We start from the raw sequence: 230,686 nt of genomic DNA, 5'->3' as shown, positions 1-230,686 counted from the left end.
AATCGCCCGCATCCTTGGTATGAGCAAGAATACGGTGAAGTCCTATCTCAAAAAGATGGCCGACGGCGGTTTCAATACGGAAGAACTTCTTAAACAGGAGGATCCCCTGTTGGAAAAGTCGTTCCACGCAGGGAATCCTGCTTACAAGGCAGACAAGTTTGAGTACCTAAAAAGCCGTCTTGACTATTATGAAAAAGAACTTAAGCGTACCGGAGTTACCAAGCTGCTGCTCTGGCAGGAATATATAGAAAGTGATCCCACCGGTTATAGCTATCCACAGTTCAACTATCATTTAAGGCAACAGCTTGTCTCGCGCAAGGGCAGCATGGTGATTGAACATACCGCCGGCGATAAACTATATATTGACTTTTCCGGAAAAAAGCTCCATTATATTGACAGGTCCACCGGGGAGCTGGTCGCCTGTGAGGTATTTGTGGCCTGCCTGCCCTTTTCAGACTATGCGTTTGCAATCGCTGTACCATCTCAGCAGACCCCCGACTTTTTTTATGCACTGAGCAGCTGCCTGGAGTCTCTTGGCGGTGTGCCAAAGGCCATTGTTCCCGACAATCTCAAAGCAGCGGTCATCAGGGCCGATAAATATGAGCCGGTCCTGAACCAGGCCATGGAGGACTTTGCCAATCACTACGGCACAGCTGTGGTTCCGGCGCGTGCAGGCCGCCCAAAAGATAAATCATTGGTAGAAAATCAGGTGAAAATGATCTATACCCGTGTTTTTGCACCACTGAGAAACAGGCAGTTCTTTGATATCCATACGCTCAATGAAGCTATAAAGGTATGTATGTTAAAGCACAACCAGACCCGGATGCAGCAAAAACCATACTGTCGGGAAGAGCGGTTCTTAAGTTCCGAAAAATCAACATTGGGCGAACTTCCCAAAGAACGCTTCGAGCTGAAGAGCTACGCTGAACTCAAAGTTGGGGATAACGGACATATCTACCTGCAGCGCAATAAACACTATTACAGCGTACCCTTCGCTTATATCGGAGCAAAGGTAAAGATCATTTACACACGCAGTATGCTCTGGATCTATTGTCGGGGCAAACAGATTGCCTCGCACATACGCAGTTACAGGGAAAATGCGTACACCACTCTGGCGGCACATTTAAAGTCCGAACATCAGGCGTATAAGAACCGCTCGCATGAAACGTACCTGACAAGGGCAAAAGCACACTCTGCGGAGTTCGCCAAACTTCTGGAGGCTCTGTTTGAACGGGCACGTTATCCCGAACAGTTATTCCGTACCTGTGACGGACTGTTCAGGCTAAAACGGGATTTCCCGGCAGAAGAGTTTGACAAAGCATGCAGTTACGTACTAAAAAACAAGCTATATACCTACTACTGCTTTAGGAATGTACTTGAAAACGGAACAGCAAACAGTCAGCAGGAAACTTCCGTAAAAAGCTCCCTGCCGGAGCATGCCAATATCAGGGGGAGAGCATACTATGCAGGCAGCCAGCCGACACTGTTTGATCAGCCAAACGATGGACCGGCAATACAATGATCGGCAGGAATGAACAGAATAAAATAAACAATAATAAAATAAGATGAATATTGAAACACAGATGAGAGCGTTGCGCTTACATGGTATGGAGCGTAACTGGAAAGCATTGAATGAAACCCGCCGCAGTACAGAACTCTCCCTTTCCGAAGGACTGTCCCTATTGCTTCAGGCAGAATCAGATGAACGGGATGAAAAAAGGTTTGAGCGCCTCAAACAGAATGCCGGGTTCCGCTATCAGGCTTCCATAGAAGAAATAAACATGGTCGCTACCAGAGGTTTGGACAAGGGATTGATCACTACGCTGGCTACCGGCGAATACATCAAAAAAGGAGATCCGATACTCATCAGCGGTGCTACCGGCTGTGGGAAGAGCTTCCTCTCTTCGGCATTGGGCCATCATGCCTGTGCGCAGGGGTATAAAGTCCTGTACTTTAATCTGCAAAAACTACTTCTAAAAACTAAAATGGCCCGCCTGGAAGGTACACTGCACAAGCTGATGGACAGGATATCAAAAACAGACCTACTTATTGTCGATGACTTCGGCCTGGTAAATCTGGACCAGCAGCAAAGGCTGGATCTGATGGAAATAATCGAAGATAGACACGCTAAGGCCTCGACAATAATTGCCAGTCAGTTACCTGTGGCCAGTTGGTATGATGTAATCGGTGAAGATACAATTGCAGACGCAATACTCGATAGACTGATCCATGGATCTTACAGAATCGAACTTAAAGGCGAAAGTCTAAGAAAAAAGAAGTAATATTGGCAGGTCATCAGTTGGACTGAAGAAAGCCTTGATAGAGGGGTCAGTATGTCCAGCGGAGGGGTCAACTTCAACATTATATCCAACTTCTTTGGTTGTTACTCCATTCAACTGTCTGTCTTTAAAAGCTGGGCGAAATTTAACGGTATCCGTATTGTAAACAGAATCGTAAAAAAATTTGTGCGTACTCCGGATCGTATCAAAATACAATGTAAAATCGTAATTCCCCTTTTGCATCAATTTCTTAGGTGTCAATACGTTTGCCCAAATAAAATCGAAAACTAAATTTGCAATCTGCCCATCCACCCTTGGTCTTTTGAATAAAATGGAGGCTCTTGACAATCCTTCATCATCATCGATGCTCCAAAATCTGCTAATAGTTACTTCCATATTTTAGATATATTTATAATTGAGCTTTATATTTAAACTTACCATTCCTTTCTAAAACGTAAGTCTCGTCCTTGAAAATGGGTTTTTCTTCCATCCAGTTACTGCTTGTAACTGTTATTTTGTCTTTTTCTATTTTACTTGTTTTACCAAATGCTGATTCTGCTACTTCGTCATAAGCAATGTCCAGCTTGTCGATTATTTTGTTTTCCTTATTTACGGTAATCAAAGTGGTGAACAGTTCGTTTGCACCGCATTGATAGGAAACGACTATAGCGGCAAAGTTTTCAGAAAAAGGTATTTTATAGTGTAACCTGAAATTCATTGCATCTTTACACTTGGGATCAAACTTGATCCGTTTAAGGAATCCTTGTGTGTCAGGTTCACCGGAATTTTCAAAGTTGTCGAAATTGGTAGAGTCCATTATTGGAAAATGCCGAACGTTGAGCCCAATAAGCATATCGGCTACGGCATACTTCAACCTAACAACGGTGGTATCGTTTTCAATAAAATAGTACTTTATCCGTTCTCCGGCTTGACTTCTGACAGATGGTATAGTGTCCGGTTTAAATCCTTCTTTTATAAATATCAGGTTACCTAGCCATTCCGGGCTTCTGGGCAGCCTAAAATATCCGGTACTGTCGGTCGTTGCTGTCGAGCTGTTCTTCCTTTCTTCCTCAAATATGGTTACACCTTGAATCGGCTTGTCGTTTTCATCCAGCACTTTTCCCTGATAAAAATTATTGGCTGAATTGCAAGAAATATGTGTCAGTATCAGAATATAAAATATGGGGTTCCTTAAGATCATAATAATTGGTTATTCCTATGATGAATACATCAAAGTCTTTGCCAAAATTTTTGATTGAGAAGTGCAGCCCAGCATTTTAATCAAGGTTTTTTATTGCCGATCACATAAATCCTCTCTCGAACACTCTACAATGCCAAATGATACATATTAAGTTTTTAAGAGGCCCAATTCCAATAACTTTAAAGTTCCTATTTCATTATTTGAGATGTGTTTTCAGTTTCTTTACCCACTATTATTTAGAGGAAGCTTTATAAGAAATGGTGGAATCAAAAAAGTAATGCCAATAAGGGTCTGGGGAATGAAATTCCTCCAGACCTCTTGTTGAAATTTATTTCCTTACCAACGGTTTAACCGTGGAAAATGACGAGCACTTTTTCAATTATTACAAGGATAACAAGTGGAGAAATAATAAGAATAATATTGGCTTAAAACCTGCATTTAATGGATTGATTATTGCTCCAGTTGCTTTTGCGCATTCTTTAACGATTGCTGATCTTTAGCCATACAAATTATGGTACTAATTTCATTTTGAATTAAGATCACCGATTTTGAATCCTTTGCTATCCAAACTTTATCGGGATAGCTGAACGGATTAGATAGCTGGTTCCAAAATTTTTTTATAGGAACCATTATTCGGTAACCTTCAAATCGAATATTAAATTTATTTTTGGTCTGTTTTGATAACCAATCAGTATATTCAGAAATAAGCAATGTTGATAAATGAAATTCAAAAGAAACCCAATTACCTTTTTCATAGATATTTACAATAGGATCTTCATTAACCATCTCATTTTTATTAACCATAAATAGATCTGCGACCCTACTGTTTAAAATAAATATTATCTGATCCTTGTTTTCTTCAAAGCTAGAGAAGAATCTATTTTTTCGGTCAGTTATAAAATCAGAATATTGATTTACAGTTCCAAAAAAAGAATCATCATTATAAATTACCTCATAATCAAATAATGCATTGTAAATCGCATTAATTTTTGTTTCAAATTCAGAAATATTCATTTTTCAATGTTGATAATTATCTAGTTTCGCTCGACTGTTCCTAATACGGAAACCACCAATGCAAAAATGATGCTTTGCCGATTTTGAATATATTACAAACAGCTCAAAACTCATTAGAGGTTCTTTAATAATAGCTCCCTAAGTTCTATTATGAGGTACATAATACCGAAAATGTAAAATACTTGCTATTTATTTAACTTTAAATATTCTGGCCCTTCATTTCTGCACACCTTCAATTTGCACTTTTCTAAGTTTGCCGTTATTTTCAACACTGTAAGTTTCGATTCAATTATACACTCCTCGTTCATCCATTTGTTGTTTGTAACAGTTATTTTGCCTTTCTCTATTTTTACCTGTTTTACTGAACGCGGATTCTGCTACTTCATCATGAGCAATGTTTAGCTTGTCCCTGATAAAAATTATTGGCCGAATTGCAGGAAATAAGTGTCAGTATCAGAAAATAAGTATTATTCAGTGCAGCCTTAATTCTTCATTCACCAAATCCTGCTGTTCCAACTCCGCATAAACTTCTCATAACAGCTCTCATGCTGTCGGGCTCGTTTTTGTAGATTTCCATTGGCATAATTGCGCAATGATTATACCCAGGCTTCTTTTTAAAATTCCTTTCTCAAAAAAGAGAAAGTACTGTTGCTTCCACGTCCGGATGCACATCTATATTTAGCCAATTTAACCCGAACTATTCTGCATTTTTTTTCACCACATCGACCATATGGTCAAGATCAAACGGTTTTTCTATGTAATCATCGGCCTGACATTCTTTTGCTGTTTTAGCAATATCACAAGAAGTCGATGTCAGTACAGACGAAAGATCTTCGGTTTCAGGGTCAGCCTTGAGCTCTTTTATGACTTCCGATCCTTTTTTCCGGCCCTTAATATGATCGTCAACCACAACAACATCCGGATCGATTTCATCTATGCGGTCGACAGGTTCTGGTGTCAGCGAAGAAACCACTTCAAAACCTTCGTCTTCCAGCACTTCATCCATAATATTCAGGATATCCTCGTTGTCCTGAATCAACACCACCTTTTTCTTCATCTTACAGTATTTTTGACATAAATTTATAAAATTAAAACAATAGCAATCTGTTTTTAATAAAAAGATTTTGATATAACGTACGTTCTTACATTTCTAATCGCAAATGGCAGTTATTTTGGTAGTATTCCGACTTCTCTCGCTTTATTAATTACCGTTACAATATTATCTGTCTCGAACTTATGCAACAATGTCGCCCGATGGGTTTTCACTGTCAGCGGACTGATAAATAGCTCGGCGGCAATTTCTGCAGATTTCTTGCCCTCCGCCAATAAGTAAAGGATCTGCTTTTCTCTATTTGTCAATTCCGGAATTTCTTCAGGATTCTTAAGTTCTGCTAGGTCAAAGTTTGCTTTAAGCTCATTGCTGAGTGCTATCTTTCCATTTACCACATCTAGCATGCAATCTAATATATCCTGAGCATCAGCCGTCTTCAATAGATAACCACTGGCGCCGTTCTGAAGCATTCGTTTGACGATACTACGTTCACTTAGATTGCTGATTCCAATGACGATCAGGTTTGGATAAGTCTTTTTAAGTTCTTTACATATTTCTATACCGTTGCCGTCGGGCAGCGTTATATCTAACAAGACCAGATCGATCTCGTTGATGCCGATAAACTCCGATAGGGCTTTCGATGTACCAAACTGCCCGCGCAATTCCAGACAGTTATTTCCCTGGATTACATTTTTAAAACCTTCGATAACCAATGGATGATCGTCGACGATGATTACCTGAAGTTTTTTACGCGTGCCCCACATACAATTCTATATTAACGTGAGTACCATTAGCCGAGCTATCTATTTCCATTTTACCACTAAGCAGATCCACGCGATTACCGATATTTTTCAATCCCCGGCTGGAAGTGGATACCTCGTCAGATACAAAGCCTTTCCCGTTATCCTCGACTGTAATAAAAATATATTGATCCGACTGGGTACACTGCACCATGATCTTTGAAGCTTGAGCATGTTTAACAGCATTGTAAACCAGTTCCTGTATGATACGGTAGATCATGACTTTTACCTGGGCAGAGAAATCCTCTTTGAAATCAAACGCCCTAAAACTGATTTTGAGCCCTGACATTACTGCCCCATCACAAAGATCCTTTAGTGCGACCGCGAGGCCAGATTGTACCAGAGATTCAGGCATCAAGTCTCTCGAAATACGTCTTAATTCATTTACGGAATGTCCCAGTCGATCGATCGTTTGATTTAGATCTCCATGATCCAAAAGTTGTTTTTCGGACACGAGCTGTGATAGGTTGAGCTTGATACCGGCCAGCATTCCGCCAAGACCGTCGTGAAGATCCCGCGCCAGACGGCCGCGTTCTTTCTCCTCCCCCTCCAACAATGCCTTGCCAAGTTCGATGCGTTGTTGCTGTTTCAGACTCTCTATTTCCCTGGCTGTCCTCAGTTTTCGCTGCCGGAACCAAATATAAAGGACAAGCAGAATACAGGTAAATGCAAAAATTGTTATCCATATGAGAGTTCTCTGCTGATTCGTTTTTTCCCTGGCCATGAACAGCTCCTTCTCTTTTTGCACGTAATTATATTGAGCTTCCAGATGGGCAATTTTAGTTTTTGTCTGCTGTGCATACATTTTTTCGGAAATATCCCTGTGGCTTTGCAGCCAAGCATACGCCTGTTTAAAGTTTCCCATAGCGGCTTCAATCGCTGCCAGATCGCCGAAAAGTTGCTTTTTATCCGTCATCAGCTCGACATAACCCTCATGATACATATTCAGTAATACTTCTTTCGCTTGTTTCCACTTCCTCTGCTCGCGTAAAAGTTCAGCTTTTTGGTAAAGCAGCTGTCTGATATCGTACCGGCTTTTCAGTTTTTCGGCTATGGTCAGTCCTTTCTCCACGGTCTGTTCAGCTGCAGTCCATCGCCTAAGCCTGATCAGATACATACTTTCCATCGCGTGGAAGTTAGGCGCATACAGCGATTGCGGATCCTCCTGTAAGGCGATGGCCGCTGTTCTTATATTTTTTCCAGCGTCATGGAGCCTTCCCATCAACAGATATACCTTTGCCAGATGGCAATAGACGTCGACCTTCCTGAGGTCCCGCGGCGCAAGCCTTTCAAATATCGAGGCGGATCTTTTTAAATACAAAATTGCTTTGACATACTCCCCATAATTCATAAAGGGCAAGGCCACATTGGTATATCCATCAGCCACACGCAGACTGTCTCCTCCTTTTGCAGCCAGTGGAATCACCTTATTCAGAAAAAGAGCAATATATCGTCTGTTGTCTCCCCTCAATTGCGCCAATACCCCCTTATTTGCCCAGGCGCGACTCTGGAATATATAAGATTCTGACGTACCGATCGCCGTAAGATGGTGTATCGCGGTATCGAAAACAGCCTCTGCCTTGATAGCAGAAAAATCCATATACACTCGTCCCAGGTAAAAATATCCGACACCTTGCTGAAGAGCATCTCCAGAGGCATAATGCAGTCCCCGGCGGATGAGGCGAATCGACTGCAAAGTATCACCAATACCAACCCTGTCCCCCCACTTATATAGCAATTCCGCTCGCCGTTGATCGGAGCCGGCGCTCTCTAGCTGCCGCTCCATATCCTGCACATGCAAAGAAGATTGTGCAAATCCGCCCTCTACAGAGGTAATTGTTAAAATACATAAAAATAAGTTGTTCAATAACATATGCTTATGCAGTCGTCGTGTAATATTAAGAAAATATTCAATATTCTTCAGCGGGATCGTAAAAAATACTCCTTAGGGAGTATTGCTTTAAGGATAAATTGCCAATAATTTTGACTTGGCAGTTAGAGAGAACGACATATACAAAAACCAGCTAGGCAATCATGTACTTGTTATATTTAAATACCATGAAACCTATATTAATACTGATTATTATTGTCATACTGAGCAGTTCGGCAGTTGCGCAATATGATCTGGGTGCAACCATGATGATAGCACAGAATAATCTGATGTATAACAACACCATCCAGTCGTTTGTCAATCAAAATATTATCAATGACATTGCTTACAGCAAAACAGGTGACAAGAAGAAAGACAATAGAAAAACGAAACCACCCCACATTGACCAAACGTTTTTATTTAATCCATCCACCGCGATTTCGCAAAACGTACAGCAGGATATAATCAACCGGATCAAACTAAAAAATCAGCAGGTTGGAGCAAATGTGGAAAAAGGTTTAAAGTTCGATAAGCCATTTCCCCGCTACGTCACCTACCTAAAGCGTTTAGGCCTCGATGTTCAGCACAATTATGACGATGCTTTTACCGCTTATCTATTAGGTATGTGGCGCATTGCCAATTTGACCACGGACCCCAGCGCTTCGCAGATTCAGGCTGTACGACAGCAGGTAGCTTTATGCCTGGACATAACAAAATGGACCGACACAAAGAAACAGGAGGCCGCTGAGTATATGATTTATGACCTGATTTTTGCCAATGAGGCTTATGAAGGATCAAGGAACGCGAATGACAGAAAGCGCATGCAACAAGACGCAGACGCCGTGCATGCGCGATTTCTTCGGGAAAACAATCTCAATCTGCGCCATATGAGAATATCGGAAAACGGGCTGACAGTGGTTAGAAAATAGACTATACAAGAAACGGCTACCCGTAGGAATCGCATTCAAACAATCGGGTAATCTAGCGAAAGAAGTGGGAACCATAAACGATAAGAAAATGACAACTCTTAAGAAAACATCCGGAATATTTCTTCTACTTTATTTGTTTGTTGAAAACGTCTTTGGACAGATTGGCAATCCGGGTCTGATGTATCAAGGAGCCTTCAATAATGCGATGTTTCTCACAACAAAAAGCGCTATTGAAAGCAGTGTTAAAAATGCGCCGGACAAGGACATAAATGGCAAACTATCAAAATCAGCAGTTGCTGAGCTGACTTTCGTCGCCTCGTCCAAAGTACATGAGAAGGTATTGGATCTGATTGCCAACATAGCGGCAAAGGGCGATCACGATAGAGCGAGATCTGCAGTAAAAACCATCGGAAAGGCAAATTTTATGCTTCAGTTTGATAACTTGCTCCTGCCCTATGAACTCAATAGATTCAATGTACCTGACGTCTTTACAGCATTCATTATATTATCCTGGCAGGCAATCAGTGGAAAAGACGCCCGTGTTTACCGCGCGGGAGTCCAGCGTTTCAGAAAAGAGATCCACAACGCAATGCGCAATAATCACCTCGTAGTAAGATTCACAAATGATCAAAAACAGGAAATAGCCGAGATTCTCTCTTATATGGCAATATTTTTCACGGTTGCAAGCCGGGAACAATCAAAAAATGGAGACTCTGCAGCATTAAACTTAACCCGGCAGCACATTCGACAGGCAGTGATTAGCGTTTCGGGAATAGATTTAACCAAATGCAGATTTGACGATAACGGCCTAACAGAAAAGTGAGCTATCTAGATTTTTGAGCGAGCATTCAGATGTAAGAGCTTTATTTTCTAAATTTGCTTAACTGATACAAGTGGTTGCCAGATATGGTTACCTTCCAAATGACTGCTTGCTACAATTTGATGCTTTGATAAGATGGAAACACAACAGGTAAAACAGCCAGACAACACTGCAGTAAGAACCGCTCTTTGGCGAGCCCTACATACTGAGATCGATGCTGAGCCCCATATACTGAAAGATACCGTAGGGCTCACCCTGATTTCCCCTGTAGATAATTGGCGGGAACGCCCCGACATGAAATTTACCAAGCGGCTGCGCGCCTCTATCGTTGCACGCTCACGATTTATAGAGGATATCGCCAAAGAGCAGATTGAAGATGGCGTAAAACAGTATATTCTGCTCGGTGCCGGCTTAGATAGCTTCGCACAGAGAAACGAAGAACTGAGCGCAAAGGTGGATATATACGAGATTGATCAACCCGATACCCTAAACTGGAAGCAACAAAAATTAATCGAAAACGGTTACGGTATTTCGGACAAACTTCACTTCGTACCAGTTGATTTTGAAGTTTCCTCCTGGTGGGACGAACTGCTAAAGAAAGGTTTTGATAAGAGTCAAAAGACCTTTGTCTCCTGTACCGGCGTCACCCTTTATCTTACTAAAGATGCGATTACGCAGACTCTTCATAAAATAGCACAACTTGCGCCGGGTTCTAAAATCGCTATAGCATTTTATCTGCCACTGGAACTGTTGGACATAGAAGATCAGCCTATGCAAGAAATTGCCAACAAAGGGGCTGCGGCATCGGGCACCCCCTTCGTCAGTTCCTTCTCTCCGGACGAAGTTGTGATGCTCGCTGAAGAAGCGGGGCTTAAAGAAATCCAAACCGTTTCAACAGCGGATATGAGGGACAAATACTTCAAGAATCGAATCGACAACCTGCTGCCTGCCAGCGGTGAAGTGTTCCTCGTAGCAACAGTATAGAGCCCAACTCCTTCCTTGTCTAACAAACTTTCGGCACCGGCTGTCACATACGATGTCTTCTGTAGTATCAGACATGGCATATGAATCAGCTCTACTTATGGGCTACATTCCACCTTCAGTCCGATCCACTTCGATAGCCAAGCTGCAGAAGCGGATTGAATTGCCTGTAACATTTCGATCAAGAGCAGAACAATTCTTTTGGTAGCCTGTTTTAATCACCAATAGATCCGAAGTATCCGCACTTTTGGGGATACTACACATCGTTAAAGTACTATTGACAAACTATTGTCAATAGCCAATTCTATCTTTGAGTGTTAAAACTAAAATTATAACATCATGGCACTATTACACGCATACCTAAATTTCAACGGCAACTGCGCCGAAGCATTTGAATTTTATACAACTGTATTTAATTCCCCATTAATTGGTGTTCATCGCTTTGGCGACATGCCTGCGGACCCTGAGCACCCCATTGCTGATGCGGACAAAAACAAGATCATGCATACAGCATTAAAGATTAATGACTCCGTAATGTTGATGGGATCAGACTGTGTAGAAAGCTTCGGACAGAAAGCTACTTTTGGCACAGGTAGCTATTTAATGCTGGATGCACATTCAGCTCAAGAAGCCAAGGAGTTATATGACAAACTATCCGTTGATGCCCAGAATATTGAAATGCCCTTAGGTGAACAGTTTTTTGCTGAATTATTCGCCTCCTTTCAGGATAAATTTGGCATCGCCTGGATGATCCACTTCGAAGGCAACAAGAGAATGGGCTAGCCGCAACCAAGAACGGTCTGCCGAAGACAGCAGTACAATGACAATAGGGCTACGTTTTTGCAGCCCTATTGTTGTTATATCTATATTTTCCTACCATAATTTGTAAAGAATCGACACGATCAACTCGTTGATGCTGTCTCATGTAGGATTTGGCCGAAATACTCCTTGCAGCTCCTTCATCTATATCATTTCACTTAAAATAAATGTAGAAAAGTTACAAAACAATTTTACAAACTCATTTATCAATCGATTGACTTAATAAACACACGAGCTATTTAGTTTTTTTTTCACTTTCTTTTAACTGCCAGCGGTATATTCAATTTCAACAATATAATAAACCGTTATGAGAAAAATTTTAAATGTAATGATTGCAGTACTCGCACTGGGTACCGCCTCCTGTAGCAAGTCTCTGGCGCCCGCCGAGGAAGAACAGCCAACTCTCAAGACCAAGGCCTCTGTTACCAACCTCTCTAATGAATGGCGCGAAAACCCGTACAAATTAAATGTCGTTTATTTCGTACCCAATGATGTCGATTCAATTCCTAACTTTCGAGAACGGATTAGTCGTATTTTATTGGACGCCCAAGAAATGTTCGCTACCAATATGGAACGGGAAGGATTTGGACGCAAGTCTTTTGGTCTCGACCTGGTGAATGATACCTTGATCAATATCCACTATATTGCTGGAAAATTTGGTAAGGCTACATATCCTTACTCAGGCGGTAGTGGCGCTGTCAAAACCGAGGTTGATGCCTATTTTACACAGAATCCTCCAGCAAAGAAAAGTGAGCATAATCTCATTATTATCCCGACCTATAATACCGATCCAGCCAATCCGGGCGGTCCGCCATTTTACGGCACCGGAACAACGTGTTATGCATTGGATTACGTCAATCTAGATGCTAAAAATTTAGGGATAGGTGGTGATATCGGATGGAAGGCAACCGTGTGGATTGGCGGTATGATCCACGAACTCGGGCATGGACTCAATGCCAGCCACAACCGAATGAACAAAACATTGGCACCTAGCCTTGGCACGGCATTGATGGGATCGGGCAACTCCACTTATGGTATTTCCACGACCTCCTTAACCGCCACCACGGCAGCCACATTCAACAACAGCCAAGTGTTCAGCACAGTTATGAGAAGCGATTGGTATGGCGCCGCTACGGCCGAAATCACCTCGCTAACATCGAGCTTTAGCAACAATCGGATCATCGTTTCTGGCAAGTTCACTACTACCAAGCCTGTGCAGGACATCGTCGTATGGCACGATCGAGAACCTTTTGGAGGCAACAATGATTACGACGCCGTACAATGGGCCACGAAAATCATTGGGCAAGATAGCTTCAGATTCGAATGCCCACTTGCGGACTTTTACGACCTTACAGGCAATTATGAAATGCGTATCGGGTTTATGCATATCAATGGTAAGCGTTCGACATTGGGGTATTCCTACAATTTTGTCAATAGCATTCCCGATCTTTCGAAAGTCGTGACGCATAAGCTGCTCTCGACAGCAGGCTGGTTAATTCTGGGCAGCGACAGTAATGAACCGGGCGCTCCAGCAAGCAATGTGCTCGACATGAACAGAAGTACCATTTGGCATACCCCTTGGTCATCAGCCCAAACTCCGCAACCACATTTCTTCGCCGTCGACATGGGGGCCGTGCGTACCGTAAAAGGGTTGGCCTTTCGCAATCGCGACAATTTAAATGGCGCAATGAAAGATATTAAGATTTATTCAAGTACGAATGGCACGGTCTGGACGTTAGTGAAATCAACACAGCTCAGCAAAGTTTCAGGCTCCTGGATCAATGCCGACCTAGATACAGCAATTAATACCCGCTATATTAAAATTGAATCAATCAGTTCTTGGGGCGATTTCTTCTATTCGCACCTCGCAGATTTCGGAGTTTATACAAATTAACCTGACAAATACCTGAAGCTAGTGACATTGGATAGCTTCAGGTATCTTCCTTCCTTTATCCACTCTTCGGGTACATGGATGCCCTCCCCCGCAGGTTGGAGGATACACTCTGTTTATTTAGTACAAAAAAGTGTAAAACAAAACTCATCTCGACAATTACATACTAAATTCTCAAAAAAAAACAGCCAAACCATCAAAAATCAACTAATGAAGAATAAAAAATAGAATAAAACAGTAAATATACCCAAATAAAAATCATTTCTTAAAACTAAAATCCAAAAAAAAACACATACAAAACCATGAAAAACAACAATAAATACATTAAAAATTAACCAAGACACACTATTAAATTCAAAATTATAGTAAAAAAAAACACTACAATATTAAACATACAAAAGATTAAACAAAATAAAATATGATATATATCATATTTTTACACTATATTTATAGCATATCATTAAAAACAATTAAAAAAACAACAAAAACAAGATATAAAACCTATGTTTTACTGAGAAAATATAAAAAAATCAACAAAAAAAACCTCAATATCATGAAAGAACAACCTAAACCACTCGATCATCTCCGTATTTTTTCTTTCAAAGGCATCCAAATGCGAACGTTCCATATCACTTGGATCACATTTTTCTTTTGTTTTTTTGGCTGGTTTGGCGTCGCCCCATTGATGCCGCTCGTCCGGGAACAGCTAGGACTGAGCAAGAACGAGATTGGCAATATAATCATCGCCTCGGTTTCCGCAACCATCATCGCAAGACTTTTTGTAGGAAAGATGTGTGACAGATTTGGACCAAGGATCACCTATACCTTACTTTTGGTTACTGGCGCCTTGCCGGTAATGCTTATTGGCCTGAGCAACAGTTACGAGTCTTTTCTCTTATATAGATTTTTCATCGGAATTATCGGGGCATCATTTGTCGTAACACAATTCCATACGTCGATGATGTTTGCTCCTAATATAATTGGAACTGCCAATGCAGTCACCGGCGGATGGGGTAATCTCGGCGGCGGTGTTACCAACCTGATTATGCCATTAATCGCAGCGGCATTTGCTGGAATGGGCCTTGTCAGTCACCTAGACTCCTGGCGCCTGGCTATGCTTGTACCGGGTACTATTTTGCTTATCATGGCATTTATATATTACCGATACACGAAAGACACGCCACAAGGCGATTTCAAAGAGCTGCACAAAGAAAGGGAGACGGCGGCCCGGCCGAAAGGATCTCTTCTGACCGTTTTGAAAGATTATCGGGTATGGATCCTTACACTAGCATACGCAGCCTGCTTCGGAATCGAAATTACAGTTGATAACGTGGCTGCAACATTCTTCATCGACCGCTTTGGCACGGGGATCATCATGGCAGGGGCTCTCGCAAGTATTTTTGGCGGCATGAATATTTTTGCACGCGCTTTGGGAGGCATCGTCAGCGATAAAGTGGGCAACAACCATGGTATACGTGGTAAAGCAATATTACTTGGAACCTTGCTGCTATTGGAGGGCCTGGGGATTAGTCTTTTTGCGAATTCCGGAACCTTAGCCCTCGCCATCGTGACGATGCTGCTCTTCGCATTGTTTCTCAAAATGGCAAACGGCTGCACGTATGGAATTGTCCCATTTATCAACAAAGAAAATATCGGCACCGTAAGCGGAATCGTGGGTGCAGGAGGCAATATAGGTGCTATGCTTGTAGGTTTCCTGTTCAAATCCGAAACTTTAAGCTATGCAGATGCCTTCCAATATATAGGCATAGGTGTTATATTCATTGGTCTTACAGTGCTTCTTGTCCGCTTTGTACCGAGAGCGGCGCGGGCACCACAAATAGCCACTCTGGAAGTTCAAAACTAGATTTCTGTACATGAACAAGGAACAAAAAAACACTCTTCGGAGCACCTGTTGCTATTGTGGTGTTGGCTGCGGAGTAAAAATTGCGGTCGAAAAAGACCATTCGGTCACCGTTGTGGGTGATCCCGACCACCCCGTCAACCACGGAAAACTGTGCAGCAAAGGCATGAATCTGCAATACACGGTAAATGACCGCACTGATCGCCTCCTTTATCCGCAAATGCGCCACCACCGATCAAGCCCACTGCAGCCAGTATCCTGGGACGAGGCGCTCGAACGCGCTGCCGCCGTATTCAGCACCCTTATCGATAAATATGGCCCCGACTCCGTAGCATTCTATGCCTCCGGACAGTGCCTGACGGAAGAATATTACGTTCTTAACAAACTGGTAAAAGGCTTTATAGGAACCAACAATATCGATACAAATTCGCGCTTATGTATGAGTAGTGCCGTAGCTGCGTATAAAAAAGTGCTCGGTGAGGACAGTGTACCGATCTGTTATGACGACATTGAGCTTGCAGACTGCTTTTTGATTGAGGGAGCAAATCCTGCATGGTGTCACCCTATTTTATGGCGCCGCGTCGAAACCCACAAAGCCCAGCATCCGAATACAAAAATTATCATCGTCGACCCACGGATAACGGATTCCTGCGCCGTGTCCGACCTGCACCTTCAGATCAACCCCGGCACAGACATCGTTTTAAACTACGCGATCGGACGGTTGCTGATTGAACAGGGCTACATCGACAGCGACTTCATCCACGCCCATACAGAAGGCTATAACGAATATAGACAACGGGTCTTCCAACGCTCGTTAACCGAATCCGCTTCTATATGTGGTGTTCCCGCTACCGACATTCAGCTCGCAGCACAATTTATCGGAACGTCTAAACGTTTTCTGAGCATGTGGACGATGGGCCTCAACCAGAGTGCTGCAGGAGTAAATAAGAATCTAAGTTTAATCAACCTTAACTTGATCACCGGCCAAATCGGAAAACCCGGATGCGGCCCCTTCTCCCTGACAGGCCAGCCCAACGCCATGGGGGGAAGAGAAGTCGGCGGACTGGCCAACCTATTGCCTGCTCATCGCGATCTCGAGAATATCGAGCATCGGCATGAATTGCAAAACTTTTGGTCGGGCACCACAATCAGCAATAAACCAGGGTACACCGCGACCGAGATGTTTGAAGCCTTGGCTGATGGCCGCTTAAAAGCAATATGGATACTCTGTACCAACCCATTGACCAGCCTGCCCAATGTACGTCTAGCCGAAAAGGCGCTTGAAAGTGCCAAATTCGTGGTTGTACAGGAAATTTCAAACAAACCTCAGACCTTGTCATACGCGGATATTGTCCTGCCGGCAGCTGCATGGGCAGAAAAAGAAGGCACAATGACCAATTCCGAGCGTAGAATAAGCCACCTCCAGAAAGCAGTAGAACCTCCCGGCGATGCACTGCCCGATGCCGTCATTCTATCGAAATTTGCACAAAAGATGGGCTTCAAAGGCTTTTCATACAACACAATGGAGGATATCTACAAAGAACATACCCAGCTGACCGCCGGAACAAATATCCACATCAACGGACTGACCTATGAGCTTATCGATCAGCTCAACACGGTGCAATGGCCTTTCGACCGGAAACTGAAAACCGGAACACCGCGTTTGTTTCAAAACAAAGAATTTTATACTCCGCACCGACGTGCCGTATTGCATAGCCCACCGGATGATTGCCCCAGCGAAATGCCGGACAATAACTTTCCCCTGATACTCACTACCGGAAGAATCCGTGATCAATGGCATACCATGACGAAGACCGGAAAAGTCAGCAAGCTGAACCAGCATATTTCTGAGGCCTTCTTAGAGATTCACCCAGCCGACGCCCATACCCTGGAGCTAAAAGAAGGACAGCTGGTCAACGTAAGATCCCGGCGGGGCGATGTACGTGTCAAAGCCCGCATCAGCAATACCATCAAGCCCGGAGTGGTATTTATGCCCATGCACTGGGGCAAATTATTGGGTTCAGACCTCAATCGCGTCAACAATGTTACCAACGATCTCGTGGACCCTATTTCGAAAGAACCAGACTTCAAATTCTGCGCCGTCAGCGTCGAAAAGCACATCAAGGAAAAAGAGCGCATTGTCATAATAGGCGCCGGCGCTGCGGCTCATGGCTTCGTACGTGAGTATCGCCAACTGAATCAAACCGATGAGATCATCGTGTTTAGCAACGAAGATACCCCATTTTATAACCGCGTCATGCTTCCTCACTATATCAGCGGCGAATTTAAATGGCAACAGCTCGTCAAAATGGATGCAGAGGAAGAGCAGAAATACCACATCCGTCATATCCGTGGCGTACACGTTACATCCATAGATCGTATGCAGAAATATGTCCTGGATTCCAGGGGCACAAAGACACATTACGATATCTTGATCTTGGCTACCGGAAGCCGTCCGACGCTGCCCAAACACGTCCCAAAACTACCCGGTATTTTCACTATGAGACGCCGTACTGATGCGGATCAATTGAAGAAATACCTACCCAAACAGGGACAAGCCGTCATTGTAGGCGGCGGATTATTAGGTCTGGAGATGGCGGCGTCACTACGTGAAATAGGCATCAAAGTCACCATTGTACAACGTGTGTCCCGCTTCCTCAATAGGCAGCTGGACCCCATAGGAAGCCAGCTGTTACACGAGGAGATGATCGATCAAGGCTGCGACATATTCTATAACGATGAGGTACAGCTCTATTATGGCCGACATAAGCTGACCAAAATTGAATTAAAAAGTGGCCGGCAAATCAAATGCGATGCTCTGCTGTTTGCTATCGGAACCACACCAAATATCGAGCTTGCGAAAGACGCAGGTTTGCTTTGCCAACGTGGCGTGGTCGTAGATCACTATATGAAGACCAGCGACCCTTCGATTTATGCTATTGGCGAAATTGCCGAATTTGAAGGCGCCAGTTACGGTATCACAGCTGCTGCTGAAGAACAAGCCGCAGTGGTTGCTCACTACCATCAAGGTGACATTAGCCGTTATTACAAAGGCAGTTTATTGATGAATATCATCAAAATACAGGGGTTTGATTTATGTAGTATCGGCCTGTCAGAAGCGCCTAATGAAAGCTACGAAGAAATCATCTTTATTGATAAAGCGAAACGATATTATAAAAAATGTATCATCCATCAGGACAAATTGGTCGGGGCCATTTTAATTGGCGATAAAAATGAATTTCTAGAATTCAAAAATCTGATTGCGAATAAAATTGAACTCAGCGAAAAACGTCTCCAGCTCCTAAGAAGTGGTGAATCCAGAGAACCTGTCGTCGGCAGACTCGTCTGCTCCTGTAGTCAGGTAGGCGAAGGTAATCTGAAGAAAAGAATGGAAAGCGGTTGCACTGAAATCGCCCAGCTATGCGAAGCGACAGGAGCTGGCAGTGGCTGTGGTTCCTGCAGACCCGAAGTAAAACGCATTCTAGAACAGTATCAAACAGATTATTCAAAAGAAACGGAAACTTATGCCCAATAATATACACACAGGGGAAGCGCCTTCAGACGATCTTTTTGTTAAAGTCAATTTTCCTGGCGGCGCCATTTCCACAGGCGAGTTGGCAGGCCTGCTTGAGCCACTCGAACAGATCGGAATTCATGAACTCCGATTTGGCAGCCGCCAGCAGATTTATTTTTATGTCTCGCAAACACAGCTGGAAGATCTTGAATATGTACTGCTCAATCAGGAACTGACATACGAAATCAGCGGTGACAGCTGTCCGAATATCGTGAGTTCCTACGTGGCGGACGGCATCTTTAGTCAGTCCACCTGGATCCGTGAAGGGGTATATAAGGATATACTTGACAGCTTCGAATTTGTCCCTAAACTTAAAATCAATATCGTCGACTGCACACAGTCACTCGTGCCTTACTATACAGGTAATCTAAATTTTATCACAGCGGACATCAGCAGCTACTGGTACTTACATATACGCTTTCCCGGTTCAAATATTTTCCACAACTGGTCTTCATTAGTGAATACGGATGATATAGCCGAGCTCTCCCATTTTCTGGAACCCTTGCTGACCGACATCCGGGTCGACAATACAGCTGCAGGACAGCAGCTTGGACAACATCTGGAACAACTTGCCTTTGTCTCGAGAAAATTTCTGTTTCAACCGATCACAAATGCTTTCGTAGAACCAGCGTTTAAATTACCTTATTACGAGGGATTTAATCACTATCATGATCGTCTCTGGCTCGGAATGTATCGCCGCTCCGAAACATTCTCCATCGCACTATTAAAGGACATCTGTCATGTTTGCTTAAAACATAGGATCGGCCAGGTGTATAGCACACCATGGAAATCAATCATCATCAAAGATATACAGCACAACACCCGACCCGATTGGGATGCCGTATTAGACAAACATCGAGTCAATCTCCGTCATGCGCTCAACGAACTAAACTGGCAGACAGAGGATTACGATTCGCTCGGACTCGTCTTAAAGCAGGAGCTTGTCCATCAGATGAACTGGCTGGACACACGTACTTATAAACTTTGTTTCGGTGTAAAAATGCATTCCAAAAGTGGTATCTGGGGTTCCGTCATTCTCCGCTTTATGATGTCCCGGGGAAAGCGCTCCTGGTTTCAGGTACAGCATACACGTAATTTCAACCCCAATTCAAAAGACCTCATTACTTACCGAAAACGCGTGGACCGCGATAACCTTATTCATGTTATCTTGGCTTTATGCGAAGACTTTTATCAACTACAGGGACAGCTGACATCATTGCGGCCGACAGCCCTTCCGGAGCCGCCAGCTGAAGAGCAGAGCCTGCCAACAGAACTGCATCAATGTCCTTATTGTAAGACGATTTACGACCCTCAATGGGGCGACAGTACACAAAATATTCCGGCACAAACGGCGTTTGGCGATCTCCCACCCCATTATTGCTGTAGCGTATGTGACGCCAGCATAAGTGATTTCCAAGCTGTTTCGATTGTTAAATAAGATGCTAATTCACACGCAAATTCAGTAAAATTGCTTAAATTTCGTTTTGATGGAATAGTATCGCATTTTCGAGTGCATACCGACGACAGCGTGAAGAAAAAAAATGAAGTAAACATGGTATCAATATGGAAAAATCAGCTTCTTTAAATGGCCTTATACTCATCGGCGGAAAGAGCCGGCGTATGGGAACCCCAAAAGAGAAAATGGTCTGGCATGACAAGTTGCAGCGTGAGTACTTAGCAGATTTGCTGGCCCCTTATTGTGCTCAAGTCTGTTTTTCCTGTCGTCCCGAACAATGCGCCGAACTGGGGCAGCAACCTTTTCCTGCGCTACCTGATGCACATCTGGATATAGGACCTATGGGAGGTATTTTAAGTGCATTTGAATCCGATACCCATTCCGCTTGGCTGGTACTGGCCTGTGATCTACCCTTTGTAAATGAACAGGCATTGAAACAGCTCATCGCACATCGTGACAGCAGCAAAATGGTGACGGCATTCCGAAACCCGATAAATGGACTGCCTGAGCCGCTGATAGCTATCTGGGAACCGCAAAGCTATCGAACCTTACAGGAAGTTGCGACAGCAGGCAATTACGCCCTCCGACAAGCACTCGACAACATGCCCGTACAAATGCTTACACCAGCCGATCCGACAATACTGTTCAATGTCAATACACCGCAAGAAGCAAAACAGGTACCCCTGATCGCCGCTACCCGTCAGGGACGCTGATTCGCTGCCAGATATAACGTTTCATCCACCTTATGATAAATCTGCGGGTCGTGTCTTTTGATCTTAATTTTCACATATTTTGAAGCTGGCATATTGCTTTCCTTGACCACATTGTTGACCGACACGAGCACATTTGTTTCGGGAAAATAGGTGACTGCATTTTTCTCCGGAATCTGATAAGGCACAATCACAAATAATGGCGCTATACGTTCTATAGCATCATCATAATTAAATAGATCAACTTTATCGCCAGCCTTAAAACCAGCTTTGTCTATATCTCGTTGATTCATAAGCACCACACGCCGTTCGTTTTTAATACCTCTATAACGGTCATCCAATCCATAAATCGTCGTATTGAACTGATCGTGAGTCCTTGTCGTCGCCATCATATATTCATCTTCTTCAAGCTTGTTTACCGGCAACTCAGTCTGTGTAAACGGAGCCCGTCCGCCAAATTGTCCTGCAAACACCTGCTGATCACGGGCAGCATTGGGCAAATAAAAACCCTCCTTCTGGCGGACCCTGACGTTGTAGTTTTCGAACCCCGGTATGCACCGTTCAATGGCATCGCGCACCGCATCATAACTGTCGTGAAATCGCTTCCAATCCACAACACTGCGCGCGCCCAATGTCGCCATTGCCATACGGCATACAATCTGTGTCTCATTGAGCAAATTGTTGGAGACAGCATCAAGCACTCCCTTCGAAGATTGCACAACACCCATGGAATTTTCCGTACTAACGATCTGTACCTCACCATTCACAATATCCTTATCACTACGCCCATATGTGGGCAAAATCAGTGCTTCCTTGCCATGGATGAGATGCCCCCGATTCAACTTGGTCGACACACAGACTAATAAATTAAGTTTCCGAAGTGCATTGGCCGTATAGCTGGTATCCGGTGTTGCCGACAGAAAATTACCACCCATACAAAACAGCAATTTGACCTGCTCTGCATGCATGGCTTTAATTGCCCTAACCACATCATATCCATGCTCCCTCGGTGGATCAAATCCGAAGTATTGCTGCAAGCGGTCCAGCTGCTCCGCAGTAGGCTTCTCGTCGATCAACATGGTCCGGTTGCCCTGTACATTGCTGTGCCCTCTGACTGGACAGACACCTCCACCTTTAATGCCGATACTGCCTTTTAACAGCAAAATATTCAAAATCTCCCGGATCATATCTACACCATTGGGCTGCTGCGTCAATCCCATTCCCCAGCAGAAAATTATCTTCTTGTTAAAAGCCAGCAGCTCGGCCGCTTTCTGAATGGATTCGACAGCTACGCCACTGAGCTCGCTCAGCTGCGCAAGATCATACCGCCCGCTGCTAAATTGCATCAAAAACTCTTCATACCCAGTTGTCTTATGCTTTATAAAATCAGCATAAACAACAGCTCCTGGGTTTTCACTTTCGAGTTTTAACAATAACATCTCCAGCGCTTTTAACAAGGCCATATCTCCATTGATCCTGACAGGAAGATAAAGATCCGCAAGACTTACACCCCTACCAAAGATTCCATTAAGCTGCTGCGGGTTATGAAAGCCCATGAGACCGGCTTCGGGCAAGGGATTGATCGCAATGATCTTAGCGCCATGTTTTTTGGCTTTCTCCAGCGCACTCATCATCCGTGGCGCATTGGTACCCGGATTCTGACCGATAATAACGATGACCTCGCTTTCATAAAAGTCATCCAGCTTTACCGTTCCTTTGCCAATCCCAATCGTCGGCCGGAGTGCCGATCCCGACGTTTCATGGCACATATTGGAGCAGTCGGGCATATTGTTGGTCCCAAATTCCTTTGCAAAGAGCTGGTAGACAAAGGATGCTTCGTTACTCGTCCGGCCGGAGGTATAAAACGCAGCCTCGTTAGGCGATCCCAATGCATTGAGATGCGCAGCGATCTTATGAAAAGCTTCATCCCAGGAAATCGGCTGATAATGTGTTGCCCCTTCCGCCAGATACACTGGATCTGTAAGTCTGCCCATTTTGCCAATTTCGTAGTCTGTGAGCTTGGCTAAGTCATACACGGAATTATTTTTAAAGAAGTCGGGCGTCACACGTTTGGTCGTTGCCTCTTCCGCAAGCGCCTTGGCCCCATTTTCACAATATTCGCCCAGCGGCGAACGCTCGTCGTCCGGATCAGGCCAGGCGCAGCTCGGACAATCAAAGCCACCCGCCTGATTCATACTGAAAAGTGCTTTCGTGCCCCGGAATACTGTTTTTTCTTCAATCAGGTCCGAAAATGCAGCCACTACCGCCGGGATACCAGCAGCCCATTTTTCTACGGGGCCAAGTTTTAGGTTTAAGAGTTTAAATGGATTCTCCGCATTGGGCTGATGATCCAAATTCTGCATATCCCTCCGATTTTTATTGTTCTCTTCCATAACCATCAAATATTGAATGTAGGTACTAGTTCTAGCAGATCAGCATTGTAGGTTTGGATTCGGATAATTATCACTCTGATCTTCCACAGTATTATCCAGGCACGCAAAGTCCTTTTCCACGAGCAATTTCACCGACCCCGCTATACCTTCAAAACCCACTCTCTGGGTCGTTACCAATTCATGAACCATGCTTGCCGGAATACTGAGTACAATTCTGTTATCAACAAACGCGACATCAAGCTGCCCACCGATGGTCCTCTGAACAGCATATATAAATGGTCTGCCAACAAAAGCAGTCGTGCTTTCAACCATTCCGGTATTTCCCAGTTTAGCAATCTCAGATTGCGTAAGGCGAAGCCGGACGGAGTTGTCTTTGATTCTTATTTTCATTATGAAACTTATTTTTTTATATCATCTGTCCTTTATTACCATCCCGCTGTTAGGTAAACCACATCCTTCAGACTGTACACATCGTTTTAACTTGTATCATATAGCAGCACAAGCGCCGGACATGCTATTAGCTTCTGACGATAAGATTTACTCCGGGTCCTTTAATGTGAAATAGTCTCCCGCATGATAAATATTAAAACTATGACCACGCAAAAACCCAAGCAGCGTAATATTAAACTCAACCGCTGTTGATATGGCTAGGCTTGAAGGCGCACCAATCGCCACAACGAGTTTAGCCCCGGCCATTGCAGCCTTCTGAATCAGTTCGAAACTCGCCCTGCCGCTCAACAGAAGTATATGGCATTTCAATGGCAGCATCTCCCCCAATAAGGCATATCCAATAAGCTTGTCCAGTGCGTTGTGCCGGCCGACGTCCTCACGTAAGGCAACCAACCTACCCTGCAGATCAAAAATAGCTGCTGCATGAATACCGCCGGTTGCGGAAAAATTGTTTTGGCTGCTCCGAAGTCTTTCTGACAACAGGTACAAGGTGTCCAACGCTATCTCTATGGGCTCATTCGCTTGGCAACGAAAGATGCTGACCGTCTTGATCGCTTCAATGGATCCCTTTCCGCACACGCCGCAGCTCGACGTCGTGTAAAAATTGCGGTCTGCATTCTGTAGACGCGGGACGACCCCCGGATTTAGTTCGACAAGAATCCGATTGCTACTATTGCGATCACAGGTACCTACCACATGTTGTATTCGTCTGATATGGCTGGCCCTGTCAATAATTCCCTCGGTGAACAGAAAGCCGGCAGCCAGTTCGGTATCATGACCCGGTGTGCGCATGGTCACAGAAATATTCTTGATCGTATTGCTCCCCTCCTCAAATGCAGAGATGCTGATTTCCAGCGGCTCTTCCACTGACACATCATCATCATCTGAACAACTTGAACCGTCTCTAAACCTGACAAGTTTAACTTGTTGAATCGCCTTATTCGCCAATGCCCTGGTTTCCATAAAAGCTTTTGGTTTATTTAAAAGTAACGTTTTTAGGCCCGAAAAGCGCAAAAACTAACAAGAGCCAATTCATGATCAGCTCTTGTTTATTAGTCATCAGGCCTTCAGATCTATTGGCAATGTATGGATCCGCTTACCTGTAGCCGCATAGATTGCATTGCATAATGCGGGAGTAAAAGGCGGAACTGGCGGTTCGCCCACTCCCGTCGGTTTGGCATCACTTTCCATAATGTATACATGGATCTCCTTAGGCGACTCAGGCATCCGGACGATCTGATAACCGTCAAAATTACTTTGCTCGACCTGACCCTGCTTAACGGAAATGGTACTTTTAAGCGCCAGACTGGCAGAAAACTGCGCCCCACCTTCAAATTGTGACTTAATCCGGTCGACATTCACTGGCAAACCGCAATCGACAGCGTAATAAACATTCGGAATACTTATATTCTGATTAGCATCTACCTGCACCTCCACCACGCAAGCCACATACGTCAGGAAGCTTTTGTGGGCTGCGAAGCCAAGCGCGCTGCCCTTCGGCAACGACCTGCCCCAACCAGATTCTTTAGCCACCCGTTCGATCACCCTCTTCATACGCCCCGTATCCCAGGGATAATCCGCAATGTTCTCACCATAATTAGGGTATGTTGTTTTGACCAGTTCCTGATCAAAGGTAATATGACGGTCTTCTCCCAAAAGTTCCAGTGCATTAGCAATGGGATCCATCCCCCGTGCTTCCGCGACTTCGTCCATCATGGTCGCAATGGCAAAAACCTGAGGAATATTGCGAACAGACCGTAACCAGCCAATCCGCAAATGGGCCTTCGCGTCGTGTGTTTCGAGACTAATGGCAGGCACATCATACGGAAAATCGGAAGCACCCAACATCAATTCCCCATCGCTCGGCTGCACGACCTTCATGTCGTCCGTCGCCGAAATCGAAGGATTGGCAATATGGTGCGACCATCCGCTTAACTTGTTCTGACTGTCTATAGTGGCAACAATACGCTGTACGCTAAGCGCATGGTAATAATCATGCCGGATATCATCTTCCCTCGTCCACTGCACTTTCACCGGATACCCGGATTCTTTGGCAAGAATCGTTGCCTCCAGAATAAAATCGGGTTTGGATTTCCGGCCAAAGCCTCCACCCAGCAAGGTAACGTTCATTTTTACCTTCTCAACAGGAATACCGATCTCTTCAGCGACCGCGTCGCGTGCACCCTGTGGATTTTGGGTACAGGCCCAGATTTCACAGCTTCCATTTTTCACAACTGCGAGCGCACAAGGCGGTTCAATGGTGGCGTGCGCCAGATAGGGCGCGACGTATGTGTGATCGATAACCTTTTTTGCACCAGCCTTCGCCGCCTTAAAGTCGCCCCGTTGACGCCGGATGGTACCCTCTTTAGCCATCTCCTGTCTGAGCTCTTCAATCTGTCTGGCAGAGTCATAGTCCGCATTTGGCCCCAGATCCCATTCCACCTCGAGTAGATCCCGAGCTTTGATAGCCGCCCAGGTATTTTCAGCAATGACAGCAACTCCACTTAATGGCTTTTTTAAGGTAGCCGGCAGGCCTGCGCCTTTGATAACGACCACTTTTAGGACTCCGGGCACATTCCGCGCTTTGCTGTCATCGAAAGATTTAACTGTACCACCGACGACTGGACAGCGTTTGATGACAGCAATTTTCATTCCCTCAACCTCGGCATCTATGCCAAACACAGCCTTCCCGGTAACGATATTATGCAGGTCAATAATCGGTGTCTCTTTTCCGACCATCGTGAGCTGCTTTTTATCCTTGAGCCTCACTTCACTTACTTTCGGCAGGGGCAGCGACTGTGCGATTTCTACCAATTCTCCAAAACTTTTCTTTTTACCTGAAGGCGAATGGACGACCTGCCCTTTCTGGGTGTCACATTCCTCTACGCCTACCTGCCATTCCTTTGCCGCTGCGCGGATCAATAGGAGGCGCGCTATAGCACCGGCTTCACGCATAGGTTTATAAAACATCCGCACGGAAAACGAACCGTCCGTATTCTGGTTACCATATTTCTTCTCATCGCCTTCGGCCTGAAGAATTTCGACCTTGCTCCAGTCGGCGCCAAGTTCATCGGCCACAATCAATGGCAGCGACGTACGTATACCCTGCCCCATTTCCGAGCGATGTGCAATGATGGTGACCTTACCGTCCGAGCCAATACTCAGATACACATTCGGAGCCACGGTAGCGACTTTTTTCCCTTTATCATCGCAGCTAAAAAAACTGACACCCAGCAGCAGGCCTCCAGTCAGCAAGCCGCTAGCTTTTATAAAATCTCTTCTGGAGACACCAAAAATTTCAGACGCGACCGTTGCGGTCTTTTTTTTCTGAAAAGGAGCTAATATTTTCATGATTTGCATGCATTATAATGAAAGACTAACCGGTAGTCACCGGTGTGCCGGCCGCGTCCAAGATGGCCGCCTTGATTCTATTATAGGTACCACATCGACACAGGTTGCCCTTCATCGCTTCCTCGATCTCCTGTTCCGAAGGTTTGGCATTTTTTTTCAGCAATGCGGCCGCGTTCATAATTTGTCCAGTCTGGCAATATCCGCATTGGGGCACCACATATTTTTCCCACGCTTCCTGCAGCGGATGGTCTCCATCGGTGGACAATCCTTCTATAGTGGTGATCTTGCCCTCGCCCACCGCTGAAATCGGAAAAGAGCACGACCGTATTGCAGTATCATTGAGATGTACTGTACACGCGCCGCAGAGCGCCTTTCCGCAGCCGAATTTAGTTCCTTTGAGATTCATGATATCCCGTAGCACCCATAATAACGGCATGTCGTCAAGCACATCGACCTCGTGCTTCTTGCCATTTACCTGAATTGAGTATTTTGCCATAATTGTTAATTTTTTATTGCCTATTATCTGCAGTCTCTCATCTACAAACACTGGCTCAGTCTTTTCATCTGCAAAATCAGTACTTAAATTAAGTAAATAATTATATATTTCACTGTATTTTTTACCATTATTACAGATTTGATGTATTTTAACGCATAAATCACTAAATTTGGTAGAGACTATCTGCAGCAGCACCCTAAGAACATGAAAGAGATCAAAGACATTATTTTCGCCGCAGAGCAAGCATCAGCCCAACACATGGAGATGGCGCTGGCGACGGTTGTCAAAGTCGAAGGCTCTTCTTATCGGCGGGCCGGAGCAAGGATGCTGGTAACAGCAGATGGGCGCATGACCGGCGCCATCAGCGGAGGCTGCCTGGAAGGCGACGCTCTAAAAAAAGCACTGTTAGCCATACAGCAGCGCCAAAATCGTCTGGTGACCTATGATACCAGCAGCGATGAAGGTAATGCGATCGGCCTACAGCTGGGCTGCAATGGCATTGTCCATATCTTGTTTGAATACATTGATTTCACCAAATCCATGCATCCGATAACCTTATTGGAAAACGTCTTGCAACATCGCCGCGAAGCCATATTGGTGACTTGTTTTTCGGAAGACCGACGCCAACTTCAATTAGGTAGCATGCTGTTGACAGATGCTTGTGGCAGCGCACAGTCCGCGCCGTCAGATGACGCTGTCGATCCTAGGCTGTCGGAAGCCATCGCGCTTGCTAAATCAAAACGACAGTCTGTCCTAACGTCCTACAAACATCAGGAAATGGAATGTAAAGCGCTTGTCGAATACCTGGCCCCTACAGTCCACCTCGTTGTGGTGGGTGCCGGCAACGACGCACAGCCTCTCGTAGAGACTGCCGACATCCTGGGCTGGGAGATCACCGTGGTGGATGGACGTGCAACACATGCCAGCGAACAACGCTTTCCGGCGGCAAAGCAAATAATCGTGACTCCTGCGGACCATGTCATTCCGAAAATTCAAATAGATCCCTGGACCGTTTTTGTTCTTATGACGCACAACTATCAATACGATCTGCAGGTACTCAGCCAGCTCGTTGCCACCAATATCGCTTATATTGGCTCTTTGGGCCCCAAAATAAAATTGGCACGCATGTTCAAGGATCTTGAGCAGTTAGGCCTGGTGCTGACCGAAAGTGATAGGAGGCGGATTCATGGGCCTGTCGGACTCGATATTGGTGCCGAAAACGCGGCCGAAATAGCAATTGCGGTCCTGGCGGAAATCAAAGCTGTACTTAGCGGCAGGCCCGGCACTCCGTTAAAGTACTTGCCGACAAAAATTCATGCTGCTAGCCCTTTAATACTTTAACCCATGCTCACAGACAAATACGGACGATCCCATACTTACCTGCGTATATCGTTGACAGATAACTGCAACCTCCGTTGCTTTTATTGCATGCCTGAGGAAGATTATGCTTTTACACCTCATGCACAGCTCATGCAGGTGGACGAAATCGAGCAGCTGGCCAAGGTTTTTGTGGCTCACGGCGTACGCAAAATCCGTCTCACGGGCGGTGAACCTCTGGTACGGCGAGACGCCCCCGCAATCATTGCCATGCTATCCCAGCTTCCCGTTGAACTGCATATGACCACTAACGGCATCAGGATTGATGACATGCTCGGGGAAATCGTGAGCGCCGGATTTAAAAGCGTCAACATCAGTCTGGATACTTTGCGTCCAGAGCGCTTCATAAAGATCACAAGAAGGAATTATTTTGAAAGGGTACGCGCAAACATCGACCTCCTGCTAAAATACAACGTCATCACGAAAATTAACGTGGTTGTCATGAAAGGCATCAACGATGACGAAATCCTAGACTTTGTGGCACTTACCAAAAGCAAACCAGTGGAAATCCGCTTTATCGAATTCATGCCGTTTAGCGGTAATAAATGGAGCAGCAATCAGGTGCTTACCTATGACGATATCGTGAATACAGTGCAACAAGCGTACACGATACAGCCTGTAACGGCCAGACCGCATGACACAGCCAAAGCGTTTTCGATCCCTGGTCACCTCGGACGTATCGCAATCATCAGTACGATGACAGCCCCATTTTGTGCCGGTTGCAACCGGATACGGCTCACGGCTGATGGAAAATTAAAGAACTGCCTCTTCTCTGCTGGAGAGACAGACCTCCTCTCCACATTACGGACTGGCGGGGACGTCCTCCCTTTGATACAGCAAAATATTCTATCCAAAGCACAGGCTCTGGGTGGACAACTGGCGGAAAACTTTGAACAGATAGAAACCGATTTCTTACAAAATCGCAGTATGATCACTATTGGCGGATGAAAACAAAAACAGGCATAATCATTTTGGCAGCGGGCAGCTCGTCCCGTCTCGGAAGCCCCAAACAGTTGCTTGAATTTAAAGGAAGTAGCCTACTAAAACGCATCAGTATGGCCGCCCTCGACGTTCCGGATGCTGCCGTCTGTATCGTTGTCGGTGCTTTCCACGATCTTGTACGGACCGCCGTCGCCCATCTGCCCGTAAGCATAAGCATCAATCCCCACTGGCAAAGCGGCCTCTCGTCCTCTATCCGCACAGGTTTACAAAAGCTTTTGACCATACATCCCGGGATCGAGCAGTGCATCATCAGCCTCTGCGACCAGCCTTTCGTTGATCAGCATGTATTCCTAGCCTTGGATAACCTCGCCGACCAAAGCGGCAAAGGAATAGTTGTAACTGGATTCGACGGCACCTGGGGACCTCCGACATTATTCGGCAAAAAGTATTTTCGACAGCTGATCGCATTAGAAGGACATGAGGGCGCAAAGAAAATTGCCAGCCAATACCCTGAAGACCGAATTGTCTTCGATTTCGATGCGGCGAAATTCGACATCGACACTGCGCAGGATTACTTTGATCTGCCTCATCAGCTGATTTCTGTGGAGCAAGCTACAGCGATTATAAATCATTTTTTACCAACAGCACGCCAACAGCATGTCTCGATCCAGCAGGCCCTTGGCTACACACTGGCACAAAGCGTGGCCGCCACACAACAGATACCCGGCTTCCCTCAATCTTCCATGGACGGCTACGCCATCCGTTATGCGGACCGGTTTAAAACACTGCGGGTGACGGATAAAATCCCTGCAGGCAGCAGGACGATGAAAACACTTTTACCCGAACAGGCGATGCGTATCTATACCGGAGCACCAGTACCCGATGGCGCCGACACTGTCGTGATGCAGGAGAAAGTAGAGCGGCTACAAGACAACCATATTGTCATTAAAGACGACTCACTCCGCTTCGCAGACCATGTGCGGCCCCAGGGTTCCGAAGTTGAAGCGGGTACAACGGCCATGCTTCCAGGTACTTTTCTGAGCCCTGCCGCGATTGGCTATCTTGCCGGGATAGGCTGCGCTGAAGTTGATATTTTTGCTGCGCCAAAGGTCCATATCCTCCTTACAGGCGATGAACTTAAACCCTTGGGAAGCCCCTTAAATTATGGCGAAGTATACGAGTCCAACTCTTTTCAGCTGGACGCTGCCTTAAAGCAGCTTGGAATACAGCAGGTCCATATGCAACATGTCAAAGATGACAGGGAGGCCCTGGAGACAACACTCAACAATGCGCTCACGCATGCAGATATCGTTCTTTTGGTGGGTGGTGTCAGTGTCGGTGACTACGACTATGTTGTCGACACAGCCAAGACCTGTGGTGTCAGGCAACGCTTCCATCGTATACGGCAGAAACCGGGCAAGCCTTTATTTTTTGGCACCAAAGATACCAAGCTTGTGTTTGGGCTACCCGGCAACCCTTCATCGGCACTCACCTGCTTTTACCTGTATGTAGCTCCCGCCCTTGAACAGATTATGCAGCTTCCACACCGCAACCGTATCATAAAAACCTATGCCGCGCAAGCCTACGCCAAAAAACCGGGGCTCACGCATTTTTTGAAAGCAACTTATGATGGCCAGTCGGTAACGCCTCTGCATGCCCAAGAATCGTATCGGCTGCAGTCATACGCACAGGCCAATTGTCTATTGATTCTGGATGAAAGCTCAACAGGATGCCAAACTGGTGACGAAGTCCTTATATACCTTCTAACGTAGTAGTTATGCCCTTTGATTTTTTTTATGTTTTTCTGTTTATTCTTGCCTTTCTTTATGCCGCAGTCGGACATGGCGGTGCCAGCGGATATTTAGCCCTCATGGCGCTCTATGGAATTGCGCCACAGGAGATGAAGCCTACTGCACTTGTACTTAATCTTTTTGTTTCGCTGACTTCTTTTATACAGTATTATAGAGGCCATTATTTCAGGAGAAACCTGTTTTTGATAGTCGCTGCAGCGTCGGTACCCATGGCATTTATCGGTGGCATGATTACCTTGGAGGACCAGCTTTACAAACGCCTGCTGGGCGCCCTTCTGCTTTTTCCGGTCTTCCGATTTTTTTTCTTCGAAAGTCCCGCAGCGGACGAACTGAAACCACACAGCACTGCAGGCTCAATAATCATCGGAGCGATTGTAGGATTGCTTTCTGGCATGATCGGAATAGGTGGTGGCATTATCCTGTCGCCCTTACTCATTCTGTTAAAATGGACCGATCAAAAACAAACTGCCGCTATCAGTGCTGCATTTATTTTCGTAAATTCATTGTCAGGTCTGAGTGGTATGCTGACGCGGGGTATCGCATTCAACGCCCACATGTGGCTATACGTAGCCATTGCATTTTTAGGCGGCCTGCTGGGCGCCTATCTAGGATCGAAGAAATTAAAACAGGATGCACTAAAATATGTACTTGCAACTGTACTTCTGGTTGCAGCATATAAATTACTGTTTACCAAGGCTTAAAATAATAACAAAAGAGCAACACATACGATAACGCGCCCTTATTTATCAACGTAGTCCTATGTGGTCAAGATAAAGGTAAAGCGGCGCAAAATAAAATGAGTACACCCATGAAAGTGAAAGTAAAAACATTTGGTTCACTGACAGAGCTATTGGAAAAAGAATTTTATATAACAGCTGTGGATACGGCTGATTTAGTAGCTACGCTGACAGCGCAGCAGCCGGCACTAGCCAACCGCAGTCTGTTGATCGCTGTCAATAATACACTGGTCAAAGAAACGACAGCTTTGGCGGCCGATGACATTGTTGCATTGATGCCACCCTATTCAGGAGGATAACAAATGACGGACGATCGCTATTCAAGACATTACGCACTCACGGGTTTCGGTAAAGTGGCCCAGATGAAGCTCCAGCAAGCAGGGGTGCTAGTCGTCGGTGCCGGCGGGCTGGGTTGCCCTGCTCTACAATATCTCGTCGCATCGGGGATTGGCACAGTAGGCATTGTTGACCACGATTCGGTCGATATCAGTAACCTGCACCGGCAAGTGCTGTATGACAGCGACAACGTCGGACATCCAAAGGCGGAGGTCGCCGCAGCAAAACTGCGTCGGCAGAATCCCGATGTGACCATCCATGCCCATAGCCTCATGTTACATCCCGCGAATGCAGCGTCGCTGATTGAACCCTACGACATCGTGATCGACTGTACAGACAATTTCGCTGCACGCTACTTACTTTGCGACGCCTGCCGCTTGCTGGACAAACCACTTATTTTCGGCGCTATATACCAATATGAGGGGCAGCTCGCCGTATTCAACGTCGCTGATGATAATGGGTTGAAAGCTACCTATAGGCATCTCTTCCCTATCCCACCCGATCCCTTGGAAGCGCCCGACTGCAATACCGCCGGTGTACTCGGTGTATTACCTGGTCTTATCGGCACGCTGCAGGCAACAGAGGCCATTAAACTGATTACCGGCATTGGCACTGTATTAACCAATCAGCTCATGACGATAAATATTCTTGACAACAGCTCTTACACATTTACCATCCCTGACGATGTGCCATACGACAATAGCTATCCGACTACCTTGGATGCCCTGAGACAATTTAAATACGATCATTTCTGTGCAGCAGCTGACCAACAGGTCCAAAACCTCAGGGCAGAACAGCTTGTGACCCGCTGGCATGCGGAGGATGTCCTGCTTATTGACGTACGTGAAGCTGCGGAGGTCCCTAAACTACCTGTCGACCATATCCGTATACCACTTAGTGAGCTCCCACGGCAGCTTAGCAAATTAGCATGTCCCAAACTAGTCTTCATCTGTCAGACCGGCAAAAGGAGTTTGGCAGCGGCTCAGTTTGTTGCAGCACAAGATAACCATGACCATCAGATTTTTAATTTGGAGGGTGGCATCGACCACCTTAAACTTTATTTCCATGCATAAAACAAAAAGTGACATATTTATTCAGGGTCCCATTCCCGCAACGGTAATCGCCGATACAATTACCAAACACGGATCCAGAACCGATATTGGCGCCCATAGCCTGTTTCTGGGACAGATCAGGGCCGACGAGGTGGCGGGAAAAACAGTCCGCTCGATCGAATATACCAACAATAAAGAACTGGCACTGCAACAAATGGACAGCATCCGTTCACAGATCTTTGCAAAGTATGATCTCAGCTGCATGCATGTCTACCACAGCGAGGGTATCGTTCATGCCGGCGAAATCTGTTTCTTTGTATTCACTTCCTCGACGCGGCGCAAAGCAGCGATGAATGCGTCCCAGGAACTGGTCGAGCGCATCAAAAGCGAACTGCCTATTTGGGGGCGCGAAATATTTGAAGATGAATCACATCAATGGAAAATTAACAATTAAACATGGTTGACATTACATTTAAGAGCCCCACTTTACGAAAAGCCATAGCCCTGGCCACTGTTAAAGTCTCAGAGCAACGGACCATCAACATGATCGAACAACGCCAGGTACCCAAAGGCGACATTTTCGAATTTGCGCGTGCTGCCTCCTTGCTCGCCATTAAAAAGACAGGAGATATGATCCCCGACTGCCATCCGCTTCCTGTTGAATACGCTGCAGTACGGTATGCCATCGAAGGATTGCAAATTCATATTGAAGTCGAGGTCCACACGATTTATAAGACGGGAGTCGAAGTCGAGGCCATGCATGGTGCGTCCATCGCCGCCTTGGTCATCTATGATATGCTAAAACCCATTGACAAACAGGTTGAAATTGGCAGCATACGGCTTGTTGAGAAGCAGGGTGGCAAGAGCAACGATGTGATCCCGGGAATCGATAGTCTCCGTTCTGCCGTCGTTGTCTGTAGCGACTCTGTCGCTCAGGCGAACAAACAAGACGTATCCGGCCGGTTGCTGGTGCAGCTTCTTGAACAACAGGGTTTAACGGATATCAACTATTCGGTTGTGCCTGATGAAGCGGAAGCCATACGTAACTGCCTGGAAGGGCATCAGGCAGCAGGAATCGATCTTTTGCTATTTACTGGCGGTACTGGACTTTCAGATCGCGATATCACGCCGGATATCGTGTCCCCCTATATCAGCAGGCCCATCCCGGGCATCATGGAGACTGCCAGACAATATGGGCAACAACGGGTAAAAACTGCCATGCTGTCCAGAGGGATCTCGGGGTTTGCAGGCCGTATGCTTGTGCTCACCCTGCCGGGGTCCCCTAATGGCGTCCGGGAAAGCGTAGCAGCGCTGTTTCCTCAGCTGTTCCATGTCTTCCGGGTCCGTGAAAATATCCGGCACGATTAATCTGTCCTGCCAGACGCTGTTTACATCGTGTTCCGTCAGTCTGCACAAGCGGTTAAGGTTCGGTCGAACCGTTACGCCCGTAGTTTTGCAACACAACGACCAATGCGTTCGATAGCTTCTTCGATCTCCGAGATGGTATTGTACCTCCCCAAGCTAAAACGTAGTGAGGATAAGCCGTCTCGGTCCGATAAACCCATGGCTTTGAGGACATGGGAGGGCCTATGCGTGACCGCAGTGCAGGCTGAACCACTTGATGCGGCGATATTGCCCAGTGCCCTCAATAACTCTTCCGCCTGTATACCCTGAAAGCAGATATTCGTTGTATTAAACAACCTATTGCTCGCGGTAGCATTAGAGAACGTACCGGGGATATTCAGCAAGCCAGTTTCAAGTATATCCCGCAACGTCCCAATATGCAGCCGATCTTGCTCCTGCGACTCCAGAGCGAGGCTCAGCGCCTTGCTCATACCGACGATGCCGGGGACATTTAAAGTCCCGCTTCGATACCCCTGCTGCTGTCCGCCACCATGAATCAAGGGACTCAGCAGCTTGTTAGCTGAACCGTCGCAGCACAGCCCACCTACACCTTTGGGACCGTAAAACTTATGGCCCGAAAACACTAAAAGGTCCACCCCCAATTCTCGCACATCGACCTTCACTTTACCTACACCCTGCGTGGCATCACTGAGCAACAAAGCCCCTTTCTGATGCACAATCTCACTGATGTGACGAATGGGATGGATAAGACCTGTTTCATTATTTGCCAGCATGGTACAGACCAATAAGGTATTTTCGCTCACAGTCTCCGCCAGCTGTAGGAGATCAATATGGCCTTCGTGATCGACGGGCAACACCGTCACCTTATAACCGTCGAAGGCCATTGCCTGACAGGTTTCCAGTACAGCCCTATGTTCGGTAGCGACCACCACGATATGTCGGCGCGGTGAAGCCCTTAGTCCTTTGACTGCCATATTGATCGCTTCTGTAGCACCCGAAGTATATATGATATGCTGTGCTTTTGCGCCTAAAGCGATTGCCAGTTCTTCGGTATACTGTTCCACAACGTCCTGTATACTAAGGCTAAAAAGATGCGAACCGCTTGGATTTGCAAAATCCGCAGTAAAAAAAGGTAACATAGCTTCCAAAACCCGCTCATCTGTGGGCGTGGTTGAATTATAGTCCAAATAGACGAATGTAGAATGCATATATAAATGTACTCACTCCGCCGGAGAACACCTAATAAACATGAACTCTTTTGCTGGCACTCTCCCCTAATCCATTGATATCTACGCCTCTGCTAAACTAGCTGATTTTATCTCGAGAAATCGGTCTTCGTGGCTTGATTATTGCTTTGATTTGCGGTGGCAGTTTACGATTCATCCTGCTCCTAAATATCCTATATGCAAAGATCACATCCGGATGCCCCTCTTTACCTTGAAGCGTTAAAGGAAATTCCTTTGGCGACAGCTATTTATGATAATGTCAATCTCAATATCGGTTTTGCCAACTCCAAGATGCTGGACATCTGGCGCATCGGCGAGGAGATTCTGGACAATCCTTTTACAGAAGTGTTTCCCGGATTTACGCAGGATGGTTTTGCAACGATACTGACCAATGTTTGGGACACAGGCATCACCTATAGAGCTTCTGACGCACCAGTTTATATCTATAATGGAGACTTAAAATTTAAACGTTATTTCAATTTTGAGTACAAACCGCTAATAGATCAACGGGGCAGGACCTACTCTATTTTGCATACCGCAAGTGATGTTACCGACAAGATACAGTCGCTACAAGCTTCCGGCCAGCAAGAAGATGAAAGACATCCCGATAGCAACCTACAGATGATTACACACACCTTATCGCATGACGCCAAAAATCCGCTGGCCTTGGCCAAAATTGGAGTCAGTGTACTAAAAGAGCACTTGGAGATGTCGCCGGGCCGGAGACTTGAATTATATGAAGTCATCAATCAGTCACTGGAAAACATCAATGATATCATTGACAAGACCGTGGAGTTAAGCCTCGCCCCCAGCTATAAGCTCCAAAAGCAACTCGTGCGGCTCGATCATGCGCTCGCTGCATGGTGCCGGGAAGCAAAAATGCTTCATCATTCACCCCACACCCAAATCGTCTTCGGAGACCTTTTCCCTATATTCAGTGATCCGCATGCTATTTATCAGATTTTCACGAATCTGGTGAACAACGCCATCAAATATTCCAGCTGTAATAAAAAAGCTCAACTATATATCCGTAGCGAGCGGACAAACAACGGCACCGTCTATTTCATAAAAGACAATGGCATCGGGATACCTCAGCATGAACTCGAGAATATTCACCTAGAACGCCAACGCGGTTCCAATTCCGAAAAATATAAAGGCAAAGGCTTGGGACTCTTTATCGTCAAAGAACTCGTGAATAGAATTGGAGCACAGTTCACTATTTTCAGCAAAGAACAACAGGGCACAGAAGTCCGGCTCTTCTTCCCTAACTGACCTATTTATCTTCCAATAAATCTTATAAATGAACAAACAATTTCCGGTGAACGTATGATTTTTGTCTCCGATCCAAGCTAAGCAAAGATCGATCAGATTGGGATAAAATGACTATCAGCCAACAAACTCTTAATTAAGCTGTGATTTTTCAATCGTGAAGAATAGTTATCTTTGGTATAGATCATACCTGAAAGAGCGATGCAAATAACCGCACCTGACATACTGTCCGCCTATATCAGGCACTATCTTATACTGAACTGTGATTATAGCTGTGAGAGACGATTACGCCTCTTTTCAGATGCCAGCATGGGAATGGTATTTTGCCTTGATCAGAGCAGCATTTCGATGGACAGAACACCGCTTTTATCGCCATCCTTTGTATATGGACAGATCAGCCAGTTCAAAGACCTGTATTTAGCACATCGTACTTCCTTTATCGTTGTTGTGTTTCAGCCGGATGGCCTCTTTAAACTGCTAGGAATACCCGCCTACAGCCTTAAAGACCAGATAATCGATGCACAGGACCTCTTTGGGCAAGCAGGCCGAAAGCTTACCGTACAACTGATCAATATCAATAGTGTCAAAGAACAGCTAAATATCCTCAACAGTTTTTTCTATACACGGTCTAGCAACAGTCAAGCTTCTGATCAGCACATCATCAGTTCGGCAACAGAATTGATCAGCAAACATCAGCAACCTGTTACAGTCGAAAAATTGGTCAGACATACCGGTTACAGCGAGAGGCATATTGAGCGGGTCTTTCATGAGCACATTGGCCTCAGTCCCAAGAAATTCGCCGGTATCATTCAGCTACACCGCTTTCTAAAGCTGCTCAAAAACAGTGCAGACCGGCATAATATGACCGGACTCGCCTATGAAGCCGGCTATTTCGATCAGTCTCACCTCATCCGTTCATTTCGGAAAAACATTGGTCTGACGCCTTCTGAATATCTAAAAAGCAACAGACTAGCCATCAATTTTATGGAATTCGCCAGCCCCTCTGCCACGATGTCGGATTTGTACAATTTCCCCTGATTCAGGACTCTTAGCTTTGCCATATAGAATTAAAAAAAATATGGAAAAACTAAAAATTGCGACCGCCCAATTTGCGCACCGGAGTGCAGACAAAGCTTACAATTTAGCCGTTATTGAACGTTTAGCAGCGCAGGCCGCCGCTGAAGGTGCCGATGTCATTGCCTTCCATGAGTGCTCAGTGACGGGGTATACGTTCGCCAGACATCTGGATCGGCAAGACATGCTTTCCATCGCCGAAGTCGTTCCGAATGGCGAAAGCACACAGAAGCTTATAGAAATAGCCACCAAATATGACATTATTATCCTTGCGGGGCTATTTGAAAAAGACGAACACAACAACTTGTATAAACCGTATGTCTGTGTGGATAAAAACGGACTTATCGCCAAACACCGCAAACTACACCCCTTCATCAACCCACACCTAAAAGCAGGCGACAGTTATACCATCTTTGACATCAAAGGCTGGAAATGTGGCATATTGATCTGCTATGACAATAATGTCATCGAAAATGTCAGAGCCACAAAATTATTAGGAGCTGATATTATCTTCATGCCCCATGTAACGATGTGCACACCATCTACCAGACCGGGAGCGGGTTTTGTAAATCCTGATCTCTGGGAAAACCGCGAGTTTGATCCCACGTCATTACGCCTTGAATTTGAAAGCATGAAAGGTCGTAGCTGGCTGATGAAATGGCTCCCTGCCCGTGCTTTTGACAATGCAGTATATGTAGTTTTTTCAAACCCCATTGGCATGGACGACGATCAGCTCAAGAACGGCTGTTCAATGATTTTAGATCCTTTTGGTGATATTCTTGCCGAATGCAGGACCTTCGAAGACAGCTTTGTCACCGCGGTACTGTTCCCCGAAAAGGTAGAGCAAGCCGGAGGATATCGCTATATAAAGGCAAGACGCCCAGAACTCTATCGGCATATTATCGGCCAGTTCCACACGCCCGACCAGCAGGTGGCCTGGTTACATACAGGCGAAGACTAATCTCCAAAGAAAACCTCCAGCTCCGCTCCGGACTACTGCAACAGCAATAGTGGAGGTTTTCTTCGGCTCCTCAGCGGGCATCGGCCGTAGTAGCTTAGCGCACCTTGAGCTATAGTTGTTAAATAAATTACGAACAATATTTTCGCCAAACGCTACATTATACTCCCTATTTATAGTTAATTTAGCCATTTCATATTTATTAACAGCTCAGCCAATAGCCATATGCACTATTTGCGAACATATTGGAAAATGCTCACCCTTATCGGTACGCATTCGGGAATGTCTTATATCGAACTCAAAAGAGTACAAATGGTCAATCTGATCGCCATACTCTGCATATTGCCTACAATTTGCTTTTTTGTGCTGAATATCGTTGAACATCGCACACTCCTGGCTGCGATCAATATCTCCAATTCAATCTGTTCAATAGCGGTACTTGTTCTGCAATATGACCGAAAACACCATTTCGCCAAGGCGATGCTTTTGATCAGCAATTTTATCTTCTTTCTCCTCGGGGCACTTTTGTTTAAAAACGGCGGCGAGTATTTCCTGTTGTGTACAATGGTGGCCTCGATGCTGCTCTACGACGACCGGCGCATCCATATCGCTTTCCTTTTGGCTACGGCAAGCTCTATTGCCACAGTCTATCTTTTGCCAGACATTCTCCCGCTAAACCAGCAGGTATCCAAGCTACGCTTGATCTTCAATGTCAGCAATGCACTGGCATTTATAGTCATCGCTGTTAACTTCTTTCTGCAGATCATTTACAGCAACATGAAAAAAATAGAAGAACAGCGGCGCAAGCTGGAATCTATCAACCGGGACAAGGAAAAGATATTTTCGATAGTAGCTCATGATATCAAAACGCCGTTTGCGAGCCTGGAAGCCATGGTCCTGATGCTACGCGATCAAATACTCAACAATAAGACCTCGATAAAATATATTCAGCAGCTTCACCAGCAGGTCGTCCATCAGAGCCAGGCACTGGACGACTTCCTCCAGTGGGGTAGCAGCAGCATGAAGGGGATTACGGCAGCAGCAGTTCCGGTCCTGCTTTTGCCATTAGTGCAAGATATCGTACAGCTGTTCGCTGACCAGACACGGGCCAAGCAGTTGCACTTCAATATCGACATTATGCCCGGAACACGCGTGCTCGCAAATAGAGACCATACCATCATTATTCTTCGTAACCTGATCAGTAATGCAGTCAAATTCAGTTATGCGGCAGGCAAAATAAGCATTTATTGTACGAAGGATGAGGTTTATACCCATATCCACATTCAAGACGAAGGAGTTGGGATCGCTCCATCCAAATCAGCGCTCCTTTTTCATGTTGCGCAGCGGAAATCCGCAGGGACCAAAGATGAGCCTGGAACTGGCCTTGGACTGGTTCTCTGCAAAGATCTGATCGAACGCAATAATGGCGTAGTAGACATCAAAAGCTCGCCCAATGAAGGTTCGATCTTCACAGTGGGATTGCCAGCCTATCCGACACTCGAAGCTGGAGCGCGAATGGATAAACAGGCTTGTACTTAATATAAAGTCTGTTTACATCTGGCCTTTGGTACACATCAACTCTTGAGTACGATACCAAGTGCTGAATAGGCATACCATCTCGAAAACTTATGCAAATTTTTGAATTGCTGAGCTGCACAACAGCCGATGGACTTTAAGTAGCCGTGAGCGGAAGCTGAAGCAATGCCACCTTCAAATTTCGGTTTTGAATGGGCAGTTCAGCCTCACTCCCAGTTGTATGGTTGCCGATAAAGTCGAAACCAAAAGATTTATAATAGTTGATGATCCTGTCATTGTCGGCCCAGGTATCCATTCTTATAAACTTAAACCCGCTTTCCTGTGCATGCTCCCGGGCCCAGCGCAGCACTTTTTCAAAGTGCTTTTGCCCTTTGAATTTTGGATTGACAACAATCCGATGCAAATAAAGCGCATCTCCCTGCTCCCGTTCCTTCCAGATATGCGGGTCTGCATACTGTATAGAAAAAAGACACACTATGTCGCCATGCTGGACGATTTTATATTGCTTCTTACTGCGGATATCATTCCTGAGCCCATCCTCATCGATATAGTTCCATACCTTATATCCATTCTTGCCATCTAATTGCATGGCCAGGTCGAAAAGACCAATGATCTCCTCCCACTCGGTCTCGCTGGTATGCTGGACATTAAATTCCCTCGTATTCATATATTACAATATTACAAAAGGTTACTTGTTAAGCAGGTACTGTATGGTTTCCATGCACTGGACCAGCAGTACCTTATCATCAGCATTAAGATGAGCCGTCATATTCGCGATCTGGTTTTCGACTTTACGATGCGATTCATTTAATAGACGCTGTGCCCCCGCTGTCAAACACAGAAAATAGGTACGGGCATCATTTTCGGACTGTTCTTTCCGCAATAGATCCTTTTTAATCAAGCTTTTAATTGTCCGGCTCAGATATCCTTTATCAAGATGGAGTTTATCGCTTAAAAATTGTGCAGTGGCATTATCTCGCTCTCCAATCTCATACAAAAGCCTTACTTCTGTAAAAGAAAGATCGCTTTCAAAATAGTTTTGATTGATCAAACCAATGTGCGCGACATAAAATCTATTGAAACGCCGTACTTTCGCTGCATATGATTCCATACATTTTTATTCAAATGTAGCTATAATAGTTGCCAAAAGCAACTACTTTTTTCATAAACTGAATGACGCGGTGATCTTAAATTTTATTCAATAATATTTGAATCATTTTTAGTAAATTGTGGGTTGTATTATTTATGATCTGCCCTTATCTATGAAAAATCCAATCGGCATCAAAGATATTGCTGAAATGCTTGGGATCTCGGTTTCCACCGTCTCTCGCGCGTTCCGGGACACACATGATGTCAATCCCGCAACACGTCAGCGCGTGTTGTCACTAGCAAAAGAACTGAATTTCAAGCCCAATAAAAATGCGTCGGCATTGGCTTCCGGATCCACCAGAAACATAGGTATAGTCATTCCGTTTATTACCAATTATTATTTCTCAATGGTCATTTCCGGCATTCAGGAAGAAGCTTATGAACAGGATTACAATATTATTCTGTATGTTACCAATGACAGTATGGCACGCGAGAAGAGTTTGCTGGAGAATCTTTCTACCAGCAATCTGGACGGCCTATTGATATCCATATCTTCCGATTCTTCCAGCAACGAACATTTCGACAAGCTGATGGCCAGAGGATTACCCATCGTCTTTTTCGACCGTGTACCCAACGATATAGAAGCTTCTAAAGTCGTGCAGGATGACTTTGAAGGTGCATTTAGGGCCACAGAGTTCCTCATTGAGCGGGGAGCAACCCGTATTGCCCATATCGCAGGACCAAAAGATCTAAAATTCACACAGTTGAGGCTCAGCGGATATATGGAGGCCCTGACACAATATAAAATCGCCATTGACCAAAGCCTGATTGTGCATTCCGGTTTTTCGCAGGTGCAGGGCAGCGAGGATACGGCTAAGTTGCTGGCACTACCACAGCGGCCTGACGCCATATTTGCCGCCAACGACCGCAAAGCTGTTGGCGCGATACTCAGTATCAAAGAACATGGCTTACAAGTAGGCCGGGATATTGGAGTCATCGGTTTTACCAATGATCCCATCGCCACAGTCGTCGAGCCTACCCTGACAACGATGGAAGAACCAGCCTTTGAAATTGGAAAACGCGCCTGTGCCTTACTGATCCGGCATATCAAAAATAAAAATTTCGAGATTCAGGACCTGGTTGTTCCCAGCAGGCTGATCATCCGCAATTCGGTGGCCCACAAACGTGTTTAATCATCGTTGATAGCGTATTTCGCCCGACACAAACGCAGATTGTATCTGAATATTCTCGTCGAACAAAACTAAGTCAGCTGTTTTGCCGACAGCAATAGAGCCAATTTCATGGTCCCGGCCAAGCACCCTTGCGGGATTGACGGTCATCATCTGGACAGCTTCCACCAAACTCGCTCCGCCCTGATTTATCATGGTTCTGATCAAGCGGTCAGCGGTAGCCACACTACCCGCAAACGAAGAACGATCAGGCAACTTAGCCACGCCATCTTCAACAATCACTTCAATGCCGTTCTTCAGGCTTCCGAGGATACTATCGCCGGCCGGCATTCCTGCCGCCCGCATGGCATCCGTTATCAAAATTGTCTTCGATGTGCCTTTCACCTTATGAATCAGTTTTAGAAATGGCTCCGGCAGATGTACACCATCAGCAATAATTTCAACGTCAATGGCATCCAATAGCAGACAACTTTCTATAGTCCCCGCATAACGGTAAGCATTGCGCCGGGTCATTCCAGACATACCCGAATAGAGATGTGTTGCGAGGCGGTATCCACTATCGACAGCGGGTAGAATTTCCTCATAAATGGCATCGGTATGGGCCAGTGCCAGTAGTATTCCATACATGCGCACTTTCTGTCCAAATTCAAGTGCTCCAGGCAGTTCGGGAGCGGCGCTCCAGCGTGCAATCAATTGATGGTACTGTGCCAGGATAGGCTCATATTCTTGCGGGTCAGGAGCGCGGATATAACGCGGATCCTGTGCACCTCTTTGGTTCATGGCAAAATACGGTCCTTCAAGGTGAAGTCCCAAAAAACGTGCTCCCCTATCGTTGATGCGCATAGCCTCTTCATAAGTCGAAAACAGCGCAATTAAGTCAGACGTACTGCTTGTCAACGTTGTTGGCAACATGGCTGTAGTACCATACTGTATATGTGTCTCTGCAACCCGCAGGAAGGCCTCGACGGTGCTGTCCATAAAATCAGCGCCGCCGCCGCCGTGCACATGAATATCTATAAAGCCAGGCGCCAGATAGAGGCCCTCTGCATCCAGTTGCTCGCCGGACACCCGGCTCATAGAAGGACGATCCGAAATATTGACGATCCTGCCATCGGCAATCGATACCGCTCCCGGCTCAAGGATATGGTCAGGCATTATGATCTTTGCATTTGTAATTGTTAACATAGTTTAGTTGTTGTTACTTGTCCATTTCCGAAGCTTGCAACCTTTAAATGCATAAAATACCAAGTATAAAAAACAAGGGGTTAATATCCAATAGGCTGACTTGACATCTGCAGTATCTGCCCACCATCCGTATAGCAGCGGCAGCACCGCATTTCCGCACAATCCCATGATCAGTAATGCTGCACCTTGCTTAGCATAGCCACCGAGACCCTCCAGCGCCAACGGCCATATTCCTGCCCATATCAACGCATTGGGTAGGCCGATCAGTGCGAGAAACCAGATCGAGATGTCGAGGTTACGCCCCAAGAGTGTGATGTTGCCTGTGGTGGTACAGACCAATATAGCCAGCGCTAAACCAACGACTGTGCAGATCTTTAGCATCAGCCGCTGACTGCAGACCTTCGGAATCAGTACAATACCGCAGATATAACCTACAATCGTTGCCGTCAAGGTATAGGATGGCAAGGTTTTGGCGTCCAGCAGAGATAGCCCCATCGATCCAGCATAATTGATGATCGTGTCAATTGCGATGACCTGTGTACCGACATGTAAAAAGATTGCCACAGCACCAAGCACAAGATGCGGAAACTGAAACAATCCCTTTTTGGACTGCGCTTGCTGTAAATGCGATTCGTGAGGTTGCTCCAATTCTGGCAATATCGAAACCTTGATCAGTAGCCCAATCAGAAACAGCGTCGTCCCGACAATGGTATACGGCAGCACAACCCGCTGTATGAGTTCATCCAATGCATTGGCCCGCGTTACCGCATCCATTCCGGGCAATTGACTGAACAGTGTATTGTCCTCAGGTCTGAATACCACGTAAGAGAAGACCAATGGAGCCAATATTCCAGCTCCTTTGTTACATATCCCCATGATACTGATCCGTTGCGCCGCCCGTTCTTTCTCACCGATCATGGTGATATAGAGGTTAGCGACAGTTTGCAATACAGTAAGACCGGTACCCAAGGTAAACAGACCCAGCAAAAAGATACCATAGGTACGACCGTAGGCAGCAGGGACAAATAGAAACGCGCCAAGGGCCATGATCCAGAAGCCGGCCATAATACCATTTTTATAGCCCAGCTTCTTTAGCAGAAAGGACGACGGCATGGACATCACCAGATACGAGATATAAAAGGCAAAGGCGACCAGGTAAGACTCAAAATTACTCAGCTCGCAAGCGATTTTAAAGTAAGGGATCAATATTGCATTTACCCAGGAGACAAATCCAAAAATGAAGAACATCAGCCCAATAATACCAATGGATACGAGCGTAGTCTTTTTATCTAATACAGGTGATGTCATGAGCTATGGTTAAAGTAAAGAAGCTGATTCCTCATCAAGGTAACATGTGCAGTCCTCATGTTGTTGCAGTATACTTGCCGGATGGAGGTTGGATACCGGTTCGGCCAAACAATTGTGCACAGCCTCGGCCTTACGCCGGTCAGGCACCGCACAGATAATTTTTTGTGACCGCATAATCTGCCGGATCGACATACTTATGGCTTGAGCCGGGACCTCTTCAAGCGATGTGAACCAGCCCTCACCAAGCTGCTGCTGACGACATTGCGTATCAAGGTTAACAACAAGATAGGCATCACTGACATCAAAATCCGCCGGCGGATCGTTGAAAGCCAGATGCCCGTTTTCGCCAATGCCCACAAAAGCCACGTCAATGGGATGCGCCTTAATCTTTTTGTCCAGACGCGCACATTCTGCCTCTGGATCAGCTTCACCATCGATGAGTACCACTTCCTTTAGTGGGCCGACGAGATCCACAAAGCGTTCGGTCAGGTATTTTCTGAAACTCGCTTTGTGCGTCACCGGAATGCCGATGTACTCGTCAAGATGAAACATCCTGACCTTGCTCCAGTCCACATCTGTTGCTCCGACCAGAACTGCCAGCGTTTCAAACTGGCTCTGTCCAGTGGCTAGAATAATATTTGCTTCGCCGTTGTTGTCAATTGCTTTTTTGATAGCCTCTATGCCGGCATTTCCAGCGTACAGGCCTAACTCTTTACGTGTTTTTAATGTTTGTACCTTCACTTGCATTTTATTTAGTAGATTTTAATACTTGTGTTGTGCCCCCGGAACTCAGATTAATGTCGTGCACCGAATTCGTTTTCCAGTTGCCATTGGTAAAGTCGGGAATTTCGATTGGCTGCGAACCATTGGCAACAGACCATTCACTCAAAGGGCCGATCACACTCCAGCTCGCCGCATCATAGACGTCCATATCCATCGGAAGCCCATTTCGAAGACAGTCGATCAATCTCCAGTCCATCATAAAGTCCATACCGCCATGCCCACCGATCGCTTTGGCAAGCTCACCGATCTTGTTGACGATACCCGGAGCATATTTCCGCTCCAGCGCTGCCATCTCCTCTGCTCCGAGAAAATCGTTATGTCCAATGGCAATTTTTCCCGGTAATGGATACTTTTGCGCAAATGCTTTGGTACCACTGACCAAATGAATACGTGAATATGGGCGTGGTGAACTGACGTCATGCTGCAGCATCATCGTACTGCCACTGGATGTCATAATATTAGAAATGTTGATATTTCCGCGAAAAGGTTTGCCGACATAAGCTTCCAGCTGCCTGTTGATCTTTGCCATTTCCTTTGCTTTAGTATGAAGCATAAAATCTTTGGAAGACATGGAACTCATATAATCCATTTTATTGCCCCTGTTGATGCGCAGGATCTGGCAAATGGGCCCCAGCCCATGTGTGGGATAGAGGTTTCCGTTACGGGCCGCATTTTCCTTTAGCCGCCAGAAGTCATAGCGTTTATTTTCTTCGAACAGGCTGTCCATGATATCGTGGATATAGGCCCCTTCACAATGGACAATATCCCCAAAAAATCCCTGTCTGGCGAGATTGAGCGTCAACAGTTCAAAATAGTCGTAACAGCAATTTTCCAGCATCACACAATGCTTTTTCGTTTTTTCCGAGGTTCTGACCAGATTCCAGCAATCCTCCACGGTAGTCGCTGCGGGGATTTCGAGCGCCACATGCTTTCCGTGCTCCATGGCATAGATCGCCATCGGGGCATGCAACTTCCAATGCGTGGCAATGTAGATCAGATCAAATTGATCGGATTCACACATTTTCTTCCAGTCATCCGCTCCATCCGCATAAATTCTGGCTGAATGTCCCGGCGTCTTGATTCGACCTCTGGCTTCATTGGCTTTTTGTGGTCTCACATCGCATATGCCATTGATGCTTACACCAGCAATCTGGCTAATACGTTCTACAGCAGCCGATCCGCGGTTCCCAACCCCGATAAAGCCTACCCGCACCGTATCTATCCGAGGTGCGGCATAACCTGACATATTAAATATCGGCGCATATTTTTTGCTCGACTGTAAACGAATTTCCTCCAGTGCTGTTGTCGCTGTCTCTTGGGCGTGCAGCCTGTGTCCGCTGACTAGCCCAAGACTTGCCAAGCCTGATAATTTTAAAAATGATCTTCTGTTCGTTCCCATAGTTACTCGTTGATTTGTAATGTACCCCCCATGTGGAGTTTCCTCTTATAAGCATTTACTTTTTCTACTAATTCCTTGTTGTCCCTATCTGAACAAGCGTTGCCAGCCCAAGACAGGAGGTCATCGATATAAACATCGTCCGACGATAGTGCCAGCAATAGTGGTATATCGCCCCAGCGCAAGATTCCGGGAATGTGGACCGCCATGTTGTAATTGTCAAGGCCGCCAGAAGGTCCGGGGAGATAGCTGATCAACAGGTGTCGCAGCTGCAGTTTATTCTGTCTGGGCGCCAAGCTGCTGCTGACCAATGCGGCGACTGCAGTTTCGCGGTCAGCCTGCACGATCAGCTGATGTGCTGGATAATGCTGTTGCATATAATCACTAACCAGCCTAATTTCATCGGCCCACAACCCCATCATCGTCTGGCCTAACCACAGCAGCGAACGCGAGAGCGTGTGGAAACGGGGCAGCGCACCATCTATGCGGTCTCCGGTTGCCGAAGCTCTTTCGCCAAGACCATAAAGGTCTACAACAGCAACCCCGTCGCCTGTGCACAGCAGCCGGTCCATATCCGCGGCCGAGAGGGCCTCCTTCCCTTGTGATGGAAATACAACATAAATATTTTTCCCCTCACCTGAGGGCTTTTTGAGCAATACAGGAATCAGTTGCCCCTGTGCGGTCTCCAGCAGCAGACGCTGCCAGCCCTTGCTTGGTTCAAGCGATTTCACGGCTCTGAATGTATCCGGCTCCGTCGAAGAGAGCAACTGACGAAGCGCTGTTCTGCAAGAAGCCGCGTCCAGCCTCGCTTCCGAAAAAAGATGTTTTTCGGAAGCTCCGAATTCGCGTTGAATAAATTGTGGTATCGTAATGATCTTATTCCTTTCCACACCATGCTGCAGCACGGATAAACTACTGGTATCCAACAACTGTACTAAACTAATATCAACAGTAGATGACGTTCTATAATTAAAGCTTTTATTAAACCACTGTACCATAGTTTCATTCATCGCATCGGTATAACTATGCGGTTCGTCAAATAATGCGTAGTCCAACTTGTCCCCCAGGCCTTGTTCTTCATAGCTCAGTTTGGCTAGACGGTAGGATTTTAGCATCTGATGCACGTTGAAAGCCGCATTTCCATCTCTCAGCGCAGTGATTATTTTGACGGCTTTGGGCGCCATGGTCTGTAACAGCTGGCCTTCTTCAAAATGCAGCAGCCCCTTGGGATGCAGTTCGCAGACGCAGTTGCTGTTCATGATATAGGAACGGAAGGTGCCTACACTCACCACAGGGACTGCTGCTCTGACCCGCGGTTCGACGGCCGCAAGCCACATCGTCTGGTTACCCCCGCCACTGGCGCCAGTAGCCCCGATCTGATCCTTATCGACGTAGTCCAGCGAGCACAACAGATCGATGGCACGCTGATTTTCCAGCAGCTGCACGCCCATTAATGGGGTTCCCAGATCCAGGAGTAGCGAACCCAGATTAGCGCCATGATACTCGTGCTGATGCATGCGTCCGCGTTCACCCGACCCCATGGCATCCATGCTCAGGCAGACATAGCCATTACTGGCCAATATCTGTGCTGTACGCTGTACGATTTCACTCCGTCTTCCCGGCGGCCAGTGCCCATGACTATTCAGTATGGCTGGAAAAGGTCCTTTGCCTTTGGGGACGTAGAGATTTGCCGGGACATACACGCCCGGCAAGCTCTGAAAGATCAAGTTATGGATCGTATAAGTACCTCTGTCCAAGCTCTTGACAATCTGCATATCCAGGTATGTCTCACCGGCATGGGTCAGATTCAGGTTGGACCGGATCGCATCCATCACTGCAGCCGCATCCACGTCCCCGTGCAACGACAGCCGATTGAGAAGTTCGTCTGCACGGCTTTCAAGAGAAACTTTTACCGGATCTATTTCCTCCGGTATCTGCAGCACCTGCGGTAAGGCTGTCTGCGCTTTGATCTGCTGTCCCATAACGATCATCAATAGAAAAAAATATATCTTACAATTATTCATCGTCGTCCAACCATTAATCCACATCCCACCAGAGCCGGGTTGCTGCATTGTCGGGGCCGCCGAGCAATGCGCGTCCTTTGGTCAGTTCAGTAAGATTGTCCGTAACTTCTGTCAGCGGATACGGCAGCCTTTTAATAAATGTACCGTTGGGCAGATCCGGATTATCTGACTGTACGACAGTATACATTTTAGGATAGCCCGTACGACGATATTCAGCCCATGCTTCCATGCCGTCAGGATAGACCGCCAGCCATTTCTGTACACCTATCTGTTCGCGCTGCACATCGGTACTGTTCCCCCATTTGACCGAGATGCCCGACACTGCTGGCGAATCATGAAAATCACCCGGAGCCACAGGTTTTTTTTCTGACGAAAGATACCTCGACACGGCTGCTTGATCGCTTACTTTCCATTGCTCCATGCTCAAGGTGATACCCTGCTGGTAAAGATCCTGCGCGCCAGCCCCCATATTCCAACCGTTTAAGGCTCCTTCAGCACGCAGAAAAAAAGATTCTGCCGCACACATGACATGCAGACTTTGTGTAAAGTTACCCTCCAGCACCTCACCGTTGTACTTCACCCAATAGGTCCCCACATTCGAATTTGCCCGCGATTGGTTTCTGACATTCCCCAGATCTGTGGAAGTGGCCCCATTGCGCACACTGTTAAAGGCCTTTCCGTCCAGGCTAGGCTGGAAGTAAATGGACAGCCGAGGATCTTCATATCCCTTCAGGTAAGAAGCAATAGTCGAACTCATGGAAAATTCGTTCCACACCGCCACTTGTGCCAGGCCGTTGGTATCATTGCCCGACAGCGACTTGAGCACAGCAGCGTTCTGCTCATTGCTGATCATCACTCCCGATGCGACAGCGGCCTCAGCTTCGGCTTTCGCCTTGTCGGGGTCTATTTTGGATATGCGCAACGCGAGCCGCAGTCGTAACGAATTGGCAAAGCGAATCCAGTTTTCTACACTCCCGTTATACATCAGATCATATCCCTGAAATATTACTGTGCCTGCAGGAAGCGCCTTCAGCCGATCAACGGCGGCAGTGAGCCGCGAAAAAAAATCAGCGTAAATCTTATCCATAGGGTCATAAGGGATAACATCCAGCGCTTCTGCAGCACCAAAATACGGTATCGGCCCAAAATGGTCGGTCAGCCGGTGAAACGCATATACCCACATAATATTGGCGAGAGCCGCTTCACCCGAATCCGCTGCGGTGTTGTCCATAATACTTTTCAGCTGGGGCGCCGTATCGACATACACAACGGTCCAGAAGCGGCGTTGCCAGTCGGGCGTCAGCAGGTAGCGGTCGGTACTGAATGAGTTGGTGGTCAATGCAAAATACTGCGCATATAAGTCTGCTCCAAGGTTCTGTACCGTTTGGTAAAAGGAACGGTTCATCGCCGCAGAGGACTGCGCTTTTGCAAACATAAAAGGCAGTTCGCGCTGCGTAATTACTGTGATATTGTTTGGGTCAGTATTAATCTCCTCAAAGTTTTTCGTGCAGGATGTCAGACCTATTGCCAATAGTGCACTATATAATATGTTTCTTTTCATGGTTACAATAATTAAAAGGTTAACTTTACATTTACACCCAGTGTGCGCACCGAAGGTGGCAGACCGACTTCCACTCCCTGGTAATTGCCGGCTCCAAGTGCGGCTTCCGGATCTATAGGATTCTTTATCTTGCCGATACCCGGTATATCCAGCTTCGATTTACCGCGGAAGAAAAAAAACAGATTCCGCCCGGTCAGGGACAGCTGCGCATTCTTCAGCACCTTCGTGTTTTTCAAATCAAACTTGTAGGCGATTGAAAGTTCGCGCATGCGCACATTGGTCATGTCATAGGTAAAAAACTCACCCCATGCATCCCGTCCATTTTGTGATACTGTCGTCCAAAGCTGCTGTGCTGTGATAGCCTTCGTATTGGCGCCGCCGTCCGGGCCAATTGCATCCAGCACCAGCCCTCCTTCACGGTACAACGCCGTATAATCAGCCACCCCAAATGCCGCGAGGTAGGCCGAGGTTCCCGAGACAATTTCGCCGCCGATCCGTGCATCGATCAGCGTATTCAGCGTGAAATTCTTATAAGACAAGGAATTTGACCAGCCCAGTAATGCCTTTGGATTAAAGTTACCTAATTTTTGATTTGCCTCTACCACTGGCAGACCATTGGCGTTCACCACAAATTTGCCGCTCTGCGGGTCCCGCTTCCAGGCATAGCCGTAAAGATCACCATACTTCTCCCCCTCGTTTACAACTACAGTAGCATATCGGTTATTGTCGGTAATATTGGCCCGTTTTGTCTTTTCGTGGAGTTCGACAATCTTGTTGGTGTTGCTGGAAAAATTAAGTGTTGTTTCCCAAGTAAAATGTTGATGCTTTATCGGCGTACCCGTCAGCTGAACTTCGATTCCTTTGTTTTCTATATTGCCCGCATTGATGTACTGCCTGCTATAGCCGCTGGCCATCGGTAAGCCGAGAAAGAGCAGCTGATTTACGGTATTACTTTTGTACAATGTTAGGTCAAAGCCCAGTCTATTTTCAAAAAATTTCATATCCAGCCCAGCCTCCAGGGACTTTGTGAGCTCAGGTTTCAAGTCAGGAATAGCTTTAGTGGGTGAACGCGAGATAAACCCGTTACCCGCTCCCAGCCCAAAGGCGTAAAGCTGTCGCAGCAGATAAGGATCGGCATCGTTTCCCACTCGCGTGTAGGAGGTTCTGATCTTACCATAATTGACCCATGCAGGCATATGTAACCATTCGTTGAAGATGGCCGAAACGCCCACCGAAGGATAAAAGTAACTATGCGGGGCCTTTAAGGTCGATGTCCAGTCATTACGTGCGGTCATGTCTAAAAACACGTTATTGTAAAAAGCGACCTGTGCGCTCGCATAAACGGAGTTGAGCCGACGCTCATAACCTGCTATTGCCAGGAATTCAGGTGTAGTCGCCATTTTTAGACTAAACTCATTGGGGATGGACAAGCCATTGGCCATATTCTGAAAGCTGCTGTATTTTCTGCGCAGGGAGCTCGCCCCTATATTGTAGGTAACGGCGATATCCGATGTCAACGGATTTTTACCATTGAGCAACAAATCAAAATTGCTCTCCTGATAACGAGCGTTCGTTTCAAAGTACTTGCCTCCTTTGCGGACGTCGCCGATAGACACCGTACTGGCAAAAAAAGAGCCATCTGTATTGTCGATATACTTGTCGAAGCTATACCTACCCATGATGCTCAGCCAATCAGTCAGCTGATAAGTTGCCGATCCCAGTGCCGTGATTCGGTCACGGACTTCGTTGACCGATGTACGATTGGTACTCCAATATGGGTTGTCGTAGATAGCCGCCCCAGACCAGTATTTACGTAACGGCTCTCCTGTGATCGGATCGGTGGTTTCATAGTCTATCAGTTCAGCCTTGTCCATATCCCGCGGCATTATATAGGCCTCGACAGGAATCCCCATGTCACCTAGCCGCGGACGGTTGTCAATCTGTTGATTGACATAATTCAGTTTAACATCAGTCTTCAGTTTTGGAATAAATTCGGTATTGACGCGCAAGTTCAGGCTATTCCGTTTGAGTTCATTTCCCGGGATAATGCCCCCAATTTTGTTGTTGGCATAGGACACATAGCCCTGTACCTTCTCCGTTCCCCCATAGGTGCTTATGCTATTGTTGAATGTCGCTGAATTTTCAAAGAAATCCTTTACGTTGTTTTTGTAAGTCTGCGCCTTCGGCCCCCAGCTCTCCCCGATATTGGTGCCAGCCACTCCACCGTTGCCACGGCCGTAAGTATTCTGAAAACGGGTGAGAAGATTCACCTGGTCAAAAAAGGCGCTACCATTATAATTGATGGTGTACCGTCCCGATTTTCCCTGTTTAGTAGTGATTAGAATTGCACCGTTCGCAGCTCTGCTACCATAAAGCGCTGCTGCAGAGGGACCTTTCAGTATATTAATGGACTCTACATCATCGGGGTTAATATTGGCTGCACCGTCACTGGTGCCGTAGTTATACGTTGTACCGGTCGCCTGCTGTGCACTGGAATTGTCGTAGGGAACTCCATCGACAACAATAAGCGCATTATTGTTTCCCGAAATGGATTTGTTGCCACGAAGCACTACTCGAGCCGAAGCGCCTGGGCCGGAAGCGGCGGTGGTGACCACAGCGCCAGCAACTTTGCCTGTCAGACTGCTCATGATATTGCCGCTGTTGTCCCTTGCATCGTTGACAGCAGCGCCACTAAGCTGCTGCGTAGCGTATGTCAGCCCGCGGGTTTCCCGTTTTATTCCCAAGGCGGTGACGACCACTTCATCAATGGTCAAGTTCTCCTGCGTAAGGCTGACGGTCAGCTGCTGCTGTGCCGACACGAGTAGCTCAGCAGTTTTATACCCCACAAGAGAAAACCGGAGTTTGTCGCCTTCAGCAGCACTGATGCTAAAGTTGCCCTCCTGATCAGTGCGTCCGGCAAGCTGCGTACTGAGATTAAGCACCGTTACCTGTGCCAATGGGTTCTGGTCTGTAACACTAATCACTTTCCCAGTTCGTACTTTCGACTGTCCGCGCACCACCTCTCCCCAGACAATGAGACAACACGTGAGCAGCCCCAGGAAAAACAATCGTTTACTGTCGATGGAAGCTATCATAATTTATCGATTTAAATTGTTGGAATTTAGTTTATTTCCATTGCGTTATACCCAAAGAAAGACCATAGAGGGTATAAATCCAACAAATTTGCCGAATAAAATAGCGGTAGCGTTACCGGAAACCGGATGCTGACGAGTAGTTGTGCAAAGTGCTGCAGTGCATCATTCGAGCATCCATGACCACATGAATAAGAGCAAAAGCAGCAGTTATCAATTGGTCAGGCTGCGTCTCAGAGCCTCATTACCATTCAGATCACAGCGGTTTTAAAAATTTCGTTAATACAGTTAGAAAATCCTGCGGACAGCTAAAATGAATATTATGGTCAGCACAATCAAACAACTGATGTTCGATCAGCTCGGGATGCATATCCTTTAACTGTCGGTTACCTTTGCGGCCGTCGAAAGAATCGTCCTTGCCGACAGCATCCAGAATCAGCATTGGCACCTTTAGTGTGCGGTACGTTTTCATGGGATCTACGCGCAACATGGAAGCGGCATAGCGGCTCACTTCCGATGGCCGGTCCAGTAACTGGATATAATGAATACTGTCCTGCATATGCATATATTCGTTCAGACCATGATATAAATACCATTGACCAGCTCTGTGCTTCACGAATCCAAAGATCTGCCATTGCTCCGGCGAACCATCGATTTGATTAATATTGCTGAAGATGTCAAATTCCGTCGGGCAGGATCCGAAGAGCAATTTCTTCACTTCCAATGGTGGCTCCACTGACCCGAAAAATAGCTGTTTCGCCTCAGGGGTCATCTGGTCAAACAAAGATTTGAAAGCGACGGTCCCACCATCCTCGAGGACCAGCCCCGTCACCTTTTCAGGATGTCTGTCATAAAAGGCGGTTGCGATATATGCGCCTCTTGAAAATCCGCCGACTACTGCTGTTTTTATCTTTAGATTGTCCATGAGCGAAGCTAGATCATCCGCAAAATCCCAAAAATCCAGGTCTTCCTTTGGGATATCTGTCAAGCCATGACCATAATGATCTACGGACAACACACTATAGCCAGCCTTGACCAGCGCATCGGCAAAGGGATAAAAATCGTATGCTGACAAAAAACTGCCCGGTAGCCAGATAAACACTTTGTCTCTGTGGCTGCCCCACTTTAAATAGGAGATGCGATGATTCGCGGTCTGAATAGACCCACGATGTTCCTTTTCGAATGTCAAGAAGGTATGCTTGGCCGACTCATATTTTTTACGCAGTTGATGATCCAGATCTTGGGCGTAAACGGAAGAAATCAAAAAAATCATTGTAAAGTAGGAAGAAATAAGGCGGCGCATATGCTTAAGATAATGGTGGACATTTAGATCCCTAAAGTTAAACATTTTTAAATGAAATGAGCAGTCCTTGTCCAACTGTTGGGATGGAAAACTGTATCACATTGACCAAAACGATCTAAGAGGTAAATTTGTTCCCTCTTAAAAAGACCATCTATGAACAATAAACTCAAATTAGCAATAGCGATCGTTGCTGGAGCAGCGCTGATCCTACTTAAACGACGACATGAGAAGCATAGCCCTGAAATTACTGATGAAAATGCTGGCAGCCCACAAAAACGGAGTCAGCCAAATCGTCCGCCGGGCTATAGGCCTTTAAAAGATCTTTCGCTGGAGGAGCCCGATATTGTCGCTCTACAAAATACAAGTCCAGCAGCTGCTCCGGATAGACACCGCCCTTTAGCAGACGTAAACAAAGAAGTGGCCTATCATCCCAAAGGCAATCGGCACCACTAAATTACCGTTGCTGGCCAACCGATGCAGCAGCCTTTTTGTCAGTTCCTGCCTCCGCCGTTGTCTTGTCCGTCTGTGTATTGTCAAAAGAAGAGGATATGATCATGCCAGTGCGGTGTTGCCCGCATGGCCACACAGAAAGGTACAGTGTTTGTGCTCTGATAAGTAGCAAATATACTGTCAGGATTTCGGGCCGAATCATTTTCCGGAAACTGAAGCGCAGTGTGCAGATATCGAAAACGAAAACAACATGAAACAGGCATTCGTACTTCTTGCCGTGGCCATTGGTTTATTTTTGGTCAGCAAGATCGGCTTTTCACAAAAAGGGACGAGTTCAAAAACGACAAAACAACGTACTATGGATAATTCACACAACAAAGATCAGGTTATTTATTTTGCCGGAGGTTGCTTCTGGGGCACTGAGCACTTTTTTAAACAAGTCAGAGGTGTTACCGCCACCGAGGTGGGTTATGCCAACGGCAATCTGCAAGATCCTACCTACCAGCAGGTCTCAACAGGTAAAACTGGATTTGCTGAAACTGTCAAAGTGAGCTACGATCCAACAGTCATCGATTTGAAACTATTGGTGGATCTCTTTCTAAAGACCATCGACCCGACTTCCTTAAACAAGCAAGGTAATGATATCGGCACGCAGTACCGCACGGGCATTTTTTACACTAATGCGGATGATGTGCCTATAATAAAAGAGCGTTTAGCGGCATTAGCCAATCAGTATAGTGCCAAAATTGTGGTTGAAGTGGAGCCTTTGCAAAACTATTACGACGCCGAAGCCTATCACCAAAAATATCTGGATAAAAACCCTGGAGGCTATTGCCATATTGGGCCAGACCTGTTCGAATTAGCCCGCAAGGCCAATCCCGCACCCACCACCGAATATAAAAAAGCAGATCAGGAAACATTAAAAAAGAAGCTTACCCCGCTTCAATATAATGTCACTCAAAATAATGCGACTGAACGGGCTTTTGACAATGAATACAACGATGAGTTTAGGGACGGTATTTACGTAGACATTACGACTGGAGAGCCCCTGTTTGTATCTACCGATAAATTCGAATCCGGCTGTGGATGGCCCAGTTTTTCGAAGCCCATTAGTGATAGCCTAATCCAGGAACTTTCGGATAATTCCTATGGAATGCGCCGTACGGAGGTACGCAGCAAGACGGGTGATGCCCATCTCGGTCACGTCTTCAATGACGGTCCGGCAGATAAAGGGGGCCTACGCTACTGTATAAACAGTGCATCGCTCCGCTTTATTCCTAAAGAAAAAATGAAAGAAGAGGGATATGAAAAATATTTGTCGCTATTAGCTAAAAAGTAGGAAGATAGTTGCACAGCTGTTTATCTTCACGATTTAAAAGGCGGGAGAGTACCTCTCCCGCCTTTAATATTGAGTGCATACATCAATGTAGCGCTTGTCGTTCTATAAAAACTCCCATGCAACGCAGCCCATTGCACACGAGCATATGGCGTCTAACTGATTTTCATTCCGCCGTCCAGAACAAAATCACTCCCGGTGATAAAAGTGGCCGACTCCGAAGCCAGATACACCACCATCGCAGCAACATCTTCCGGTTTACCGATCTTTTTAAGTGGCACCGTCCCCGCAAGGCTTTCCCATATGCCATCCACCAGGGCAGGGTCATAGCTTTTGTTCAATACTTGTGTCCGGGTCGGCCCGGGGCTGACGGTGTTTACCCTGATCTTCCGTTCGGCCAACTCGAGGGCCGCTGTCTTAGCTATCGTATTCAACGCAGCTTTACTCGCTTGATAAATAGAACTTTGCGGCATATTCATTGAAGCCACATTGGAAGAAAGGAAGATCACCGACGCACCATCCTGAAGCAGTGGAATAAATCTGCTTAATGTAAAATATGCACCTTTCAAATTAATATCCATTACACTGTCGAAAGTTTCTTCCCTGGCATCAGCGATCATTGCAGCCTCACCGGTAATACCAGCATTGATAAACAGGATATCCAGTTTTCCATAACGTTCTTTTACTTCTGCCGCCAGCCTGTCGATATCGGACAATAATGACTGATCCGCAACCAGTGGAATAGCGCCAATGGTATCGGCAGCCTCAATGATAGCCTCTTTCCGTCGTCCGGTTATGATCGTCGTGGCACCCTGCGTTACAAATGCTTTCGCTGTTTCAAATCCGATCCCGCTATTACCCCCGGTAATCAGCGCAATTTTATTTTTTAAATTTTTCATACTTTTTCTTGCAAATATATGCTGGGTATGGTATATATTTGTTACCAGTATCACAGAGTATACCAAAAGCAATAGCATGAAAAGAGATCAGGCAGAAGAATTACGCGCACTTCAGGATACCCTATATTTTATCGGTGGAAAATGGCGCATTCCCGTCATCAACTCATTATGCAATGGCAGTAGAAGATTCCGCGAAATTGAACGAAGTATTCCGGGCATTACAACACGAATGCTATCCAAGGAACTCAAAGACATGGAACTCAACAAGCTACTCGTTAGAAAGGTGTACCCTGATATTCCAGTACTTATCGAATACGAGCCAACCGAATACTGCAGGACATTTGGTAAGATAATACAAGAAATGATCAACTGGGGTCGAGAGCACAGGAAAAAAGTGATCGAGGATCAATAACAGTAGGCTCCCCTAACAACGGATTTATATCGTTTCTTCTCTTCTTCAATCGTTTTTTTTCGATGCTGCCTCTTCTTGAAACGGGCAGTTTCAGGGCCAGTTTGTTTTGCACAAACATATCAGTATACATAATCTCCCCATGGTACTTTAGCTCAGCCTAAAAATAAATAGCTCGTCAGCACAGGCAAAGAATACCTCTACTGTCTGGTCCAACCATTAATAATGAGCTTTTTCCGGATCGTTCCAAGGATACCGATCTGGTTAAAAAAAAAACATTTTTCCAATCCAAATACTCCGCATTATCGTAAATGCTGTTAAATACAGAAATTATAAACTCAAAACACTGTTGTTATGGAAAAAATACCCCCCAGTCACGAACCACCGTAAAGCGCTTCCGAGTAATTATCGTAAAGATAACTAAAAGCCTGTTGGTTCTTTTTTTCAACAAAAGAATCAGAGTTTCTTCAGAAAGATTGTGTAATGGACTCAAAATTTACGCTTATAATGTCCTAAAGATGATTATTAAATACAATACGCCTTTTTTCCTTAACAAACTGATAAATGGATCCCACAATGAAAAGGACGAAAAAGATTAGCAACGTGTGTGCGATGAGTGGGTCTTTTGTATCCTTTGCAAGCGGATGTCCCAAGGGGATACGTGTCAATGTTTCATTGACGGTAGGTACCAGTGATAGAAAAAAGCTAAATGATAACAGGAAATTTTCCAGATAACGCCCACGGTTAACCTTATGACGTGTAAAAAGAACGTAGGCTACCACGAGCAGCACAAGAATGAAGAGTGAAAACACATGCCCAGCGTTGAAACCGCCCTGTTTTGAAATACCCAAGGCGGACAACGAAGTCACGATACTGGCGTAAAAATAAACCTTTCCAGACCTCTTGTCCAGATTGATCTTGCCATACTTAAAAAAACCGGCTACCGCTCCCGCAATAGCCAAAACACCAATAATGGTGTGAAGAATACCTAAAGTTGATAAGCCCATATGCTATTAATTTAATCGTATACAAATTTGCGGGAGAAATCGATAAACGGTTTTAGGATATGGTCCAATAATTTGTGTATTTAGTTCACAGAGTGTCCACTACAGTTCCCTGCCCTGCTATTGCTGACAGCACAGCACATCTTGCTGTGAGAAGCACACCGAGTATTAGCCGCAATTAGCGCTTCGCCTGCCGGTATCCTGTTGGATGAATATGGTAAGCGTCGGTGAAATTCTTGGTAAAAGTAGCCAGGTCATTAAAACCGCATTCAAACGCGATGTCCGTAATGCGCTTTTCCGAAAAAACGAGCAGGTCGGCCGCCTTCTGCAACTTTTTGTGTTTAATATAGTTGGCTGGCGTGTCTTGATATAACCTCGCAAATTCCCGTTTGAATGAAGATATACTTAGATTGCAATGCGCAGCCAGTTGTTCAATCGTAAGCTGCGCAAAAAGGTTTGCTTCAATAATCTGTTTGAAGGAATAAGTATCGGGTGAAAACAGCTGGGACAGGATCAACTGAACGGTTGCCGCATCGCCGGATTGTGCGAGCAACAAAAGGATTTCCTTGAGTTTGAGGATCAGGATATCATCATTTACCAACAAGGGATTTTCAAAATAAAAAAGCAGTCCCTCCACATATTTCTTTATCAGAATATCGTTGTTGAGCATTTCAGCAGATTTATTGGAAATGACATCCCGGGGTTTCCGCAGTAAATACGGCAATTCCCGATCGTAGACCTTTTTTAAAATGTCAGGGTAGAATGTAACGATCAGGATCTGGCACTCATCATCCGTCTTGCAGTGCTGGATCTGTTGACCTGATTGTATACAGTTAAGAAGTAAAGCATAATCTTTTGCAAGGCTCATACGGTTGTCATCCCGCTGATATTCAAATACGCCTTTCAGCACATAGAGAAAGCAAGCCTGCTCCGCTATCGGAAAATCATAATGAAAGGGCGCCTTAAGATCAATTTTCTGCAGAAGCGTGCGGCCAAATAAATCGTATTTTTTATAGTCATTGAGCATGAGAATACTTTTGCATAAATATACGAACTCTTGTCGCCATTTAAAGCAGCAAGAAATCCAGCGACTATCACTGTGAACTTTCCGAAAACTTCAGGATATTGCATTGATCGCATCAGCTTACAACTGCGTGCCATTCCTCGCTTAGCCGGGTAAGCTGGGGCTACATGCTCCCTAGACGAGATTCTGCTCCGACCTTGGACATGATCAGAGCAGAGTAATCGAACGAAATAACGATTATATCATTAAATATAGTTGTTACCTAGGACTTGGATACTATAGCGCGATACAGCTGACTACCTTCATGGCTGATCACCTGACATACAATTTGGGATGCATTGATTGAAAAGTAGAAAAAGCCGTATTGATCACGTGCAAAGCGGCTATAGGGCAGGTCAGATTTGACCGCCGTGACCTCCGAACCTGCGCCTGATATAAACTGGTGAAACTTTCTACCGGCAACTTTTAGGTGTTGCAGTGAATGCTCGTGCCCCGATAGATACATATCCACCCCTCTTTCCTCGAAGATACTTTCCAATGCCTTTCGCACCGCAAGAGTATCGTAGTTTGTCGTTCGCGGTCCTGCGGTATACAGCGGATGATGGCCGACCACGATCTTCCAGTGGGCATCCGAATCACGCAGCAGTTGATCGAGCCAGGCTAGCTGTCTTTCGGGCTGCTGGCCTGCTACATGCGGACCGTATTCACTGTTGGTATAGAATTCAGGGATCAGGGGATTGGTATCGATAAAGGCCATGAGTACCTTCCTGCCATCCCTAAGCGGAAATACTTTGCTGTAATAGCGCGATGGCATCTTCCATCGTCTACTGATATTGCTATAACGTACCTGAGCATCCGGGTCAGACTTGTAGTCATGATTGCCTAAGATCGGATACCAGTCCCATTGCAGCGAAAAGGCGGTGTAAATATTTTCAAAAGAATAATGCCATAATGGATCATGTTCACTGACTACACCTGAGGGGTAAAAGTTGTCGCCCGTGGAGATGATAAAATCGTTGGCATGCTGTTCGGCCCAGTGTCCCATTTGCTGGGCGACAGCGACCTGATGATCCGCACCATTGCGGCCCCAGTCCCCGACGGCCATAAAGTGCATGTCGTACTCATCTTTTGGCTTATACATCTGCTGTATGTCTTCGCTTTCCAGACGAGTAGGCGACGTTAGCGCCAGGCTGTTGAGCGAAATGCCCCCAAGGCCGGCGGTGATCACCGTGCCCAGGGAATTTTTCATAAAAGTTCTACGTTTCATAAAGGATAACTAATAACCGGGATTCTGTTTCCAATGGGTATTGACATTCAGTACCGTTGTCGGTACCGGAAAGATACGGCGAAACTTTTCACTCATCCCCGCCGGATATAGCGAACGGAATCCCCAGTTATCTTCAAATTTACCGTAGCGGATCAAATCATTGCGCCGCCAGGATTCATCGGCAAACTCACGCGCACGCTCGTCCAGTATGTCCTGAAGATCTGGCGCTTTTGTAAGGGCCGGGGCGTTGACATAGGCCCTGATCTGATTGACCAAAGATTGTGGTGTCTCGCCGCGTGTTGGTGCTGCACCCCGTAGTATGGCCTCCGCTTTCATCAATAAGATATCCGCGTAGCGCAATATGGGCACATCGTTACTTTGGTTCCGTTGGTTAGCTGCTGTAACCGCTACGTCCATATAGAATTTGATGGAACGATATCCCATTGACCGGCCTTTCTGGTCATTGCCTGCATTCAGCGTGGCAGCCCCATCCGGACGCAAGACGATATCCCGCGTGGTCTCCATCTGCCAGTCGAACTGCACATCCGCGTCGTCGCCCTTATAATCCTGATCTATTCCCCGTTTCGAGGTCCTGATCAAAAATGGCCGTTTTTTATCTTCGGTGTAATTAGACCAATAGTATTGTTTGCCACCAATATAAGATGCGTTGCGTTCGTCGCCTTCCAAATTAAATTTGTCCAAATAGCTGGGCAAAACGCGAAATGTCCCCCCAACACTTTGAGGCAACGCTGCAAACTGATTCTGTGCACTGCGGTGAATCCAAAAACGAGCGTAGGTCATACCCTGTTGTTTTTCGCGGTCGTATGGCATGGCAAAGATAAAATCCTTTACCTGAAAGCCGTTATCCGGCCGGAATTTGGCCAAAAACCTGTGGCTTGTCAAATTAAACTGGCTAGAAGCAATTATTGAATCACACATGGCGACCACCGCATTTATTTTTTCGTTCGGCGCTGATGGTGTGTAGTTAGCGACATCAGCCGCCATATATACATTCCAGTTGAGATACAGTTTGGCCAAAAGTGCCTCCGCCGTATATTTTGTTGCTTTCCCGTAAGTGGCTACCGAGACTGTTGCTGGCAGCAAATCCTTTACAGCCAATAACTCAGACTCGATAAAACGGCAGATATCGGCGCGGCTTGTACGTGCAGGTACAGCATCGATCGGGCCGGTAATCAACGGCGCAGCGCCAAAGTTGTCCATCAAGATAAAATAGTAGTAAGCACGGATGGCACGCGCGGCTGCCGTAAACTGTTCCTTATCGGCACCAAATAGCGTGATGGCGTTATTGGCCAATGTAATCCCCGTGGAAGCGGCATTCCAGATGCTCGGGAGCATTCCATTGTCTGCGGTCCAGTTGTGGATATGGAATTCACGGTAGCGTCCGCCGTCATAGTAGTCAGTACCGATAGCTACGCTGACCGCCTCATCTGCCGACAAGGTCTGTATCATCCAGTGATCACGGCCCAGAGCACCGCGATAGGCCGCGTAGACATCCGCCAATATGGCTTCTGCAGCACGTTCAGTATTTGGGAACTCCGTATGTTGTGATTTTATATCAACGTCTAGGTCAGTACAGGAAGCCTGTGTAAAGGCCAGGGCCGACAGCGCAAATAACTGGATAATAAGTTTTGATTTCATATGTAAATAATATCTCATTTGTAGTTGTCTCTTTGGATTCATACCTACTTTCTCATGGTTTCACGAGCTTCTATTCTGCATCTAGGATAGCTAGCCCGTCCGATTGGATCTGCCTATTTTCGACAGCGGGTTCATCCGATGCATAGCTGCTCTTATAAATTAAAGTTTAGTCCGAACATAAACGTGCGTGTACGGGGATAGGTCTGCCGATTGTCGATACCGGGTTTTAGTCCGCCGAGTCCCACTTCTGGGTCGATACCTTTATATTTCGTTAGGACAAACACATTGTTCATCGTCGCATACACCCGTAAATTTTTTACAGGAACATTTTTGACTGGAATATGGTAGGCTAATGTCACATAGGCTAAGCGTAAAAAGCTTCCATTCTCCAAGTACCTATCGGATAGATAATGGGCGTTAATGTCCGTCATGCGTTCGGTTTCCAGCACGCTGGCCAGCAGATTTTTCTGTCCCGCATTGCCGACCACATTCGAGTGCCGTGCCCGCGTAGCGTTCAGGATTTTTTGACCAAAGCTACCCTGAAACATTCCAGTCAGCGCAAAGCCCTTGTAAGACAAGTTGTTGCTCCAACCGAGTGTCAGCTTAGGTTGGGGGCTACCTGTGACGGTCTGATCCTTCCGTTGTGGGGTTATTGTGGTTTCACCGGTTCGTTCACCTGTTTTTTCGTCATGGGAGTAGAATACCGAGCCCCCCTGGTCATTGTACCCGGCCCATTCCCAAGTATAGAACTGTCCTATTGGTGCCCCGGGTGTCAAGCGTTGTTGAAAAAAATTACTTTGGCCTGCCCCTCCCAGATCCGAAAGTTCAATATAATCCTGGGTGAACTGCTCATTGGCGATACTGACCACCTTGTTGGAATTGTGTGACAGCACAATTCCTGTATTCCACTTAAAATACTGTTTATCCACGGCTTTCGCATTCAGCGTCAGCTCTATTCCTCGGTTTTCAATCTCCCCGACATTCGCAGTCAAGATCGGATAGATATATTTAGACTGACTCACCTGATAGTCATAAATCAGGTCGCTTGTTTTCTTTTTATAAAGCTCCAACGATCCACTCAGGCGACTGTTCAGGATACCGAAATCCAATCCGAGGTTAATCATACTGGTCGTTTCCCATTTGAGATCCGGATTGCTGTTGCGCAATACCTGTAGTGTACGTAGCGGGCTGATCAGTCCATCTGCGCTCACGTAATCGAAAAATTTGGAAGAGGTACCTTGCACGCTCTGCGCCGTAAAGGCGTCGAAGCCCAACGAGTTGCCACTGACACCATATCCCGCCCGCAGCTTGAGATCATCAAAAACACCGGCTTCGCGCATAAAAGGTTCCTCGGACAAGCGCCAGGCTGCCGACACTGAAGGAAAGGTTGCCCAGCGGTTGTTGATGCCAAAGGCCGATGAACCATCACGTCTTACCGTGGCCTGCAACAAATACCTGCTATCATAGGCATAGTTGATCCGACCATAGACCGATATCATACGTAGCGTAGACAGATAATAATTGCCGAAGCCCAGCAAATCAACCACATTCGCCATTCCGGGATTATAGTAGCTGAGATCGTCGTTATAATAATCCGAGGTGGTCAGCTGGAAGCCATCGTTGTTGTTGTTTTCCTCCCAGGAGTAACCGGCCAGTGCAGCAACCTTATGTTTTTGTGCAAATGTCTTCTCATAACTCAGGTTCATTTCCATTACCCTGCGCTCGTCTTCCACTGCAGCACGGATCGACTTTCCGTTTTGGTTTCGGGCCGCCATCGACAGGCTCGAATAATATTGCGCATTGTTGAACTGCCTGTTTTGTAAAGAGAGATCAATGTTATAGCTCAGGCCCGGCAAGATTTCATAGCCTAGTTTGGCATGGGCCTGAATGACTTTAGTCTTGGAGAAATTTGTATTCTCCTCAATCAGCGACACCGGATTGGCATACTGGGACCGGTCCGACTTCTCAAACCAGGATCCGTCGGTGTTTTTTATTGGTGATACCGGCAGATAATAATACATGGCGTCATACACACTAAGACCCTGGTCCAGCGCAAGCACGTCGTTCTGTTTGGTGATGCTGGCGTTGATATTGAACGAGGCGGTCAGCCGGTCGTTGAGTGCCTTGGTCTGCACAAAAGCACGGGCAATCTGCCGGCCCATATCTGTGCCTTTGATGACACCATTATTTTTGATGGTATTGAGACTGATACTGTATTGCGTCTTGTCCGCACCTCCGAGGACGGCGATATTGTGATTGTTGGATATCCCGGTTCGCTCCACTGCGCGTTCCCAGTCGGTATTGGCTCCCAGGTCGTCGGTGGGTTCCATCGAGAAGCCATTGTCATTGACGTAAGAGCGATATTGTGCAGCGTTCATCATCTTGTAATGTTTCGCCACCCTGTCAATAGCCAGGTAACCGTTGTAGCTAATGCTGGTCTGGCCTGCTTTTCCCCGCTTGGTGGTCACAATGATGACACCGTTGGCGGCTTTGGAACCATAGATCGCCGTTGCCGATGCATCACGGAGCACATCTATGGACGCTATATCATCGGGAGCAACTAAGGTAAGCGATGCTCCCGGCACACCGTCGATGACATAATAGGGCTCCATGGCTTCCCCACTTCGTAAAGTCGATGCACCCCGGAGGCTGATCGATGGCGTTGCGTTGGGATTGCTATTATTTGTCGATATGGTTAATCCCGCTACCTTTCCCTGCAACATCTGCGCAGGCGATGTAAACACCCCCACGTTGGCCTCATCCCCACGTATTGTACTGATAGAGCTTGTTACATCTTTTCGGGATACACGGCCGTAGCCGATCACAACCTCATCCAGCTTGACAGAGCCTTGCTGTAGCCTGACACTGAGCGACAATGGTTTTCTGGCCTCGATCACATAGCCAGACAAGGTGTCGGGCTGAAAGCCGACAGCCGAAAACACAAATTGATATCCGGTCAGTTCTATCAGATTCTGAAAACGAAATAACCCCCTACTGTCCGTGCTGGTCGTTATACTTTTACCGCCATTCACCGGTATTGCCTTGACACTGACACCGGCAATGAATTGTCCCTTTTCGTCCTGTACCGCTCCTTTCACTTGATCTTGCTGGGCGTGTACATGGGTGAACCCAGCCGAAAGCAGTGCAAAAAGAAACAGGTTCTTTTTTTGTGGATTTGTCTTTCTGAGCATATCTGTTAGTTGTTTAGATGTTCGTTGGTTTTACTATCTTGTTTATAAAGGGTGTAACTTCCGTCGGCATTTGATACATAGCGCAATTCGTTGATCAGACAGATTGTCGTTAGGATGTCTTTAACCTGATCTTTATGCACATCGATCTGGCCTGTATAATGGATGTCTGCGATATCCCGGTCACCAATATGAAGCTTAAGCTTAAAAGTTCTTTCCAATGCTTGCAGCACGAGCGGCATAGGTGTATTTTTTAGATCCAGCAGGTCAACAGGTGAATCAGCGTGCAGCTCTTTTTGTTCGATGCGTTTTTTTACCGGTATATGTTCCCTGGTAAGCCCAAAGTTGTCAACGGACAGCCGTTGGCCGGGGCTCTTCAGAAAGACCGCTTTAAACTTATGATCCACCGAGGCAACAAGCACCTTGCCGGTATGAAGCGCTACCGTTACAGCCCTTTTTTTCCTGCCAGTCTGGATCGTAAAGGAGGTGCCGAGTGCCGTCGTTTTGGTTCCACCGGCATATACCGAAAATGGGCGTTCGGCGTCGGAAGCGACATCAAAATAGGCCTTCCCGATCAGCTCGATGTCGCGTGCTTGAGGCGTGAAAACCTTACGGTAGCGAATACAACTCTTTGCAAACAGCTTAACATGGGATCCATCCGCCAACTTGATCCGTATGGGCGCGGATGCTCGATTTTCGATAAAGGTCCAGCTCGTATCACTCATCACTGCCTGAGACAATGCAACTGCCCTGTCCTTAGTTGCGTGTTCTTCATCTTTGATCCACCAGGTGATAAAATGGAAAGAAAAGAAGACAAGTATGGCCGCTGCGGCACTATAGCGTAATAGACGCATGAGCCTATATTTACGGACAGCCTTTTTTTCCAGCCGTTGTTCCGCCGCCTGTATTGCGGTCTGGATCCGCTTTTTCATTTCCCCGGTGGGTACCTTGTGCTGTGCCGTTGTGCCATCAAATAGGCTCCAGTCATCGTCCTTGAAAAGTTCGTCGACCAGAAAGGGCATTTTCCAGATCTTTTTGCGTATCTGCTGCTGTTTATCCTGCTTCATACTCCTATTACGCAGGCCGGCGGCTTACCCCTTATTACTTAACAATTATTTAATAGAGAAGCTATATCCTTAACATTAAGGTCTTATAACATAATCGAATAAAGGTGCTGTTTGAGCTGCAACAGAGCTTTCGTGATATGCTGTTCCACCGTTTTGGTGGAGATGGAAAACAGGGCTGCGATCTCTTTATGCGAGAGCTCGTCTTTGCGGCTTAGTTCAAAGACCTTGCGTCGCATGCGTGGCATATTCTGGATATCTCTTTCCATCATTTGCAACAGGTCTTTGCTTTCTATGGATCGGATCAGGCTATCGGTAAAAGGTGTTGCCGCGGTCTGGCCTTCATGTTTAAACCGGATGGCCTCCTTGCGCAGCAGATCAATCATCACCTGTCGGGCCATGCCGAAGAGCTGAATCAGAATGCTGAGCTCCTCGTTCAATTTCTCGCGTTGGTTCCACAGTTTGATGAAAGTCAGCTGGGTGACTTCCTGGGCAATATAGTCCGACTGCGTCCGCTTTAGGACAAAACCATAAATCTGCCCGTGATACATTTCGTATACACTATTGAAGCTTTTCTGATCAGAAGATTTGATAGGCCGAATGTGTTCCATTGCGGTGCCAAATGTAACAGTACAAAGTTTCTTTAGTATTAACTTACCATCAATATTCGATAAACAATTGGACTGAAGAGATCCGATGTACGATGCCCCACCATATCGCATTTTAACAGGGAGCAGCACGCGAACTATCGCTGGTATCTTTGCGTTATCGTTGCTATGGAATATGCATGATCTGGCAAACTTTCAAGAGCATATTTCCGATCACAGTGGAGAGGATACCAGAACATATCTGCAGAAAGATACACATCATTTGCTTGTCACTATTTTGTACATACTGCCCTACATTCTCCCGGTCAGCCATTGATCTTCTTTTGTAACATCAATAGAAAAAACGATCTGTAACCAATAAGTTGCAAATGATGATATGAGTCAAAAATATGAGTTATAGGGATCGATTTGCACATGAGCTGACCAGTATTTCTCGATTCTTTTGTATAGCGGCAATCCCACCTTTTTAATATTTCGTATATTCAGACAACGACCACAAATACTAACTATCGATGGAAGCTAAAACTATACTGATCTTTGATGACGACATCAATATTTTGGAGATCTGTTCGCTTATACTTGAGCACGACGGCTATCAGGTTGCTGTTTCCCAAACCTCACACGATGTTATCGAACGGGTCAGTATGGTCCAGCCGAATCTGATCCTCATGGACAACTGGATACCCAGCATTGGTGGCGTAGAGGCGATACGGTTGCTCAAGGCTCATCCCTTACACCGGTATATCCCTGTTATCCTTCTTTCAGCCAACTATAATATAGAGAAGCTAGCTGCGGATGCCGGCGCTGATATTTTTCTTGAAAAGCCTTTTAGCCTAGATGATCTGGAAAAGGTCGTGAAGAGCATGTTAGGCGGATAATGTTTTCCTACCTCTGCTTCACGGATTTTTCGAGCTCATTAACAAAATCCCGCCCCCAGAAATGGATATCATAGTGCTCGATATGCTCATATAACCGCCTTGCCCTTAGTTGCGCTTCGCCGGGCTCCATCACCAACGCTTTGAGCAGCGATTCTTTCATACTTTTTCGGTCGTAGGGATTAGTCAATATCGCATATGGCAGTTCGACCGAAGCTCCTGCAAATTCAGACAAGACAAGTATCCCCGATGTATCCAACAGCCCATGCGTGGCGATATACTCTTTGGCCACCAAATTTAAGCCGTCCCGCAGTGGGGTAATCCATGCGATGTCACTTAGCGCGTATTGCTTGACGACTTCCTCAAAGGGCAGAGCACGGTAAAAATATTGGATGGGATTCCAGTTCATGGTCGCAAATTTACCATTGATCTCCCCCACGGCCTGATTGACCTGATCCCGGATCTCATCATAGATCGTCATTCCTTGGGAGGGAGGCGTGCAGACATTGACAAGCTCTATTTTCCCCCTAAATTCGGGGTATTCTTCCAGAAATTCACCAAAGGCCTGTATTTTTTCCAATGGTCCTTTGACATAATCCAAGCGTTCGACCGATATGATCCGTGTTATGCCTGACTCCACCTTCATCGCTTTCAGCTGTTCGATATCGTCCCTGATACCGCCATCATTAAGGATGTGCTGGATATGATCCCGGTTGACGCCTACCGGCTGCGCCCCAAGCCTGATCTGCCTCCCATCCACCTCAATGACCTTGGTCATCTGATCCACGCCAAGCGCACAGCTATAGGTAAGAAACTGGTTGGCCACACCGACTTTCTTGACAACCTTAAAAGGCGTGTGACTACGGATCACATCCACAAAATTCTCCACATACCTCGGGATATGGAAACTGATAAAGTCACAGAGCAGCAGGCTGCCGATGATCTCTTTCCGCCAGGGAATGATATTAAAAATATCTGCTGCCGGAAATGCCGTATGGTGAAAGAATCCAATCTTCAGATCAGGACGCATGGTTTTGAGGAAAGATGGCACCATCCAAAGGTTATACTCATGTATCCAGACGAGAGCTCCCTCATCCGCTTCCCGGGCGACACGATCCGCAAAGAGTCTGTTGATGTGAAGATAATGATCCCAGTCTTCGTGGTTAAACTTGGCTTTGTCCACAAATGAAAAGATGGTGGGCCAGAAAGCCTCCTTTGAAAACACACGATAAAACTGATCAATATCTTCCTTCGACAACGATATTGTCGAAGCGACCAGATTGGGATATCTCGTTTCATCCACCAGCTGATTGGGCACCGCATTTCCATCTTCCTGCAGTGCCTCCTCTCCGATCCAGAGACCAGACCGTCCCTTTTCAAACAAACCCAGCAAGGAAGGAATAATACCGTTGGGACTTTTTGGGGCCACACGTACCGTTTTTCCATTTATTGATTCCTTTTCAAAGGGTAGCCTATGGTATACCATCACGAGCTGTCCCGACTTTTTAGGCTTGCCTTTTGGGGATGTTTTCCGTTCACTACGGATCAACTGTTGAAACGGGCTATGTGTAGCCATATATTCCAGAATACCTCCAGCGCCGGCTGCTTCTGCCCGATAGGCCGTATCCAGCTCGTTGATGGCATCCAGCAGACTGCTTTCCGATTTGCCGACAGCAACGCCATTAAAACCAATCTGAAACAGGGCGAGGTCATTCAGCGTATCTCCTGCCACCATGACCTGATCGGCAGGAATATTCAAAAACTCGATCAGGGTCCTGAGTGTTGTTCCTTTATTTACGCCTTTGGGCAGCAGGTCCAGATACCGGTCCGCCGAGGTGATGATATCACAGTCGTATTTATCGGCAACCTGCTGCACCCGCTCACGGTCTACATCAGACTCATAATAAAAGGAGCTCCGGCGCTGCTGGGGCACATGCTGATAACTGAGCTGTGGTATTTCTTCCAGTTCCGATCGGATAGCGTAAGTCTTGGGCCATTTTTCCTCAATTTCACTTTGTAGCGGTTCGATGGCTTCCAGGGTATGTCCGTTGACCACAGTGGCCCCCACGTCGGCGATAATAAAATCTGGCACTGGGATCAACGGGTCGCTCAGCAGTGGTAGGACCGATTCCAGTCCCCGACCGGTGACAAATACGAGCTGAATATCCCGGTTTGCTTTTATCAATCTATATAATCTGAGGCGGTCTTCCATTTTTCCGCCCAAAAAAGTTCCATCTAAATCTGTTGCTAATAACATATTATCGTATATTCCTTTCTAAAAGTTTAAATTCATCAATGACGGGCATTCGTTTGTACATGACGCGGTAGGCGGTGTTGAGCAGCGGCAAGTTTAATCCAAGACCTGCAGTTGTGTTTATCAGTCCGAGGGTAGCAAAGTATCCCTCGGCCACCATGCCCAGCATCTGCCGAGCTTCAAATACCGAATGTCCGCGTCCAAGGTACTCACCAAAGGTCCGGTTGCGGCTGTGTGCAGAGTATCCGGTGACCAGCAGGTCCCCCAGGTAGGTGGAGCTGGCCAGCCTGGACTGTCCGCCGCCGAGGGCAGCTAGTAGCTGCTCCAGTTCATAGATGGCATTAGAGACCAGTACGGCCATAAAATTGTCGCCATAATGCAGTCCTTGCGCCATTCCACAGACGATACCGACCACATTCTTATAAATCGCAGCATATTCCACGCCACTCATATCCGGACAATAATGGACCTGGATATAAGGCGAGGCAAACCAAGCCTCGATCTTCCTGATAAATCCCTCATTTGGACCGCAAAGCGTCATGTAGGTTTTCTTGTTGCGTGCGATTTCCTCGGCGTGGCAGGGTCCGGCAATCATGCCTTGCTGAAAGTCTTTCAAATCAAAGCAGCTGGCCAGATAAGCACTGGGCAGCAGATTGTCTGGCCCGACTGTTCCTTTGATCGAAGTAATGATAAATTTCCCGGAAAGCTTATTTTCATTTATCTGGGCACATACGCCGGGCAGATGTGCGCTAGGTACAACAAACAATACCACATTGGACCGGTCTATGATATCATCCAGATCATCCGAAGCATAAATTTTTGTATTGTCCAGTTTTAAAAAAGATAGGTAGTCAGGGTTTACAGCTTCTTTGGTAATCGAGCGCACCTGCTCGCTGCGCCTCAGGTACCAGTTTACGTGAACACTGTTTTCCGTCAATATTTTTACCAGGGCCGTGGCCCAACTCCCACCACCTATCACACTAATCTCATTCAAATCGTTGGGGTTTTAAACAGCAAAAAGCAGTTGCTTTTGCAATTTGGTTATCTATTACTTCACAAAGATAGTTAAAAATTAATCAATAAGCAAATAAAACAACAAAAAAGTGCAGATTGGCCCCAGAAGGGCTACAAAAACCGCCGTTCTTGGAATGAGCTGTTGCTTATCCAAAAACGGTCGGTCGCTATCGGACCTACGCATGCAGGCCGGGCACTCGTGCCGGTTCTCAGCGCATATTTTTATTGGCATTACTGCTGATAAACATTTCATTTTTCTCTTCGGAGATGATCTCCAGAAAGCGTTCGTAATGCTTGAGCACATCGCTGATCAGTTCATTTTTAGTAAAGTACTGTACATCATAGCCTTCCCTGGCATCGCCAAAATACGATTTTGGAAAATAAGTTTTCTTATCGTCCAAATCGGGGAGATTCTCTTCCTCCATTACATAGTCGGATACCACTTTGAGCTGATTTTTGACGCCATAAATAAAGTTGTTGACAACATCGTGGCGGATTTCGATCTGCATTCTCCTTGGACTATCAAGGAGCTGCACTTTGGCCTCGATGCCATTTTGTCCAAACTCGGCCTTCAATTCCTCGAAAGCCTGCTTGACCGTTGTGTCGATAAACTGATCGACCGATCCACGGCTTTTAAACGACACGATCTGTTTGAGACGGTCTTTCCAGAATTCGCCCGACCAGGGCACTGTGCTCACCGAAAAGTCGCGCTCATAGTAGCTTCGGTCTATCGTCAGCGCCTTGACCAGACTGATGCAGAATAGCAGCATGATGATAGAAAATGGCAGTGCGGTAATGAGCGTCATGGTCTGTAATGCCTGCAGTCCGCCGGTGTTGAGCAGCATCAGGGCGAGTATCGCCAGCAATGCACCCCAAAAGACCATTTGCCATTTCGGTGATTTGACAGCGTTCTTGGTTGCTATGCTGTTCATCACGAATATTCCCGAATCTGCCGAAGTCACAAAAAATATCACAATGATCAGGATCACCAGATAACTGACCAGCTCCGACAGCGGCAGATAATCCAGAAACTTGAACATCAGAGCATCCGGATTATCGGCCAGGATGCTCAGCGCACCCTTGGCGATATTGATATCAAACCAGATAGCACTATTGCCAAATACCGACATCCAGATAAAATTAAAGAGGGTCGGAATAATGAGCACCGCTGCGACAAATTCTCGAATGGTGCGCCCCCTGGAAATTTTCGCAATAAAAAGCCCCACATAAGGCGACCAGGATATCCACCAGGCCCAATAGAGGATGGTCCAGTTGTAAAACCATGGTAAGGTCGCTTCGTCGTACACATGCGTGTCAAAGGTCAGGCTAAAAAAATTGTTTACATAATTACCGATACCTTCGGTAAAACTACCGATGAGGTATACCGTCGGTCCGAGAAAGAGCACAAACAGCAACAGTATCACCACCGAAATGATGTTAATATTACTTAGTAGCTTTACCCCTTTGTCCACGCCTGAGGTCGCCGAAAGTATGGCAAGCAGTGTTAATATCCCGACAATGATGATCTGATAAGTAAAACTGCTTTCCGACACAATTCCTAGCGTCTGCAGTCCCGCATTGACCTGTACCACACCAAATCCGAGGGTTGTAGTAATTCCGAAGAAGGTGCTGCATAGCGCAAACACATCAATGGCATTCCCCCATTTGCCATTGATCTTATTTTTTAGCAGTGGATAAAAGCAGCTGCGCAGGGAGAGCGGTAGCCGATAGCGGTACGCAAAATAAGACAGAGCGAGTCCCACCACGCCATAAATAGCCCAGGCATGAATGCCCCAATGAAAAAAAGTATAGAGCTGCGCATTTTTTACGCGGTTGATGTAGTGATTGCTGGCAAACACCTCTGTCGAATAGTGCTGCATAGGCTCGGCGACACTAAAATACATCAGGCCTATACCCATGCCTGCAGCAAAAAGCATCGAAATCCAGGAAAAGAATGAATATTCTGGTTTGCTATCGTTACTACCGAGTTTGATGTTACCAAATTTGCTGAACATCAGGTATACTAAAAAAATAACAAACAAGGTCACCCCCCAGACATACACCCAATTGAGGTTAACAAATATAAAGCCTTTGACCGCATCCAGGATACGTACGGTCAATGTTGGCAGGAAGACGGACAACAGGCATACACCGATGATAAAAATAAGACTGGGAACAACTATCCCTTTGTTAAAAGTCGATTTTGACAAGATAATACAATTTTAATTTACAAATAAAGTAGCTAAGGTCATTGTTTGACCTTAGCTACTCCTTTTATTATTAAGCGTTACTTCGGATATGAATATCGCGTTGCGGAAACGGAATTTCAATACCCGCTCCGTCTAGGGCTTCTTTACAATCAATGATCAATTGTTCCTGCATTGTCCAGAAATTTTCGTTGGAAGCAGTCACGCGGATGGACAGGTTGATTGCACTATCACCCAGCTCGGTGACTACAACCTGTGGAGCAGGATCCTTAAACGCGAACTCATTATTTTGAATCACGCGCATCAATACTTCTTTAGCTTGCTTTAGATCGGCATTGTACGCCACGCCAATGTCAAACCAGGTACGTCTGGTACCAAGTTTGGTATAATTGGTGATGCTACTGTTGGATAAGACGCCGTTAGGTACCACGACTTCCTGGTTCTGAGGAGTAGTCAATTTGGTGTTAAAGATATCGATCTCATTGACCGTTCCCGATACGTCTGCACTCGACGTAATATAATCGCCCACCCGAAAAGGTTTGAGCAGTAAAATCAATATCCCACCCGCAAAATTCGATAGCGATCCCTGGAGCGCCAATCCGATGGCCAAACCTGCCGCGCCAATAATTGCGACAAATGCCGAGGTCTGAACGCCCAATTGCGTGACCACAACAATAAACAGTAAAATATTTAAAATCCAGCTGATCAGGTTACTTAAAAACCGTTGTAGCGACACATCCATTTGGCGTCGTTCAAAGGCCTTGTCTATCATCCGCTTGACCAGCCGGATGATCCACGAACCTATCAGATAAATCAGTAAAGCAGAGATTACGGCTGTAATAATACGTGGAGCCCAGGCGATGGCAGAGGAGACAAATTTGTCCCAATGCTGCTGGACTTCATTCAGTTCTAAATTGTTCATAATACTGTTTTTTTTAATAAAAATGTAAGGTAAGGGACATAATATATTAAAATGTTGACGTTATTTCAAACTTTTGGGCCAATATTTACATTTTCAACAATCGAGTTTGGAAATTGTTCGGAAAAAAGCGAATTTAATCCTCCGTCATACATGGCGATTCATTACTGTAGTTTTCAGGCTACATGGTATACTGAATCTTTAATTTTCGTCCCAGAAAATAAATTTTGTTGATTATATTCGCTTAAGCAAAGAAAAGTATATGAATAAACTACTCCGATTTTTTAATTTACATGAGGGCGAAGACAAAAAGGAAACGGTATTGGAAAATGTCGTGAGCAACATTTCCTTTCGCGGTGCCAATGCGTGGATTCTGGCCTGTGCCATTGTAGTTGCTTCCGTGGGTCTGAATGTCAATTCTACCGCTGTCATTATCGGAGCCATGCTGATATCCCCCTTGATGGGACCAATTGTCGGCGCCGGATTTGCGCTAGGTACCTTCGATTTCCCCCTATTGAAAAAGTCCATTAAAAATCTGCTGATCGCCACCCTGATCAGCCTGGTGGTATCATTTATTTACTTTTTGTTAAGCCCCTTCAAGGAAGCCCAGTCTGAACTGCTAGCCCGTACCTCACCCAACATCTATGACGTCATGATCGCACTTTTTGGTGGTCTTGTGGGTGTGATTGCGATCACGCGGGTCGACAAGGGCAACCCAATTCCGGGCGTGGCGATTGCGACAGCCTTGATGCCGCCATTGTGTACAGCAGGCTACGGACTGGCCATCGGCAAATTCAGTTATTTTGCTGGTGCGTTATTCCTATACATCATCAACTGTGTATTTATTTGTATCGCCACTTTTATCATCGTCAAGTATCTGCGCTACCCCAAGAAGCACTATGTGGATCAACAGCGTGAGAAGCGAATTACACAAAGTATTACCATCATTACCCTCGCTCTGGTAATCCCCAGTATCTATTTTGCCTACAATCTACTGCAAGAAAAGAAATACAGCAACAAGGTGAAGCAGTTTGTGCAACAGGAACTGAGCAATAAAGGGTATACCGTTATTTACGAAAAGCTTCAGCAAAACAGCAAACCAAAAAAACTCGAACTGGCCTTTCTGTCCAAAAAATTCAGCCAGCAGGAGATCAAATCGTTGGAGCAGGCCATGAAATCATTTGGCATTGACAACACGGCCTTGGTCATTCACCAGGATAGCCTTGACCTCAAATCCAGCATTCTGAGTGAGATTGATAAGCGGAATGCGGCAGTCAGTGAAAAAGACCTGACCATTCGCGCGCTCAACAATGAACTTGCCCGTTACCAGATCGCCAACCCCGAACTTGACCGGGACATCGCCGTGCTTTTTCCCGAATTAAATTCCTACAGTATCGGCATGCAGCAGCACTATGCCAAGAAAGACAGTCTGGCGAATCGGGTTGCATTCATATATTCTGCTGCTACACCACTTGTACAAGCTCAGCAGGAAAAACTACAAAAATGGCTAACAAATCATTTTCCGAAAGACAGTGTAGAGATCATAAGAAGATAACAGCTTGTGTACAGTCCTATTTCTATTTACAGGAACGACTTAATATGGTCATTGTAGCCATAGATTACTAAGATATCCTCCGACTCCAACCGGGTGTCCGGCCTCGGTATTCCGTGCAGGACAGTCGTCACTACGCTTTTTCCGAAGGTGGTTTGTTTTTCCGTATTTTTTAATATGGTAAGGACCAATAATTCATATTTTTCACGAAAGCCAATCTCCTGTATGGTCTTGCCAACATACTTCGATGGTACCACAGCTTCGACGATTGAATAGTTACTATTGAGCTCAAATGAGTCGACAAAACCGGTCATACATAAGCGCTTGGACCATCGTTCAGCTGATTCTTCTTCCGGATGTGCGATCTCCGATACCCCCAGAGCTCCCAGTACTTTTTCGTGGAGCCGATTGACCGCCCTGCTTATCAGACGTTTTACGTTTGCTTCCTTACAAAGTGCGCTGACCATAATATTTGCGCCTTCATCCTCGCCAATTGCGACGACAAATACATCTGTATTCTTTAATGGCAGCGTATGGAAAGCTGCCTCATCAGTGGCATCCAAACATATGGTATGCGTTATCTTTTCTTTGAGCGCCGTGACTTTTTCCAATCGTCTGTCCACTCCAATGACTTCATTCCCCTGTGTGGAAAGTTTTTCGGCCAACGAAGCACCAAAATTTCCAAGTCCAATTACAATAAATTTCATCTTTTCAATTTATTTATCCATTATATACCACCATAAAAACACTTAAATATCAACTGTTTACATCCAATCAAACAAATACTTTCATCTTCCAGTTGGTGCTTTTCAACGCTCAATAGATAGTTAATTCCTCTTCTGCATATCGGTAATGTGTATAACGTACCTTTTTGATAAATGCAATCAATACAGATAACATCGTCACCCTCCCAACAAACATTAAAAGTATTAAAATTATTTTACTGCCCTGGGTAAGATCACCCGTGACTCCCAGGGAAAGGCCGACGGTGCTATAAGCAGAAAAACATTCGAACGCGATTTCCAATAGTGGCCTATTACGTTCAAAGAATGAGATGGCAAATACGGCCATACCAATAGCCAGCAACGACAGGAACATAGTTGCAAACGCGCGCTGGATCGAAATCGTCGCTATCTCACGACGAAAAATTTCAGTCCTATCCTTCCCTTTGGCCAAGCTGAGTACATTTAGAATAGCTAGTGCAAAAGTGCTTGTTTTGATTCCTCCGCCTGTCGAATTTGGCGAAGCACCGATCCACATCAACAGCATAACAAAGAGGATACTTGAAAAGTGCAACTGTGCAAAATCGATACTATTGAATCCTGCCGTTCGAGGAGTCGTCGCGGTGGCAAATGCGATCACCCATTTACCCACACCTTGATGATCTGCGAAGACGTGGTCAAACTCATTAACCAATAACAATAATGTCGCAAAGCCGGTGATACAAGATGTGGTGATCAGATTGATCTTACTATTGATGGTCATCACCCAAGGCCGATAATAATTCTCCTTGGTCGTCCATTTGTGAAATAAGCGGTTCAACAAATGTTTGATGTATTTGAGCACATTAATAACAATTGGAAAACCCAATCCGCCGAAGATATAGATGCAGGCAACTGCCAGCTGAAAACCATAATTATAATATACTTGTGCATCCATTAATCCCTGCGGTAGAGTTGAGAACCCTGCATTGCAAAATGAAGATACAGCATGGAACATGGCGATAAACACGCGGTCAGCTACTGTAGTGCCTGCAAGATCAGTGATACTCCAATATATGGCCAATGCGCCTACAAGTTCAACGCCGAAGGTAATTGCTACAGTACGTTTCAATAACACAAATACCTCACCTAACCGTTCCGTATTTGAAAAATCCCGGATTACGAGCTGATTTTCATAACTACTGCCTCCTTTTAAAAAATATGCAAAAAGGCCTGCGAAAGAAAGTATACCTATGCCCCCAGCCTGTATCAGCAACATAATAAACACCTGTCCCCATAGGGTAAAATGGGTGGCTGTGTCAACCACCACGAGTCCTGTCACACAAACAGCACTCGTTGCTGTAAATAAGGAGTCTGTCCAAGAGATAGGTTGATTTAGTGCAATTGGAAGCTTCAATAAACAAGTTCCCAAGACAATCAACAGCAAAAAGCTGGATATAAAAAGTTGAGCTGGATTATAAAACCGTTTTCTGATCACGCGTTAAAAATATGCTTTAAAAATAGAAAAATAAATTAATTCAACCAGCAGTGTGGATAGCACGGTCAATCGTCGGGCACTAAAGATGACCGCAACAGCACTTGAACGCATATTATAGAAAAAATATATGACAACAGTCGATACAATCAATAGATTCTATACAATAATTCAAGAAGCGTTGCACGGATTTCCCTACTTTTAAACCAACCTATCGGTTCAATTATAACTTATGGATAATTTAATAGACAAAATTTATAATATTATTTGGAGTGATGCCCTGGTGTATCTTTGCCTACTAACAGGCATCTACTTCACGATTCGTTTCCGCCTTCCGCAACTGTTGCAGATCAGGGAAATGATTCGTCTCCTGTTCAACAGCAATAGTTCGGACAAAGGCATCTCTTCTTTTCAGGCTTTTTCCCTGGCGATTTCTGGCCGCGTGGGTACTGGCAATATCGCGGGCGTAGCCACTGCAATAGCGATGGGTGGGCCGGGAGCCGTGTTCTGGATGTGGATTATTGCATTCTTGGGCAGTGCCTCGGCCATTGTCGAGGCCACGTTGGGACAAATGTATAAAGAAGTAAATGACGGCGAGTATCGCGGTGGCCCCGCCTTTTATATTCTTAAAGGACTTCGATCCAAAGCCTTTGCCTGGACGTTTGCAGTTGTCACCATTATCAGTACCGGATTTTTGCTGCCCGGAGTGCAAAGTAATAGCATCAGCACCGCTGTTGAGTCCGCCTTTCATGTATCGCCAAGTATCACCGGTGTTGCCATTGCGGGGCTCCTGGCCATTATCATCATCGGCGGCGTAAAGCGAATCAGTACAGTAGCCGAGTATGTGGTACCCTTTATGGCGGGGGCATATATCCTGATGGCTTTGGTAATTATAGGACTCAACTTTGGACAGATTCCAGCAGTCCTCAGCCTAATTATCAAAGCGGCCTTCAACATGGAGGCCACCTTCGGGGCTGTCGCCGGTATGGCGATCTCCTGGGGCGTCAAGCGAGGTATCTACAGCAACGAGGCCGGACAGGGCACAGCACCACATGCGGCAGCAGCGGCAGAAGTCAGCCATCCCATCAAGCAGGGCTTAGTACAAGGCTTTTCCGTTTACGTGGACACCCTTTTTGTCTGTACGGCGACGGCACTGATGATCCTCTTTACGGGTCAGTATAATGTGGAGAATCCTGAAGGGGGCTTTATCGTTCAGCATCTACCTGCAACCGAAATGGGCCCTGGTTTTACACAGCAGGCGGTCTCGCACCATTTCCCGTCGATCGGCGATGCCTTTGTCGCCATTGCGCTGGCCTTTTTCGCATTCACCACCATCATGGCTTATTACTATATCGCCGAAACCAATATTAGTTTTGTAGCCCGAAAAATGCAGAAGGTTCGGTTGGTATGGGTATTGCGTATTCTCATTTTAGGTTCGGTATATCTGGGTTGCGTCAGTACGGCCAAGTCCGCCTGGACACTGGGAGACATTGGTGTAGGCTTGATGGCCTGGCTCAATCTGATTGCCATATTGCTCTTACACAAAAAAGTACTTGCGCTTTATGACGATTACCGGCAACAGCAGAAAGCCAAACAAGACCCGGTGTTTGATAATAGTAAATATAGATTCCCTAACATGGATCTTTGGTCTAAAAAATAGCATCACACATTATGAGCCAATTCGTTAATCTCACTGTATTTAAGAATTTTTTCAAATCAAGCAATGCTGGCGGCCTGTTGTTGTTTCTATGTGTCGTCCTGTCCCTTGTGGTCGCAAACACCTCTGCCGGCGCAAGTTTACAATCCTTACTGGACACGAAAATAGGATACGAATCGGATCATGTCCATTTAAGCTATACTATCCTACTATGGATCAACGACGGATTGATGGCGATATTCTTTTTGCTGGTCGGCCTCGAAATCAAGCGGGAAATTGTCGAGGGGGAGCTCTCTTCACCCAAGAAGGCCTCGTTACCCATCCTCTGTGCTATTGGTGGTGCTATTGTACCAGCCTTAATCTACCTGGCTTTTAATTCGGGTAAGGAAACTGTGGATGGGTGGGGTATTCCGATGGCAACAGATATCGCATTCGCACTAGCCGTGATAGGGATGTTGGGCGACCGTATTCCCGCAAGTCTGAAAGTATTTCTGGCAGCCTTAGCCATTGTCGATGATTTAATTGCCATTTTGGTAATCGCATTCTTCTATTCTTCAGGTATTGAGGCTAGCTACTTACTCTACGCCGCCATTGGCATGGTCGTATTGATTGTCATGAACCGTATGAACATTCAAAACCCCTATCTTTATCTCATACCGGGCATATTTATTTGGTACTTTGTACACCATTCAGGTATTCACGCGACCATCGCCGGGGTCCTCATTGCCATGACCATTCCTACCAACGATACAGCTGCCGAGTCACCTTTGGAACGGCTCGAGCACGCCTTGGTAAAACCAGTCAATTTTTTTATCATCCCTCTATTCGCGTTTGCTAACACCAATATTGCTTTAGAAAGCGAAATGCTGAATGGTCTTGTAGCTCCCCTAGGTCTGGGCATTAGCCTTGGCTTACTTATCGGCAAACCTTTAGGAATTTTTGTCATGACCTTGATCTGTTCCAAATTAGGCATAAGCAGTTTACCCGAAGGGAGTTCATACAAACATATAATTGGCGTTGGGTTATTGGCAGGAATCGGTTTTACCATGTCCATTTTCATCTCAATTTTGTCTTTTAACGATGCCCTGCATATCAATGAAGCCAAGCTTTCCATTCTGTTGACTTCTTTAATGGCTGGCCTACTAGGTTATATTATATTACTTGCTTTCGGCAAGAAGGTGGATGTGACCTAGCACCTCATATTCTGTTGCTGTTGTATACATTTGAGCATCATTCCGGTGGTAATGCTGCCGGCACTGGCACCGGAACAATATGTGCCTGCAAAATCATTACAACAGGTACATGCAATCGTAAGTTATCGCCCCGTGATCACTTTACGGTGCTCCCTGCCCCACTCTGCGAGATTATCGATAATCGTTCGCAAGGTCTTGCCATACTCGGTCAACTGGTATACGACCGTGACGGGATGCGTGTCCAAAACGGTACGCGTCACCAGCTGGTTCATTTCCAGCTCTTTCAGTTCCTTGCTTAGCATTCGGTTGGATATACCATTGACATCATTCAGAATGTCCGAAAAACGTCGTTTATTGTAATAGCAGACCGCCGAGAGAATTGAGATTTTCCATTTTCCGTTTAAAACGTCCATCGCATCATGTACCGCCATGACCTGTTTCTTGCTGATCTCTTCATTGCATTTTATCTCTTCCATATGTTACCTGGTTACTCCAATGTTACTGTTACTTTTCGATACAAAGTTACTAAAATAAATAAATACAAACTACATTTGCTCCAGTAAATCAAAAACAATAAAAAAATGGATTACAGCGAAAAAAATGTCATTATTACCGGTGGCACCACTGGTATCGGGCTTGCCACCGCAGCCGCTTTTATTGATGCCGGCGCCGATGTCTGGATCACCGGAAGAAGCGAAGACAATTTGAAGAAGGCGGCCCAGAGCATCAATCATGACCGATTGCATACGGTCTTGTCCGATACGTCCAATCTCGCAGGAATCGATGCCCTGACAAATCACCTTGCGCAACAGGATATCAAAATTGATGTGCTTTTTCTCAATGCCGGCATCGCCACGTTCGCACCGATAGAACAGGCGACAGAAGCAGACTTTGATGCACAGTTTAACACCAACGTCAAGGGGCACTTTTTCACCTTACAGAAATTGATCCCACGGCTCCATAACGGTGCATCGGTCATCTTCACCTCATCGACGGTAGCCACAGCCTCCAATATCGGCACATCGGTATACTCGGCGACCAAAGGGGCCCTAAATAAAATCGCCCAGATAGCTGCCAATGAACTGGCGGACAGAAGAATCCGTGTGAACATCATCAGTCCGGGGCCGGTAGAAACACCTGGACTGGAAAATGCGGTACCGCAAGAAGCAATCGCCCATCTCGCTGCTGCGACCTCACTTCAACGTCTCGGAAAGCCTGAGGAAATAGCGAATACCGTACTATTTCTGGCCTCAGAAAAAGCGAGCTTTATCAATGGGGCTGAACTTCTGGCTGACGGCGGGTACATCACCTATGCGATGAAATAGTGTTATTGTAATACCTGTGGTAGTGCCAGCATTCCGCCACGTGATGGGGGATTGCTGGCATCACCCTTCTGCCCAGCCCCGGTTTACCACTCGATTTTATAACGAAAAAGCCAATCGTTGCCATTTGAGCCAAATAGGTTGACGAAGATCCGGATCATCCATTCCCTGAATAGCTGCATGGCCGGACCGACCACCAGTTTATCTTCGCCCCGTCGGCGCCCCTCCCTGACGATTCGCTCGACCCTGGGCCGCCGGCCATCCTCAAACTTCCGGAAGGCCAAGGCCAGCGACTTCTCGTCGCGCAGTAGTTTGGCCAGCAACATCGCATCCTCGAGCGCCAGCGAAGCCCCCTGTCCTGAATTCGGACTCACCGCATGGGCGGCATCGCCGATCAGCAGCAAACGATCCCTGTACCAGTTCGGAAGAAAGGGTACATCAAATACATTGATCCGCAGATAACTGTCAGCCTCCCGGATGATCTGGGGCACCGGACTGGCATAATTTCCGAAGGAATCGAGCAACAACCGCCGTTCGGCATTGCGGTCAAAATCATGCAGCTCTTCTCTGCTCCAGGGATGGTCGGCGGGAATATTCGTCCACCACATGATTTCCTGTTCATTGGCCCCTCCATAGCCAAAAAAACCGTCCTTTCCGAATACAAAATTCAGGTTATTGCTCTCTTGCGGTGCAATATAGGACAATTTGTTCCTGGCGATGAAGCCTCCCCGCGCAATGATTCCGGTAAACTGGGGCAATAGCGAGGGACATACCATACGTCGCACCTGGCTATGGACACCGTCTGCCCCCACCAAAAACAGGCCGGACACCTCAGTGCCGTCTTCAAAGCAGGCCCGCACCCCATGGGCCGGCTGATCGACCGAAAGCAGCTTTTTGTTGTAATGAACCTCTATGCCCTGCTCAAGCGCAGCAGCTTTCAAGCTATCCAGCAGGGCCTGCCGCCGGATATTGACTGCCGGATAAGCATATTTGCTGCTGTCTGAATATTTCATCCGTGCCAACGCAGATCCCTTCGCATTTTTAAACACACCGAAGCTTACTGGACAGCCCTTCTCCATGACCTCTCCCGCCAGGCCCAGCGCCGCCAGCACATACATTCCATTAGGAGCAATGTTCAGTCCGCCACCCATACTTTCCTGAGGCCCACGAAACTCAAATAATGCCGCTTTCAAACCGATTTTTTTGAGAAATAAGGCAAGGCCAATTCCGGCTATACCCGCACCGATGATGATCACTTTTCTGTTATTTTCCATGATGTAAAGAAAAATTAAGTTAATTTGCACTAAATAGTTTCATTTACTTTACCAAGTAAACATTTTACAAAGTAAAGCAAATTATGCTAATTTACCATACATGGCAACAGAAAAAATTCAACAGATAGGGGCTTTATTACGCGAAGTCAGTACGCAGGCCATCAAACGGAGCAATTTGGTTTCTGCCATTCTTGGCATCAATTCCACGGACCTTGAAGCGCTGGAAGTACTTATGCGTCTAGGGAAAGCGACCGCAGGCGTTCTGGCGGCGGAAACTGGCATTACGGGTGGCGCTGTCACCAAAATGGTGGACCGGCTCGAGAAAGCCGGCTTCATCCTCCGGGAGACTGATCCAAACGATCGCAGAAAGGTTTATATCACGCTTCATGTCAACAATCTGGAATCGAAGGTATTGCCCTTGTACCAGTCGTTGGTGGGGGCCGTCAACGCACTGCTGGATGAGTATAGCCCACAGGAACAACAGCTGATCATCAGTTTTCTGAGCAGATCGATACAGATCAACCGGGAGGATATGGAAAAACTGGCTGCAGAGCACTGAAAATTTACCGGCAGCTCCATTGGGCTGGCATGCCCCTAGCAGCAGCCCTACTGCACCGGATAATTTTCAAGCACATGGCCCAGCGCTTCGACTAGAAAATCGATAGCCGCCAGATCCATCGATGAAAATCCCAGCCGCAGGTGATTCAGTTGCGCAGCGTCGGCAAACACCATGCGCTCGTCAAAGGCCAATCCCTGTTTCCTGAGCTGGGCGGCCACCCGGCGTACGTCATAGTTATCCCCGAACCTGATCCAAATGGCCATTCCGCCTGCAGGCACATCAAAAAACAGGTAACGGCCTCGGTATACCTCCAATTTAGCGCAGAGATAATCCCGTCGCTCCTTATACAGCTTGACAGACCGCCGCAGATGCCGTTCCATAATTCCGCTCTCAAATAGTGTGCCCACGGCCTGCTCCTGCAGCACATCGCCCCGTATGTCCATATGTTTTCGGATATACGCCAGGGACAAAATCAGATCTTCGGTACCGATCACATATCCTAGCCGTAAAGAGGGCGAAAAATTTTTGGAGATACTTCCCACATAGATCACCTGTCCCTGATGATTATAACTTGCCATGGGCAAATGCGGAGCCGAAGAATAATGAAAGTCATAGTCGTAATCGTCTTCGATAATGACAAAATTGTACTGATGAGCCAAAGACAATAGTCGCAGGCGTCGTTGCGGGCTCAAGGCGACCGTCGTGGGATAATGGTGGTGGGGAATCACGTACACAGCTTTAACCCTTGTCGTGCGGCATACTTCCGCTATCTCGTCTACGTCGATACCGTTTTCGTCCACAGGGACATCGATCACCGTCGCTCCGTTCAGTACGAAGGCCGACCGGGCAAGCTCGTAGCCCGGCGAGCCGACAATAAACGTGTCTCCGGTATGGATCAGTGCCCGCGACGTCAGATACAGGCCCATTTGAGCACCATTGGTGATCAGGATATTGTCTTCGGACAGATGGAGGCCGCGGGAGTGAGCAAGGTGGGCCAGCAAGGCCTTCTTGAGAACCGAGCTCGCCAAGGCGGTTCCATAATTTGCTTTCCGTAAGTTATATTGGCGCCCGGTAACTGATCCCAGCTCCAGCAGCAGCCCCTTATAGGGAGCGATCCTCGGATCGGGCAATCCATCATCCAAAAATAACTGGCCCTCCTGCTGTACCTTCCTGACCTTGTTTTTATCGGCAGTCTTCAATGTCAGCGGAAAGCGACCAGCGAAGGCTGTATCCGCCCCTGCTTGCCCTGTAACGGCCGCCACCTGTATATCCGGGCTGATAAAGTAACCGCTTTTATACTTCGTACTTACCCAGCCCTGTAGCGTGAGTATTTCATAGGCGGCCACGATGGTCTTCCGATGGACGGCCAACGTGGCTGCCAGGGTACGTGTGCTCGGCAGCCGCATACCCGACTGTAGCTTTCCCGATTTCACCAGCTGAATAAGTGCTAGAGCAATCTGCTCATACACAGCTGGCTTACTATTGCGGTCGATCGGTATCAGTGTTTTAAACGGGAGCATCTGGACTACTATCTTTTTTCAATCTGTCCCCTAAAGATAGTCCAAAACCAGCTTATATTTGAAAATATATTTGAAAAAAATACCATGAAAAAGCGAGAATTTTTAAAAGACGTCGACACCAAGGCCTTTAAGGTCATGCTTGGATTTGAGCAGTATCTGTCCGAAAGCTCATTAAACAGGATTCACGCCGAGCTGATCAAGATCCGGGTCTCCCAGATAAATGGCTGCACCTATTGCATGGACAAACATATCCGGGATGCCCTGGCATATGGCGAAGATCCGCGGCGGATATTTGTACTGTCCCACTGGCGGGACACACCTTTCTTTTCGGAAGAAGAACAGGCTATCCTGGCTTTGACAGAACAGATCACACGCATTTCGGTTCACGGAGTGACTGATGAAGTGTACAACAGGGCACTGCTGCTTCTGGGCCAGCAGTATCTTACTGAAGTCATCATGGGCGTCATCGCAATGAATGCCTGGAACCGTATTGGAATCACCACAGGCCGCGAGCCGCAATGATCTTTTGACAGCACTACAATGAATACAGAAATAAACTATCAAGTAGGTTTTATACCTGCTTTGGAGCATATCACCGCCCTCTATGCCGCAGCCGGCTTAAAACGGCCCATCGACGATAAACAGCGAATGATGAAAATGTTTGCCAATTCCAATCTTTTGATCACCGCCTGGCAGGGAGAGCATCTGATCGGCATTGCGCGCTCCATGAATGACGGAGGCTTCTGCTGCTACCTGGCAGACCTGGCCGTACATCCCAGCTACCAGAAACGAGGCATCGGCAGACAGCTCATCCATTTGACCAAAGCTACGGCAGGCGATGACTGTTCACTCATCTGGTTGTCTGCTCCGGGTGCAATTTCCTATTATCATAAGATCGGGATTCAACAGCTTAAAAACGCTTTCGGGATCGACAGGCTCCATCCGATTTAAATGTGTCAGGCCAGCCACTAAACGCTGTTAAAATGTTCGCTTTCGTACAAAAAACGTTCGGGATCGAACATTTTCGCAGCGCACAAAATACATAAACAACACAATATCAATAAATTAAATTATTGGCAAACGAATTGGTTGGATTTCATAAATCCGACTACCATGCTTAAAAACTATATTAAAATTGCATTCCGGAACTTAAAGAACAACAAAGGCTTTACCGCCATCAATATTGTCGGGCTGGCCATTGGGATGGCGGCTTCGATAATGATTATGCTATGGGTGAAGAGCGAATTTGCCTTTGACCGCTTTTATACAAAGGCCGGACAGATTTATGCCGTTGGGCTAAAAGATGTTTGGGGCAGCGAAACGGTGCAGCATTTTTATACCCCCAAGCCCATGGCGGCAGCGTTAAAAACTGACTTTTCCGAAATCAGAAATATCAGCAGGGTCAACTCTGGCACTGGTTTTCTGCTGACCAAAGGTGAGATCAAGCTCGCAAGGGAACAGGGCGCATTTGTGGACAGTAGCTTTCTCAAGATGTTTGATTACAAGGTGCTCGCTGGAAATGCCACCGAAGCACTGAAAAGCCCCAATCAAATTGTGCTCACCAGAACTCTTGCCAAGCGCCTATTTGGAGCAGGTGAAGCCATCCATCAAACGGTTAAACTGGATAGCACTGCAATCGCAACGGTGGCCGCAATCATAGAAGATATCCCGGACAATTCCTTTATGAAAGGCATAAGTTATCTGGTTCCCTGGACGCTTATGGAGCAAATCGGCTATTCGGACAACTATTGGGGCAACAATTCCGTCCAGACCTATATCGAACTGGATAAAAACACCAATATCAGCCAGTTTGAAAAGCAGATTAAAGGCTTCCTTCAGAAACATACGGAAACCAAAGCCGAGAATTTTATTCAGCCTGTGGGCAATAAGTGGCTATACAGCAAGTTTACCAATATGGGAAAACCTACCACACCGCGGATCGGAATGGTACGTACCTTTATCGCCATCGCCTGTTTCATATTGATCATCGCCTGCATCAATTTCATGAACCTGAGTACCGCCCAGAGTGAAAGACGTGCCAAAGAGGTAGGTGTACGCAAAGTAATCGGAGCCAGTAAGCAATTATTGATCGGACAATTCTTAACCGAATCTATCTTAATTGCAGCGATTTCAGGCCTTTTGGCCATCCTGATCGTCCTGCTTGCCCTGCCGCACTACAGCAACCTGGTATCCAGGCAACTGCAGATCCCTTTCAGTGATATGACCTTCTGGTGCGCATTTATCGGATTTATCCTATTGACCGGAATACTATCCGGCAGTTATCCAGCCTTTTATTTGTCTTCATTCAGACCGGTAAAAGTGCTAAAGGGAAAACTGCTGCACATGCAGAGCAAGTTGAGCGCCAGAAAAATGCTGGTCATCTCCCAGTTCTGCATCGCCATCATCCTGATCATTACGACCATATCCATTCAGAAACAGATAAAATACGCACAGGATAGAGAAGTGGGGTACAACAAGGACCGACTGATCAACGTCATGGACCAGGGAAATATCCGTAAAAACAGCAGGCTGATAAAAAATGCGCTACTGTCCTCCGGCGTGGCGTCTCATGTCTCGAGAACCTCCTCTCCACTGACCGAAAACTGGAGCAACAACCCGATGCAATGGGCCGGCAAACCCGAATATGACAATACCATGTTTGCCCGGATCGGGGTCGATGACAACTTGGTCGGCACTGCTGGACTGCAGCTGATCGCCGGCCGCGATTTCGATCTCAGCAAATTCCCGACAGACTCTAGCGCCATGATCATCAACGAATCCGCAGCCAAGGTTTTCCATTTTGACAATCCGATCGGCAAGACCATTGTCGATGGCATCTCCTGGCATATCATCGGTGTCATCAAAGACTTTGTGCAGGAATCCCCATTTAATCCGGTCACCCCGCTGGTGATCCAGGGTGCCGCTTCAGGCACCAGTGTGACCAACATTCGATTGAACGATCGACTAGAAACACGCGACGCGCTTGCCAGCTTGGAGAAAATTTTTAAAGAATATAATCCCGACTATCCTTTCGAATATGTCTTTGTCGACGCCAAATATGCCGAAAAATTCAAAGATTTTGAACAATTGGGCAAGCTTTCCAGTCTTTTTGCGCTGCTGACGATTTTTATTTCCTGCCTTGGCCTTTATGGCCTGACCGCGTACATGGCTGAAAACAGGACCAAGGAAATTGGCGTGCGCAAAGTCCTGGGAGCTTCGGTCAGTTCGATCACTACGATGCTGTCCAGAGATTTTGTGCTGCTGGTACTGCTATCCTGCCTGATCGCATTTCCGATTGCTTATTATATCGCTGACCAGATGCTAAGCACCTACACGTATCGCATTCGTATCAGCTGGGATATTTTCGTGATTGCCGGGGCAGGTGCTGTTGCCCTGACATTGCTAACTGTCAGCTATCAATCGATCAAAGCTGCCCTGACCAACCCTGTCAAGAGTCTCCGCGACGAATAAAATAAGGGAGGAGCGCTTGACATCCGACTATTTAAACTATCAAGCGCTCCTCCTAAATAATCAACTCAGACAGCCCGCCTTTCTGCCGCAGGCTTAATTGACAAAAGTAACAAATTCAGCGAGATCAAGCCGCACCTTCTTGAGCTGGGCAAAGTGGTCATTCTCGGCATCTCGGTATCCCAAAGCTAATATGACAACCGACCGCAGCCCCTGCTCCCGCAGCTGCAGTAATGCGTCGAATTTCGTTGAATCAAATCCTTCCATCGGAGTGGAGTCTATTTTTAGTTCTGCAGCAGCTACTAAAGCAGTACCTAAAGCGATATACGCCTGTCGGGCGGCCCAGTTAAAGTTATCTTCTTCAGGCCTGGACAATATACCGCCCACTAAGGCAGCCTTGAAGTCGGCCAACGCCTCCTACCGGGACGCCACGTTCACGGGCGATACGTGCCATATAGTCATCGATCTGCTGTTCGGTGACTTTCTCGTAAGCAGCAAAAACCAATAAATGGGAGGACTGCGCTATCTGTACATTGAATGAACCTTCGCCCAGCTGCTCGCGAAGCTGTTCATTCTCCACCACGATGACGCGATACGGCTGTAAACCCGCGGATGAAGCCGAAAGATTGACGGCTTCCAGAATCTTATTTAAGTCTTCGGCAGCAACCTTTTGCTTACCGAATTTTTTTGTGGCATAACGCCATTCAAGATGTTTGATCGTGTTCATAGATAATTTCTTTATGCTGCAAAATTCGCGAATAATTGTTTACTTTTGTCATCAGGTGACAAAAAGTAATAGTGACAACGAGGTAACCATGGAAGAAATCACAACAACAGAAGAAACAAGCTTGAGCGAAGCGGTCACAGCAGTTACGCATGACTGCGCCTTGCCGGCACACGAATGCAAGAAAGCCATTATGGGTGTGCATGATGCGATGTATGTCCTGGGGGGCAAATGGAAAATTTATATTATTGCCGCCCTACTCTTCGGCCCCAAACGTTATTCAGACCTGTTACGTGACATCAACGGCATCTCGGGCAAGGTGCTCAGCCGTGAGCTCAAGGAAATGGAAACCAACCGTCTGCTGACCAGGACCGTGAGCGGTACAGCTCCACTGACAGTGACTTATGCACTTACTCCCTATGGCGAGTCCACCAAAGCGATTATTGGTATACTGGCCGAATGGGGCAAGTCCCACCGCAATTATATCATCAGCGAGCCACAGCGATAGTATTAGGGATTTATTCTACGGGATACACTCTTGATATCGAACTTATGTTTTTCTTTTTGCCGATATTTCCTCCGCTTTTGATAACTTCCCTATTGATCCACCTCACTTTGTCCAGGTCGAGCTTTTCCACCTGCCGGTCGTAGGTGACCAAACCGTTGATCTCATGCTCCACATCTGAAGTCTGGGTATAGATAGCGCTACTTAAGCCTCTGTATATCATCCGCTGTTCGATCTCGTTAAGCAGGTAAATGTATGTATCCGTCAATGTTTCCTTGTTAATCAATATTTCGTAGGCATTATTAGGCACCGGCCACATATGGTTGCGCACAAATAGTCCCTTTCCGCCAAATTCACCCAGGGAAGCTGCCCGCTTCTCGTCGGGGCGCGGAAATGCGTTGTCCTCCATCTTTCCGTAGTGGTGCATATCCACAAAGTCGCCGTTGCCGGGATCACCTTGCGCCGGTCGGTAGCCCGGTGCATAGTTGAACCCTGAATTGCCGTTCACGAGCCGTGTAGGATCATACGCTTTGGTCCAGTTGGTGATATCAGGCACCTCAAAGGCACCCCAATTCTCATTAAAAGGCACCCAGGTGACAATCGAAGGCACACTGATCAGCTGGTCCATCATCTGTTTGAGCTCATTCCTGAACTCCTGGCGCACAGCTACCGAATCGTTATCATCGGGATACCACAAGTTGGGCATATCCTGCCATACCATCATCCCGAGGCGGTCGCAATGATAGTACCAGCGCATCGGTTCGACTTTGATATGCTTGCGGATCACGTTGAAACCTGCCCTTTTGGCCAGCTGAATATCGTACAGCAGCGCCTGCTCCGTCGGCGCTGTAAAGATCCCGTCCGGCCAGTAACCCTGGTCCAGCACGCCGATCTGAAACTGAAACTTGCCATTTAACAGCGTCCTGTTAACACCGTCTACCTTGCCAATGCTGATGGAACGCATAGCGAAGTAAGACTCTATCTGGTCCACGATACGTCCTTGTTTATCTTGCAGTTGTATCTTCAGATCATATAAAAAAGGGTCATCCGGAGTCCACAGATGCGGATTGCGGACAGGTAGAAAAAATGAGGCGTTGTCCACACCTTCTGCCCTGCCGACCTGCGTTATACCATCATGTGCCGTAGCCACCACGTTTAGCCGTTCTCCAGTGGTCAATGCGGTTATCTGCAACCGGCTATTCTTTAGATCAGGAATCAGCTTTAATTGAGTAATATGCTCTTTTCGTACTGGCTCCATCCACACGGTCTGCCATATGCCCGAACTGAAGGTGTAGTCGCCCTTATCACCATTTTTGCCCGAAGGTGTCTTGCCATCGTTAGCATCATAGGCCCCCACCACCAAACTGTTGTCGCCAGGCTTTAGGAAGTCCGAAATGTCCACACTAAAGGCATGATATCCACCCTTATGGTCCCCGGCCTTTTTGCCGTTGACAAAAATAACAGCGTACTGGTCCACAGCACCAAAATGCAATAAGATACGGCTGCCTTTCCATGTCGGCGGAATCACGATATTACGCCTATACCACAGAAACTGCTCGCCGCCGCGGGCTATGCCTGACAGCTCCGCCTCAGGGGCAAAGGGTACCCGTATCTTTTCCGTTCTGGCAGGAAAATCCGGAGCCATGGTGGCTGTCCGCGGATCCTGCTGTAACCTGCCGCCCATATAGTCCCAGAGGCCATTGAGATTTTGCCATTCCCTGCGCTTCATCTGCGGCCGCGGATATTCGGGCAATGGTGTATTTGCCGTCAGCGCCTCCTGTGTCCACGGTGTGGGCAGCGTAAAGTCCGCTAAGGATTGAGTCCGTGCATGCGCTGTCACCAGCAATGCCATTAAGATCGCCCAGAAACGAAAGTTGGTGCTTGTCATCATTCTATCAGGTTTGGTTTGTTTATACGCTTGTTTGTACCGCTCATAAGCGTGCTAAATTGATTTATTAAATTGACCAAAAGTATCTTCTCGTCACTACTTCGCGTCAATCATGCTCATGGTATCGGGTTTACTAGTACAAAGATGTCATTTAAAACTTTTACAGGGCATAAATGAACAATAATATTACAAATTCAGCCGCGATACCCAAACAGGCAGCCTTAGCCACATTAAGCTTATGAAAACTGTATCCCACATGATCTTCCCGTCCTACCGGTAGTGGAATTTTCGTAAAAATTGGACAGTTATTTTACGAAAAAGTTATATTTGTGTGATTAAATGATGAACTTTGGTAAAAAAATGCCTGATTTCACATAGTTCGCCTTTGAAAAACACACCTAAATAAGTATGCAGGACAGCGAATACGCCACACTATCCGACGGGATTCTGGTCGATCTGATTCGCCGGGATGACGAGAGAGCTTTCTCTGTCATTTACAAGCGTTACAGTGTTCCTTTGTACATTCATGCCAATAGATTTATCCGCGACCGTGAGGAAACAAAAGACATCCTGCAAAAAGTCTTCGTTAAAATCTGGGATATCCGCGGCAAGCTGCCAGCGGATATCAAGCTATCTTCCTATCTGTATCAGGTCGTGAAAAATGAATTAATTAATCATATTTCTCATAGCAAAGTAGTGGACAGATACCTGGATAGCATGTCATCCTTCGCCGTCAGCTATGTTTCGGACACAGACCATGCAATCCGCGAAAAACAGCTGCAGGCGATCATTGAAAGAGAAATTGAGAATCTTCCTGAAAAGATGCGTGAAATATTTCAGTTGAGCCGTACCCATTATTTGAGCCACAGGGAGATTGCCGAAAAACTTGGCATCAGTGAAAAAACCGTAAAAAATCAGATTTCAAACGCGCTAAAATTATTGCGCAACAAGCTGCCTCTGCTCTTATTTATTCTTGCATTTTTTCCAGACAGGCCCTAACGGTCAGATTTTTTAAAAAAATTTCACTTTCATCCGGGACCTGCGCCGCACTTAACTGTTATACAGCAAAACAACAACGCAAAAAACGTGAGAGAACCGTTAAACATAGATAACGACCTACTGAAAAGATACACCAAGGGCCAATGTACCGATAGTGAGGCAGCTTTTATCGAAGACTGGTACATCGCTCATGCTGAACAGCTTCCAGACTTCGATCTGAGTACGCCGGAGCTGCAGGCAGATATTGCAGACAGCTGGACCCGCATCCATACTCACATACGTTCTCCGAAACAATCCCATACTGCATGGCGAAAATGGATTGCCGCGGCAGCCTCCATAGCCATTATCGGATTCGCTTCATACTACCTGTCTGTTGAGCAAAAGCCCACATCTAAATATCAGGACAGTTCGATCCAAACCACAGCTGACAAACAATCATCAACCGCCCGCGAGCATACAGCAGCCATACACCCAGCGAGCAGCGGTGCAGTCTTACAGTTGTCAAATGGGGAACAGATTGCACTAAATCGCAGTAATGGGTCTTCCAGTCGCAAGGATCACGATATCCTCATCGACTGGAGTGACACCGACCAGCTCGTTTACCAGACAGACGGGTCAAAGAATGCCTCCCGGGCGATGTTGAGCAACACGCTCATCGTTCCCAAAGGATATACTTACAAGATCGTGCTGGCAGATGGTACACGGGTAACGCTTAATGCAGACAGCAAGCTGATCTTTCCGATACAGTTTACGGGCAGCACACGCGAAGTGACGCTGGAAGGTGAAGGCTATTTCGAGGTCAGCAAGCGTCAGATCAGCTCTGGTGGCCGGATGATCAAACAGGAATTTATCGTCCATGCAGGCCAAAATGCAGTGCAGGTTCTGGGCACCAAATTCAACGTTAAGGCCTATAAGGAAGACAAACAGAATAGCTTTACCCTGGAGGAAGGCTCTATCGCGTTGAACAATCCGGCCAATCCGGCACCGATAATTCTCAAGCCCGGCCAGAAAATTGTACAGACCGGCAAAGAATTCGAACTTCTGGAAGTCGATCTTTCCAAAGATCTCTCCTGGAAAAACGGCGATTTTTACTTTGATTCTGCCTCCGTCCAAGAGATCATGGACCAGATATCCCGTTGGTACAATATTGAAGTAGAATACCTCGGCCCCGTCGGACAGCAGCGTTATATCAGTACCATATCCCGAAAGAAGACTTTACAACAAGTACTGGAAATACTGGAAACCACTACAGGAATCAAATTTGATATCCGCAACAACGAAAAAGAAAGGAGGCTGATGGTCATACCCTAACAAACCAAACACCTGTGGTTTCAAAAAATCTAGAGGCGTTGCACCGCCCCTAGAATTGATTTTTTGAATTCACGCCTAGCATTTATTACGAAAATTATGAACTGCATGACATGTCTCCTTGTCAAGAGGGACATGTATGTCCAAAAATCAACAAACAAATGTATCAATATTTTTTTGCTAACGAAAAGTATAAGGTAAATCAACCGATCCACAGACCGCCTGTCTTTTCCAATTTTATAATCAAATTGCTTATGCGATTTCAATTATTCTGCATTTTGTTTTTGGTTTTGTTTTTACAAACCGCCACAGCCCTGCACGGCCAAAACAAAATTAACCTAAATGTCAAGCGAGCCAGCTTAGAAGAAATTCTTCAACAAGTGCGGTCGCAGACCGGATACGATTACGTGATCCGTCCCGAACACAACAGATCGTTCTCACCTTTAACCATTAGCTTAAACGATCTGGAGCTTTCGGAAGTGCTCGGACTCTGTTTTCAGGGACAGCCGTTAGGCTTTATCGTCCGCAACAACACGATCATCGTGACGGACAGCCAACAACAACGGACAATCAATGGTATCGTGACGGATACGCAACAGAAGCCACTTGCGGGTGCTACTGTCCGTATAAAAGGCACCCATAATCAGACACTGACCAACAGCAAAGGAGTATTCGTCCTGGCCAATGTGCCCAGCAATGCTGTTCTTGAAATCAGCTATCTGGGATACGAACTGCGTCAGATCGACCTCAGCGGCACCGCAGCCAGCAACCTAGGCCCCTTATTTGTCCTCAAACCGCAGATCGCGGCTTTAGATGAGGTATCCGTCATGGCCAACACCGGTTACCAGAAACTTGATCCGGGCAAAACCACAGGCTCGCTTGTGGTCATCGATGAAAAGAAAATTCAGCAAAGTCCCGCGTTGAGCTTAATGGAGCGGCTCGAGGGGCAGATACCGGGCGTTCAGTTTGACACCAAAACCCATAATATCCTGGTGCGTTCACCCAATACGTTTTCAGGTTCGACAAGTACGCCGCTGATTGTCATCGACGGCTTTCCGGCCATGGAACAACAGCTGACTGCCAATCCAACGGGCTCTGGCAATCGCCTTTCGGCCACGGGCAGCAGCGCGGGCATACTCAACAATTTCAATCCCGATGACATCGCCAGCATCACTGTCCTGAAGGATGCAGCAGCGGCTTCGATCTGGGGATCCAGGGCAGCCAATGGGGTTATTGTAATCGAAACGAAAGCTGGTAAAATGGGCAAAAACAGTATCCATTTCTCTTCGATTTTCGGGACCTCCGCCCCGCCCAGCCTGCACGATCTGCGCACTATGAACGCCGCTGAATATATCGATTTCGAAAAAGAAATGTTTGACAACAACTTCTACTACGATCCGACTTCAGGCTGGCGGGCCCCCAACAGATCCGACGCCATCATGACCATGTTCCGTGCCAAACGGGGAGAGATCAGCCTCGCTGAGCAAAACACCATACTCAGCCAGCTGGCACAGACCGACAACCGACAGCAAATCCGAAATGAACTGCTGCAGGCGGCTCAGAATCAACAGTACAACCTGTCTTTTAATGGAGCCGTACAGGGCGCCCGTTATTATGCCTCTGCGGTATATTCTAAAGACAGGCCCATATACCGTGAAAACAATACCAATAATATGTCGTTGACATTCAATGTCGAAAACAGTTATTTTAACCAAAGACTTAAAGTAGCTCTGGGCATCAATCATACCATTCAGAAAAGCAATGTAAACGGTGCTGCGATCCGCGCCATCAGTCCCGGGACTTATGGCCTCACGCCCTACAATCTGCTGCTGGATCAGAATGGGCAGCGCATCAGCCGCTATTATGCTTTCACACCAGCCGTTGCGCAAGAGCGCTTCGAAAGCCAGGGTTATCTGCCCTGGTCATATAATCACATCGACGAACTCACGCAGAGCAATGATCATTACGACAACAACCTGACCCGCTTCACAGGGCAGTTGTCCTATCGTGCCTATAGCTGGCTGAACGCAACATTATCGGGTTCTTATCAGAAAGGGCTACGCAATATGCAGAGCCTGCGCGACAAAAACAGTTATGAGATGCGCGACCTCATCAATACCGGCACCACAATAAATAGCGACGGAAAGCTGATATATGGAGTTCCACTAGGCGGTAAATATGTCACCTCAAACAACAAAATGGACGACTATTCGCTACGTTTTCAGCTCGATGGCTCCAAAACATTCCACGATATTCATCAAGTTGACGTATTTGCCGGTAGTGAAATCCGTCAGAGTCAGGCAATGGGTTATCTGCAGACACGGTATGGATTCGACAAAGATACCTACCAGTCCACGGTTATCAATCCAACAGTTCCCTATAAAGATATATATGGAGGCAGCAAAACGCTGAATATACAAGATGCACCGATCAATATTGACCGCATCCGCTATCTGAGCTATTACGCCAATGCGGGATACACCCTCCTTTCGAAGTACTTTCTAAGCAGCAGCATACGCTTTGACGATGCTACCATCATCGGCGTAGACCGGTCCAAACGTGCAAAGCCTTTCTGGTCTGCGGGGCTACGCTGGGATCTGCACAAAGAGAACTTCATGAAAACCATCCCCTGGATCAATATGCTGAGCTGGCGCGGTAGTATCGGTACCGGCGGCTCAGTCCCAAAAGACGGCACTTCATTCACCCTGTATTCGGCTTCAATAACCGATTTCTTCACCCAGCTTCCCACCGGCTCTATTGTGATTCCGGCCAATCAGATGCTGGGCTGGGAAACCACACGGACATTCAACACAGGGCTTGATCTCACCGCCATAAACAACAGGCTCACCATTAACCTCGATTACTACAGCAAAAGGTCTTACGGAATCGTTGCTTCAGTGCCCTACAACTCTACCTACGGCTGGTCCAGCCTGTCCTTCAACACCTCCAATATGAAAAGCCATGGTATAGATATCAATATCCAGGGGCAGATCGTGCAGAAGGCCGGCTGGCAGTGGAATAGTGCACTTAATCTCTCGTACAGCGACAATAAAGTGACCGACGATCGTTTTCCGAATACACTCAAGACGCCAGAGCAGACATCTACACCGATCGAGGGCTACCCCATTGATCAGCTCTTTGCCTACCGCTGGGCAGGCCTTGATAACAAAGGTAGATCGCAAATCCGCGATGGACAGGGCAATATCCTGGATTCAGAAACGTCCACAGACGATTTTAGCCCTGCGGACCTGCTTTATATGGGCCGCATGAGCGCTCCCTACTTTGGCGGCTGGACCAACACCCTGTCCTACAAAAATTTCACATTTACAGCACGTATGACTATGAAATTTGGACACAAAGTCCGCTGGAGGGAGGTCAACTCCACACAATACCCCAGCAATACAGCAGGCTTTGATGGATATCTGCCCAATAGCAAGGCCTTGGTAGACCGGTGGCGACAGCCCGGAGACGAAGCCCATACCGATATTCCCGGCGTCATCCATACCAATATCAATAGTATACAGCGCTTTGAACTTGCAGATATCAACGTGATTGACGCCAGCCACATCCGCCTGCAGATGCTTTCCTTAAATTATAGCTTTCCGGCCAGTATGCTGGGCAACAACAGGACCATCAAATCGCTGAGTATTGGTGCCACTGCAACCAACCTGGGGCTTTTCTGGAAAAAGACCGGACGCGATGTAGACCCAGAGTATATGTTTGACGGCAGCTACAGCAGCATGCCACCGGTCACAAGTTATGTATTCCGCGTTAATATGGGTTTTTAATTACTATGATGAACATGAAAAAGAGAATTATTGCATTCAGCCTCGCTGCGTTGATGACCACCGGTATGGTATCCTGCCGGAAGTTTGTGGAGATTGACCTTGTGGGTAAGCGCGAGCTAAAATATACACAGGACTACCAGAGTTTGCTCAACAATAGCACATCAGTGGAGAAATCTTACTACTGGCCCGTGCTGGCAAGCGATGACATTTACGGGTCTGACGAAGCCTACCTCAATACCTTATCGTTAACCGATGCCAACGCCTATAGCTGGAAAAGTGATCTGGTAGGTGACAACAACGAAGATGCCGACTGGGCCGATCAGTACAAACAGATCTACCTCTTCAATCAGATCGCCACAGAGATCATGGACAGCCAGGGGGGCAGCGAAGCACAGAAGAAAAATATCCTGGCCCAGGCAAAGGTGCACCGCGCACTCAACTATTTTCACCTGGTCAACACGTATGCTAAGCAGTATCAGGAGACAAGCGCCGCTACAGACCTTGGGGTTCCTTTATTGACAAGCCCCGACCTCTATGCTAAACTGGACCGTAAATCAGTGGAAACAGTTTACAAGCAGATTATTGAAGACCTCAGTTCGGCCATTCCCGATCTTCCTGAACAGCCCAGTTTTAACATATTGGCGTCGCGCCCGGCGGCCGAGGCCATCCTTGCCCGCGTCTATCTGCAGATGCGCAATTACGGCAAAGCACTGCAGTACGCAGAACTGGTACTGGCCAGACCGCAATACAAGCTGATCGATCTCAATCAGTACAAAGCGGCGCCCAACACCTACCCCAATGTACTTGACGATACGGAAGAGATCTTTATCAAAAGTCTGCGCAATACATTTCCCACCCTCTCGCTAAATCCTGCCTTGCTTGCGCTCTTCGAACCGGGCGATCTCCGAAATACATTATTTACGGTAGACGGCAGTGTGTTTACCTGGACACCGTTCCAGGGTAAAGCCTACAACAAACACCGTATTATTTCGGCTAATGCCAAAATTACCAACGGGCCTACCCTTCCGGAGATGATGCTGATTAAAGCGGAAGCTTTAGCGCGCGATGCCGGGCGGTTTGCGGAGGCTCTGGATATACTGAACACCCTGCGCAGCAAGCGGTTTGAACCGGATGCATACCAGCCACTTCAGATCAGTGACCAGCAGTCGGTGCTCAAATGGGTTATCAACGAACGGCGAAAAGAACTGATGGGCAAAGGTCTCCGCTGGTTTGACCAGAAGCGCTTGGCTGCCGAACCCGGCTTTATCAGCACGCAGACCCGCGTATATAAAGGTGAGTCATTCACCTTGGAGCCCAACAGCAACCGCTATGTGTTGCCCATCGCATCCAAGTACATTGTTCTCAATCCCGAAATTATTCAGAATCCGAGGTAACAAAGACATTATACATATCATACCCACTGTCACCGTAAGTATCACGTACTTCGACTGACAGCAGGCAGGGTGTCCGGACAGCAGCGGACACCCTGCCCGGGATCACTCACACCAAATCAAAGATAAAAATGATCACAGCAAGCGAAAGTCCTATTGTTCAGGTGGTAGACCTTTCCCACCGTTACAACGTCCAGTGGGCCATCAGAGACATCAATTTTGAAGTACGCAAAAACGGCATTTATGGTCTTTTGGGCGCCAACGGAGCCGGAAAATCCACCACCATGAATATCATGTGCGGGGTGGTTAATCAATCGCACGGGGAAGTTTATATCCGGGGGATCAGCATGGCCCAGAACCCCGTGGAAGCCAAAAAGCACATCGGCTTCCTGCCGCAGCAGCCACCCTTGCTCCCCGAACTTACGGTAGAGGAATACCTCATTCATACAGCCAATCTACGGCTCATGGAGCCGAACCAAATTCCGGCTGCCATCGAACGAGTGCTATCCAAGTGCAGCATCGCACATTTTCGCCATCGCTTGCTCAAAAATCTGTCGGGCGGATACCAGCAACGCGTTGGCATAGCGCAGGCCATCATCCATGAACCCGATTTTGTGGTACTGGATGAGCCGACCAATGGCCTTGATCCCAATCAGATCCTTGACATCCGTCACCTGATCCGCGAGATTGCAGCCGAACGTACCGTAGTCCTGTCGACCCATATTCTCCAGGAAGTCCAGGCACTGTGTGACCATATCTGGATGATTCATGAAGGCCGTATGATCTTCTCAGGATCGCTTGAAGAATTTGACAACCAGGTAGCACCCAACAGCGTCGTTGTCAGCCTGATATCGCCACCTCCTGCAGAAGCTTTTCTACAGCTTCCGGGCTTTGTGGATATGGAGCCCCTCGGCAATATCAAATTTCGGATCCGCTCCAGCAATACGCAAGAGCTTGTCGAAGCCCTGGTCGAAAGAAGCGTTCAGGAAAAATGGAACCTGATCGAGATTTATTCCGAAAAAAGCTCTCTGGAAACCGTATTTGCGGAGATGACCCGAAAAAAAAGAAAAGTTTAACTCAATCCAATCATGAAAACGACATTAAAAATAGCAAAAACAGAGCTACAGGTGCTCTTTTATTCACCCGTCGCATGGCTTATCCTGATGATCTTCACATTCCAGATAGGCTATTTATTCGCCGGATCTTACGCGGGTATGGTACAGGTGCAGTCCATGAAAATTGACCTTGTCAATGCGACAGAGAGTTTATTTTCATCTGCCTGGGGGGGCATTTATCCGAAAATACAGTCCTATCTGTACCTCTACATGCCCCTATTGACCATGAGCATCATGAGCAGGGAATACAGCAGCGGCTCAATCAAATTGCTATACTCCTCTCCCGTTACCAACAGCCAGATTATTCTGGGCAAGTATATCGCGCTGCTGCTGTTTGGTCTCGTCCTCACGCTTCTGGTATCGCTGCTGATCATCTTTACCATGGGTACCCTGATCAATGCCGATATCGGCCCCATGCTTACCGGCCTATTGGGTCTCTTTCTGCTTTTGTCTGCATACGCAGCAGTCGGCCTCTTTATGTCCTCATTGACCAGTTATAATATCGTAGCTGCAATAGGAACCCTATGCGTATTTGCTGTGATGAACTTCGCCAGAGGCCTCTGGCAGGACATCCCTTTTGTGCGCGAGATCACCTACTGGCTGGCGATCAACGGCAGGGCGGATACATTCATTGCCGGCATGGTCACTAGTGAAGATGTGCTTTACTTTCTGCTGGTCAACATCCTGTTTGTCAGCTACACGATCTTCCGCCTGCAGGCCATACGTAAAAAACAGGCTACAGGCCAGAACCTGCTCAAATTTGGCGGCATCACCCTCGCGGTATTCCTGATCGGCTACCTGACCACATTGCCGTTCGTCAAATTTTATTATGACAGCACCTACCGCAAAAGCAATACCCTCCGCCCCAGCAGCCAGGCGATCATGGCCAAACTACAGGGCGGATTTAAGATCACCACCTATGTCAACATGCTTGACGCCAACAGCTTTATCGGCCTTCCTTCGTCGTATAAAAGCGACGTCGGTTCTTTTGAAAAGTATATCCGGTTTAAGCCGGAGATACAGATGGAATACGTGTACTACTATCACGACACTGAAAACCCGATTCTCGACCGTCAGTTTCCCAAGCTCAATGCCGAGCAGCGGATAGATACCCTACGTAAGTTCAACAAGTGGAAATTTGACATCCTGCCTTACGCTGCCATTAAGAATCAGGTCGATCTCTCCACGGAGAATTATCGATTTGTCCGTGTCCTCGAGCGTGAAAATGGCCGCAAGACGTTTCTGCGCGTCTATGACGACATGCAGCGTGTGCCGTTGGAATCAGAAATCAGTGCAGCCATCAAGCGGCTGGTCATGGACGAACTTCCTATTGTGGGATTCGTTTCAGGGCATGGCGAACGCAACAGCAACTCTACACAGGACCGTGGCTACAAAACCATTACCCAGGAAAAGACCTTTCGTTATTCCATGATCAATCAGGGCTTTGATTTTAAGGAAATCGATCTTTCGAGGCCAGTTCCGGAGAATATCAACATCCTGATCATTGCAGAGCCGCGGCAGCCATACAGCGAACAGGAGCTGGCCAACCTGCATAGCTATATTGCCAGTGGCCGCAATATGATGCTTGCCGGAGAGCCGAGCCAGGAGGCTATTTTCAACCAGATCGCTGCACCACTGGGTCTGACCCTCGAGCCCGGTGTGCTGGTCAAACAGCAAGAAGCACTTCAGCCGGATCTGCTCACCCTAAAGCCGACGAAAGCCGGTGAGGAATTTTCCTACTACCTGGCGCCCATGAACCGCCGCGAGGAGGTGATCACGATGTCCGGAACAGCGGGCATCCTCGTCTCGCCAGCCTCGCCATTCCAATCCAGAGTACTCTTTGCAACCGATAGTAGCGGCACCTGGAATGAGCTCGAAAACCTCAATTTTATCGACGGTAAGCCGGTGGTAAACCCCGGTGCTGGCGAACGTGAAGGCGCTCGTCCCACAGTCGTGGCACTATCCCGTAAAGTCGGAGCCAAGCAACAGAAAATCCTGGTCACCGGCGATGCCGACTGGATCAGCAACAGCGAACTATTTATTAAACGCAATCAGGTCAATGCCTCCAATTTCTCGTTGGTCAGCGCTGCGTTTTCCTGGCTCAGTGACGGTGAGGTACCTGTCGACATGCGACTTCCCGATCCGATCGACAAAACGCTACGCATCGGCGAAAGCACATGGACCTATTTTGAGATACTCATCAAATTTATCATACCACTGACCATGCTGGGTACCGGCATTGTCATCTGGATCAGAAGAAGAGGACGGTAAGCATGGGATTGATTATAGACAAGCAGACCAGAGACGACCTGTCGATCTTTGGAGCCAGAGGTGCGGAGTCCATCTTTGGCATCTTCAACAAGACCACAACATCAGGTGGAGCCGAATTATTGGAAGAATGGTTTAATTACCCGCTATCCGATGCGCTGTCGATCGTCGACCGTACGGCAACGATCCGGTATTTTATGGAACAGTCCATGCCCTTTCCTTTCCAGTCCAGCTGGTTTGACCAGGCCCTGTTTTACCTTGATATGGCCGACGAGCGCAGCCGTCTGCAGGGAGGCAGCCTTTCGCTCAGAGAACGCTTTCAGCAGCTCGTCGGAGGCGACAGCGAGTACAAAAAGATCGTCGGGGGCATCATAGCCTGCAGCCAGATTATTCATTGCTGGAAGGATCTTATCCGACATTCGCCTGCAGATCACTCCGACAGCTATCAGAAGGAACTGAAAAAATGGGTATTGAAATTTGCCGACAGTAGTCTGGAGCAGATTCCGCTGCTTCAGGACAGACAGCGGCTGTCGCGCGAAATGGTCATCCAATACGACAACATCCTCCGGTTTGAGGAAAAAGAACTGCTGCTGAGCATCTTGCGCGACATATACACCTTTGATGTCTATAGGACCGTTGCTCAGGTCGCCCATGAGCGCCAATTTGTGGTTCCCATTGTCGACAGCAGCCAGCAGGATCAGCTCATTTTTGAAGGTGTTTTCCATCCGCTCGTCGCCAATGCCAGAGGCAATGATCACGCCATGGATCGTCTTCACAATATCACTTTCCTGACGGGAGCGAACATGGCAGGTAAATCCACGTTTATGAAATCCCTGGGAATCGCTCTTTATCTGGCCCATGTAGGATTTCCGGTACCGGCCAAAAAACTGCTGTTCAGCCCACGAGATGGCATATTTACTTCGATCAACCTGCCGGACAACATCGCGATGGGCTATAGTCACTTTTTTGCTGAAGTGCTGCGCATCAAGAAAGTCGCCCAGCAGCTGGCCGAAGGCCGCAAGCTCTTTGTCATTTTCGATGAAATGTTTCGGGGCACCAATGTCAAAGATGCCCTCGAAGGCACCGTGGAGGTTGTGTCCCGTCTATACCAGCACCCCAGATGTCAGTTTGTACTTTCGACCCATATTCTGGAGGCCGGCGAACAGCTGAAGCAATCGCACGGCGACATCAGATTTGTCTTTCTGCCTACAGTCATGCAGCAGGGCCGCCCAAGTTATACCTATCACCTGCAACAGGGGATTTCGGCAGACAGACACGGCATGATCATCATAGAAAACGAAGGCATCATTGATCTATTAACTTCACAAAAACAACTGGACTCATGAGCTTCATCATTGATAAACAGACCCTTCAAGATCTCAATATTTCCGGAAAATATAAACGGGACTCAATCTTTTCCCTTTACAATAAGACCGAGACTTTCGGCGGGGAGCAGCTGCTGGAAAAACTATTTGAGCAACCCCTCGCCGACAGCGAAGCGATCCGGCGGCGGAGCACACTCATTTCCTTCTTTCGGAGGCTACCCCGCCGGTTCCAAATCCGTCCGGAGGACCTCGATATCGCCCAGAGCTATACCAACAGTTACTCCGGCCGCGGTTTGACTGTCGCCCTGCTCCGCGCTGCCCGTCGGCAGCTGCTCGCCGTGCTCGGGCTGAAAGAAGAAAAAAAACATACTGAGTCAGGCATCCGCGCAACATTCCGGATCATGCTTGAGCTCGCCAGCTACCTTTCACTCCTGCGGGAGCACGATACAGATGGTCTGCTTCAGGACAGCGTCTTCGAGCAGTCATGGTTGCGCAGCGAACACAGCCTGCTGCTGCAGCTACAGCAGCAGATTGACTCACATACGGATACATTACCACTTGTTCTCGCTGCACGTTGTGACTATCAGCTGCGCTACAGATGGGCCAGGGAAATTCAGCAGAGTCTTTCCGCTATCTATCATATTGATCTGTATCAGTCCATTGCCGAGGTCGCCAACCAGCGTCATTTTGTACAGGCAGAGGTCCTGCCCCCAGATCAGCAGGCGATTGAACTGCACGACGTATACCACCCCGCCATCCCCGATGCCGTGGGCAATGATCTGCAATTTAAGGGCAGCCACAACCTGATCTTTCTGACCGGAGCCAATATGGCAGGCAAATCCACCTATATGAAGAGCTTTGGCATCGCGATCTACCTTGCCCATCTCGGCCTGCCCGTGGCGGCAGCTAAAATGCGCTTCTCGGTGAAAGACGGGTTATATAGCTCCATCAATGTTGCCGACAACATCGATCTGGGCCACAGCCATTACTACGCCGAGGTACTCCGTGTCAAAAAGGTCGCGACCTATGTCAGTCAGGGCAAAAATATGGTCATCATTTTTGATGAGCTCTTCAAGGGCACCAACGTCAAAGATGCCTTTGAAGCAACGCTCACGGTGACACGCGCATTTCAGCAGCATCACAACTGCCAGTATCTGATTTCGACCCATATTGTTGAGGTGGGCGAGCAGCTGCAGCAGGACAACAGCAACATACAATTTGTCTATATGCCCACAACGATGCGCGGACAAGTTCCTTATTACAGCTACCGTTCAGCTAACGGAATCAGTAGCGATAAGCATGGTATGGTACTCATCCACAAAGAAAAAGTACTCGAATTATTAGAACAAAACAGCAAAAACATATAAGACATGCGACATACTACCCTATTTTTTACATTATTGACCCTTTCTCTAGGATCGGCAGCTCCCCGGCTGAGCTATGCACAGCAGCTAAATACCGCGCCGGCCAACGGTCAAGAAGCCCGCATCCCGCTCAATCCGGACATTAAGACCGGGAAGCTTCCCAATGGCTTCCAATATTTTATCCTGCACAATACCGAGCCCAGGGAGAGAGTATTATTTTATCTGGCCAATAAGGTCGGATCGCTGCAGGAAACAGACAAACAGCAGGGCCTTGCCCATTTCCTGGAGCACATGAACTTTAACGGCACTACCCATTTTCCCAAAAATGCCCTTGTTGATTATCTGCAAAAATCGGGTATTCGCTTTGGTGCCGATCTCAACGCGTATACCGGATTTGAAGAGACGGTATACCAATTGCCTCTGCCGACCACCGACCCCGAACTGTTAAAGCAGGGCTTGCTGATCATGCGCGACTGGGCAGACGGTGCATTACTTGAAGATGATGATATCGATCAGGAGCGTGGTGTTATTCTCGAAGAAAAACGGCAGCGCGGAGGACTTTCACAGCGGCTGCAGGAAAAGACATTTCCATTGCTGACCAACCGGTCCCGGTATGCCTACCGCATGCCCATCGGGACAGATGAAGTACTCAACAGCTTCAGACATGACGAAATACGGCAGTTTCACAGAGATTGGTACCGCCCTGAACTGCAGGCACTGATCGTCGTCGGTGATATCGATCCCGACGACATGGAAAGGCAGATTATTGCCCAGTTTTCTGGACTAAAAAATCCAAAAAATGCGCCCAGGTCCAGGAGCTATCCGATTGCCCTGACTGGAAAAAAACAGTTTTTGAAATTTACCGATCCCGAAGTCACGCAGACCTCCTTGCAGATCCTGCATAAACGGCAGGTCCAAAAGACACGACAGCTGGCAGACTACAAAAATTCGCTGGCCAGAGATTTCTACATTCAACTGACCAATATGCGCCTGGCCGAACAAACACGACGGTCACAGTCACCTTATCTTGCGGCCTCCCTGAGCAATGGTACGCTCGTGGGCAACCTGGAGACCAACAGCATACAGATCATGCCCAAGCCAGACAGTCTACAGTCCAGCATCCATGCCGTCTATCACACGCTGCGACAGATTGCCACATATGGATTTACAGCGACTGAGATTAACCGCTTAAAATCAGACTATCGCAGTATGCTGATCCAGAGCCTCAAAGAATACGACAAGACTGACTCCAAGTCCCATATGGACCAGATCCTGGCACATTACCTCAAAGATGAACCGGCTCCTTCATTCCGTTTCCTGCAGCCGGTACTCCTCAAAGCCATCGATGATATCAGCCTTTCCGATGTCCTGGCCCATGGCAGAGAATTTGAAGGACAAAGGGACCGCGACATGGTTCTGGTTTACAACGATGACCTCAAACAGATCCCCGACGAAGCGGTATTGGATGGCTGGATCAATCTCGCGCTACAGCAGGAAGTGAGTGCCTATCAGGAAGCGGCACTGGCCGACAAGCTATTGTCAGCGCTGCCACAGCCGGGCAGCATCATCAGTGAAACGGAGAATAAAACGGTGGGCACCCAGACTCTTGTGCTCAGCAATGGTGCAAAAGTGATCCTGAAGCCCACAACCCTAAAAAATGACGAGATCCTGCTGACTTCTTATAGCCCCGGAGGCTATTCACGCTATTCACTTAAAGACTTTCAGTCCGCAACCAATGCGGTCAATATTGTCACGAGCAGCGGATTAGGTCCTTTCAACTCACTACAGCTCGCTCATTACCTCAATGGAAAAAACGCATCGGCGAGTCCCTTCATCAATGAAATCGGCGAAGGTATCAAGGCGCAGTCCAGCCGCGAAGATATGCAGACCGCATTTGAACTATTGTATGCGTATTTTACAGTGCCCCGACTCGACCGCGACATCAACAAAGCCAATCTCGAGAAGACAAAACTGTCACTGAAAAACCGGCATCAGCAGGCCAGTACATTCTTTACGGATTCGATTGCTGCAGTGCTCTATGACAACGATCCACGTAAGACCGGTCCTACCATTCAAAAAATTGAAGAGATTGATCTCGACCGCGCATATGAGATTTACAAGGACCGATTTGCCGACGCTTCAGATTTCACCTTCGTCATCGTCGGCAACTTTGACCGTGCACTGATAGATCCTTATATCAAACACTATCTGGCCACACTCCCGGGCCTCGGACGCAAAGAACAATTCGTGGATAACGGTGCATATCCGCCGGCACAGGGCATCAGCCGGTCCATTTACAGAGGAAAAGAAGAAAAGTCCACGGTGGCCATGGCGTATCTGGGTACTTATGATGACTACAGCGAATACAACAACCTGCTGATGGATGCCCTTTCGAGTTGTCTCACCATCAAGCTGACTGAGCGGCTGCGGGAAAAAGAAGGCGGCATTTATTCCATCAATGTATCTCCGTCACTGGCCAAAAATCCGAGAAAGCGGTTTGGCATGAATATCTCGTTTACCACCGCACCCGGACAGGTCGACAAATTGGTCGCAGCAGCCCTTGAAGAGATCGAGCTGATCCGCCAGCACGGTCCGTCCCAAGAAGATATCGATAAGTACATCGCCGAAAAATTGCTGAGCAGCAGTCAGCAGGTTCAGTACAATGGCTTCTGGCTATCCTACCTGCTCAGCAGCGCCGTCGACCAGCTCGACCCGTCGCGCGTCTTTAAGGAAAGCGATCTGATCCGGTCTATCACCGCCGAACAGGTGAAACAGCTCGCACAAAAATATTTACAGCCTGAGCACCTCTTCAGATTTACATTATATCCCCAAAAAGATTAAGTTGCTGTTGTTTGTTTAATTATATCCACAAAGCCGTTTGAGTGTTCTCAAACGGCTTGCTTATTGGTTAACGCCATCAATTTACCGCAAACTCATAGACCTTGCCTTTTGCTGTAGGGACATCGTAGATTGCGGTCTGCGGAAGCGTCAACAGACCTTTCTGCGTTTTTATCAATGGTGTCTTGATTTCATCGACGGCAAACAAGGGATTGGAGTTCTCTCCACTGGCTTTTTGAAGCGCTTTTCCCTTTAAGGTAAGCGTCGTACGATCACTTATACGGAGACGGCAATTGCCGCCCAGGGTAGACTTGATCTTCAGTGCCGTCAGCCGTCCCTCTTTCCAGCGCATATCGATGATAAATCCGCCTCTGGCGACCAGCCCCTTGACCTCTCCGCCGGGCAGTTCATCCGGCCACGCCGGCAGCAGATAGATACTGCCATCATAAGACTGCAGGAGCATTTCAGCAATACCCGAAGTACAGCCAAAATTTCCATCAATCTGAAACGGAGGATGCGCATCCAGCAGATTGGGATAGGTACCGCCATTTTGTCCCTGCTGCTCCTCAGGGGCAGGGCTCAGCTGATCTTTGATCAGTTTGTAGGACTGTTTGCCGTCCAGTAACCGGGCCCACCAGTTGACCTTCCAGCCCATGGACCATCCCGTAGATTTATCCCCGCGGTAGATCAGTGAGTTTTTGGCTGCCTGAGCGAGTTCAGGATGCCGGAATGGCGAGATCTGTCCCGAAGGAAACAGGCCGTACAGATGCGATATGTGCCGGTGATGGTCATTTGTGCGGTCCAGATCCCTGAGCCATTCCTGCAGCTGCCCATGCTGCCCGACCTGCATCGGTGGCAGCTGCTGCAGGCTCTGCTGCACCGAATCACGCAATGCCCCATCTACCTCCAGTACCGCAGATGCGCGCAAAAAATTGCTGAACACATCAAACACCAGCTGGTTGTCCATCGTGGTACCCGCCGAAACGCCTACACCCTCTGCTTCATAACTATTTTCCGGACTGATTGAGGGACTCACCACCAGCCATTTGCCCGAAGGATCCTTAGTCAGCACATCCAGATAAAACAAGGCCGCACCCTTCAGCACAGGGTAGTATTCTTTCAAAAAACCGGTATCGCCACGGTATAGATAATGTTGCCATATATGCTGGCTCAGCCAGGCACCTCCCATCGGCCACATTCCGTAAAAACCACCATCGACAACACCCGTGATGCGCCATAGATCCGTATTATGGTGCGCATTCCAGCCTCTGGCATGGTACATTTCACGGGCGCTCTCCTGTCCCGTCACAGCCAGATCCTTCAGCATGCTGAACAGAGGCTCGTGCATTTCGCTCAGGTTAGCGACCTCCGCAGGCCAGTAGTTCATTTCGGTATTGATATTTATCGTGTATTTACTATCCCAGGGCGGCGATAGCTTATCGTTCCAGATCCCCTGCAGGTTGGCAGGCTGTCCCCCCGGCTGCGACGACGAAATCAGCAGATAACGGCCAAACTGAAAATAAAGCGCCACCAACTGGGGATCAACGCTGTGGGCGAACTCGCGGATGCGTACATCGGTTGTTTTGCTGGCCTGCGCACTGCTGCCCAGATCCAGCTTTACACGGTTGAAATACCGCTGATATTCTTTCACATGACTTTTCAGCGCGCGGCCATACCTGACCTTTCGTGCCCGTTCCAATATCCGGGTGGCTTTGCGCTGCGGATCAGCCGACAGATCGCGGTAATTCTTGAAGTTTGTCGCTATCGAGACATACAGAATCACTTCGTCGGCATCCTTAATGGATACCTGCTGGTCAAGATAGTCGATCCGTCCACCTTTCACCTGCGGGTATACCAAGCCATAGAAGGCCACCTGTCCTTCCTTCGCATCCACCTTGCCCCCTTTTCCGCGAAGAAAAAGAGTGCCGTCCTGCTGGCCAATGACCACATCCTGATGGGGAGTCTTCCAGCTCAGATCCATGGAGACGCTTTTCTTTTTATCGGCTGTAATACGGATCAGCAGCACACTGTCGGCCAGCGAGGTGAATAGTTCGCGGTGATACCGGACTCCGTTGCTTTCATAAGAAACCGTTGAAACCGCATCATTCAGATCCAGCTCACGCCGATAACCCTGCGGGCTGAGATGTTCCGGAAACCCGATCAGTAAGCTGCCAAAGGTCTGGTAAGGCATCCCATAATCCAGACCCGCCGGTGCAGCCCTGGGAAATGCCCTGTTGGACAGATCCTGAGCTTCTTTATTCCGCCCTTCATTCAGGAGCTGGCGAATTTTTACGATGTCGTTGTACTTGCCCTTCGGCACATTATTTCCGGGGCGCCCAGCCCAGATGGTTTCCTCATTGAGCTGGATTTCTTCCCTGGAGACCCCGCCATATACCATGGCTCCGATGCGCCCATTGCCCAGAGGCAACGCCTCATTCCAGTTTGCCGCAGCTTTATCATAGGTCAGCTTCAGTTCCTGCGCTGGGCTAAGCTGCCCCGACAAGCACAGTACAACACAAAAAATAAGGTATCTGATCTTCATATCAACATATAGATTTATGGTTTAGTCATTCGAATTCTTTAGCCGGTCCGCTACTCTGCCGGACCATGTAGTCGGATAGCCCATGTCATTGAACAGGATAAGGGCATCCATGCCCTGCAGATAAATATGCAGCATAGCCAGCCCCCTATTTATCTGGACCGACACCAACGGCAATAGCCACCACATGATTGATCTTCGCTTCATCACAGTTTAGGATTTCCCGTATAGTCCACGGGAAATATGGTTATGCTATAAAATTAACGTATTGTCGCCATATTACGCGAACATTTTTACGCAATCGATCTCGCAGGTCATCCAATGATGCCGCCGTCAGCCTACAAACAGCCAAACATCGTTGAGAACTCATCAGCAGTGCGGTATACGGGAACAGCCGAAATATTTACCGGCCGCCTAGTAGACTGGCATAGAAATGGCTACTTGTTCAGCATGGAAATACGCGTAATAGGTTTGCTGGTTGCCCTGGGCGCCACCCTGCTGACTGCCGCCTGTGGCAATAGCGGCACAGAAAAGAGACCAGTTTCAGCAGAAAAAATCAATATAGCGGACAGTGCCGCACCCATGATCCTATCCCCCGATACCGTGCTCGCTGCCGGCAGGCAGACTTTGGAACTGATCAGGCCGTCCGATCAGATTCCGGGAATTATCGACAGCACTGCGCTGGACAGCCTGAGCGAGCCCCTCCGGGCCATGGCAGCACGCTATGCCGCCATAGGCGGCACCGACTGCGACGGCGAATATTGCGCCCTGACCAGCGCGCTGAAGCTCGGAAAGCAGGGATCGGAGGCTCATAAAAGCCTGATTGCAAAATATTTTCCAAACGACAGCATAGCCCGGCAAGTACTGGCACAGGATTGCTATCTGCGCCCCAGCGGTGCATCCAGCTTTTCGGAATATGCCTCCCTCTCCCTCAGCTTGCATCAGGACACCGTCACCGTAGATTACAGATTGCTGCTTTACAACCGGGGGAAGACCACATGGAAAAACGGAGCCGACCGATATGTTTTTAAAGACGGAACCTTCAGCAGTAGCAGCCGGAATTGACCTATAGGAAGCATTGCCCCGCGGTCCCTTTCTGCACATGTAGTTCCTCAGCCGTTTAAGTACCGGATCAATTAAAAATGTCAATTTCTCAAACCAGAGCATCTGATCATATCAGTACGCAATGCCCATAATTGACTACACCCATCGGTATCCATAGTCATGGCCGCCAACAAGGTAAATACTAGAGGTCTGCCCAGAGGCCAAAATGCTCTTTCAGTGCCATACGGGCTGCCTGAAAACCGCACATGCCGTGCACCCCGCCCCCCGGTGGTGTGGACGATGAGCAGAGGTAAACGTGGCCGGCCGAGGTACGGTAAGGGTTTAACGCCAGGATCGGACGGCTATACAGCTGGGTGATATCCATGATCCCGCCGTTGATATCCCCGCCGACGTAATTGGGGTTATACTGCTCGAGCTTCGCAGGCGACAGCGTATGCTTCGCCAGAATAGTGTCTTTAAATCCCGGCGCAAAACGTTCGATCTGGTTTTCAATTGCTTCGCTGTAGTCCAGGCTACTTCCGTTGGGCACATGGCAGTACGCCCAGCCCGTATGTCTGCCTTCGGGAGCACGTCCGGGATCAAAAGCACTCTGCTGCGAAAACAGGACAAAAGGCTTGTCCACCCGCTTTCCCCTATGACTCAGCCGCTCATTTTCCGCAATTTCAGCATAGCTATTCCCAAGGTGTACCGTTGCGGCCTGCTGGCAGCGTACATCTTTAAAGGGTGTCTTTTCGGACAGCGCCCAGTCCACCTTGAATACCCCCATGCCCTGTTTATACCGCCGGAGGCGTCCGCGGTACCCCGCCGTCAGCTCCAGACCTTTGAGCTGCAGCAGCTGCTTGGGCGTCATGTCGCAAAGCAGCACCCGGTGGGCGGGCAGATCGCGGATGTCCTGCACCCAATATCCGGTCTGCAGCTCGCCGCCAAGGGACTGATAATACCGCAGCAGGGCATCGGCGATGGACTGGGAGCCACCGACAGGAATCTGCCAGCCGTACTTATTGCCTACCGCGGACAGGACAATGGCAATTGCCGAAGTCGTCCAGTTGCTCAGTGGCTGAATGCCATGTGCCGCCATTCCTGCCCAGAGGGCCCTGCCCCGTTCGGTGGCAAAACGGCTCACCGTCCAGCTGGCAGGCTGCAGGGCATGGAGGCCAAATGCCGCCAGATGCCAAGGATGTTCCGGAAAAGACAATGCCCCCATGATATCCGGAGCCAGCTCCTCCCAGTGTTCGACCACAGGGCCGACAAGCCTACGATACCGCTCACCATCAATCCCCAGACCCTGCACCGTTTCGGCGAGGCTATGGTAGAGCAGCCCCGTCTCCCCCTTGTCCAGAGGATGCGCAGCAGCATAGTGCGGTTTCACGAAAGATAATCCAAAGCCCGCCAGAGGCAGACTTCTGAAAAACGGCGAAGCCATCGCCATAGGATGCACCGCCGAGCAGATATCATGTTTAAAGCCCGGCAATGTAAGCTCTTTTGTGCGCATGCCGCCACCCACGGTATCTGCACCTTCAATCAGCAAGGTACTGAGTCCCTGCCGCTGAAAGGTAATTGCCGCCGCCAAACCATTTGGCCCCGAGCCAATAATAATCGCATCAAATTTTCGCATAGACTGACTGTTAATTGTCCCTAATCGCAGCCTGTATTGGGCTGATCTTTTTTTGACTGCCCGGATGATGTTGAATCCCGCTGTTCGCTGCCATTATCCTTCTTTTTGCCTGCCGATCCACAAGCTACTGTAAATGTCGTCAAAACAAATGCTAAAAGTCCAAGATTGATTAATTTTTTCATATGTTGTGTATTTTCATGATCTTATCCTATAGGAGCTCCGTCCAAAAAATATTCCCTGTACCGTTGTTTAAGTTCCTGACGCTGTGCGCTGTCCAGTTTGATTTTTGGGTCCGTCTGGGAGGCCACCGTTGACACCACCTTATGTACACCTTTTCCTTTTTCGACGAATAGTACCGTGGGCGATGATATCCTTTTTATGGAGTCAATACCCAGGGCTTTGTAGGGATTCAGGATGTCGTGAAATCTGCTCAGTATAGCTTCATAGCCGGGACTGCCAGCATTGACCGTCACGACTTTGCCGTCTTTGTTCTTTTCCCGGACATCCCGGATGTCATGGATATTAAGGTAATAAATAGTCGCCTTCTCCTCCGCCGCGAATTCCAGCAAAGGCGTTATGGCATTTCTGAACCAGGGGCAGCTTGGCCATCCAAACAGGACGATACCATTTTCCAGTTCCAGTACATCCTGTTCGGTCGCATAGACGATCCGTGCGCTGTCCGGAATATGTACGGTCACCTTATTGGTCGTATTGAGACCTTCCAGTTCCTGTTTAAACCGGACGGCCTCTTCGTTTTTGAGCTTGACATGACTATTTTTTACCGCTTCCTTGGTGTCGTTTCTGGACTGGCAATTGGTCATGTTGAGCAGTATCACAATTGCCAGAAGCATGCCCGATAAAAGTTTGAGATCTTTCATATCCTCTGATTTTCTGTTGTATTTCAGTAATTAGTTTACGGATTTCCGGTATTCTTTGATCTGTTCACCTATATCCCATACCCTTGCCTGCGGCAGGCGGGACTGGATCAAGCTGCTGGCTATCGCCGAGCGGTAGCCCGATGCACAGTGCACGACAATGGTTTTGTCGGTGGGCAGTTCAGCAATATGCTGCTGTAGTTCGGCCAGTGGGATATGGTGCGCAGTGCCGAACAGCGGATCTCCCTTTGCCTCCTCTGCCGTACGTACGTCCAGGATAAAATACCTCTGTGGATCCCGGTCAAACGCTGTCCGGTCAAAAGCTGCCGACTGCAGCCCCTGATAATCATCGAGAAGCACAATACCTTTGACAAACTGTTCATACCCGATTTTGGCCACCTTGGCGAGCTGCGTCCGTGCCTGCTCCCGGCTACCGGCGACAATATAGAAATGGTCTCCAGGAGTGATGAAAGTGCCGATCCAGGATTCAGACTTATTCCGTTCCGGAATATTGATGGCCCCTTGCAGATGCGATTGCCTGAACTGTGAGGCAGGCCGTGTATCGACCATCTTGTGCGCCGCCGGGGGCACTTCTTCTGCTCCTATCAGAGGGATATCTGACAAGGAAGCCTCCCATGCCGGCGCTCCCCTGCGGTTCAGCTCCACATTGTAGGGAAAATAAGCCGGTATAGGCGGGCGGTCGTCCAGGATGCGCTGGACAAACTCCGCTTCTGTGCTGTCTCCAAAGGCAACATTCTGCTTCCTTTCCTGCCCGATGCTGCTCTGCCGGGCGCCCTTTAGTGCATGACCACAAAGCGAACCCCCGCCGTGGGCCGGGTACAGCACAACCTCATCTGGCAGTTTTGCAAAAACTCCATGCACGGTATGGTAGAGCTGTCGTGCCAGCTTTTCGCGCTGTGCCGTCTGGCTTCCGGCATATTCATGCAGGTCGGGCCGGCCGACACCGCCGATCAGTACCGCATCTCCCGAAAAGATCGCCACAGCACGGCCGTCCTGCTTCAGCAGCACCGAAATACTGTCCGGGGAATGTCCGGGCGTATGGAGCGCATGCAGTACAATACGGTCCGAAAGCCTGAGGATATCACCCTCATCAAAGGCCCTGTGCGGATAGCTCGCAGCCACCAGCCTACTCACATAAACGGGTACCTTCAGCTCCCGGTGGATCTGCAGGTGTGAACTCACAAAGTCAGCATGGGGATGCGTTTCCACCACAGCGATGATCTGCGCCCCCTGCTCTTTTGCATACACATAATAGGGCTGCGGATCGCGTGCAGGATCCACGAGTACGATCTTTCTATCAGCTAATATCGCATAGGAAAACTGGGCCAGGCCTTCGTCTTCAAACTGCCGGACCACATAGCCGTCCCCTTTTTTGCCGGTATTTCCAAAAGAGGATACCCCTTGCCCCGCTGCAAGCGTAAACAGGAGAGCAGAGCGTTGTATAAAGAATCTTCTATTCATGATACGATCTATTTTACAGGATTAATAAGTAAAAAGGGTATTTTTCATATACCATTCCTTACCGGTCAGATACGACTCGTCTATACGGTCCAGGGTAATTTCCAGCTTGTTACCTTCTGCATCCAGTCCGCGGAGCCTGATCTGTTGAGCTGTCGGCCGCTCATAATCCCATTTCAGGATATGCAGGCTATCGCCCATGGCTTTTCCGTACAGCGCTTTGAGACCCACGTCCAGCTTTTTGTCGAGCTGTCTGCGCAGGTCCTTACTGAATTTTTGGTTTTTGTCGATGAGATACAGCTGCTGCTGCACCGTATCGATTTCGTAGTACAGATACGTCTTTCCGCCTGCCCTGCCCGTAAATTCATAGGTCTTGAGCACATCATTGAGGGCTGGGGTGCCGTTGCCCAGATCGATATCGTTGGCTTTGTTGACCTTATACACGAGCGTGGAATAACGTTCAAAAAATGCTTCATGCCAGCGCACGGAATCTGCCGGCGAGTAAGGCAGGGCTTTTCCGTTCAGCACAAACCCGGAGACCAGGTAATGTCCCGCTGCCTTGGGCAGGCCCGGGAGCACCGGTTCCTTGAGCCGGCCTTCATGATAAAAACGCTCGTACCTAAAATAGCCGTATACAAAGACAAACAACAGCACAATGGCCGTCTTAATGCCAAAGTACAGAGGCTTGTTCCATGTCTTCACAAACCCCGGCACATAATAATAGGTGTTCACCGGTTTGCGCAGTATAAAAAGCTTCCAGATCGCAGGGATATACTGCAGCAGCAGAAATAGCGACAGCAGCACGAAATACGAACTGTACACATGTACGGCACCATCGTATGCAAGGTTGGCGTGGGCGATGTTGAACAGAACGCCTGCATTGATGATTGCGCCGACCACGACGGTCGGCCGAAAAAAGAGCAGACTCCCTGCAGCAATCTCCAGAAAACCCAGAAATATCTCGTACCTATACGAGACACCGACAATCTGCCAATACAGTTTAAATGGTGCATACTCGCCGATATCGGTATTCAGGTTGGCGAGTGAAGGAAAGGGCATCTGCATGGGAAAGAATTTGATAAAACCAAATGCGATCAGACCCAGTGCGATGCGGTAGCGTACCAGTACCCGCAGCCAGTAGTAGAGCGCGTCATACTGCCGCACTCTGCTGTTGCGGGCCAATATGGTCCAGATAGCAGCGCCCAGCACCGCAATCAGTGCATTGAGCCACCATGAGGTGTAAGATGCAAAACCCCATTTGCCACTCTCCGTGTCCACTTCGATCCAGCCGGTGCGTGATCCCCCGGCAAGAGATGCCATAAAGTCGTACAATGAATCAGGCGCAAATACCTTTTCGTACCATTCCGGGTCCAGGGGCACCACCATCAGGATAAAGAAAATAAACGCAAATCTAAATCCCACCTTCTCCCCGTACGTCCAGCCGCGGTCTTCCTTGCTGGCGAGTGTTCCTTCCATATATTGAATAGTTGCCATAAACTTTGTCTAATTGAGTCAGTTAATAAATACGGACCGGTCTTCTACGGCCCTCGTGCAGCAGGTATCTTTTCGTTGTTTTTTCCAGGCGTACGTGGAGCGAATCTCCGCGTTGATCCGTCCCGTCGAGCAGCAGCGTGCGCTTATCCGGCCGGCGGACCACAAAAGAAAACGTGTGCTCCTGCTCCACCTTTCCGGTGAGCGTAATACGCTCCGGCAGCCCATCGCCTCCTTTTCTTACGGTATATCCAAAGAATTCACGGCCAGCATTGCCCAGATATTCGTAATTGCGTTCACGGTTAAAGGCGATATGCGGTCTGAGGCTGTCCACTTTCACGGGGCGGTTGCCGCGGATACTGATGGTATTCCATTTCTCAAAGACCACATCTTTCCAGCGGATGCTGTCTGCCAGCGAATAGGCCAGCGTGTCCCCTTTCCATACAAAGTCCTTCACATCATATACCCCTGCGGCATCCCGCAGCCCCTTTTCGTCCGGAAAGGGATAATCCGAATTCTTCCAGCTCAAATAGGCCTGGACACTGAAGACAGCGATCAGCAGCAGGACGAGCACCTGGAGATAAGGACGCACAGCGGCCGTCCGGCGGCCATATTGTGGCCAGAAGCCATCCGGAACCGTGGCTGTCTTGCTGATCAGCAGGCGGTAAAAACGGGGCCAGTCGTAGGCAAAAATGACAATCGCCAGCAGCAGCAGAAAAGAACTGTACACCTGCTCACCGATTTCGTATACATAATTGACGATCACGACATTGAGCAGTACCGCCAGCAGCAGTCCCGCACCGATGACCGCCGTCCGGCGGTTGAGCAAAAAGAGACCGCCCAGGATCTCGAGCGCCCCGATCACCGGCAGGTAACCGGCGGTTGCGATACCATTGGTCAGGTAATATAGCTTCCAGAGCATAAAGTCGCCATATTCAGTATGCAGTTCGCTAATGGTGGGTTCGGGCAGCTGTATCGGGATAATTTTGACAATACCGATAAAGGTCATGGCCAGGGCGAGGCGGTAACGCAGCAGGACGCGGAGCCAGTAGTACAGCGTATCGTCGCTGCTACGGATCCCCCGTCTGAGCCGCCGTCCGAAGATTGCGGTCAGCAGCAGCGCCACCGCGAGTGCAATAGCCCAGTTGATATAGCCGCGGAGGTCAGCACCCGCCAATGGGCTTTCCGGAACAAAAGAGGTGCGATAGGTCGCCAGCTCGAACCAGTTTTCCGGGGACAGCAGATCCGCAAACGAGCTGCCGCTGAAAAGGCGCGGATCGTACGGAATGCTGAGCAGCAGAAAGAAGATCAGACCGGTGTATAAAATCCCCGTGCGAGAAGGCTGAAAAAAATGAGAGTCTTCTATTTTTGACATGTCAGTACAGATTTAAATGGATAAAAACAGCTGGTCATCAGTCCAGCCCCGGATTCTGATGCAGGTCCGGATCAATGGAGACCTGAGCGAAAGGGATCGGCAGCAGCAGCCTATTGGCCGAGGCGATACCGAGCACCTCCTGCGCGCGTCCGGTTCGCAGCAGATCATACCAGCGGTGGTTTTCCAGCGCAAACTCCACCCGGCTTTCCTGTTCTATGGCCTGCAGCAATGCCACCTTGCCCAAACCTTCCAGCGGCTCGATATTGGCCCGGCGGCGCACCGCATTCAGGTCGGCCAGAGCAGCAGTCAGATCCCCCTCTCCGTTTAGCTGTGCCCGTGCTTCGGCACGGATCAGATACAGTTCGGCCGTCCGGATCAGGAAGACAGGGTCTGTACGGTCGGTCCGGTAATAGAGATTCCCGATCAGAATATTCGGGTCTGTCGAAGAAGACGTGCGAGATACCAGGGCTGACCGGTCGCCGCCTATGGCAGGATTGACGAGCAGGTCATAGATATCCTGTGAAGGACGTATCCAGGCCGTCCCGCCATTGGCTCCGGCCAGCCACTGGCTAGCCTGCCCGCTCGTATTGTTGATATCGTATACCAGCTCCAATACCGATTCCTTGGTATTGGAGGTATTATTGGCATAGAATGAGCGATACGGTGTCACCAGGCTATAATTGCTGTTGTCATCGATGATATAGGACGCATATTTGACCGCTTCGGACCAATTTTTCTGGTAGAGATAGAATCTGGCCAGCAGCGCACGCGCCGTTTTTTTGGTCGCACGGATACGGTTGGTTTCATCGGGCAGCAGCTGTTCTGCTTTCTGCAGATCCTGCAGCACCTGCGCATAAGTATCCGCCAGCGAACTTCTGGGCACCTGCGGCAAGCTGCTCGCCGAAGCCGTCGGCTGCAGCACAAGCTGTACACCGCCCCAGGTCCGTGCCAGGTCAAAATAGGCCAGGGCACGGATAAAGTACGCTTCACCAACGAGCTGATTCCGATAAGTCTCGGTGAAGGTGGTGGTCAGGGCCAGTCCCGGCACTTTGCTGATCACGTGGTTGGCCCTGTTGATGGTTGCGTATATCTGGTTCCAGGCAGTCGCCAGTACGGCCAGATCCGATTTGACCGTATGGTTGGTCAAGGTCTGGTGGACGGTCTGGCTACCCCGGTACACGATATTATCTGCCGAAAAGAAGCCCAGTAGCTGAAAGCTGTAGCCATAATAGTCGTTGGACCGCAGCGCCGCGTATATACCGCGGACGGCTGTTGCCGCCGAGTTTCCGTCGACGATGGTCACTTCATCAGATACCGAACTACGCGGTTCGACCTCCAGAAAGGAGTTGCAGCCTGTCAGCAGCAGGATGATAAGCGGATATAAGAAATGTCTTGTTTTTTTCATGAGCGTAAACATTGCGATTAACAATTATAATGTGACATTCAGACCAAGCTGGAAGGTGCGCGGCTGCGGGGGTGTTCCAAAGGAGCCCAGGCCCTGCGCATTGGGGTTGCTCGTCACGTTGGATTCCGGATCACCGGTATATTTGCTCCACAAAAAGAGATTGGACCCCACAAAATATACACGTGCAGCCGTCAGCCTTGCCCGCTCAACCAGCTCGCGCGGTAACTTGTAGCCCAAGGTCAGCTGCCGGAGTTTTAGATAAGAGGCATCTTCCAGGTAGCGGCTGTTTGCATCAATGGTATAGTTCAGCCCTTCCGAAGTCAGCCGTGGCACGTCGGTGATATCCCCCGGCTGCTGCCACCTGTTCAGCACATTCTTGAATACGCCGCCACTGCTGGGGTTGCGCTCGCGGAAATAACGGTTGAGGTTTACCGCATAGCTGCCGTACTGAAAGCTGAAGTCAATGCCCAGGTCAAAGTTTCTGTAGGTAAAGGTATTGCCGATACCCCCATAAAATTTGGGATAGGCATTGCGGAATACCTTGCGGGCCGAGGTCGGTAGCGAACCGTCGCTGAGCTGTCCATCGAATACGGCCTTGCCCGTCTGGGGATCGACCGAGAGCTGTTCATAAAGCCAGAACGAGTTGAGGGAATAGCCCTCCTTAAGGATCACCCAATCGCGGGTATACTGTGTGATCTGAGCCGGCAGCTTTTCAATTTTATTTTTGTTGCCGGAGATGTTGAGGCTCGTATTCCAGGCGAAATCTCTGGTTTTGACATTGAGCGAGCTGATCAGCAGTTCGTAGCCCTTGTTGCTGATCTCACCGACGTTGGCCCAATATTTTGAGAAGCCGGAGCTCCCCACAATCGGGCGCTCGAGCAGCAGATCCGAGGTGTATTTGTGGTAGAGGTCAACCGTGACGGACAGGCGGCTGCCGAACAGGGCCAGATCCAGTCCGAGGTCAGCCTGCGCTGTTTTCTCCCAGCGCAGGTCATCGTTGCCCAGCTGCGAAGGTCCCGTAGCAGGCGATACTTTACCGAAGCTGTCTGCGTATTTCTCGTTACCGGTCCACAAGCCCCGTGCAGCGAAATTGCTGATGCCCGCCTGATTGCCGGTCAGTCCGTAGGATGCCCTGATCTTCAGGTCGCTCAGCCAGGACTGTCCGGCCAGAAAAGCTTCGCGGCTGATACGCCAGCCTGCCGAAAACGCAGGAAAATACCCCCAGCGGTTGTTGGCGCCAAACTTGGACGAACCGTCTGCCCGCAGTGTTGCCTCCGCAAAATAGCGGTCTCCATAGCTGTAACCTATCCTGCCAAAAAACGAGGAAATTGTGTACTTGGTCCAGTTGTCGGAGGCGATAATATTAGCTGCCGAAGAGATCTGTCTGAAAGAGTCGTTGGCAAAACCATTTCCTTCCAGATATTTATAATCAAGCACATTGCTCTGCAAGGTGTTGCCCAGGATAGCACTAAGGTTGTGATTTCCAAAGGCATGCTGATACGAGAGCGTCTGTTCATTGATCCAGGTACCATTTCTTGAGATTCCGGATGTCGCCTGGTTATTGTTCGCGATCCCGATACTTGTTTTGCTGTTCCAGTACTGCGATTCGTCGTAGACGTTATAATCGGCGGAGAAACTGGATCTGAATTTCAGTCCTTTCACGATATCGACTTCTGCAAAGGCGCTTCCGACATAGCGGAGGCTTGTGGTATTGACATCGTAGTTGTCCACCAGCGTATACGTATTGTCCGTTCCGTTGAGCGAGCCGTCGGTATTGAAGATGGGCACATTCGTTGCCGAGGAGACGGCCGAATTGAAGAGGCTCACCTGCGGACCGTCGCCGGTACGCGCCTGATTGCGGTAGGTGCGCGAGAAGTTGTTCGTCAGGCCGATCTTGACGCGGCTGCCGAGCTGGTGGTCAAAATTAAATTTGACACTGGTGCGCGAGAAGTCGATCACTTTGATAAAAGCTTCCTGTCCCGTGTATCCCGCGCCAATATAAAACCTCGATTTGTCACTGCCTCCCTGTATACCCAGATTGTAATCCTGCAGCCTGCCATGCCGCAGCAGAAAGCCCAGCCGGTCATAAGTGGGTTGCTCTTCCGGATTTCCCTTTCCCCCTTCTGCCACAGGGCGATACGGTCTGTTGGCAAAGGTCTGCTTGAGTGCGGGGTTGTCCAGTCCGGAGTTTATCCACCATTCGTTGGCCAGGGTTGCCGTTTCGGGGCCTGTGGCCAGTTTGGGCAACAGGGCACGGTTGGCCTCGGCCCATCCCGCCTGGAGATTGAGGTCCACCTTGGTGCGGCTGCCATAGCTGCCCTTTTTGGTGGTAATGATAATCACCCCATTGGCACCACGTGATCCATAAATTGCTGTGGCCGAAGCATCTTTGAGCACCTCAATCGATTCGATATCTGCCGGATTGATGTCTGTGAGCGGTGAGCTCGTGCGCCCGCCGAGGCCGATATTCTGCAAGGAGGTGTTATTTAAGAATACGCCGTCTATGATGTAGAGCGGGTCACTGCTCGAGTTGATGGAGGTCGTCCCGCGTACCCTCAAAAAGATACTTTCTCCCGGTACGCCGGAGTTGGTCGAGACCTGCACCCCGGGGAGCTTTCCCTGCAGCTGGGCGTCAAAGCTCGCTACGGGGATTTTGTTCACTTCGGACGCTTCGACTCTGGCCACAGCACCCGTCAGGTTTCTCTTTTTCTGTGTACCATAGCCGACCACCACCACTTCGTCCAGGTCCGAAACGGCCGGTTGCAGCAGGATCTGGATCTGGGCCTGCCGGGCGGTGATCCGGCGACTTTTATAGCCTAAAAAAGAGGTTGAGAACGTCAGAGGCAACCGCTGCCCCGTGATAAACTGAAATCGTCCCGACGCATCTGTCTTTACCTGGTGGGTCACACCTTCAAGCTGTATCGTAACCCCTTCTATGGGCTGATGGGAAATTGAATCCAGCACCTGGCCTTTTAAGGTCGCGTTAATCAGAGGCTCAGATTGCTGCGAAAATACGGGCAATAGCAAACCATGCGACAAAAATAGTGTCGCGGCGTACTTCCATACGCTATTTTTCATAGATATATTTTTAACAGTGAATAATTACAAGTGCCAACGCCAATTGATTACTTGTCAGAAAAGCTGCATGTCTGAAGAAAGAGGTGCTTTCTTCTAACCGCAGCTACACATTCGCATGCTTATATCAGAGAAATAGGATAGACAGGAGAGCGGATATGCTCTTGATGAAGAAGGGATCAAATTAAAACTCTGGTTCATAAATAATAAATTATATTAACAGTGATAGTTCATTACACACGGAAGATACTGCTTTCAGAAGGCCTCGGGATACCCAATGGCCTTTCTGCGATAGCTTGTCTCCTAGGTTGATGCACAAATATAATAAACATAAAATTAAATCTACAATATTAGTAGACATTATTTTCATTACTTTATTAAATACAAAAAAGCCGCCTCGAAATTATCTTGGCGGCTTTCGCCCGCAGTGTTACTGTGGTATCCTCTACATTATCGTGCTGCGCTCCGGGCGCAGTTTGCTGCAAAGCCGTGTTAACCCCGAGAAATCTTAAAAATTTGCAACGCATGGACAGCTCACATAACAGGCCGCCGGGATGATATCCCGACGGCCTGTTCCATGCTCGCCAGCTCCTGGCGTTAATATCCGGGGAGCATCGGGGAAATATGCCGGTTTTATTTGATGTATTTCCAGCTAAAGTCCTTTCCGTGGACCTCCACCTCCAGATGTCCGGGTGCAGTCCCCTCAAAGGTTCCATGCCACCAATTTCCGGACACCGCCCCAGCCGTGATAAACTGTACACCCTTTACCTTGATTTCTTCATACAGGTGCATATGCCCCTGTAGCACCAGCTTGAGGCTGTGCTCCTTGAAAAGGTCAAACACCTGCTTTTGATTGACAAAGGTATCCGTACTTGTGTAACTCCCTTCCAGCACCGGGTAATACACAGATAAAAAAGGGACATGTGAGATGACCACCAAGGGCTGGTCTTTGGCAGTACTTTTCACCAGCTCCTGCAGCCATGTCAATTGCTTCGCACCGATAACATACTGGTGATCTCTGGTTTCCACACTATTCAATACAATAAACTTCCAGCCTTTATGCTCAAAACTGTAGTAAGCCTGACCAAAAACCTTTTCAAAGAGCGCAAAGTCATTAAGGCCATTGCGTATGCCCCGAGGCAACCTGTCGTGATTGCCAATGGCCATATGATAAGGTTTACCTGTCCGGTCAAAGAGGTTCTTCAGTTGCTTGAGCCGTTGCTCCCCTGCCGGTAATTCAGCGGTTTTTAAGTTGTCAATATCCACATTGTCACCACCGCTGACGATCAATTCGACACCCGGCGGCAGGGATGTTAACCGCCGGTGCACCTGATCGAGAGTAGAGTCGCCATGAACATGCATATCCGTGAAAAATGCGAACTTAAAGTGCTGCGCTTTTGCCGTTCCACAGCACATTGCCAGCAGCATAAGAAGTAAAACAGGTGTTTTTATGCGTTTCATTACCATCCAAATATTTGTTTCAGGTTATCATTTAAAAGTATTTCCGCTTGCGGTATAGGGCGATAATAAAATTTAGGTGCTTCAAAAGTTCCTGTATTTTCGATTGTTTCGACAGTACCGCTATTTCCTTCCGAGAGAAACACGCCGACATCCTGACCAAAACGCCCAACCCTATAGTACTGCAATTCCCTTCCCAGGCTATTTTTCTCCTTTACGGCCGGTATAGATGCGGACGATGCCAGCAACACGATATCCGGAATACCATCGCCGGTCAGGTCGTGCTGGCCCAGCCCGGCGAAGTAGATGCCTTCCCGTTTATTCTTTAACAGCTCACCCACATTCCAGCGCATGAGGTCTGTAAACCGGAAGCCCTCAAAGGCAAGCTCTACCCGACGTTCCCGTCTGATCTCCAGAACGAGATTACGCTGGCTGCTTTCTACATTGGCATAGCGCGATGCCAGTACCGGATCTATCGCTACACCAAGAGTCATCGCCGGCATCCCCGCCCTTGCGCGCAACAGATTGATACTGCGGTCGAGATCCGCCTGCGTCAGCTGCCCTAGCTCTGCCTTTGCCTCCGCAAAATTCAAGAGGACCTCGGCATAGCGGTACAGTGGGATATCTAGGTTGTTACGCGCTTCCAAGCTCAATGTATTCTGAAACCCTTTGATCTGGTGGTAACCCGAAAAGTTTTTGGCCAGCTGCTGCACATACAGGCCAGCCCCCTGCGCATAGGTATGGGAATAGATCAGTTGCCATCCCGGATAAGCATAGGTCTGCGCCAGACGGGGGTCGCGGTTTTCGAATTCTTTAACAAAAGAATACTTTTGGTAACCGGGCTGCGCCGAATAAAACGAACCATCTTTCATTAAATACGCCTGCACAAGGTCGCGCAGCGGATAATATTCGTAATTACCAAACATCCCGGGCCATGAACTTGCATTGAGCACGTTGTTGGCAAAAAAGCGACCGAGTACCACCTCCTTGTTGTTTTCCAGGTTTTCACTGAAAAACAGGCTTCCATAGTCTTGATCAGGCTTGCCGGAATTATGGATCACAAAGCCACCCTCCCGCATCATCTGGTCACTCACTTGCTGTGCTTTGGTCAAAAAACCATTTGCCGAACTTTTCAGATCCAGTTCATTGTGGTATTTTCGGTAGGTGCCCTCATAGAGTGCAAAGCGGCTGTACTCCTGTAAAACGACCCACTTGTTGACGGTACCCAGCTTTATCCGGGGTTGTACATGTTGGGCAGCAAACTCAAAATCCTCCATAATTTTCTGGACGACGGTAGCACGTGGGTCACGTTTGGCGAAGAGATAATTCGCGTCACTCACTTCCAAAGCCTTATCCACCCAGGGCACGTCCGAAAAGCGCTGTACCTTCTCCACATAAAACCGAGCCCGAAAATACCGGCCCAATCCTTCATAATGTGCTTTCTCACTTTCGCTAACCCTGGCTTTAGCCATATGTTCCAGAAAGAAATTAATTTTGCGGAGCTGCTCCCAGTTCCAGCCACCCGTAATGGTCGCCGCGGATGCATTACCTGCCATGATTGTTTTGATCTCCGTATTGCCGGTCGTACTGGCATTGTCCGAGGTTGCATCGGCCTCATAAATGCCCAGCCCCGGAAAGTCGTACAAGCCATTGATATACAGCTCCAGGTCAGTGGCTGTATTAAAAAAGTTCTCATTATTGATCGCGGTCTCCGGAACACGGTCTAAGTAGCTGTCGTTACAGCTTCCGAGCAGCGAAAGCCCCGAACATACAACGGCTAATTTTATATATTTATTTATCATGATATGCGATTAAAAAGTCAATTGAATACCAGCAGAAAAACTGCGCTGGAAAGGATATGTCAACCCGTTGCCGACACGATCCGAACCTGCAGTCGGGTTTGTATAAATATTTTCATTCAAGGTCTCCGGATCAAAATAGCGCTTCACGGCAGACCATTCGATAATGTTCTCTCCACTCAGATAGACACGTAAGCTGCTGATCCTGGCCCTTGAAGTAAGGGATTTCGGCAGTGTATAACCGACCGTCAGGTTTTTGAGACGTAGGTATGCTGCATTCAGCAAGTAGTTGGTCTGTGGTATGGCCAGACCCTGCGCCTGATCAATACGGGTACCCAGATTGCGGTCGGCGAGCCAGGACTGCAAGATGGGGTAAGCCGCATTCAGGTTCTGATCTGCCAGGCCCAGGTTGAGATAAGCCCGGGAATGCTTGGCGCGATCGATCTCCGAATCACTTTCGGGGCGATAGAAATCCAGCAGATGCCCGTAGAAGTTACCGTACGGCTGTTGGTATGTTCCCCAATACAGGTAATCCAGCGGATAATAATCGCGTTTGCCTATTCCCTGAAAAAATGCGCGGACATCAAAACCTTTCCAATCTGCAGAAAGGTCTAGTCCAAATTGATACCGTGGCGTGGAATTGCCAATGATCTTAAGATCTTTGGTATCTCCGAGGGTATAGCCTATTTCAATCTTACCATTACCATCCTGATCGACATAAGTCGGCCATCCCGGTACGATAGACAGCGCTCCCCAGGGGATGATGGACGTCTGGTCCAATTTGGCGATCTCTGCCTCATCTTTAAAAAGCCCATTGCTCTGCAAGCCCCAGATCTCGCCCATGCGCATGCCCTCATAATACTGTAAGATGCTTTTGTTCGGGTTGTCAAAGCGCGTAATCTTGGATTGTGAATCTGACAGCAGCAATTTCGCATTGAAGCGGAGAGGCGCATTGGCCAGTTCGAAGCGATCCTGGAAATTGACGGTCAGTTCCCAGCCGTTGGTCTTGAGATCTGCCGCATTTTCCCGGGGCTCAGCCGCCCCCAGAATATTTGGCAGGTCCTTGCCCAGCGTCAGCATACCCAGAGTACGCCTTGAATAATAATCAAAACTGGCAGACAGTTTATTTTTAAGTACGGCGACGTCCATGCCCACATTTATGGTATTGACCTTTTCCCAGGTATAGTTTGGAGACACCAGTGAAGGAACCTGGATAAAGATCCCCCGTTCGCTGCCGAACAAGTAATCTGCATCCTTTTTTTCCATTGCAGGCAGATAGCCATAGCTGGACACAGACTGATTGCCGAGCTGCCCGTACGATGCCCTCAGTTTCAGGAGATCCAGGCCGGGCAGCGCCATAAAATTCTCCCGGTCAAGGCGCCAGGCCACGGATCCCGAAGGGAAAAAGCCAAAACGTTTGTTTTTGGGAAAACGCGAGGAGCCATCATAGCGCCCGTTAAATTCGACAATATACTTATCATCGTAGGTGTAGTTGAGCCGATAGAAAGCACCACGCAAGGCATAAGTATCAATCGCTTCACCCATTTTCATTGTACCGGTGGCAAATTGGATTGTTGGAAAAGATTCCGAGATCAAGCCCGCCCGCTCGGCATTGATGAGTTCGTAGCGGTAATCCTCCTGGTTGAACCCCAATACCGCGTTGACCTGATGTTTGTCAAAAGACTGCATATAGGTGCCGTATATATTATACACGTTATGGTAGATAAACCCCGCCTCCCGGTAAGCACCTGTGGTTCCCTCTTTGCGCACATCGTCGGGGCCGTAGCCGATCTCGTACTGATTGGTATACCAATTGCGGTTCAGGGAGTTGCGACGGAACGTGTAGTCTGCATTGAGTTTGAATCTGTTGCCAAAAAAACGGAGTTCGGTATTGAAGGTCGATTGCACGTCCAGGTACTTACGGTCACTTTTTCCGCCATCGACCATCTGCGCCGCAATGATGCCGGCCGAGGAATTGGCCCAGGTGCCGTCCGGATTCTTGTCAAAAGAAGTCGGGAAGATATTGTAAATATCTGCCAGGCTCATCTGTGAGGGGGTAAGCCGACGAATGCTTCCGATCACCGTATTGTTGCCAAATGAGATCAAGTCAGAAAGTCTATAATTGACCTTGGAGCGCAAATTGTATCGGTCAAAATAGTCTTCCGTGAGTTTAACCGGTGAATTTTGCCTATTGTAGCTGCCACTGATATAGTACTGTACCTTTTCATTAGCCCCCGATATGGAGAGGTCATGCGAGCTGGTGGCATTCCAGTCAGACAGGAAATAGCGTGTCCAATCCCTGTTGCCCATGTATTCCCAGACTTTGGAATCGGAGGGGTTGATGCGCACACCGACAATCGAAGGGTCGTCTGAGCGTTCCTTGGCATATTGGTAAAACTGATCCGAGTAATTGACATTGTCCCAGGGCGTATTGTCGGTCGAAGTCTCCAGCAACCTGGAGAACACATACGGGTCGGTTATTTTGTCGGGCATCACCGTGGGCGTATTCCAGGTAAAATTGTTGGAATAGCTCACTTTCGCCTCACCTTTTCCGGTCTTGGTGGTCACGATCAGTACCCCAAACGAGGCGCGGGCACCATATATCGCTGCTGCTGACGCATCCTTGATCACGGTGAAGGACTCGATATCCTGTGGCGCAATACGGATCAGCTCTTCGGCCGATACCGGTACATTGTCTACCAGGATCAGTGGATCGCCCCCGTTGATGGAAGTTATGCCCCGGATATTGATATTGGGCACGGCCCCCGGTGCTCCAGAATTGAACCGTATATTCAAGTTGGGCGCGATCCCCTGCAGCCCCTGAGCTGCATTCGAAATCGGGCGGCTGTCGAGCACCTCACCGCTGATATGGTCGACCGCCCCTGAGAGGTTGGTCTTTTTTTGCGTGCCGTAGCCCACGACGACGACTTCATCCATTTGGTTGGCATCCGTCAGCTGGAAGACTACGCTGGAGCGCTTTCCCGGACTGACGATAAATTCGCATTCTTCTTTGCCCTTGAGTCCCGTGAAACTCGCGGTAATACAGTAGTTGCTGTCCACGGGCAGGCCGTTGAAGACCACTTTCCCCTGCTGGTCGGCCTGTGCCGCACGCCTGAAGTGACTCACCTTGTTGTTCACCGTGACCGTTGCATTTGCCAAGCCCTTCGACTTGGTATCCTGCACGATGACAACAAGTTCCCCACGCTGCTGGGCAAAGCCCTCCTGGCCGGCAGCAATTGCCAATAGTAGTAACAAGGCCCCTTTGGCCGGCCTCTTCCTGGTTAACGATAGTTGCATATTTTTCATTAATAATGGTGCATAGTTTACCCGGGCTCCCCTATTATGGGGTGCACATCCTGGTGTTTCTCATTGATTTTTACGGACTGTTTTTTATGATCGTATAGGTATTTGTTTCGTTATTAAACCTGAGCTCCAGATCATTTGCAAGACAGATTGTCTGTAGGATCTGCCCCACATCATTCTCTCTGGTGTACGTACCATAAAATGATAATCCGGCAACTTGGTCCGCCGAAAATAAAATGGAGGTGCGGTAGAACGACGCTATGGCAGGCAGCACTTCAGCAAGCGGCTTATGATGAAATACCAATGACGTCTGAATGACCTCTTCCACCGGTTTTTGCATTTTAGAAAACCGCTCCTTTTTCGGCGGTACGGCCGGCTCATTCCATGTTTGCCCCGGTGTCAGGTAAGCAAGGAGCCTCTCCTTCCCATTTTGGTCGCGTTCCTTAATGGACACCCGGCCCGTTATCAGGCGTACTTCGGGTTTGGCGTCTTTCGTCTCCTGGCTCACCCAGAACGAGGTGCCCAATGCTGTCGTTAGGATATTGCCGGCCAGCACGGTAAATGGGCGGGCTGTATCGTGCGCCACCTCAAAAAATGCCTTACCCTGCAATTGAATTGCGCGCTGCCCCTGCGGGAAGGGCTGCATCCAGGTCAGCGTCGAATGCGCCAGCAGGCGGACTTTGCTGCCATCCTCCAATATAAGCGTGCTATCTCGCGGTACGGTACAGGACATCCTGCCCGGCCTGACCGGAGTTCTGTTCACTACAGCAGAGATCGTTTGCACGGGCTCCTCGCCCGGACGGTCTTCCCATAGATACCATGCGAATGAAAAACATAGGAGCGCGGCTGCCGCAATTTTGAGCAGCGGCTTCCAGGCAACAGGAGCACGTCTTACCGCTGTTTCTGCTGGCAGTAGACGCGCGTCAATCCGCTCCTTCATGCGCAGCTTTGCTGTATCACCGTCCAGTGAAGATCCCGCAGCCACATCGAGCTCCCGCAGCCATTGCATTAAGTGCGCGCGCTCCACATCGGTGATCTGCCCCGAGATATATTTTTCAATCAATCTTTCCAGTTCTCTTTTTTCTTGCTGCATACACCCTATAGTTGCTGCAATGCGGCAATCGTACCATTCCAAATGCGTTAAGCTTATGTAAAGTTTATTTTAAGGAATTGCAGGGTTTTCAGAACTGTGTCCCAAGCCCGGGGCAAGACGGTTGCACTAAAAGAAAAGCAGGAAAGATAAGGACAAGAAGACGGTGGGATTCAGTTGCTGTTGCTGCATATGCTGGCGCACCAGGGTCAGCGCCTTACTTAACTGGTTTTTTACGGTCTGTAGTGAGATCCCCAGCTGTTCGGCTATTTCATGGTTACTGAGGCTGCGCTGATACTTGAGGTTAAAGACGACCCGCATCCGGTCGGGCATGTCGACCACAGACTGTTCGATGGCCACCAGCACATCCGTATAGTTTTCTTCATAGCCATCGATCGGGAATACATCCTGAAGGCCATCCTGAATCATAAGGCTATAGTGCTCAATATGTTTTTGATGTACCCCTTCCCTTCGGAAATGCTGGAAAAGCTTGTGATACAAAGCAGAGATCAGGTAGGCTCGCAATCCGCTATGGATATTGATCCTATATCGTCTCTGCCATAGGTCGACAAAAAGATCCTGGACAACGTCCATGGCCACATCCACATCTCCGACCTTTCGGATAGCGATCTGGAGAAGCGTGCTCCAATGCTGCTCATAAATTTCATCAAAAGCACTGTAATCCGCATTTGCCAGACGTTCTAATAGCATGGCGTCTATCGTTTTCACAAGCATGGTTTCTAGATCAATAATTCTTCGTCTGCCGTAAAGATCAGGCTTTAATACAAATACAGTATTAAGGACAGGTAAAGAATACATTAACGCCGCAGTGTGGCCAGCAAAAAAAAACAGCCATTCTGGTTCAGTGTCCTATTGAGCGACTGCTGTTTCAAATTTCCATTTGCAAAACTCATTTTAATATCGTAATATTGCGATATTAAATATTATCAGCTATGGGACTTACCAAAACAGAGATTTTTGCAGACGAGCAGAACCAGCTGGCCACCGCCTTCAAAGTACTGGGCCATCCTGCGCGGATCGCGATCCTGCAGTATATTATCGACAGGAAAGCCTGTATCTGCAATGACCTGGTCGAAGAACTGGGACTTGCCCAGGCGACGATCTCCCAGCATCTCAAGGAGCTCAAAAGTACCGGTATCATTCAGGGAACGATCGAAGGCAAATCCGTCTGTTACTGTATTGACGAAGCAGTATGGAAAAAAGTTCAACACGATTTCAACAGCTTTTTCAATCAGGAGGTTAAAGTGACGAGCTGCTGCCCGTAGCTTTTTTTAAACTATTATCATCGTCATATTGCAATATATCATTAACACATAAAATACATCGTTATGAGACTATCCGAAATCAAAGAAATCCTTCCGACATTGGACCATGTCGAGTTTCAGCTGGAAAACGGAACTTTTGTTCCTGAGCATTTCCATGTTACCGAAGTGGGACAGATCACGAAAAAATTTATTGACTGCGGCGGCGTGGTTCGTGAAGAAAAAGCCGTCAACTTTCAGCTCTGGAATGCAGATGATCTGGAACATCGCCTCAAACCCGGTAAATTACTGCACATCATCAACTTATCCGAAGAAAAACTGGGCATTGAAGATGCAGAGATCGAAGTGGAATACCAGAGCGAGACCATCGGTAAATACAGTCTGGAGTACAACGGCAAAACCTTTGTCCTCAAAAACAAAACGACAGCCTGTCTGGCACAGGATGCCTGCGGGATACCCTCCGGGAAAGCCAAGACAGATCTTCGCAATCTTACTGTGGTATCCTCTTCATCGTCCTGCTGCACTCCGGGCTCAGGGTGCTGTTAAACGATGCAAAACCTTGCTTTTGACATGATCTACCCGACCTTATCCGATACCATCAGCCAGCTGCGCCAGGAGCAGCTGGTCGGCGAAGCGCGCCGGGCTGCCCTGCAGCCGCTGATTGACTATGTGCAGGCCAAAGTACATGCCGGAGCCCCCGTCAATCTCCATTTTATCTGCACCCACAACTCACGGCGCAGCCATATGGCACAGGTATGGGCGCAGACGGCTGCGCTATACTTTAATGTAGCGCAGGTCCATTGCTATTCAGGTGGTACCGAGGCGACCGCCTTGTTCCCCAGAGTCGCCGGAACGCTGTCCGCCCAAGGGTTTAAGGTATTCCAGATCGCCGGCGGCAGCAATCCGGTATATGCGATCAAGGCTGGCGGCAATATCAGTCCGGTCATCGGTTTTTCCAAAACCTACGACAGCCCCTTCAACCCGACAGCAGATTTCGCGGCGATCCTGACCTGCACGCAGGCTGACGGCGACTGCCCTTTTATCGCGGGGGCCGAAAAACGTATATCATTGCCTTTTGACGATCCGAAACAAGCTGACGGAAGTCCGGATCAGGACCGCGTCTATGCTGCGCGCAGCCTGGAGATCGCGGCGGCACTATTTTATGCATTTTCCAAGGTGAAGCTATAGTCACTCTATCCACTATAAAAAGAGCCCCATATCCGCAGGGATATGGGGCAGGAATAACCAGTTTAATCACATTATCGTCTGCCATACCCCTGGTTTGCAGGCAGGTAGCGCCATATAGCTGCGCTCAGGGAACGTAGATAAATTTCTTATTTACCGTGACCGGATCGCCACCGTTGTTGACTGTCTTTTCAATCGCCGTCAATGGGTAACCATCTTTGTCATATGTATAGGAGGTGGTGATGACCTGGTGCAGCTCGCCCGTTTCATCGACCGTTGTTTCCTTGACAACATTGTGCCGGCTGTAAGTCTGGGTAAATAGCGCGAGGTAGTTTCCGGCCGATGTCGCATAGGGATTGGTTTTGTTATCGTACTCGTAGCTGGTTTTTATCGACAGTTCCAGTTCATCCTCGTCATTCACGGTATAGATTTCGACACGCTCTACCTCGCCGTTCGGGTTATAGAACATTTTTCTTTTGAAATAAGGTACCTCACTCTCCAGCAGTCCGTAGCCGGTAACTTCCTTGACCTGCTTGCCCTGATATACATATTGGTTGTACGCATTTGCTGTCTGTGCATCCGTGGCATACAGTTCTTCTTTCACCAGGCGGTCATCCTCATAGACAAATTTGATTTTTCCGTCCGAATGGCGCACCTCCACCGGCCTGTTGTTATGATAGGTAATTGTGGAGCGCGAAAGTTCTCCGCCGCTCACATCCACAAGCTCCGTCAGTGCACCGTTTGTATATTTAAACTCCATGTAATTGTCTACATCCGTCTCGATCTTACTGAGTCTTTTCCCGTCCTTAATAGGTTCCAGGGGATTATCGCTGTCATTCTTCGAACAGGAAAAGAGCATCAGCCCGACGATGGACAGTGTGCAGATTTGTTTTGCGATAGCTAATTTTTTCATTTTTCTGGTTTTGATTGTTTTGATTTTTATTTCTCAAAATTAATTCCCTGCCCGACGCCTGTCCATCACATTTTTGTGTGATTCTATCGTCCATCATTTGGGTTCCAGTACGCCAACGGCCAGCTGTGGGCATAAGCGCCGGCTTCCAATATGCATAACGTAAAAAGCATGCCTGCAATGATTTGTGCATATGGCGTACAATCACCTGGAAATATGACCGCTGTCACCTCTAATCCAAGTGGTTATACCTACATTGGTGTCATGAAAGAATAGATATCATTTAACAAATCCACAGCAATGAACAGCATCAGCGATTACGACAACTTTTTCCTTCCAGCAGATAATCTGGAAGAGGCAAAAGAATTTTATGGCAGGCAGCTTGGTCTGAAAGTCAAATTTGATTTTGCGGACAAAGGAATGACAGCATTCCGGGTAGGCGCCCACGAGCCGGCGATTATCTTGAGCACCCGACATGCCCAGCCGGCGATATGGTTTACGGTGGAGAGTGTAAAAACGGCTTACGAAGACCTTAAATCCAGGGGCATATCATTTCTGAGCGAACCATTTGAGATTATGACCGGCTATGCCGTTGAATTCAATGATCCCTTTGGGAACAAGCTAGGGCTGACAGATTATAGTAAAATCGGGCCATCTTCTTAACGCTTATCAAAAAAAGAAACCGCATCAAAAATAAATTTGACGCGGCTTTCTTTAACCACCTAAATAAAATAAATGCCTTTTCCTTAAGCACCTATTTATGCTGTTGTATAGGATAACATCACTTGACTTCAAACTCGTAGATCCCCACGGATACTTCTTTGCCCATCCGGAATTTTAACCGGACTTTTTGGGTCTTTACAGGCTCAAACCTTACCGTATTGACCTTGTCCTGTTCGTTGGAATAGGCCGTTGTATTTTTTACGGCCGTCCAGTTACCTTCCGCATTGAGGTATTCGACCGACCAGCTGTCGGGAATGCGGCAGCCGCCCCAGGGGCGGTCGTCCCACCAGTAAACATTTGCCATGGAGATCTCCGCAGGCTTTTCCAGCTCATAGGATATCCATTCCTCCGTACCTTTGGCGGGCCATAAGGAATAAAATGATACGTCGCGGTCCGAAGAGCTTTTGGGCCAGTAGCCGTCATTGACTTTTGCCAGCGCGTGGGCCGGACCTTTAGAAGACTCCACTTTCGCCGTTGTGGTCATCGTCACCGGGGGCAGTGGCCGGGTGTATTCCAGCGTTCTGGGAATCCAGACCTCCATCTCACCCGCGCCCCGGTTGGCCCAGGCATAATAAGGGATGGCCGTGAGCTGTTTGTCCTCTTCGATGATCTTGTTCTGCTGATCGCGGGCGGTACTCTTGCCGTTCATCGTGAGGGTCACGATACCATTGAGTTTATCAGGCTGATAGCTGCTCTCCACGGTCGCATCATCTGTCAGCACGGCATTGGAAACCTTCCCATTGTTGTCCGGCCATTCCAGGCAGTAAACAATAGGACCCCGCTCCAGAGCCACCTTGCCCCTGTCGTCTTTCACCTGATGATTGGCGATCGTACGCTTCACATCCATGGGCAGTACCAGGTCGACACGGTCCCCTTTTTGCCATTGGCGGCTGAGGCTGGCATAACCATTTGCCTGAATCGTGAATTCAACCGGCTGACCATTGATCTTGATCTCAACCTCTTTGCGTTCCGGTTTCAGGTACGTGTACAGCTTGCCCGGAACCGGACGGTCGACAGCCCATCCCGGTATGCGGAGCAGCAGTTCAAAGGCGTCCGGTTTTTCGGGGCTGATCTGTATTGCCGTATGGCCTTCCCAGGGGTAATTGGACTTTTGGGCAATATGCACCTTATTTCCGGGCAGGTCGATCGTGGTTTCGCTTTCGACAAAAAGGTTGACATAGATATGGTTGTCCTTATGCGCATAAGCATATCCCGGGATGGATGGGATAAAGCGGCAGACATTGCTCGGGCAACAGGCACAGCCAAACCATTCGCTGCGCGCATGCTGCCCTTCCGATGCCAGGGGATTGGGGTAGAAAAAGCGGTCGCCGGCGAGGCCTACCCCCGAGAGCACACCGTTGTACAGGGTACGTTCGATGACATCGTAGTATTTGGCATCACCATGCATCAGAAACTGCCGGTGGTTCCAGTATACATTGCCGATTGCGGCACAGGTTTCGCAATAGGCCGACATGTTTGGCAGCTCATAGTTATCGCCAAATGCTTCCCCATGACCGCGGGCGCCGATCCCGCCGGTGACGTAGTATTTTTTGTCCACCACATTGTCCCATATTCTGTCTATTGCGTTCAGGTATGCCTTATCGCCCGTGAGTGCCGCGACATCAGCCATCCCCGAGTACATGTATACGGCGCGCACCGCATGGCCCACGGCCTCATCCTGCTGCACGACCGGTTTGTGACTCTGTGCATATTCACCGCGGACACCCTTTCCTTTGAGGTCGAGAAAATACTTCGCCAGCTCCAGATACTCCTTTTTCCCTGTTGTCCGGTACATCTTGGCGAGCCCCATTTCGACGATCTGGTGTCCCGGTTCGTATTTCAGGCCACCCACCAGAAAATCCTTGACCAGCAGATCCGCATTCCTGATGGCGATATCCAGCAAGGAGCGCTTGCCCGTGGCCATATAATGGGCCACTGCGGCCTCGTACAGATGTCCGGCATTGTACAGCTCATGGCTCAGGTCCGGATCCTTCTCCCAGCGCTTGCTGCCTACCCAGCCGTGCATCTTACCCGGCTCAGCAGCGGTCCGGGCAGTAAAGAGATAACCGTCCGGCTCCTGTGCCTTTCCGATATAATAGATCAAAGAATCCATCTGCTGTTCCAGTGCAGCATTGGGGTTGGTCTGCACCGAATAAGCCATTCCCTCGATGATCTTGTAGATATCCGTATCATCAAAAGGATATTCCGTACTGAAATAACCCTTCATCATCCCCGCCGCTTTTTTAAAATTGTCGACCCTTCCTGTCGAGTAGCACTGCTGCAGTGCGATCGGGATGGTCACCTGCTGATTGATCTTGAGCCTCGGCGCCCAAAACTTGTCCGTAAACTTCACATCCACAAACGAAACAGGTTCGATCGGATAGTCAAGCTTTTTATCCCTTGTCTCCTGAGCACGGCTTTCGCCAAGAAACAAGCTGCTCAGCACAACGGCTAGTACGGCATAACATTTTAATCTATACATAATTATGTGTATTAGGTGTACGATTTATTTAATATCCCGGATTCTGCCTCAGGTTTGCATTCGTATTGAGCGCGGCCCTGGGAAGGGAACAGCACACCTGTGAAAATGACCAATCCATACCAATTGATCCATTTTTCCTTCGCATTTCTGAAGCTCATATAAGTTTATTTAACTGGTTTGATTTATCCCAACTCTTTTTAAGTGTTAAGATGACGTTTATTAGAGCAAAATAAATATCTCCGCATCAGCAGAGATCAGCATCAGCATCGTTTTACGTTTATCCTCGGTTATTATGATCAATTTTAAGAAAAAAATAAATGTAAAACAAACATTTAATATATTCTTTTCGAAATCACCCGGCGGAGCACCCGCTTCCTCTTGTTTACTCTGGTCCATACCCTGTTCCCTGCGTGCCTCTGAGGGGGCATGCAGGGAGGCCTCCCTATCCACTGCCCGGCTGCATGATCTTACAGGTTGTGGGCTAAATCCAACATAAATTGTCTTTCCTAAAAATAAACCCTAATTTTGACTAACCGACACTTAACTAAGCCATCACGATGAACGTAGCCCATGTCCGACAATTGTTTACCCAGCTTTATGAAGAAAACTGGGTCAAGCTGTATGTGCATGTTTTTCGGATGCTGGACGACCGTGATGAGGCCCGTGATATTGTACAGGAGATCTTTGCGAATCTCTGGGACAGGATGGAGCGCCTCGAGATCGAGCATTCCTATCAGGCCTATCTCTTCCGTTCGGCACGCAATCTGGTGATCAACCGCATCGCCAGCCGCGATGTGGGGCGCAGGTACGAAAGCTACCTGGAGCATGCGGGCCCTGCCCTTGAGGTCATGCCCGATGAGCTGCTGCGGGAGAAAGAACTGGCCCGGCAGATCGAAGATGCCATTGAGAAGCTGCCCAGCAAAATGGCGCTGATCTTTAAGAAAAGCCGGTACGAACAACGCAGCTACCGCGAGATTGCCGAAGAGCTCGATATTTCTGAGCAGACAGTTAAAAAACAGATTTACAATGCGTTGACCCTTCTCAGAAAAAAAATACGGACTATTTTCATTTTTTTCTACCACTAAGCTGCCCCTTTCCTGTCTTCTAAGCAGCAAACAGAACAACTGCCCATGAAGACACCGCTATCCAGATCATTACTGCAAAAATATCAGCAGGGACTATGCAGCCCTGAGGAGACTGCGCTGGTCGAAAGCTGGTACAACCAGCTCAGCAAAGCAAACAACGCAAAGGAAATCCCCGAACTTGATCTCGCGGCCGAAGACCGCTATTTGCGGCAGACGCTCTTTGGCGACGAACTGCGGGCCGCGCAGCGGAAACGGGCCTACCTGAAAGTCGCGGCCAGCATCGCTCTTTTTCTGACGGCCGGACTGGCGATTTACTTTTTTTCCGGTCCTCCGCAGCCACAGCCGGCAGCCCCCTTTAGCATCGGCCAGTTTCAGGCCGAGCTGCTGATCGGCGATCAGGTGGTGAGCCTGGATGAGCGGCAGCCCCCAGCCCCCGCATGGATGGACCGGAACAAGGGCGACAAAGTGGCCCTACAGACCAGAAAAGGACAAGAATACCGGATGCAGCTGCCCGACGGCACCACGGTGTGGCTCAACGCCGACAGCAGGCTGGAGATCGGCAAGGACTACAATCAGCAACAGCGCGCCGTCTATCTGCAGGGCGAAGCCTATTTTAAGGTAGCCAAAAACAAAACTGTCCCTTTTATCGTTCATGTGGGCAGCACAAGCATAGAAGCACTGGGTACAGCGTTCAACGTGCGGCAGTACGAGAGCGACGGGCAGCTGCTGACCACAAGGCTTGACGAGGGCAGCATACGCGTCAGCAATGCCGGCCGGCAGCAGGTGCTGCTGCCCGGACAGGCGGTACAGGTGGACTTGCAGCAGGGCAGCTTCGAGCTACAGCAGCACAGCCGCCAGCCCGAAGGCCAGTGGAAAGACGGTTACTTTACCTTCGAGCAGACGCCGCTGCCCGAGATCATGGCCGACCTGGCCCGCTGGTACAATTTTACCTATACCCTGTCGCCGGCCTATGAAAAGAAAGTCCTGAGCGGAAAGATCAGCAAAAAAGAACCCTTTGCGGAGGTGCTCCGCATACTGCGGTTTGCCGGCATCAATTACACGGTCGACAAGGACCGCCTGCTGCTTGCCCCCTGACCCACAAACTAAACAAACGAATTTTAATCTAATACCCTATGAAAAACTCCGTAAAAGCAGTACTGTTTATGCTGATGCATGTCAACGGTTATGCCTTTAGCCAGCATCCGGCCGGTGCGCCGGATCAGATTCAGTTCAGACAGCTCGTCAAAACCATCGAGCAGCGCAGCGACTACCGCTTTGTCTATGACCCCAGCGAAATTAAGCCCGACCTGAACCTGGATGTGAACCTGGACAATACCAATATTCCGGAACTGCTCAGGCAGGCCTTTACCGCCAGGGGCATCCGCTACCGCATTGTCAACAACACCATTGTGCTTCAGGGCAAAGCTACAGGCAGCCCCCAGCAGACCGCTGTCAGCGGCCGCGTGCGCAATGCCGCCGGCGCCCCCCTTGAGGGCGTGAGCGTCCGTGTCAAAAACAAAGTGACCAGCACTGTCACCGACGCCGGCGGACAGTTCACCTTACATGGGCTGCAGGCCGACGACATCCTGTTGCTGAGCTATGTGGGCTACCGCAGCAAAGAAGTTAAAGTTGCCGGCGGCGGCCCCCTTGAGCTGAGCCTCGAGGCCGATCCCGGCAATCTCGACGAAGTGGTGGTCATCGGTTACGGTACCTCCTCCGTCCGCAAAAACACAGGTTCGGTATCCAGTGTGACCAGCCGGGAGATCGGAACGCAGCCCGTACTGGATCCCCTTGCCGCACTGCAGGGCCGGGTCGCCGGCCTCAACATCGCATCCAATTCAGGACTGCCCGGCGGCTCGTTTCAGGTGCAGCTGCGCGGCGTCAATTCACTGAGCAACGGCAGCAGCCCGCTCTACATCATCGACGGCATTCCCTTTTCGGACGAAAGCATGAACCAGTTTACCCTGGCCAATGGCAATCAGAGTCCCCTGAGCCTGATCAACCCCAAGGACATCGAGCGCATCGACGTGCTCAAGGACGCCGACGCCACAGCCATCTATGGCTCCCGCGGTGGCAACGGGGTGATCCTGATCACTACCAAAAAAGGCAATAAAAGCGGGCTCAAAATAGACTTCAACGCCAGCATCGGTTCGGGCAAAGCCATCCGTAACCTCAAGATGCTCAATACCGAACAATACCTGCAGATCCGTAAGGAAGGCTTTGCGAACGACCAGTTTGAACCCACGGCGGATAACGCACCGGACCTGCTGACCTGGGACCAGAAGGCCAATAGTGACTGGCAGAAAGCATTTTACGGTGCCGGGGCGCCGTTCTCAAGCTACCAGCTCTCCTTTGCCGGAGGCAACGAGTATACACAGTATCTCGCCAGTACCAACTTCAACCGGCAGGGCGATCCCCTGCCCGGCAACAAGACCTATCAGCGTGGCGGAGCCCTGCTCAATCTGTCCACTCAGTCCCGGGACCAGCGCTTCAAACTCAACAGCAGCTTCAGCCTCAATCTGGACCGCAACAACACGGTGCCGACCGATATCGCACAGTTTTATAACGTGGCACCCAACTATCCGCTTTACGACGAAAAGGGGGACTACTACTGGTTCCAGCAGAATCAGCAGAATCCCGCGGCCTATATGGAGCGCTCGGCGCTGTCAAAGTCAAAATCGCTGCTGGCCAATCTGTCTGCCGAGTATGCGATCCTGCCCGAGCTGACGACCAAGATCAGCGTGGGCTACAACCTCAAGAGCATGGACCAGACGCGCCTGCTGCCCAATGCCGGATTCAATCCCGCCACTAGTACCGGCTCGATGGCTTCATACGGCAATTCGGACTACGAGTCCTACATCGTTGAGCCACAGCTCAATTACAGCAAAACATTTGGCAAGCACGATGTCAGGCTGCTCGCCGGCGGCACCTGGCAGCAGCGGGTCAGCGAGGGCAAATACATCGACGGCAGCGGCTACCCGAGTGATTCGCAGCTTGAAAACATGGCTGCTGCCGGAGCGCTCACGGTCCGCAACAACCAGTATGCCGACTACCGCTACCAGTCGGCCTTCGGCCGGATCAGCTACGCCTACGATGACCGCTACCTCTTCAATGTCAGCTACCGCCGGGACGGATCCTCGCGCTTCGGCCCCAACAACAAATACGGTAACTTCGGATCAGTGGGCGCGGCCTGGGTATTCAGCAGCGAGGAGTTCCTGCGCGGGCAGTCCGTACTGAGCTTCGGGAAGCTGCGGGCCAGCTGGGGCGTGACCGGCAATGACCAGATCGGCGACTACCAGTATCTCGATACCTGGGGCACCAACTTCGCCTACCAGGGCATCTCGGGCCTGTACCCGACACGCGTATACAACCCCAATTTTGGCTGGGAAGAAATCAGAAAGAAAGAGCTGGGCCTTGACCTCGGATTTTTGAAGGACCGCATCTTCATGACCCTCAACTACTACAACAATAGATCCGGCAACCAGCTGATCGATATTACCCTGGCGCCACAGACGGGCTTTACCTCCTATTTTGGCAATCAGCCGGCAAAGATCGAAAACAGCGGCTGGGAGCTGGAGCTCAGCAGCACCAATATCCAGCGGGAACAGTTCAGCTGGAAGACCAGCTTCAATATCACCTTTCCGTCCAATACCCTGCTGGAATATCCGGGGCTTGAGAGCAGCAGCGATGCGCGCCGCTACGTTATCGGCGAGTCCACACGCATCGTGCGCGGCTTCCAGTTCACCGGTGTGGATCCGCAGACCGGCATCGCCCAGTTCAGGGATGTGGACGGCGACGGCAAGATTACCGATTTCAATGACTACGTGACCCTGGGTTCAACCATGCCGCGCTATTACGGCGGCCTCAGCAACAACCTGAGCTATGGCCCGCTGAGTCTGGGCTTCATGCTGCAGTTTGTCAAGCAGGAAGGCCCCTCCATCGGCTATGGGCCACTGGCGACCACCATCGGTGCCATGGCCAATCTGGACGAATACGTACTGGGCCGCTGGCAGCAGCCCGGCGACATCACCGATATCCCACGTGCCACGGCCAATAGTGCCAACGAGGCCAATGTGGTGTACCGCAACAATTACCGGTACTCCTCTGCGGTCTGGGACGACGCCTCCTTCATCCGACTAAAAAATGTGTCGCTCAGCTACGATATCTCGCGGTGGGCGCAAAAGATCCACATCAGCCGGGCCGCCCTGCAGTTTACCGCGCAGAATCTGCTGACCTGGACCAGCTTCAGGGGCATGGACCCCGAGATGCCCGGTTTTGACCGCAGCTACCTTTCAGATGTCAACCCCTTCGGGTCTGTACGCACCAGCGCCACACCGTCGTTGCGTACCTATACCTTTGGTGTGCAGCTCACTTTTTAATCAATCATGAAACGACCAACGAACTATCCCATGAAAAAATATATCATCTACAGTCTCTTTGCCACACCGCTGCTCCACCTGTCCTGCAGCAAATTTCTGGAGACCGATCCGCCGCGCACCGAAGTGGCTGCCGGCGCGGCTTTCAGCGACGCCAAAACCGCCAGCGCAACAGTAGCCGGGCTGTATACCAGCATGAACAATTACAACAACCAGTTTGCCAGCGGACTGATGACCATCGTCCTGGCGAGTCTGGCCGACGAGTACAATTCAGCCTTTACCACTTATGATGAGTATAAATACAATAAACTCAGTCCCGCCACCTCTTATCTCGACCGTCTCTGGTCCCAGCCTTTCAGCTATATCAACCATAGCAACAAAATTATCGAAGGTCTGGAAGCCTCGTCGCTGAGTGCTGAGGTCAAGGCAGAGCTGTCTGCCGAAGCCCGTTTTACGCGGGTATTCTGCTACTTTTACCTTAGCAATCTGTTCAACAAAGTCCCTCTGATCACGGACACCAAAAATCTGGAGGCCAACAACCAGAAAGGTCCAGCATCCCGGGAAGAGCTCTATGCCTTCATGGTGGAAGACCTCAGGCAGGCTGCTGCGGACATCCCCGATACCTACATCGGCACCGAACGCACCCGTCCCAACCGAAAAGCAGTGGAAGCCTTATTGGCCCGGGTATACCTCTACCGCTCGGACTGGGCCAATGCCGAAGCCACAGCCACCAAAGTCATCGGCGACAGCCGTTATGAGCTGTCCCGCGATCTGAATACCGTGTTCCTGAAAACCAGCAAAGAAGCCATCTGGCAGCTGCAGACCGTCAACCTCTCCACTGCTGGTGTCAATACCTGGGAAGGGTTCAGCATCGTTCCGGCCGTGGCAACAGCGCGGAGCTATTATCAGGTGTACGGCAGCACACTGGCAGATTATGAGGACGGTGACCTGCGTAAGGCCAACTGGCTGAAGCCCTATGCTGTCGGCAGTGAGACCCGTTATATGCCTTATAAGTACAAGGTGCGTACCGGCGCACCCGTTACCGAATACAACACCGTGCTGCGTCTGGCCGAGCAGTATCTGATCCGTGCCGAAGCCCGTCTCAACCAGAACAAGCTCGGTGCCGCCATCGACGATATCAACCAGATCCGTGAGCGTGCCGGACTCGATGCCCTGCCCCACACGATGGCCAAAGCCGATATCGCAGTGGCACTGGAAAAAGAACGGCAGCTGGAGCTGCTCGGCGAATGGGGGCACCGCTGGTTTGACCTGGTCCGGACCAACAGGGCCCTGCCGGTGCTCAAAGCAGCCAAAACAGACTTTAGCGAAAGCGACTTAAAAATACCGATCGCAAGTTCTATTCTATTGACCAACCCTAATCTCCAGCAGAATGATTAAGCTACTCAACCTTTCGCTGCTGCTCGTCCTGCTGCAAACCAGCCCCGTGCTGCGGGCGCAGGTCCGCATTGTGCCGGCAAAAGCCGTGGCCGGTGATACCGTGACGATCAGCTTTGATCCCCGTGGCAGCGCTGCACCCAGTGCCGCAGGCCCCTTTTTCGTGGACTTCGGCTACTCCAACTTTTACGAGCTGCCCAGCCGGATGCCCATGCAGCAGCAGCATGGCCGCTGGCAGGTACAGTTTAAGCTGCCGCCTTATGCCAACTTTTCCTGCTTTACCATTTCCGATAAGGACAAGAAATTTGTGCAGCAGGCCAGCGACAGCAGCCAGTACGAAATTTATATCTATAAACAGGGCAAACTCATTGCCGGCAATTACCTCGGTAAATCCTATAGCGTGCCGGTGCAGAACAAGACTTCCGACCGTATCGTCCCCCTGCAGGAACATTACTTAAAGAAAGAGCTCAGCCTGTATCCCGACAACTATGAGGCCCGGCTGCGGCTGATCGCTCTGCAGATGAAGGAGAGCAGTCCCGCCCGGCAGTCGGAGCTGCTGAAAGAAGGGCTGGCCGTGATCGAGCAAAGATTCAGGAGCAATCCCCTCTCCGAGGGCAATCTCAACAAAGTGACGATGGGCTATCTGATCCTGGGACAGAACCAGAAGGTGGACTCGATCCGCCGTGTGGTGGTGGACGAGTTTCCGAACGAAAAGATCGGGATCTCCTACCGGCTCAATACGCTGCTGCGTGAGCCGGACTCGTCCGCGGTGGTGGCAGGGATACAGCAGCTGCTGGAGCGCCGCACGGACAGCAACAAGGAGGCCTTAGGCAGTGCCTACGAGTACCTGTTCAGCTACTCCGTGCAGCGTGGCGACAGTGTGGCAGCACGTACTTACCTGCCCCTGATCACCACCTGGGAGCCAGATCCCTACAAATGGCGCGCGTACCGCAGCTATGTGCAGCTGATGCTGGACCACAAGATCCTGCTCCGCGAAGCCTCCAGGCTCAATCTGTATGTTCTGGACAGTATCGCGGCATACCCCGTGAGTCTGATCCGCTATTTTCCCGAAACCGGCTATCTGGTCGCCCACGATCCTGCGCGGGCCGACAAAATCGAAGCAGTCAAGGCGGAGATCATGGCCAGCCAGGGACTTCTGGCAGCCCGGCTGAACCAGCCGGAAGCCGCCCGGCAGTGGTTTGCCCGGAGCATCCCCACGCTGAAGTCTCCGGCACTGCTGAGCGCCGTCGCCGCACAGTACCAGCAATGGAATGATGCCGGAAGTGCCTTACCTGTACTCGAAGCTGCCTATCAGCAGGCCCCCTTTGACCCCAAGATCCGGCAGCTGCTGGAGGATGCAGTCGGCCATCGGGGGATCCGTACTGCCGCCGACCGGCAGGCCTATTTCAGCAAGCTCGACAGGCAGTGGAAGCAGCATTACTATCAGGAATTTGCGCAGACCATCGGCAGCAGCCCCTTTCCGGCGGAGTTCAGCATCGTCGATATGTCGCGCAGGCCATTAGGCCCACAGGATCTGGAAGGCAAGATTGTGGTCATCGACTTCTGGGCGACCTGGTGCAAGCCCTGTATTGCCTCCTTCCCCTACCTGCATCAGGTGTACAAAAAGTATGCAGACGACCCCAAAGTGAAGTTTGTCGTGCTCAATTCTGGCAGCGGCAACAGCTGGGACGATGCCTACAAATGGGCGCAGGCCAATCCGCAATTCGACTTCCCCTTTTACTACAACCAGGACAAGAAACTGAGCAGCAAGCTCGATATCACCTCCATTCCGACCACGCTGATTCTCGACAGCAAACGCAATATCCGTTTCCGGAAAGTGGGATTTGAAGGTGAAAAGCTGCTACAGAGCCTGGATGCCATGATCGAATACCTAAAAGAACAGGAGCAGTAAAACCCGACAGCATAGACCGCGAGCCGTACATAAAGCGCAGTATAAACTGCGCTTTATGCACTATTTACACCCTATTTAATCGTGATCTATGCGTTTTTAATGCGTGATCTTGCGTTTTGTTATCCTATTGTTAATCCTCTGTTAACATAAACTTTATATGGAGTGGCTAGCTTTGCCGAATCCATGGCAGTGATTTCTGCCCTATGATTTGTCTATTATGAAACAAATGAAAAACATGACCTCATCGTTCCACCGATACTCCGGGCGTACCAGCCGCGCATTTTTACTGTTGGTCGGATTGGGTTTTGCTCCGGCAGCGGCGCATTCCTTTTCTCCTCACGGGAACAAACACGTATGGTTAAACCAGCAGAAAGTTTCGGTATCCGGCACGGTGCTGGACGACAACACCCATCAACCTATAGCCGGCGTCACGATCACCGCAGGCGGCAGGCCATTGACAACCACAGATAATCAAGGCCGTTTTACCATTCAGGTCGACGCCGGTCAGCAAGTGACCTTTCAAAGTGTCGGTTATGAACCCTTAGCACGAAAATGGTCAGCCACCACAACAAACGCATCCATCACCTTACATAGTTCCGACCAGAAGATGGAGGAAGTCGTGGTGACGGCCCTGGGCATCAAACGCGAGCAAAAGTCCCTCGGATATGCCGTGAGTAAAATCAGTGGCCAACAGATGACCGATGCGACACCGAGCAACTGGGTGGATGCCATGAAAGGTAAGGTCGCCGGACTCAACATCACGCAGGCAAGCAGCGGTCCCTTAAACACCGCGCGCATCAACTTACGGGGCGACCGCTCATTGGATCCGACCAAAAACGAAGCGCTGATTGTCGTGGACGGGGTTCCACTGGTCAATGGCCGGTTTAGTTCGGGTGTAACCGATGCCTATGGCGCCGGTTCCAGCGGAGCAGACAAAGATATTCCCGTGGATTTTGGAAATGGACTCGGCGATATCAACCCCGACGACATCGAATCCATATCCGTGCTGAAAGGCGCCGCCGCGACCGCACTATATGGTAGCCGTGCAGGAAATGGCGCACTGATTATTACCACCAAATCCGGAAAAAGAAACGGTAAAGGTATCGGGGTAACCGTCAATTCAAACAGCAGTTTTCAAAACGTGTTAAAATGGCCTGATTTTCAATATGAATACGGACAAGGTAACCTGGAACGCAATGCCAACGGCGATCCGTATTATTCCTACGGCCTGACCGAGGATGGCCGCAACACCGGTTCGACCTCCAGTGCCTGGGGACCTAAATTTGACGGGCAGATGTTTTTCCAGTACGATCCAGAGCTGGAGACAACAGGTACCGAACGCACACCATGGGTGCCTTACAAGGACGGCGTCAAAGGTTTCTTCCGCACAGGAGCGACTTATATGAACAGCGTTGCATTCGACGGCGGAACAGACAAGTTTACGGCAAGAACATCACTCACGCATACCTCGAATAAATGGATCATGCCCAATACCGGGTTTGAGCGCCTTGTGGCTGCCTTCAATGGTTCGGCCAATCTGAGTGACAAGCTCAAGATTAATTTCAAAGCCAACTACACCAACAAAAACAGCGACAACCTCCCCGGAACGGGCTACAACAATCAGTCCATTGCCTACTTCATGATCTTCCAGAATCCGAGTATCGACCTCAACTGGTACCGGCCGAGATGGAAGAAAGGAAAGGAGAATCTCGAGCAGATACATCCATTCAGTTCGTATATCGAAAATCCATTTGTCATTGCCTATGAAATGACGAATAGCCTGGTGAGCAACGGCATCGACGGTATGCTGCAGGGAATATATACCTTTAACCCCAAATGGGAGCTGATGCTACGGTCGGGTATCAATATGCGTTCAGACCGCCGCGAACAAAGACGGCCCTGGGACACCGCCAATTTCCCTAAGGGATACTATAAGCAGCAGGACCTGTTCTATATGGAATCCAATACCGACGCCTTGCTTTCCTACACCGACAAGCTGAGCGAGGATTTCAGCCTCCGGGCATCGCTGGGCGGTAACGTGATGAAGCGCGATATGAAGGAAGACATCGGTGTGGCCCGCGGATTGATCTCGCCGGGTGTTTACAAATTGAGCAATGCCCTTACCAATGCGGTAGCCGAAAATAAGCTGATAAAAAAAGAAATTCAAAGTGTATTCGGTCTGGTAAACCTGTCCTGGAAGGATAAAATCTTTCTGGATGTGACCGCGCGCAACGACTGGTCGTCTACCTTACCAGCCAACAACCGGTCTTATTTTTACCCCTCGGTGAGCAGTAGTTTTGTGTTGAGCGATCTGATGCAGATGCCATCAGCGGTATCTTTTGCAAAATTGAGGCTCTCCTGGGCACAGGTCGGTAACGACGCGGATCCTTACAGCACGTTGAAATATTTTGAGACGTCCATTTTTCCGGGATCTGCCGAGGCTCCTTCGGTGCTGCATAACGAAAATCTGAAACCCGAAATATCCACATCAACAGAGGCCGGACTGAATCTCGCATTTTTAAATAACCGGTTGACGACGGATATCAATTTTTACTACAACCGTTCCCGCAACCAGATCCTGACCGTTCCGCTGGACGTCAGCACCGGTTTCAGCCAGGCCCTCATTAATGGCGGTTTGATCAGAAACCAAGGCTGGGAACTGAGCTTATCAGGGATACCCGTCAAAACAGAAAACTTCCAGTGGACGGCAACCGCAAACTGGTCGAAGAATGACAACAAGATACTGGAACTGACAGAAGGCGTGGAAACGCCCTATCAGATCATTGCGAGCAGTGGTTCTGGCGCCGCAGAGATCCGGGCAACCATTGGCGGTTCGACAGGAGACCTGTGGGGTTATGGTCTTGTACGCAATGAACATGGCGACGTGCTGATTGATGCAAGCACCGGTCTGGCTGTCCGCCCTACGGACAAAGTCAAGATCGGAAATGCCTACGCCGACTGGCGGGGCGGTCTGCACAACGAGTTCCGTTACAAGAATATGTCCTTTAGCTTCCTGCTGGATGGACAGTACGGTGGCATTGTCTACTCCCAGACACACCACAAGATGACCGAGCAAGGTAAGCTGGAGCATACGCTAAAAGGCCGTGAGACCGGATTTATCGTTGGTGAGGGCGTGGTGGACAATGGCGACGGTACCTATCGTCCCAATACCAAAGAGGTGGCTATCAATACCTGGTACGGCGACTACTATCGCCGGGCCAATATGGAGACCAACAGCTTTGATGCCTCCTATCTGAAACTGCGCGAGGTCCGTCTGGAATTCGGGCTGCCCAAAAGCCTCGTGTCGCGCTGGAAGATGAACAGTGCATCGATTGCATTTTTTGGCCGTGACCTATTGATGTGGTCCGACTTCCCGATGTATGATCCCGAGACTGCCGCATTAAATGGCGCCACGATCATGCCCGGTGTGGAGATGGGACAAATGCCGAGCACACGAACGTTCGGAATTAATCTGAGAGCTAATTTTTAAATCGAGACCAATGAAAATCAAACATATCAGCATTGCACTTCTCCTGTCGGCCATGGTCGGACTGCAGGGATGTACCAAAAACTTTGATGAAATCAATACCGATCCCAACAAAGTCGAAAATGTGACCCCCAGTGCGTTAATTACGCCCACGGTATATGGCATGTCAACCTATTTCACTGTACGGAGCAACGACTTTACCTGGGAAATCATGCAGACCGGCCTGGCCAATCCGAGTGCGGCCAATGGCGTGCACCGGTATTATTTTACCGAAACCTCCGGCGACGGTACATGGAATACCTGTTACCGGTACCTGCGGAATATCCGCGAAATGGAATCAGCAGCCGAAACAAGCGGACAGGACGTTTACAAGGCGGTTGCCATCACCTTAAAGGCCTATATTGCCGGCCTGTTGACCGATAGCTTTGGCGATGTGCCGATGTCCGAAGCACTCCGTGCCGAAGAACATATCAGCCAGCCCAAGTTTGACAGGCAGGAGCAGATTTACGCGGATATGATCGCAGCCTTGGAGACCGCAAACACGCTGTATGCCGGCGAGGATGTGATGAATGGAAGTGATCTGCTCTACAACAACAAGAAAGAGCTGTGGCGAAAATTCAACAACTCGCTCCTGTTGCGTTATTACCTGCGCCAGTCCAAACGCATTCCGGCGGCGGCAAAGATCAAAACCATCCTGGATAACCCCGCACAGTACCCGATCTTTACTTCCAATGCGGATGCCGCCATCGTAAAAATTACCGGTCAGTCGCCCTATGATTATGCCTGGGGAAGACGGCAGGATTATGTCAATTTTACGGCGATGGCCGAATTTTTCGTCGATAATCTAAACACCCTGAATGATCCGAGACGCCCGTTTATCATGACCGAGGCCACCGAAATGGTCAACGACAAACCCGTAAAAATAGGTTATAAAGGGATACCTGCGGGACACTCCGGCGACCTATCCGCTTATAAATTTAGTCCGAGCACTCCGAATGGTGAACTCATGTACCCAGAGGTGGTCGGCACCGCTATCCAGGAGATCCTGATGCCCTATTCAGAAGTTGAATTCATCAAAGCCGAAGTCTATCTGTCGCTGGGCATGGATGCCGAGGCACAAACAGCCTATGAAAAGGGTGTACGTGCATCGATCGAGCAATACGGCGGTCAAGTTCCGGCAGACTATTTTGCCAATGAAGCAGCCAAATTCAATGGCACGCTGGAGCGGATTATGCTTCAAAAATATTTAGGTCTCTTTATGGTGGACTACCAGCAGTGGTTTGAGTACCGCCGTACGGGCTATCCTAAATTACCTAAAACACCGTATATGTTTTACAATGGTGTCATGCCGACACGGTTTATGTACAAGAATGAAGTACGCCGCTTTAATCCGGATAACTACGCCAAAGCCGTCGAGCAGATGGGCGGAGATGACTTCCATACCAAAGTATGGTGGGAGAAATAGTCCGCTCAAAATGACGAGCTTATAGCACTATGGAAAAAGCCGTTTGGAGATCATCCAAACGGCTTTTTCTATTCATGGAGGAAGCTAAGGCTTCATGATGGACCTCGTCCATGTCCGACAATTGTAGGCTGCAGCAGCCAGTCTCATCTTTTCCGGCCGCCAGCCCAGCCGGTGGCAACGCTGAGGATGGTATCAGTGCCCGTACCGGTCGAGGAACGCATAGGCAAGCAGCAGCTGCCCGGGGGCGCTCCGGCCCGAATATTAATAATTTATTAATATTCGTAACACGCTCAGGTATAATTGCGTACTTACATTTGGTCTTTGCATAAAGACCATGGCTAATTGTGAATTTACCACGCTTACGGATCAGGAACTGGTGGATCTGGTCCAACTGAAGGACGATAAAGCTGCCTTTTCCGAACTCTATAACCGCTATTGGGAGCCATTGATCAATACCGCGGGCAAAAGCACGCGCTCGCTGTCCATAGCAGAAGAAATCGTTCAGGATGTATTTGTGGATTTTTATGTGCGGAGAAAAGAAATCCAGCTCAAACATTCCCTTGCCGCCTATCTCCGAACGGCGGTTAAGTTTCAGGTATTTAAAACCTACCGGGCACAAAAAATCCAGGAACAATATGCCGCAACAGTATCCCACCTCGGTCAGGCTTCCCCTGTGCAGCCCGACAGCCTGCTTGAAGCCAAGCAGATCCACGCCAAAATTTTTCATATTGCCGAAAAAATGCCGGCCACCTGCAAACAGGTATTTCTGCTGAGCCGTTTCGAAAAACGCTCGAACCAGGATATTGCCGAGCAGCTGAACATTTCGGTGGCCATGGTCCGTAAGCACATTACGAAATCCATGAATATCATGCGAGCCGAAATCAAAGACCATCAAATGGATATTTTCCAGCTGCTGCTGTTGCTGTACCTTCATAAACATTAATTCAGTTTTTTTTTCATTTTCCTGTTCCCGCTTCTGTCTGCTTGAGGTACTAGTAAGTATAAAGCACAGGAAATGGACGGTCAAAATCAACACATAGGCGACATACTTGCCAAATATGAGGCAGGGACGATAAGCGAAGAAGAACTCAGGCTTCTGGACAACTGGTACGCCCAGTTTGAGGGCAATCCGGATCTCCTTGACAGCTTAAGCACCGACGAACGCGCGTTTCGGAAAAAGCAGCTGGAAGAAAAGATACTCGACCAGATTGCCTCTGCCCCATCGCCTGTGGCTGCCAGCCCCAAAAAACGGTTTTTATTCTATCCCCGCAAGCGGCTACTGCAGGCTGCCGCCTCTTTGCTGCTGATCGCTGCCTTTGGTGTTTACATCTTCGAAAATCAACCTATAGAGCACCAAGCCATCGTCACAGCAGAAAGCAGCATTACTCCTGCCACGGACAAAGCGGTATTAACGCTCGGCAATGGCGAAAAGATTGTGCTCGACGAATCAAAAAAAGGCGAACTCGCTACCGAAGGCAACGTGCATATCAACAGATCCGAACCGGGCAATCTGGTTTACACCGCCAACAGCAAGGTCGCCAAGGTATATTCAAATACCCTCTCCACCCCGCGGGGCGGCAGGTACCAGCTGACCTTGGCTGACGGTACCCGTGTCTGGCTGAATGCACAATCCTCGATCACCTATCCTTCGGCCTTCAACGGCCATTCGAGAGAGGTGAAGATCACCGGCGAGGTATATTTTGAGGTGGCACACTATGCCGCGAAGCCTTTCAGGGTATGGTCCGAAAACCAGATGATCGAAGTATTGGGGACACATTTCAATGTCAACACATATAACGCTGGATCCAGTGCCAGAACCACGCTCCTGTCCGGTTCCATAGCGCTGAGCAGTCATCACCGCCGCATCATCCTGAGTCCGGGCCAGCAGGGCATCGTGGCCGGCCAGTCCATGTCAGTCAAACATGTGGACCCTGCCGAGGTGATCGCCTGGAAAGAGGGTTACTTTGACTTTACGGACAATGACATCCGCACGGTTATCGACGAGTTCGGCCGCTGGTATGCTGTGGATATCCACTACCGTGGTACCACAAGCCCAGAAACATTTACGGGAAGGATACCGCGGTCCTGGCCCTTTGAGAAAGTACTGAATTTATTGAAAACATTTAAAAGCATTCAGGTAGAAATGCAAGGAAGGAGGCTTATCGTAGAAACAAAATAGGACACAACCCCATGCCCTATTCCCAAAAAAAAGCCAATAGTGGTCCTAACACTACTGGCCAATATCTGGAATAGGCAAATGAATTTCGCGATCCAATTAACACATATTTCAGATTAACAAATGTATAAAAAAAATACAAAAATACTATTGAAAATGAAGCTGATCACCTTCATGACACTTTCAGGCATGCTGCAGATAAGTTTAGGAGCAATCGGACAAAACATCAGCCTATCGGAGAAAAACAGCTCCCTGGCCAAAGTCTTCAAAAAAATCAGCACCCAGACAGGCTATGGATTTTTGGTCGAAGGCAGCCTCCTCAAAATGGCGCGGCCGGTCACGATAGAAGCCCACAACACCGACATCAACATGGTGCTGACGGAGATCTTCAGGAACCAGCCGCTGACCTTTATCCTGAAAGACCAGTCGGTGATCGTCTCGGCAAAGAAAACAGCAGCCTCCCTCCCTTCGCAGTCCAGCAGCTCCAGCCATACGGCCGTACAGCAACAGGGAACTATCAGCGGAAGGATCATCAACGAAAATGGCGAAGGGCTGGCCGATGCCAGTATAACCGTACTCCAGAACAAGCAGTCGCTGAAAAGCAAGGCCGACGGCAGCTACTCGCTGAGCCTTCCGGCGGGAACCTATACGGTCGAAGTACGTTACGTTTCGTATCAGACCAAGCGCATTACCGACATCGTCGTCCGGGCAGGCCGGCAGACTGATCTGAACGTCGTTTTACAGAATGCCGTCAAGAGCCTCGAGCAGGTTGTGGTCACCGCCAGCTACCGGCAGGAAAGCATTGCCTCACTCTATGCCAGACAGAAAAATGAAGCCACCATCTCCAACGGGATCAGCCGCGAACAGATATCCGTCTTACCGGATAAAAACGTAGGCGAAACCTTAAAACGGATCTCCGGAGTGAGTACCAACGACAACCGCCGCGTCGTCATCCGTGGTATCGCCGAACGTTACAATCTGGCCATGATGGACGGTGCTACCCTGCCGAGCACCGACGTCCAGGTCAGGGACTTCGAATTTGATATCGTGCCCAGCAACCTGATTGACAATGTCATTATCCACAAGACCGCGTCCCCCGACCTGAGCTTTGGTTTTGGCGGCGGGCTGGTCAAGATCAGTACCCTGGCCATTCCGACCAGAAACTTCACCTCCTTTTCGATGGGAAGCAAGTATATCAGCGGGTCCACAGGCAAGGAGTTCCTCGGATACGGCCGCGGCAGCCTGGACTACCTGGCTTTTGACGACGGTACCAGAGGTCATTTTCCGAGAGACTTAACGGTATTCAACGGCATTAATTACGATCCGGCCAATCCCTATAAACCCGTACCTGAAGGCGTGACGCCTTTTACACCCGAAATGATCGGCGCCCAGAACAAACGGATCGGCGGATTAGAACGTCTGGGCACACGCAAATATACCGCAATGCCCGGGCAGAACTATCAGTTCAGCCTCGGGAGGACCTATCCTGCTGCCCGCGGTGTCCTGGGATTTGTGGGCTCACTCAGCTACAGAAATGAGCAGTCCATCGATAACATCTCCAATTTTGAGCGGGGCAACTGGCAAAAGACAAATGGAGCTACCTACGAGGTCAGCACCGGAAAAGAAGTCAATCCGACGAGCTCGACGCAGTATAATTTCAACTCCAGCCTCAGCGGGCTGGTCAATCTCGGCTGGAACAGCAAGCAGCACAAACTCAGCTCCCGAAACTTCTATTCGAGGATGTTCAACAACCAGTTTTCAGTGATCAAGGGCTGGGGAAATGACATCGGCCACGATTCCAGACCGGCCATCAGGGAGTATGACCGCCCCAAATTTATTGATATGCTCCAGAACAAGCTGGAGGGCGAACATCAGCTGGGCCATTTTAAACTCGAATGGAACGTTGCGCGCAACCGGCTCAATAACGTCGAGAAAGATGCAACCGAAGCCTGGCTCGCCCCTATCGGAACCTTAAACGATACGATTTACAATATCATCCCTTCACACTACGCCAATGCCGGAGACGGCACCTTTACGCGGTCCGAATACCATTACACGGAGACCAACCAGATTGCCGAAGGCGCACTGAGCTACCAGACCAGCTGGCTGGGACAAAAACAGATCCTGAAAGCCGGGTATCAATTTATGGACAGACACGGCCTGTTTGAATGGGTGTCGCTGCCCATTGTTTCGGTAGGCGCAAATACCTTCACGCCAGTCAACACCTGGTCGGAGTATCTGGAGTTTAAAGACCCTCTACATGGGATGTTCTATTATCCCGCCGCCTTCTCGGTGAGTGCCTATGAGGGAAAAAACACCAACCAGGCAGTCTATGGCATGCTGGACAACCGTTTCAATGCCTGGATCCGCCTGGTATGGGGATTACGTGCCGAATACTACAAGTATAAAAGTTTACAAAATGGCGATAATGACCTGATGATGGACGCACGCACCATTGCCATGCGCAAGCAAAAGTTTGTCGACCCCAAAACCGGAAAGATTGTGGGCATGACGGCGGATCCCGAGACCGAGGAGAAAACCTGGCGCTATCTGCCCGCAGCGAGTCTGACACTGACCCCGATACAGGATGTCAACATCCGGCTCGCCTATGCACAGTCCGTGGTGCGGCCCGCGCTGATCGAAAACTCGAGAATGGTGCGGCAGGATCCGGCATTAGGCGGCGCATACCGTAGAAATGAAGGTGTGCTCTCCACCCTGATCGACCACTACGATATGCGCTTTGAGTGGTACCCTTCCATTGCAGAAGTGATCTCCATCGGCTTTTTCTATAAATATTTTCAGAACCCCATCGAATTGTACCAGCAGATGATGGATTCCTCACACCGCATTTACGTAACGACCAATAATTCAGAATGGGCCAAGGTAAAGGGGCTGGAGTTTGATATCCGCAAAAATTTAGGTTTCATGCTGCCGGGTTCATTGATGGAACAGTTCAATTTCAGCGGAAATGTGACACTGCAGAGCTCCAGGGTACAGTCGGCCGAATTTAAAGCCACATCCATGGGCACCGACAAATACGGGAACAGCTTTGAATACCGCGAAAAGTATGTCCTGAAAAGCAAGCGCCCGCTTTACGGACAGATTCCCGTGGTCTACAATGCAGCCTTACAGTACACTGCCGACAGACTGGGAGCCAATGTGGCGTTCAATCATATGGGGTATAAAACCTTTATGACCGCCATGAGTGAGGAGCTGATCGAATATGAGCGGCCGCGGAATCAGCTGGACGCACAGATCAGCTATAAATTTCTCAAAAACAAAAATCTGGACATCAAACTCAACCTGAGCAATCTGCTGAACAGTCCATTCCGCTTTTATGTGAACAGAGCCGAGACCTTCAAACTACAGGACCGGTGGAAGGGAGTGGCCAATTCAGCCTTGCCGACACAGGAGTGGGACGAGATCTACGAATGGAAGTTCGGTTTTTCACGGAAATACGAAGAAGGCTATTACGAAACCTCCGAAGATGGAAAACACAAGGTCCGCGTCGGAGACAAAGAAACCTTCAACCGCAAAGTGGGCAGCTCCTTTAGCCTATCCCTCGGATATACATTTTAATCAACAGCGATGAACACAACAACAATCTCAATAGTCAAAGCGATTTTCTGCGTACTGTTATGTACCCTGCTGTCCTGTAACAAAGGCGGGGACGATCTGCTGTACAGTTCCAATGTGCATATGATCCATTTAAGCGGATACAACAACAGTGACGAACAACTTATCCTGCAGCTCGACACCTTTCCTGCTACGGTAACGCCGCCATTCAGCCGGATCGATTTCGGTGCGAATTACAATTTTAACGCGGTCAGCAAGGCGAGCATTAAGTTTACCATGACCTCCGCAGCGAGCGGTAAAATTCTTCTGGAAAGAGAAATCCGCAGCACTGATACCACGGCGGAGACCAAGCTCAATGTAATTTATATGGACGGTAAAGTAGCCGATTTTCCGGCCGTTCCGGCACCTGTGGAAGGTAAAGTACAGCTGATCTACATGCTTCAGTCCAATATATTAAATTATCGCGAGCCCGTCGATATCGTATTCGGGAAATACTATTTTACCCCCAAGGTGTTTGAAGAAGTCATCCGGATAAAAAATTTGAAGCCCAATGAATTCTCGGCGCCAGTCACATTTGATCCATTTCCCTTAGGGATACAGGAGTACAACGGGCAGAAAACATCTGTTCTGTTCCGTGCTTATATTTACAAGGCCGGGACCGATATTCCCTATTCAGAAGGGTCACCGTTTACATTCAATCAGCTGAATTCGGGCGCTCCTGTACCCTCTCCCACCACGTCCATTTCCAGATTATTTATCATCAACGAAGCTCCCGTGAACAATATCATGCGGTTTAACAAGGTTTTAGAATTATAATTTATGAAACATCTGCCAACAAGGACATTTTCCATATCCGCCAGCATCCTGCTGAGCGGCATTCTATTGTTTTTCAGCGCCTGTAACAAAGATACCCCTGAAGTAGAAAGAGCCATGCATATCCTTATCAATGGCCACAACGGCAGTGCGCATCCTTTGGTGGTCGCGATTGACACCACAGTATACGATCATAAAAACGGTGATTTTATCATTCAGCCCCAAAGTAATATCCATTTCACGACGGCATTCAGCTATAAAGAGCCCAAGAAACGGTCGGTGACCTTGACGGATACCGTGACAAAGCAAGTGGTGTACCGCGCTGAGCTGCCCGAAAATACCATCAGGGTGAATTTCAACTATCTGTATTTCGACGGAAAAGTCCAGGAAGTGCCGGTGCCCGCCAGTGATCCCAAGGTCAATAAGCTGGGCTTTTACATTTACGATAAAAGTATAGCGTACCCCGTTGATATTTCCCTGCAAAAAGTCGATGCGACTTCCGGAGCGCTGATTAAAGAATATATTGCCAAGCATGTCGTCCCCGGCAGCTGGGTGTACGTCGATTATCTGGCAACAGCAGATTTTGGCAGCGAAGGAGATCTGAGGAATGCCACGGTCAATTTTACGAAGGCCGGTACGGACGAATGGGCTTTTGAAAGCGACGAGGCAAAAAGTAAGCTTCCCGCAGCCGGATTCTTCTTTCCCGTATTGAATGACACGGGAAAAGTGCAGCCCTATTTTATTGCACCCAAAGTGCCCAATCAGCTGTTCAGCAGGCTTTTCTTCTATCTGAATTAAAGTATTGCAACAGTACAAACCTACAGCGGGTATCCGAAAGTTCAGATACCCGCTGTTCAGGGAATATAGCCGCAACAGCGGCAGGCCATGCCTATATCCGGCCCAGATCAGGAGCCTATTGCCTCCTTTCCATGCCCAGAGGGCGGTTATCCATGAGCAGCCACGGACAGCTCGTTCCAGGCCTCCCAGAGTTCCAGTTTCTCAGCATAGGCCTGTTTAACAAACGGAAGAGCCACCTTGCCCAGGAAGAGTCGCAAGGGCGGATTTTCTGTTTCAGCAAGGTGAAGTAAGGCAGACGCTGTAGCTTCGACCTGACCAAATTCCGTTTTATGGGATGCCAGTGTCTTTCTCAGGCCGTCATACACCGGGTCTGGCGCTGTGGCGATGCCTGTATGCCAGATGTTGCTTGCATAGCCATTGGGCTCGACCAAGGTCAGCCGAATACCAAAGTCCTTTACTTCGGCGGCAAGAGCTTCCGTAAATCCTTCAACGGCAAATTTGGATGCACTATACAGCCCCATTGATGGCAGAGCCGCCAGACCAAGGATCGACGACACCTGGATGATGTGACCGCTTTTCTGCTCCCGCATGACCGGCAGCACTGCCTGGGTAAGCCATAGCGTTCCGAAGAAATTAGTTTCCATCTGGGCCCGGGCCTCCTGCTCGGTCGTCTCCTCGACTGCCCCGATCAGCGCATAGCCTGCATTGTTGATCAATATATCGATGGAACCAAAATGCTGCTTTACCTGTTGCACCACCTCCATTGACTCCTGACGCCTGTCAACATCCAGCTGCAAGGTCAATACCCGATCTCCATATTTCGCTTTGAGGTCTGCTAAGGTAGCCACGTTGCGCGCCGTAGCGGCAACATGGTAGCCTTTTTCTAAAAATGCTTCTGTCCAGACCCGTCCAAATCCTTTTGACGCTCCGGTAATCAATACTGTCTTTGCCATTGTTTTCTATGTTTTATAATTAAAATTCGAAAGTTAAAAATGACCGATCGGTCATTTTTAATATAAAAAAAATTATGCGTTATGCATCGCTATCCATTTCTTCAGCGATCGGACAGCGATATTCATACTGTCATTGCGGCCTGCCACCCGCGACATCAGATGAGCACCTTCCAGTGTCGCAAAAATCACGGTAGCCAGCTCTTCGGGATTTGTTTCCGCCTTCAGTTCTCCGGCGGCGATCGCCTCAGCCACCAGTCCCCGCAGCAATTTTTGTCCCCTCTTGATGATCAGCTGGACCTTGTCCCGTACCGAGGGGTTGGTATCGTCAGCTTCGGTGCCAAAGTTCAGGATCGGGCAACCACCGGCTACCGGCGGTGTGTTGGGGTCGCTGAAAAAATCGATGTAGGCCAGCAATTTGTCTTTAGGACTGTTGCAGCCCCGCAGTGCTGCCAGAAGCTTTCCTTCCAGCGTATCCATATTGTAATCCACCGCAGCAGCAGCCAGCACATCTTTATTTTCGAAATGCACATACATGCTACCTTTGGACAGCTTGGTGGCTTCCATGATATCACTCATCGCTGTCGCCGCTATACCTTTGGTATTGAAAATAGGCGCTGCCTTTTCGATGATAAACTGCCGGGTTTCTTCTCCTTTTCCCATGACTGAAATAAATTACCGTGTAAATATATGACCGATCGGTCATAAGTAAAAATAAATGTCATCATAATTGAGCTCACCCAGCTGTTTTTGACAATAAGTCGACAAAACAGCCACAACATAAGGCACACGGTGATCGTGAGCCTTATGCGTTCATCGTTTACCTAGGGCGGCCGGTCTTTCCTTTTGCAGCGGCCCAGCAGCCAGCTGGTGGCAAAGCTGACGAGCGTGCCGAGTGCCGCTGTCAGGGCGGTCTGCAGCACATCTCCCAGCGAGATGCTGGCCCAGATGGAGCAGAGGGTGCCGCCGACGGCCGAGAAACGGATATCATTCACCCTCATCGCCGCCGCTCCTTTCTCCGGACCCTCCTGCATCGTCGTGCGCGGTCACGGCCAGCTGACCAGACTTGTTTCCGGCAGCCTGTGCAGCGGCGTCCCCCTTGTCCGTAGATGCCCCGGCGGGGTCATTTCTACCGGACGTTTCCCTGTGCTCGGCCCCCTGCTTCTGCTGCCCCGGCTCTTCCGGTGGCGGTTTCTCTTCTTCGATGACTGTTTCCAATATACCCAGCCCCAGGGCCAGGTACTTCAATACGTTCACTGCCTTGCCCGGCAGTTTTACGGGAGCCGTCAGGACCACCTGCAGCAGCTTTCCTATTTTGTTTAAGATTCTTTTCATGATTATTCTGTTCACGGTGAGCAATTATTCCCCCATTCCCTGGATATGTACTTCTACAAGGCCCTGCAACATGAGCTGGACCGCAGCAGCATACAATTGTTTGTAAGCCACACCCGAAGCCAACAGCCGGTAGTCGCCGGCCTCCAGCACATACTGCGTCCCCACCAGTACACAGCCGGCCGTGTCCCAGTAGCTGTTTCCTTTGTGGAAGTAGATATAACTAAAGTCCGGGACATTCCGTATCTCGAGCATACCCCGATGCATGGACGGATAGTCGCTGTAATAGCGGCTGTTCATACCCCCATCGCGGTTAAATCCCAAAGGATATTTACCCGGCGGAATCGCCGTCTTCCCCCAGATTTTTACCGGTCGCTGGATATTCTCCAAGCCATAGCAGACCAACTGGCTGTTGACGTAAATTTCCGACAGCATGCTCTGTTTGCCTTGCTTGGTGCGCAATACTTTTATAACTGATTTCATGTGCAAAATTTTAGGATAAAAGACCCAGGTACTGACTTGTGGAATATAGTTTTTCCTCACGGTCGTGCAGCAGCAGGTAGAGGTGCACCGGCCTGCCGTGCAGGATGGACGGCAGGTCGATCTTGAGCTGCCCGTCCTGCCGCAGCACCACATCTTCATTTATGGCTGCCTGCCCCGAGACGATATCGTAAGCACAGAGGATCACCTGATCGTCCCACTGGCTGTACTCCCGGATATTCGAGCAGGCAGCTTTCCAGCCTAGTTCGATCCGGTCGCCATGGCGGCTCACCATGTTGACTTCCAGGGGAAACAACATCCCGTTGCTGATCCTGGCGAGTGAAGGGTCCAGCCAGAAATCCGGAAAGTCGCCTCTGACGACGTTGTTCAGCGTATGTGACATGGCACGTCCGAAGGCGGCCTGCACCGTGCGCCGTCTACCCGCATAGCCCTTGATAATCAGCGGATATAAGGGATTCAAAAATTTGCGGGCCAGCCTAAACCGTCCCTGCACTGCCTTCATCCGCGTCGGATCTTTATCCCGTTTTGCAAAGTCAGAAATCACCAGCATATCTTTCATGTTCAGCGTTCAAAAATCAGGAGGAGCACTGCCCCTCCTGTCCATTCATTCTCAGTGGCTAAGCCAGATCCAGTTCACCCAGGTAAGTGCTTTTGGAAACCTTACTGCCCTTTCGGTCCGTAAAGAAGATCCAGACATGCCCTTTTCCTCCCAGCAGGTGTGCCGGTATTTCGATGTCGATCGTACCGTCGCCCCGTGTCGGTGGTGTCGGCGCTGTCATAAACTCATCCTTTTGCGGCTCATAGATCAGGATAATAACCTGATCATCGCTCTTGGTCTGGTAGAGGCTGTTGAGCGTCGTGTCCCAGTCGACCGACAGGATGCCGGCGCTGACGGAAGCGTTCATCGCACCGCCGCTCAGGTAAGAGCCCGTACTGATCTCGATTTTGGAGTAATCCAGCGTAAAGCCCGGATAGGTACCCGTGACAGCCAGCGCCATATTGAGCTGCATCGCGACGTTGGTCGGCGCCATCCTATCGGACTTGGACAGGCCAAATCCGAGCCTTAGAATCGGCGTGATAGGCATCAGGAATTTGGCGATGGTCAGGAAGCGCTCCTGCTGGATCAGTTGCTCTTCCGTCATCGGCTTTGTCCGCTTTTTGTACAGACCTTTGACATAGTTGATCGACTTCCAGGAGGACGCGATGACTGCTCCCACCTTACCACTTGCTTTCCCGTTGATACCATTTGTGATTGTTGCCATTTGTTTTGATTTTAAAAAAGTTAAACCATCATAAAGCACTCATTTATACCGGTATATATCGCTTTACATCGACAAACATAAAACATATGTATCCAGCCCGTCAAGAGCCGGAAGCAGGTCGGCGGAGACCTGTCGGAGCTATCCCCGATGATGTCGGAGAAATGGCGGAGCAAGGGTTATAGCGGTATGTATTCCTCCTGCCGGTTTCAGCAGTTCCGATCGGCCATGCAAGCCAGCAACTGGGCCGACATCGGTAAGCGCAAGACCAGTATGACAGCGTATCAACTTCGTCCTATGTTCGGTCCTCAGGCAGACCCCAGCCAGATAGCGACCAGTCTCCGACCAGACCCGAAGCAGACAAATACTGGCTGGACACGGATATGGCCCCGCCCCATGCACGTCCAGCTGCGAGGGCTGTACGAACATGGTCCGAATAGTATCCGAAGCGTCAGGGCATACGTTTGGGCCATTTTTTATATTCAGCCAGGTAGAGCTGCACCACATCTTTCTTGCTGAACAGATCCGCATTGCCCTCTTTGGAGACTGCCCTGAGCATTCCTTTTTCGATACGTCGTTCGACGGTACGCGTACTTTTGCTCAGGTAAGAAGCCACCTCCTTGAGCGTCATCGTCCCTATCAGCTTGTTGAGCTCCGTATAATGCTGATCCTGAAGCAGGTCGAGTATCCGGTCCAGTTTATCGCACAGCAGCCCGGCGTCAGAGGAAATCCGAAACTGTGGTTTAAACGAGTAGATGAAACGGGAATTGGGAAAATGGGCTGTTACCGAGGCAAAGCAGTAGCCTGCCCCCTTGCGTGAAGGACTGCCGTTGGAAAAAAACATAAATAGGTTCTTTGGAAGCGACATACCGCCGAATCCGCAAATGGGCAAGCTGTATTCTATTGCTGCCCATTTCAGTAAGTCTGTTTATAATTGGGACATCTCTCAGTCTATTACCACATAAGTATCCCACACTTCATGTGATAAGCGTTCCTTTTTTATCCAGAAATCACCTACATAGTCTTTTATTTTGGGGCCAATACTCGCAAATTTGATGATCTCATGGTCTTTCATATTGGCGAGCATAGCCTGTTTGGTCTGCGGCTGCAATTCGACCAGCTGTCCATTTTTTGGAGAAGACAGATTGACGTGGAGCAGATTGACTGACACCCCTTTGCTGATCTTGGGGAAGTAGTGCCGCAGATTGTTTTTCCTTAAGTACTCTACGATGCCGTTGATCTGTACTTCCGATCCGTCGGTCAATATGGCGAAGGCAACCCCTTTGGCATATGACCGGATAAAAACGATTGCATTCAGCCTAAAATGCCCCTGTTCATTGCGTTGGGCAGCCTTATCCACCGTTTTGTTGTAATAAAACAAAAAATACGACAACTCCAGTGGTGCCATTGTCGTGTCTACAATGACAAAACGCTCTTTGTCGGCGACAGACTGCTCCAACATATGCTGCTGGATCTGAGCCAGTATATTGGAAAGTTCCATTTTCACAAAATCCTTGGTGTCCCTCGCATAGTAGTCGATCACCGTATTGATGCCCTGCATCCATTGCAGCTGAGGGTCCGAATTTTCGCTATACAGTACCACTGTTCTGGCGGCATCCGCTTTTCTCCTCTGATCGTCGGCACGTTGTTCAAACCAGTACGCATACAGCAGGCAGGTAAATGTAAAAAAAGCATAATGCTTGGTCACGTGTCTGGCCAGCACGTCTTTCCGGTCGAGGTCGTAGTAGAGTCCTATCGTATAACTTACAAAGATGATCAGTCCCAATACCAGAGGACCAAAAAAATACAAACCCTGCCAGCCGGCGTTCTTCCATCGATAGCCCCCGTCGTGATTCCGGTAGCGTCCCGAACGTTCGATGATGAAGAACAAACTGGCAAGCCCGACCATCAATGCCACCGTGAGTATATATCGGATGACAAACTTCTCGTAAAAGATAGAACCCTTGATCCAGAAGTATTCCTTGATAGACATGGTATTATACAGGTAAGGGAATAATAATATCAGACCGTATATCGCCCAGCTATGCTTTACATGTAGGAACACACCTTTTATTTTCTCTTTTAAAACGCTCATAATAAACACTTTTCATCTATTTATTATTAATTCAGGAAACTAAAGCTAACTAATTTATAAATAAAACAAGTACTTTTCTTTAAAATCTTTCAATTTTCCTTATGATTAATGACATGTTTATATTTCATGTTTATCAATAAAAGAGATGCCAGCATCACTCTTTATTTACCTTTAGCGGAAAAAGGTTCTGCCAAAGGCCCAAAAACCTATCCCTTGAGCCTAAAATGGCCATTTTTACCTATTTGAAGCTAATTAATTCAGCAAATTTGGGTGAATGTTAAAAGCAATATTTTATGGAAAAACAACCTTTTAGCCAAGCTGGCGTAGATGCCAGACAGGCCAATTTTATGAACCTGAGCGATCTGGAGAAAACCGCGGTGATCAGCCAGATCCGCACAGATTTTGATGGGTGGATGAACGACTGGTTTGCGCTAACACCGAGCCAGCAGCTCAGCGTACAGACGATGGATGCCACTTTCAAGCAGCAGCTTGCTACAGCCATTGCCAACAATTATCAGGCGGGTAATCTCGTCAATTTCAGCAAAGAGGAAAAAGACGGCGACGAGATTCCCGACCGTAAGGAAACCGAGGTATTCGGCCTGGAAGCCTGGCAGACACCCGGTAGTGTCATCAGCGCGCTGACACAGCCAGTACCGCTGATGATCCGTATCAGCTATCGCAGCTTGTATAGCTGATGCGAGGTAAGGAGCAGCACCGATATCCCCTGCTCCTTCCTTTTACCTTCCACAAATCGCCAACATAGTAACCTACATCATTCCGGATGAAAAAAAATACCAATTTTAAACTGGACGGGCTTTTTGAAAGATTTACCGAATGCCTGCCGCCACTTGAGCCCCAAATCCACTTAGCCTCGGTGCAGCCCACCGCCTATGGCAGTGAAAGAGGGCATGTCCTACAGCAGAGCTTTGACGGACTGGTCGGTTTTATCAATTGCTTTGATTTCAACCTGCAGACCAGCACTGTCATCCCGGTCGAAATAAGCGGGAATGACCTGCATATGCTTTACTTTCTCGATGGGACCCGGCCTATCACTCTTTGTGACAAGGGATCAGGCAGCACCTATCGCCTCAATCCACACCGTGGCTGCTTTCTTTATCTGCCCAAAGGGGACTATGCGCTGCATGTCCCTCCGGGCCGGAGCTGCATCTTCAATTTTTACTTTCGCGGTTCCATCTTCCGCGATGGCAATGAGCGGCCTTTTTCCCATCTACACGAGCTCATCTCCGATTTCAGACAGGGCTCGGACCGCAGCCGCAGCAGTATAGACTTCAAAGTCGGAGACCGCACCCGCCTGTTAATCAAGACCATTATGACCAATATCAAAAAGGGCGACCTGGACAGCGAAGACAATATCCTCTGGGGCGTCAAAAAGCTGATCAAGCTTTCCAAAGAGAAGGTCTTTGACGAGTACGAGAAAATCTCTGCGTCCCAGCTCAAAGCCAAGGCGGCCCATGAGCTCATCCGGCATACCGTATCGGTATATGGCCAAGATTTTAAACTGGACGATATAGCTGCACAACTCGGCATCAGTATAGATTACCTGCATGAGGTCATCCAACAGTACTATGGCGAGAGTCCACAGGAGATGAAGCAGATACTGGTATTGGACCTGGCCAAAAAATATGTTATCGATGGCCTGCAGACCGACCAGATCGCCTATGAACTGGGATATTCATCACCAAGCAGCTTTTGTCGCTTTTTCAAAAGGGAAGCTGGAATGACAGTTACGGAATTCTTTAGACGCCATAGCCAATGATATCATCGACAAATCTATTTCTAGACTCATCCCCTGTATATCGTTGATCCCAAATTGGGTTAAGTCCTTATTCTTTTTCCTGGCGAACTTTGCTATACAACGTCAGTAAGAAAATGGAAAACACAAGAAGATATATCACGTCTAATAAATATCAAACCAGGTGGATCACGATCTTTTCGAACCTGTTGCTTTCAATTTGCAGAAATCTTCCCCAGGTCGTGATCCGATTTTGCCTGATTCATTGGCGCGAAATTCAGCTGACGATATACGGTGGCCTCATTATGGGTCTATGGCTATTTGTCTCCTACAATAAGATTTCCGATTTTCAAGGCAACATGGATGCAATGCTGCGTCAGCCGATTCCCAGACTATTTGCGCAAGTATTGGCCTTTCTTGTTCCCATGAGTGAAGTCATCGCAGCACTATTGATCGGGATTAAGCGAACGCGATTGATTGGTTTTGGGTTTTCGTCGCTGTTGATGATCATTTTTACCTTATACGTGGGTTTGGCTTTGCTGCATGTATGGAGTGAAGAGCTACCCTGTAGCTGTGGGCTTATTATTCAGATCAGCTGGAAGGCACACTTCATATTAAATCTATATCTGACATTGATCTGCTTGTGGTGTTTTTTACTAGAGTTTTGGGTAAAAAGAAAAGAAATTATATCAGGAGCTCCCAAGAGAACGATTGCTCGGATTGTCGATACGATCCCCATGCTTAACAATAGAAGAAATTGAAACTGACAAAAGCGGATCTCTGATGCTAGGCTGTCAGGGTGAAGGGCGCATCTGCCAAAAGATATTTAATACCCTACTGTAATTTGTGGATTTTGAATTATGGTAAATCAACAAAAGTAGGTGTATTCAAAAAACTAAAGTGTTACACATTAAATCTAAGGTCATGAACCTAATTAAAATCATTAAAACAAATGTAATGCCCATTCTAGGATTAGGCATTGCAGCAGGATTAGCAACTGTATCATTGACATCAGCAAACACTGATCAGCGACCAAATGCGGAGAATGAATATTGGTTTGAAGTTACCAACGGCCAGCCAGGACAGGAAATCGCACAACCTGATCCGAACTGTCCAAAAATTCAAAATCCAGACTGCGCTCGATTGTATAACGAACAGGACACCGAGCTAAACTCTGAAAATGAAAGAGTGGTTATTCCGGGGCATGAAGCAAATTATGTAGATTACCGAAGTAAGACCATGTAATTTGCTAACGTCTTGAAGACAAAGGGTGGCGGTACGCAAATTGTACAGCCGCCCTTTGTTGAATTCAATAATTAGTAAAAATGACAGGTAAAACTATTCCCGAATATTTTGCGGTATCCCTGATAGGAAAATAACATTATCCGGAATAGGCATGATATAATTAGGTGAATTAGGCTGGATCTGTATCTTTTTATCACCAAGTATTCTTGTCATGTTAATTCCCGCTTTTTCATTTCTGTTCAGCCGTCTTATATCTGAAAAGCGAAGTCCGCGATACAATAAGCTCTTTCTTCTCTCTAACAAGACTAGATCCAGAAAATCAAGTTGTGATATATTTTCCTGCACTTGCACCACTCTATTATCAGTGAGGCGTGACGCCAAAAAAGTCTGGTAAATCTTTTTCGCTTCTTCAAGTTTGTTTATTCTCGCCAGGGATTCCATAGCCATTAGATATACTTCATCGACAGCCAGCCCATTAAATAAGGATAAGGAACCTGAGTAATTACCAATAAATACCGCGTCTCCTTCCCGATATGAAAAAAACGCTTTTAATCGTAAATCATCATGGTCATATTCCTTCATAATCGTTGTGTCGACCAGTGCTTTTGAATCCTTGTACGAAACATATGCCATAATACTGTGAAAAATCACCTCATCGTTGAATTGCGTCATAGGATAAGCAACAGAGGTATTTACATTATTAAAATCTATTAACCTACAGTTGGGCATAATGGCCTGACATAGGGAAAGGCAATCTTGATAACGGCCCATAATTAGATATAGTCTTGCCAATAACGCTTGTGCAGCAAATCTGCTCGGTCTTGTCTTGATTAATACTGTTGTCGGTAATAACTCAATCGCTTTCTTCAGGTCGTTTTCCATCTGTTCATAGGTTTGTGCGACCGTACTACGGCCAACCTTCTGGCTGATATCACTCTTGAGCCGCAAGGGCAAGCCTAAGGCAGAATTGTCAGTCCCCACTGTATAAGTGTCGCAATAAAGCTGAGAAAGATTGAAATAAGCAAAAGCTCTAAAAAATAATGCAGTCCCCTTTAGGTGATCAGCTTCATCTTGTGTACTATTTAGGTCTTCCAAACCATCCAGGACATTATTGGCATAAAAGATTTGCTGGTAAGAATTGCTCCACATAATATCCAGCGAACCTTCATAGATATCCTTATTCCAGACATACGCATTATACTCGATAACATTGGTTAAGCCATCATAGACTTCCTTGGTATAGTAATAATCATCCGCTGACACATGAGCAAGGTAAGGAAGAGCTTCGTTCATTGTTTCTGCCCTGTCCAACAGCGCTCTAAAATCCTTCAATGTACTCGGTATGACCAGTTTTTTATCTGACTTGACCGAGAGAAAATCTTTGGCACATCCGGCCAGCGTGATGACCAATAGTGATAATAATATAATCCTTTTCATCATATGTTAAAGTCCAACGTTAATACCAATAGACCACAGTCTGGGCCTTCCCAAATAACTTTCGTTTGTCATCGGATCAATCTTGGCGCTGTTCGCTACCCAAAGTTGTCCGATATTGTTGACAAGGACAAAGAACTCGGCATTCTTGAACGAGCTGTTGAGCCAGCGATTCCCCAATGCACGAAGGTCAATACCCAGTCTTATATCCTTCAAAAAAAGATAATCTGCTTTTTCGATCAGCGCGCTTGAATAATTGTTTATGAAGCTCCATTTGTCCAGATCAGCCACCTTAGGGATGGCTGGCACATCAGTCGACAATTCATCACCGGGCTTTGTCCATCGTTTGGTATAATCTTCATGCCCTACCCAATTTACTGCTAACGCTGAATAACTGACTGTTGGTCTACGGAGATACCCACCAAATGCATAGAGAATTGAAAACGAAAGATCAAACGCTTTAAATCTCAATTTGTTTACCATCGACCCAGTATACAACGGAAGTGCCGGACCATGATATTGCAAGTCATCGAATGTCATTTTGGAGCGGATAGACGCATAATCTTTACTGATCTCACCTTTATACCAAAATCTGGGACTACCATCTGCCGGATCGAGCCCCGCCCAAGGAACAGAAAAGAGCGGGTTTAAGGGCTTTCCTTCTACGGGTACAGCAAAAGATGAAGCTAATAATGCGCTAGGTGTAGTACCACTATACTTGACCACTTGATTCTGGTTCCAATTGAAAAGCAAGCTTGGCATCCAGTCTATAATACCAAAGTGTTTCCGCCCGTCTATTCGGATATCGATCCCCTCTGTATTCAATGCAGCGGTGTTTCCAGTAAATGAAAAACGTTGTCCTACAAAGAAGCCTGTTGTTGGATCGAGAGCTGATTCTCCGATTAGGTCACGGCCTTTCTTTTGATAATAGTCAAATGATAAGGTGAGATTCTGGCTTTTAAGCGCGAGATCTAAACCAATATTGACTGTGTTCACTTTCTCCCAGCGCAGGTTTTCATTTGGCGGAGTCTGAATCTGAGCCGTGGGTAATCCGGTTAATAAAGAGGTCCCATAACGTGCAGTGCTATACCTAGTGAGTGATTTATTGACATTGCCACTATATCCAAACGTCGTGCGGAACTTAAGGTAGTTTATTGCAAAATCTTTAGGCCAAAAACTCTCCTCGGACGCAGTCCACGCCAATCCTGAAGACCAAAGTGGAACAGCGCGCTGGTTGGTATTAACACCAAAGAGATTGGAGGCGTCCTTTCGGGCACTAAAGGACAGTAAATAACGCTGCTTGTATAAATAGCTACCATTAAAATAATAAGATACAAAGCGATCTATACGATCCGTGAAGTTTATTCCAGAGGGGATACTGGATTTTGAACCCACCGGAAACCGTGTAAAGCGCGTACTAAAGTCCACATCTTGGTAGGTCAATGTCTCAGGGTCAAATCCGTACACAGTCGATTTATTACCTACCAAAGTCGTCTGCTTGACTTCGGCTCCAAGCAATAGATTGATATTTGACCGTCCCAAAGTCGTCGAATAGCCCAGTTGTGCCCTCCCTAAATGGGATCGTGTTTTGCTTCGGTCTTTGTCCAAGATAGCTCCTTCTCTGATTGGGAATACCAGCTGACCATTATTCTCATATGCAAAACTATTGATCATGTTGCGCGTATAATAGCTATCGCCATCATAGGTAAATGTCTGCACATCATGTATATTTTGATAATTGTAAAAAAGTTGCGCAGTAAGGCCATATCCTACACGAACATTAGCATTGAGCCCAGCTATGAACTCATTGTGTTCATTATTAAAAAGCCTCTTATCCATTTCGTCCACAGGGTTATAGCTCCAGTCCAGCCGACCAGATTCCTGCTGTGATTCCAAAAATATTCCGTTATAATCGTGGATAATAGGCAGGTAATTGCCATTGTTATCGACAAGCTGTGCATAAGGATAGATATAATCAGCATAGTTCAGCAATCTGTTGTCGTTGCTGCCGATATTCCAGGACACAATCGGATTGAAGTCGAGCCATTCAGCAGGCTTAAATTTGGAATTGAACTGCAGCAGGGTTTTATTATCCCTATTTCTCTTCTGAGAAGTAATTGCTTTATTCCATGTCAGAGAAAATAGATTAGAAGACTCTGCCGTACCATTGCTGACCTGTATATTATATTGTTGCTTAAACCCAGTTCCGAAATAATAACGGTCAATATCCTTTCGCACATTCTGCTTCTCCAGAATAGCAATCTGGTTCGACACCTCTTGAGGACTTAAAAGCCCTCTATCTCGTTTGAGCAATAATTCAATGACAGGTGTAAACTTACGATAACCTGGATTTGCCTTTTGTGCATTATAATATCCATTGTCATATAGATATTGCTCAAATCCAATAAAATCACTACTATTGAGTAGAAACCGATTGTAGTAACGCTCGGGCACTGATTGCCATGTGTTATACACATTCAGGTTTATTTTAGTTCCTTCATTTAGCTTGGCTGATTTGGAGGTAATTACCAATACACCGTTACCTGCACGCGCTCCCCATATTGAAGAAGCCGCAGCATCCTTCAGAAAGGTAATTGATTCAACGACATTTGGATCCAATGCGGAAATATCACCCTCAAAGGGCGCACCATCCAAGATGATCAACGGTGTGTTGTCCGACTTGATCGTCGAGTACCCTCTCAGGAGCACTGCACTCCGTCCTGAAAGACGAGAGTCTATATTTAATCCACTAACTGTACCCTCTAGACGATCCACCAGTCCCTCCGAAGGTCTCCGATTGAGTTCCCTGTTTTTCAAAAAAGAAAAAGAACCCGTAGCCCGCTCCTTAGGTATGGCTTGATAACCTGTCTGCACCACAGCCTCTTCGAGCTCCTGCGCGCTCACTTCCAGTTGAACCGTATAGCTACCAGCATGGTCAAACTGCACAACCTTTGAATTAAAACCTATGTGGCTAAAGCGTAGAGAAATTGGGTAGGTAATGTTGTCGATATGACTTTTTCCCTCTCCATCGGTTTGAGTCACAACATTTTCATTAACCGAACTTACAGAAGCGCCGACAATGGGCTTTTGGTCATCCTTACTAACCAAATGTATAAACAGCCCAGCAGTTCTCTGACCAAAAGAGCTCATACAAGCAAGTGTGCATATCAGAGAAAGAATCCACCTATTCATTGCTACCTCCCTCCTCTATATCGCGTAGCACAAATACTTCCATTGGAATAGTTTCTAGTGCTGCTTTGTACCCTTGCGGTAACAAAAATGCATTTATGCCATCAAGGTTATCAGGCCACTGATCAGGAACCTTAACAGCTCTAGTAAAATCGTCGGTTCTGTTGATCCAGGGGATGCCATTGTCATCCGATTCACTTCGGTAGTCAAGCTGATCAATCAACTGATACAATGGAAGTTTCTTAACCAATTTACCAGACAACATATGGGATGTAGATGTTCGGTTATCGCGGACGACATACGCTTTGCGGACACGTTCTTCAATTTGTCCCTCTAGACCATATTTCTGACCAAAATAATTATTCAGTTCGTGGAGTAAGTCTTTTGATAGCGATATTTTGTCTCTCGCAGCCGAGTAAAACTGCACCCCATAGATATGAGCAGTGCTGTCCGCATAATATAATTCCGACGAAACCTTGAGGAGCTTATCTCGCCATTTAGTTTCCAAGAGAAACCAGTTGTTTTTGCGGAGATCGGGACGGGCAATACCTATAGCGGATTTAAAGATATCTATTGGTCCCGCATTGATCGTTGCGAAAAAGCTAGGTTCGCCCTCTCTACCTATCCGATAGCGTGTTTGAGCAAGAACGTCTTTTAGATACCCTGTTATTGTAAATGAACGTTGTAGTTCGGGAGTTCTAAAGATCAAGCGGTCTTCCAAGAAATTATCTTGTATATTAAACGATACCCGGTCTTGTCTAACCCTAGCGGGAGCAATTCCTTCATTCAGTATTTTATCGATATTTTCTTTTGTTACCTCAGTCGCTTGAGTTGTTGCAACCACTTTACCTTCACTGATCCAGATATAGTATGGAATCCAGGCATAAGGAAAATACGTGAATAGCGTGTGTTTCGTATCAATAAAAGAAAAAAGCATATAACTATTGTCTTTAAGATACCAGTTCGCCCTGTCCTTTTCTAAAGTGGACAGTAAAAACGCTACGTCGGGATACTCATGCTGTAATTGTTGGATCCAAGGCAGCCCTTCCAGACAACTTTTACAGGTAGTAGCCCAGCAGTCTATCAAAATCAGCTTTCTCTCTTTAAAATCTTTTAGTTGAACATATTGCTTCCCCTCGGGGTGGTTTGCAACAGGTAGCATCAAGTTCCATAGTTCATCAGGAACTCTATCGCCGATAAATAGACGTTTAATCTCGGATGACCCATCCGCCCCGCTGTCCTTGCGGGGCGTCTGAGCCGATAAACTAAACATATGAAAACTAAAAACCAGCATGAGCAGTCCACTCGTCAGCGAAAACTGGGATCGGTGCACTACCTTATCCAATAAGGCAGACGCAAGATTTGATATAGTCCTCATCTGCTTATTGATTAATGGATTCGCTGAAAAAATGGTGAATACGCTTTGTGATTTCCAGCTCCTCGAGACTGCTCAGTGTGGTTTCAGTCCCTGAGATATCCACCTGTTGCATATCGATGTGACCGATATGCACGTGGAAGTAAGCGATGAGTACGCGCAGCACATCAGCTGCAAATACCTGCCTATGGCAGAGCTGTAAGACATTTCCGCTTTTCTTGTAGCTGGATGTGTTTTTTAATATCGTGTCGAACGAATTCTGGAGGGTATTGATATCGTATTTTCTCCAGAAATCGTTGATTTTTTCTATAGGATTATATCCATGATCGTGTGCTTCGTATACGGCTAGCTGCAGCGCGAGCACATTTGCATATTTTTGGTTCATTTTTAAGGTTCATAAAGATGACTTCGGCCACATCCTGCCATCTGGATCGGACATAGCTTCCCCCTTAGCAAAAAATTTTGCATTCCAAAGAGGTGTCATTGCAGGGAGTTCACAGTCCTTGCAGGTGTCACAAATTAAGAATTAACAAAATCCCGCAAAGCGCCTCAAAACGATTACAAAGCATTGATTAGGGGAATATTATGGCGCTTCCTGCCGGGACAGGTAAAAAACCGATCTGTAGTTTATAGAAAAACTATACAAAAATTCCTTTATTTATTTGGAAGAATATATATTAAGTGCTACCTTTAAGTTATCGACGCTTGAATAGAGCAATTAACTTTATTATTAACCAGATCAAAAAGGGATGTTGTATACAGACAGATCGGAAGACCTTCAACTAGGGAGTACTTATTACTATCCTATCGACACATTACAAACTGGCGATAGCAGCCCTCTCCTGTTTCGGTTTTTTAATGATTAATAATCTATTCTGGCGCGCGGATAGTGTTCTTTATAGGAATGGTGTGGGCGTACCAGTGTTCTACCTCCTGGAGGTGGATTGGATACTGTTTGGGTGTGTTTTCTAATCGTTTCATCATAATTTTTTTGGTTATATACGAAACGATGATTGCTCGAAACTAAAGGAGATGATTAGAATTGGTGATACTGCCAGTAATGCAAACCTCTTTTAGCTTGGTCACTTTTCGGCCGCCAGACCGCTCACAACTTAAAGTCATGAGTACCCCAAGTTTGTCAAGAGATCGCCTTACTGGACTTACATATCATATGGTAAATATAACGAAATCCAGTCAATAGGCGAACTCAAGGTTAACTCGTGGGTTTATTCTGGCGGAACGTGACACGAGCAAACATCGTAATAAACGGAAATATTATTCCGCTTAACTAATTCGCTATTAATACAAAACAAACTTACAAATAGTTTTTGATTTTTCAAAAACTAAAAAACAAAAATTTTATACGAAAGATGGATTGGAAAGAAAACCTCGCTAAAATTATAAACGATTCGGATTTTTCTGACAGGGAGATTCATGCTTGGACAAATATCTCAACATCCGTGATAAGTAATATGAGCAATCAAAAACATGAGAGTTTTAAGGCTGAACAATTTATCAGACTTAAGCTTTTATTGAATAAAAATTATGAGGATTTTGTATATGAGATCTTTGGAAAAGAACACTTTTCGGAAGTAATAAAAATTGAAAAACACGCTAGTTTAACACCTATTGGAAGAATTCTAACGGATAAATATAGGCTTGAAGTAGTTTCAAAGAAAGAATTATGTAAGGCAACAGGAATCTCTTCTCATCGAATTACCTATATTTTAGAGAACGAAGATGAAACTATTAAGATCGACGAGTTAACGAAGATAGAACTGGCATTGGGGTTAACCGTTGGAACCATATCAAGCAAAAGGTTTTCCAATATTAAACTTAATTCTAGAAAACAGTATGAAACGATTTTAAAAAAGTTGAGGGATGTTTAAAAATAAACATCATAGTTATGGCACTAAACTTTTAATAGAATTAGAAGATAGATTGAATGAGGACAAAATGACAAAGAAAATATCTAACGTAAGTATTAGCCAAAAAGCTTCAGGAAATAGACAATTCCGACTACCTTTTGATTAGCAAAAGATTTTGGGTCATATTGAAATATTTATAGTAAAGAACTGCCCTATTGTAAATGGAAAATAAGAATGCAGCAAAATTGGTAATTTGGAGTGCAACATATTTGGCAATAATAAATACACAATCCATTTCAAAAGTATGCTATAAAATTTATTTGTCCAAGAATGATTTTCTATTCTGCAATCTATAGCTTTCTCCTGTTAGATTTATGACTTCGCACCGAAACAAAATTCTATCTAAGAGTGCCGTTGCAATCACCTCATCTTCGAGCATTTTAGCCCATTCAGTTGGTTTCTTATTAGTGGTTACGATAATAGATGTTGATTCATATATTTGATTAATAAAATTAAAGAAGCCAACTGCAACATTTTTTTCTAAAGGGAAAAGCATAACATCATCAATAATGATTAGGTTAGCTCGTACCATTTTTTTGTATTCTGCTGTTTGCGAACGTACAAAGTCCTTGGTTTTTAAGGTAGAGACTATTTCTTCCATAGTTCTAAAGTATACATGATACCCGGCCTTTACAGCATCCTTGGCTAACCCTGCCGCTAGCATTGTTTTTCCTGTACCACTTGGTCCCATAAGAACTAAGTTAAAGAGCTGATCTATCCAGTTAAGCTCCCTAAGGGGGGCGAGTCTTTTATCAGTAAGTCCATTACGTTTAGCATCATAGTTTAATAAATCGTTATTACGGGGAAGAGCAGCAGATTTCATACGTCTAACTTCATCTCTTTGTTGGCGATGTTGCTGCTCTGCTTTCAATAACCTTGTTAGGAGCTCTAAATAGCCAATATCTTCACTTTCAGCTGTAGCTATTATTTGATCCAAATTTGCAGCAACCGCTGAGATTCTGAAGTCTGAACAAAGTTGTTTTACCAGTTGTTTTTGATTTTCCATTGTTATATTTTTAGTAGAGTTATTAGTTTTTCACTGCCGTATTACCGACAGGGATATTATTATTTGTTACCAAAAAGCAATTCATAATCAGTTAAATCACTTTTCTGAGGTTCGAGTTCCATTTGGGTGTTATTGCTTGCCGAAAGTGGGTTGAGCCTGATAATTTTGGTTTCCAGTTCCGGTTTATGGATTTTTTCTGAGCGGATATAATCTAGATAAGCTTTAAAGTCCGTTGCGCTTAGTATATTATTAGCATGAACGTAATCTAATGCACGTGATATATCAAATGCATTATTGTTTTCTATGACACGCTCAATCATTTGTATCTGATCACGTATATATCTTTTTTTATGGAGTTTTATCGCAATTAACCATTGCTGAGCTTTTTCTATATTTTCGAATAAAGAAGCTGTTTGATAAATCAGTTCTGTTACCTTTGGCTCCATATTACGGCCATGAGTACGCAGAATGATCTTTTTCCCTTTTAAAGCTGAAACTTCATGTACGCAGATTTCTTTTCCTGAGAGCTCTGTAATGTGTAATTTACCATGCTGCTCGCTAAGGTGGACTTTAGTAGTACCAGCGTTATATGTGCCAATTGGAACACTATAGAAATTACCCTTATAAGACACCTTATTATCTTTATGAACAGCATAAATCTGTTTTTGCGGTGGCTTGGGAAGCACTTGGTGATACTGTTCTAAAAACATCTGCTCTTTAGCAAGTTCTTCTAGTGGAATAAGTTTGGTTGTACCATGGGGCAGATTGTTGGCCGTACGGTGCAGCCAGGCTATACATTCATCATTAAGCGTTTCAAGATCACGATATGGCCTATTATATAGAAAGTTCTGCTTTACATATTTAACTACGTTTTCTACTTTACCCTTGCTTTGGGGATCGGATTTTCGACAAAAATGAAGCTTAATTCCACGCTCTCGCACATAATTCGAAAACTCGGAAGTGAGTACTATGTCACCTAGATTTTCACAGACGATAAACAATCTGTCCTGATCATAAACGATTTCTTCAGGCAGACCAGCAATAAACTGAAAAGCTTGTTCATGTGCATCAATAACCATTGCCGTGGTAAAAGGAATATCACTAAACAAAACGAACTTATAACGGCTGCGCGATAGAATGAAAGTAAAGAATTGTACTCTCTTTTGCTTATTTGTTGTGGTGGTCATATTATAAAAACCAAAGTCTACCTGAGCTTGACTACCGTAAGGAAGCTCTTCAACCATCTGAAAATCACGAGCAGAGCTCACTTTAGGAATATTGAATTCCGCCCGAATGCCTTGTACAAAGTTGAATACTGTTTTGGCACTAACTGAGGGAAAGTCAGGGTGTTGTTCTTTAAGCCAATCAAACATTTGTGCGGCAGAAGTATCATGGTAGAGCTCCAATTTTTCCCGTACAAAATCTCGAAAGGGATCAAGAAGTTTTTTCTTAGAAATAGGCTGTTCTAGTTCTTTTTGGTAACTTCGGTCGTCTTTGGATAAGAGCTTTTTTACCGTGCGCCAATTCAGTCCTAAATGTTCTGAAATTTTGCGTATCGAATTACCTTCTCGATACATTTTGTGAACCTCATGATAGGTCATAAGTTTATTTAAATAATAGTTCATAATTACTTTGTCTTATTGCTATGACAAAGCTTGTTTTTTCTTTTGGAACTCTATGTTCCAAAAGATGAACTATGTATTTATTATTGCCAAAAATGCTGCACTCTTTATTGCCAAAAATGCTGCACCATTCTTGCCATTTTTGCTGCACTCATAATTACCAAAAATTGTGTATTCTGAATTACCGATTACACCTGCCCGGGCAGGAACCACAACGGTATCGTAGTGATTGGCCAGATCTTCCATACTTCTGTTGATATCAGGTTCATAGCGGTCACTCTTTGTTACGGCCGACTTTAGATTATCCGGTACCAGTGCCTTGGGAACTCCGCCCAGGAACCACAGGCAATCATTCAGCGCTCCAATAAAATTAGGGATTGTTTGGCTACGTACAGCCTTTGCATAACAGTAATTGGAATAAGGAAGACAGGCGACAAATACCTCGCAATTAATAAGCTCACCTGTCTCGATATCAATATAATGCAACTTCTTACCAGAGAAATCGATATAGAGTTTGTCTGCAGGTTCATGTTGCATTACCATGGTTCCTGAACGGGCAGAAACACTAAGTTGGGAAAAGTGATAACAGAACTGGGAGTAACCATATCCCTGGGGATAAGATACTTTGTATTCTTCCCAAAGCAGTTTACGCGTTACGCCAACTCTTTTAAGTTCTTTCTCCAGATGGGGCAAACGCTCTTTGAGATCCTCAAATCTGGGGTCACGATAGGCCGGATTACCTGAATGCAGCAGACCTTCCAGAACTGGATCCTCCAAAGCCAAAAGGTCGGTCATGTTCAACTTTGCCTCACCTATCTTGTAGAGGTAGGACTTTACGGTATTCTTACTTATACTGAGACTGCGGGCTATTGCTTTGATGGCATAGCCCTGTTGGTGCAGCCTGATCATCTGTTTTATCTGACTCATGGGTCTGGTTTTTCCGGCCATTGGGTAATATCATTTTCCCAAAAGTAAAACCAAAATCAGCACCCAGACAAGGGGGCAACATCTTCCGGAATCTAAGAGCTCCCTTAAATACTAAAGGGGTCAATATTCTCCGGAATATATTACTTACTGTATGAAACAGTAGAGGGGTCAGCATCTGACGGAATGCCATGCGATAGCAGTGCTTAAACAAACATGGTATACCTAAACTAAGTCCGGAATTAGGGGGTCAGCATGCTCCGGTCTATGCATGTAACGGGCAGTTACTGCTCAAAGGCGGGATTTGATGCCTTTAGTTCAGTAAATATACAAATTTTGATAGAAGCATAGGAAAGCTTTTATTTTTGTGTAAACCTAAGTATATGTAACTGTTCAATTAACCAGGCTCGTGCCATAAAATATGCTTTCGAGCTACCGGCAATCCTGTAAAAAAAATATTTTTCATTTCCCACGCATACCTGCCTCGATCTCAATCGTCATAGTTATAAAGAGACCGATATTAAATGGCAGATCAATCAAATAAAGACAAGGCAGATCGTTTACTTAGCAAGTATGCAGCTGGTGAATGCACACCGGAAGAAAAATTGCAGGTAAAAGGTCTCATCCATCGAATAGGTTTACATTGCCTTTAATATGGATTGAGAGTTTTAAATATAGATTTCCAAAGCCGGAAAAAAACAGTCTGTTCGTCCGTAATCACCTCTGCATTAGCAAATACACCAGGCTTTAAAATAATCCTAGAATCTTTTGGTGTCCTAAATATCTCCACCTTGGAAAGAAAAATGCTGTCTCGAAATGGAATGGCACTTATTTGTTTTATTTTACCATGTAGGTAACCGAATTCTTCATAGGGATAACCATGAACTTTAATCATAACACTTTGCCCTGTTTTGATTTTGCCAAAATTACTTTGTCGTATGCTCATTTCCCCAAAATATTTTTCATTTTCAGTGTATACATAAAATACAGTTTGATTTATAGGGAGAAATTGCTTTTCCTGTAAGGAGGTTTCATACATCACCTTTCCCTTAATGGGTGAAAACAGAACGTATCTAAGCTTCCAGCTTTCACCTTCGCTTTTGAATTTATTAAAAGCTTGAACAAAGCTTTTTTTATTCTCTTCTATTTTATTATCTAGCTCAGAAAGCTCTTTTTCTTGCGCTAAAGTAACAGAATAATTATTCAATATATTATTTTCAGATTGCGGTAATGCTTTTAATTTACCTAGGAATGTCGCCTCTTGCTTTTTTAATTCCATTGGACTAATAACCTTTCTTTTCGCAAGAATTCTATACTTTTCTATCTCTTCTTCAGCAATTTTGATCTCTTCTTTTATAAGTTCTAGCGATCGTTGATTCTGTATGTTCTGTAGTTTTACATTCTTAATGTCCTCTTCCAATATTTTTCGTTGTCGAAGAGCCCCTCCGCCTTCTTTTACAGCTAAGTACGTCAAATATGCTTGGTAGAAATTTTGATAAGCGTCCTGTAATTCACCCAAACGCAGATTTGAAGGATCGACTAGATTTGCTAATTTTGAAATCTCCACTTTATTTACATCTTCAATAGAGGCCACTTGAGACAATAGTTTTAAGACATCTTCGTGGTTAGATGCGCTTTCCATATATGCTAATGCTTGTCCCATAGCTACTTTTTGACCATCCCTTATTAAAATTTGGGAAATATTCCCCGCAATCCTATTCACAACCGGCTTAGGGTCATTGTCAGTGGTTATTCTCAATTGATTCATAATAATATCTGGATATTTTATGAACATTGAGAAACAAATTATTGTTGTAAAAATCAACAAGACAAGAGCAGTACCTCGTTTTAACAGCCACGACGGAGGTGAATAGATGATGTCAGTAACATCTTCAGAATGTAAATCGTTTTTTTCTTCAGTAGCTGACATAAACATTACAGTTTATTAGAGTTAGATTTATCCCGTGCGACAACTCCGTTGTAGAAACTATATAGAAAACTATAGACAATCAATTCATAAGCTCGATTTCTAGAAGGGAAGAGTCTATTCATCATCATATGGATGTAACTGTCAATCGGAATCTTATCTCCCTTACTGATTTCTTCCATTATTTTTTTTGCAATAGGTTGCATAGCTAGCTTTCTAGCGTTCAAAGTTTTTTTAAAGACTAAACTATTATAGTAACTAACATCAATGAATAGCTGCTCAATCTCCGGTTTGTATTTTCTATACAAATCGTTTAACTGCTTGGGGTTCGCCTTGTCAAAACCGAATTCTGATTTAAATGAAACATCAAGAAACTTTGAGAGTTCAAGTTTGAGATTATTATTATAGCCGAAGACGGATAGTAAGTCATCAATCATACGTAACGAACATTTCCAATTACTGTCTTCGTGAAACGAGTTTTTAATTCCTAATTCAAGGAGTTTCATCGTATAAACGCTATCTATATGAAATAATGATTCAGAAAGTTCCATGAGTTTCTCAGTATATCTTTCTACCTCTCTGGAATATGTATCGAATTGAATTTTATAGATGATTCCTTGCTTTATCAGGGGATTTAGTTTTTTATATATCTGATCAGATACAACCGAAAAATCTTGCGGCTGCGATAACAAAATGCGTAATCTCAAATGAAAATATGGATCAGAATATCTAACAAAGAACCATTTCTGAAATTTATTCTCCCGTTTCAGAAATTGTAGTGCCCTTGATAGTTCGTTGGTCAGGATTTTATTGGCTGAATTGCTACTACAGTATATTTTTACATAGAACCATTCGCTACCCGGAATAAAAGTTCTTTGAAAATTATTTCTCATTTTTCATTCTATAAAAAGGAACGATACATTCATTTAAATAATGACCATCTTCGCTATGTACAAGTAGATCATTTTTATCGAACAAGAATTCTTTTAATTCCAGAATTTTCTTTTTTGATATATGATACTCCCCATTGGTTGGACAACTATTTCACTAAATTAAGATACATTTTTCACTTTATCTGCATATTTTTCATCAGGTGTAACCCTACCGATAGATTTGTGCCGTCGCTCAGAATTATAAAAGGCGATATAATCTCTGACCTGTCGGTAGAGATCAACCCCTCCATTAGGGGGATTGATATAGATTTTCTCCCTTTTGATTGATCCCCAGAACCTTTCAATAAATATGTTATCCAGTGCACGGCCCTTACCATCCATTGAGATCTCGATATGATGATCCTTTAGCGCTTTGGTGAATACGGGAGAAGTGAATTGAGAGCCCTGATCGGTATTGAATATTTCAGGCACACCATAAGTCCCTATGGCTTCCAATAACACATCCCTGCACCATTCCACGTTCATGGTATTGCCCACAGACCAGCCAACAATCTTCCTGCTGTACACATCAATAATGGCAAACAGGTACATAAAGCCACGGAACATGGGGATATAGGTGATATCGGCCTGCCATACCTGATTTGCACGTTCGATTTTCAGTCCCCTGAGCAGATAGGGATATTTGTAATCCGCTTTATTTGCCTTGCTCAGGTTCTTTTTCGGACAGATAGCTCTCAGGTTCATCATGTGGTAAAGACGTCTTACCCGCTTTTCCCCCACTGGATGACCCAAGTCATATTTCAGGTAGGATGTCATCCGTTCCACTCCATAGAAGGGACAGTCAAGGAATTTCCGATCTATCAGCCTCATTATTCTCTGGTTGAACAGCGATTCCCCTTTGGGTCTGTAGTAATAATTACTGCGCGGAAGGCCGATAAGTTTGCACTGCTCCGAAACGCTGATCTTTTTTTCGGACGGGGAAACCAGTTTGCGTTTCGCTTCCATGCTCATTTCCCCAATACTTTTTTTAAGAAATCCACCTGGATCTGTAACTCACCGATCTTGGAATAGAGTTCTTTCTCTTTCGAATCATCTTTCTCTTCTCTCTTTTCACTGGCGAACACCTGTTCGGCATTGGCCAGAAATTCACGTTTCCAGCTGTTGATCTGCGTGGGATGTAACTCATATTTCGCCGCCAGTTCCTGGATGCTCTGTTGCTCTTTAATGGCTTCTATGGCTACCTTCGTCTTAAAGCCTGAACTGAATTTTCTACGTTCCTTTTTCATTTTCAACTGCTAATTTAAACATTTACGCAGTTGTCCAGTTTTTGGGGAGTACTATAATAATTCGGAAAGGAATAAATCAACACTGATTTTACTCGAAAAGTTTATGAGGAGTTCGTTATCTCCTTGTGATAACAAAACTTCCAGTGGAATATTTCTCTTGGCCCGCCACTCTTCAATTAAAGAAGCTCGATTTTTACTTATTTGTAATTCTGCTAGTTCTTCATGTCTGACTTTCCATGTAGCTAACGATAAAATAGTCGAACCTAAACATACCCTTGGGAGAGAATCAGACAAGTTTTTTATTTCACCGAAATTCAATTCAAAACCGCCAAACGTACTTCTATTTTGAAAATCGCATAGAAATTTGTAAACTGGAAGTGTATCATTATAAAAATTATGTGCGGTTGTTAATTTTGGGATAATTTGTTTATCATGCTTTTTGGACCGTAAGAACAATTCGTTATCTTTTATTGACAACATTATATCAGAGACTGGTATTTGAAAATCGTTTTTAACGTTGGTTCTAGTGAAATAGCCAATTTCATACGATCTTATATGTCCTCGTCTCAAAATATTACCTACCCTAGCATTAGGTGGAAGATGAATAATTTCTGCGACTATCGCACTGCTGTTCATTTCAGCCTCTTTGTCTGTTATTTCCTTTACTAACGTAGCTATACCTGAATCCAGATGAGTAAAACGAGATAGTAAATTAGCTCCTCCGGCGCCAATTCCTTTTACATAAAGTAATGGCTTAGCGCCCTCGTTTTTTATTATTTGGAAAAAGATATATAAGGTATCTGGAAGATGTCGTTTATCACTCTTTTTTTGCTTTATGTTGTCTAACGTTATCTGGCGTTGTGATGTATCGAGCAATTTCCCCTTTAAGACATCACTAATCGACTCAGTAGGTTCATTTTTATAATTTTGCTTAATAAGTGCTTCTAATGTCTTAATCAATTTTTGAGGATTGTCTGATTGTCCGTAATTAAGCGGGTACCCCAATCCAATATCAGGATCTAAAACTAAAGATAATGGCATTTCCCTATATTCGTAACGTTCAAAAAATGCCTTTTTGAATTCTTCCATTGGAGGCTTTGGATAAAATGTAGAATTTTCTATATAAAAATCAATGACATCCTCTAACTCGCGAAGTATTTCTTTACCCAAGCAGAGCTTTTCTGCTTTCCTTGATAAATCTACCTGTAAAATAGAATCATAAGATTGAGTTGAGTTTGAAATACCTGCAATTTGGCGATAAACCCTTTCATACGTGGCTATATCGTTATAATCATTAGAATCGAGTTCATTGAGTGATTGTTTTATATAGTTTACCCCATCAGATATCGACCTGTCGAAGCTCTTGATTATGTCAGAAGATATCAATTCATTTGTATCTCCAGGGTTCATTGAGAGCATCACATCTAATTCACTTACCAACAAATTGGCGTCAATCAAATCATTGACAAATTCTTTTGCTTCTGCTGCACTATAATCCAATTTTTCGAGTATAGATATCGAATCCTTAAAACACAAACCATTTTTACTCAGCGAAAGTAAATGCTCCAAAATTGGATATTTCTTTACAGATGATATGGAAAAAAGTGTCTTTTCCGGCTTTATTTGCCGATCAATGTAACGATACTTATTACCAATCTGATATATTGTATTATTGGAATAATATTTTGTGTTTTCCCGTATGTCGTTCCTGGAGTTTAATTCATTATAGAAATTAAAAAGGACCTTTGTATCAATTTGCGTTTTTCTTCGTAATGCTGCATCGACAATAAGTGATGTTTTCTCATCTATTTTGCCGACCGAACATGATGAAAAAAGGCCGAATGGAGTACTTCGAGAAGACATCCTTACCAAATATTTAAAAAAGGCTTCCAGCACTTTGTCACTTTTTTTTGATACACTGTTGGTGTTTTGACTCTCTATGAGTTTAGTAAGCTCTTGATGAAGCGGAGTGGATGCTACGAATATCGCTTCCATAATAAATGGAGTTATTTTGCCATCAAATATGGACAAGGCTATTTTTTCAAGAATGTTAATATCCTGAAAAGGAAGTGAGGGTGTCCGCATGACAAAACTTGAAAAATGAGAATAATATTTAGACATAACTGAAAACTACTTTTCCAAATCTCGGTTCATTATGAAAGGTTTTTGCAACGAATTTTTCGGCTTCTTGAATTTTATATACAGAATCTATAACGATATTGAACACCCCACTTTCATAGTCTGATAAAGCATTCTGCAAATCGTCAGAATTTCCCAAACAGTTTCCAATTAATGAGATATTATTTATAATACAGTGATTAAAAATAGCTGACAAATTATCTTCGGGGCTGGATATTTTATCGTAGTATTTGTTTTGTTGGTACATGCCACAGCTAATATATTTCCCGCCGTTTTTTATCAAACGTACAGTCCGGGCCAAATGCAGATCATAGAATGGATCCACTACAGCATCAAATTTAACATTGATAATTTCTGGGTTCAATAAATCATCCAAGGAATAGACTTCCTTAACGCCTTGCTCTATCAACTTTTCTTTAATATCTGAGCGTTGAGAAAGAGCAAATATATCTACATCATACTTCCTTAATGCGTTGATAACAGCTAAAGAGGTATTTGATGAACCTGCGGTAACTAGAATAGTCTGTCCTTTTCTGGGATCGAGCTTTCTGACAATGCTATAGGCTGTTTGGCCAGATATAGTAAAAGCAGCAGCTACCTCGGTTGGTATAGTGTCAGAGATTTTTTTCAGATATGCGTAAGGTAATTTTTGGTATCGTTGGGAAGCACAATTTGTGGGAAGCCCTCCAAATGAACCATCTATCTTAAATGGATACGAACCATCGCAAATTACCCTATCCCCAGGTCTCAGTTCAGGTACACCTGACCCAGTCATTATTACTTCGCAGACAAAATCAGATCCAAATGGATAGTAATAGTATGCTTCTTGATCCATTTTTTCTTTACAGGTATCCTTAAAAGATAGAATAGCAGATTTATCGCGATAATTAGCAGAAAAAGCTAATATTTTGAAAATGACCATTTTCTCGTCTCCGTCACCTAATTTTGGTGGATCTATGGTTTTAATAAAACCAAATGAAACCTCCTGCCCGGAAATTTTTGTTTCAAAGAACTTGATACAACTTTTGCTGTGTTTAAAATTGGGGCTACAAACTGCTAATGTTTCCATTTCTTTTAATATTTTTTAAGTTTCTATTTTAAACCTAACTATCCTCCCAATTCGAGTTGGTTTTTCACGAGATTAAAATAAAAGCCACGTAAGGCAGTTAATTCTTCATGATTTCCTTGCTCTACTATCTCTCCGTTGTTCAGGACAATGATATTGTCGGCATTTTTCACAGTACTAAGTCTATGTGCTACGATGATTACAGTTCTTCCAGTATAAAATGTATTTAATTTATCCATGATCTGGCTTTCATTTTCCGAATCCAGCGCGTTTGTTGCCTCGTCTAAAAAGAGATAATCGGGGTTTTTGTAAACAGCGCGTGCTATCATTAGCCTTTGACGCTGTCCTTGACTGACCCCTTTGCCGGCAGTACCTATTTTTGTATCTAGTCCGAAGGGCTGCTCATCAATGAAGTCAGTTAAATTGGCAATTTCTATCGCCTGTTCGATCCGACTCCGATCGGGATAATCCTCACCGACAGCAATATTATTTTCTATTGTATCAGCGTACAGGTAATTTTCTTGCATAACACTACCACAGCGGTCACGCCAGGTAAAGAAGTTGATCCGGTCCAGTTTCTTTCCGCCGATTAATATTTCGCCAGCTTCATTATTGTAAAATCTTAACAATAACTTGAGAATAGTGGTTTTACCACTTCCACTGGCGCCAACAATTGCTGTTGTTTTGCTTTCAGGAAAAACTAAATTAAGATTTCGAAACAGAGGCTTGCCGACCGCCCCGAAATACCCAAATGTTAGATCCTTTATTTCAATAGTTTTACTTTTGGGTAATTCATTTAAATATTCTTTATTTATGGCTTCCTCCTCCTCGGCATTATAAATTTCGTCGAGACGTTCCAAGCTTATCTTAGCATCTTGATAAGCCCCCATGAAACCTAAGATAGACTCAACAGGTTGAGATGCCATTCCCACGATGTACTGAATAGCCATCATGCTGCCCAATGTTATTTCTCCGTCTATCACGGCTTTGGCACTAATATAGGTTATCAAGATCCCTTTTGCCTGATTAATTGCCATCGAACCTATTGTTTGATATTGGGATAGTGTAAGGCTTCTAACCTTGAAATTAAAGAGTCTAGCTTGGAGAGCTTCCCATTTCCAACGTTTTTGCTTTTCGGCGTTGTTAAGCTTAATATCTCTTATACTTTGAATCATCTCCACTGTATAAGTTTGATTTTCTGCTGCGATCTGAAACCTTTGTTCGTCCAAAATCCTACGTGGATTCATAAAGATCCAGATCCACAGAACGTAAAGGATCGTTGAGATTAGGAAAACTATAAATATAATTTTATGATATATTGCCAGAACGACCCCGAAAATTAAAATATTGACTAATGAGAATATCGTATTGAGTGTTGTGCCTGTTAAAAAAGACTCAAGACGTTGTTGATCGACGAGACGTTGCATAATATCGCCATGAGTCTTCAAATCAAAAAATTGAACAGGAAGTCTCATCAATTTGATCAACAAATCCGTTAGAATCGAAATATTAACCCGTGTAGTGATGTGCAATAAGATCCATGAACGAAGAAAGGCCACTGAAATCTGACCAATGAACAACATCAATTGTGCAATCAGGATCAGGTTAATGAATTTAAGGTTTTTGGTATGTATGCCTACATCTACTACAGATTGTGTTAAAAAAGGAGTGACTAACAAAATAACCGTACCTAAAAGCAATCCTAAGATAAGCTGTGTGATCAAAGAACGGTACTTTGAAAAATATCTAAATATTTTTGACCATTGAAGCTTTTTATTGTCATTTTCCGCAAATTGATGGAAATCAGACGTTGGGCTTAGTAAGAGCAACGCTCCCAATTTCTCTGTTTGAGAACCAAGCCACTTTTCTTTCATTTCTCGTACGTTGACAATAGGTAAACCCAGTGCAGGATCGGAAATGTAATATTTATCACCTTTAATCCTATATAACACTACAAAGTGGTTTTGATTCCAATGTAAAATGCAGGGCAAGTCAATTTTTTTGATATGTTCGAGTGAAGTTTTAATACCAGATGATCTCAGCCCCAGACTCTCTGCGGCTCTACTTAGCCCCAGAAGTGTCACCCCTGTGTTAGTGGTTTGACAAAGCCGTCTTATTTTTTGTATTGGTATATTTTTTCCATAATATTTGAAAATAATACGTAAACAAGTGGCTCCGCAGTCCATCTCATCAACCTGTCTATAATGCGGGAATTTTTTCGCCATTAACTAAGTGATATTTATTCCAGATTGTAAATTATGAATAGCAATATATTTTTATAACAAGCAGGAGCAGAAGGGCCCTTCTTTCAAATTGTATGAACCGTTTCCTCTTCAATTCTCTTTTTTAGCCTTTTTGATAGAACAAAAAACAATAAACCAGCAATTATTAACATGATAATAGAAATAATTATTGAGTGGTCTTTACCACCATCAAGGCCTAAAGTATCTTTTCCATCCTGAACATATGCCCTTAATAGAAAGCCTAAAAAATTGCAAATTGAATGAGAAATAACACAAAGAGTAATGTTATTTGTCTTATAATAAAGCCATGCCCAGAAAAGCCCTAAAATAAAAGAGTTAATAATATTGACGTGTAATACTCCAAATAATAATGACGATATAATAAGTGCCCATATCGTCGAATAATTTTTTTGAAGCCCACTAAAGATAATTCCTCGAAAAAATATCTCTTCAAATATAGGAGCAAAAATAACCATACTGAAAAAAACAAATATATCAACAGGTACTTCCAAAACAGATTCATATGTTTGATTGACGATCTCTTTATTGAAGTGAGAGAATTGGTTCAAAAGAGGAGTAAAGAGGCAGAATATGGCAATACCAACACTTAAAACCAAGTCGTCTAACCTTACTTTTTTAATAGTTATTGAATCAATGCTGATGACTTCTTTTCTATTCATTAATGCTAAACTGCCAAGTGTTATTAAAGCTGGGATTAGATAGCTTATTAAATCTTTGAGAGTTCCATATTGCGGTAGCTTTATAATGCTCTTGCATATAATTTGGAGGACAAAAAAGAATATCAGGGAACAAAGTGATTGAAACAAATTTGGAAATCTCATAAAAAAAGTCTTTTACTATTGAATTATACCATCATAATAGATTATGTGTAAAACGATTTCGACACTAATATATCATAATAATATATCCCCCTTGAAAACAGGGGGATTAAAGATGTTAATAAATAGCATTTAAGCAGGTACACACCCAGGTTGGCCAGGTGCTTTTGAATACCTCGGATCTGTTGTACAACCTACCCAGAATGTGTTTTCCTTCAGAATGGATGCTGTCATACTAGCGGTATATTCTATAATCTTTTCCGATACGTACGTCGATATCCATTCAGATACGCTACCACCTTTTAACTGTAACATGTCGTTATCATTTAAGTTAACGATTGTTTCTTTTTCCAATTTGATTTTTTTGATTTTTTTCATAACGAATTGTTTAAATTATTAAATTGCTATACGTATAAGCCATGTTTGATTCGAATACCTGAGAACTATACTCTTTCAAATAACGTTCTCTAGCATAAGTTCCTCTCTCTTTGATTAATTGGGGATTCTCTAAATATTCTAGGATAGCAATTGCTAAATCATCAACCATTTCGAGAATCTGGTCGGTAATTGTTACTCCTTTTTTAACATTTATTTTTGTTCCATTATTTCCGGTAGTAATGATATCCTTCATACCAGATAAATCAAAACCAATAATTGGCAGCCCATTTCGCATCATTTCTAAAACAGAAAAACTACATTGCTCATTTAATGACGGGTGGACTCCGATGTCAGCTATACCATACAGATTATTCAACTCTTCGTGATTAACTTCGCCTACAAAATATATATATCCAAGACACTTGTTGGCCAGCTTCATAAATTTGGCTTGATCGCCTGTTCCCGCTACGATGAGTATCACATTCTTATTTTTTTTGATGACCTTATGCAAGGCGTGCAATAGAATATGGAAGCCCTTGTTTTCTTCAATTCTGCCAGAATAAATCAGGACTTTGGGCGACTTCTCTAATAGGGGACTCTCCTGTAAAGTTGTTGATAGCTGAGTATGATTTACTGGAGGAGCATCTTTAACCCCATTCTTTACCATAGCAATCTTATTAGTATCTATGTTATAAATTGAGGTTAATAAATAATATGTATATGTAGAGAGGCAAATAATCTTATCTACGTTATTGCATATCTGTTTAAGGGAATTGAAATCGTCAATGCAAAGCAACTCTTTTGGAGTAAGCGTACTAAGGTCGTTGTGGGTAATTATTCCTTTGAACCTGTTTTCATCATGATCTACAGCTGTCACCCATCTCATAAAATGTATGGTAAAAACAATTTTCGCCGAAGGGGATATTTTTCTCAAATGATCAATTATGAGACTATGTTGATTATAGTTTAAATGAAAAATATTTTGCTCATTGGGGTCAATGTGTTTTTCTAATATTTTTGCACAAGCAATATTGTAAAGCTTTAGATCGTAATACACAAATTTCCTGCTATTCTCTTGTTGCTGGGGCATTGGTACATGTATGTGCCTGATACCATTCTCTTCATAAGGGAGAAGGGTCGCGTTGTCACTATAAAACGTTACAATTGTTACTTTAAAATTATTAACAACGCTAATTGCATAAGATAATTCGTCAATATATCTTTTGATTCCTTGATCTAACCCTAATTTCTGAAAAGTGAATAAATAGATGTGTTTCATTACATTAGTGAATTTTCAAGTACGTAAGCGGAATAACCTTTGTCAAGCCCTAATTTTGAAATATTTGTATTCGATGGGTCTAAATTTTCTGAAAGAAAATACTCAATAGAGAATAATTTTTCCTGCTGGCTTTTTTCACTTACTTCAAGACCTCTTGATCCCTGAATCTCTGCAATAATTTCCTGTGAGAAAAATGCAGGTTCATTGTATTTTTCGGCCAGCTTATGTCTTGACTGAATATAAACATAGATTCCTTCTAGACCGGTTTTTAAACTTTTATCTTCAAATCGTTGATAGGAATATTTTAAAAATGCTCGATCAATGTCTTCTAAAACATCTTGAAGGGAGTCTGCTTCCAAAAATTCCTGTTCTAATAAATAACATATGCCCCAGGCAATTCCGGCCAGTCCATTTTCGAATGACAGATCCTCTTCTAAATTCTTCTTATCATATATTTGTTCAATTATCTCGTCACAATATTGGCTCACAAAGAAATCATTATATCTTCGACTATAATGATACAAGGCAATAGCAATCCCCATTTTGCCATGAAAAAGACTCATGTCATCCATTGTGGTGCTATCAAGCAGCAATTTTTCAATTATCTTTTCTATTTTCATAAAGTTAATTTCATATTAAATTAATATTAATAAATAATTAAGAAAAATATACTATAAAAAACCCTTCTCTAAATCGAAATAACCTCGATATCTGAAGTTATGTGCAATTATAAATAAAATATTTCGTAAAATATATTAAAAGAATTACACTTTTGTGTAGTTTAAATTATTTTTAATATATAAAGTAATATTGTTAAATTTAAAAAGTGAATTGTTGCTGCAAAAGAATAAAAAACAACTTAAAGACGTTCCAAAAAATGGAATATGCAATATCAAACGGGAATATCTTTGACATTTTAGGCTTTGAACTTTTTGCGGATAGAAAAATCATAAAAAACTATATCCTCCAATATCTCAAAGAGTGGATGGGAATAGGTATAGAAGATACTCGCTATCGCGGGTTTATGTTAAGTTCATGGACGTCAAAAGATATTCAGAAAAGATGTTAACACTTCGTTGGACGACAAGAATTGATCAACAGAACAAGTGGAAACTCTTCCCTAATAAAAAATGAAGTTATAAAAGCTAATTAACAGGTTGCATTAAGCAAAATATAGAATATATTAATAAGATTTTCAGATGGTTATAAAGAAGAAAGATCTCGGTTTGTATGATTTTCCAGATACAAGGCTGCTTTTCGACGATGTACTGCAACAAACACATTTTGTATTAACTCGAATGTTAAAAATATTTGCTCAGATATGCGACAAACATGAGATCACTTACTGGGCAGACTATGGAACACTTTTAGGCACAATTAGGGAGGGGAATATAATTCCTTGGGACACAGATATTGATATTGGTATTTTGGCCAGTGATTTTCAGAAGTTTAAATCATTGGGAGTGACAGAGCTACCTAACGATATTTTTTTCCAATCCAATGAAACAGACAAATTTTATCAAGTTGAAAGTTTGCTGGTACATGGAAAACTTAGAGATAAATTGAGTAGCGGTTGCCCTGTTATACATCCGTTGAGCCACAATGGTATAAATATAGATCTATATGTTTATTTCTTTGATACTGAAAATAACTTTTTCGTGAATAATCACGAGAGACTCTTAAATGCATCCGAAGTCCATTTTTTACCCGATGAGTTAGATCACATCGAGTATTGGCCATTTGCAGACACAGAAATACCAGTTCCGAAAGGATTTGATTCCTATTTGAAACGATGCTATGGCGATTACCAAGAGCTTCCTCCAGAAGAAAAAAGAAAGCCACTATCGGAGGTCTGTCCGACAATTCCATGCAAACATTATACCTCAGATAATGTGTCAAATTAACACAAATATAATATATGATAGCAATAATTCTCGCAGCGGGTCTGGGAAGCCGCCTAAATCTTAATCGTCCCAAAGGCCTGCTAAATATTTACGGAAAGCCACTGATAGCGTATTCAATTGATGCCTTAATAAGCGCTGGAATTGAGGAAATATATTTAGTCATTGGCTACAAACAGGAACACTATAAAAACTATTTTCAAAATTTCAGAACCACTGCAAATATACGTACAATATACAATCCAAAATATGAAGACTACGGTTCCCTTTATTCACTATACGTTGGATTGAATTCAATAGAAAAGCAAGATGATATTGTCATAATGGATGCGGATATAATATATAACGCTGATGAATTTATAGAGTTTATACAAAACACTACGACAAATAGTATTTTCACTACAAATGTAAGGCAGGATAGGCATGACGCATGTTATGTAGAAATTGATGCTCAAAATAAACTAAGGAGAATTTCGAAGAATATGCACTATGTGGCCCCGGTTAAAAATGAATATTTGGAACATATAGGCATAGTAAAAACGCAAAGAGATGATATAGAAAAATTGATTGAATACTGTGAGTCCAAATATAATGTTGGGATAAGGGAACGCCATGAGTATGATTATGCATTTGAATCCATTGACGCCAAATACGAGTCTTTCTTTATCAGAGATTACGTTTGGGGAGAAATTGACGATGATATTCAGCTCAAAACTGTGATAACAGATATTTACCCTAAACTAAACTTAGCCCACATATGAAAAGTCGCACAGCAGAGCTTTTAAGCAAGTACAAGTCCTTAAAAAGAAACAATGGCAATCATTCTCCTTCGATCAATGAAATACAGCGGATAGTAGGTGTTGAAAAGAAAATAATAGATGCATGTTATTTATGTAATCCGTATGCATTTGAATTATCCTATAAATTTCTCTCTTCTATTGACTTTAGAAAAGCAATTAAATATTACCCTCCTCAAAATTCTGTTGTCGCCAGTAATATAGCAGAGTATAGGAATCTTCCTTTGCAAAATGTACTTGTGGGTAATGGTGCAATTGAAATCATTGAGTACTTTTTAAATAGCTTCGAAAATAAAAATATCTTATTGCCCATGCCTGTGTTTTCAACATACTATGATCTGACCTGTGGCCATAATAATCTCATATATCATATATTGGACAAGAATGCGGATTTTTGTCTAGATATTGACGATTTTATATACAAAATAAAGAAAAACCACATCGACATAATCTGTATTGTCAATCCAAATAATCCTACCGGAAGTTCAATCAGCCTTGATAATTTAGTGAAAATTCATCAATCGATGACTGACACACAATTATTAATAATTGATGAGAGTTTCGTCGAATTTTCTAAAAAAACAGAGAGCATTGAATCTTATTCTTTAAATTTTTCGAACATTATTGTTATAAGATCTTTGTCAAAAGAATTTGGAATAGCTGGGATAAGGCTAGGTTATGCGGTTTTGCCGGAAAATATCAAAATCAAAGCTCTGAAAAAAGGCTTCTTATGGAATTCTAATGGATTAGCCGTAGAATTCAGTAAGTTATTAACAGATAAGAGCTTTGTAGATGAATACAAGAGATCTTTCCAGACATATTTAAACGCACGGGATGAGTTTTCGACACAACTGTCCAGTTTTTCATCTTTCAAAGTATACCCAAGTGAATCAAGTTTTTTTTTAATCGAATTCAGCGAAGGCTCAGAAGAGTTATTTTCCCACCTTTTGTGGGATCATAACATTTATGTTAGATTAATGGAAAATAGGATGGGACTCGATGGAGAGTTTTTGCGCATAGCATCCCTGACCCGTGAAGAAAATTCTAAGATTTTTAATGCATTAAATGAAATAATAACATCTAAGTATATTACAAATGGAGAATACCTTAAATTGGCGTAAAATATGGTCTGAAAGACCAATTCCCACTCAATTAATTACCCTTATGGATGTGATAAAAGCCGATGGCTTTAATACAGCACAATCTTCATTAACAGTAAATGATTTAAATAAAATACATGCATTTATCGATTCCAAACTTTCCGTCGAAAAAAAAGATAGCATTTTTGAAATTGGATGTGGTGCGGGAGCATTTCTGTACAATTGGTATCTCAAAGACATTTCAGTTCATGGGCTTGACTATTCAAAAAGACTCATTGAATTAGCATCTAAATTTATGCCTAAAGCCAAATGGGAGATAGGAGAAGCAATAGATATAAATACCACAGACAAATTTGACCATGTCCTCTCATACGGAGTTTTTCTTTATTTTTCCGACTTGGGGTACGCAGAAAAGGTAGTTAGATCCATGGTCACCAAAGCTAGAAAAAATGTTGGAATTTTTGATATTCCAGATTTATCGCAAAAGAAAGCCACTGAAGAGTTCCGCTTACAATTAAATGGGGCAGAATACATAAAGAACTATGAGGGCTTAGAACATCTTTATTATAGCAAATCTTGGTGGATATCATTGGCCAAGGAATTGGGTAAAGAGATTGAAATATTTCAAACTCCGGGGAACTATTATGAAAGCCTTAAATATAGATTTAATGTGATCATTAAAATATAAAGGCCAATATTAATATTTGTTTTTTTCGTTTTTTGTGAAATTCCTGTTTTGGATAAAATTGAAATATAGATTGTTTAAAGGTTCTATGTGAAATTTATAAAGGCAGAGATCAGCTATCTATATGCTGCCAGGAATGGTTGTTGACAATAGGCCTAGAAATTAATATTGCATATTGCAATATGCAATATTAATTTGTTGAAAGTTTTTTCAATCGTAAACGTTTCAATGCTGCAATTGCCGAACAGTTGGTACTTTACAATGATTACCTGTTTTCACACGGGGGTGCTACTAGACGGAGTCAGTTTATTGATCTGGAAAAAAAATATCTGGGTCCGCTACCTACGTCCACATATAATCTGAGGTACTTCAGGCGCGCAAAAGTGCAGAAAATATCCCATATCTACCTAAGTGTGGACAGGAACTATTACAGCGTTCCCCATCGCTATATCGGCCATCATGTAGAAGTTCAGTATAATAAAGAAACAGTGGAGGTCTTCTATAACTTTCAGCGGATAGCTAAACATCAGCGATCGTTCCGGCCGGGATCCTATACCACCCTCGGAGATCACATGCCTTCTTCCCATAAGGTCTACAACGACTGGAATCCGTTATACTTTGAGCAGCGGGCTTCGGCTATCGGTGCCTCTACCCTGGAATATATCCGAAGGCTTATTGCGCAGTACAATTACCCTGAACTGGCATACAAACAAGCGCAAGGAATACTCTCATATGCAAAAGCATATGGTGCTACACGATTGAATAATGCTTGCAAAAGAGCGCTTTTACATCACTGGGCATCCTATCAGACCATATCAAATATTCTGAAAAATGGACTTGACAACTGCATATTCCGGGGATGTTGGTTCTTCCCCACTTTTGGTGTCATGAAGGAGAATATACCACACGTTTCCTCAACAGATCAAACCCAGCTCTCCCGTACATCTGCCGCTTAATCGTTTTCAGTCTATTAACGTTTCCTTCTACGGGACCATTGCTCCACGGTAGGCTGAGTGCATTTTCAACAGCCTTGCAATCGGCCAGCAGCCCTTTGGCGAAAGAGGCCATCTCCTTTACTCCGGATTTGTTTGATTTGTCAATCCATTCTTTCAGATCCGTATTACCTGACCGTTCAGACATCATTTTTCGGAAGGATTGAGCAAGCGTGAAAATCTCCTGCAGGTCTTCGGAAGATGTGCATAATTCGCTGATAAGCTTTTGCTGGCCTTCTTTTAACTTAGCGTGATCGGACACGAACCAGATCGCTGTTGATGCTGGTTTGAAGGATGCTCCAGCCTGCGTAGGCAACTTCTTTGTACGCCCAGCTTTTTTACCTACCTGTACCCCATAGTATTTCAAGGCTTCTGACAAGGTAGAATAGGCTCCTTTGTATCCCTGGGATTTTAACTCCTGCCATATTGTAGTCAGCAAGATGTCGGATTCCTCCTCCATACGCTTTCTGATGTACGGAAAAAATTTTTCTATCGGGTTGTTACGGCTTTGTGATCTGCGGGGTAAGGTTTTCATATCCAGATATCTCTTGATAGTTCGCCTGCTCATGTTCAGATGTCGTGCCATCGCACGTATAGAGTGCCCTTTTCCCTGCAGTTCTTTAAGCTGTTTGAACCGTTGAAGGCGGATTCCACCTTGGGGATTCTCTTCGGACCTTTTGTCTCCACCAGAGATATTTTGGCCGCAGACCGCTTTTTCCGCTTCGTTCAGGGGTTGCTTCGGGGACAGCATAGCGTTGACTTTGCTATACTGCCTGACCAATACTTTCTGTACTGCTTCGCTTAGATTTTTCAACAGATGCCAACGGTCGGTTACCTGTATAGCCTGTGGTGCACCGGCGATGATGGCTTTTTGGTAATTACTGTATCTGTCCCGACTCATTACCTTAATCTCCGGACGCATTTCCAGCCATTTTCACAACGTCTCTTCTTCCCGGTCAGGCAGAAGGTCGATAGCTTTCCCTGTGTGAAGATTGACCAGGATACTACCATAGCTATTCCGTTTTTTATAGGCCCAGTCATCCACCCCGACAGCAGTCACACCTTCTGATGGTGAAAAAGCCTCGTTTTCAATCAGTCGCAGTATAGTCGTGTCACTGGAAGGCATCGACACTAAGTCGCAGATTCGCTCAGCAGGTCTGCCTCCGGCCAGTAGTCCCAGCTGCCGGATCTTGTTTTCCAAACGGTCGGTCTTCCGCCTGTAAGGCTTAAAGTAATGCTCGAAACGTTCAGTGAATACTTTAAACGGGCATTCCTGATGACGGCAGTAAAACTTACGCGAGCGAAGAAAAATCACGGATGTTTTTCCAAAAACCGGAAGATCTGCGATTTTACGTGTGTAATAACTATGGATTCTTTTCGAGGGGATACAGCAGTTCGGACAGCTAACAGACCCGGTGCCACTCTGAACATAAATACGAAGTTCGTCCTGTCTGTTGTCAACCGATATCACTTTGAAGCGATCCCCGTTTGAAAAAACGAGTTTTGAGGCATTCATTATAATCTTAACGGTCTGCACACGACAATTATGATAAGATTACCACCAAAAGTGGGGAAGAACCAGTATCACCGAAATCGAGGCCTATATTCGTTACTTTTGTTTTCTCCCATCTCAGAGAGGGATTTGGAGGGTTTACAATGGCTGCAAACTGGTTCTGATAAGTATTTTTAAAGCTTTCATACCGTGCTGTCAGCCATGCCGACATCGTTTTGTCCACGTTGCCCTGCACACCATAAGAAGAGCGTAAGCGTAGTTCGGACAGCCAATTGAAGCCGTTGCATACGGCCGTCTTGACATTATAACTACCCCCGATCGACCAGAGCGGCACACCTTTCTGATTGGTGGCCACACCAAACAGATTGGACTCATCCCGGCGGATACTTCCATAGATATTGAAAACATTTCGGTAACTATAGGCTGCATTTAGGAGGTAAGAACGGTAGCGATCTACATGCCAAGTCTGATAATTCCCATTTTCGACAACTTGACTGCCGCCATATATGCGCGGCAAGGCATTGATGTGGTCTATTGTGGCGGATGTTGCTGTCGAAGGGTCATAGCCTATCAGCTCTTTTCTGTCAACTTCGCTTCGGGCATCCGAAAGCTCCATAGCCATTAATGCAGTGATCCGATGCATCTTATTGATGCTCTTGTCCAATGACAGCTGCGCTCGCCATAAGTACGAGTGCCCGCGTAAGTGGCTGACTGTCCGGACCTCACCTACCGGCACCTGCTGTATATATTTGGCTGTCGCTTGATCATATCGGGAATAGGTATTGATCATATTGCGCACATAGTAAGAGTCATCTGCATAGCGCATGAGGTCGTCGCTCATCGATTTTGTATACTGGTATTTTACGCTAGCCGTCAAAAAAGGAAGGATTTTGGCATCGATACCACCGTTGAGCCTTAAATTGAACAGCGAATTGGAGGAAAGCCCTTTCCCAAGGTCAGTCAGCGGATTATAATGCCAGTCCAGCAGATGTCCACCGCCAACAGTATCCGCATAACTGCTACGGACGCTACCCGTCACGGCAAGCGACTCGCCGCTAGTGGAAAGCAATTCTTCATAAGGATACATTGCGGGAATATTTTGTGCCCTATTCGTCCGAATACCTGTCAGATTGCTCTGGAATGCAAGACCGATACGATCATTCAAGAAGCGTTGGTCGTATTTCATCAGCAGCGTCCTGCGTTCGTTGTCCGAATGTTTTGTGGTCTCGTCAGATCGGTTTAATCCACCTGAAATATAGAAGCTACCATCCTTAAATGGTCTTGAGATAGCCACGTTATACTGTTGGTCAAGCGGTGTTCTATACAGATATTTAAGTCTCTGTATGCGACTATCCTTATGCCTATAGGCATCGATCATCTCATTTCCCTCTTCGCTCGATAGCTGACCTTTAGCTATTCTGTCCAGAATTTCGACGACAGGCGAGACCGGTTGATAACCCGTTTTTAGCCTAGCATTATAAGCCCCCTTCTCGTATAGGAACTTCTCTACGTCTATAAAATCGCTGCTCGAGATCGATTTGTTATAATATAAGTCAGGTTTACCCGCAACCGTCTGTATAACCTCTGCCGACAGCGAAAGGCGATCTTTACTTCCCTGTTTAGTAGTGATAACGACCACACCGTTTCCCGAGCGGGCACCCCATATAGAGGCAGCCGCAGCATCCTTTAAAATCGATACTGATGCTAAATCGGCAGGGTTAAGCGAGGCCAGTCCCCCATCGTATGGGAATCCATCTACGATAATCAATGGTTCGGCACTGGCAAATAACGTACTTTTGCCACGAATTGTAAATTCGGGCTGATTGCCGCCCTCGTTGCTGTTGATCTTGGGTACCAACAAACCTGTAGTAAGCCCGTTTATCCTAGACAAGACATTGGATGATACCGATCGTTCGATCAATTTCCGGTCCAGCACATCCACGCTGCCGACGGCCCTTTCCTTTGAAATACGCTGATATCCCGTATTGATTTCCACTTCTTCCAATTGATTCTCCAGCGGTATCAATTTTACAGTCATCGATACTCCAGCAGTGTATTGCAATTCTAAACGCCTGAAGCCCACATGCGAGAACGAAACTGTGCTCTGAGCTTTGGAGACCCGCAACCAGAAGGAGCCGTCACTGTTAGAAGAAGTCCTCTCCTTCTGACCCTCCGCCTGAACTGACACCCCTTCGATCGGCTTACCATCCGCTGCCGACACTACAGTACCGGAGATTACTAAGGACCCATCCGCCCCGCTGTCCTTGCGGGGCGTCTGAGCCGATAAACTAAACATATGAAAACTAAAAACCAGCATCAGTAGTCCACTCGTCAGCGAAAATCCGGATCGGTGCGCTACCTTATCCAATAAGGCAGGCGCAAGATTTGATATAGTCCTCATCTGCTTATTGATTAATGGATTCGCTGAAAAAATGGTGAATACGCTTTGTGATTTCCAGCTCCTCGAGACTGCTCAGTGTGGTTTCAGTCCCAGAGATATCCACCTGTTGCATATCGATGTGACCGATATGCACGTGGAAGTAAGCGATAAGTACGCGCAGCACATCAGCTGCAAATGCCTGCCTATGGCAGAGCTGTAAGACATTTCCGCTTTTCTTGTAGCTGGATGTGTTTTTTAATATCGTGTCGAACGAATTCTGGAGGGTATTGATATCGTATTTTCTCCAGAAATCCATGATCTTTTCTATAGGATTATATCCATGGTCGTGTGCTTCGTATACGGCTAGCTGCAGCGCGAGCACATTTGCATATTTTTGGTTCATTTTTAAGGTTCATAAAGATGACTTCGGCCACATCCTACCATCTGGATCGGACATAGCTTCCCCTATTGCAAAATCTTGCATTCCAAAGAGGTGTCATTGCAGGGAATTCACAGTCCTTGCAGGTGTCACAAATTAAGAATTAACAAAATCCCGCAAAGCGCCTCAAAACGATTACAAAGCATTGATTAGGGGAATATTATGGCGCTTCCTACCGGGACAGGCAAAAAACCGATCTGTAATTTATAGAAAAACTATACAAAAATTCTTTTATTTATTTGGAAGAATATATATTAAGTGCTACCTTTAAGTTATCGACGCTTGAATAGAGCAATTAACTTTATTATTAACCAGATCAAAAAGGGATGTTGTATACAGACAGATCGGAAAACCTTCAACAAGGGAGTACTTATTCGTATCCTATCGACACATCACAAATTGGCGATAGCAGCCCTCTCCTGTTTCGGTTTTTTAATGATTAATAATCTATTCTGGCGCGCGGATAGCGCTCTTTATTGGAATAGTGTGGGCGTACCAGTGCTCTACCTCCTGGAGGTGGATAGGATACTGTTTGGGTGTGTTTTCTAATCGTTTCATCATAATCTTCTGCTGGTTATAAAACGATTCGACCCGAAGAGCATAAGAGAGGATTGCTGCTAAATATACCAGTAGGCGCCTCGCAACTTATGTTCTTGGTTCCGCCAGAAACCTCCTTCTTATCCAAAGATTCAAAGGTTGCCCCACAAGTTAACGAGTAACGCCATACTGGAATGTTATACGAATATAAGAAATTCCAGTAATAGGCGATCACTCGGTCAACTCGTGGCAATCTGGCGGATTTAGAACGAGTCGACATCGTTAGTGTCGGATCAATCCTACACTTAGTGTCGCTTTAAATACAAAACAAAGATATATAAATAATTAGAAATAGACAAATAAATCGAATTCTATTTTTTGAAATTTTATGGAAAACTCCAACGAAAGTAAATTTAGGAAGAAAGCTAAGGAATTTAGGCTGCATTTTAACCTCTCTGAGGATGATATTGATCAATTGCTTAAGGAAAAAGACTTAGTGTACTCGAAGGTAGAATCTGGAAAAAGGACGATTACTTTGGAACTGGCAGAAAGCTACCCACTAGTAGTATACGGTATTGAATATTGCGTATTTAAGAAGGACGAGACAACGTTTCCTGAATATGAAAAACTTCCGGAAACAACGAAGACATTGCTTGAAAGTAAAGCAAATGCAGGCAATAAAGTTGGTTCGAAAGGAACTAAAAACAAAGCGAGCTATGTTGTAATCGTGATTAAAGCCTTTAAGATTGGTCATCAATTTACTAAGTCGGAGATAATTTCCGTTCTCCCCTCACCTCTCAATCTTGAAACAGCAATTGACTGGAATAAGGGTTTGTTAAAAGGGCTTGTGAAAAATACAAACACATCAAAGCATTGGGTAGACGAGAATGGCAAAAAGCACAGGGAAGCTATTTATGAGATGATTAAAGAAGTTGGAGCAGACCTTTTAGAGAAAGCGAAGAAAAGTATAGAACCTAAGGCATTAAAAGAATTCGAAGAAAAATTAAAGAATTCCGATTCGGAAAAAGAGTAATCCGTGACGGCAATGAGATGAATTAATATTCGCTTTGGACTTAAATATTGTAAAATATGCAAACAGTTAAACCAATTTATCAGAGATTTCACGAATGGCTGAATAATATCAACAAAACTGAAAAAATTGATAATTCGATAGTTGCTTTCAATTTTGGGCTTTTCGAATCAGAAGAGGGTTTCACAATGTATCTCAATGGGTCAAAAATTTTCGATAAAGAAGATGACGATTGGGCTGCAAATATGGACTTTGAGCCTAAACAGAAATATTTTTCATTCGGTACGGAGTTTTTGAAAGATAAAGACTGGAAGGATATTCTAAAATATTCTGAAAACCTAGTTCAAACATATATCGCCTCCGAGGATTTCAAAACTTCAATTTTCGTGCAAGCAAAGGGAGTAGCAGTAGGATTTGATGATGGTGACCTGACAATAATAAAATCTTAATAACTATGAGTATTCTGGAAGGGAAAGCACTTATGCAACCAAATATCCTAAATGACAGGACGAACAAGATTTTCAGGTATGTTGAGGCATATAATAAGATGGATGTAGAAAATATGATAGCAGATTTTGCTGATGATTTTACTTTCCAGAATGTAATGAATGATGAGCAAACTATGTACTTGCAAGGAATCGAGGGGTTCAAAAAACAGGCGGTCGAAGCCCTATCCTACTTTAGCGAAAGAGAACAATCCATTGAGACAATGACTCATACCCATAATTCGACAGAAATCGTGATCAACTACAAGGCGATTGCGGCAATGGATTTTCCGAGTGGTCTAGGCGATGAAATAAACAGCAAGGCGGCCGAAAAACAGGTATCATCTCAGGTTATCGCCCCAATCACGTGTTTGAATATACGTCAGAAGGTAAATTACAGCGGACTTATATAGGCGATATAAATTTTGAGGGCGAGAAACTAATGCCTGGTGAAGAAAGGATTGCTACTGTTCGCTTTCTCCTGGTAAAAGAATTAGATCAATATTTGACAAAAGGCCGTAAATGGTGGCTACATGAAGGACGCGAGATAATAGGTGAAGGAAAGGTTTTGTAAAGACTTAAGACGAAAAAATATAGAGGATAAATGATCAAAAAAAACAGCGTCAAAAAAAGGGCGATAACTCTATTACACTAAAAAATTAAAACTACAACTTTTCAATCAAATATGGAATTAATATACCTATGGATAGAAAGCTTTAGAAATATAGATCGGCAAGGATTTAATTTCTCAAATCAATATGATATATATTATAATGAAGTCACAAATGAAATTACTGTTGACGAGATAGGCAGTGCAGATACTCTTAAGAATGAAAATGGTATTTTAAACTTCGGAAGCGGAGATCAACACTACTTGAAAGACTTTTTTCATCCCAATATTTCGAATATTACTGCTATTATTGGTAAAAACTCTTCTGGGAAAAGTAATGTAATCGATTTTATACTTACAGCTATTAGCAGGGGTAATAGAAGTAAACTAACTTCTAATTATGTTCTAGTTTTTAAAAAGGATAATCAGCCCCTTTTCTTTGGAAGAACAAAAAAAAACAGTTTAGAAACTTCTATTCTTAGTTTCCAAGGAACCAAATTGAAAAAAATAAACCCAGATGATGAATGGGAGTCTATGTTTTATACCAATGTGGCAGATAATAAAGATTATATATTTGAAGATGGCTCAGTGCATAATTTTTCATTTAAAACACTAAATAAGCTACAGTCCAATAAAATCAAGTTTGTCAGTTCTTCAATATTTAATGATACATGGATAAAACTAAGCCCAGATAACCAAGACAGTAAAAAAGTTAGATTTATCTTCAATCCTATTGCATACACATCTTTAGAAAGTCAGAATCCAAACGACGAAAAAATATTAGGGATTCTCAAACGCTATAGACGAGCTATATATCATGCTTCTACTTCGAATTATAATAGATTTAAATATGGAGTTACCATAAATCTGCTTAGCTTTATCATTGTTAACGAAAATGATGTTTCACCACTTTTAGAGAAAATTGAAATTGTTGGAACTGAAGGTTTGGCAGAAGCAATTTCTTCATTAAACACTAAAGTTTCTAATTTTTTAATTGAATTTAATGATTATACGAATCTTGGAGAGTTATTAGAAGGGGATTTTAAGCTTTACCAGCAACTTCTCCGAGACATGAGTGCAAACAATAATTACAATTTTGGCGAGGTTGAAAAACATGTAAACTCAATTATTGTCGACTTTAACGAAGATTTCATGGGCATTATCAGTGGTAAAACTGAAATTTTCAATACTCAAACATTAATATCACATGACTGGTCTCAATTGAGTTCTGGAATGAAAGCCTATTTGAATCTATTTTCTCAATTATTTTACCTAGCTGATCAAGCTATTGACAAATCCAAAAATCTGTTGATTTGTATAGACGAGGGTGATTTATACCTCCATCCTGAGTGGCAAAGGAATTTCCTAAATGATTTTATCACATTTGTTACCAATATTTTTGACACAACTAAAATTCAAGTTATTCTAACGTCGCACTCTCCGTTCCTTATATCTGACTTACCAAAAGAAAGCGTTTTATTACTAAATGAAATTGGAGAATCGACGAGACAATTAATTGATGAATCTTCATTTGGAGCAAATATTCACCAATTATTTACCAACCAATTTTTCTTAAACAAAGGATCTATTGGTCTGTTTGCCAAAACTAAAATTCAAACATTATTAAGAGACATTCCTAATATGATTGACGAGAATGTTGATCAATATAGAAAGAGGATCGAAATGATTGGCGAGCCAATATTACGATATCGTTTAGACGAAGTATTTAGAAAAAGGATTAAGGAGCTTTCAAAAGAAAAACAAATTGAATGGCATCAGCAACAAATCTATAAACTTAAAGAGATATGATTTTCTTAAACAATATATCTGATTCAATTAAAAGTGCTCATTGGAAATATTTCAAATCTTCAGATGGTTTTGCAAATCTTATAAAGCTATCCCAAGATACAACAATTCCTTTGGCAGAAAAAAACTATTTCTTACGGCTAACTGATGAATCTTTGTTGCAAAAAATAATTATTGGAAACCCAGAACAATTAAGGGAAGAAATTAAATATTATCAAATGGTTTTTCTGAAACAAAATCCAATTCTTAAATTTCATCAAACATTCTTGGCTTGCTTAAGTTATTCTGAGGACATCTATCCAAAGATAAATCGTCTTGCTGAAAAAAAGGAAGGAGTCTCCACTGTTCTGAAAAATAGAAAATTTTACTATAATCGGTTTTTATATATCATAAATAAATTACAGGATACATCTCTCGAAATTGGGATTGAGAAGGACAAATTAACAATCGGTAATATAAGACTGATGTATAATAATTTACAAAACTTCTTTGAGGATAATTTAAATGGGCTTTATAATAGGATAAAATCCGTGTTTAATTATGATGATTTTATTAAAGAAAAAGAAGAATGGTATGCCTATACTTTAACTCAACAACTAGGGGTTAATGTATGTCCATATTGTAACAGGAATTATATCCATACTTCCATCAATGATCATGGAAAAACAAGAGCAGAATTAGACCATTTTTATCCTAAATCAAAATATCCTTTTTTATCAATATCACTTTACAACTTGATACCTAGTTGTCATGTATGCAACTCAAATTTAAAAAAAGCAAGAGATTTCTATATAGAAAAGCATGTTCATCCTTATGAAGATAATTATTTAAACGACTTCCGTTTTGAGATAGTATATCTTGACGATTCAATCAATAATGTAGTTCCTGATGAAGAAAACTTCAATATTGAACTAATAGCTTTAAGTTCAGAAGATGATAAAATAAAACTTATCAATAACTCAAATCAAACTTTTCAAATTGCTCAACTACATAATTTTCATAAAGATATTGCCCAAGAATTATTAGTAAGATCCATATATTATAACAAGACTAAAATATTAGAATTACAAAAAATATTGGGGGTTGAATCAGGCATTGACGATGAGTTTCTAAAACGAGTAATAATTGGTAACTATGGTGACATAGGTAGCTTCGGAAAGAGACCACTAGCTAAATATTCCTATGACATACTATCAAAAACAGATTTAAAAAAGAATCTTGACCTATAATTAGGTAGATAATTATATATATATTTATGATAATGCCAAAACAAATATTTGAAGATCTTTTCCAATGCCACACCGAAGAAGAGGTAGGTCTCTATATATCTGGCAACGATACCATTTTCCATCAAGCTAACTGGTATCCATTGGGTGGCAATGAAAATAACTACGGTGTTATTGAAAATCAACAGGCCTCTCCTATTGCAGCACTTATTGAAAAAGTCACCAATTCCATTGATGCTACGTTAATGCGAAGATGTTATGAATTAGGAATTGATCCAAAGTCATCTAAAGCTCCGAAAAATATGGAGGAAGCCCGCGAACTATTTTTTCCTGACTATAAAAATTGGGATTTAAGTGGGCAAAGAAAATCACAAGCAAAAAATATCCAAATTTTAGCTGATGGCCCTAAGTTGAATTCAAGCATTACAATATATGATAACGGTGAAGGCCAGCATCCTGAAGATTTGGAAAACACATTTCTTTCCTTATTACGTGGAAATAAAAATGAGATACATTTTGTACAAGGCAAATATAATATGGGTGGAAGCGGTGCGATCATTTTTTGTGGCAAAAAAGGGTATCAATTAATAGGTTCCCGTCGGTTCGATAAGACAGGAGACTTTGGTTTTACTTTAATCCGCGAGCATCCTCTATCCAAGGAAGAAGAAGGTAAGAAGAAAAATACTTGGTATGAATATCTTAAAATCGACAATAAAATCCCGTCGTTTGAAATTGATAAGCTCGATCTAAACTTACATGAAACTTTATTCGAAACTGGTTCGGTTATAAAATTATATTCTTATATGCTCCCTGAAGGAAGTCGGTCTGTAATTTCTCGTGATTTAAATCAGAGTCTCAACGAGTTCTTATTTAATCCAGCACTACCTATTCTAACAGTAGATCGCAAGTATAGGTATCCAAAAGATATAAATCTTGAAAGAGATCTTTATGGCTTACAACGACGCTTAGAACAGAGTGAAAACAAATACATAGAAGACTATTTTTCAGAAACTTTCCGTGAAGAGCCTTTTGGTTCATTCAAAGTGACTTCTTACGTTTTTAAATCCCGAATTGAAGGAAAAAATATTAAAGAAACAAAAGCAGCTATTCAAACTGAATTTTTCAAGAATAATATGTCAGTAATATTCTCTTTGAATGGTCAAGTACATGGGAGTTACTCTTCCGAATTCATTACAAGAGCACTAAAATTTAATTTACTAAAGAACCATTTGCTAATCCATATAGATTGCACTAATATGGATTACAACTTTCGTAAGGAACTTTTTATGGCATCTAGGGATCGTCTAAAAGATGGTGATGACACAGCTCTTCTCCGCAAATTCCTAGCGAACAAGTTGGGAAGTAAAAATGGACAATTAGCTCAGATTGAAAAAAAGCGGAAAGATTCTATTTCAGTTGAATCTGGGGATACAACTGAAATGCTTAAATCATTTTCAAGAAATCTCCCGATGGATACCGAAATGATGAAGCTATTATCACAAACTTTTAAACTAGAACAAAGAAAGGAGAAGCCAGAAAAAAAGGAATTCGGAAAAAAAACCGAAGTTGTAGAAAAAGAACCGTTTTTACCAAAGCGCTTTCCCTCATTTTTTAAATTCAAAAATGCGAAAAAAGGCGGGACGAATGTCGTTAATTTGCCAAGAGGTCAAGATAAATTTATTAGTTTCCAAACAGACGTAGAGAACCATTATTTCGATAGAGTTGAAGAACCAGGCGATCTAAAAATCGCCTTAGTGTCTTACAACAAAAAGAACGACCGAGATGGGGGAAATGCATCTCCAGGGATAGATAATATTGAAGAGATACTCAACATTAGTCATTCAAGTCCTCGTGATGGAACTATCAGATTGAACATTAATGCTAAAAACTCCGTCAAAGTAGGGGATGAACTGGAAATGAAGGTAACATTAACAGGTGCTGGAGAAGAATTTGAGGAAATATTTCTGATAAAAGTAGCGGAGCCAGAAGCACCCAAAGTTAGTACAGAAAAAAAAGAGGAAGAAGAGCCTTTTGGCCTCCCTCCTTTTGTACTCGTTTATCAGGAGAAAAAAGAAGGATATCAAACATGGGATGAAGTCGGAGAAGGCATTGGAACTGATATCTCATTTGATACGGTGATGATTCCCCAAGTAAGTAATGATAATCTTGAGAAAGTGGTGATTAATATGGATAGTAAGGTCCTAAAAGATTTCAAGCGACAATACAAAAGTCAAGATCAACTAGAGGTAGCGGATCGGAAATATATCTCATCGGTCTACTTCCATACATTATTCCTTTATATGATCACAAAAAATCGTAAGTATAGTGTTGTTCAAGATGATAAACCTATAGAAATTGAATCATACCTCCAAGACTTATTCGCAAGCTATTACTCGGCGTTTATCTTGAATTTTGGAACTAATGATCTACTCATGGGAATTAGTGAATAGTTTTAATAAAATTATGGATAAAATTTAATGAAGTCACCAAACAGTTTTTACTCTAAAAAAGTCGTTTAAATATTAATCCACTTTACCAATAAAACAAAATATTATTTACATTTTAAAGAAATTAAAAAACATATATATGGAAATAAAATTAACTATTTTATTTTGGTCAATAACTACAATAGCAACTTATTACTTTATCGAATTTAAAAAAATCAAACGTAACGGCGTTCCACTTCTTGCTATTACAACTATTATGGGACTAGGAATAACCCATGTTTTTTTACTTTCAATTTCTAAAGATTACAATATATATTCCCATAACGGAAATGAAACACTTGACATGAATGCCACTGGGCAAGTTGGGGACTTTATCGGCGGAGTGATTGGAACCCTTCTAACCGGTTTAAGTGTGATTTTATTGTATAAGACGCTAATGGCCCAAAATAGCAGTTCTATAGAGAATCGTTTCTTTGAGCTATTAAAGTTCCACAGGGATAACGTAAATGAGATCGAATTCAGGTACTACACCAAGTCAAAAAAAATTAAAACTGTTAAGGGTAGACATTTTTTTGTAAGCGCGGAAAAGCAATTGAAAAATGCGTTTACGGAGTTTGATATTTTTTTTAAATCAAAGGCCTATCAAATAGAAAGTATTTATATAAGTAAATATTATGAAGAGACTAGAGCTAACATTCTTGTTGAAAAAAAATTTGACAATTTATACATACTTTCCAAGATTGATATTTGTTATTTGATTTTGTTGTTCGGAGTATCGAGAGATGGAGTAAACGAAATTTTGGAGAAAACATCAAATAAATATAATAAAGAATTTATAGAAGATCTACTTGAATATTTTAGAATGAAACCTGTCAGTTCTTCAACTTATTATCATAAATGGTGTGCCCTACTTAACACGGAGAATCCAATCAAGGAAATAGACAATATCAGAAAGGAAAGAAAGGAAAATGGCAATATAAGCACCAAATCATCTAATTATTATCCAGATAATTACGACAAGTTTTATGGCGGCCACAGGTTCCGTTTAGGCCATTATTTTAGGCATTTATATCAAATAGCTTGTTTTGTCCATTATAATCAATATTTAACAGAAGAAGAGAAAATTGGATATATGAGAATTGTTCGAGGGCAATTATCAGATTACGAACAACGACTGTTTTTTTACAATAGTATCTCTCAACTTGGAAAGAATTGGGAGATATCGGATTCAACTGGTAAATCAATTGAAACGAATAATCGCCTGATAACAAAGTATGGCATCATCAAAACAATTTCGATGACTCCGTTAGCCGATGGTTTAAAGCCGGAACAGATATATCCATTAAAGCTTAAAGCTTCACCTCATTTCTAATGTAATTAATAACAATGGAAAGAAAAAATATAGAAAACTTGAAACTGTACATCCCCATTTGATGGTCAATACAGCACGTTTCTCACTAAGTTGAATACCGCTCTAAAGTTAGATTGAGATAAGGAAAAACGGTTGGCATACGCCCGCCTGCAGCATGATATGCCAGCCATTGACAAAGTTTGTTCACATTCACAAAAAACTATTATTTTTTCTGCATATACCTTTTTTATGACAAATTTTAAATAAAAGAAGTTATTGCCTGTGTTACGCCCAAACCTTAGCTATTATTATAAGACCCAATAAGCATTGGAATGCTTATTGGGTCTTACAAATTAACATCGATTGCTAAGAATAATAGCAGTGATATAGCTATTTTGGGTTAATTTTGCCTACAACATCCCCAATAATAATAACACCATGTTTCTTAGTATCCACATTTTCGATTGGCATTATTCCCGCAGATAAAAATAAATCATCAACGTGTTCTTTTGAGCTAATTGCCCATTTATGAATAGTCTCTAGCCCTATAGATTCTGTAGAAAGTTCACTCTCCTCAATTTCATCCTGATTATCCCACCAGCTATTGAAAGAAGTCTTCATCAGATCGACAAAAATTTTTCCATCTGGCGAATCTATAAAATTATCCTTCGAATAATAAGCATAATCTTTCTGAATTGCCCTAATGATTAATTTCTGATAGCTCGGCCACTGCTTTGGATCAGTTCCTTTGATCAAGGCCGGCCTTATTACATTTAAAATAGTAAGCCAATTATCCTCACCTAATGAGTTAATCTCTCCCACAAACTCCTCATACTTATCAATTAAGGGTAAGCCATTTTTATATAAATCCAACGCCATCACTAATCCCACTTGGAAGGCTTTGGTGTTAGCAGAATCATATGCAGAATTAACATTTTTTTCACTTTCCGAATAAATTTTAGCTCGCTCCTGTTTAAATCTCTTTTCAATTTCTTCAATAGCTGTCAAATAGTTATGTAGAGTACTATTTAATTTCGTTCTACTCGTTTCCTTATTCTTGAACGTATAATATAAGCCCTCTCCACCACAAAATACTTCTTCCCAAACTGATCTTTGATAAGTGTTCATACCATCAGTATACCAATCTCCAATTGCACAGATAGCCTCGAAATGCTTTTTATACAAAATAAAATTGTTAAATATATAATAAAGAGGAATATGCAATCTCTTTCTATACTCGTTTTCAAAAGCTGTCATTTTATGAGGATTTTTTAAAACGACGGTCTTAGAAACCAGGGACTCCTCTACAGGCTCAATATCAAAACCATTAAAATCCTTTGAATTAAAAATATTTCCGAATTCAATAATATTTCCTTTAAAATTATCACGGCTACGGTATTGGTGAAGTTGATTAAATGTTCTGGAGCCTAAGGTTAGCCAAGATGCTATATCATAAACAAATTCCGGATTAGTTATCGAAAAGACATTATTGGTGGATACTGATATATCGGAATCTTTATCAAATTCCGAGTGTAAAAGAGATAGCTCATCATATTTAAAAGATTTATCTTTAGCTAATTCTGAGTAAAAAAATCTTGTTATTAATGAAGCGATTTCGGAATCGTTTAGTAAGATTTTTCTTGACTTACTTACTCTCTTTGCTGTATTATTTACATCCACAAATAACTTCCTAGAAATGTATTTTGGTTCAATATCTCCATCTTCATCCTCAAACCATATTAGAGTAATCGGTAAATCAGCATTTAAATTGCCTTCAACTTTAACTTCATTATAAAACGCAGGATACACACTGCTATCTTTGTCAGAATATGCACCACTAGCGACTCTGAATGCATTTGCCCTATGTTGCCCATCTAGAACAACGACTTCTATGTCTTTTAGGTCGATCGACAATATTCCTAAATTTGAAACATCACCACCAATATTAAAGAGCTCAACTTTCCACTTGTTCTCAAAATTCAATATCCTATTTTGTTCATTTTCCTCTTCCATCCGTTTTGGGTATGCTACGTCTAAACCCTCTTTTAAGTAATCATTCGGTAGCAAAACAGCGAGAATAGCAGGAAAAAAGGATATATTAGGTTTTTCTTCCGTAAGGTAGGGAATTAGGTCATAAGCGACTCTAAAATCATCTAAATTCCTTTGCAATAAAGAAGAAAGATCCTTTATATCTTTGGCTTTAACCCTCTCTCTCATTGGCTTAAGCTCCGATAATAATGTAAAAGAGTCGCTCTTTCTATCTTTCCCACTTGCAATTGTAGAAAAGTATTTCACTTTCACCCTCTTATTAGGTAAATCAAAATCACCAAACATACCGTATAATTCGATATATTTTCTTTTCTGAATATTTCTCCCTTCAATCTTTTTATTTCCTGCCATATAACGGTGTGTAAATTCTATTTAAATATTTCTCAACTCCCTGTAAATCCTGCCAAGTATACTCTTTTGGCATTTCAATAGTCCTTATCAGTAGAGATCCAAGCTGTATTGACCGAAAAGATTTTATACTGTATCCTATCCTTTGCGCGAAATGTTGTGACTCTATAATCGTATCAAACTCAGTTTTTCTAACCGGTGAGGGGTTTACAAGCTTGACTTTGTCATAATATATATCTGTAAGTTCTTTCGCGTGCTGGCTCAAGCGCTTATTCAAATTTGATGATATCCCAATATACAGAGGCGGGCTAAATGCCATGCTTGCAATTTTGCATAACTCTCTATCTATACTTAAGTCAGTAAAATGTTTTTGATTAAATGTAGCTTTCGCGCGTCCAACATAGCCTTCACTTAGATTGCCTTCTACAGAAATCTTGATACTTTTCTGCTTGAAAACTTTATGATACTCAGACATATCCGGCTGATCAGCAATAAGATACCATGCATATATACCTGGTGACTTAGGAATTTTATAAAGTTCATTTAGCCTATAGAAGCAATGATTTTCGACAGTTGACGTAATAAGAAGATCATTCCAATAATCAAAAACTTTATGACTCATATATTATATCCTTAAATAAAGCAACTAGCACAACCGATCTCTTCCTCAGGATTCTCCATCAGAATGTCCATTAATTTGGAACTCTTAAACTTTTTCTGATTTTTAAGTCTTTTCTGACGTTTTATATATTCTCGTTTAATTTCAAGAACGCGCTCTGGCCGACTAAGCTGTTCTAGCGATTCATCCTGACTCCAAGAAAAATCACCACGCTCATATGCACTAGCTTCTGCAAATAACTCTGGATGTTGCTCAAGAAGCCATACCCACTCTATCTTTTGTTGAAAAAAACAAAAATAACATCCGGACCGACTTCTATTATAAGTGGCTGTTTCACCGTCTACTTCAAACTCGATATCCTTATAATAGGCAGGAATCCCAACACCACTATCTTCTAATAAAGCAAAAATATCTTTAAGCACAAGAATATCGTTATTGCCTATCAAAGGAAATGTACCGTCCATGCCCCCTATTGGGTAATTTTCCCTTTTGGCTACATGCAGTGCAAGTTTATTATAGTCCTCTATACCTAAATTTATAAGCTGATCAAGCTTTCCCTTGTCAGTGAGAAAAATGTTATCTATTGGACGCCCCAAAACTTCTAAGTATCGCAACAATTTTTCAGAATCGATATTTTCCTCAGCCCAAGCGAGTCTATCGTTAATTTTTGTATTATCAAGAATTTTTCTTACAAGATCTGCGCTCCATATATTTTGTCTAAATGGATAAATTGACTGAATTGTTGATTTATTAGATATATATCCCTCCCTATCTTCATCCCCTCTAATGCCTACATACGAAATCACAGGATCGTCACCAACAAATTCTTCAAATACATCCAATTTCAAAGTTTTGGTACACCAGCGGTTTTTTGTACTTGGAAGAAACCCTCCGAGAGTTTTCATTTTATGATCAAATGGCGTTTCGACACTGTCATCGAAAGCTTTGAGTTTAATGATCCTCTTACCAAGATACACTTCGAGATTTCTGATAAGCTGATAGGTCTCTTCAAGTTCCTTGCCCGTATCTGCTGTATAATATTCAATATCTAGCTCTGGGTAATTATTTTTCATGTAAATTGCTAAAGCAGCACTATCTTTACCTCCCGATATACCCAAAACATGTCTCACCCTCTTAGTCGTAGCCATATCAATCCATTTGATCCTTTAATAATTTTGCCAATATAAATATATTCAATTCCCGATCATTTGTCAAATATTGACTAAATTCCGTTCTTTTCTTCTCGACTTCTTTCTGCTTCGATTTGGGAATGCTTAGTACCTGCTTATTTAGCCCTTCTTTTAAACTCGTAATTTCAATTTTTACTGCATCGTGAATGTAGTCATTAGCAACTTTATCTTCAATTTCAGTAAAATTCTCTAATTCATGCACCCACTCTTTGAATTTGACAAAAAGCACAACTTCCTCTTCATCATTAATTTCTTCCAGTTGTTTGCCAATAATCGAGTGAGATAAAGAACTAAGAAAAGTTGTCTTATCGTCCAAATTTGAATTTAACCGTTGTAAAAACACTCTCAGATGTGGCGAGACAAGATAGGGCTTCAAACCGATGAATCGATCTTGAATAATTTTTTTCCAATCTGCAAATTCCAGAATAGAATCTCCCCCCACAATCTCTTCCAGTACGAATTCTTCAAAACGTTGAACCAATCCGCTAAAGGAAGATCGGATATCGGTAATCGACTGACGTAGTTCGACAAAGAAACGCTCTAATTTTTGTGGGCTATCGTCCAGCTCTTTTAACGTATATCCCAAAGCACCTGGAAAATCTTCAAAAAATGTTTTCTCTGGGTCTGTAGACTCCGCTATAGCCTTTCGCAAGTTTAAAACTTCTTTCGTTAACTTATTTGTCTTTTTTGCATATTCCGGAAGTTGTATATAAAAGGATAAAAATGGTCGAATCATTTCTATAAACCCAGTATTGGAGCTCTTCTCAACCTTATTCTGGCTCAGTAATTCACGATACTTATTAAAAACCGACAAATGGATTCCGGTCGCAGAAAATGATTTTATCGAAAAGTCGGCTGGATTCTTGACAATCAAATCAAGAATATTTGCATTTAATTGCGGAATAAATCCATCTTTATTGAAAATTGAAAAGTCGGACTGTTTTACAAGCAGGAATAACGGTAAAACAAAATCAATCAGTCCTTTTTTTAACTTAAATGGGCGATCCAATAGTCTGTCGACAAACTCTTGGAGACTGATCTTTGACACCCTTGCTTCATCTAAAAATGCCAAAAACATTTCCCACATTCGTCGAAAACCTTCGGAAGTGGGCGAAGTCAATTCATAAACTCCAAATTCGCCCTTAGCATAAAAGCCATTACTTTTTAATAATGAATAATATATGGTTTTCTCTGGCGGATAAAGACTAGGATTAAAAGCAAAATCCTTCTCTCCTAAATTATCACAAATTATATTAAATAGAGCTTTTCTAGCAGTGAGAATTGGCGAAGACAACTTTGTCTTATTCACCATCTCGTTTTTAAAAACAGGTGCACCGAAATAAACTTTATCGACAACCGCACTTAATAATCCATTAAGCTCTCGCCACGTGTTGATTTTCTCCGCATAGTCAATTCCATTAAAGAAGATACTCACTTCGTTAGGGTCAATTTTATAGAGCACATCTAAAACCATGTCTTTCAACAGCTCTAAAGATTGTTCCAATTGAACTGTAAACTCTTTTTTTGCAATATTATCATCACCGTGCTTCGCACGAGCGTACTTAATCTGCTCTACCAGTGTAATATTGTGGTGAATTTCCTTTGAATTTTTATATACTATATAGAGAATTGCCTCCTCTTGGTCAGCGCTTAATGCACGAGTATTTTCAAGCTCAGAAGCTGAAAACACAAGATTGATAAACCCGTCTATTTCTCCCTCTGGTTTTAAAGTTAACGGTTCATCTGAAAATCTAAATGCAAAATATCGAGGAGTTCCTTTTTCAAGCAGAGCTCGCTTCGCTAAAACGGATGGAAGTTCTATGTGATCAGCCAAGTAAGACCCTATGCTTCTGATGTCTGAAGTAAATTTCTTAGCATGCTCGATCTCCCAATCAATATCTACATCGGTTTCCTCAACAAGCACAAATTTCTTGCTCTTATCTCGATAACGTATTATACTAAGATTAGTCAGACGCTTTATTTCATCTGTAATAGATTCATAACCTAATACGATCTTGGTATAAGCAGATAGGAACTCGCTACCAATTGACATCGATTTACGAGAAAATAACTGTAATAAGCCGATAATTTTAATTAGAGAAACACATTTAGCTAATTGCACTCCTGTAAAAATTCCCTCGGCTTTCTCAATATTATCATGGATTAAACGCCATATTTGAAAATCACGGTTTTGTTTAACAAGAAGTTGCTGGCTATAGTGATAAATTAAGTAATCATATACATTTTCAAGACCATAGAAAATATTATTCCCCTCTTTCAGAAAATGTTGGATACCTCTATAATCCTCTCCGTCTAAAAATGTAAAAAGAGAACGGTCATTTTGACCGTAACGCTGAAGAGCCATTGTTAATATACTACCGGATAATAATTCAAGAGGGTATAATGCTCTAATTATATCTAACGAGAAATACTCATTAGATGGAAACGCATTAGATTGCACAATTATATCAGCCAATTCCGAAATGTGCGCATGATCATAGTTATGTGTTTGATCTTTTAATCGTTCCGCAGCAATTAACAATAATTGTTCAGAAGGAACGTTAAAAGGTATTTCTCGAAATCGTCCTTTAACTTTTTGCCACTCCTTCCTTTGTGCTTCACTTAAATGATATGCATAAGCTGAAAAGTCTTGATGCAACGTAGTAAGCATAATAGTATTCCCACTATCGTCATTGACAAATTCGGACAACTCTTGTATAAAATAGAAGCTTTTCTCAGGATTGTGCTTAGCTGCATACTCTAAAAACTTACCAAACTCATCAATTCTAATGATCAGAGCCGTACCTTCTTCTTTTAAGCTCTTGGTATATTGCTTTAATGATATAATTACATTTTTGGGCTCACATTGCAACTTTTCCGCAAAACTTTCCTGGAAAGACGAGTATTCACCAATAAGATCCAGAGTTATGTATTTTGTATATCCTTGAATAAAGTAGTCAAAATGATCAAAAAACTTATTTTCTTTTTGCACCGCATTCGCCAGAGCCCATAAAAAAGTAGATTTACCCGTACCGTATGCTCCAATAATAGCGAACGTTCGATATCCTAAATTAGCAGAACTGACTATTTGCTCAAATGCATGTTGTCCGTTTAACGTTTTTATATAATTCAATTCGCGGTCTCTGTCACGGATAATATTGACAGAAGGAGAATAACTATAAACCTGCATAAGCCAAATTGTAGTAGTTTCTTAATAATTGGTACTTTTCCAAGCTCGGAGCCAATTGTAGCACTGGATTCCCAGCAGTTTCAGAGTATGTTCCATATTCCGCAGGAATATTGCGTAAATAGTCAATTATAGCACTTTCAGTCATCATAAACACATTTCCTACCGAGTTATAGTCATTTGCCAATTGATTTATACTAATTGAAGTACCGTATTTTTCATTATCTAAAATCGAATATAGGAGAGCCTCCAGTGGGACACTTCTATACTTCATATTAAACACATACACATCTATTAACTTATTTTGGGTATCCATCCTCTCATAATGATCAATCAAATTCAGCTCCTGTAGAATAGTACCATAAGCGTCCTCCATATCATTACTACCAAACCTCGTATAATTACCGAAAAAAACTTTAATATCGGAATCAAGTGTTTTATCGCTAAACACTGCTTTTGCATCTTCCATTTGCCGCTTTAAAAATGTAAGCAAACGAGGCTTCGTAAACTCCCCTCTTTCCCTCCTAAATACATTAAAAACTAATGAATAAATAGATGCTTTCTCGACCTTTAACAAGTGGTAATGTAATAACCATAGGGTCATCGTATCTTCAAGATATGGATCCACTCCGTTGTCTCCAAATATAAAGTCCGCAAACTCTGTGGTACGGTCCGTTTCGTCAATAATACCAAAAGCTTTAAGCCAAAAACGAATGGACGTGACCATGTTCTTACCGACACCGAGATCCACCACCGCATCGTCGTCGGTAAATCTTTTGCCGGCCTGCACAAAGTCATAGCCTTTTTTTAGCCAGTATATTTTACACGAAAAAGTCTCGTGTCCTGAAAATGATAATTTTGCCATTAATAATTTTTACACCTCAATTTAGAAAGCCATTGCCCGCAATCGAGTTATGATCTGTTTAACCGCTTCTACGGTTTGTTTTATTTGTTCCGCGGTATTGAACCGTCCAAGGCTAAACCGTATAGAGTTGTTTGCTTGATCCTTAGTCAAGCCCATAGCCTGCAGCACATGCGAAGGTTCCATCACAAAAGAATGACATGCTGAACCATTAGACACACAGATATCCCTTAACCCAAGTAATAGCGCTTCATTGTCAACTTCATCAAAACGAATATTACTTGTCGTATAGATTCGATGTTCTCTTGATCCATTTAATTTTGAACCTTCAATTGCCAGCAGCTCTCGCTCTAATACATCGCGCATCATTCCGATTCGCTTATTGTCCTCACTCATCTGCGACATTGCTATCTCCGCTGCCTTTGCCATACCGACAATCCCCGGGACATTAAGCGTACCACTTCTCAAACCTCTTTCATGCCCCCCACCGTATACAAGAGACCTGATCTTTAAGCGTGGATTTAAATAGACGGCACCAATTCCTTTAGGGCCGTAGAATTTGTGACCTGAAAACGTTAGGATATCGATAAAAGAACTTGCTTGAATTGGTAACTTTCCAACCGACTGGGTGCCATCGCTCATGAATAAAGCGCCATGCTCATGTGCAAGCTCAGCAATTCGTTCAATATCCTGAATGACGCCGGTCTCGTTGTTGACATGCATCACACAGACTAAAACCGTAGTTTCTTTAAACGCCTCTTCAAGTTCGTCGAAATCAATCAGCCCATCGTTATTAACTGAAAGGTATGTAACCTCAACTCCTGTATTTTCAAGATAACGACAAGTATCCAAAACAGCAGGGTGTTCAGTCTGTACCGTTATAATATGGTTCTTTACCCGTTCCCCAGCCGGCAGTCCCTGTAATACTAGATTGATACCCTCCGTTGCACCAGCCGTGAAGTAAACATCTTCTTCATTGACATCTATAAGGTCCCCTATCTGCCTGCGTTTTTCTTTTACTATTTCACTCAGCTTCTTACCCATCATGTGGCTACTCGATGCATTGCCAAACATATCGGTCAAATAAGGCATCATCTCCTCAAGAACCCTTGGGTCCAATGGAGTGGTTGCATTATTATCGAGATAAATAAAGTTGTTTTGCATAGCCAATTTATATATTCTTGCTTACAAATATAACCTTTAATCACTAGCTTGCGACTATAATAGTATACTTAATTTAGATTTGAAATATAAGAATAAATTGAAAGTTTTGAAATCCAGTCCAATGGATATTTAAGGTTTGATTTTATTACATTTATTTCATAAACTAGAAAACATTAGTCGCACCCTCGAGATTTACAAACATACTAAAAATTTAATAAATACTAATATTATTAGCATAATTTATAACAAACTTTTTTTTATTTAAAAATTCAATGGACGACAAGATACTAATAGCCTTAATTTCGGCTGGCACATCTATTGCAACTACGATAATTTTCAAACCATTCGCAGAAAAGGGCTTATTACTCCACAAGATCAAATATGAACACCAATCAAGTCAGGCAAAATTGGTAAAGGAACACATTGCTAAATATAAAAGCAGACTCTTATCCTCTGCAGAATCTTTGCGTAATCGTTTCATTAACCTTTTCGACAACAACAATGAGGAATGGCACAATGTAAATGGAAATTACGAAAATGATTCACATTACTTAGATTCGACGGTATACAGATTTGTATCTTTTTTCCATGCGCTAAAAATGTTGGAAAACAACCTAATTTATCTGGACCCCACCAATTCAACAAAATCCGATCTTAGAATACTCAAATATATAAGATTGGCCAAGGACGTTATGTGTGATATCGCCCTATTTGAGGGATTCCCCTATGATAAGACTTATGCTAAAGACCACTTTTTTTCGACCCCATTGGATGCAACAATAGCTCTTTTTGAGGAAAGCTGTTCTCTATCTTTCACAGAATTCATGGCAAAGAAACAAGTCTACTTAAGCAACCTTAGGTCGATATATCAATTTTTTGACGACATAAATCTATCTGAGAACAGACTACGAATGGAAAGAATAAAAATATTACATCTGTTATTAATCGGTTTTTTAAATGAATACGGATACGATTTTCATAAGACGTCAAGGAATGAAATTAAAGACCTAAAAGGGAAAATTGGAAAATTTAAGCTTCTTGAGAATTATGTTAAGCTAAGATATAGATATCGCTTAAATAAGCTTTATTGGATTTTTCCTCAAATGGAAATTTGTGCAGCTAGGTAGGATCACACAATATATAATTTTAATTAAGCCTTACTGAATTTGATAAAGATTCGTCCGGATGGAGAGAATTAATGCCGAGAGACGACATTTCAAAAAAAAGCCTCCCCTAATCGGCCGGGGAAGCTTGTCAGTTGGCTTACCTACTGATCGGACCATAACTTTAATCGGCAGAGGTCCATACACCTAAAGGTAAGAAAAATATTTTAAATTATGTATTGGTCAATTCGTAAAAAAGTTGATCAAATCGCTGGCATTTTGAAATGGGTCTCGGCCTCTGTATCTACGGTATGGCGATAGCTATACACTCGATAGCCTGAGCTCGGAACACCCCTTGGATATACTTGAACAAGCTGACCCCTCAAAATTGAAATAGATTTAGGGATGCATATTGCGTTTAAAGCTGTTATTCAACTGCCATACTGGCTCATGTTGACCCCCTAATTTATTTTTCAGTTCATTTCGCTGGAGCATACTGACCCCTTAGCAAGTAGTTTTTGTTACTTAGTGATCAAACAATTTGGATCACTGATGGCTGGAAAACCAAAACGAATGAGTCAGATAAAGCAATTAATCAGATTGTACCAGAGCGGTAGCGGGATAAAAACAATCGCCCGCATCCTTGGTATGAGCAAGAATACGGTGAAGTCCTATCTCAAAAAGATGGCCGACGGCGGTTTCAATACGGAAGAACTTCTTAAACAGGAGGATCCCCTGTTGGAAAAGTCGTTCCACGCAGGGAATCCTGCTTACAAGGCAGACAAGTTTGAGTACCTAAAAAGCCGTCTTGACTATTATGAAAAAGAACTTAAGCGTACCGGAGTTACCAAGCTGCTGCTCTGGCAGGAATATATAGAAAGTGATCCCACCGGTTATAGCTATCCACAGTTCAACTATCATTTAAGGCAACAGCTTGTCTCGCGCAAGGGCAGCATGGTGATTGAACATACCGCCGGCGATAAACTATATATTGACTTTTCCGGAAAAAAGCTCCATTATATTGACAGGTCCACCGGGGAGCTGGTCGCCTGTGAGGTATTTGTGGCCTGCCTGCCCTTTTCAGACTATGCGTTTGCAATCGCTGTACCATCTCAGCAGACCCCCGACTTTTTTTATGCACTGAGCAGCTGCCTGGAGTCTCTTGGCGGTGTGCCAAAGGCCATTGTTCCCGACAATCTCAAAGCAGCGGTCATCAGGGCCGATAAATATGAGCCGGTCCTGAACCAGGCCATGGAGGACTTTGCCAATCACTACGGCACAGCTGTGGTTCCGGCGCGTGCAGGCCGCCCAAAAGATAAATCATTGGTAGAAAATCAGGTGAAAATGATCTATACCCGTGTTTTTGCACCACTGAGAAACAGGCAGTTCTTTGATATCCATACGCTCAATGAAGCTATAAAGGTATGTATGTTAAAGCACAACCAGACCCGGATGCAGCAAAAACCATACTGTCGGGAAGAGCGGTTCTTAAGTTCCGAAAAATCAACATTGGGCGAACTTCCCAAAGAACGCTTCGAGCTGAAGAGCTACGCTGAACTCAAAGTTGGGGATAACGGACATATCTACCTGCAGCGCAATAAACACTATTACAGCGTACCCTTCGCTTATATCGGAGCAAAGGTAAAGATCATTTACACACGCAGTATGCTCTGGATCTATTGTCGGGGCAAACAGATTGCCTCGCACATACGCAGTTACAGGGAAAATGCGTACACCACTCTGGCGGCACATTTAAAGTCCGAACATCAGGCGTATAAGAACCGCTCGCATGAAACGTACCTGACAAGGGCAAAAGCACACTCTGCGGAGTTCGCCAAACTTCTGGAGGCTCTGTTTGAACGGGCACGTTATCCCGAACAGTTATTCCGTACCTGTGACGGACTGTTCAGGCTAAAACGGGATTTCCCGGCAGAAGAGTTTGACAAAGCATGCAGTTACGTACTAAAAAACAAGCTATATACCTACTACTGCTTTAGGAATGTACTTGAAAACGGAACAGCAAACAGTCAGCAGGAAACTTCCGTAAAAAGCTCCCTGCCGGAGCATGCCAATATCAGGGGGAGAGCATACTATGCAGGCAGCCAGCCGACACTGTTTGATCAGCCAAACGATGGACCGGCAATACAATGATCGGCAGGAATGAACAGAATAAAATAAACAATAATAAAATAAGATGAATATTGAAACACAGATGAGAGCGTTGCGCTTACATGGTATGGAGCGTAACTGGAAAGCATTGAATGAAACCCGCCGCAGTACAGAACTCTCCCTTTCCGAAGGACTGTCCCTATTGCTTCAGGCAGAATCAGATGAACGGGATGAAAAAAGGTTTGAGCGCCTCAAACAGAATGCCGGGTTCCGCTATCAGGCTTCCATAGAAGAAATAAACATGGTCGCTACCAGAGGTTTGGACAAGGGATTGATCACTACGCTGGCTACCGGCGAATACATCAAAAAAGGAGATCCGATACTCATCAGCGGTGCTACCGGCTGTGGGAAGAGCTTCCTCTCTTCGGCATTGGGCCATCATGCCTGTGCGCAGGGGTATAAAGTCCTGTACTTTAATCTGCAAAAACTACTTCTAAAAACTAAAATGGCCCGCCTGGAAGGTACACTGCACAAGCTGATGGACAGGATATCAAAAACAGACCTACTTATTGTCGATGACTTCGGCCTGGTAAATCTGGACCAGCAGCAAAGGCTGGATCTGATGGAAATAATCGAAGATAGACACGCTAAGGCCTCGACAATAATTGCCAGTCAGTTACCTGTGGCCAGTTGGTATGATGTAATCGGTGAAGATACAATTGCAGACGCAATACTCGATAGACTGATCCATGGATCTTACAGAATCGAACTTAAAGGCGAAAGTCTAAGAAAAAAGAAGTAATATTGGCAGGTCATCAGTTGGACTGAAGAAAGCCTTGATAGAGGGGTCAGTATGTCCAGCGGAGGGGTCAACTTCAACATTATATCCACCCCTGTCACCCACATAACGGTAACCGCGTTTACGATAACGTTTGTACAGTACAGATATTTTTTATGCTTAATGCATTAATAAGGGATTATAAGGCGCTAAAAACGTACATGCAGTAAAATAACAAAAGCCCAATCTGGGTGAAAGATTGGGCTATGTTACTTACATGTTTACGATATCAGAGTACCAGACAAAGATAAAAGGATAACAGAACAAAAAGTATTGAGCTTACGGTCAGCCGGGCATATTTGCGCTTTTCCTGTTTAGACCACTTTTCATATCTGTCAAAGTATTTTATGTATTTATCCTGCCTAAAAACAAATACATAACATATCAGACCAGAGCCGACCCCACAGCCTATTATAAGCGGTGTGGATATGCTTACCTTCAACATCATCAGAACCGAAAAAAAGAAGAGAGCCAAACCACCCCAAAGGAAACCGCCAGCAGCTACAGTACTGAGACCAAACCGCTTGTCCCCCCACAAGTTTTTGTTATCTGTATCAATACTCTGACGAGTTACCCCTATTTTTTCATATCTCCTTTTAATAAAAGGAATCTTCATCAAAAGCCGGATCAAAAGCCATACAGGATTGATTTTATTAAATAAAAGATGTAGTCTGTATTCGGCCCTATAAAGGCAGTAATGAACAATATTTAAGTAGCTTTCAATTTTATTCACAATATTCACCTCTCATGATAATGATTTACTGCCTGTCCCGCAACTGGAAAACATCCTTTTAAATCCAACTCTTGAGTGGCCTTGCTAATTTTCCAGTTCACGACAAATATTTCGGTCTTTCTGCCTTCCTTATTCTTAACAATCAACAGTTGATCACAAAATCCATTTTAGGAAATTCAAACGTAAATCATTAATAAATTCAAAATTAGCAGAAAAAACATCCATCCCACGATCATCATAAATATTAATGACAACCGGGATTTCAAAATTTATATAATAGCACGTCATATTAGCAGAAGGCTCTATTGCCATATCATGATGAATTATCAATTCCTTTATGTAATTCCCTATAAATTCGTCATATTTTTTCATTTTAACGTATAACATATCACACTCCGACTCTAAGTCCCTTGTCCTTTCTGCTTGGTGATCTGTTCCATTTATTATTTTTTCCAATAATTCGACAGCGTTATCATCCCACAATAGGATACGCAACAACACTTCTCTATTTTTAAAACAATACGTTAAAATATCGGTACTTCTCTCAATTGCTTCCCTTATTCTGCTTTGCGTTTCTTCCAAATCTCCTGCCAACTCAAATCTTAATCTATTATCATGTATAGAAGATAAGGATACACGATTCAAATCACCAAAAGCATTGGTAAAAGCGATTTCAAAATCTACATTATTAACTATCATATTAACAAAAAATATAGGTATGTAAGCTGTATATGGAAGAAACCGAAAAGTCGGCTCCATAGGCTAGAAATAAAAAAGCCTCCCCTAATCGGCCGGGGAAGCTTGTCAGTTGGCTTACCTACTGATCGGACCATAACTTTAATCGGCAGAGGTCCATACACCTAAAGGTAAGAAATATTTTTTAAATTATGTATTGGTCAATTCGTAAAAAAGTTGATCAAATCGCTTCTGTTTGTCCCGCCTTTTAATTTGAGGTAAGCGGTTCGAATAGGTACAAATCTATTTTATTGTAGCACCACATTTATGATAACGACTTATTGTATGAGTACTTAATATGCTTAGCGAATGCGGATTTGATTCAATTCTTCAACGTTCTTATCCGTCCTCGGCATTAATGTCACCATGTATAGATATGGAAAGTCCCTATCGGAATACTTTTACTGAAATATATACAGAAAAAGGTTATCTACAAGTGGAATCTGTCCAATCTTGCAAGCTTTATACGCATGAACATATTTGTGAAAATTGATTTTTAGCAATGGGCAAACGCCCCTTTATTTTAAAAAAAACTCCTGATAAGAACGGGCAGTTTGGCCTGTTTTAAAATAAGGGAGGATAGCTAATGAGGAATCTAAAATAATACGCTTCTTGACAAGAAGAATGGCATTTTTTTGTAACCTAAGTTTTATTTTAAACGTTAGTGATTCAAACATTGCATTTTTAATGTTTGAGGTCGATTATTTGTATTTTATAAAAATATTCTTGCTTTTTTACTAAACAATCACTAATTTAAACTCAATAATTAATTATTTCAAACTTAAACTAAGAAAATGGAAACATTAAATTTTGATGAAATAGCGTCTCTTGAGGGGTAGACAGCTGACTTATAGCTGTGGGCTTGCATTAACGGGAGCTGTAGTTGTAACGGCTGGATTTGCATTTGTAACAGGAGGTGCAGGCCTCATTGTTTCTTTAGTTGGAAAAGGGCTTGCAACGGCTTCGTTAATTGATTCGTGTTCTTAAAACCTAACGTTATGAATAAATTTTCTTATATTATTATCGCAGCATTTGCTGTAATAGAAATTACTTCAATAGTTCTATTTTCTATAGGAGAAATCAGTTCAAAAAATTTTTTAATATCTACTGCAGTATGTGTGACAGGAGTATTGGCACAGAAACTTAGCATAGATAAAAGAAACAAATTAAACAGTATTAAAGAGTAGTTGATCTCTACCAAATTTAGAAGTGGAATAAAATTATGGAACCAGCCATCCTAAATGACAGGACTAACAAGATTTTCAGATATGTTGAGGCTTATAATAGTATGGACGTAGGAAAAATGACAGTAGATTTTGATGACCAGATCGTTTTCCTAAACCTAATGAATGGCGAAAAAACAATGGAATTGCAAGGAATTGAAGAGTTTAAAAAACAAGCTATCGAGGCTCTCTCCTATTTCAGCGAAAGAAAACAGTCTATCGAGACATTGACTCACAATATTGACTCTTCAGAGATCTCTATTAACTACTGGGCGGTTGCCGCAATGGACTTTCCGAATGGCTTGAAAAAAGGCGATGAGATAACCTTAAAAGGCACATCCGTGTTTGAGTTTTCTGCGGACGGGAAGATAGTTAAACTGACTGATATAGCTTAATATTATAAAGGAAAATAATACATTAACCAACAAACTATAAATTATGTTCTCATTTGGATTATTGATGTATCTCATATACGGAGGATTTATAGCAATCTGTCTCTATGGACTTTACCTCGTACTATCTAAACTACTTGATAGATATCTTGCTGCCAAACGCGATCACACCGCAGCGCTCCGTGAGCAAAATGATATTCTAAAAGTTATCGCAAAAGCTGTTAAACCTAGGGACGACAATAATCCTACTGCCTAGGGTCTTCGTGACGTGATGAATAGTGAGTAAATGGAATAGACTTTCCGACAATTTTATATTGCATACCCCCATCTAATATCTGCTGTAAAAGATGCTCTGATCGAAAGTAACTTAAAAGGAATTCAAATTGGTCAATCGCTGACTGACCAATTACAAAGTTCTGACTACAAGATGAATTCAATTCATCAGCCGACGACTGATGAATTGAAACAAGCGTTTCAACACCAATAAAAAATGGGCCACAGACATTTATTTTGGCGATCTCGCCGCAAAAACTGGAAAGATGGGTAACCATTATGCCTTCCGCTCTCATATTATTATACTTAAAAAATGAAAAAGTTAGATACATTCAAGATTCTCGCTGCAACTGTCCTCTTGCTCACAGCGACAGCCGCCTTCAGTCAAGTCGACAACCGCTCGATCACCGACACCTTAACTAAGGGATTGAAACTACCGACGCGCAAGGAAACAGGCAAGAAAATATTAAAGGGTGTTTATAGGTTTACTGTAGAGACCGACGGTACCGTCAGAGATGTTCAAGTCAAAGATAGCATGGGCTTTGGAGTTGACGAAGAAGTGATAAAAAAGCTTAAAGCCTCTAAAAACTGGAAAGTTGTCATATTTGACGGTGAGCCTAGGCGGATAGATTACTCCCTACCGATCAATATTACCTTACCGAAAAAGTAAAGG

The 230,686-nt window shown here is 45.5% G+C and carries 185 protein-coding genes and 1 pseudogene (1 of these 186 only partly in view); 87 read left to right on the top strand and 99 right to left on the bottom strand.

Features of this window, described 5'->3' with window-relative positions:
* Together istA (FGL37_RS19190) and istB (FGL37_RS19185) are read left to right on the top strand one after the other, a co-directional pair.
* A protein-coding gene (gene istA, locus FGL37_RS19190) for an IS21 family transposase (protein WP_232048733.1) crosses the window boundary here: on the top strand, positions 1-1,522 show its 3' portion. 56 nt of this gene lie to the left of the window's left edge; the window shows 1,522 of its 1,578 coding nt (coding positions 57-1,578); its start codon lies beyond the left edge, outside the window; the stop codon is at positions 1,520-1,522.
* A gap of 43 nt (positions 1,523-1,565) precedes the next feature.
* A complete protein-coding gene (gene istB / locus FGL37_RS19185) occupies positions 1,566-2,282 on the top strand; it encodes an IS21-like element helper ATPase IstB (protein WP_138096862.1) in 717 nt (238 codons plus the stop codon).
* Here istB (FGL37_RS19185) and FGL37_RS19180 read toward each other — a convergent pair.
* From FGL37_RS19180 to FGL37_RS19155, 6 genes are all read right to left on the bottom strand, one after another.
* Positions 2,265-2,675, bottom strand: coding sequence for a hypothetical protein (locus tag FGL37_RS19180; RefSeq protein WP_028070811.1), 411 nt, complete (start codon positions 2,673-2,675; stop codon positions 2,265-2,267). The genes istB (FGL37_RS19185) and FGL37_RS19180 overlap by 18 nt on opposite strands.
* 13 nt (positions 2,676-2,688) lie before the next feature.
* Positions 2,689-3,480: a carboxypeptidase-like regulatory domain-containing protein gene (locus FGL37_RS19175; protein ID WP_051607082.1), complete on the bottom strand. Its 792-nt coding sequence runs from the start codon at positions 3,478-3,480 to the stop codon at positions 2,689-2,691.
* Positions 3,481-3,930: 450 nt separating this feature from the next.
* Positions 3,931-4,494: a hypothetical protein gene (locus FGL37_RS19170; protein WP_028070812.1), complete on the bottom strand. Its 564-nt coding sequence runs from the start codon at positions 4,492-4,494 to the stop codon at positions 3,931-3,933.
* Positions 4,495-5,191: 697 nt separating this feature from the next.
* Positions 5,192-5,551, bottom strand: coding sequence for a response regulator (locus FGL37_RS19165; protein ID WP_028070813.1), 360 nt, complete (start codon positions 5,549-5,551; stop codon positions 5,192-5,194).
* A 110-nt stretch (positions 5,552-5,661) separates the two neighbouring features.
* The gene (locus FGL37_RS19160; protein WP_028070814.1) at positions 5,662-6,309 is read right to left on the bottom strand and encodes a response regulator; all 648 of its coding nucleotides are present in this window, start codon (positions 6,307-6,309) and stop codon (positions 5,662-5,664) included.
* Positions 6,293-8,212 carry a tetratricopeptide repeat-containing sensor histidine kinase gene (locus tag FGL37_RS19155; protein ID WP_232048739.1) on the bottom strand — a complete coding sequence of 640 codons (1,920 nt, stop codon included), beginning with the start codon at positions 8,210-8,212 and terminating at the stop codon, positions 6,293-6,295. The genes FGL37_RS19160 and FGL37_RS19155 overlap by 17 nt, the downstream gene beginning before the upstream one ends.
* Before the next feature lie 191 nt (positions 8,213-8,403).
* Here FGL37_RS19155 and FGL37_RS19150 point away from each other — a divergent pair, with 191 nt between their 5' ends.
* The 9 genes from FGL37_RS19150 to FGL37_RS19110 all read left to right on the top strand — a co-directional run bounded on the left by FGL37_RS19150 (position 8,404) and on the right by FGL37_RS19110 (position 21,259).
* Positions 8,404-9,144, top strand: a complete 741-nt coding sequence (locus FGL37_RS19150) for a hypothetical protein (protein ID WP_028070816.1) — start codon at positions 8,404-8,406, stop codon at positions 9,142-9,144.
* A gap of 88 nt (positions 9,145-9,232) precedes the next feature.
* Positions 9,233-9,967: a DUF6683 family protein gene (locus FGL37_RS19145; RefSeq protein WP_138096959.1), complete on the top strand. Its 735-nt coding sequence runs from the start codon at positions 9,233-9,235 to the stop codon at positions 9,965-9,967.
* Positions 9,968-10,099: 132 nt separating this feature from the next.
* Positions 10,100-10,948, top strand: a complete 849-nt coding sequence (locus tag FGL37_RS19140; protein WP_028070818.1) for a class I SAM-dependent methyltransferase — start codon at positions 10,100-10,102, stop codon at positions 10,946-10,948.
* Positions 10,949-11,284: 336 nt separating this feature from the next.
* On the top strand, positions 11,285-11,728 hold the full coding sequence (locus tag FGL37_RS19135; RefSeq protein ID WP_028070819.1) for a VOC family protein: 444 nt from the start codon (positions 11,285-11,287) through the stop codon (positions 11,726-11,728).
* 343 nt (positions 11,729-12,071) lie between these two features.
* Positions 12,072-13,658, top strand: a complete 1,587-nt coding sequence (locus tag FGL37_RS19130) for a discoidin domain-containing protein (RefSeq protein ID WP_197734483.1) — start codon at positions 12,072-12,074, stop codon at positions 13,656-13,658.
* 550 nt (positions 13,659-14,208) lie between these two features.
* On the top strand, positions 14,209-15,519 hold the full coding sequence (locus FGL37_RS19125) for a NarK family nitrate/nitrite MFS transporter (protein WP_051607131.1): 1,311 nt from the start codon (positions 14,209-14,211) through the stop codon (positions 15,517-15,519).
* A gap of 10 nt (positions 15,520-15,529) precedes the next feature.
* Positions 15,530-19,051 carry a nitrate reductase gene (locus tag FGL37_RS19120; RefSeq protein ID WP_051607086.1) on the top strand — a complete coding sequence of 1,174 codons (3,522 nt, stop codon included), beginning with the start codon at positions 15,530-15,532 and terminating at the stop codon, positions 19,049-19,051.
* Positions 19,041-20,528 (top strand): rubredoxin domain-containing protein, encoded by a 1,488-nt coding sequence (locus FGL37_RS19115; protein WP_051607088.1) that lies wholly within the window; start codon positions 19,041-19,043, stop codon positions 20,526-20,528. The genes FGL37_RS19120 and FGL37_RS19115 overlap by 11 nt, the downstream gene beginning before the upstream one ends.
* A gap of 125 nt (positions 20,529-20,653) precedes the next feature.
* Complete coding sequence (locus tag FGL37_RS19110; protein WP_037533827.1) at positions 20,654-21,259, top strand: NTP transferase domain-containing protein; 606 nt, start codon at positions 20,654-20,656, stop codon at positions 21,257-21,259.
* On the opposite strand, the gene FGL37_RS19105 is transcribed toward FGL37_RS19110, so the two are convergent.
* From FGL37_RS19105 to FGL37_RS19085, 5 genes are all read right to left on the bottom strand, one after another.
* Entirely contained in the window at positions 21,247-23,649 is a 2,403-nt protein-coding gene (locus tag FGL37_RS19105) for an FdhF/YdeP family oxidoreductase (protein WP_028070820.1), read from the bottom strand. The genes FGL37_RS19110 and FGL37_RS19105 overlap by 13 nt on opposite strands.
* A 39-nt stretch (positions 23,650-23,688) precedes the next feature.
* Positions 23,689-24,039 carry a DUF7009 family protein gene (locus tag FGL37_RS19100; RefSeq protein WP_028070821.1) on the bottom strand — a complete coding sequence of 117 codons (351 nt, stop codon included), beginning with the start codon at positions 24,037-24,039 and terminating at the stop codon, positions 23,689-23,691.
* A 147-nt stretch (positions 24,040-24,186) separates the two neighbouring features.
* Positions 24,187-25,062, bottom strand: a complete 876-nt coding sequence (gene fdhD / locus FGL37_RS19095; protein ID WP_028070822.1) for a formate dehydrogenase accessory sulfurtransferase FdhD — start codon at positions 25,060-25,062, stop codon at positions 24,187-24,189.
* 96 nt (positions 25,063-25,158) lie between these two features.
* On the bottom strand, positions 25,159-27,450 hold the full coding sequence (locus FGL37_RS19090) for a xanthine dehydrogenase family protein molybdopterin-binding subunit (protein ID WP_028070823.1): 2,292 nt from the start codon (positions 27,448-27,450) through the stop codon (positions 25,159-25,161).
* Positions 27,451-27,475: 25 nt separating this feature from the next.
* Complete coding sequence (locus tag FGL37_RS19085) at positions 27,476-27,946, bottom strand: (2Fe-2S)-binding protein (protein WP_028070824.1); 471 nt, start codon at positions 27,944-27,946, stop codon at positions 27,476-27,478.
* Between the two features lie 258 nt (positions 27,947-28,204).
* On the opposite strand from FGL37_RS19085, the gene FGL37_RS19080 reads away from it, so the two are divergent.
* From FGL37_RS19080 to moaCB, 8 genes are all read left to right on the top strand, one after another.
* Positions 28,205-29,287: an XdhC family protein gene (locus FGL37_RS19080; protein ID WP_232048738.1), complete on the top strand. Its 1,083-nt coding sequence runs from the start codon at positions 28,205-28,207 to the stop codon at positions 29,285-29,287.
* Between the two features lie 3 nt (positions 29,288-29,290).
* Positions 29,291-30,271, top strand: a complete 981-nt coding sequence (gene moaA, locus FGL37_RS19075) for a GTP 3',8-cyclase MoaA (protein WP_028070826.1) — start codon at positions 29,291-29,293, stop codon at positions 30,269-30,271.
* On the top strand, positions 30,268-32,037 hold the full coding sequence (locus tag FGL37_RS19070) for an NTP transferase domain-containing protein (RefSeq protein ID WP_081817920.1): 1,770 nt from the start codon (positions 30,268-30,270) through the stop codon (positions 32,035-32,037). Before moaA ends, FGL37_RS19070 begins: the two co-directional genes overlap by 4 nt.
* A gap of 5 nt (positions 32,038-32,042) precedes the next feature.
* Positions 32,043-32,777, top strand: a complete 735-nt coding sequence (locus tag FGL37_RS19065) for a sulfite exporter TauE/SafE family protein (RefSeq protein ID WP_028070828.1) — start codon at positions 32,043-32,045, stop codon at positions 32,775-32,777.
* A 107-nt stretch (positions 32,778-32,884) separates the two neighbouring features.
* Positions 32,885-33,112, top strand: a complete 228-nt coding sequence (locus FGL37_RS19060; protein WP_028070829.1) for a MoaD/ThiS family protein — start codon at positions 32,885-32,887, stop codon at positions 33,110-33,112.
* Between the two features lie 3 nt (positions 33,113-33,115).
* Positions 33,116-34,222, top strand: a complete 1,107-nt coding sequence (locus FGL37_RS19055) for a HesA/MoeB/ThiF family protein (RefSeq protein ID WP_028070830.1) — start codon at positions 33,116-33,118, stop codon at positions 34,220-34,222.
* Positions 34,215-34,655, top strand: coding sequence for a molybdenum cofactor biosynthesis protein MoaE (locus tag FGL37_RS19050; protein WP_028070831.1), 441 nt, complete (start codon positions 34,215-34,217; stop codon positions 34,653-34,655). Before FGL37_RS19055 ends, FGL37_RS19050 begins: the two co-directional genes overlap by 8 nt.
* A gap of 2 nt (positions 34,656-34,657) precedes the next feature.
* Positions 34,658-35,569, top strand: coding sequence for a bifunctional molybdenum cofactor biosynthesis protein MoaC/MoaB (gene moaCB / locus FGL37_RS19045; protein ID WP_028070832.1), 912 nt, complete (start codon positions 34,658-34,660; stop codon positions 35,567-35,569).
* A 71-nt stretch (positions 35,570-35,640) separates the two neighbouring features.
* Here the strand turns inward: moaCB and FGL37_RS19040 are convergent, their stop codons facing one another.
* Positions 35,641-36,774, bottom strand: coding sequence for a cysteine desulfurase family protein (locus FGL37_RS19040; protein WP_028070833.1), 1,134 nt, complete (start codon positions 36,772-36,774; stop codon positions 35,641-35,643).
* 195 nt (positions 36,775-36,969) lie between these two features.
* Between FGL37_RS19040 and FGL37_RS19035 the strand changes: the two genes are divergently transcribed.
* The 4 genes from FGL37_RS19035 (at position 36,970) to FGL37_RS19020 (ending at position 41,632) form a co-directional block, all read left to right on the top strand.
* Positions 36,970-38,064: a sensor histidine kinase gene (locus FGL37_RS19035; protein ID WP_028070834.1), complete on the top strand. Its 1,095-nt coding sequence runs from the start codon at positions 36,970-36,972 to the stop codon at positions 38,062-38,064.
* A gap of 198 nt (positions 38,065-38,262) precedes the next feature.
* Entirely contained in the window at positions 38,263-39,099 is an 837-nt protein-coding gene (locus tag FGL37_RS19030; protein WP_028070835.1) for an AraC family transcriptional regulator, read from the top strand.
* 40 nt (positions 39,100-39,139) lie between these two features.
* Positions 39,140-40,096 (top strand): nitrilase family protein, encoded by a 957-nt coding sequence (locus tag FGL37_RS19025; protein WP_028070836.1) that lies wholly within the window; start codon positions 39,140-39,142, stop codon positions 40,094-40,096.
* Positions 40,097-40,345: 249 nt separating this feature from the next.
* Positions 40,346-41,632, top strand: a complete 1,287-nt coding sequence (locus tag FGL37_RS19020; RefSeq protein WP_028070837.1) for a sensor histidine kinase — start codon at positions 40,346-40,348, stop codon at positions 41,630-41,632.
* A 133-nt stretch (positions 41,633-41,765) separates the two neighbouring features.
* Here the strand turns inward: FGL37_RS19020 and FGL37_RS19015 are convergent, their stop codons facing one another.
* Positions 41,766-42,296, bottom strand: coding sequence for a GNAT family N-acetyltransferase (locus tag FGL37_RS19015; RefSeq protein WP_028070838.1), 531 nt, complete (start codon positions 42,294-42,296; stop codon positions 41,766-41,768).
* A gap of 21 nt (positions 42,297-42,317) precedes the next feature.
* A complete protein-coding gene (locus FGL37_RS19010; RefSeq protein ID WP_051607089.1) occupies positions 42,318-42,740 on the bottom strand; it encodes a MarR family winged helix-turn-helix transcriptional regulator in 423 nt (140 codons plus the stop codon).
* A 151-nt stretch (positions 42,741-42,891) separates the two neighbouring features.
* Between FGL37_RS19010 and FGL37_RS19005 the strand changes: the two genes are divergently transcribed.
* Positions 42,892-43,911 carry a LacI family DNA-binding transcriptional regulator gene (locus FGL37_RS19005; RefSeq protein WP_028070839.1) on the top strand — a complete coding sequence of 340 codons (1,020 nt, stop codon included), beginning with the start codon at positions 42,892-42,894 and terminating at the stop codon, positions 43,909-43,911.
* Here the strand turns inward: FGL37_RS19005 and nagA are convergent, their stop codons facing one another.
* The 8 genes from nagA to FGL37_RS18965 all read right to left on the bottom strand — a co-directional run bounded on the left by nagA (position 43,912) and on the right by FGL37_RS18965 (position 56,530).
* Positions 43,912-45,093, bottom strand: coding sequence for an N-acetylglucosamine-6-phosphate deacetylase (gene nagA, locus FGL37_RS19000; RefSeq protein ID WP_028070840.1), 1,182 nt, complete (start codon positions 45,091-45,093; stop codon positions 43,912-43,914).
* A gap of 3 nt (positions 45,094-45,096) precedes the next feature.
* Positions 45,097-46,401 (bottom strand): sugar MFS transporter, encoded by a 1,305-nt coding sequence (locus FGL37_RS18995; RefSeq protein ID WP_028070841.1) that lies wholly within the window; start codon positions 46,399-46,401, stop codon positions 45,097-45,099.
* 9 nt (positions 46,402-46,410) lie between these two features.
* Positions 46,411-47,148: a glucosamine-6-phosphate deaminase gene (locus FGL37_RS18990; protein ID WP_171019311.1), complete on the bottom strand. Its 738-nt coding sequence runs from the start codon at positions 47,146-47,148 to the stop codon at positions 46,411-46,413.
* A 1-nt stretch (position 47,149) separates the two neighbouring features.
* Entirely contained in the window at positions 47,150-48,583 is a 1,434-nt protein-coding gene (locus FGL37_RS18985; protein ID WP_028070843.1) for a Gfo/Idh/MocA family protein, read from the bottom strand.
* A 2-nt stretch (positions 48,584-48,585) separates the two neighbouring features.
* Positions 48,586-50,604, bottom strand: coding sequence for an alpha/beta hydrolase family protein (locus FGL37_RS18980; RefSeq protein WP_160169512.1), 2,019 nt, complete (start codon positions 50,602-50,604; stop codon positions 48,586-48,588).
* A 13-nt stretch (positions 50,605-50,617) separates the two neighbouring features.
* Positions 50,618-52,165, bottom strand: coding sequence for a SusD/RagB family nutrient-binding outer membrane lipoprotein (locus FGL37_RS18975; RefSeq protein ID WP_037533829.1), 1,548 nt, complete (start codon positions 52,163-52,165; stop codon positions 50,618-50,620).
* 11 nt (positions 52,166-52,176) lie between these two features.
* A complete protein-coding gene (locus FGL37_RS18970; protein WP_051607095.1) occupies positions 52,177-55,260 on the bottom strand; it encodes a SusC/RagA family TonB-linked outer membrane protein in 3,084 nt (1,027 codons plus the stop codon).
* 253 nt (positions 55,261-55,513) lie between these two features.
* On the bottom strand, positions 55,514-56,530 hold the full coding sequence (locus FGL37_RS18965) for an alpha/beta fold hydrolase (RefSeq protein WP_028070846.1): 1,017 nt from the start codon (positions 56,528-56,530) through the stop codon (positions 55,514-55,516).
* 183 nt (positions 56,531-56,713) lie between these two features.
* Here FGL37_RS18965 and FGL37_RS18960 point away from each other — a divergent pair, with 183 nt between their 5' ends.
* Positions 56,714-57,013: a hypothetical protein gene (locus FGL37_RS18960; RefSeq protein ID WP_028070847.1), complete on the top strand. Its 300-nt coding sequence runs from the start codon at positions 56,714-56,716 to the stop codon at positions 57,011-57,013.
* A 247-nt stretch (positions 57,014-57,260) separates the two neighbouring features.
* Positions 57,261-58,349 (top strand): peptide-methionine (R)-S-oxide reductase MsrB, encoded by a 1,089-nt coding sequence (msrB, locus tag FGL37_RS26205; RefSeq protein WP_028070849.1) that lies wholly within the window; start codon positions 57,261-57,263, stop codon positions 58,347-58,349.
* A 152-nt stretch (positions 58,350-58,501) separates the two neighbouring features.
* Here msrB and FGL37_RS18950 read toward each other — a convergent pair whose 3' ends face one another.
* Positions 58,502-59,245: an SDR family oxidoreductase gene (locus FGL37_RS18950; protein WP_028070850.1), complete on the bottom strand. Its 744-nt coding sequence runs from the start codon at positions 59,243-59,245 to the stop codon at positions 58,502-58,504.
* 76 nt (positions 59,246-59,321) lie between these two features.
* Between FGL37_RS18950 and FGL37_RS18945 the strand changes: the two genes are divergently transcribed.
* Entirely contained in the window at positions 59,322-59,657 is a 336-nt protein-coding gene (locus FGL37_RS18945; RefSeq protein WP_028070851.1) for a winged helix-turn-helix transcriptional regulator, read from the top strand.
* A 509-nt stretch (positions 59,658-60,166) separates the two neighbouring features.
* Here the strand turns inward: FGL37_RS18945 and FGL37_RS18940 are convergent.
* The 7 genes from FGL37_RS18940 to FGL37_RS18910 all read right to left on the bottom strand — a co-directional run bounded on the left by FGL37_RS18940 (position 60,167) and on the right by FGL37_RS18910 (position 69,471).
* A complete protein-coding gene (locus FGL37_RS18940; RefSeq protein WP_028070852.1) occupies positions 60,167-60,661 on the bottom strand; it encodes a hypothetical protein in 495 nt (164 codons plus the stop codon).
* Between the two features lie 175 nt (positions 60,662-60,836).
* The gene (locus tag FGL37_RS18935) at positions 60,837-61,685 is read right to left on the bottom strand and encodes a helix-turn-helix domain-containing protein (RefSeq protein ID WP_028070853.1); all 849 of its coding nucleotides are present in this window, start codon (positions 61,683-61,685) and stop codon (positions 60,837-60,839) included.
* Between the two features lie 259 nt (positions 61,686-61,944).
* A complete protein-coding gene (locus FGL37_RS18930) occupies positions 61,945-62,949 on the bottom strand; it encodes a metallophosphoesterase (protein ID WP_028070854.1) in 1,005 nt (334 codons plus the stop codon).
* Positions 62,950-62,958: 9 nt separating this feature from the next.
* The gene (locus FGL37_RS18925) at positions 62,959-64,608 is read right to left on the bottom strand and encodes a RagB/SusD family nutrient uptake outer membrane protein (protein ID WP_028070855.1); all 1,650 of its coding nucleotides are present in this window, start codon (positions 64,606-64,608) and stop codon (positions 62,959-62,961) included.
* A gap of 152 nt (positions 64,609-64,760) precedes the next feature.
* Positions 64,761-67,799: a SusC/RagA family TonB-linked outer membrane protein gene (locus tag FGL37_RS18920; RefSeq protein ID WP_028070856.1), complete on the bottom strand. Its 3,039-nt coding sequence runs from the start codon at positions 67,797-67,799 to the stop codon at positions 64,761-64,763.
* A 5-nt stretch (positions 67,800-67,804) separates the two neighbouring features.
* Complete coding sequence (locus tag FGL37_RS18915; RefSeq protein WP_028070857.1) at positions 67,805-68,863, bottom strand: FecR family protein; 1,059 nt, start codon at positions 68,861-68,863, stop codon at positions 67,805-67,807.
* 83 nt (positions 68,864-68,946) lie between these two features.
* Positions 68,947-69,471, bottom strand: coding sequence for a sigma-70 family RNA polymerase sigma factor (locus FGL37_RS18910; protein ID WP_028070858.1), 525 nt, complete (start codon positions 69,469-69,471; stop codon positions 68,947-68,949).
* Positions 69,472-69,980: 509 nt separating this feature from the next.
* Here FGL37_RS18910 and FGL37_RS18905 point away from each other — a divergent pair.
* Positions 69,981-70,346 (top strand): response regulator, encoded by a 366-nt coding sequence (locus FGL37_RS18905; protein ID WP_028070859.1) that lies wholly within the window; start codon positions 69,981-69,983, stop codon positions 70,344-70,346.
* 7 nt (positions 70,347-70,353) lie between these two features.
* Here the strand turns inward: FGL37_RS18905 and ggpS are convergent, their stop codons facing one another.
* The 4 genes from ggpS to FGL37_RS18885 all read right to left on the bottom strand — a co-directional run bounded on the left by ggpS (position 70,354) and on the right by FGL37_RS18885 (position 76,740).
* Positions 70,354-72,600 (bottom strand): glucosylglycerol-phosphate synthase, encoded by a 2,247-nt coding sequence (gene ggpS, locus FGL37_RS18900; RefSeq protein WP_028070860.1) that lies wholly within the window; start codon positions 72,598-72,600, stop codon positions 70,354-70,356.
* Position 72,601: 1 nt separating this feature from the next.
* Complete coding sequence (locus tag FGL37_RS18895) at positions 72,602-73,591, bottom strand: NAD(P)H-dependent glycerol-3-phosphate dehydrogenase (RefSeq protein WP_037533831.1); 990 nt, start codon at positions 73,589-73,591, stop codon at positions 72,602-72,604.
* A 229-nt stretch (positions 73,592-73,820) separates the two neighbouring features.
* A complete protein-coding gene (locus FGL37_RS18890) occupies positions 73,821-75,821 on the bottom strand; it encodes a BCCT family transporter (RefSeq protein WP_232048737.1) in 2,001 nt (666 codons plus the stop codon).
* 70 nt (positions 75,822-75,891) lie between these two features.
* Entirely contained in the window at positions 75,892-76,740 is an 849-nt protein-coding gene (locus tag FGL37_RS18885; RefSeq protein ID WP_028070862.1) for a mechanosensitive ion channel family protein, read from the bottom strand.
* Between the two features lie 259 nt (positions 76,741-76,999).
* On the opposite strand from FGL37_RS18885, the gene FGL37_RS18880 reads away from it, so the two are divergent.
* Positions 77,000-78,292, top strand: coding sequence for a TIGR00341 family protein (locus tag FGL37_RS18880; protein ID WP_028070863.1), 1,293 nt, complete (start codon positions 77,000-77,002; stop codon positions 78,290-78,292).
* Between the two features lie 26 nt (positions 78,293-78,318).
* Here the strand turns inward: FGL37_RS18880 and FGL37_RS18875 are convergent, their stop codons facing one another.
* Positions 78,319-78,996, bottom strand: a complete 678-nt coding sequence (locus FGL37_RS18875) for a potassium channel family protein (RefSeq protein ID WP_028070864.1) — start codon at positions 78,994-78,996, stop codon at positions 78,319-78,321.
* Positions 78,997-79,105: 109 nt separating this feature from the next.
* Positions 79,106-80,488: a TrkH family potassium uptake protein gene (locus FGL37_RS18870; RefSeq protein ID WP_028070865.1), complete on the bottom strand. Its 1,383-nt coding sequence runs from the start codon at positions 80,486-80,488 to the stop codon at positions 79,106-79,108.
* Positions 80,489-80,717: 229 nt separating this feature from the next.
* Between FGL37_RS18870 and FGL37_RS18865 the strand changes: the two genes are divergently transcribed.
* The gene (locus tag FGL37_RS18865) at positions 80,718-82,145 is read left to right on the top strand and encodes an alanine/glycine:cation symporter family protein (RefSeq protein ID WP_051607098.1); all 1,428 of its coding nucleotides are present in this window, start codon (positions 80,718-80,720) and stop codon (positions 82,143-82,145) included.
* An 11-nt stretch (positions 82,146-82,156) separates the two neighbouring features.
* Positions 82,157-83,335: a Na+/H+ antiporter NhaA gene (gene nhaA / locus FGL37_RS18860; RefSeq protein WP_028070866.1), complete on the top strand. Its 1,179-nt coding sequence runs from the start codon at positions 82,157-82,159 to the stop codon at positions 83,333-83,335.
* A 122-nt stretch (positions 83,336-83,457) separates the two neighbouring features.
* Here nhaA and FGL37_RS18855 read toward each other — a convergent pair whose 3' ends face one another.
* Entirely contained in the window at positions 83,458-83,811 is a 354-nt protein-coding gene (locus FGL37_RS18855) for a winged helix-turn-helix transcriptional regulator (RefSeq protein ID WP_028070867.1), read from the bottom strand.
* Between the two features lie 105 nt (positions 83,812-83,916).
* On the opposite strand from FGL37_RS18855, the gene FGL37_RS18850 reads away from it, so the two are divergent.
* Positions 83,917-84,660 (top strand): SDR family oxidoreductase, encoded by a 744-nt coding sequence (locus FGL37_RS18850; RefSeq protein WP_028070868.1) that lies wholly within the window; start codon positions 83,917-83,919, stop codon positions 84,658-84,660.
* 83 nt (positions 84,661-84,743) lie between these two features.
* On the opposite strand, the gene FGL37_RS18845 is transcribed toward FGL37_RS18850, so the two are convergent.
* Positions 84,744-85,931, bottom strand: coding sequence for an FAD-dependent oxidoreductase (locus FGL37_RS18845; RefSeq protein ID WP_051607101.1), 1,188 nt, complete (start codon positions 85,929-85,931; stop codon positions 84,744-84,746).
* A 100-nt stretch (positions 85,932-86,031) separates the two neighbouring features.
* Between FGL37_RS18845 and FGL37_RS18840 the strand changes: the two genes are divergently transcribed.
* Entirely contained in the window at positions 86,032-86,490 is a 459-nt protein-coding gene (locus FGL37_RS18840; RefSeq protein ID WP_028070869.1) for a MarR family winged helix-turn-helix transcriptional regulator, read from the top strand.
* A 47-nt stretch (positions 86,491-86,537) separates the two neighbouring features.
* Here FGL37_RS18840 and FGL37_RS18835 read toward each other — a convergent pair whose 3' ends face one another.
* The gene (locus FGL37_RS18835) at positions 86,538-88,010 is read right to left on the bottom strand and encodes an aminotransferase-like domain-containing protein (RefSeq protein WP_028070870.1); all 1,473 of its coding nucleotides are present in this window, start codon (positions 88,008-88,010) and stop codon (positions 86,538-86,540) included.
* Between the two features lie 84 nt (positions 88,011-88,094).
* Between FGL37_RS18835 and FGL37_RS18830 the strand changes: the two genes are divergently transcribed.
* The 3 genes from FGL37_RS18830 (at position 88,095) to FGL37_RS18820 (ending at position 91,481) form a co-directional block, all read left to right on the top strand.
* Positions 88,095-88,532: a carboxymuconolactone decarboxylase family protein gene (locus FGL37_RS18830; protein ID WP_028070871.1), complete on the top strand. Its 438-nt coding sequence runs from the start codon at positions 88,095-88,097 to the stop codon at positions 88,530-88,532.
* A gap of 18 nt (positions 88,533-88,550) precedes the next feature.
* The gene (locus FGL37_RS18825) at positions 88,551-88,961 is read left to right on the top strand and encodes a GNAT family N-acetyltransferase (RefSeq protein WP_051607103.1); all 411 of its coding nucleotides are present in this window, start codon (positions 88,551-88,553) and stop codon (positions 88,959-88,961) included.
* A gap of 162 nt (positions 88,962-89,123) precedes the next feature.
* Positions 89,124-91,481 carry an ABC transporter permease gene (locus FGL37_RS18820; RefSeq protein ID WP_028070873.1) on the top strand — a complete coding sequence of 786 codons (2,358 nt, stop codon included), beginning with the start codon at positions 89,124-89,126 and terminating at the stop codon, positions 91,479-91,481.
* A gap of 93 nt (positions 91,482-91,574) precedes the next feature.
* On the opposite strand, the gene FGL37_RS25955 is transcribed toward FGL37_RS18820, so the two are convergent.
* Both FGL37_RS25955 and FGL37_RS25950 read right to left on the bottom strand, forming a co-directional pair.
* Positions 91,575-91,865 carry a nitroreductase family protein gene (locus tag FGL37_RS25955; protein ID WP_262709471.1) on the bottom strand — a complete coding sequence of 97 codons (291 nt, stop codon included), beginning with the start codon at positions 91,863-91,865 and terminating at the stop codon, positions 91,575-91,577.
* A complete protein-coding gene (locus FGL37_RS25950; protein WP_262709470.1) occupies positions 91,840-92,205 on the bottom strand; it encodes a nitroreductase family protein in 366 nt (121 codons plus the stop codon). Before FGL37_RS25950 ends, FGL37_RS25955 begins: the two co-directional genes overlap by 26 nt.
* A 55-nt stretch (positions 92,206-92,260) precedes the next feature.
* On the opposite strand from FGL37_RS25950, the gene FGL37_RS18810 reads away from it, so the two are divergent.
* Positions 92,261-92,710 carry a winged helix-turn-helix transcriptional regulator gene (locus tag FGL37_RS18810; RefSeq protein WP_232048736.1) on the top strand — a complete coding sequence of 150 codons (450 nt, stop codon included), beginning with the start codon at positions 92,261-92,263 and terminating at the stop codon, positions 92,708-92,710.
* Positions 92,711-92,720: 10 nt separating this feature from the next.
* Here the strand turns inward: FGL37_RS18810 and FGL37_RS18805 are convergent, their stop codons facing one another.
* Positions 92,721-94,598, bottom strand: a complete 1,878-nt coding sequence (locus FGL37_RS18805; RefSeq protein ID WP_081817925.1) for a glycoside hydrolase family 2 protein — start codon at positions 94,596-94,598, stop codon at positions 92,721-92,723.
* A 405-nt stretch (positions 94,599-95,003) separates the two neighbouring features.
* Here FGL37_RS18805 and FGL37_RS18800 point away from each other — a divergent pair, with 405 nt between their 5' ends.
* From FGL37_RS18800 to FGL37_RS18760, 9 genes are all read left to right on the top strand, one after another.
* Positions 95,004-95,594, top strand: coding sequence for an RNA polymerase sigma-70 factor (locus FGL37_RS18800; RefSeq protein ID WP_028070874.1), 591 nt, complete (start codon positions 95,004-95,006; stop codon positions 95,592-95,594).
* An 87-nt stretch (positions 95,595-95,681) separates the two neighbouring features.
* Positions 95,682-96,905: a FecR family protein gene (locus FGL37_RS18795; protein WP_028070875.1), complete on the top strand. Its 1,224-nt coding sequence runs from the start codon at positions 95,682-95,684 to the stop codon at positions 96,903-96,905.
* Positions 96,906-97,156: 251 nt separating this feature from the next.
* Entirely contained in the window at positions 97,157-100,690 is a 3,534-nt protein-coding gene (locus FGL37_RS18790) for a SusC/RagA family TonB-linked outer membrane protein (RefSeq protein WP_160169513.1), read from the top strand.
* A 14-nt stretch (positions 100,691-100,704) separates the two neighbouring features.
* On the top strand, positions 100,705-102,084 hold the full coding sequence (locus FGL37_RS18785; protein WP_028070877.1) for a RagB/SusD family nutrient uptake outer membrane protein: 1,380 nt from the start codon (positions 100,705-100,707) through the stop codon (positions 102,082-102,084).
* A gap of 128 nt (positions 102,085-102,212) precedes the next feature.
* Positions 102,213-103,157, top strand: a complete 945-nt coding sequence (locus tag FGL37_RS18780; RefSeq protein WP_037533832.1) for an ABC transporter ATP-binding protein — start codon at positions 102,213-102,215, stop codon at positions 103,155-103,157.
* Positions 103,158-103,169: 12 nt separating this feature from the next.
* Positions 103,170-105,467 carry a Gldg family protein gene (locus tag FGL37_RS18775; RefSeq protein ID WP_028070879.1) on the top strand — a complete coding sequence of 766 codons (2,298 nt, stop codon included), beginning with the start codon at positions 103,170-103,172 and terminating at the stop codon, positions 105,465-105,467.
* A 2-nt stretch (positions 105,468-105,469) separates the two neighbouring features.
* The gene (locus tag FGL37_RS18770) at positions 105,470-106,810 is read left to right on the top strand and encodes a MutS-related protein (RefSeq protein WP_028070880.1); all 1,341 of its coding nucleotides are present in this window, start codon (positions 105,470-105,472) and stop codon (positions 106,808-106,810) included.
* Complete coding sequence (locus tag FGL37_RS18765; RefSeq protein WP_028070881.1) at positions 106,807-108,156, top strand: MutS-related protein; 1,350 nt, start codon at positions 106,807-106,809, stop codon at positions 108,154-108,156. Before FGL37_RS18770 ends, FGL37_RS18765 begins: the two co-directional genes overlap by 4 nt.
* Before the next feature lie 3 nt (positions 108,157-108,159).
* Positions 108,160-110,994 carry a M16 family metallopeptidase gene (locus FGL37_RS18760; protein WP_028070882.1) on the top strand — a complete coding sequence of 945 codons (2,835 nt, stop codon included), beginning with the start codon at positions 108,160-108,162 and terminating at the stop codon, positions 110,992-110,994.
* Positions 110,995-111,070: 76 nt separating this feature from the next.
* Here FGL37_RS18760 and FGL37_RS18755 read toward each other — a convergent pair whose 3' ends face one another.
* Together FGL37_RS18755 and FGL37_RS18750 are read right to left on the bottom strand one after the other, a co-directional pair.
* A complete protein-coding gene (locus FGL37_RS18755) occupies positions 111,071-113,533 on the bottom strand; it encodes a glycoside hydrolase family 95 protein (RefSeq protein ID WP_028070883.1) in 2,463 nt (820 codons plus the stop codon).
* 21 nt (positions 113,534-113,554) lie between these two features.
* Positions 113,555-113,737 carry a hypothetical protein gene (locus FGL37_RS18750; RefSeq protein ID WP_138096955.1) on the bottom strand — a complete coding sequence of 61 codons (183 nt, stop codon included), beginning with the start codon at positions 113,735-113,737 and terminating at the stop codon, positions 113,555-113,557.
* A 114-nt stretch (positions 113,738-113,851) separates the two neighbouring features.
* Between FGL37_RS18750 and FGL37_RS18745 the strand changes: the two genes are divergently transcribed.
* Positions 113,852-114,595: a hypothetical protein gene (locus FGL37_RS18745; RefSeq protein ID WP_028070884.1), complete on the top strand. Its 744-nt coding sequence runs from the start codon at positions 113,852-113,854 to the stop codon at positions 114,593-114,595.
* 181 nt (positions 114,596-114,776) lie between these two features.
* Here the strand turns inward: FGL37_RS18745 and FGL37_RS18740 are convergent, their stop codons facing one another.
* From FGL37_RS18740 to FGL37_RS18720, 6 genes are read right to left on the bottom strand one after another with little or no spacing between them, the layout of a single operon-like run.
* On the bottom strand, positions 114,777-116,210 hold the full coding sequence (locus FGL37_RS18740; protein WP_028070885.1) for a phytoene desaturase family protein: 1,434 nt from the start codon (positions 116,208-116,210) through the stop codon (positions 114,777-114,779).
* 20 nt (positions 116,211-116,230) lie between these two features.
* Positions 116,231-116,392 (bottom strand): hypothetical protein, encoded by a 162-nt coding sequence (locus FGL37_RS25425; protein WP_160169514.1) that lies wholly within the window; start codon positions 116,390-116,392, stop codon positions 116,231-116,233.
* Between the two features lie 21 nt (positions 116,393-116,413).
* Complete coding sequence (locus FGL37_RS18735; RefSeq protein ID WP_028070886.1) at positions 116,414-117,088, bottom strand: hypothetical protein; 675 nt, start codon at positions 117,086-117,088, stop codon at positions 116,414-116,416.
* A gap of 30 nt (positions 117,089-117,118) precedes the next feature.
* Positions 117,119-118,567 (bottom strand): MBL fold metallo-hydrolase, encoded by a 1,449-nt coding sequence (locus FGL37_RS18730; RefSeq protein ID WP_051607110.1) that lies wholly within the window; start codon positions 118,565-118,567, stop codon positions 117,119-117,121.
* 21 nt (positions 118,568-118,588) lie between these two features.
* Positions 118,589-120,058: a hypothetical protein gene (locus tag FGL37_RS18725; RefSeq protein WP_028070888.1), complete on the bottom strand. Its 1,470-nt coding sequence runs from the start codon at positions 120,056-120,058 to the stop codon at positions 118,589-118,591.
* 22 nt (positions 120,059-120,080) lie between these two features.
* A complete protein-coding gene (locus FGL37_RS18720) occupies positions 120,081-120,977 on the bottom strand; it encodes a DoxX family protein (protein WP_138096953.1) in 897 nt (298 codons plus the stop codon).
* An 18-nt stretch (positions 120,978-120,995) separates the two neighbouring features.
* Here FGL37_RS18720 and FGL37_RS18715 point away from each other — a divergent pair, with 18 nt between their 5' ends.
* On the top strand, positions 120,996-121,379 hold the full coding sequence (locus tag FGL37_RS18715) for a hypothetical protein (RefSeq protein WP_138096951.1): 384 nt from the start codon (positions 120,996-120,998) through the stop codon (positions 121,377-121,379).
* Between the two features lie 88 nt (positions 121,380-121,467).
* On the opposite strand, the gene FGL37_RS18710 is transcribed toward FGL37_RS18715, so the two are convergent.
* From FGL37_RS18710 to FGL37_RS18680, 7 genes are all read right to left on the bottom strand, one after another.
* Entirely contained in the window at positions 121,468-122,835 is a 1,368-nt protein-coding gene (locus tag FGL37_RS18710) for a RagB/SusD family nutrient uptake outer membrane protein (RefSeq protein WP_037533834.1), read from the bottom strand.
* Positions 122,836-122,859: 24 nt separating this feature from the next.
* The gene (locus FGL37_RS18705; protein WP_028070891.1) at positions 122,860-125,913 is read right to left on the bottom strand and encodes a SusC/RagA family TonB-linked outer membrane protein; all 3,054 of its coding nucleotides are present in this window, start codon (positions 125,911-125,913) and stop codon (positions 122,860-122,862) included.
* 630 nt (positions 125,914-126,543) lie between these two features.
* Positions 126,544-127,371 carry a metallophosphoesterase family protein gene (locus FGL37_RS18700; RefSeq protein WP_051607112.1) on the bottom strand — a complete coding sequence of 276 codons (828 nt, stop codon included), beginning with the start codon at positions 127,369-127,371 and terminating at the stop codon, positions 126,544-126,546.
* A complete protein-coding gene (locus tag FGL37_RS18695) occupies positions 127,371-129,170 on the bottom strand; it encodes a RagB/SusD family nutrient uptake outer membrane protein (protein ID WP_037533836.1) in 1,800 nt (599 codons plus the stop codon). Before FGL37_RS18695 ends, FGL37_RS18700 begins: the two co-directional genes overlap by 1 nt.
* Before the next feature lie 9 nt (positions 129,171-129,179).
* Positions 129,180-132,473 carry a SusC/RagA family TonB-linked outer membrane protein gene (locus FGL37_RS18690; RefSeq protein ID WP_051607113.1) on the bottom strand — a complete coding sequence of 1,098 codons (3,294 nt, stop codon included), beginning with the start codon at positions 132,471-132,473 and terminating at the stop codon, positions 129,180-129,182.
* Between the two features lie 70 nt (positions 132,474-132,543).
* Positions 132,544-133,563: a FecR family protein gene (locus FGL37_RS18685; protein WP_028070894.1), complete on the bottom strand. Its 1,020-nt coding sequence runs from the start codon at positions 133,561-133,563 to the stop codon at positions 132,544-132,546.
* A 126-nt stretch (positions 133,564-133,689) separates the two neighbouring features.
* Positions 133,690-134,289, bottom strand: coding sequence for an RNA polymerase sigma factor (locus tag FGL37_RS18680; RefSeq protein WP_160169515.1), 600 nt, complete (start codon positions 134,287-134,289; stop codon positions 133,690-133,692).
* Between the two features lie 224 nt (positions 134,290-134,513).
* Here FGL37_RS18680 and FGL37_RS18675 point away from each other — a divergent pair, with 224 nt between their 5' ends.
* From FGL37_RS18675 to FGL37_RS18665, 3 genes are all read left to right on the top strand, one after another.
* Positions 134,514-134,846: an ArsR/SmtB family transcription factor gene (locus FGL37_RS18675; RefSeq protein ID WP_028070896.1), complete on the top strand. Its 333-nt coding sequence runs from the start codon at positions 134,514-134,516 to the stop codon at positions 134,844-134,846.
* A gap of 63 nt (positions 134,847-134,909) precedes the next feature.
* The gene (locus tag FGL37_RS18670) at positions 134,910-135,389 is read left to right on the top strand and encodes a DUF6428 family protein (RefSeq protein WP_028070897.1); all 480 of its coding nucleotides are present in this window, start codon (positions 134,910-134,912) and stop codon (positions 135,387-135,389) included.
* A gap of 198 nt (positions 135,390-135,587) precedes the next feature.
* Complete coding sequence (locus FGL37_RS18665) at positions 135,588-136,031, top strand: low molecular weight phosphatase family protein (protein WP_232048735.1); 444 nt, start codon at positions 135,588-135,590, stop codon at positions 136,029-136,031.
* Between the two features lie 124 nt (positions 136,032-136,155).
* On the opposite strand, the gene FGL37_RS18660 is transcribed toward FGL37_RS18665, so the two are convergent.
* The gene (locus FGL37_RS18660; protein WP_028070899.1) at positions 136,156-136,941 is read right to left on the bottom strand and encodes a hypothetical protein; all 786 of its coding nucleotides are present in this window, start codon (positions 136,939-136,941) and stop codon (positions 136,156-136,158) included.
* Positions 136,942-137,238: 297 nt separating this feature from the next.
* Here FGL37_RS18660 and FGL37_RS18655 point away from each other — a divergent pair, with 297 nt between their 5' ends.
* Positions 137,239-137,601: a VOC family protein gene (locus FGL37_RS18655; RefSeq protein ID WP_232048734.1), complete on the top strand. Its 363-nt coding sequence runs from the start codon at positions 137,239-137,241 to the stop codon at positions 137,599-137,601.
* Between the two features lie 118 nt (positions 137,602-137,719).
* On the opposite strand, the gene FGL37_RS18650 is transcribed toward FGL37_RS18655, so the two are convergent.
* Positions 137,720-140,143: a glycoside hydrolase family 127 protein gene (locus FGL37_RS18650; RefSeq protein WP_037533838.1), complete on the bottom strand. Its 2,424-nt coding sequence runs from the start codon at positions 140,141-140,143 to the stop codon at positions 137,720-137,722.
* A gap of 11 nt (positions 140,144-140,154) precedes the next feature.
* A complete protein-coding gene (locus tag FGL37_RS25420) occupies positions 140,155-140,301 on the bottom strand; it encodes a hypothetical protein (RefSeq protein WP_160169516.1) in 147 nt (48 codons plus the stop codon).
* 399 nt (positions 140,302-140,700) lie between these two features.
* Here FGL37_RS25420 and FGL37_RS18645 point away from each other — a divergent pair, with 399 nt between their 5' ends.
* From FGL37_RS18645 to FGL37_RS18590, 12 genes are all read left to right on the top strand, one after another.
* Positions 140,701-141,228, top strand: coding sequence for an RNA polymerase sigma-70 factor (locus FGL37_RS18645; RefSeq protein WP_037533841.1), 528 nt, complete (start codon positions 140,701-140,703; stop codon positions 141,226-141,228).
* A 45-nt stretch (positions 141,229-141,273) separates the two neighbouring features.
* A complete protein-coding gene (locus FGL37_RS18640) occupies positions 141,274-142,323 on the top strand; it encodes a FecR family protein (RefSeq protein ID WP_051607115.1) in 1,050 nt (349 codons plus the stop codon).
* A 38-nt stretch (positions 142,324-142,361) separates the two neighbouring features.
* On the top strand, positions 142,362-145,607 hold the full coding sequence (locus FGL37_RS18635) for a TonB-dependent receptor (protein ID WP_051607117.1): 3,246 nt from the start codon (positions 142,362-142,364) through the stop codon (positions 145,605-145,607).
* A 6-nt stretch (positions 145,608-145,613) separates the two neighbouring features.
* The gene (locus FGL37_RS18630; protein ID WP_081817928.1) at positions 145,614-147,002 is read left to right on the top strand and encodes a RagB/SusD family nutrient uptake outer membrane protein; all 1,389 of its coding nucleotides are present in this window, start codon (positions 145,614-145,616) and stop codon (positions 147,000-147,002) included.
* Entirely contained in the window at positions 146,995-148,911 is a 1,917-nt protein-coding gene (locus tag FGL37_RS18625; RefSeq protein ID WP_028070903.1) for a TlpA family protein disulfide reductase, read from the top strand. Before FGL37_RS18630 ends, FGL37_RS18625 begins: the two co-directional genes overlap by 8 nt.
* Positions 148,912-149,128: 217 nt before the next feature.
* On the top strand, positions 149,129-152,401 hold the full coding sequence (locus FGL37_RS18620; RefSeq protein ID WP_051607121.1) for a SusC/RagA family TonB-linked outer membrane protein: 3,273 nt from the start codon (positions 149,129-149,131) through the stop codon (positions 152,399-152,401).
* A gap of 10 nt (positions 152,402-152,411) precedes the next feature.
* Positions 152,412-153,863, top strand: a complete 1,452-nt coding sequence (locus FGL37_RS18615) for a SusD/RagB family nutrient-binding outer membrane lipoprotein (RefSeq protein ID WP_028070904.1) — start codon at positions 152,412-152,414, stop codon at positions 153,861-153,863.
* Between the two features lie 334 nt (positions 153,864-154,197).
* Entirely contained in the window at positions 154,198-154,806 is a 609-nt protein-coding gene (locus FGL37_RS18610) for an RNA polymerase sigma factor (RefSeq protein ID WP_028070905.1), read from the top strand.
* 72 nt (positions 154,807-154,878) lie between these two features.
* Positions 154,879-156,042, top strand: a complete 1,164-nt coding sequence (locus FGL37_RS18605; RefSeq protein ID WP_028070906.1) for a FecR family protein — start codon at positions 154,879-154,881, stop codon at positions 156,040-156,042.
* Between the two features lie 153 nt (positions 156,043-156,195).
* On the top strand, positions 156,196-159,618 hold the full coding sequence (locus FGL37_RS18600; protein WP_028070907.1) for a TonB-dependent receptor: 3,423 nt from the start codon (positions 156,196-156,198) through the stop codon (positions 159,616-159,618).
* Positions 159,619-159,627: 9 nt separating this feature from the next.
* Positions 159,628-160,431, top strand: coding sequence for a hypothetical protein (locus FGL37_RS18595; RefSeq protein ID WP_028070908.1), 804 nt, complete (start codon positions 159,628-159,630; stop codon positions 160,429-160,431).
* Between the two features lie 3 nt (positions 160,432-160,434).
* Complete coding sequence (locus FGL37_RS18590; RefSeq protein WP_028070909.1) at positions 160,435-161,226, top strand: hypothetical protein; 792 nt, start codon at positions 160,435-160,437, stop codon at positions 161,224-161,226.
* A gap of 146 nt (positions 161,227-161,372) precedes the next feature.
* Here FGL37_RS18590 and FGL37_RS18585 read toward each other — a convergent pair whose 3' ends face one another.
* From FGL37_RS18585 to FGL37_RS18550, 8 genes are all read right to left on the bottom strand, one after another.
* Positions 161,373-162,179, bottom strand: coding sequence for an SDR family NAD(P)-dependent oxidoreductase (locus FGL37_RS18585; protein ID WP_028070910.1), 807 nt, complete (start codon positions 162,177-162,179; stop codon positions 161,373-161,375).
* Between the two features lie 72 nt (positions 162,180-162,251).
* Positions 162,252-162,839, bottom strand: coding sequence for a TetR/AcrR family transcriptional regulator (locus FGL37_RS18580; RefSeq protein ID WP_028070911.1), 588 nt, complete (start codon positions 162,837-162,839; stop codon positions 162,252-162,254).
* 324 nt (positions 162,840-163,163) lie between these two features.
* Positions 163,164-163,511, bottom strand: a complete 348-nt coding sequence (locus FGL37_RS18575) for a hypothetical protein (protein ID WP_028070912.1) — start codon at positions 163,509-163,511, stop codon at positions 163,164-163,166.
* Between the two features lie 24 nt (positions 163,512-163,535).
* Positions 163,536-163,991, bottom strand: coding sequence for a DUF5675 family protein (locus FGL37_RS18570; protein ID WP_028070913.1), 456 nt, complete (start codon positions 163,989-163,991; stop codon positions 163,536-163,538).
* A gap of 10 nt (positions 163,992-164,001) precedes the next feature.
* A complete protein-coding gene (locus FGL37_RS18565; RefSeq protein WP_028070914.1) occupies positions 164,002-164,568 on the bottom strand; it encodes a DUF6266 family protein in 567 nt (188 codons plus the stop codon).
* Between the two features lie 58 nt (positions 164,569-164,626).
* Positions 164,627-165,271 carry a DUF6266 family protein gene (locus tag FGL37_RS18560; RefSeq protein WP_028070915.1) on the bottom strand — a complete coding sequence of 215 codons (645 nt, stop codon included), beginning with the start codon at positions 165,269-165,271 and terminating at the stop codon, positions 164,627-164,629.
* Positions 165,272-165,719: 448 nt separating this feature from the next.
* A complete protein-coding gene (locus FGL37_RS18555) occupies positions 165,720-166,112 on the bottom strand; it encodes a MerR family transcriptional regulator (RefSeq protein WP_138096949.1) in 393 nt (130 codons plus the stop codon).
* Positions 166,113-166,214: 102 nt separating this feature from the next.
* Positions 166,215-167,363: a hypothetical protein gene (locus tag FGL37_RS18550; RefSeq protein ID WP_028070917.1), complete on the bottom strand. Its 1,149-nt coding sequence runs from the start codon at positions 167,361-167,363 to the stop codon at positions 166,215-166,217.
* A gap of 293 nt (positions 167,364-167,656) precedes the next feature.
* Here FGL37_RS18550 and FGL37_RS18545 point away from each other — a divergent pair, with 293 nt between their 5' ends.
* The 4 genes from FGL37_RS18545 (at position 167,657) to FGL37_RS18530 (ending at position 170,361) form a co-directional block, all read left to right on the top strand.
* Positions 167,657-168,058, top strand: coding sequence for a hypothetical protein (locus FGL37_RS18545; protein ID WP_028070918.1), 402 nt, complete (start codon positions 167,657-167,659; stop codon positions 168,056-168,058).
* Between the two features lie 86 nt (positions 168,059-168,144).
* Positions 168,145-169,140, top strand: coding sequence for a helix-turn-helix domain-containing protein (locus FGL37_RS18540; protein WP_028070919.1), 996 nt, complete (start codon positions 168,145-168,147; stop codon positions 169,138-169,140).
* A 113-nt stretch (positions 169,141-169,253) separates the two neighbouring features.
* Positions 169,254-169,877 (top strand): MauE/DoxX family redox-associated membrane protein, encoded by a 624-nt coding sequence (locus tag FGL37_RS18535; protein WP_051607123.1) that lies wholly within the window; start codon positions 169,254-169,256, stop codon positions 169,875-169,877.
* A 163-nt stretch (positions 169,878-170,040) separates the two neighbouring features.
* Positions 170,041-170,361 carry a hypothetical protein gene (locus FGL37_RS18530; RefSeq protein WP_028070920.1) on the top strand — a complete coding sequence of 107 codons (321 nt, stop codon included), beginning with the start codon at positions 170,041-170,043 and terminating at the stop codon, positions 170,359-170,361.
* A gap of 93 nt (positions 170,362-170,454) precedes the next feature.
* On the opposite strand, the gene FGL37_RS18525 is transcribed toward FGL37_RS18530, so the two are convergent.
* The 4 genes from FGL37_RS18525 to FGL37_RS18510 are packed head-to-tail and all read right to left on the bottom strand — an operon-like array spanning position 170,455 to position 176,744.
* Positions 170,455-171,801 (bottom strand): RagB/SusD family nutrient uptake outer membrane protein, encoded by a 1,347-nt coding sequence (locus tag FGL37_RS18525; RefSeq protein WP_028070921.1) that lies wholly within the window; start codon positions 171,799-171,801, stop codon positions 170,455-170,457.
* A gap of 3 nt (positions 171,802-171,804) precedes the next feature.
* A complete protein-coding gene (locus FGL37_RS18520; protein WP_160169517.1) occupies positions 171,805-174,945 on the bottom strand; it encodes a SusC/RagA family TonB-linked outer membrane protein in 3,141 nt (1,046 codons plus the stop codon).
* Positions 174,946-174,979: 34 nt separating this feature from the next.
* Positions 174,980-176,362, bottom strand: a complete 1,383-nt coding sequence (locus FGL37_RS18515) for a TlpA family protein disulfide reductase (protein WP_037533844.1) — start codon at positions 176,360-176,362, stop codon at positions 174,980-174,982.
* 4 nt (positions 176,363-176,366) lie between these two features.
* Positions 176,367-176,744, bottom strand: coding sequence for a hypothetical protein (locus FGL37_RS18510; protein WP_028070923.1), 378 nt, complete (start codon positions 176,742-176,744; stop codon positions 176,367-176,369).
* Positions 176,745-177,729: 985 nt separating this feature from the next.
* On the opposite strand from FGL37_RS18510, the gene FGL37_RS18505 reads away from it, so the two are divergent.
* On the top strand, positions 177,730-178,248 hold the full coding sequence (locus FGL37_RS18505) for a helix-turn-helix domain-containing protein (RefSeq protein ID WP_028070924.1): 519 nt from the start codon (positions 177,730-177,732) through the stop codon (positions 178,246-178,248).
* A gap of 295 nt (positions 178,249-178,543) precedes the next feature.
* On the opposite strand, the gene istB (FGL37_RS18500) is transcribed toward FGL37_RS18505, so the two are convergent.
* The 14 genes from istB (FGL37_RS18500) to FGL37_RS18435 all read right to left on the bottom strand — a co-directional run bounded on the left by istB (FGL37_RS18500) (position 178,544) and on the right by FGL37_RS18435 (position 194,509).
* Positions 178,544-179,293 (bottom strand): IS21-like element helper ATPase IstB, encoded by a 750-nt coding sequence (gene istB, locus FGL37_RS18500; protein ID WP_028070925.1) that lies wholly within the window; start codon positions 179,291-179,293, stop codon positions 178,544-178,546.
* 59 nt (positions 179,294-179,352) lie between these two features.
* Entirely contained in the window at positions 179,353-180,918 is a 1,566-nt protein-coding gene (istA, locus tag FGL37_RS18495; protein WP_051607125.1) for an IS21 family transposase, read from the bottom strand.
* A 69-nt stretch (positions 180,919-180,987) separates the two neighbouring features.
* Positions 180,988-181,842, bottom strand: coding sequence for an IS21 family transposase (istA, locus tag FGL37_RS18490; RefSeq protein ID WP_160169518.1), 855 nt, complete (start codon positions 181,840-181,842; stop codon positions 180,988-180,990).
* 646 nt (positions 181,843-182,488) lie between these two features.
* Positions 182,489-183,769, bottom strand: coding sequence for an HlyD family secretion protein (locus FGL37_RS18485; RefSeq protein ID WP_160169519.1), 1,281 nt, complete (start codon positions 183,767-183,769; stop codon positions 182,489-182,491).
* Between the two features lie 5 nt (positions 183,770-183,774).
* Positions 183,775-184,659 (bottom strand): thiopeptide-type bacteriocin biosynthesis protein, encoded by an 885-nt coding sequence (locus FGL37_RS18480; RefSeq protein WP_028070927.1) that lies wholly within the window; start codon positions 184,657-184,659, stop codon positions 183,775-183,777.
* Positions 184,660-184,818: 159 nt separating this feature from the next.
* Positions 184,819-185,670, bottom strand: coding sequence for an IS3 family transposase (locus FGL37_RS18475; RefSeq protein WP_028071708.1), 852 nt, complete (start codon positions 185,668-185,670; stop codon positions 184,819-184,821).
* On the bottom strand, positions 185,667-185,945 hold the full coding sequence (locus tag FGL37_RS18470) for a transposase (RefSeq protein WP_028071709.1): 279 nt from the start codon (positions 185,943-185,945) through the stop codon (positions 185,667-185,669). The genes FGL37_RS18475 and FGL37_RS18470 overlap by 4 nt, the downstream gene beginning before the upstream one ends.
* Before the next feature lie 51 nt (positions 185,946-185,996).
* Positions 185,997-188,066 (bottom strand): lantibiotic dehydratase family protein, encoded by a 2,070-nt coding sequence (locus FGL37_RS18465; RefSeq protein WP_081817983.1) that lies wholly within the window; start codon positions 188,064-188,066, stop codon positions 185,997-185,999.
* A complete protein-coding gene (locus tag FGL37_RS18460; RefSeq protein ID WP_037534209.1) occupies positions 188,059-189,153 on the bottom strand; it encodes a quinone oxidoreductase family protein in 1,095 nt (364 codons plus the stop codon). The genes FGL37_RS18465 and FGL37_RS18460 overlap by 8 nt, the downstream gene beginning before the upstream one ends.
* A 38-nt stretch (positions 189,154-189,191) precedes the next feature.
* Complete coding sequence (locus FGL37_RS18455) at positions 189,192-191,375, bottom strand: peptidase domain-containing ABC transporter (RefSeq protein WP_028071661.1); 2,184 nt, start codon at positions 191,373-191,375, stop codon at positions 189,192-189,194.
* Positions 191,376-191,458: 83 nt separating this feature from the next.
* Entirely contained in the window at positions 191,459-192,235 is a 777-nt protein-coding gene (locus FGL37_RS18450) for a CPBP family intramembrane glutamic endopeptidase (RefSeq protein ID WP_051607265.1), read from the bottom strand.
* A gap of 129 nt (positions 192,236-192,364) precedes the next feature.
* Positions 192,365-192,610 carry a TIGR04149 family rSAM-modified RiPP gene (locus FGL37_RS18445; RefSeq protein ID WP_028071660.1) on the bottom strand — a complete coding sequence of 82 codons (246 nt, stop codon included), beginning with the start codon at positions 192,608-192,610 and terminating at the stop codon, positions 192,365-192,367.
* 10 nt (positions 192,611-192,620) lie between these two features.
* Complete coding sequence (locus FGL37_RS18440) at positions 192,621-193,889, bottom strand: glycosyltransferase (RefSeq protein WP_028071659.1); 1,269 nt, start codon at positions 193,887-193,889, stop codon at positions 192,621-192,623.
* A complete protein-coding gene (locus FGL37_RS18435; RefSeq protein ID WP_028071658.1) occupies positions 193,889-194,509 on the bottom strand; it encodes a lanthionine synthetase LanC family protein in 621 nt (206 codons plus the stop codon). The genes FGL37_RS18440 and FGL37_RS18435 overlap by 1 nt, the downstream gene beginning before the upstream one ends.
* Positions 194,510-195,088: 579 nt before the next feature.
* Between FGL37_RS18435 and FGL37_RS18430 the strand changes: the two genes are divergently transcribed.
* The 5 genes from FGL37_RS18430 (at position 195,089) to FGL37_RS18410 (ending at position 199,328) form a co-directional block, all read left to right on the top strand.
* Positions 195,089-195,793, top strand: coding sequence for a LicD family protein (locus FGL37_RS18430; RefSeq protein ID WP_051607264.1), 705 nt, complete (start codon positions 195,089-195,091; stop codon positions 195,791-195,793).
* Between the two features lie 14 nt (positions 195,794-195,807).
* Positions 195,808-196,551: a phosphocholine cytidylyltransferase family protein gene (locus FGL37_RS18425; RefSeq protein ID WP_028071656.1), complete on the top strand. Its 744-nt coding sequence runs from the start codon at positions 195,808-195,810 to the stop codon at positions 196,549-196,551.
* Entirely contained in the window at positions 196,548-197,708 is a 1,161-nt protein-coding gene (locus FGL37_RS18420) for a pyridoxal phosphate-dependent aminotransferase (RefSeq protein ID WP_028071655.1), read from the top strand. The genes FGL37_RS18425 and FGL37_RS18420 overlap by 4 nt, the downstream gene beginning before the upstream one ends.
* A complete protein-coding gene (locus FGL37_RS18415) occupies positions 197,683-198,375 on the top strand; it encodes a class I SAM-dependent methyltransferase (RefSeq protein ID WP_081817982.1) in 693 nt (230 codons plus the stop codon). Before FGL37_RS18420 ends, FGL37_RS18415 begins: the two co-directional genes overlap by 26 nt.
* 245 nt (positions 198,376-198,620) lie before the next feature.
* Positions 198,621-199,328, top strand: coding sequence for a Mu transposase domain-containing protein (locus FGL37_RS18410; RefSeq protein ID WP_138096947.1), 708 nt, complete (start codon positions 198,621-198,623; stop codon positions 199,326-199,328).
* Here FGL37_RS18410 and FGL37_RS18405 read toward each other — a convergent pair.
* The 5 genes and pseudogenes from FGL37_RS18405 to FGL37_RS18390 all read right to left on the bottom strand — a co-directional run bounded on the left by FGL37_RS18405 (position 199,258) and on the right by FGL37_RS18390 (position 203,660).
* The gene (locus FGL37_RS18405; RefSeq protein WP_440591027.1) at positions 199,258-199,824 is read right to left on the bottom strand and encodes a transposase; all 567 of its coding nucleotides are present in this window, start codon (positions 199,822-199,824) and stop codon (positions 199,258-199,260) included. The genes FGL37_RS18410 and FGL37_RS18405 overlap by 71 nt on opposite strands.
* 285 nt (positions 199,825-200,109) lie before the next feature.
* Positions 200,110-200,286 (bottom strand): annotated as a pseudogene (locus FGL37_RS26155) (transposase); the annotation flags it as partial.
* Between the two features lie 12 nt (positions 200,287-200,298).
* Entirely contained in the window at positions 200,299-200,880 is a 582-nt protein-coding gene (locus FGL37_RS18400) for a transposase family protein (RefSeq protein WP_138096943.1), read from the bottom strand.
* Positions 200,881-200,908: 28 nt separating this feature from the next.
* A complete protein-coding gene (locus tag FGL37_RS18395) occupies positions 200,909-203,278 on the bottom strand; it encodes a TonB-dependent receptor plug domain-containing protein (protein ID WP_028071622.1) in 2,370 nt (789 codons plus the stop codon).
* 4 nt (positions 203,279-203,282) lie between these two features.
* Positions 203,283-203,660, bottom strand: coding sequence for a hypothetical protein (locus FGL37_RS18390; protein ID WP_028071623.1), 378 nt, complete (start codon positions 203,658-203,660; stop codon positions 203,283-203,285).
* Between the two features lie 961 nt (positions 203,661-204,621).
* On the opposite strand from FGL37_RS18390, the gene FGL37_RS18385 reads away from it, so the two are divergent.
* From FGL37_RS18385 to FGL37_RS18355, 7 genes are all read left to right on the top strand, one after another.
* On the top strand, positions 204,622-205,266 hold the full coding sequence (locus FGL37_RS18385; protein WP_028071624.1) for a hypothetical protein: 645 nt from the start codon (positions 204,622-204,624) through the stop codon (positions 205,264-205,266).
* 56 nt (positions 205,267-205,322) lie between these two features.
* Positions 205,323-205,712: a hypothetical protein gene (locus FGL37_RS18380; protein ID WP_028071625.1), complete on the top strand. Its 390-nt coding sequence runs from the start codon at positions 205,323-205,325 to the stop codon at positions 205,710-205,712.
* Between the two features lie 5 nt (positions 205,713-205,717).
* Positions 205,718-206,161, top strand: a complete 444-nt coding sequence (locus FGL37_RS18375) for a nuclear transport factor 2 family protein (protein WP_051607260.1) — start codon at positions 205,718-205,720, stop codon at positions 206,159-206,161.
* Between the two features lie 272 nt (positions 206,162-206,433).
* On the top strand, positions 206,434-208,167 hold the full coding sequence (locus FGL37_RS18370) for an AAA family ATPase (protein WP_051607261.1): 1,734 nt from the start codon (positions 206,434-206,436) through the stop codon (positions 208,165-208,167).
* A complete protein-coding gene (locus FGL37_RS18365; protein ID WP_028071627.1) occupies positions 208,164-209,393 on the top strand; it encodes an HNH endonuclease in 1,230 nt (409 codons plus the stop codon). The genes FGL37_RS18370 and FGL37_RS18365 overlap by 4 nt, the downstream gene beginning before the upstream one ends.
* 32 nt (positions 209,394-209,425) lie before the next feature.
* Positions 209,426-211,840 carry a hypothetical protein gene (locus FGL37_RS18360; RefSeq protein WP_028071628.1) on the top strand — a complete coding sequence of 805 codons (2,415 nt, stop codon included), beginning with the start codon at positions 209,426-209,428 and terminating at the stop codon, positions 211,838-211,840.
* A 136-nt stretch (positions 211,841-211,976) separates the two neighbouring features.
* Positions 211,977-213,209, top strand: a complete 1,233-nt coding sequence (locus tag FGL37_RS18355) for a putative phage abortive infection protein (RefSeq protein WP_028071629.1) — start codon at positions 211,977-211,979, stop codon at positions 213,207-213,209.
* Positions 213,210-213,578: 369 nt separating this feature from the next.
* Here FGL37_RS18355 and FGL37_RS18350 read toward each other — a convergent pair whose 3' ends face one another.
* Genes FGL37_RS18350 through FGL37_RS18325 form a run of 6 tightly spaced genes read right to left on the bottom strand, consistent with a single transcriptional unit; the run spans position 213,579 to position 222,607 of the window.
* Positions 213,579-215,588: a DNA sulfur modification protein DndB gene (locus FGL37_RS18350; protein WP_028071630.1), complete on the bottom strand. Its 2,010-nt coding sequence runs from the start codon at positions 215,586-215,588 to the stop codon at positions 213,579-213,581.
* Positions 215,575-216,207, bottom strand: coding sequence for a hypothetical protein (locus FGL37_RS18345; RefSeq protein ID WP_028071631.1), 633 nt, complete (start codon positions 216,205-216,207; stop codon positions 215,575-215,577). The genes FGL37_RS18350 and FGL37_RS18345 overlap by 14 nt, the downstream gene beginning before the upstream one ends.
* A gap of 11 nt (positions 216,208-216,218) precedes the next feature.
* Positions 216,219-217,352, bottom strand: coding sequence for an adenine nucleotide alpha hydrolase family protein (locus FGL37_RS18340; RefSeq protein WP_037534193.1), 1,134 nt, complete (start codon positions 217,350-217,352; stop codon positions 216,219-216,221).
* A 1-nt stretch (position 217,353) separates the two neighbouring features.
* Positions 217,354-220,584: an NACHT domain-containing protein gene (locus tag FGL37_RS18335; RefSeq protein ID WP_037534195.1), complete on the bottom strand. Its 3,231-nt coding sequence runs from the start codon at positions 220,582-220,584 to the stop codon at positions 217,354-217,356.
* Positions 220,571-221,446, bottom strand: a complete 876-nt coding sequence (locus FGL37_RS18330) for a DUF4007 family protein (protein WP_028071634.1) — start codon at positions 221,444-221,446, stop codon at positions 220,571-220,573. The genes FGL37_RS18335 and FGL37_RS18330 overlap by 14 nt, the downstream gene beginning before the upstream one ends.
* A 21-nt stretch (positions 221,447-221,467) precedes the next feature.
* Entirely contained in the window at positions 221,468-222,607 is a 1,140-nt protein-coding gene (locus FGL37_RS18325) for a cysteine desulfurase family protein (RefSeq protein WP_028071635.1), read from the bottom strand.
* 272 nt (positions 222,608-222,879) lie between these two features.
* Between FGL37_RS18325 and FGL37_RS18320 the strand changes: the two genes are divergently transcribed.
* The 3 genes from FGL37_RS18320 to istB (FGL37_RS18310) all read left to right on the top strand — a co-directional run bounded on the left by FGL37_RS18320 (position 222,880) and on the right by istB (FGL37_RS18310) (position 226,621).
* Positions 222,880-223,734 carry a hypothetical protein gene (locus tag FGL37_RS18320; RefSeq protein ID WP_028071636.1) on the top strand — a complete coding sequence of 285 codons (855 nt, stop codon included), beginning with the start codon at positions 222,880-222,882 and terminating at the stop codon, positions 223,732-223,734.
* A 549-nt stretch (positions 223,735-224,283) separates the two neighbouring features.
* Complete coding sequence (gene istA / locus FGL37_RS18315) at positions 224,284-225,861, top strand: IS21 family transposase (protein WP_232048733.1); 1,578 nt, start codon at positions 224,284-224,286, stop codon at positions 225,859-225,861.
* Between the two features lie 43 nt (positions 225,862-225,904).
* Complete coding sequence (istB, locus tag FGL37_RS18310; RefSeq protein ID WP_138096862.1) at positions 225,905-226,621, top strand: IS21-like element helper ATPase IstB; 717 nt, start codon at positions 225,905-225,907, stop codon at positions 226,619-226,621.
* 922 nt (positions 226,622-227,543) lie between these two features.
* Here the strand turns inward: istB (FGL37_RS18310) and FGL37_RS18300 are convergent.
* Positions 227,544-228,089: a DUF3885 domain-containing protein gene (locus FGL37_RS18300; protein ID WP_160169524.1), complete on the bottom strand. Its 546-nt coding sequence runs from the start codon at positions 228,087-228,089 to the stop codon at positions 227,544-227,546.
* A 1,034-nt stretch (positions 228,090-229,123) separates the two neighbouring features.
* On the opposite strand from FGL37_RS18300, the gene FGL37_RS18295 reads away from it, so the two are divergent.
* Both FGL37_RS18295 and FGL37_RS18290 read left to right on the top strand, forming a co-directional pair.
* The gene (locus tag FGL37_RS18295; protein WP_028071179.1) at positions 229,124-229,312 is read left to right on the top strand and encodes a hypothetical protein; all 189 of its coding nucleotides are present in this window, start codon (positions 229,124-229,126) and stop codon (positions 229,310-229,312) included.
* Positions 229,313-229,347: 35 nt separating this feature from the next.
* A complete protein-coding gene (locus tag FGL37_RS18290) occupies positions 229,348-229,743 on the top strand; it encodes a nuclear transport factor 2 family protein (RefSeq protein WP_037534008.1) in 396 nt (131 codons plus the stop codon).
* A gap of 242 nt (positions 229,744-229,985) precedes the next feature.
* Here FGL37_RS18290 and FGL37_RS18285 read toward each other — a convergent pair whose 3' ends face one another.
* Positions 229,986-230,309, bottom strand: a complete 324-nt coding sequence (locus FGL37_RS18285) for a hypothetical protein (protein ID WP_028071182.1) — start codon at positions 230,307-230,309, stop codon at positions 229,986-229,988.
* Positions 230,310-230,326: 17 nt separating this feature from the next.
* Here FGL37_RS18285 and FGL37_RS18280 point away from each other — a divergent pair, with 17 nt between their 5' ends.
* Positions 230,327-230,683 (top strand): energy transducer TonB, encoded by a 357-nt coding sequence (locus FGL37_RS18280; protein ID WP_028071183.1) that lies wholly within the window; start codon positions 230,327-230,329, stop codon positions 230,681-230,683.
* Positions 230,684-230,686 lie beyond the last annotated feature (3 nt).

The organism is Sphingobacterium thalpophilum (assembly GCF_901482695.1).
In the GTDB taxonomy this organism is placed as follows: Bacteria; Bacteroidota; Bacteroidia; order Sphingobacteriales; family Sphingobacteriaceae; genus Sphingobacterium; species Sphingobacterium thalpophilum.
Note: the sequence above shows the minus strand (reverse complement) of the source record. Positions and strands in the feature narration are given on the sequence as shown.

Excerpts from the sequence above, each read along its gene's own strand:
- istB (WP_138096862.1), top strand. The coding sequence starts at position 1,566 with ATGAATATTGAAACACAGATGAGAGCGTTGCGCTTACATGGTATGGAG.
- FGL37_RS19180 (WP_028070811.1), bottom strand. The coding sequence starts at position 2,675 with ATGGAAGTAACTATTAGCAGATTTTGGAGCATCGATGATGATGAAGGA.
- FGL37_RS19175 (WP_051607082.1), bottom strand. The coding sequence starts at position 3,480 with ATGATCTTAAGGAACCCCATATTTTATATTCTGATACTGACACATATT.
- FGL37_RS19170 (WP_028070812.1), bottom strand. The coding sequence starts at position 4,494 with ATGAATATTTCTGAATTTGAAACAAAAATTAATGCGATTTACAATGCA.
- FGL37_RS19165 (WP_028070813.1), bottom strand. The coding sequence starts at position 5,551 with ATGAAGAAAAAGGTGGTGTTGATTCAGGACAACGAGGATATCCTGAAT.
- FGL37_RS19160 (WP_028070814.1), bottom strand. The coding sequence starts at position 6,309 with ATGTGGGGCACGCGTAAAAAACTTCAGGTAATCATCGTCGACGATCAT.
- FGL37_RS19150 (WP_028070816.1), top strand. The coding sequence starts at position 8,404 with ATGAAACCTATATTAATACTGATTATTATTGTCATACTGAGCAGTTCG.
- FGL37_RS19145 (WP_138096959.1), top strand. The coding sequence starts at position 9,233 with ATGACAACTCTTAAGAAAACATCCGGAATATTTCTTCTACTTTATTTG.
- FGL37_RS19140 (WP_028070818.1), top strand. The coding sequence starts at position 10,100 with ATGGAAACACAACAGGTAAAACAGCCAGACAACACTGCAGTAAGAACC.
- FGL37_RS19135 (WP_028070819.1), top strand. The coding sequence starts at position 11,285 with ATGGCACTATTACACGCATACCTAAATTTCAACGGCAACTGCGCCGAA.
- FGL37_RS19130 (WP_197734483.1), top strand. The coding sequence starts at position 12,072 with ATGAGAAAAATTTTAAATGTAATGATTGCAGTACTCGCACTGGGTACC.
- FGL37_RS19125 (WP_051607131.1), top strand. The coding sequence starts at position 14,209 with ATGAAAGAACAACCTAAACCACTCGATCATCTCCGTATTTTTTCTTTC.
- FGL37_RS19120 (WP_051607086.1), top strand. The coding sequence starts at position 15,530 with ATGAACAAGGAACAAAAAAACACTCTTCGGAGCACCTGTTGCTATTGT.
- FGL37_RS19115 (WP_051607088.1), top strand. The coding sequence starts at position 19,041 with ATGCCCAATAATATACACACAGGGGAAGCGCCTTCAGACGATCTTTTT.
- FGL37_RS19110 (WP_037533827.1), top strand. The coding sequence starts at position 20,654 with ATGGAAAAATCAGCTTCTTTAAATGGCCTTATACTCATCGGCGGAAAG.
- FGL37_RS19105 (WP_028070820.1), bottom strand. The coding sequence starts at position 23,649 with ATGGAAGAGAACAATAAAAATCGGAGGGATATGCAGAATTTGGATCAT.
- FGL37_RS19100 (WP_028070821.1), bottom strand. The coding sequence starts at position 24,039 with ATGAAAATAAGAATCAAAGACAACTCCGTCCGGCTTCGCCTTACGCAA.
- fdhD (WP_028070822.1), bottom strand. The coding sequence starts at position 25,062 with ATGGAAACCAGGGCATTGGCGAATAAGGCGATTCAACAAGTTAAACTT.
- FGL37_RS19090 (WP_028070823.1), bottom strand. The coding sequence starts at position 27,450 with ATGAAAATATTAGCTCCTTTTCAGAAAAAAAAGACCGCAACGGTCGCG.
- FGL37_RS19085 (WP_028070824.1), bottom strand. The coding sequence starts at position 27,946 with ATGGCAAAATACTCAATTCAGGTAAATGGCAAGAAGCACGAGGTCGAT.
- FGL37_RS19080 (WP_232048738.1), top strand. The coding sequence starts at position 28,205 with ATGGAGATGGCGCTGGCGACGGTTGTCAAAGTCGAAGGCTCTTCTTAT.
- moaA (WP_028070826.1), top strand. The coding sequence starts at position 29,291 with ATGCTCACAGACAAATACGGACGATCCCATACTTACCTGCGTATATCG.
- FGL37_RS19070 (WP_081817920.1), top strand. The coding sequence starts at position 30,268 with ATGAAAACAAAAACAGGCATAATCATTTTGGCAGCGGGCAGCTCGTCC.
- FGL37_RS19065 (WP_028070828.1), top strand. The coding sequence starts at position 32,043 with ATGCCCTTTGATTTTTTTTATGTTTTTCTGTTTATTCTTGCCTTTCTT.
- FGL37_RS19060 (WP_028070829.1), top strand. The coding sequence starts at position 32,885 with ATGAAAGTGAAAGTAAAAACATTTGGTTCACTGACAGAGCTATTGGAA.
- FGL37_RS19055 (WP_028070830.1), top strand. The coding sequence starts at position 33,116 with ATGACGGACGATCGCTATTCAAGACATTACGCACTCACGGGTTTCGGT.
- FGL37_RS19050 (WP_028070831.1), top strand. The coding sequence starts at position 34,215 with ATGCATAAAACAAAAAGTGACATATTTATTCAGGGTCCCATTCCCGCA.
- moaCB (WP_028070832.1), top strand. The coding sequence starts at position 34,658 with ATGGTTGACATTACATTTAAGAGCCCCACTTTACGAAAAGCCATAGCC.
- FGL37_RS19040 (WP_028070833.1), bottom strand. The coding sequence starts at position 36,774 with ATGCATTCTACATTCGTCTATTTGGACTATAATTCAACCACGCCCACA.
- FGL37_RS19035 (WP_028070834.1), top strand. The coding sequence starts at position 36,970 with ATGCAAAGATCACATCCGGATGCCCCTCTTTACCTTGAAGCGTTAAAG.
- FGL37_RS19030 (WP_028070835.1), top strand. The coding sequence starts at position 38,263 with ATGCAAATAACCGCACCTGACATACTGTCCGCCTATATCAGGCACTAT.
- FGL37_RS19025 (WP_028070836.1), top strand. The coding sequence starts at position 39,140 with ATGGAAAAACTAAAAATTGCGACCGCCCAATTTGCGCACCGGAGTGCA.
- FGL37_RS19020 (WP_028070837.1), top strand. The coding sequence starts at position 40,346 with ATGCTCACCCTTATCGGTACGCATTCGGGAATGTCTTATATCGAACTC.
- FGL37_RS19015 (WP_028070838.1), bottom strand. The coding sequence starts at position 42,296 with ATGAATACGAGGGAATTTAATGTCCAGCATACCAGCGAGACCGAGTGG.
- FGL37_RS19010 (WP_051607089.1), bottom strand. The coding sequence starts at position 42,740 with ATGGAATCATATGCAGCGAAAGTACGGCGTTTCAATAGATTTTATGTC.
- FGL37_RS19005 (WP_028070839.1), top strand. The coding sequence starts at position 42,892 with ATGAAAAATCCAATCGGCATCAAAGATATTGCTGAAATGCTTGGGATC.
- nagA (WP_028070840.1), bottom strand. The coding sequence starts at position 45,093 with ATGTTAACAATTACAAATGCAAAGATCATAATGCCTGACCATATCCTT.
- FGL37_RS18995 (WP_028070841.1), bottom strand. The coding sequence starts at position 46,401 with ATGACATCACCTGTATTAGATAAAAAGACTACGCTCGTATCCATTGGT.
- FGL37_RS18990 (WP_171019311.1), bottom strand. The coding sequence starts at position 47,148 with ATGCAAGTGAAGGTACAAACATTAAAAACACGTAAAGAGTTAGGCCTG.
- FGL37_RS18985 (WP_028070843.1), bottom strand. The coding sequence starts at position 48,583 with ATGGGAACGAACAGAAGATCATTTTTAAAATTATCAGGCTTGGCAAGT.
- FGL37_RS18980 (WP_160169512.1), bottom strand. The coding sequence starts at position 50,604 with ATGAATAATTGTAAGATATATTTTTTTCTATTGATGATCGTTATGGGA.
- FGL37_RS18975 (WP_037533829.1), bottom strand. The coding sequence starts at position 52,165 with ATGAAAAGAAACATATTATATAGTGCACTATTGGCAATAGGTCTGACA.
- FGL37_RS18970 (WP_051607095.1), bottom strand. The coding sequence starts at position 55,260 with ATGATAGCTTCCATCGACAGTAAACGATTGTTTTTCCTGGGGCTGCTC.
- FGL37_RS18965 (WP_028070846.1), bottom strand. The coding sequence starts at position 56,530 with ATGATTTTTTTGATTTCTTCCGTTTACGCCCAAGATCTGGATCATCAA.
- FGL37_RS18960 (WP_028070847.1), top strand. The coding sequence starts at position 56,714 with ATGAACAATAAACTCAAATTAGCAATAGCGATCGTTGCTGGAGCAGCG.
- msrB (WP_028070849.1), top strand. The coding sequence starts at position 57,261 with ATGAAACAGGCATTCGTACTTCTTGCCGTGGCCATTGGTTTATTTTTG.
- FGL37_RS18950 (WP_028070850.1), bottom strand. The coding sequence starts at position 59,245 with ATGAAAAATTTAAAAAATAAAATTGCGCTGATTACCGGGGGTAATAGC.
- FGL37_RS18945 (WP_028070851.1), top strand. The coding sequence starts at position 59,322 with ATGAAAAGAGATCAGGCAGAAGAATTACGCGCACTTCAGGATACCCTA.
- FGL37_RS18940 (WP_028070852.1), bottom strand. The coding sequence starts at position 60,661 with ATGGGCTTATCAACTTTAGGTATTCTTCACACCATTATTGGTGTTTTG.
- FGL37_RS18935 (WP_028070853.1), bottom strand. The coding sequence starts at position 61,685 with ATGCTCAATGACTATAAAAAATACGATTTATTTGGCCGCACGCTTCTG.
- FGL37_RS18930 (WP_028070854.1), bottom strand. The coding sequence starts at position 62,949 with ATGAAACGTAGAACTTTTATGAAAAATTCCCTGGGCACGGTGATCACC.
- FGL37_RS18925 (WP_028070855.1), bottom strand. The coding sequence starts at position 64,608 with ATGAAATCAAAACTTATTATCCAGTTATTTGCGCTGTCGGCCCTGGCC.
- FGL37_RS18920 (WP_028070856.1), bottom strand. The coding sequence starts at position 67,799 with ATGCTCAGAAAGACAAATCCACAAAAAAAGAACCTGTTTCTTTTTGCA.
- FGL37_RS18915 (WP_028070857.1), bottom strand. The coding sequence starts at position 68,863 with ATGAAGCAGGATAAACAGCAGCAGATACGCAAAAAGATCTGGAAAATG.
- FGL37_RS18910 (WP_028070858.1), bottom strand. The coding sequence starts at position 69,471 with ATGGAACACATTCGGCCTATCAAATCTTCTGATCAGAAAAGCTTCAAT.
- FGL37_RS18905 (WP_028070859.1), top strand. The coding sequence starts at position 69,981 with ATGGAAGCTAAAACTATACTGATCTTTGATGACGACATCAATATTTTG.
- ggpS (WP_028070860.1), bottom strand. The coding sequence starts at position 72,600 with ATGTTATTAGCAACAGATTTAGATGGAACTTTTTTGGGCGGAAAAATG.
- FGL37_RS18885 (WP_028070862.1), bottom strand. The coding sequence starts at position 76,740 with ATGAACAATTTAGAACTGAATGAAGTCCAGCAGCATTGGGACAAATTT.
- FGL37_RS18880 (WP_028070863.1), top strand. The coding sequence starts at position 77,000 with ATGAATAAACTACTCCGATTTTTTAATTTACATGAGGGCGAAGACAAA.
- FGL37_RS18875 (WP_028070864.1), bottom strand. The coding sequence starts at position 78,996 with ATGAAATTTATTGTAATTGGACTTGGAAATTTTGGTGCTTCGTTGGCC.
- FGL37_RS18865 (WP_051607098.1), top strand. The coding sequence starts at position 80,718 with ATGGATAATTTAATAGACAAAATTTATAATATTATTTGGAGTGATGCC.
- nhaA (WP_028070866.1), top strand. The coding sequence starts at position 82,157 with ATGAGCCAATTCGTTAATCTCACTGTATTTAAGAATTTTTTCAAATCA.
- FGL37_RS18855 (WP_028070867.1), bottom strand. The coding sequence starts at position 83,811 with ATGGAAGAGATAAAATGCAATGAAGAGATCAGCAAGAAACAGGTCATG.
- FGL37_RS18850 (WP_028070868.1), top strand. The coding sequence starts at position 83,917 with ATGGATTACAGCGAAAAAAATGTCATTATTACCGGTGGCACCACTGGT.
- FGL37_RS18845 (WP_051607101.1), bottom strand. The coding sequence starts at position 85,931 with ATGGAAAATAACAGAAAAGTGATCATCATCGGTGCGGGTATAGCCGGA.
- FGL37_RS18840 (WP_028070869.1), top strand. The coding sequence starts at position 86,032 with ATGGCAACAGAAAAAATTCAACAGATAGGGGCTTTATTACGCGAAGTC.
- FGL37_RS18835 (WP_028070870.1), bottom strand. The coding sequence starts at position 88,010 with ATGCTCCCGTTTAAAACACTGATACCGATCGACCGCAATAGTAAGCCA.
- FGL37_RS18830 (WP_028070871.1), top strand. The coding sequence starts at position 88,095 with ATGAAAAAGCGAGAATTTTTAAAAGACGTCGACACCAAGGCCTTTAAG.
- FGL37_RS18825 (WP_051607103.1), top strand. The coding sequence starts at position 88,551 with ATGAATACAGAAATAAACTATCAAGTAGGTTTTATACCTGCTTTGGAG.
- FGL37_RS18820 (WP_028070873.1), top strand. The coding sequence starts at position 89,124 with ATGCTTAAAAACTATATTAAAATTGCATTCCGGAACTTAAAGAACAAC.
- FGL37_RS25950 (WP_262709470.1), bottom strand. The coding sequence starts at position 92,205 with ATGAACACGATCAAACATCTTGAATGGCGTTATGCCACAAAAAAATTC.
- FGL37_RS18805 (WP_081817925.1), bottom strand. The coding sequence starts at position 94,598 with ATGATGACAAGCACCAACTTTCGTTTCTGGGCGATCTTAATGGCATTG.
- FGL37_RS18800 (WP_028070874.1), top strand. The coding sequence starts at position 95,004 with ATGCAGGACAGCGAATACGCCACACTATCCGACGGGATTCTGGTCGAT.
- FGL37_RS18790 (WP_160169513.1), top strand. The coding sequence starts at position 97,157 with ATGCGATTTCAATTATTCTGCATTTTGTTTTTGGTTTTGTTTTTACAA.
- FGL37_RS18785 (WP_028070877.1), top strand. The coding sequence starts at position 100,705 with ATGAAAAAGAGAATTATTGCATTCAGCCTCGCTGCGTTGATGACCACC.
- FGL37_RS18780 (WP_037533832.1), top strand. The coding sequence starts at position 102,213 with ATGATCACAGCAAGCGAAAGTCCTATTGTTCAGGTGGTAGACCTTTCC.
- FGL37_RS18775 (WP_028070879.1), top strand. The coding sequence starts at position 103,170 with ATGAAAACGACATTAAAAATAGCAAAAACAGAGCTACAGGTGCTCTTT.
- FGL37_RS18770 (WP_028070880.1), top strand. The coding sequence starts at position 105,470 with ATGGGATTGATTATAGACAAGCAGACCAGAGACGACCTGTCGATCTTT.
- FGL37_RS18765 (WP_028070881.1), top strand. The coding sequence starts at position 106,807 with ATGAGCTTCATCATTGATAAACAGACCCTTCAAGATCTCAATATTTCC.
- FGL37_RS18760 (WP_028070882.1), top strand. The coding sequence starts at position 108,160 with ATGCGACATACTACCCTATTTTTTACATTATTGACCCTTTCTCTAGGA.
- FGL37_RS18755 (WP_028070883.1), bottom strand. The coding sequence starts at position 113,533 with ATGAAGATCAGATACCTTATTTTTTGTGTTGTACTGTGCTTGTCGGGG.
- FGL37_RS18750 (WP_138096955.1), bottom strand. The coding sequence starts at position 113,737 with ATGAAGCGAAGATCAATCATGTGGTGGCTATTGCCGTTGGTGTCGGTC.
- FGL37_RS18745 (WP_028070884.1), top strand. The coding sequence starts at position 113,852 with ATGATGCCGCCGTCAGCCTACAAACAGCCAAACATCGTTGAGAACTCA.
- FGL37_RS18740 (WP_028070885.1), bottom strand. The coding sequence starts at position 116,210 with ATGCGAAAATTTGATGCGATTATTATTGGCTCGGGGCCAAATGGTTTG.
- FGL37_RS25425 (WP_160169514.1), bottom strand. The coding sequence starts at position 116,392 with ATGAAAAAATTAATCAATCTTGGACTTTTAGCATTTGTTTTGACGACA.
- FGL37_RS18735 (WP_028070886.1), bottom strand. The coding sequence starts at position 117,088 with ATGAAAGATCTCAAACTTTTATCGGGCATGCTTCTGGCAATTGTGATA.
- FGL37_RS18730 (WP_051607110.1), bottom strand. The coding sequence starts at position 118,567 with ATGAATAGAAGATTCTTTATACAACGCTCTGCTCTCCTGTTTACGCTT.
- FGL37_RS18725 (WP_028070888.1), bottom strand. The coding sequence starts at position 120,058 with ATGGCAACTATTCAATATATGGAAGGAACACTCGCCAGCAAGGAAGAC.
- FGL37_RS18720 (WP_138096953.1), bottom strand. The coding sequence starts at position 120,977 with ATGCTCTGGAAGCTATATTACCTGACCAATGGTATCGCAACCGCCGGT.
- FGL37_RS18715 (WP_138096951.1), top strand. The coding sequence starts at position 120,996 with ATGCAGTTCGCTAATGGTGGGTTCGGGCAGCTGTATCGGGATAATTTT.
- FGL37_RS18710 (WP_037533834.1), bottom strand. The coding sequence starts at position 122,835 with ATGAAAAAAACAAGACATTTCTTATATCCGCTTATCATCCTGCTGCTG.
- FGL37_RS18705 (WP_028070891.1), bottom strand. The coding sequence starts at position 125,913 with ATGAAAAATAGCGTATGGAAGTACGCCGCGACACTATTTTTGTCGCAT.
- FGL37_RS18700 (WP_051607112.1), bottom strand. The coding sequence starts at position 127,371 with ATGAAACGCATAAAAACACCTGTTTTACTTCTTATGCTGCTGGCAATG.
- FGL37_RS18695 (WP_037533836.1), bottom strand. The coding sequence starts at position 129,170 with ATGATAAATAAATATATAAAATTAGCCGTTGTATGTTCGGGGCTTTCG.
- FGL37_RS18690 (WP_051607113.1), bottom strand. The coding sequence starts at position 132,473 with ATGAAAAATATGCAACTATCGTTAACCAGGAAGAGGCCGGCCAAAGGG.
- FGL37_RS18685 (WP_028070894.1), bottom strand. The coding sequence starts at position 133,563 with ATGCAGCAAGAAAAAAGAGAACTGGAAAGATTGATTGAAAAATATATC.
- FGL37_RS18675 (WP_028070896.1), top strand. The coding sequence starts at position 134,514 with ATGGGACTTACCAAAACAGAGATTTTTGCAGACGAGCAGAACCAGCTG.
- FGL37_RS18670 (WP_028070897.1), top strand. The coding sequence starts at position 134,910 with ATGAGACTATCCGAAATCAAAGAAATCCTTCCGACATTGGACCATGTC.
- FGL37_RS18665 (WP_232048735.1), top strand. The coding sequence starts at position 135,588 with ATGGCACAGGTATGGGCGCAGACGGCTGCGCTATACTTTAATGTAGCG.
- FGL37_RS18660 (WP_028070899.1), bottom strand. The coding sequence starts at position 136,941 with ATGAAAAAATTAGCTATCGCAAAACAAATCTGCACACTGTCCATCGTC.
- FGL37_RS18655 (WP_232048734.1), top strand. The coding sequence starts at position 137,239 with ATGAACAGCATCAGCGATTACGACAACTTTTTCCTTCCAGCAGATAAT.
- FGL37_RS18650 (WP_037533838.1), bottom strand. The coding sequence starts at position 140,143 with ATGTATAGATTAAAATGTTATGCCGTACTAGCCGTTGTGCTGAGCAGC.
- FGL37_RS25420 (WP_160169516.1), bottom strand. The coding sequence starts at position 140,301 with ATGAGCTTCAGAAATGCGAAGGAAAAATGGATCAATTGGTATGGATTG.
- FGL37_RS18645 (WP_037533841.1), top strand. The coding sequence starts at position 140,701 with ATGAACGTAGCCCATGTCCGACAATTGTTTACCCAGCTTTATGAAGAA.
- FGL37_RS18640 (WP_051607115.1), top strand. The coding sequence starts at position 141,274 with ATGAAGACACCGCTATCCAGATCATTACTGCAAAAATATCAGCAGGGA.
- FGL37_RS18635 (WP_051607117.1), top strand. The coding sequence starts at position 142,362 with ATGAAAAACTCCGTAAAAGCAGTACTGTTTATGCTGATGCATGTCAAC.
- FGL37_RS18630 (WP_081817928.1), top strand. The coding sequence starts at position 145,614 with ATGAAACGACCAACGAACTATCCCATGAAAAAATATATCATCTACAGT.
- FGL37_RS18625 (WP_028070903.1), top strand. The coding sequence starts at position 146,995 with ATGATTAAGCTACTCAACCTTTCGCTGCTGCTCGTCCTGCTGCAAACC.
- FGL37_RS18620 (WP_051607121.1), top strand. The coding sequence starts at position 149,129 with ATGAAACAAATGAAAAACATGACCTCATCGTTCCACCGATACTCCGGG.
- FGL37_RS18615 (WP_028070904.1), top strand. The coding sequence starts at position 152,412 with ATGAAAATCAAACATATCAGCATTGCACTTCTCCTGTCGGCCATGGTC.
- FGL37_RS18610 (WP_028070905.1), top strand. The coding sequence starts at position 154,198 with ATGGCTAATTGTGAATTTACCACGCTTACGGATCAGGAACTGGTGGAT.
- FGL37_RS18605 (WP_028070906.1), top strand. The coding sequence starts at position 154,879 with ATGGACGGTCAAAATCAACACATAGGCGACATACTTGCCAAATATGAG.
- FGL37_RS18600 (WP_028070907.1), top strand. The coding sequence starts at position 156,196 with ATGAAGCTGATCACCTTCATGACACTTTCAGGCATGCTGCAGATAAGT.
- FGL37_RS18595 (WP_028070908.1), top strand. The coding sequence starts at position 159,628 with ATGAACACAACAACAATCTCAATAGTCAAAGCGATTTTCTGCGTACTG.
- FGL37_RS18590 (WP_028070909.1), top strand. The coding sequence starts at position 160,435 with ATGAAACATCTGCCAACAAGGACATTTTCCATATCCGCCAGCATCCTG.
- FGL37_RS18585 (WP_028070910.1), bottom strand. The coding sequence starts at position 162,179 with ATGGCAAAGACAGTATTGATTACCGGAGCGTCAAAAGGATTTGGACGG.
- FGL37_RS18580 (WP_028070911.1), bottom strand. The coding sequence starts at position 162,839 with ATGGGAAAAGGAGAAGAAACCCGGCAGTTTATCATCGAAAAGGCAGCG.
- FGL37_RS18575 (WP_028070912.1), bottom strand. The coding sequence starts at position 163,511 with ATGAAAAGAATCTTAAACAAAATAGGAAAGCTGCTGCAGGTGGTCCTG.
- FGL37_RS18570 (WP_028070913.1), bottom strand. The coding sequence starts at position 163,991 with ATGAAATCAGTTATAAAAGTATTGCGCACCAAGCAAGGCAAACAGAGC.
- FGL37_RS18565 (WP_028070914.1), bottom strand. The coding sequence starts at position 164,568 with ATGAAAGATATGCTGGTGATTTCTGACTTTGCAAAACGGGATAAAGAT.
- FGL37_RS18560 (WP_028070915.1), bottom strand. The coding sequence starts at position 165,271 with ATGGCAACAATCACAAATGGTATCAACGGGAAAGCAAGTGGTAAGGTG.
- FGL37_RS18555 (WP_138096949.1), bottom strand. The coding sequence starts at position 166,112 with ATGTTTTTTTCCAACGGCAGTCCTTCACGCAAGGGGGCAGGCTACTGC.
- FGL37_RS18550 (WP_028070917.1), bottom strand. The coding sequence starts at position 167,363 with ATGAGCGTTTTAAAAGAGAAAATAAAAGGTGTGTTCCTACATGTAAAG.
- FGL37_RS18545 (WP_028070918.1), top strand. The coding sequence starts at position 167,657 with ATGGAAAAACAACCTTTTAGCCAAGCTGGCGTAGATGCCAGACAGGCC.
- FGL37_RS18540 (WP_028070919.1), top strand. The coding sequence starts at position 168,145 with ATGAAAAAAAATACCAATTTTAAACTGGACGGGCTTTTTGAAAGATTT.
- FGL37_RS18535 (WP_051607123.1), top strand. The coding sequence starts at position 169,254 with ATGGAAAACACAAGAAGATATATCACGTCTAATAAATATCAAACCAGG.
- FGL37_RS18530 (WP_028070920.1), top strand. The coding sequence starts at position 170,041 with ATGAACCTAATTAAAATCATTAAAACAAATGTAATGCCCATTCTAGGA.
- FGL37_RS18525 (WP_028070921.1), bottom strand. The coding sequence starts at position 171,801 with ATGATGAAAAGGATTATATTATTATCACTATTGGTCATCACGCTGGCC.
- FGL37_RS18520 (WP_160169517.1), bottom strand. The coding sequence starts at position 174,945 with ATGAGCTCTTTTGGTCAGAGAACTGCTGGGCTGTTTATACATTTGGTT.
- FGL37_RS18515 (WP_037533844.1), bottom strand. The coding sequence starts at position 176,362 with ATGAGGACTATATCAAATCTTGCGTCTGCCTTATTGGATAAGGTAGTG.
- FGL37_RS18510 (WP_028070923.1), bottom strand. The coding sequence starts at position 176,744 with ATGAACCAAAAATATGCAAATGTGCTCGCGCTGCAGCTAGCCGTATAC.
- FGL37_RS18505 (WP_028070924.1), top strand. The coding sequence starts at position 177,730 with ATGGATTGGAAAGAAAACCTCGCTAAAATTATAAACGATTCGGATTTT.
- istB (WP_028070925.1), bottom strand. The coding sequence starts at position 179,293 with ATGGAAAATCAAAAACAACTGGTAAAACAACTTTGTTCAGACTTCAGA.
- istA (WP_051607125.1), bottom strand. The coding sequence starts at position 180,918 with ATGAACTATTATTTAAATAAACTTATGACCTATCATGAGGTTCACAAA.
- istA (WP_160169518.1), bottom strand. The coding sequence starts at position 181,842 with ATGAGTCAGATAAAACAGATGATCAGGCTGCACCAACAGGGCTATGCC.
- FGL37_RS18485 (WP_160169519.1), bottom strand. The coding sequence starts at position 183,769 with ATGTCAGCTACTGAAGAAAAAAACGATTTACATTCTGAAGATGTTACT.
- FGL37_RS18480 (WP_028070927.1), bottom strand. The coding sequence starts at position 184,659 with ATGAGAAATAATTTTCAAAGAACTTTTATTCCGGGTAGCGAATGGTTC.
- FGL37_RS18475 (WP_028071708.1), bottom strand. The coding sequence starts at position 185,670 with ATGAGCATGGAAGCGAAACGCAAACTGGTTTCCCCGTCCGAAAAAAAG.
- FGL37_RS18470 (WP_028071709.1), bottom strand. The coding sequence starts at position 185,945 with ATGAAAAAGGAACGTAGAAAATTCAGTTCAGGCTTTAAGACGAAGGTA.
- FGL37_RS18465 (WP_081817983.1), bottom strand. The coding sequence starts at position 188,066 with ATGTCTAAATATTATTCTCATTTTTCAAGTTTTGTCATGCGGACACCC.
- FGL37_RS18460 (WP_037534209.1), bottom strand. The coding sequence starts at position 189,153 with ATGGAAACATTAGCAGTTTGTAGCCCCAATTTTAAACACAGCAAAAGT.
- FGL37_RS18455 (WP_028071661.1), bottom strand. The coding sequence starts at position 191,375 with ATGGCGAAAAAATTCCCGCATTATAGACAGGTTGATGAGATGGACTGC.
- FGL37_RS18450 (WP_051607265.1), bottom strand. The coding sequence starts at position 192,235 with ATGAGATTTCCAAATTTGTTTCAATCACTTTGTTCCCTGATATTCTTT.
- FGL37_RS18445 (WP_028071660.1), bottom strand. The coding sequence starts at position 192,610 with ATGAAAAAAATCAAAAAAATCAAATTGGAAAAAGAAACAATCGTTAAC.
- FGL37_RS18440 (WP_028071659.1), bottom strand. The coding sequence starts at position 193,889 with ATGAAACACATCTATTTATTCACTTTTCAGAAATTAGGGTTAGATCAA.
- FGL37_RS18435 (WP_028071658.1), bottom strand. The coding sequence starts at position 194,509 with ATGAAAATAGAAAAGATAATTGAAAAATTGCTGCTTGATAGCACCACA.
- FGL37_RS18430 (WP_051607264.1), top strand. The coding sequence starts at position 195,089 with ATGGTTATAAAGAAGAAAGATCTCGGTTTGTATGATTTTCCAGATACA.
- FGL37_RS18425 (WP_028071656.1), top strand. The coding sequence starts at position 195,808 with ATGATAGCAATAATTCTCGCAGCGGGTCTGGGAAGCCGCCTAAATCTT.
- FGL37_RS18420 (WP_028071655.1), top strand. The coding sequence starts at position 196,548 with ATGAAAAGTCGCACAGCAGAGCTTTTAAGCAAGTACAAGTCCTTAAAA.
- FGL37_RS18415 (WP_081817982.1), top strand. The coding sequence starts at position 197,683 with ATGGAGAATACCTTAAATTGGCGTAAAATATGGTCTGAAAGACCAATT.
- FGL37_RS18405 (WP_440591027.1), bottom strand. The coding sequence starts at position 199,824 with ATGGAGGAGGAATCCGACATCTTGCTGACTACAATATGGCAGGAGTTA.
- FGL37_RS18400 (WP_138096943.1), bottom strand. The coding sequence starts at position 200,880 with ATGAATGCCTCAAAACTCGTTTTTTCAAACGGGGATCGCTTCAAAGTG.
- FGL37_RS18395 (WP_028071622.1), bottom strand. The coding sequence starts at position 203,278 with ATGAGGACTATATCAAATCTTGCGCCTGCCTTATTGGATAAGGTAGCG.
- FGL37_RS18390 (WP_028071623.1), bottom strand. The coding sequence starts at position 203,660 with ATGAACCAAAAATATGCAAATGTGCTCGCGCTGCAGCTAGCCGTATAC.
- FGL37_RS18385 (WP_028071624.1), top strand. The coding sequence starts at position 204,622 with ATGGAAAACTCCAACGAAAGTAAATTTAGGAAGAAAGCTAAGGAATTT.
- FGL37_RS18380 (WP_028071625.1), top strand. The coding sequence starts at position 205,323 with ATGCAAACAGTTAAACCAATTTATCAGAGATTTCACGAATGGCTGAAT.
- FGL37_RS18375 (WP_051607260.1), top strand. The coding sequence starts at position 205,718 with ATGAGTATTCTGGAAGGGAAAGCACTTATGCAACCAAATATCCTAAAT.
- FGL37_RS18370 (WP_051607261.1), top strand. The coding sequence starts at position 206,434 with ATGGAATTAATATACCTATGGATAGAAAGCTTTAGAAATATAGATCGG.
- FGL37_RS18365 (WP_028071627.1), top strand. The coding sequence starts at position 208,164 with ATGATTTTCTTAAACAATATATCTGATTCAATTAAAAGTGCTCATTGG.
- FGL37_RS18360 (WP_028071628.1), top strand. The coding sequence starts at position 209,426 with ATGCCAAAACAAATATTTGAAGATCTTTTCCAATGCCACACCGAAGAA.
- FGL37_RS18355 (WP_028071629.1), top strand. The coding sequence starts at position 211,977 with ATGGAAATAAAATTAACTATTTTATTTTGGTCAATAACTACAATAGCA.
- FGL37_RS18350 (WP_028071630.1), bottom strand. The coding sequence starts at position 215,588 with ATGGCAGGAAATAAAAAGATTGAAGGGAGAAATATTCAGAAAAGAAAA.
- FGL37_RS18345 (WP_028071631.1), bottom strand. The coding sequence starts at position 216,207 with ATGAGTCATAAAGTTTTTGATTATTGGAATGATCTTCTTATTACGTCA.
- FGL37_RS18340 (WP_037534193.1), bottom strand. The coding sequence starts at position 217,352 with ATGGCTACGACTAAGAGGGTGAGACATGTTTTGGGTATATCGGGAGGT.
- FGL37_RS18335 (WP_037534195.1), bottom strand. The coding sequence starts at position 220,584 with ATGCAGGTTTATAGTTATTCTCCTTCTGTCAATATTATCCGTGACAGA.
- FGL37_RS18330 (WP_028071634.1), bottom strand. The coding sequence starts at position 221,446 with ATGGCAAAATTATCATTTTCAGGACACGAGACTTTTTCGTGTAAAATA.
- FGL37_RS18325 (WP_028071635.1), bottom strand. The coding sequence starts at position 222,607 with ATGCAAAACAACTTTATTTATCTCGATAATAATGCAACCACTCCATTG.
- FGL37_RS18320 (WP_028071636.1), top strand. The coding sequence starts at position 222,880 with ATGGACGACAAGATACTAATAGCCTTAATTTCGGCTGGCACATCTATT.
- istA (WP_232048733.1), top strand. The coding sequence starts at position 224,284 with ATGAGTCAGATAAAGCAATTAATCAGATTGTACCAGAGCGGTAGCGGG.
- istB (WP_138096862.1), top strand. The coding sequence starts at position 225,905 with ATGAATATTGAAACACAGATGAGAGCGTTGCGCTTACATGGTATGGAG.
- FGL37_RS18300 (WP_160169524.1), bottom strand. The coding sequence starts at position 228,089 with ATGATAGTTAATAATGTAGATTTTGAAATCGCTTTTACCAATGCTTTT.
- FGL37_RS18295 (WP_028071179.1), top strand. The coding sequence starts at position 229,124 with ATGAATAAATTTTCTTATATTATTATCGCAGCATTTGCTGTAATAGAA.
- FGL37_RS18290 (WP_037534008.1), top strand. The coding sequence starts at position 229,348 with ATGGAACCAGCCATCCTAAATGACAGGACTAACAAGATTTTCAGATAT.
- FGL37_RS18285 (WP_028071182.1), bottom strand. The coding sequence starts at position 230,309 with ATGAGAGCGGAAGGCATAATGGTTACCCATCTTTCCAGTTTTTGCGGC.
- FGL37_RS18280 (WP_028071183.1), top strand. The coding sequence starts at position 230,327 with ATGAAAAAGTTAGATACATTCAAGATTCTCGCTGCAACTGTCCTCTTG.